This window comes from Geobacillus sp. JS12, assembly GCF_001592395.1.
GTDB lineage: Bacteria > Bacillota > Bacilli > Bacillales > Anoxybacillaceae > Geobacillus > Geobacillus zalihae.
On record NZ_CP014749.1, the window covers coordinates 3,382,501 to 3,613,186 of the forward strand.

A 230,686-nucleotide genomic window follows, 5' to 3' on the forward strand; every position below is an offset into this window, starting at 1 on the left:
AATACTCCCTAGTGACCGATAGTGCACCAGTACCGTGAGGGAAAGGTGAAAAGCACCCCGGGAGGGGAGTGAAAGAGAACCTGAAACCGTGTGCCTACAAGTAGTCAGAGCCCGTTGATGGGTGATGGCGTGCCTTTTGTAGAATGAACCGGCGAGTGACGATGGCGTGCGAGGTTAAGCCGGAGAGGCGGAGCCGCAGCGAAAGCGAGTCTGAACAGGGCGTGTGAGTACGTCGTCGTCGACCCGAAACCAGGTGATCTACCCATGTCCAGGGTGAAGGCCGGGTAACACCGGCTGGAGGCCCGAACCCACGCACGTTGAAAAGTGCGGGGATGAGGTGTGGGTAGGGGTGAAATGCCAATCGAACTTGGAGATAGCTGGTTCTCCCCGAAATAGCTTTAGGGCTAGCCTCGGGTTTAGGAGTCTTGGAGGTAGAGCACTGATTGGGCTAGGGGCCCAAACCGGGTTACCGAACCCAGTCAAACTCCGAATGCCAATGACTTATGCCCGGGAGTCAGACTGCGAGTGATAAGATCCGTGGTCGAGAGGGGAACAGCCCAGACCGCCAGCTAAGGCCCCGAAGTGCACGTTCAGTGGAAAAGGATGTGGAGTTGCAAAGACAACCAGGATGTTGGCTTAGAAGCAGCCACCATTTAAAGAGTGCGTAATAGCTCACTGGTCGAGTGACTCTGCGCCGAAAATGTACCGGGGCTAAACGTGCCGCCGAAGCTGCGGGATGACCGTTGGTCATCGGTAGGGGAGCGTTCTAAGGGCAGAGAAGCCAGACCGGAAGGACTGGTGGAGCGCTTAGAAGTGAGAATGCCGGTATGAGTAGCGAAAACAGAGGTGAGAATCCTCTGCGCCGAAAGCCTAAGGGTTCCTGAGGAAGGTTCGTCCGCTCAGGGTTAGTCGGGACCTAAGCCGAGGCCGAAAGGCGTAGGTGATGGACAACAGGTTGAGATTCCTGTACCACCTTCTTCCCGTTTGAGCGATGGGGGGACGCAGGAGGATAGGGTGAGCAGGCGGCTGGAAGAGCCTGTCCAAGCCGTGAGGCTGATCTGCAGGCAAATCCGCGGATCATAAGGCCAAGCGGTGACGGCGACGGAGTGATCCGGAAGTCCCCGATTTCACACTGCCAAGAAAAGCCTCTAGCGAGGGAAGAGGTGCCCGTACCGCAAACCGACACAGGTAGGCGAGGAGAGAATCCTAAGGCGCGCGGGAGAACTCTCGTTAAGGAACTCGGCAAAATGACCCCGTAACTTCGGGAGAAGGGGTGCTCTTTGGGGTGAAGAGCCCTGAAGAGCCGCAGTGAAAAGGCCCAAGCGACTGTTTATCAAAAACACAGGTCTCTGCGAAGCCGAAAGGCGACGTATAGGGGCTGACACCTGCCCGGTGCTGGAAGGTTAAGGGGAGCGCTTAGCGGAAGCGAAGGTGCGAACCGAAGCCCCAGTAAACGGCGGCCGTAACTATAACGGTCCTAAGGTAGCGAAATTCCTTGTCGGGTAAGTTCCGACCCGCACGAAAGGTGTAACGACTTGGGCGCTGTCTCAACGAGAGACCCGGTGAAATTATACTACCTGTGAAGATGCAGGTTACCCGCGACAGGACGGAAAGACCCCGTGGAGCTTTACTGCAGCCTGATATGGAATTTTGGTATCGCTTGTACAGGATAGGTGGGAGCCTGGGAAGCCGGAGCGCCAGCTTCGGTGGAGGCGGCGGTGGGATACCACCCTGGCGGTATTGAAATTCTAACCCGCACCCCTTAGCGGGGTGGGAGACAGTGTCAGGTGGGCAGTTTGACTGGGGCGGTCGCCTCCCAAAAGGTAACGGAGGCGCCCAAAGGTTCCCTCAGAATGGTTGGAAATCATTCGGAGAGTGCAAAGGCACAAGGGAGCTTGACTGCGAGACGGACAGGTCGAGCAGGGACGAAAGTCGGGCTTAGTGATCCGGTGGTTCCGCATGGAAGGGCCATCGCTCAACGGATAAAAGCTACCCCGGGGATAACAGGCTGATCTCCCCCAAGAGTCCACATCGACGGGGAGGTTTGGCACCTCGATGTCGGCTCATCGCATCCTGGGGCTGTAGTCGGTCCCAAGGGTTGGGCTGTTCGCCCATTAAAGCGGTACGCGAGCTGGGTTCAGAACGTCGTGAGACAGTTCGGTCCCTATCCGTCGCGGGCGGAGGAAATTTGAGAGGAGCTGTCCTTAGTACGAGAGGACCGGGATGGACGCACCGCTGGTGTACCAGTTGTCCCGCCAGGGGCACCGCTGGGTAGCTATGTGCGGACGGGATAAGCGCTGAAAGCATCTAAGCGTGAAGCCCCCCTCAAGATGAGATTTCCCACCGCGTTAGGCGGGTAAGATCCCTCGAAGATGACGAGGTCGATAGGTCCGAGGTGGAAGCGTGGCGACACGTGGAGCTGACGGATACTAATCGATCGAGGGCTTGACCTAGTGAGAAAAGTGAAAGCGCCGCGATTAGCTCTCGAAGCCAAATGTTCTTCACCCGCAGGGGTGCTTGCACCCCGAGGGGGAAGGTTATTTGGCAGAAGAGAGCTAGGCGCTGGAACTGGACAAAGAAAAGCGCAGGCGAGCGGGTCGCCGCGACGGGCAAATGTTCTTCGCCTGCAGGGATGTTCACATCCCGAAGGCGAAGGTTATTTGACCCCGAGCGGCGGCGAGCCGGAGCTGGACAATGCGAAAAGCGCAGGCGAGCGGCTTCTTCCGACGGTTATCTAGTTTTGAAGGAATGAATTTCCTTCTTGACATTGTTTGTTTTTCAAGTATAATAAATGATGTCAAAATCCAACCGCTTGCCTAGTGGCTATAGCGGAGGGGAAACACCCGTTCCCATCCCGAACACGGAAGTTAAGCCCTCCAGCGCCGATGGTAGTTGGGGCCAGCGCCCCTGCAAGAGTAGGTCGCTGCTAGGCAGCTTCATTCACCAGGGAGTTTCGACACGCCTCATTCCCTTTTTCTTTTTAGGGGCGATTGCGCAACAGGGCGATCTGTCAGCGAGCCAAAAGGCTGCGCGGGATCGTCCTTTTTGTTTTTCCTTTTCTCCTATGCCTATTTTTCGTTTTGGAAGTGGCGGCAAGATGTTCGGATATGATACAATTTCAAAAGCAAGAGTGAAGATGATAAAAGGGGATAAGGTAGAACAAAATGAAAAAAATTGAAATTTTGGTGCATTCTCCGGAAGAAACGAAGTCGGTGGCCCGCCGGCTGGCGGAACATCTTGAGCCGGGAATGGTCATCGCATTAGAAGGTGATCTCGGGGCGGGAAAGACGACGTTTACGAAAGGTCTTGCTGAAGGGCTGGGCATTACGCAAACGGTCAATAGCCCGACGTTTACCATTATTAAGCAATATGATGGTCGGCTTCCGCTTTATCATATGGATGTATACCGACTTGAAGATGAATGGGAAGATCTTGGATTTGACGAATATTTTGCTGGCGATGGCGTCACGGTTGTTGAATGGGCGCATTTGATCGCCGGCCAGTTGCCTGAGGAACGGCTGACCGTTTTCTTGTTTCATCGTGGCGGCGATGAGCGGTTGCTTCGCTTTGAGCCGTCGGGGGAGCGTTATGAACAGTTGTGCAAGGAGATTTTTCCGTCATGAAAGTATTGGGAATTGATACATCGAATATGCCGCTTGGCATTGCGTTGGTAGATGGTGATGTCGTGAAAGGGGAATTCATCACCAATGTGAAAAAAGACCATTCATCCCGGGCGATGCCAGCCATTGAGTTGTTGCTTCGACGATGTGACGTTGCTCCAAAAGATCTCGATTTAATCGTTGTAGCGAAAGGGCCGGGGTCGTATACCGGGGTGCGGATCGGCGTGACGATTGCGAAAACGCTTGCCTGGTCGCTCGGTATTCCGATCGCCGGAGTGTCGAGCCTTGAGGTGCTCGCCGCCAATGGCCGTTATTTTCCTGGGGTGATCGTTCCGCTGTTTGACGCACGGCGCGGACAAATTTACACGGGGCTTTATCGCTACGAAGGCGGTGCGCTCCGCTGCCTTGAGGAGGATCGGATTGTGGCGGCGGATGAGTGGGCGCGTCGGTTGAGCGAGCGGGAAGAGGATGTATTGTTCATTGGTGCGGATGCACCGCTATATCGTGATTTGTTTCGAAGTCATTTAGGCGAACGGGTTCACGTGGCTCCGTCGTCTTTGGCGTTGCCGCGTCCGAGCGAGTTGGTGATGCTAGGCAAACAAAAAGAGCGCGAGAACGCCCATGTGTTTGTGCCGAACTACCTCCGCCTTGCCGAGGCGGAGGCGAAATGGCTCGCGAAACAAAAAGGGGAACAGAACGATGGGGATCAATGTTCAATTTCGGCCAATGACCATTCATGACATTGATGAAGTCGTGCAAGTCGAGCGGGCATCGTTTACTTCGCCTTGGAGCCGTGAATCGTTTTACAACGAGCTCATGTACAACCGCTACGCCAAATATATCGTCATGGTGTACAACGGGCGGATCATCGGGTATGGTGGGATGTGGCTTGTCATCGATGAGGCGCATGTGACGAATGTAGCCGTGTTGCCGCAGTTTCGTGGGCAAAAGCTTGGTGAAGCGCTCATGCGGCGCTTGATGGACATGGCCAGGCAGCACGGGGCGGCGACGATGACGCTTGAGGTGCGCGTGTCCAATCATGTTGCCCAGTCGCTGTACCGAAAGCTAGGGTTTCGCAACGGAGGCATTCGCAAACGGTATTATCCGGATAACTTTGAAGACGCGTTAGTCATGTGGGTGAAGCTGAGATGAATGAGGACGTATATGTATTAGGCATTGAAACGAGCTGCGATGAAACGGCGGCAGCAGTCGTGAAAAACGGAAGAGAGGTTTTATCGAATGTAGTGGCGTCGCAAATGGAAAGCCATCGGCGGTTTGGCGGCGTCGTGCCGGAAATTGCTTCCCGCCATCATGTGGAGCAAATTACGCTCGTTATTGAAGAAGCGATGCAGCAGGCCGGCGTATCGTTTGCGGGCCTTGATGCGGTGGCGGTGACGGCCGGACCGGGGCTTGTCGGAGCGCTTCTTGTCGGGGTCAACGCGGCGAAAGCGTTAGCGTTTGCCCATGGATTGCCGCTTATTGGGGTGCATCATATCGCCGGTCATATTTACGCCAATCAATTAGTGGCTGAAATGAAGTTTCCGCTGTTGGCGCTCGTCGTTTCCGGTGGTCATACGGAACTCGTGTTCATGAAGGAGCATGGGAATTTTGCGGTGATCGGTGAAACGCGCGATGACGCTGCCGGTGAGGCGTATGACAAGGTGGCGCGGGCTTTAGGCCTTCCGTACCCAGGAGGACCGCACATCGACCGGCTGGCTCATGAGGGAGAGCCAGTGATTGATTTGCCGCGAGCGTGGCTTGAGGAAGGTTCGTATGATTTCAGCTTCAGCGGCTTAAAATCGGCGGTTCTCAATGCGCTCCACAACGCGAAGCAGCGCGGCGAGGAGATCGATCCGAGACAGATGGCCGCGAGCTTTCAGGCCAGCGTCGTCGATGTGCTGGTGACGAAAACGGTGCAGGCCGCCAAAGAATACCGCGTACGGCAAGTGCTGCTCGCCGGGGGGGTGGCGGCCAACCGCGGGCTGCGGGCTGCACTGCAGGATAAAATGAAAGAGCTCCCCGATGTGGAGCTTGTCATCCCGCCGTTATCGCTATGCACCGATAATGCTGCGATGATTGCCGTTGCGGGAACAGTGTTATATCAACAAGGAAAGCGGGCTGATTTGGCGCTCAACGCCAATCCAAGCTTGCCGCTTGTCTAGGCAGTTGGCTGAAACGCGAAAGACACCGAAGGGCGATCCGTTTGCGGCAGGCAAACGGATCGTCCTTTTTGTTTTCATGTGAAAAAAGTTTGTGTATATTTTTATCCACAAATCTGTGGACAATGTGGAAAAAGCGGTAAAACATGATCAACATAAGAAAAACAATACACAGCGATTTTTGTGCAAAAGGAAGATGTTTTTTGTGGATAATGTGGAAAAGTTGGTGAATAACTTATATTCCATGGTGGAAATTGTGGATTCTTTTGTGGATAATGTGACTAACTAAAGAACAACCCGCCGAAACTAGAGGCGGGTTGTCGGTTATAGTGAAGTATAAAGCTGTTCCCATTCGGCCAATAACGTTTCGACTCGCTGCTTCCGCTCGTCGTTTTCTTGCGTCAATCGTTGCATCGTCTCATAGTCGCCGTAAACGGATGGATCACAAAGTTTTTGCTCGATCTCAGCGATTTGTGCTTCAAGCGCTGCAATCTCGGCTTCGATTTCATCCAAGCGGCGTTGGCGCTGGCGCCGTCGTTTTTTTTCCTCTTTTTCTTGCTCGTATGTCGTTTTGGCAGAATCACTTGCCGTTTCTGTCGGGCGGACGTTCAGGAGCGCCAATTCGCGCATTTCTTCTTTTTTGGCGATGTAGTAATCATAGTCGCCTAAGTATTCCGTTAGGCCTCCGCTGGAAAGTTCAAACACCTTTGTTGCGATTCGGTTGATGAAATAGCGGTCGTGGGAAACGAACAAAATCGTTCCCGGGTAGTCGATGAGCGCTTGCTCGAGCACTTCTTTGCTGTCAAGGTCGAGATGGTTTGTCGGTTCGTCCAAAAGAAGGACATTTGCTTTTTGCAGCATCAGCTTGGCGAGCGAAAGGCGTGCTTTCTCCCCGCCGCTTAAAGCGGAGACCGGTTTTAAAACGTCATCGCCGGAAAACAGGAAGTTGCCGAGCACGGTGCGAATTTCTTTTTCCGTCTTTTCGGGGTAGGCGTCCCACAGCTCGTCAAGCACCCGTTTGTTCGATGACAAATCAGCTTGGTCTTGATCGTAATAGCCGATTTGGACGTTTGCGCCGTAGCGGAGCTCTCCTGTTTGGATAGGGAGTTTTCGGGCGATCGCCTTCAGCAATGTCGACTTGCCGATGCCGTTCGGCCCGACTAGGGCGACGCTTTCGCCGCGCGTGATGCGGAAGCTGATTTGGCGGATGATGGGTGCACCGTCGTCATAGCCAACGGCTATGTCTTCAGCGGTGAGCACTTCATAGCCGCTCGGTCGATCGATCGAGAACGAAAAGGAGGCTGATTTTTCATCGCCGACAGGCCGTTCGAGCCGTTCTATTTTTTCCAGTTGCTTTCGCCGGCTTTGCGCCCGTTTGGCCGTCGAGGCACGTGCGATGTTGCGCTGGATGAAGTCTTGGAGTCGGGCGATTTCTTCTTGCTGTTTCTCGTACCGTCTTAACTCTTGTTCGTATTGCTCGGCCCGCAACTCCAAATAGCGGCTGTAGTTGCCGGCATAGTGTTTGAGCGTGGCATTCGACAGTTCGTATACGTCGGTGACGATTTTGTCTAAAAAGTAGCGGTCGTGGGAAACAACCAGGACGGCACCGGGATAGGCTTGCAAGTACTGCTCCAGCCAGGCGAGCGTCTCAAGATCCAAATGGTTCGTCGGCTCGTCCAAAATCAATAAATCCGGCTTGGACAACAGCAATTTCCCAAGGGCAAGCCGCGTCCGCTGTCCGCCGCTTAACGACGAGACCGGCGTAGTTTTATAATCATATGAGGAAAACTGCAGCCCGTGCAAAACGGAGCGGATGTCGGCTTCGTATTGGTAGCCGCCTTGTTCTTTGTATTGTTCTTGCAGCTCGTCATACATTTTCAGCGTTTTTTCATAGCGAGCGGGATCGGCGAGTACGTCCGGGTCGCCGAGTTGCATGCTGAGTTCGGCGAGCTGTTTTTCGAGTCCGAGAAGCGGGGTGAATACCTCAAGCATTTCGTCCCAAATGGAACGCGGCGAGTCGAGCCCGCTGTTTTGCGCCAAATAGCCGATTTTGATATGGTTTGGTTTGATGATTTTGCCGCTGTCGAAAGAGAGTTCACCGGCGATGATTTTCAACAATGTCGATTTTCCCGCTCCGTTGCGGCCGACAAGGGCAATTCGGTCGCGGGACTGTATTTCTAGTTTTATATTCGATAAAATAAGGTCAGCGCCGAAATATTTCGTGAGCCCGTGCACTTGCAAAATGATCATGTCCGTCACCTCGCGAATAGTTTAACGCAAGTCGCGAAAACGGTCAAAGACGAATGATGAAAAATCGTGTATAGTGTATAAATGGAGGAGATTGTATTGTCATCGTTCACTCATTTCAATGAACAAGGGCGCGCGAAAATGGTTGATATTACGCACAAAGAAGATACTGTGCGAGTGGCTGTGGCGCAAACGAGCGTGACTGTCAGCCGGGAAATTTACGAAAAAATGACGAGCAATGCGATCGAGAAAGGGGATGTGCTCGCCGTCGCTCAAGTGGCGGGGGTGATGGCGGCGAAGAAGACAGCTGACCTTATTCCAATGTGTCACCCGCTTATGTTAAAGGGTGTGGACATTGCTTTTGCTTGGGAAAACGATGGAGAAGCGCATAAGCTCGTCATCACGGCAACGGTGAAAACGAAAGGGAGCACAGGAGTGGAAATGGAAGCGCTGACGGCCGCTTCGGTCTGTGCGTTGACAGTGTACGATATGTGCAAGGCGCTTGATAAAGGAATGGTCATCGGTCCGACGTATTTGGTCGAAAAAACGGGCGGGAAGTCTGGCCATTACCGACGGAAAACCGATTAGCTAGGGGATGAGATCATGAGCAACGAACAACCGAAAATTCCGCAGGCAACCGCCAAACGGCTGCCGCTTTACTATCGGTTTTTGAAAAACTTGCACGCTTCCGGCAAGCAACGCGTCTCCTCTGCCGAGTTGAGCGAGGCGGTGAAAGTCGATCCGGCGACGATCCGCCGTGATTTCTCCTATTTTGGCGCGCTTGGCAAAAAGGGATACGGGTATAATGTCCATTATTTGTTGTCGTTTTTCCGCCGGACGCTTGAAGAGGATGAGGTGACCGAAGTCGCCTTGTTTGGCGTCGGCAATTTAGGCACCGCCTTTTTAAACTATAATTTTTCGAAAAACAACAATACGAAAATCGTGATGGCGTTTGATGTCGATGAGCGGAAAGTAGGGACGACAGTCGGCGGGGTGCCGGTCTATCATCTCGATGAGTTGGAGGAGCGGCTTCACGAAAACATCCCGGTCGCCATTTTAACCGTGCCGGCCGCCGCGGCTCAAGCGCTGACCGACCGCCTTGTCGCGCAAGGAATTAAAGGCATTTTAAACTTTACTCCGGCGCGGTTGAACGTGCCGAACCATATTCGCGTCCATCATATCGATTTAGCCATTGAGCTGCAGTCGCTCGTCTATTTTTTGAAAAACTATCCATCGCCATCGTAAAAAGGAGAGAACAACACATGAAATATTTGTTGCTCGTTGCTGTGATTTTGTTGCTGTTTGGCACGAAAAAGCTGCCGGAATTAGGGCGGTCGTTCGGCCAGTCGCTTCGCGAGTTTAAAGACGCCACAAAAGGGCTCGCTGATGACGAAGAAACGAAAAACGACCGATGACAAGGCAGGATGGAGAAACAATGAATGACAAAGAAATGTCGGTGTATGAGCATCTGGGTGAACTGCGAAAACGGCTCATCATCGTGCTCATCTTTTTTGCTGCGGCGCTTGTCGTTAGTTTCTTTTTTGTCGATGATGTCATTTTGTATTTGCAGCGAACGGCCGAGGCGAAGCATTTGACCATGAACGCCTTCCGCCTCACCGATCCGATTAAAGTGTATTTTCAGTTTGCCTTTGTCATCGCGGCTGTGCTATCGGCTCCGGTGCTGTTGTATCAAATTTGGGCGTTTGTCAGCCCCGGTCTGTATGAAAAAGAGCGGAAAGTGACGTTAAGCTATATCCCGGCGTCGATCGTTCTTTTTTTAGCAGGCGTCAGCTTCGCTTATTTCGTCTTGTTTCCGTTTGTCGTTCGATTTATGAGCCAGCTGGCTGACCAACTAGGGGTTCAACAAATGATCGGCATTAATGAATATTTTCAGTTTTTGCTTCAGCTCGTGCTGCCGTTTGGCATCGTGTTTCAGCTGCCGATCGTCGTGTTGTTTTTCACCCGCTTAGGGCTTATTACGCCGCAGCTTCTTGTTCGCATCCGCAAGTATGCGTATTTGGCGCTGCTTATTTTAGCGGCGGTCATTACGCCGCCGGATGTGCTGTCGCAAGTGATCGTCATGATTCCGCTCACCATTTTGTATGAAGGAAGCATTTGGGTGGCGCGCATCGGCTATCGGAAAGCGCAGCGAGCAGCCGAGGAGGAAGGCAATGAGTGAGGCGGGAGGAAAAACATGAAGAGGAAAGCGAGCAAGGCCGGGCCAAACGAAGGGGCTGTCTCAAAAGCCACAAAACAGGACTTTGAGGCCGGCCTCTTGTTTTTTGTTTCCATTTTCACAATATGATCGCCGTCATGAGATTGATGTTCTGGTCCCTTCCCGTCCGAATCACGGGAAGGGGTCAGCGTTTTGAGGCGAAAAGAAGGCGAAGGGCGGTGCCGAAATCAAAGGCAGCGAGCGCCGCTAAAGCGATGGTGGAGACGTTCCAAACCGTTTCATGAGCACTTTCGATGGCCAAATACGTAAACATTGAGCCTAAGACGAAATACAGAAGCGAAAACAGCCGAGGATTTCGCATCATAGCCAAACCCTCCAAACGGCGAGCGGCAGCTCGGACTGGCGCATCATGTTCTCAATTTTGTCGGCCAACAGCGTCTGCATGGCGACGACGAACGTATTCATGGAGACATGGGCGAAAATCGGCACGAAAATGCGTCCGGTTTTCGCGTATAAAAACGCGAATACCATCCCCATGGATGTGTACAGAAGCAAATGTTCCGGCTCCATATGGACAATGGCAAACAAAAGCGAACTGACAAGCGCCGCCAACCAAAAGTTGTATTTTTCATAAAGCGAGCCGAAAATGATTTTGCGAAAGATGATCTCCTCCAAAATCGGGCCGATGATGGAGGTGACGACGATAAGCAGCGGCGTCAGGCGGATGATATCGATGATTTGCCTTGTATTTTCCGACCCTGGTTTGATGCCGAGCAGCCGCCATTCGATGTTGGCGGCGATGCTTTGCGCCGTGAGCGCCAAAAAGACGCCCAAGACCGCCCACATCCACGAGGAACCAAGCGGCAGCCGCCGCATCATTCGTTCGTTGCGGTCACCGCGGAGCAGCCATAGGACAATGACAAAAGCGAGCAGGAAACTAATGATCGCCCAATACCCGGAAGCCAGTTTGGCGGCTTCGAGGCGGCTTTCCGTTCCTTGGCCGACGCCGAGGGCGCGAAGAAGCGGCACGCCGACAAAGGCGGACAGCTGCATGACGATATACGTGATGATGACGTACCAGTGGTTGCGTTTCAAACCCTCTACCCCTTTTATTTCAAATTATATCCGTATTGTAGCACATGTATAGCGAAAATAGTAAGAAAACTGCATCCTCGCATCCCACTTCACCGCCGCAAAAAAATGAATCGGAGCCGTTTATCAGTCCGAGGAATGTGAAATAATGAAAACGGGCTCCGCGCGGATGGGGAGTAGAGGCAAAACAACCGGCTCCTTTTGCTCTTTCTTCTTTAGGAGAGAAAAACCGTTATTTTTTTGCATTTCCTACTTGCAAAACGGAAAGAAGTTCATTAATATTATAAGTGTGTTAGCACTCAATAGTGACGAGTGCTAATAAGAACGGCGAAAACTATCGTTAAGGAGGTTGTTTCCCGTGTTGAAGCCATTAGGCGATCGCATTGTCATTGAAGTCGTGGAAACAGAAGAAAAAACGGCTAGCGGCATCGTTCTGCCGGATACGGCGAAAGAAAAACCGCAAGAAGGCCGCGTTGTTGCTGTCGGTGCAGGCCGCGTGCTCGATAACGGCCAACGCATCGCGCCGGAAGTCGAAGTCGGCGACCGCATCATCTTCTCGAAATATGCGGGCACAGAAGTGAAATACGACGGCAAAGAATACTTAATCTTGCGCGAAAGCGATATTTTGGCTGTCATCCGCTAATATATGCGTTCATCACATAAACATTCCGAAAACATACTGGGTATTGAATCGGATACTTAACTTGTGGCACGCAGTCCAACAATTTCATAAGGAGGTAACGGGGTATGGCAAAGGAAATTAAGTTCAGCGAAGAAGCGCGCCGTGCGATGTTGCGCGGGGTGGACAAACTCGCAGACGCAGTGAAAGTCACATTAGGTCCGAAAGGCCGCAACGTCGTATTGGAGAAAAAATTCGGTTCTCCGCTCATCACGAATGACGGGGTAACAATCGCGAAAGAAATCGAACTCGAAGACCCGTTTGAAAACATGGGCGCGAAACTGGTCGCTGAAGTCGCCAGCAAAACGAACGACATCGCTGGGGACGGGACGACAACGGCTACCGTATTGGCTCAAGCGATGATCCGTGAAGGATTGAAAAACGTGGCAGCTGGCGCCAATCCGATGGGCATCCGCCGCGGGATTGAAAAAGCGGTAGCGGTAGCGGTTGAAGAATTAAAAGCCATCTCCAAACCGATCAAAGGAAAAGAATCGATCGCCCAAGTGGCTGCGATCTCGGCTGCTGACGAAGAAGTCGGCCAATTGATCGCTGAAGCGATGGAACGCGTCGGCAATGACGGCGTCATCACGCTTGAAGAATCGAAAGGCTTCACGACGGAACTCGACGTTGTCGAAGGGATGCAATTCGACCGCGGTTACGTTTCGCCGTACATGATTACGGATACAGAAAAAATGGAAGCCGTTCTCGAAAATCCGTACATCTTGATTACGGACAAGAAGGTATCGAGCATCCAAGAACTGTTGCCTGTTCTTGAGCAAGTCGTGCAACAAGGCCGTCCGCTTTTGATCATTGCGGAAGATGTTGAAGGCGAAGCACTCGCGACGCTTGTTGTCAACAAATTGCGCGGCACGTTCAATGCGGTAGCTGTCAAAGCGCCTGGCTTCGGTGACCGCCGCAAAGCGATGCTCGAAGACATCGCGATTTTAACGGGCGGTGAAGTCATCTCCGAAGAGCTCGGCCGCGAACTGAAATCGACAACGATCGCTTCGCTCGGCCGTGCGTCGAAAGTTGTTGTTACGAAAGAAACGACGACGATCGTCGAAGGCGCTGGCGATTCGGATCGCATCAAAGCGCGCATCAACCAAATCCGTGCGCAGCTTGAAGAAACGACTTCGGAATTCGACCGCGAAAAACTGCAAGAACGCTTGGCGAAACTCGCTGGCGGCGTAGCGGTCATCAAAGTGGGCGCAGCGACAGAAACGGAATTGAAAGAACGCAAACTGCGCATTGAAGATGCGCTCAACTCGACTCGTGCTGCGGTTGAAGAAGGCATTGTCGCTGGCGGTGGCACGGCGTTGATGAACGTCTACAGCAAAGTTGCGGCCATCGAAGCGGAAGGCGATGAAGCAACCGGCGTGAAAATCGTCTTGCGCGCGATCGAAGAACCGGTTCGTCAAATCGCGCAAAACGCTGGTCTGGAAGGCTCGATCATCGTTGAGCGCCTGAAAAACGAAAAACCGGGCATTGGCTTCAACGCGGCAACAGGCGAATGGGTCGACATGATCGAAGCTGGCATCGTGGACCCGACGAAAGTCACTCGTTCGGCGCTGCAAAACGCTGCATCTGTCGCCGCAATGGTCTTGACGACAGAAGCGGTCGTTGCCGACAAACCGGAAGAAAACAAAGGCAACAACAACATGCCGGATATGGGCGGCATGATGTAATCATCGCCTCCAACCCTTTGGAACACTGGGGTTCTCCCCGGTGTTCTTTTTGTTTTGACCACATTTTGACCACGAAAATCACAAATTTTTGATGAAGTTGCTCATAAGCTCGCTAAATTTCTGCGAAGCTCTTTCTTCCAAATCTTTTGTTAGATGCGCATAAATGTTCATGGTTGTTTCGATATCTGCATGGCCGAGGCGCTGCTGGATTTCTTTGATTCCCACTCCTGCTTCAATAAGTAAACTAGTATGAGTGTGCCGAAGGGAGTGAGGTGTTACATGTTTATGAATGTTTGCGATTCTCAGTAGTCGCTTCATTCTGATTTCAATTTTTTTAGGCACTTCAGGGAATCCACTTGGCCGCGCAAACACGAAACCCAGATCGTGATATAACTCTCCCATTCGCAATTTGATTTCATTTTGCTCAGCTTTGTGCTTCTTTAGAAGTGAAATGATGTTTGGATCGACTTTGATGGTTCGAATGGATCCCTGTGTTTTAGGGGCAGTAATTGATAATATCTTTCGTTGTTTCTAGGGCTGTACAACGTTTTTGTAATCGCAATGGTATGTTCTTTAAAGTTAATATCCTTCCACTGAAGGGCCAGTAATTCACCTAGCCGCATACCAGTGTATGCCAAGGTTGAAAACACGACATAATCCATAGCCAGCCCGTGTTCTTGGGCTGTTTTCAAAAAGAGGGCTAACTCATGCTTTTCTAAAAATTTCATGTCTTTATTGCCGCTTTCAATGTCCTCCACTGTTTTTTTCTGCTTAGGCACCTTGGCGTATTCCGTAGGATTAGAGTTTATCAATTCCAATTCCATCGCTTTTTTAAAAATCATTCTCCCTGTTGTATGAATTCCGTCTAGGGTGTTGTCAGCATATCCTTTTTTCTTGAGATCCAAGAGCATGTCTTGATACATTTTTCGTGTAACATCCTTTAGCTTCAAGTTGCCGAAGTAACGCATCAAGTGCCCCAGTTCATGTTTCCTGGCGCGAATGGTGCTTATTTTTGCGGTCTCGCTGTATATTGCTAACCATTCTTGTGCGAAATCCTTGAATAGTATATTCGTGTCCTTCACGTAACCTCCGTTATTTATTTCGTCGTACAATTTGGCCGCAGCCAACTGCGCTTCTTTTTTCGTCTTAAAGCCTCGACGTGTCGTCGTTTTCCGTTTCCCGGTCGCCGGATCGATGCCGACATCCATTTTAAACATCCATTTCTCGCCGTCTTTCGTTTTATACTTTTGGAACGAAGCCAATGTTATCGCTCCTTCTCGTCTAAGTTTTCGATGATGATTTTCTGACCGTTTTCTAAAACACCAACGAGTTTGCCATCCTCTACGGTGATTCGTGAAAATACAGGAATACTGGCCATTGAGCAGCTGTTTGTTTTCTTTTTCTTCTTATTACGATAGTCGTCCAAGTGAATAATCAATCTGATCATCTCCTTTTTATAGAAATATATGTTTGATTCGGAAGTCAAAATTTTTTAGATGCACCGCCCCCTCAAGGATTCCTTTTAAAAAATGATAGAAAAAATAGTTAATTAATACCTATAATGAAAGAGTAAAAATTATTTGTAGGGGATTTGTATGAAAAAAATTGCAAAAATTATGTGGATTTTCATTTTAACTCTCACTGTTTCGTTTACAGTTATAGGTCTAATATTTGGTAAAGAAGACACATCATCAAACAAACCAAAACTTACACTTGAACAACAAATGGTTAAAGAGGCTGATGAATTCATAGCGAAATATCCAAAAATGGACATTCAACTATTTAAAAAAGAAATTGTTCCGTTCCTAACTCAAACAATTTCTACGGGTGGCGAATTTTATTTAGAACCGTCAAGTAACTACAAAGGTAATTTTATTGCTTCATATGACAATCTCGAAATTAAAAAAATGAACTTTAAACAAGCTACGGAAGACGGGTATAAATTTACATATTTTATTCATCGATTCGCCAACCATTACAAACTACCGATCATCGCTAGCTCTTTTAATGTTGTCGACATGAACGTAACACCAAACCAACAGGTATTGTTTTCTTTCGGCGTGGACGTAGCCAAAAAAGCACCTAAAGGAGCATTCGATAAATCACCTCTTCCTTTAAAGGATTTTATCGACTTTATGAATGAAAATGTTAATGCTGGTGTTGATAGTAATGGGAAAACAAATTACAAAATTCGTTGCATGTTTCGCGCTAACTAAAAAGAGCAACCATTTGCGTTGCTCTTTTAAATTTTCAACTCTTTCTTCAAATGAACTACCTCTTTAGGTATTCCATACGTTGTCGCAACTTCATAAATGGTCATATCAGTGTTTCGATATGTATAAATACAATCATCTGGGAGAAGAAGTTCCACTGCAAATTCATTTGCTTCTCGTTCCACTTTGTCCATACAGAAAAGTGTGTTTTTTCGCAAAAATGAAGTGCTAAGTTCGGGATGCAACACCGCATGCCCCAGCTCGTGCGCGCAAACGAAGCGTTGCATTGGCTCGTCCAACTCTGAATTGATATGAATGATCTGAATCCGACGGAACGTATGATGATACCCGTATATCCCGCCCAGCGGCTCAAACAACAGCACAATGCCTTTCTGTGATGCGATCTCAAAGGGGTTGTTCGTGCCGTGCTTTCGGATCATCTTCTCTACAATTTGTTTGATCTTTTCAGCCATAGCGAACCCCCTGGAGATGGTTATTCTTTTCGATATTTCTTCGGCGTGAATTTTTGCTTTGCGATGCGCTTGGCGAGGCGGAGAGAGTTTTCCAAAGATGCGATCAGCAGTTCCCGATCCTCTTCATCGAGTTCGTCGATGTCCATTCCACCAAACGCAGCGAAACCATTTTTACTACTTAACCCCTCAATAATTTTTTCGAGTTCTCTTTGAATGTTCCGTTCTTCTCTTTCAGTTAATTCAGGAAGCGACGAGGAAGGGTTATCAGTTCTACCAAGAAGATAATCCGTTGATACATTAAAAAAGTCAGCCAACTCAGAGAGAGTCGATGATTTAACCTCTCTTTTTCCTACTTCCCACATTGCAACAGTTGAAGGCGAAACGTTGATTTTCTTTGCAAACTCCTCTTGCGAAAGTCCTCTTTTCTTCCGCAATAATGCAATTCTTTTGCCGACTACCTTGTTATCCAATTTAATCACTCTCCTTATCAATCAATTATACTTACAATTAGTGAGTAAATAAATAATTCTCACAAAAAGTGAAAAATCCTATTGACTACTCACTTAAAGTGTGTAAAAATTTAATTAGTCACAGAAAGTGAGGTGATGAGATTGAACGAGGAGTTGATTAAGGCTAGAAAAGCATTGGGGCTGTCGCAGGCAGAAGCTGCAAAAAAAATCGGCATATCTCCCGGGATGCTCGCGATGTTAGAAACAGGGAAGAGAAGTGGGAGCGACCGAACAAAGATTAAGATTGCCATGTTTTATAAAAAGAGCGTGGAAGAACTTTTTTTTAAACATAATCTCACTTTATGTGAGTGTAAAGGTGAAAACGCAGGATAAACTCACTAAAGGTGGGGGGTGAAACAGTTGGATCCAGTTAGTTTGTCGGAATTCAAAAAACAATTCCCGATTTTTAAAGATATTCCGGACAATGAGTTCACTTATCACAATGGCAAATGGCTTATATCGCTTAAAGCGGCAAAACAACTCGCGTACAAACATAAGCACAAAAAGTTGATCAAATACATTAACGGAGTGGAGGGGAAAACCAAATGAACCAATTACAGATTTTTAATCATCCGATGTTCGGCGATGTTCGATTCGTCGAAATTAACAACAATCCACACGCCGTTGGTAATGATGTTGCAAAAGCATTGGGGTACAGCCGGCCGCACGAAGCAATTTCAAGTCACTGCAAGGGGGCGGTAACTTACCGCATCCTTACTAATGGAGGAGAGCAAACGGTGAAAGTTATCCCAGAAGGGGATATATACCGCTTGATCATTAAGGCGGCTGATCAGAGCAAAAATCCGGAAATCAGACAAAAGGCGGAGGAATTTGAAAAGTGGATATTTGAAGTAGTCCTCCCAACCATCCGTCGAACCGGCGGCTACGTCGCGAACGAGGACATGTTCATCAATACGTATCTTCCGTTTGCGGATGAGCAGACGAAGCTAATGTTCCGTGGCGTGCTGGAAACGGTGCGCCGGCAAAATGAGCAGATCGCGGCGATGAAGCCAAAAGTGGAGTATTTCGATGCGCTGGTTGATCGGAACTTGCTAACGAATTTCCGCGATACAGCGAAAGAATTGCAAGTGAAAGAACGTTTCTTCATCGACTGGTTGCTGAAAAATAAATTCGTCTATCGCGATCAGAAAAAGAAACTCAAACCGTACGCAGCGTATGTGCCAGAGTTGTTTGAGTTAAAAGAATGGGAACGAAACGGACGAGCTGACGTGCAGACGCTCATCACGCCAAAGGGACGAGAGACGTTTCGATTGTTGTTGAAGAAAGAGCAAACCGCGTGAAAGGAGGTGAGGGGAATGAAAGACATGATTAAACTACCGAACGAAACGCTAACAAAAACAAAAGAACTTTTGCAATTTGCCTACGAAAAAGGATGGGACGAAGAAGACCTTTACGTTATCGCAAAGATCATCATCGCCCATTATGAAGAGTAAAAGTTCTATTTACTGCCGTAAAACTCCTTTAAGGCTTGTCCTTTGTTTTCTGCAATAACTGTTTTGTTGTAATTTACTGCTTCTTCAAATGCAGCAACGTATAGTTTTAGTTTTTCTTTCGCAATAGTTTCTGGAGAGTCGCCATTTGTGGAGACTGAGCTAATAACAGCTAAAGCAAATTTTTCAGGGTCTATGTTTTTTAACACGGTCTCACCTCCCTTCCATAAACATTTCAACGCGAAGGGAGAAAAACCTGCAATAGACCGCGTGAAAGGGGGTGAGGAAATGGACATCGAGAAACGGTTAGCTGAATTAGAAGCGCGTGTCACCAAGTTAGAAAAGGAAACCGCCGAGGGACGACGGCTCAGGTAGATATCGATACAATCGCGAGAAAAATTTACGAAATATCTAAACATTAACGTTTAGTTAATTCATCCACAACTCGTCGTCTTATTTCGACAGGAAGGAGGAAAATTCTTCGAAGGAGGTGAGATGGAATGGAAGTGAAAGTAAAAATATCTTGCCCAAACGTGGAAGAAGCAAAACAGATTGTTGAACAACTATTGGAATTTGAAAAAGAGCACAGCACACGCTGCACTCTTTTTGTGGAAGTTGAAATCAGTTAACTCGGAATAACAACAAGTATTCAATATCAGACGCTTCGAGCCATGCGATGTTGTTTTTTCCGACAAACGAAAGCACTCCTTTAGATGGAAGCACAAAGTTTTCAAAGTCAGTGTTTTTAGAAACAGAGCTGTCGGATTGACTTATGCGATTAATTGATACTAAGTCGGCAACAGCAACAACTTTTCCTGATTTTAAAACAATTTCTGCATTCCAGCTCATTTGAACACCTCCCTTCCCTGGTCACTATTCGACAAGAAGGGAGGAAATTCCTACGAAAAAGGAAGGGAAGTCGTCGTGCAAATGGTGGTGCAGGTTCCCGACATTGATAAATACGTGAAGGATCTCGTCCGCCAAGCGTATGAGTTGGGGGTGGAGGAAGGGCGAAAGAGATATAGCTATCCTCCAGTCCTAACTAGGAAAGACTTAGCAGAAATCTTCCAGGTCCAGCTTTCCACGGTAAGCAATTTAACCGATATTCCAGGCTTTCCAAAGCTCACGCACATTCGCGCCCGATATCCTCGCGATCAGGTGTTTCGCTGGATTGAAGAAAATTCGACCTATTTGGATCAAGTGGCGCCTAATCGAAAAATTGGGAGAAGGAGTGAATGATGATGCAAATCAAAAACATCTCGCTCGATGAGTTGCCCAGCGGCGTCAGAAAAGTAGCAGATCGGGCGTTCGTTGAATGGAAAGTCAGAAATGTCTTTCGAGTCACTGAATTGGATTTCGGTGACGGCCGGGTGTACTACGAGATCAGCGCGATCAGTGACAGCTTCATTCTTGAGCTGAGTGTCAGCGAACTGGGAGTTGAACACGTCAACCGCATCGGAGTGGATACGGTTCGCGACGCGATCAAAGCGCATCCAGAACGCTTCGGTCTCGAATGAAGGAGGTGAAATGATGAACGTTCTTCCTGGCGACATAGAGCACGGCGCCAGCCTGCTTGAACACTGCAAATTCTACGTATCGAGAGCCTATATGGAGCTACAGCAAGGCGATGTAGACGCTGCCGATCGCTGGATTGAAGAATACCGCCGGTGCCGTCGAGAGTTGGACGAGCTCCTGCGGCGGAAGAGAGAACACGACCAACTAGCTGAACTGATCGCGACGCTACAAGAACGCGGAATCAATATTACAGCGATTATCAGAAAGGGGAATGAGTGATGACGTACACACCGAACTATTTGAGCCCATCTTGGGATGAATATATGAATCTCTTGTGCTGGGAAGCCCGTTTGGCGCAAGAAATCGAGCTTCATAGCCGGCGCCGGAATTGGAATGAAGTGGCCGTGCTGAAACGGGAAAAACAAAAAGTTGCAATCCGCCGCAAATGCCTCAAAGCGGCGTTGCAACACAGAAAAACCAGCCCAATGACAATATAACACATTTCCATCTACCTGCACAAGGACAGGCCTAGCGCCTGTCGTCAAGGGTGGGAACGTTGCGCCGACTCCATCCCTCGGTCATCAGCGTTATCACCTTTGACGATGCGCGCTAGAAAGGAGGTGGAGAGTGTGACAAAGGACGAAAAGCGCCGCATCCGCATGATGGTGATACAGACACTCGATCAGCATTGTCGCGGTTGTGAGTTTTTTTCAGTAGAACTAGCGTCTATTCGCGCTTGCCGACAATGCCCGCACGGGCAGCGTATGCAAGCGCTCAGCCGGCCGTTGTGGCGCCAAGACGAAGCCAGTCCTCGCGGCAAGACCGGTAGGTGGACGGAAGAGGAAGATTTCTACATCCTGCATCACTACGGGGTTCAGCCGATCGAGGTTCTGTCTGCCCGAACCGGCCGGAGCATACAGGCGATTAGGAAGCGACTCGAGGCACTGAAAGGAGGTGAGCCGGCATGATCGAGAATCCGATCATTTCCGACCGGCATCCGATTCGCATTCAGGAACCACGCGTCATTGGATACTGCGAAGGATGCGGCGGGGAGATTCATGAAGGGGACGATATTCTCGAGTTTACCGACGGCTTGATGATCCACCAGGACGAATGGTGCGCATATGAATATTGCTGCAAGTTCGGCTGGCCAAAACAGGCGTGAAAAACGCCCCGCTGGAGGGAGCGAGGCGCTTCGAAGAGGTGATTCCCCTATGAACTGTTACTTACATAGTACAGGATCGCCTCAAAAAAATCAAATGGAGGTGTGAAACTTGGATGCTGTTATTTTGGCAAATACAAGCGAAATGAGCCATGAAGAGTGGCTGGCCGCCCGCCGGAAGGGGATTGGCGGGAGCGACGCTGCTGCTATTGCAGGATTGGACAGATGGAAATCTCCTGTTGCGGTGTATCTCGAAAAGATTGGACAAGCCCAGGAAGAAAATGCGAGCAGCGAAGCGGCCTACTGGGGACGATCCTGGAGGATATCGTCGCACAGGAATTCAGCCGGCGAACGGACTTGAAGGTCCGTCGACGGAACGCGATCCTACAACATCCGGAGCACCCGTTTATGATCGCGAACGTTGACCGTCTCATTGTCGGTGAAAAAGCTGGACTTGAGTGCAAAACGGCGAGTGAACATCTAAAAAACGAATGGAAAGACGATGAGGTTCCAGCGCAGTATCTCATTCAATGCCAGCACTATATGGCTGTCACAGGATACGATGCTTGGTGGATTGCGGTTCTCATCGGCGGCAATAAGTTCATCTACAAGAAAATTGAGCGAGATGAGGAGATTATCCGATACCTCATCGAGATTGAATCAAACTTTTGGAACAATCACGTTCTCAAGAAAAATCCGCCGATGTTCGACGGTTCGGATGCTTCGAGTGATTTGCTAAAAGCTTTGTATCCGACAGCGAAGTTCGATGAAGAGATTGAGCTTCCACCACATGCTGCCGATTTGATTGCAAAATATGAACAAGCCAAACAAGAGGAAGCCGAAGCTGCCGAGCGTCGCAAGGAAGCTGAAAATCAGCTCAAGGCTATGCTCGGTGATTATGAAAGAGCATTTGCTGGTGATCGTATCGTCACATGGAAAAACGTTCGTAGCAGCCGTGTTGATACGAAGTTACTCAAAGCGAAGTATCCAGAAATATATCAAGAGGTCGCTAGGGAATCGATATCGCGGCGATTCTCCATTAAGTAGGTGAATGGATATGGCCAAATGCAGAGGTTGCGGCAAGGAAATCGAGTGGATTAAAACACCCGCCGGCAAAGCCATGCCGGTTGATATTGAAATTATTACCGTAGTGACTGCAAAGGGCGAAGTTGTCAAAGGGCATATCCCTCACTGGGCAACTTGCCCTGCGGCACAGCAATTCAAAAAGAAATAGGAGGTCATATTATATGGCAACAAATCAATCTTTAAAAAATCAGCTTGCAAATAAAGCGAACAAAACAGAGGCGGCAGCGCCTACTCCAGCCCAAACGATTGCAGCATATCTCAAAAAGATGGGGCCGGAAATCGAAAAAGCTCTTCCTAAACACATGGACGCTGACCGTATGGCGCGCATTGCGTTGACGACAATCCGGACGAATCCGAAACTGTTGGAATGCTCGGTTCCTTCTCTCCTTGGTGCAGTCATGCAGGCCGCGCAGCTTGGGTTAGAGCCGGGACTCATTGGACATTGCTACTTCGTTCCGTTCAAGAATGGGAAAACAGGACAATCCGATGTGCAATTCATCATTGGCTATAAAGGCATGATCGACCTAGCACGGCGCAGCGGAAATATCGAAAGCATTTATGCTCATGCGGTTTACGAAAACGACACGTTCGAATATGAGTACGGCTTACATCCAAAGCTCGTTCATAAGCCAGCGATGACAAACCGCGGTGAGTTTATTGGTGCCTATGCGGTTGCGCATTTCAAAGACGGCGGCTATCAATTCGAATTCATGCCTAAAGAGGAGATTGAAAAACGTCGCAAGCGTTCAAAAGCAGCCAATAACGGTCCGTGGGTAACGGACTATGAGGAAATGGCCAAAAAGACTGTCATCCGGCACATGTGGAAGTACCTGCCGATCTCCATTGAGATTCAGCAGGCAGTTGCGCAGGATGAAGTGGTCCGAAAAGACATCACTTCTGAACCAGAACCAGTCGAGTACATCGAAGCAGAAGCATATGAAGTGATCGATCCGCAGCCGCAGTCCGAGGAACCACGGCAAGAGGAGATCGTCTTCGATGCTGAATGAGCAGCCGCAATACAAAATCCTCCTCCCAAGATGGATTTGGGAGGAGGCCAAAGACAAGGAGCATTTCAAACAACTTGTACTACAGTATATGCGGAGATATCCAGAATATACCGTCAAGCGTGTGGTGGACGGGTTTGCGATATGTGTAAAAAAGTAGGAGGTGTTGAGCTTGGCAGACGTACAGCTTGAGCATGGATATACCAAAATTGCAAACGAGATTTTAGAACGCCTGGCGCTGACCAAGCTCAGCCCGACTCAATTTAGACTGGTCTTAGTGATATGGCGATATACTTATGGGTTTAATCGAAAAGATCATGAGATGTCCTTATCCTTTCTTGCTGAAGCCACGGGTGTGCATAAGCAACGAGTGAAGCAAGAACTTGATAAGCTGATCGAAAGCAACATCATCATTGTTACTGAGGAAGGTACTTTTTCCAAATCCAGAAAACTAGCGTTTAACAAGGATTATGATACATGGCGCTTACAGTCAACGAAAGAAAGTACAGTAAGCGGAATCGCTGACACTACAGTAAGCAAAAACGCTGACACTACAGTAAGCGAAACTGCTTACTCTACAGTAAGCGAATTCGCTTACCAAGAAATAAAAAATATAAATAAAGATTTAAATAAAAATATTGATGATGATATAAGAGAAGCCCATATGACAGACCGGTCAAAAAGAGTAATTGCTAACAAATATATTCAGCGCAGGGGAAAAGGACTATCGCTTTCCCCTAAAGACGAGGAAGCAATAGAAGAGCTTCTACGAGAACCAATCCCATTGGATGACATTCTTTCACTGATCGACGAAGTGTTTGACGAGTACCAACCGAAATTCAACGGCGACGGGATCCATTCTTTTGAGTATGTGCGGAAAGTGGTCCTTAGCAAATATCACGAGCAAAAAGAGGGAGAGGGTACGGATGGCGGGACGATTCACAAGCATCGCCGAGGTGTTAGCCGACCTGCAAAAGAAGGCGGAAAGACATATGAGCAAATCCTCCGAGAAGCCGAAGCAGCACGACGAGCCTGGGGATGGAAGGGGTGACTACGAGTGTCCACGATGCAAAGATGCGGAATTCCTCTTCTATCGAGACGAACGTGGCTACGAGTTTGCCCGAGCTTGCGAGTGCCGGGAACGGAAAGCCTGGAGGCGCCGGTTCAAGCAGGCGCTCATTCCCGATGAATTTATTCATGCGAATTTCGAGAACTTTAGGCGATCGGCGCCATATCAACAGGATATGTATGACATGACAGTCGAGTACCTGCAAGAATTTAGCGTGGAGAACGGTGCAAAAAAGTTGTCTGACAAAAATTTCGGTTTCATCGCAGTGTTAGGGGAACAACGCCTTCGAGAACTGCCGGCCGGCAAACGGGCTGAAATGAAACAACAGCACAACAACTTCGGCGTCGGCAAAACCCATTTACAAATCGCGTTGTCCAAACGGCTCATTAAGGACGGTTTCAACGTTCTAGTTGTTTCAGATGTCACATTCATGGACGAGCTGATTCAAGCCAAGATGATGAACGATGAGGGCGAGACGTTGAACCAACTGCTATACGGAGCAATCAACGCAGATGTGCTTGTGTGGGACGACATTGGCAAGGCGAAGTGGTCGGAGGCAAAAGAAGCGCTGTACTACCAAATTATCAACGAGCGATACCGAAAGCAAAAGCCGATCGTGTTCAACAGCAATGAGGACCGCGGTACGCTGAGTGAAAAGATCGGATACGCTGCGGCCAGCCGGCTGCTCGGGCAGTGCGGTCCATATCTCCTCGAAGTCGAGGGCGATGATTTCAGGCTAAAGGGGCATAAAACATGTGCGTGAAGTGCGATGGAACGGGACGGCTATACACAATGGTGATGAACGGAGCGTGGCTGGTGGCCTCGTGTGACTGCGAGGACGCAGCGAGGGTGCGAAGGGACGAGGAGGACAAGCTGCGAGAGTGGCGCAAACGCCTGGCGGAAGCTTGTGAGCGATTGGGGATCACACAGGATATTGCTTGGGAGGAAGGTGATCGCGTTGGGCATCCTCTATGAAAAAGTTCAGCTCACAAAGGAACTCAAACGTCAAATGATGATTCGTCAGCTGTTAGACATGGGCATCAGGGAGCATCAAGGGCAATCCGTTTACGATTTGGATTACTACACGTTGCGATGGTTGCTGGCCACTCGAAAACTAGAACGCTAGAAAACCGCGTATTTTGCCCCGTACGGCGTTTTTCTTGCTAGGGTAATAGGAAAGTACCCAAAGGCGAGAGGAACGCCTCACAGGGCAAAACAAAGCGTCTAGCGAGGTGATGGGAATGGATGTGTGTCATCACGGCAGAATCAGGTGCTGGGAATGCGCTCGTGTGCAGGAGCTAGAGGAGCGCGTGCAGGAACTTGAGCAGGCGATTAGAGAGGCGCTTGGTCGGACGGAATATGGCAGTGCTGGGGCACGGACATATGTTGAGTATGTATTGCGGAAGGCATTAGGTGATGATGTATGAAGCGGACGAGAATTGTAGAGTACGAGAACATGCCTGTTCGGTATAACCCGGATTTATGTCCGACATGCAGGCACTTCACTGGCACGACATGCCGAATACACGTGTCTAATGTGGAACGGCAAACGACGATCACGCAGACGTATTGCATCAGAAAAATTGATTTCGGGAACCCGTACAAAAACAAGAAACGGTGTCAGCTGCAAGAGCAATATATGAATCCGTTTCATGTGCAAAGGTTGGATGAGGAATGATTAAGATCATAGTGTATGGCGAGCCTGTGGCACAGGGGCGGCCACGGGCAACGACGGTAAATGGCCGCGTTCGGATGTATGATCCAAAGAAATCACGAGATTTCAAGCATTATTTGAAATTGGCTGCATCGAAACATCGACCGAAACAATTGATTGAGGGGCCGATTTCCCTTGAGGTTAAGGTGTACAAGCCTACCTTGAAAAGTTTCAGCAAAAAGAAAAAAGCCGCGGCCGAGGCTGGACAGCTAAGGCCAACAACAAAGCCAGACGTGGATAACTACGTCAAAGGCGTCAAGGACGCTCTCAAAAACGTCATTTGGAAGGACGACAGCCAGGTGGTAGACTTACATATTTCCAAATGGTACAGCGAAACGCCGCGGGTGGAAATCACGATCGTGCCGATCGGTGAGCAGTGAGGTGACCTCGATGCCGGCAAGAACAAAAATATCGCCGTATCGGTCCGGCGAACCACGATTTGGCCGCCGGGCGCACAATATCGATACGACTGTGAGGACGTATCAGCTGACGCCGGAACAGTTGGAACGATACCGGAACGGGGAATCGATTGACGATATTCTCAAAGGGGAGGAGACCGAAGTGACCAAGAAAATCGACCTGACTGTTGAGGAATACATCGATTTGCGTCGCCAGGGATTCAGCGATGCCGTGATCGCAGCGATCAAGAATATCACCAAACAACAGCTGTATAGCTGGAAGAGATTTCGAAAGGAGAAGATCGCTCAATTGGAAGAAGAGTTGGAACAACAAGGGACTGAATCGCAAGAAACGGCAGAGAATGAGCCGACCGATAGCGAAACGATCACTGAAGATACAACAGAAGAGGCCGGCATCGAATGGCTCAAACGAGAAGCGATCCACGCGCACAAGCTGCTGACGGAGAAAGAGAAGGAAATTGAACACTGGAAAGAGCTTTTCGAAACGGCGATGGCGGACAAGGAACGGCTGCATAAAGAAATCATCGTTCTCGAAAATGAAATACAAAGACTGAAAGAGCAAGCCAACGAGTTGCGCCAACAGAAAGATCGGAGAGAGGAAAGTTGGGTAGATGCGACGCGAGAACTCCGAGCGCTGAGACTATACGCTCTCCAAAAACTGCAAAAGGATGTATACGATGAGTAAGCGCAAGCGCAGGCTGAAATGGTACCTGTTGTTTCGACGTGAAGATGGACAAGCCGTCTACCGCTATGAGCCGTTGCAAAAGTGCGAGTTGAAAAGCCGGCTGAAAAAAGGCTGGAAGGTAGTGACGTGATGGGGAAAACGCTGCGCAGGATCAGGCGAGGTGGGGAGATGACAGCGCTCCCTGTCCGCCAGGCAGAACTGGCAGAAGCGTGGAACCGAGGTTTTCACGCCGGAGCTAAACGCCAAAACGAGTTGGACACAAAACTGATGCTCGAATGGCTCGGGCAACTAGAAGACATCCCTGGGATCGGGTCGAAGACAGCAACAAAAATCCGCGAGCATTGGTTATGTTTTGTGAATCGTGCAAAAGATCAATAAATAAAAAAGACCGGACTTCTCCCGGCGTTAACAGCTCTCTGCATTAAGTATAACACAGGAGGGGTCCGATGGAGGAGCTTTTGAAACAATATAGGGAATCGTTACGGTTGGCAAAGAAACTCCTAGAAAAGGCATCGGATGAAGATAAAAAGATAATCAGAGGAATGATTTCGGATCTGGAATTTGCTATAGAGTGGATGACAACAGGAAGAAGACCTGGTAATCGACGTGGTATTGAACGAAGAGCTGCTTATCAACGCGAAAAACCATTTGATCCGTTACTGATGCAGAAATTTTTCCGTTCCAGCGAACCAACTTACGAATGGGACGATCACGAAAAGGAAAGTGTTATCACAGAATGGGACCGGCAACGAATCGAAGATGCTTTATCAGTGCTTACTGATCGGGAACGGGAAGTATATCTAATGTCGCGTGGATATTGTCTGACATATAGTGAGATTGCGAACTATCTCTGCATATCGTCAAGCAGTGTCCAAACGATGATCGAGAGAGCTGAAAAGAAAATAAAAAAACGTATAAACGAAAGCCTCTTCTGCCTTTGCGGGTGAAGAGGACTATTTCATTTTTTGATAGATAATAACATTTGTAGCATTGTAAAATAAGATTGAAAAAGTTTGGATAAAGGGGAGATGATGGTAATGGAAGAGTTAGCAAAACACATTCCTAACATTCCGATAGATAGGGGGTATTGGTTTGTAAGGACGAATTCAGGAGAGTATTATGACCATTTTGTTCATGATGGATTCATAGGTATCGGATGGAACCAAATTGAGTTGAAACACTTACACGATCACCGTCCATTAGAAGATATTGTTCGGGAAAAATACAAGAACGAAAACAGGCCCAAGTATGTAGCCAATCAGATTAAGGCGTTTTGTCATGACATCAAGAAGGGCGATGTTGTGTTAATTCCTTCTAATAAATCAGCTTATATACACTTTGGAATTATACAAGACGAAACGCCTTACGAGGAAAATATCCCCATTGAGATTGAAGATATGGACGAACATTCGGAGTGGTTCTTTGAGTATGAAGGAGTTTGCCCTTATCGCAAACGAAGAAAAGTAAAATGGATTAAGGTTGTAAGAAGAGATCATTTAGACCCGCAGTTATACAGGCTTATTTATTCTCAGCATACTATTTCCAAAGCGGATGGATATGCCGAGTATATTGATAAAGCGTTATTTGACTTTTATATCAAGGGAGACAAGTGCCATTTTATTCTACATGTGCGTAAGAAAGACCACATCAAAGCTCATCACTTTATATCTTTCATGTCTGATTTGTTCGCGTTGGCTGATAGTCATTTTGACGATGAAATTGATATTAAAATCAATGTCCAGTCTCCCGGAGCCATCGAATTAATAGGGTATATTCCTGCTATCATCATGATAGCAGTAGCACTCGTTGGGATAATCGGCGGGCGAGTAAAGTTTTTCGGCATAGAATTCGATACACCGGGGATTGTGGGAAGGTTGCTGGAGTGGCAAAAACTAAAGCAGCAAGGTCAAACTCAAGAGGGAGTTAACGAGCCAACCGATGAACAAAAAGAACGTTTGATTATGAATGCAGAAAATCTTGAAATTCAATTACCCGGACAATTGCAAAAATCATTACAAGCATACGTTGAATCTCTGAGTAAACAAACTTCTCTACCAGTAGAAGCGAAAGATGAAAAAAAGGAAGAATAAGCTTCATTCTTCCTTCTCCTTATAACGGTTTTCGATTTTAAAGAAACTTTTCACTGTCAATATTGCGGACACGAGAGAGACAAGTTCTCTAATATAAAAAACACCTACGGTACGGTTTCCAAATACGTCCAGTTTCAATAGGGTGAGGTCGTACAACAAGAAGAAAAAGGCAATAAGAAGTACAGACATATTCACTTGAGAAAGAATGCCAATGATTTTCTTCATGTCACCTCGCCCCCTTTTTTAATCATATTCAACAACAACATAAATGTTTCCTTATGACTTAATAATATCATTTTTACTTTTGTCAAAGCAAAACTTATTTATAACACTGTATTTTTGTCGTGTGAATGCCACTAATAAGTGAAAAGTGGCAAGCCGAACCTCTTTCCATTGGCGTCACCCGATCGGGTGGCGTTTTTTATTTAAGTGAGGTGATCCACGTGTATAAGTTGCACGAGGCGTTGAGTGATAAAGATAAACGAAAGCTGCGTCGTATGAAGAAGAGGGACAAGATGACCTGGCGCGATTGGATCGAAATCATGGGCGTGAATCGGCCAACGTACAAGCGACATCGCGGGGCGATCAAAAGAAAATAGAGGAGGAGGTAGGTGGGATGTAGATGCGGAAGTTGACGCCAAAACAAAAAGCGTTTGCGGATTATTATATCGAATTAGGAAACGCAGAAGAGGCGGCGAGAAAGGCTGGGTATTCCGACGCTACGGCTCGAGGTCATGCGCACAAACTGTTGCAAAATGTTGCGATTAAAGAGTACATCGGTCAACGCTTAGCTGAAAAAGATAAAGCACGCGTCGCTTCGCAGGATGAGGTGCTGGAGTTTTTGACAAAAGTGCTGCGTGGTGAGGTCACGGAAGAAATCCCTGTCGGAAAAGGCGAAGGATTTTTTGAATTGGAAGATAAGACACCAAGCATTCGGGATCGTGTCAAAGCCGCTGAGCTCCTCGGCAAGCGCTTCGCCATGTGGACCGAGCGCCAGCAAATTGACGCCAATTTTGGTGTTCAAATTATCGATGACATCGGTGAGTCCGATGAAGCAGATTAGGCTTTCTGAAGTGTTTACACCAACGTTCCAAAAAGTGTGGGCGCTGGTGAAACAGCAACGTTATTTGCGCTATGTACTGAAAGGTGGTCGGGCCAGCGCCAAATCTACGCATATCGCAATGATGGTGTTATTGCTGGTGATGCGGTATCCGGTGACGGCTCTTGTTGTACGCAGGGTCGGGAACACGCTAGCGGATTCGGTGTTGGAACAGCTGAAAGAAGCGATGGAAATATTGGGTGTCACAGAGTATTTTCAAGTGACGATCAACCCGATGCGGATCACGTATCTGCCGCGAGGAAATCGGATTCTGTTCCGCGGTGCTGATGACCCACAAAAAATCAAATCCATTAAAGCATCGAAATTTCCACTAGCAATTATGTGGATCGAAGAGCTTGCTGAATTTAAGACAGAAGAAGAAGTGTCTGTCATCGAAAAGTCGGTGTTGCGCGGAGAGCTTCCAGATGGGTTGAGATATACGTTTTTTTACAGCTATAACCCGCCAAAACGGAGGCAATCATGGGTGAACCAAAAATACGAAACGCAGTTTCTTCCTGAAAACACGTTCGTTCATCACTCGACGTATTTGGATAATCCGTTTTTGTCGCAGGATTTCATGGAGGAAGCGGAGCACACAAAGCGAACGAATGAAATGAAGTATCGTCATGAATACCTTGGCGAGCCGATCGGGAGTGGTGTGGTACCGTTTGACAACTTGGTGTTTCGGACGATTACGGATGACGAGATGAAGAGCTTTGATAACATCCGCCAGGGCATTGACTGGGGATATGGTGTGGATCCGTTCGCGTTTGTACGCTGGCACTACGATAAAACGAGGAGAACGATTTACGCGATTGACGAAATATATGGTGTAAAGTTATCGAACCGGGAAGCAGCTGAAAAAATCAAAGCGAAAAATTATCATCTTGAACCGATCATTGCCGATAGTGCCGAACCGAAATCGATAGATGAAATGAAGAAAGAGCACGGCATACCACGAATCAAAGGAGCCAAGAAGGGGCCGGGAAGCGTGGAGTACGGGGAGAAATGGCTGGATGACCTAGAGGCGATCGTCATTGACCCAAAGAGAACACCAAACATCGCAAGAGAATTTGAGTCTATTGACTATCAGGTAGATGCAGACGGCAATCCAAAGCCCAAACTGGAGGATAAAAATAACCATACGATCGATGCCACACGGTATGCGTTTGAAGACGATATGAAACGGCCATCCGTATCAATTTTGAAATAGGGAGGTGATCATGTGCTGATTGAGGACTTATTCAGGGCGCCATGGCATGAGCGGGCGTTGGCGGAGCTTGCGAAAGGGATCATGACAGATGAGCAACTTTTGGCGGCGATCGTCAAAGACTGGGAGACAAGCGAAAAGCGGAATTTGATGTTGCTCGGCGATCGATATTACCGCACGAAGATGGACATTGAAAAGAAAAATCAGGAAATCACGTGGCGTTCCAATCAAAAATTGGCTCATGACTTTGTGAAGAAGCTCGTCAATCAAAAGGTGGGCTATTTGCTTTCAAAGGAGCCGACGATCGCGACAGAAAACGAAGAATACCGCAAAATTATGCAAGATATGTTTGATAAACGGCTGTTAAAGGTGATTAAAAATCTCGGCAAAGAAGCGATCAATAAAGGGATCGCTTTTTTATATGTGTATATTGACGAAAAAGGCGAGTTATCGTTTAAAAAGATTCCAAGCGAGCAGATTATTCCGTTTTGGTCCGATAATGACCATGAAGAAATCGTGTCGTTTATTCGTGTTTATGAAGAGGTCATTTTCATGAATGGCCAAAAGCAAAAACAAAAGAAGGTCGAGTATCATCATCCGAAAGGAATTCGATATTATGTTTGGCAGGCAGATTCGCTTGTCCCAGATGTGTTGGCTGGAGTGGAAACAAACTATCATTTCATGATCGATGGAAAGCCGTATCTGTGGGAGCGCATGCCGTTGATTGCGTTCAAGTACAATGAGGAAGAGCAGCCACTGATCGACTGTATCAAGTCATTGATTGATGACTACAATTTGCAAGCTTCCGTAAATGCGGATCTGTTGGCTGACATCCCGAATTTCATCTATAAGTTAGTAAATTATGGCGGGACGAACTTACAGGAATTTTTAAATGATTTGAACCGATATCGGGCGGTAAAGTTAGATGAAAACGGTGATGTGGATAAGCTCCAAGCCGATCTTCAGACAGACGCGGTGGAAAAAGAGCTTCTTCGGATCCGGAAAGCCATCTATGAATTTGGACGCGGGGTTGATACACAGGATGAGAACCTGGGCAACGCCAGTGGAGTGGCGCTTCGATACCGATATTCGGATTTAGATATGGACTGCAACATCCTTGAAACCGAGTTTCAATCAAGCCTAGAACATTTGATTTGGTTCATCGACCAGTATTTGCTCATGACAGGAAAAGGCGATTTCACGAATGAGCCAATTTCAATTATCTTCAACCGTGACATCATCATTAATGAGTCAGAGGTGATCGCCAACTGCCAGGCGTCGGTTGGTATTCTCGATGACCAGACAATTCGTGAAAATCATCCGTGGTATACGGAGCAAGTCGAGGAACGATTGAAGAAGCAACAGGAACAAGAACAAATGTATAACGGCTACCAGGGCGCGTTCCAGCAACAAAGGAAAGATGGGAACGTAAATGAATAGCCGGCAGTATTGGGAGCAGCGTGCCGCGCAAAGAGAACAGGAAGCGCAGTTGATTGTCGAGAAATATTTAGCGCAGATGCAACAGCGACTGAAAGAAGCGCAGCGAGATATTGTGCGACAGATTGAAGCGTTTTACGCAAGGTATGCGAGAGATAACAAGCTTTCATTGTATGAGGCGAAAAAGATTTTAACGTCCCAAGAAATTGAAGAATTTAAGCAAGTCGATTTGGCCCGGTTTCGTGCTATGGCCCTCGCGGGAAATCCGCAATACGAAAATTTGCTCAACGCAGTCAGTTATCGTGTTCGGATTTCGCGATTAGAGTTGCTTTTAGCGCAAATCGAAATGATGATGCTGCACCTCTATGGCGGAAAAAACGGATTGCAGGAGTACACCTATACGGGGTTGGTCGATGTGTACCAAAACTCGTACTACCACTTCATGTATGATTTCGCGATGGCCGGCATCCCTGCAAACGTTCAAATACTTGATGACAGCACCATGCGCGAAGTGATGTCGTATAACTGGAGTGGCAAAGAGTTTTCTGAACGGATTTGGGGCCACGAACAAGAAACCATGCAAAACATTCGAAAGTCGCTCGAACAAAGCTTCATCATCGGCCGGTCCATCGATCGGACGGCCAAAGAAATAGTGAGAGTGACAGACGTTGCATACTCGCGCGCCGAAGCGTTGGTTAGGACGGAAGCGAGCTTCTTTCACAATTTAGCTGCGCACAACAGCTATCGCGATGCAGGAATGGAGAAATACGAGATTTTGGCCACGCTCGATATGCGAACATCAGATATTTGTAGATATCAAGACGGCAAGGTTTATAACGTCAAAGATTATAAGCCAGGCACGAATGCGCCGCCGTTTCATGTGCGCTGCCGAACGACGACGATCCCGCATTTTGATGAGTCGGAGTACACAAACGGCGAAAAACGCCAGTCCATGAATGGATTGGTGGGTTCGGTTCCTTATGAAGAGTGGTATAATGAACATGTATTGAAACCGAAGCTCGAGGCGGAACGTAAAGAAAGAGAGAAGCGCCAAGCGTTAGAAGAACAGATACGAGCCGATATTCGTAATGGTGTTTATAAATTGGAACACAGCCGAAACCATTACGACAAGCATAATCCGTCTCATAAACGCTATCTTGATTATGTAGAGAGAAATAAAGCAAAGGGTAAGCAGAAGCCAAGCTATTTAACGATTTCTTATGAGGAAGCTAATGAGTTAGTGAGAAAATATGCTGGTACTGGTGTACTTCAATTCAGTAGCAAAGGAGAATGGATAAATAAAGAACTCATAAAAGGTGATAAATACATCGGGGTATATGTGGATCAAACAACGGGAGAAGAAGTAAAAACAAAAGACTTTAAAATACATTATAGTAAGACAGGAACTCATATTGTTCCAACTTTAATAAAAGAAAGAGGGATGGAGCATTGAGATTATGGGAATATGTAGGAAAGAAAATAAGAGTTACTCTCAAAGATGGTGAAATATTAGAGGGGATTGTCCAAGATTATACCGACCAAGAAGATACCGATAATGATTATGATAGTCTTGACATGTTTATCGACGGAAAATATATCGGTGTTGGTGAGCCAGAAATTAAGTCAATTCAAATTATAGAATAAGCACCTAACCAAACAAAACGGTTATGTGCTTTTTTATTTTCCCTCGTCTTTTTAGCATTTGTAGACGTTAAAGAACAAAGCGGTTCGTGGCCGTAACCACGTAAAAAAACGTAACCTGGAGGGGAACAAGAATGAAACGTGAATTTCTCGAAAGTTTAGGACTGGAGAAAGAGGTCATTGACAAAATTATGGCCGAGCATGGAAAGTCGGTTGAAGCTCACAAGACCAAAGTCGATGAGTTGAAAGCCAACCTTGACGATATGAAAAAACAGCTAGAGCAGCGCGACAACGACTTAAAACAGTTGAAAAAGCAAGCCGAGGGAAATGAAGAGCTACAAACGAAGCTTGCGGAATTAGAGAAGCGATATAAAGACGAGAAGGCAGTATATGAGGCAAAAATCAAAGAAACACAACTCAACAGCGCGATTAAACTCGCGATCAATGGAAAAGTGCATGACGCCGATTTGGTTGCGTCGCTTCTTGACAAGGACGCTATTGAATTAGACGAAAACGGAAACATCACGAAAGGACTGGATGAGCAGTTAAAGACGCTGCAAGAAACCAAGTCCTTTTTATTTGTGCCTGAAAACAACCATCAACCGAAAATTACGGGGATCAAACCAGCTGAAGGCAATCCGACTGGCGGGGATCCAGAGGATCCGTTTTTAGCTGGATTTAATTCTATTTAATGTGTAGGAGGTAATGAACAATGCCAATTAACTATGCGGAGAAGTATGCGCCATATGTCGACGAGCGTTTCAAAAAACAATCTCTTTCGGGTGGAGCTGTAAATCAAGATTTGGAGTGGGTTGGGGTCGAAACGGTCAAGGTATTCTCGATCCCAACAGCACCGATGCAAGATTATACGCCGTCAGGAAACAATCGTTATGGCACACCGGTCGAACTGGAGAACAGTGTGCAAGAAATGAAAGTAACACGCGATCGGTCCTTTACGTTTACGATCGATAATAAATCGAAACAAGATACCATGGGTGTTATGGAGGCCGGCAAAGCGCTTGCCCGTCAGATTGACGAAGTGGTTGTGCCGGAGGTGGACATCTATCGTTTTGCAGTCATTTGCGCCAATGCGGGCACGACGGCGACGGCGCCGATTACAAAGGATAATGCGTATGAGGCGTTTTTGGATGCGACAACGACACTTACAGACTTGAAAGTGCCATTGGTTGGTCGCGTAGCGTATATTGGCGCGAATTTTTATAAACAAATTCGCTTAGACCCGTCTTTCATTAAAGCGTCTGATATCGCACAGGATGCACTAATGAAAGGGCAAGTGGGTCTCATTGACGGGATTCCATTGATTACGGTGCCGTCTTCTTACTTGCCAGCCAACGTCGAGTTCTTCATTACGCATCCGATGGCGACAGTGGCACCAATTAAATTGACTGACTATGTCACGCATGAAAATCCGCCAGGCATTAACGGTACATTGGTGGAAGGACGTATTCGTTACGATGCGTTCGTATTCGAGAACAAAAAGAACGCCATTTACGTGCACAAAAACGCGTAAGGGGTGACGGGACATGAAGAAATTTAAAAAAGGCGACGTTGTTTTGGTCGCGCACAACGATGTACAAGAGGCCGCCTTTAAAAAGGCTGGATACGAAGAAGTGGTGGAGGAAGAGGCGAAAAAAGGGGCAAAAAAGGCATCAGAAAAGGCAGCTGAATAGTGATGACCGTTCTTGAGATTGTGAAAGCCCAATTGGACACCTCTCTGTCTGACGATCGCCTGGAGATGTACATCGATGAAGTTGGCCAGGCGATCAAGACGTTTTGTAATCGGGAGGACGTTCCAGATGAGTTGCGGTATGTCCACGCGAACATGGTTGTGGATTTGGTTCGTTTGAGGCAAAAAAACACTCCTGATGCCGAACCGGCTGTCCAGTCCATCAAAGAAGGGGACGTGCAAATCACGTTCACGACCCACGAAAAGAGCCAAGGCGAAACAGAAGTAGAGAGTGTTGTTCATTCATACAAGAATGCGTTATATAAGTTTCGCAAAATGAGGTGGTAGCATGCGGGCCCGTGACATCTTTCTCAAAGCCAAATCCGCGGTCGAACGGCTGTATGACCGAACAGCTACCATCCAACGATACGAACCGTATCAGAAGCCAAATGGCGCCGACGGAATGCAGTGGGCGACAAAGCACGAAAACGTGCCTTGTCGCCTTTCAACTGTTGGCATGACGCTCAATAACGCATCGCAAGGCGAAGCCAACATCATTCAGTATGATGTCAAAGTCTTGTTATCCGGCGACGTTGACGTACGCGCCGGCGATATATTTATCATCGATGGCGTTCGATATGAGTCGGCCAAAGAACCGTTTGTGTATGTTACCCACCAGGAGGTGTTGCTCATCAGAAAGGGGTATGCATAATGGGCTATGAGTTTAGTGAAGTTCGAGTGCTAAAACAGCAGTTGGTGGAGCTGAATAAAATCGCTCATCAAGTGCAAATGAGAGTGGCCGGACGCATCGCACAGCTAGCCATTCGAAAGGTGAAAAAACTAACGCCCGTTGATACCGGAAACTTGCGAAACAACTGGAAGTATTATGTGATGAGCAAGGGTGATACGATATATATTCACATTTACAACCAGGCAGAATATGCATCGTTTGTGGAAAACGGACATCGTATCGTGGTGGCTGGACAGACCGTCGGGTGGGTAGAAGGACGGTTTATGTTGAAGCTAACGATGGATGACATGCGCCGAATCGCCCCGAACATGTGGCAACGGGAGATCGAAAAGGAGATGAGGCGGATCTTTGGAGATTAAAACACTCATCATTCAACAAATTAAACAAGTGTTTGGAAATGTCAAAGTATACGACGAGAAAATTAAGCAGGGGCTTCAAACTCCTGCTTTTCTTGTGCGTATCATTCGATCTGGCCAAGAAAGAAAAGTCAAAGGTCAAGTGCAACGGTCGTATTCGTTCAATGTAGTGTACTTTCCTCAATCTACAGAAGTAGATACAGAATGCGATGACGTGTTTGAAACGTTTCAAACAGAATTTCAATATATCGCTAACAAGTATCATGTACATCGGTTAGAAGGGACAAAAGAGGACGATGTGCTTGTCATTACATTTGCTGTTTCTGTACGGCTTCAAGAGAAGACGGACGAAACAAAGATGCAGACGTTAGGAGGGGTGGAAGTTGGCACGACAAACTGAAAAAAGCACGTCAGAGGCACGATATGGAAAATCGGCTTTTATGAACGCGACGGAATATGGGAAAGATCGATGGTTGCTTGAGGTTCTTTTAGATGATGCGAAAACGTACACGAAAGAAGAAGTCGACTCACTGTTAAGCGAATGGAAAGCGAAGGAGGTTCAATAATGGCAGGAGGTACATGGAAGACGCAAAACAAAATTCGTCCTGGCGCGTATATCAATTTTGAAACGAACAGCCTGAACACAACGACGCCGGACTCCAATACGGTTGTGGCCATTCCCATCAAATTAGATTGGGGCGAAGCGAGAAAGTTCGTAAAGGTCACGCCGAACACCAAATTTAAAGAAGTGTTAGGGAAGAATTTGAACGAAATCGTTCCACTCCGTGAAGCGTTCAAGGCAACCAGTCAAGTACTGATTTTTAACTTGAATAGCGGGGGAATAAAGCCGCGGCAACGGGTGGAGGATTGACAGCGACCGCCAAGCACGCCGGCTCTGATGGCAACAAACTATCGGTAGTAGTGACGGCGAATTTAGACGGCACGGCGACGGTGAAAACATATTTTGACGGGGATATCGTTGACACACAAACGGTAGCTACCATCGCCGACTTACAACCAAATCCGTTTGTGACGTTTAGCGGTCAGTTGCCCACATCCGATATCACATTGACACTGTCTGGCGGAACCACAGGGATTGCAACCAATGATGCCTATGCGGAATTTGCGGCAGGTCTTGATACCCAAGATTTCAAGGTGGTCGCGGTTGGTACGGACGATCCAACAGTGAAAGCGCTGCTGGCGCTCAAAGTAAAAGAATGGCGCGAGAATTACGGAAAAAACGTGACGCTCGTTACGAACAGCTACAATGCTGCTGACCATGAAGGTGTGGTGTCTGTTCTCAATGGTGTCACGCTTGAGGGAAACGAGCAGCTATCGGCAAAAGATGCGTTGTATTGGTATGCGGCGGCGTACGCGAGTGCCGGAACAAGCTCGCTGACATATGCTGAGTATCCAGGAGCGGTGGACTGCGAGCGCAAAACTCATGAGGAAATCGAGCAAGCGTTGAAAGATGGCCATATCGTCTATACATTCAATCGGGACTCGGTAGTGGTGGAACAAGACATCAATACGTTCCGTTCCTTCACACCGACCAAAAATCAAGATTTTCGCAAAAATAAAATCATTCGCGAAATGGATATCGTCTCGGATAATACGCAGTATATCTACTCCAAGTATTTCGTCGGAAAAGTAAACAACAATGAGGACGGTCGAAACTTGTTCAAAAAAGAGATGATGAAGACAGTGTTGGATCCTCTTGTGCGGGTTGGCGCTTTGGAGCCATATAATCCGGATGAAATCGTGGTTGAACAAGGTGATGAAAAGGATGTCGTGTTGGTGAAGATGGGGCTCAAATTCGTGGATGCCATGGAAAAGCTCTACATGACGATTGCATGCAAGTAATCAACGGAGGTGATCGATATGCCGCGTGTAATGGAATCGAAAGACGCCATTTCTTCGAAAGAAGGGACGCTATATATTACGATTGACGGGAAGTCATATGAGTTTGCAGAGATTGTAAAGTTTGACGCGACCATTGAGTATATCAAGGCTGACGTCAAACGTGTCGGTGCACGTATGAACGGCAGCAAAATCGTTGGAGCAAACGGAAAAGGAAATATGACGTATTACTACCACCGCCCGGAAATTCGAGCGATGGCGTTGGAATATTTGCGGACAGGGAAAGCGCCGATTTTCGATGCGATGCTCGTTAATGCAGATATTACGAGTGCGGCTGGCAAGCAAACCGCGATCATTAAAAATATTGTGCCGGACAGCACACTCATTGCTAAATTAGACGGAGATTCAGACGATGTCCTAAAAGATGAAGTGTCATTCACGTTTGATGACTTCGATTTACTAGACCAATTCAAAACCATTAATTAAGGAGGACCTATATGAGCAAGTTTAAGGCGTTTTTAAAAGGGAATGCGAAGCCATACGAAAATGTAGAGCTGAAACTGGATCGTTTTGACGAACCACTCGTTTTACGCCCGTTGACTGCGGGTGAAGCTGATGCCATCAACGAGCGTTGTTTCAAATTTCGCCCAGGTAAAGGCGGCAAAATGGAGCGCGTTTTTGATGTGGTGAGATACAATCGTGAAATTTGCGTGGCGTCGATTGTGTACCCAGATTTAAATGACCGTGAGCTACAAGAATCCTATGGTGTGCTAGGTGCGGACAAGCTATTTGCTGAAATGTTTCTTTTAGGAGAAGCAAACCAAATTCTTGAGAAGGTAACGGAAATTTCAGGATTAGATAAAACGATGGACGAAGAGGTCGAAGAAGCAAAAAACTAATTGAAGAAGGTGGAGAGGCATTTTACGCACATATTGCTCTCCACCGTTTTCATTGGCGACCTCGTGAATTTTTGGAAATGGATCGAAAAGAAAAAGCATTTGTCATTGCGAGCATTCAGTTGGAATTAAAAAAAGAGAAAGAAGAACACGACCGCATAAAAAGCAAAATGAGGGGGTGAGCGAATGGCTGGAGTGCAAACAACGTTAGCGTTAAACGACAAATTGACAGGACCTCTGATGAAAATGATTCGTGCGATGGATGCAACCATTCGCGTCATGGAAAAGATGGATGCGAGCGCGACTCAATTAGATACGAAAGGATTAGCGAAAGCGCGAAAAGCGATTACAAACGCATCGGCCGATTTAGAACGTCTAGTTTTGGCGTCTAAACAATCGGCCGATGCTTTAACCCCGCTTCAGTCCAAATTTTCCAGCTTGCCTCCCCTATTCATCAAGCAACTAGCGCCGTCAGAGGATTCTTTAGTGCTTTTGCTGGTTCGGCGGCAGCTTATATGGCATTGGAGGCGATCAAACAAGGAGCGAAAACATTTGTAGAAGCGTCGGATACGTATGTTTCTACATCAGCCCGTTTAGCGAATATCAATGACGGTTTGCAAACACAAGCGCAACTGCAAGAGAAAGTATATCAAGCCGCCCAGCGTAGCCGAAGCGGTTATGTCGATATGGCCAATTCAGTGGCAAAGCTAGGGTTGCTAGCAGAAGATGCTTTCAAAAACAATGATGAGATCGTCCGTTTTTCGGAGTTGATGGGAAAAGCATTCACCGTATCCGGCGCATCGACATTTGAGCGTCAGGCTGGTATGTATCAGCTGACGCAAGCCATGGCGGCCGGCAAACTACAGGGCGATGAATTTCGTTCTATCATGGAAAACGCCCCATTGTTAGCACAGGCCATTGCCGATTTCACTGGAAAAACAAAGGGACAACTCAAGGAAATGTCAGCCGAAGGAACGATTACGGCGGATATTATCAAAAATGCCCTGTTTAAGGCTGCGGATGAGATCGAGAAAAAATTTAAAAACATGCCTTTAACCTTCTCCGATGCGATGACCATGTTCAAAAACTGGGCGTTCCGCGCATTTGAACCGTTGCTGATTCAGTTTAACCAGTTCGTGAACTCTGATGCGTTCGCTACGATGGCGGAACATGCGATGTTTTTTGTCAACGTGTTTATTAAAGGCATGGATCTTGCTTTTGATGCGCTGGAGTTTTTCTATCGAATGGTTGGTGCCGTTGGACGGTTTTTTGAAGAAAATTGGGCGTGGATTGCACCGATTTTGACGGTAATTGGCTCTGTTTTAGCTGGGATTGGCGCGATTTTGCTTGGTGTTGCAGCGAAATGGTTGATAGTGCGAACAGCTACCCTCATGGCAGCAGCCGCAAAATGGGTATACGATGCAGCTATGCTTAGCTCCCCAGCCACGTGGGTATTACTGACGATCATTGCTTTAATCGGATTCGTTGCTTATGCCACGGTAAGATGGGGAGAACAAACAGCTGCGGTGATTGGATTTATTACAGGGTTGTTTGCGGCGTTGGGGGCTTATATTTGGAACAGTGTGGCCAACCTATGGAATCTGTTTGCAACGTTTGCTGAGTTCCTGGCCAACGTGTTTATCGATCCGACATACGCCGTTAAAAAGTTGTTCTACGATTTAGCCAAAATGGTGATCGACAACATGGCGGCGCTCGCCGGGTCTTTTGATCGTGCGGCCAATGCGTTGGCTCGTGCTTTTGTAGCTGGCGCAAATATTGCGATTGGAGCCATTAACGGTCTGATTAAAGCTCTGAACATGATACCAGGCGTGAACATCGGAACGATCGGCAAACTGAGTGCCGGATCGGTAAGCAACATCTCCGGTGGATTGAAAAGCTGGGCAGCAAATCTTCAAGCGCCGACAAGCAGCAAAAATGTGGTTAGTATTCCACGGATGAATTTGCTCAGCCTTCCCAAAGCGTTTGACGCGGGGAATAAAGCCGGTATCAACTTCAGCAAAAACGTATCAGATAAGCTGGCAGGAGTGTGGGATAAAGCGAAAAGCCTAATTCCGAATGGGAAAACAGGCAATCCGTTCAAATCCTTTCCGTCCCAAGCGCTTGGTAATCAAATCGCCAACAGCCCTGGCATGAAGAATCCCATTGGAAATGATAAAGGCAAAAACCCGACCGGCGGCAAACTGGATAAAGTCGGAAAGGTTGGGAAGATTGATGATGAGGTGAATATTGCTGAGGAAGATTTAGAAGTGTTCAAAGAGTTGGCGACAATCAAGTCGATTCAGTACTTCATCACACTGACACCGACTGTCCAAGTTCAAACCGGCGATATTCGCAGCGAAGTCGACATTAACAAGTTGATCCGACGTATTGAACAGCTCATGTCAAATGAAATCGCACGGTCGGCGGAAGGGGCGTACTCATGACGGAAAGAGCCATATATTTTGTCGTGAATGACCGGGAATTCTTCCGTCTCCCGGTTAACCCCGAAAAGGTGAATGTGAAGGAAGAAGGGGACGGAGAAGAATTTACGATTGCCTCGTTAGGGAAAGTGAATGTCCCGAAGCCAGCAAAGCTGAAAAGTTTTACTCTGGAGTCCTACTTCCCAGCACAACCGACGCACTATTCAGCGACGGTCTTTAAAAAGCCGAAGGATTATATTCGTTTGTTGGAAAAGTGGCTGAATCACAAACAGCCCGTTCGATATATTTATGTCAATGGGCCGTTTACGATTAATGAATTGGTGACCATTGAGCGTTTTGAATACGACGAGTCTTTTGGTAGCGAGGACGTCAACTTTTCTCTTGAGTTAAAAAAATATGTACCATTCGGCCCAAAAAAAATGAAAATCGCCAAGGCAAAAAACGGAACGAAACAAATCGTGAAGAAGAATACCCCACTCGGCAAAATACGAAGCCGAAACCAACAACCTATACGCTTAAAAGAGGGGATAGCTTGTGGAAGGTGGCGCAGTATTACACGGGCAGTGGTCATAGATATCGTGAATTGCAGAAATTGAACGGTATCAAGGACAGTCAATTGCGCCGATTGCCTATCGGCTTAGTGCTAAAGATCCCGCCAGACTGGGTGAAATGAAATGGAAGTGTTCATCGATAATCGAGACGGAACCATATGGGACATGCCCGTGGCCAGCTTAAAATGGACAACCAGCCGGATCGGGAAAGCCGGCACCTTGGAAGCAAAGTTGGTGATAGAGGATCCGCGTAAGTTTTCCATCAATAGTGGAGCCGTGATTCGTGTCACCGACGGATCATACAAGATTTTCTACGGCTATGTGTTTGAAACAGGATTCAATGCGGATAGTGATTTTAGTGTTAAGGCGTATGATCAGCTTCGATATTTGATGTACAACGACACCTTTGTCTTTTCTTCAACAACGGCCACGGCCGGCATTAGGAAAATTGCAACCGATGCAGGATTGAAAATTGGAACGTTTGAAGAAACGGGATACAAAGTGCCAGCGATGGTCGAAGACAACAAAAAAGCGCTCGATGTGGTGGCAAAGTTTTTAGATTCAACGTTGATTGCAACGAACAGGAACTATGTACTGTTCGATCATTTTGGGAAACTGGAACTGCGAAATATCAATAACATGGCCATTCGAGCAGACGACTTCTACATTGGGGAAGAGAGTCTGCTTTTTGATTTCGACTATAAAAAGTCAATCGACGAGGAAACGTACAATCGTATCAAGATCGTGCAAGACAACAAAAAAACAGGAAAACGCGAGGTCTATATTGCCCAAGACAGCGCGAACATTGCTAAATGGGGACGATTGCAAGAATTTCGCAAAGTCGATGAAAGGATGACGGCCGCGCAAATTAAAGACTTGTTGGACAAGTTAATTACGTTGCGTAACCGTGAAACGAAATCATTGAAACTCACCTGCCTCGGCCATTGGAAAGTGCGCGCTGGTTGTTTTGTGTTTGTGTACATCGAAAAGATCGGCATCAAGCAATATTTTCTCGTTGACGAATGCACGCACAACTGGGAAGGTGGCGTGCACACGATGCAATTAGATTTGAAGGTGATTTGAGATGAGCTTGATAGATTTAATTAAAACAGTTGCTGTGAAAGCTGTGGAAGCGACTAATCCAGTTAATGTGTTGTTTGGCACGGTTGTATCCGAAAGCCCTCTTGCGATTCAAATACATCAGCGATTGAAACTGACGGAAGAATTTTTGGTTGTTACGGAGCAGGCGGAACAAGCAAATCTAAAAGGCGGCGATAAAGTAATCCTGCTTCGCGTTCAAGGAGGCCAGCAATTTGTGGTTTTAGATAAGGTGGTGAAGTGATGGCAGTATTACCTTCTGAAGATATTTTGATGGATGATACAGATATCGTCGATACTTCCGTCTTTCCTGCCAAAACGTATCGTCTCGACTTTGAGAGAGGCCGGTGCATCGGAATGATTGACGGGTTGGAAGCTATCAAGCAATCGATTTTCAAAATGTTGAGCACCGAACGATTCAAGCATTTAATTTATAGCGATGATTACGGCTTTGAAAATCTAAGTGGCAAAGAAAGATTGTTTGTCCAAGCAGAATTGCCTCGGAGAATCGAAGAAGCGGTGCTTCAAGACGCGCGCATCCTAGCAGTCGAAGACATCAGCATTCAGTTCCAAGGGGATTCAGCTATCGCCACGTTTGTTTGCCAAACTGTCTATGGAAAGATAGAGGCGTCCAAAGAGGTGAGTGGTATTGTTTGAGGACCAAACGTTTGAGGCAATTTTGCAGAGGATGCTTGATCGAGTTCCTGACGATGTTGATAAACAAGAAGGTTCTGTCATTTATGACGCGTTGGCGCCAGCTGCGATGGAATTGGCGCAGATGTATGCAGAACTGGACGTTGTTTTGCGTCTTGCGTTCGGAGAAACCTCGACGGGTGAATATTTGGATCGACGTGCAGCGGACTTTGGTGTGTATAGAAAACAAGCGACGCCGGCCATTCGAAAAGGAGTGTTCACGGATGAGGGCGGCGCGCCGTTTGACATTCCGATCGGGAGTCGATTCCGGCTCAATGACATGGTCTATGTCGCTATCGGAAAAATTGCAGACGGTCAGTTCCGTATGCAAGCAGAAACATTAGGAAGCGCGGGCAATCAAGAGTTTGGGAGTCTGCTTCCGATCGAACCGATTGACGGACTAGGAACAGCGATACTAGCAGATGTCCTCGTTCCGGGTGAGGATGAAGAAAGTGATGACTCCCTTCGAAAACGTTTTTTGCAGAAGGTACGGGAGCCCGGAACGAGTGGAAATGCGGCGGATTATAAGCGATGGGCGACAGAAGTGGCTGGAGTGGGTTCGGCAAGAGTGACTCCTCTTTGGAACGGCCCTGGCACTGTCAAAATTACTATCGTCAACACAGACATGCAGCCAGCGACCACTGAATTGGTTGCTCAAGTGCAGGAGTATATCGAACAAGTGCGGCCCATTGGCGCGGCTATAACGGTTGCTTCGGCGACGGGCAAACCGATCAGCGTTTCGGCAAACGTCATTTTGGCATCGGGATATACACTGCAAAATGTACAAGATGCATTTGCAGCGTCGCTCGATGAATATTTGAAAGAGATTGCTTTCTCTATGACTTATGTGAGCTACGCAAAAATCGGAACACTCTTATTGAACACGCCAGGTGTCATTGATTACAACGGGCTGACTGTGAATGGAAGCACGGCGAATGTTGCGTTGCAAGATGATGAGGTGCCGATTCTCGGAATGGTGGCACTGGGGGTGTAAGGGGTTGGCGTATCCTGAACAGATTGATCGGTTTTCAACGAAGTTAAATAAAAAACTGGACGGCAATCGGTATGTTATTGAGGAAGAAGTCATCCCGATCAATGGCGTCTACGAAGGCGAATTGAAGCATGACAACGTGGTAAAAGACACCGTCCGCGTATATACAGGAGCCAAAATGACAGGGAGTCGTACGGATCAGTTTGTTTTGTCTGTTCCGTCTGAACGGCCATGGCGAACGATGATTAAGATATTTTCAAACGCCCCAAAGCTCTATATATCTTACGAAACGCCAGGCGATACGGTTGAGGCTGATGATGTGAATATGCTTCAGGAGGCAATCACGGCCACACAAACGGAATTAGAGCGATACAAAACCGATGGAATGATTGATGGAGGAACTTTCTTGAGGGAGGGATGATAATATGCCCCAAACCATACGGATTAAAAGGGGAACTAAGGCGCAACTGGATGCATACGGTCCGTTGCAACAAGGGGAAATGGGATTTTGTACGGACACAAAAGAAGTGTATATTGGAGACGGTACGATAAATACTTTAGTCGGACGTGTAATGTCCGGAACGTTGGCAAATCGTCCTAACGCGTCAGTGCAGGGAAGGTTTTATTATGCGACAGATGACGGATATCTATATTTGGACTTGGGTACGGCATGGCAACGAATCAGTACAAAGAACCTGACGGATTTAAACGGAACCATTGACGATATTGCGGACGGTACGAACTATGCAAAAATCAAAAAAGCAGACGTAACAGGCGGAAGCGTCAATAAAGTGTCAGACGGCACCAAAACGGCCACCGCAGCGCAAATCCGAGACCATATCGACAATGCTGCTATCCACCGTCAAATCAACGATGCGGGCACAGGACCAACAGACCTGTGGAGCGCGCAAAAAATCCGAAACGAGATTGAACTCGCAAAACGCAATATCGAACCGCAAGCCAGCGTCAAAAACCGCATCACTACTACACCGCCAACTACGCCGGCAGTCGGTGATCGATACATCATCCCATCCGGCGCAACCGGCGCATGGTCGGGTCAAACCAACAAAATTGCAGAATGGAATGGGTCGGCATGGGATCTGTACACCCCACAAACAGGCTGGACATGCTATGTCGATGATGAACAAAAGATTTATAGCTGGAACGGTACAGCATGGGTGCGTACGGGTGGCGCGCTACAAACCATTACGGCCGGAAACGGACTCACCGGCGGCGGTCAAGCGGATACCGTTACGTTACATGTTGGAGCTGGGAACGGAATTAACGTTTTAGCTGATACCGTGGAAGTAAAGGCATACAGAGGTATTACGGTTGACACGAATGGTGTTGCGGTAAACATTGATGGCAGTAGCATCGTCTATGATTCAGCGAACGGAAACCGGCTTATGGTGGCTGTCATTGACGGTGGAACGTTCTAGGAGTGGTGAATAATGCCAAGACAAGTATTGATTAAGATAAGGAGAGGAACAGAAGCCCAACTTCCTGTACTGGATGTCGGTGAACTAGGTTTTTGTACAGACACAAACAAGTTGTATATCGGTACACCGAACGGAAATCAGCTTCTTGTGGCAGCTCAGTCTGTCGGTGACATGTTGAAAAGCATCTATGATACAGATTACGACGGGAAGGTAGACGCGGCAGAAACGGCGGATAGCGTGCCGTGGACAGGAGTGACAGGGAAGCCGAGTACATTTACTCCCAGCAGTCATAAGTCAACGCATGCGCAGGGAGGTTCCGATCCGTTATCTCCTTCTGACATTGGTGCTGTAAATAAAACTGGGGATTCGATGACGGGTCCATTAACCGTTCCATCTTTGATAGCAAAAATCTCCATCCCGTCGTCCTCACCACCATCAGCTTGGCCTAATGGGTTCGTTGCCGGTATCGTCTACAACAACGGCTATCCTGTCCCTTATGGAACGATCTTCTCTTATAAAGGGACAAGCGAAGCATCATGCGTCCAACTTTTGCAATCGTGGCCGGGAAATGATGGAGGGGAGGCCTATTTATACGTCCGTTCAGCAAGGGATGTTACGGATATGTTCGGTGCGTGGCGGAAGATATGGGGAGAAAACAATGACGGTGCTGGAAGCGGACTTGACGCGGATTTGCTGGACGGAAAGCACGCAACGGATTTTATGCCCAAAGGCCCGATCACTTGGAATCAACTGAAAGGGGTGTGATGGATGTACGGTCAAACGTTATACGGCGCGACTCTCTTTGGCACAGATCAGCAAGAACATTCATCACCAGCCACATCGGTTGATTTGTTTCAATATCTTCCTAATTACTATCGAGGTATTCGGGAGTTTGAAGAGATAATGAACGCAGAAGGAGAAGAGCTTGGAAAGCTCTGGTCAGAGATCGATAATCTTCCCAACCAATTTTCTGCCACAACAGCTACATGGGGCCTGTCTCTTTGGGAATCAGAACTTGGGTTGGCAGTGGATCCGACCAAACCGACGGAGTGGCGAAGGGAACGAATCAAGGCGAAACTTCGTGGCGCCGGAACCACGACAAAGCAGATGATTCAGAACGCCGCGGCTGCATTCAGTGGCGGAGAAGTCGATGTCATCGAATATCCATCCGAGTATCGGTTTGAGGTGAAATTTATCGGTGTAAAAGGCATTCCGCCAAATATGTCAGGATTCATTGAAATGCTAGAACAAATTAAGCCTGCGCATTTGGCGTACAGCTTCAAATACACATACACGGTGTGGAATGCGGTTAAAAATCTCACATGGAATCAAGCCACAAGCAAGACATGGAACGAGCTCAAGGTATATGAGGGAGCGTGAAGGGGATGAAACTCACAGGGAACTTAGGTTTAAAGAAACCTGAAGGCACAGATGTCGTCAACATTGATGACTTGAACCAAAACTTTGACATTTTGGACGTGGAAGTGACTAAGCTAGCTACGGCATCAGAAGCAGGGCGAATGTCTGCGGCAGACAAAGTTAAACTAGACGGCATCGAGCCGGGCGCACAACGGAATACAGTAACGAGTGTCAACGGAAAAACAGGAGCAGTTTCTCTTACAGCTAGTGACGTTGGAGCAAGTCCGACAGGGCACACACATGCATTTGCGGAGATCACAAGTAAACCGACAACGCTGTCTGGGTACGGAATCACAGACGCGATCCCGGCCAGCCAAAAAGGAGCGGCTAATGGTGTTGCATCGCTAGACGGAAGCACGAAAGTGCCGACATCTCAATTGCCGACCGCTAGTACAAACGCGCCGGGGATTGTTCAATTGAACGATACTGTATCAAGTACATCGACGACACAGGCGGCGACGGCGAATGCGGTGAAACAGGTGAATGATGCAGTTGTTGCGCATTCGGCTGATTATGTGAAGCATCCCGGTTACGGAGTTGCTACCGGATCAGCGAATGCTTATTCAGTTACCTTAAATCCAGCGCCAACCTCATATGTTGAAGGCATGGCTGTTTCAGTAAAAATCAATGTTGATAATACAGGACCTTCAACAATCAATATTAATAACCTTGGCGCTAAAGCTATTAAGAAGCCAAACGGAAACGATGTATCCGCAGGGAATTTAAAAGCAGGGAGTATTTATACACTCCGTTACAACGGTATAAATTTTATCTTACAGGGTGAAGGGGGGTCTGGTAACGCTCAACCCGGAGATGTCTTGAGTGGAAAAACTTTCACAAACGACAGTGGCGAACAAGTAGGAACAATGCCGAACAGGGAAGCAATGACGATTACCCCAACCACGACTGATCAAGTCATTCCAGCGGGATATCACAATGGAAGTGGGAAAGTTAAGGGTGATGCAAATTTAATCCCAGCAAACATTAAAAATGGAGTTAGTATTTTTGGAATTACTGGAACGCTATCACCTCTAATAACATATTCAAACCAAAACGATAATACGCAAGCGCCTTGGTTATCAAACAAATATAGTAACTATTCAGTTAGATATAAATTACTGCCTGATGGCGGATATTATAAAGTTATGAAAAATGGAAATAACATAGTTTACGAAACCTACAATGCCGCAGGAACTTTACTAACGAGCAAAGTTGTTGTCACACTAGATGCGAACCACTCATTGCGAGATATTTACGATGATTGCATTTACATCCATGATTCAATGAACTTCCGAATTAAAAAATATGATTACAACGGTAATCTGTTACAAATGAGCCCTTCAAATAGTTCACTTTATTCAAGAGTGAATCAGGTTTCAAAAGAGGGCTTCTGTGACGACAGCAATAGTTCTCAATACAGAATATTTGATATGTATGGAAATATTTTGATATCTATAGCTGAGAATACTACACTTAACCAGACACTCTGGATAAGCCCAAGAGTAGCGATACTTTATATAAATAGTTCAAGTTCATTTTACATTGCTTCCATTAAAAATGATGGCTCCGTACAGTATAGAACCTACATGACTGGTGTATCTTCTATTCAAGCGGCGTTGCAAACTATATTTACGCAAATGGAACAATTTTTAAGATATTAAAGGAGTGTTAAACGATGAAATATATTAAAATATCTAATCTTATTAATACGCAAGGAGTCGCCGATTATAAAGGATTGGATCTAACAAAAATTATAGCAGGATCACAAATTTATCCTGATAATGAAAATGTAGCTTATTTTAAATATGATGGTGAACCAATCGAACACCCGGACATTACCGTCATTGATGAAACAACGTATAACAATGTAAAAAACTCACTGAATAAACCACCACAGCCTAGCCTTGAGAATCGTGTATCTGCCCTTGAAAAAGCATTATTGCAAGCATTAGGATTGTAAGGAGGTTTAAGCAATGTATCAATTTCTTCTTAATCTATGGATAATGAATCGTATTACAGAAACAAACATTCAAAACGCGGTCAATAAAGGATTTATTACGCAAGAGGAAGCCAATACTATCCTAGCAACGCCAAAAGCAGTGTAATAACACAGTAGGACGGTGCTGCGACATAAATAAACGCCGATGAAGGCGTATTTTTTATGCCTTTTTAGAGAAAGAGAGGAGAAAAAATGAAAAATACGGATACTCTATGGACAGCCATTACAGGTGGTACCTCCATCACATTGGCATATCTTTTGGGCGGCCTCGACAACCTTGTGGCCGCCTTGGCTATTTTTATGGTTTGTGATTATGTGACAGGTCTTCTGGTAGGCGCCAAAGCCCAAAAAGTAAGCTCCAATCGTGCATTTAGAGGTTTAGGGAAGAAAGTGGGGATGATCACCTTTGTTATTGTAGCGAATCAATTGGACATCATCGTGGGTAACAAGGATGGCTTTCTGCGCGACGCGATGTTGATGTTTCTGATCGGTACCGAAGGCGTTTCAATTGTGGAGAATTTAGGAAAGCTCGGAATTAAAGTGCCGCCGTTTATTTTAAAAACCTTGGAGCAATTATCCGAAGATAAGGAGGAAAAACAATGACTATCGGACTCAAGGAATTGTTGGAGCGTGCAGAAAAGAAACTGAAAGGTGTTCATCCCGTTGTCGCGGCGAAAGCGCGCCAACTCATCGAAAAGGCATATCGAGAAGGTATCAATATCATCATCACGCAAGGCTTGCGGACTGTCGAGGAACAGAACGAGTTGTACGCACAAGGCCGGACGAAACCGGGGAAAATCGTCACCAACGCGAAGGGCGGCTATTCTTACCACAATTACGGTCTTGCCTTTGACTTCGCTGTACTGAACGATGACGGCAGCGTGAACTGGAAGGTTGATGAGCAGTGGAAGCGTGTTGGCGCGATCGGGAAGTCACTCGGACTCGAATGGGGAGGCGATTGGAAGGATTTCAAGGATTATCCTCATTTTCAATACACGTTCGGCCTTTCTTTTGCTGACTTACGCTCAGGAAAGCGGCCACCTCAACAAGAAAAAGCAACCAGTGCAGTAGCCGGAGTGCAATCAAAGCCAAAAGTACAGATGTACACTGTGAAAAAAGGCGATACGTTGTCACAAATTGCAGCGAAACACAATACAACGGTTGCAACACTACAAAAATTGAACAACATTAAAAACGCAAATGTAATCCGTGTTGGACAAAAATTGCGCATAAAGTAATCCCTTGCCACTCGGCAGGGGATTTTTTGTTTTTATCTTCCCTCCGAAAGAAGTCTCCTACTTCTAAACGTGAAGGTGCGCCAGCACCAGTGAAAGTGGGAGATGAATTTCGGTTGGCGTTAGCCAACGAATATGATAGAATATGGCTAGAACGGACACCTTCGGAACGAAGGGAAGCGTAAAGGGTTCTTGTGTGTGGCTTACCGTTCAGCGAACACACACAAGTCGCTTGAAGCCCCCACCTCTAAGCGAAGCGTAGGTGGTGGGTAGTTCACTAAGTAAACCTACTCACTTTGAGTAGGCTCTTTTTTGTCCATCATAAAAAAAGAAGGCGGAGTGATCCGCCTTTTTTTGACCACGTGACCACATTGTGACCACGAATTTAATCAAAAATTATATTTTTTATTGGATATTTAAACCTTACCAGTCTCTAAAAATCCCTATAATTCAACATTTAACAGACTTAAAGAAACTTTGATGTCCATTGATAAGCGATGGGCGGCATGATGTAATCTCGCCGCAAAAGCCTTGGAGCACCGGGGGAGTTTCCCGGTGTTCTTTTTCTTTTTGACTATATATGCCTCAGCCAGGTGTTCTTACAGCCGCTGATCGGGTGAAGGGCAGCTGTTGTTTCTCCCTCATATCGCTATTCTATTGCACCTTTTCCTCCGCTGTGCTAGTTATCGCACCTCAATGAAAAACGCATAAATCGCATCCCCTTTTTTCCAAGAGGCGTGAATGGCATAAATGTATGCCCCTTTCTTTTCCGGAAGAGTAATGATTCCGTTTTGCACCGGGCGCCAGTCGGCATCTCCGCCGTTCCATACACCCGCTTCGATCGTCAACGGGCGGTCGTCAAATTGGAGGTGTAATTTTGCCCCAGGGGCAACCGGATGGGGATTCATGTTTTTCACGAGCAGCGGCGGGGCGGCAGCGTCGGCCACGACTCCGCGGCCGCCTGTTGACCATGTATATGTTCCGAGGCGGTGGTCGATTGTCTCTCCGTCGACGGCCAATCGTAAGTCAGGCGGTTGGATGTCGCCCGATTGGCAACCGGACAGCCATACAGCGATGAGGAGCCATAGCCATCTATTTTTCATGTCGTTTCCCCCTTTCTCAGTTAGACGTTTTGCCTGCTCATTTGTTTCATTGTCGATTGTGATTTTGGGTAAAATTAGAAATGGAAAGGCGATATCCAAAGGAGGAGAATGGAATGAACGTGCGGATTGAACGCGACTCGCTCGGTGAGGTGCGGGTGCCGGCCGATAAATACTGGGGGGCGCAGACGGAGCGGAGCCGGCAAAACTTCCGCATCGGCAAAGAAACAATGCCGCTTGAACTCATTTACGCCTATGCCGAGTTGAAAAAAGCGGCGGCCATCGTCAACCATCGAGCCGGGAAACTGAGCGAAGCGAAGCAGCGGGCGATTGTGGCCGCGTGCGAGGAAATTTTGGCGGGCCAATGGGATGACCATTTTCCGCTCGTCGTCTGGCAGACGGGAAGCGGGACGCAGACGAATATGAACGTCAATGAAGTCGTGGCGAGGAGAGCGAACGAGCTGCTCGCGGACGGTGAGGGGCGCATCCATCCGAACGATGATGTGAATATGTCGCAAAGTTCCAACGACACATTCCCGACGGTGATGCATATCGCGCTCTACACGAAAATCCAAACGCACCTTCTGCCGGCGCTTGATGGCTTGATCGAAACGTTCGCTGCGAAAGAACGCCAATATGAGAAGACGATCAAAATCGGGCGCACCCACTTGCAAGACGCGACGCCGCTCACATTTGGGCAGGAGATTTCCGGCTGGCGGACGATGCTGGAGAAAAGCAAAACGATGGTTATGGAGGCGAGTGAGAAGCTGCTTGATTTGGCGATCGGCGGCACGGCGGTCGGCACAGGGCTCAATGCGCCGCCGGGATTTGGCGAACAAGTGGCTGAGCAGCTGAAGGCGCAAACCGGCTACCCATTCCGCTCGGCGGCGAATAAATTCCATGCGTTAACGAGCCATGATGAGATCGTGTACGTCCATGGGGCGTTGAAGGCGCTCGCCGCTGATTTGATGAAAATCGCCAACGACATCCGTTGGCTGGCGAGCGGGCCGCGTTCCGGACTTGGCGAAATCATCATCCCGGCCAATGAACCCGGAAGCTCGATCATGCCGGGGAAAGTGAATCCGACGCAAAGCGAAGCGATGACGATGGTTGCCGTGCAAGTGTTCGGCAATGACGCTACGATCGGTTTTGCGGCGAGCCAAGGCAACTTCCAATTAAATGTGTTCAAGCCGGTCATCGCCTATAACGCCATTCAGTCCGTGCAGCTGCTCGGCGATGTGATCCGCTCGTTTGATGAACGGTGCGCCCAAGGGCTGGAGGCGAACGAAGCGAAAATGAAAGAATACGTGGACCGCTCACTCATGCTCGTGACGGCGTTGAGCCCGCATATCGGCTACGACCGGGCGGCGGAAATCGCGAAGCTCGCCCATCGCGAAGGGTTGACGCTCAAGGAAGCGGCATTGAAAACCGGCTATGTGACGGCGGAGCAGTACGAAGAATGGGTGAGACCGGAGAAGATGATTTAGAGAAAAACGAAGTGGGTTGAAAAGGAGGAGTTGCTCTTCCATCGAATACAACATTGCGGTTTGGGCTCATTAGAGAAGGGGGTCCCGATCGTTTTGGGCCCCCTTTTTTGATTGCATCCTCATCTGCTTGGCAGCGGGAAAGGCTAGGCGAACAAGCGCGCTAGTTCATTGACCGCCAGTACGGCAAACAGCGCCAGACAAAGAACGAGCAGCGCGTTCGACAGCCAATGGTTGCGCCCTTCATCCGGAAGCGCTTTTTTCGAATTGAGCAAGTAAAGAAGCGTGACAGCCAAAAACGGCATAAACAGCGCGCCGAGCGCCCCGTAGGCGATGATGAGCCCGACCGGTTTGCCGATGAAATGCAAGAGCATCGGCGGGAAGGTGAGCCAAAAGACGTAGAATCGGAACGCTTTTGTCTGGTTGAGCGACTCGGCGCCAACCGGCGTTTTTCGCATGTTGCGGACAAAATCGGCGAACAAATACGAAACGCCGTTCCACACACCGATGACCGACGTAAATGACGCCGACCAAAAGCCGATCAAAAAGAGCCAACGGGCGGCTGGATGAAGCTCGTTGCCCATGATCGAAGCGAACGAGACGAGTCCCTGCTCGCCGCTGATCGTCGTGTCAGTGCCGTACAACAAGGCGGCCCCAAGCACGAGAAGCGACAACGTAAAGATGGCGGTGACAATATAAGCGACAGCGGAATCATAGCGCATCGGCGACACGTAGGCGCGCCCTTTCCAGCCGTTTTCCTGCAGCCAATATCCGTATGACGCCATGGTGATGGAGCCGCCGACGCCGCCGATCAGCCCGAGAGCATACAAAAGCGACCCTTTCGGCAAATCGGGAACGGCCGTTTTCCAAAGATCATCGAGCTGCGGCAGGACAAGAAGCGCCGAGCCGACCACGGTAATGAACATGAGCCCGACGAGCACATTCATGACCCGCTCAAACAATTGGAATCGGCCGGACCAAGTAATCGCAAAGCCAGCCACCCCATGGATGACGGCCCACGCCCAAAGCGGAATGGACGGGATCATCGCTGACATCGCCAAGGCGCACGATGACGTACCGGCCGCGCCGTATACGAATCCCCAAATAATGGCGTACACGCCAAAATAGATTGAGGCCCATTTCCCCATTGACTGCCAGCCTTCGAAAATGGTTTTGCCGCTGAGCAAATGCCAACGGCCGACCCCTTCATTCAACACAAACTTGAACAATGCACCGACGATGATCGCCCACATAAAGACAAGGCCGTAGTTCGTTCCGGCGACAAGGGCGGCCACCAAATCCCCGGCCCCGACTCCGGTCGCTGCGACGATCAGCCCCGGGCCGATCATCGTCCACTTCGATTTCCCCATTTTTCTCTTCCCCCTTGTTGCAAATGGATTCCAAAAGTTCCGTATATTCGATATTATAGTAATAGTATAAACTGGATATTGTCTACCCCTAAAAGGCCCATTGATTACCATAAAAGGAGTTTGATGTTATGGCGATTCACGAGCTGCTACTTCCTTCCCTTGAAAAGGTGGTCCGCAACATCGAGCAAGTCATCGTCGGAAAACGAGAAGTCATCATCCTCAGCTTAACAGCGCTGTTAGCCAAAGGCCATGTGCTGCTCGAGGATGTGCCCGGCGTCGGCAAGACGATGTTGGTGCGTGCGCTGGCGAAATCGTTCAACGTGGAGCTGAAGCGCATTCAGTTTACGCCGGATTTGCTGCCGAGCGATGTGATCGGCGTTTCCGTCTACAATCCGAAAACACAGCAATTTGAGTATAAACCCGGACCGATTGTCGCCCACATCGTGCTCGCGGACGAGATCAACCGGACGTCTCCGAAAACGCAATCGGCGCTCCTGGAAGCGATGGAAGAAGGAAGCGTGACTGTTGACGGCGTCACCCGGGCGCTGCCGCAGCCGTTTTTGGTGATGGCGACGCAAAATCCGATTGAATATGAAGGAACGTATCCGCTCCCCGAGGCCCAGCTTGACCGATTTTTGGTGAAACTGCACATGGGCTATCCGTCTCCCGATGAGGAAATCGAAATGTTAAACCGGCTGGAAAAAGCGGCGCCGCTTTCGGAGATCGGGCCGGTGATGCCGCTTGATGAACTGCTCACTCTGCAGCGAAAGGTGATGGGCGTGCATGTGAGCGACACCGTGAAGCGGTATATCGTCGATCTCATCCAGCAAAGCCGTGTGCACGAAGCGGTCTATTTGGGCGTCAGCCCGCGCGGGGCCGCCGCTTTGATGAAGGCGGCGCAAGCGTACGCGTTCATCCATGGCCGCGATTTTGTCATCCCCGATGATGTGCAGCACCTTGCTCCCTATGTGCTGGCTCATCGCCTGCTTATTCGCCCGGAAGCGAAATGGGACAAGCTTGATGCTGAAATGGTCGTCAGTCAGCTTGTTTCCCGTACGCCGGTGCCGGTGCAAGGGCGGAGATAAAAGCGATGAACGCGAAGCGAATGAAGAAGGGGAGGCGTTGGCTCCCGCTTGTTGGATTGTTGCTGTTGACCGCCATCTTGTTTTCCTATGCCATGTTTCAAGGCGGATTTGTCAGCTGGTTTTTGTTTTACAGCTTTTTGCCGTTTGGACTGCATGCGTTTGCCGTCGCCTTGTATCCGATCAGACGCGTTGCGGTGATTCGAACCGTGCCGGCGAAGCGCTATCATGCAGGAGAACCGATTCCGGTGACGGTCCGCATGGAGCTGCCTTGGGCGATTCCGCCCGCTGCCCTCACCGTTTCGGGCCAGGAGCCGCGGCATGGAGGGGCGATGGCCGCGTGGCCGTTTCGACGCCGCCTTTCTTGTGCGTGGTCGCTCTCGTTGCCGCGCGGCCGCCATCAGTTGGACATCGTGCGCCTCGAGGCTTCTGACGCCCTCGGCTTTGTGAACAAAGCAGAATCGTTTTCGGCGCCGTGCACGATCATCGTGTATCCCCGCTATTGGCCTTGGCCGGCAGAAATGGTGCGTGAATGGTTCGCCTATGGAAAAGAGGCCCGCCCGCTTGCTTACCGCCGCGATCTGGCGGTGGCGGCCGGCGCCCGCGAGTACGCGCCCGGTGACAAAATGTCGTGGGTGCATTGGAAGGCGTCAGCGCGAAGGCAAGCGTTGATGACAAAAGAGTTCGATGAGCCGCGTAATGACGATTGGATCGTAGTGCTCGACGGCGCCGCATCGCCATGGTTTGAGGAGCTTGTCACGCTGGCGGCGTCCATCGCGAAAGCGTTGATCGATGAAGGGGTTCCGGTCGGCCTGCTCGTGACGGGAAAAGCCCGTTCTTATTTAGCGCCGCGGCGAAGCGAGGAGCAGTGGCCGTCGCTCCTTCTCCGTCTGGCGGAAGCGGAGGCGAACGGATCAGCGCCGCTTGCGTCTCAATTGGCGGAGGAGGGGAACTGGAGAACAGCGGCCGGTTGCGTGGTCGTGACGTCGAGGTTATCCGCCGAGTTGGCTGCGCAGCTGCGAGCGATGGCGTCAAAACGCTGCATAGTGTTGTATGTGGTCAACCGTGAATGGGGAGAGGACGAGCGGAGGTGGGCGGACGGACTCCGCCATGCGGGGTGCACGTATCCCACATGCCCCCTCAATCATGGCAAACTGTCCGGCAAGGAGGAGAAGACGGATGAGGCGGTTAGGGACAAGGATGTTGTCTGCTATGCTGCCCAACGTCCTAGCGGCTTGGCTGCTCACGGAATGGCTTTGGCCGTTGGAAGACGTGACGGATACAGCGCATATTAGAGTGTTTGCGGCCTTTGTCGCCCTTTGCTTCGGGATGTATTGGCTCCGCCTTCCGATCTGGCTGTCCGCTTTGGGGAAAGCGGGATATATATGGTGGTCGCTCGCTTGGCTGTTTTCGTTCCATTCGGCCGCCTCGCTGCCGTATGCCTTATGGCGGGATGGCGCGGCTTGGCTGCAGGGGGGACGCTTGTCCATGCCGAGCGATGCCGTGCGCACCTTTGCCTTTTTTCTGCTGCTATGGGCCATCTCGTTTCTGTTTCATTGGCTGATTGTCCAGAAAAAACGGTGGTTTGTCCCATACGCATTGACAGTTGGGTATATCGCTGTGCTTGATACGTTTTTTCCGTATAGCGGGAACGACGCGATCGTTCGCCTTGTGGCGCTTGGCTTTTTCGCCTTCGTTTGGCTGCATGGCGAGCGGCTGCAGGCAAAAGCGCCGTCTTTTCGCATCGGAACGTGGCGGGCGGCCGCTCTATTCATTCCGGCTGCTGCTTTGGCGGCTGGGTATGCGGGACCAAAGCTGCCGCCCCAATGGCCGGATCCGGTTGCGTTTATCCGCAGCGATCATGCCCAGCCGGAAGAAACGAACGACAACTCGCCTTCTCCTGGCGTGGCAAAAGTGGGATACGGACAGAATGATTCCCGCCTCGGCGGGCCGTTTATCGCGGATGATACCGTCGTCTTTACGGCGAAAGATCGAGGGCTTCATTACTGGCGGATTGAGACGAAAGATATTTACACCGGCAAGGGATGGGAAGTGTTTCCGAGCGAGCAAGTCCGCTCGTTTGCCAACGGCGAAGAGCTCAAGTATGAATGGTGGAGCGATCAAATTGAGACAGTGGAGCAAAAGGCCGAGATCGAGCGGCGCGATCAAGGGTTTCATCTCGTTTATCCGCTCGGCTTGCGGCGGGTGGAAGCAGCCGAACCGGTCGTTTACCGTATGGACGCGGCAACAGAGAAAATTTATACGACCGATGACAGGGCGAATGCGTTCCCTGTTGGCAAGTATTCATTGACCTATTGGGAGCCGGACTTTCCGATTGCGGCGTTGCGCGCCGCGCCCCCAGTTCGAGACCCTCTTCTGTTGAAACGATATACGCAGCTGCCCGAGACGCTTCCGCAAAGAGTGCGCGACTTGGCGAAGCAAATCGCCGCCGGAGAACAGACGGCTTATGACAAAGTGAGAGCCATTGAGCAGTATTTTCAACTTGGGCAATATACGTATGAAACAAAGGATGTCCCCGTTCCAAAAGAGAACGAAGATTACGTTGATCAATTTTTATTTGAAACAAAACGCGGGTATTGCGACAATTTTTCGACCTCTATGGTCGTGCTCGTGCGTTCGCTCGGCATTCCCGCACGCTGGGTGAAAGGCTATACGTCCGGAAGGCTGGTCAGCGAGCAAGACGGGCAAAACCTTTATGAAATTCGCAACAATGACGCTCATGCGTGGGTCGAGGTGTATTTTGAAGGCGTCGGCTGGGTGCCGTTTGAGCCGACGCGGGGATTTGTCAATCCGTATGCGTTTTCCCTTTCGCAATCGAACGAAGAGCAGCCCTCACAGCCTTCGCAGCCGGAACCGCAAGAACAGCCGCGCGTGCCGCTCGATCAACTTATGAAACCGTCTTCCCCCGAACAAGGGGATAGCCGTTGGTGGGAACAGCTTGGGGAGATATGGTCTTGGAAAGCGTTATGGGCGGTGTTGGGGATGTTGACGATCTTTGGCGGCGCAGCCTATACGACAAGACGAAAATGGTGGCCGCGCCTTACGCTCCTTCGGTTTCGCCGCCGCCAAGGCGCCGGGCCGGAATGGCTTGTTCCCGCTTACTTGGCGTTGTTGCGTCAGCTGCACGACTACGGGCTGAAGCGAAAAGAAGAGGAAACGTTGCGTCAGTACGCCATTCAAGTGGATCGTTTATTCGAAACCGATGAAATGGAACGGCTGACCAAATCGTATGAACAAGCGGTCTACGGGGCAAACAGCAGCCGGATCGACATCCGTGAGGCGCGTCAATTGTGGGAAAATTTAATAAAAAGGACGATCTCTTGACCGCCTGTCGGCAAGTTGATAGAATGAACTCAAATTTGCATACGGATAGACGAAAGCCCTTCATATAAGCGCAAGAATATGGCTTGCGCGTCTCTACCGGGCCGCCGTAAACGGGCCGACTATGAAGGCAGAAGATGCGCTGCCATTCTGCCTTCATCCATGTTCGGGGCAACGGCAGCGTTATTTTTTGGACGGGGTGGAGAACATGAATCAAGAAATGATCGTCGTCTTGGACTTTGGCAGTCAATATAACCAGCTGATTACCCGCCGCATTCGAGAGTTTGGCGTCTACAGCGAACTGCATCCGCACACGATCCGTGCTGAGGAAATTCGTGCGCTGAACGCCAAAGGAATCATTTTCTCGGGCGGTCCAAACAGCGTGTATGATGAACGAGCGTTTACATGCGACCCAGCGATTTTTGAGCTGGGGCTGCCGATTTTAGGGATTTGCTACGGGATGCAGCTCATGGCGCACCACTTAGGCGGCAAAGTGGAAAAGGCGTCGCACCGCGAGTACGGGAAGGCGCTCATTCAAGTAAAAAACGACTCCCTGTTGTTCCACGGTTTGCCGGATGAACAAGTCGTCTGGATGAGCCACGGCGATTTGGTGACCGCTCCGCCTGACGGCTTTGTCGTCGATGCCACAAGCCCTTCCTGCCCGATCGCCGCGATGAGCGATGAACGGCGGAAGTGGTATGGAGTGCAGTTTCATCCTGAAGTGCGCCACTCCGTTTACGGAAATGATGTGTTGAAACGGTTTGTCTTTGACGTGTGCGGCTGCCGCGGCGACTGGACGATGGAAAACTTTATTGATGAGCAGGTGCGCCGCATCCGTGAACAAGTGGGCGGAAAAAAAGTGCTGTGCGCCTTAAGCGGCGGAGTCGATTCGTCGGTTGCGGCCGTGTTGGTGCATCGCGCCATCGGTGATCAGCTCACTTGCATTTTTGTTGACCACGGTCTTCTTCGCAAAGGCGAAGCGGAAAGCGTCATGAAGACGTTCCGTGAGCAATTCCAGATGAACGTCATCAAAGTCGATGCGAAAGAGCGCTTTTTGTCGAAACTAAAAGGGGTCACAGACCCGGAACAAAAGCGGAAAATCATCGGCAACGAGTTCATTTACGTCTTTGACGATGAGGCGGCCAAGCTTGAAGGCATTGAATTTTTAGTGCAAGGGACGCTCTATACCGACATTATCGAAAGCGGCACGGCGACGGCGCAAACGATCAAATCGCATCATAATGTCGGCGGTTTGCCGGAAGATATGAAATTCGAACTGATCGAACCGCTCAATACGCTGTTTAAAGACGAAGTGCGTGCACTCGGCACGCAACTAGGAATCCCAGACGAAATCGTCTGGCGGCAGCCGTTCCCGGGGCCAGGGCTTGGCATCCGTGTTCTTGGAGAAGTGACGGAAGAAAAATTGGAAATCGTTCGCGAATCAGACGCCATTTTGCGCGAAGAAGTGAAAAAAGCTGGGTTGGACCGCGAAATTTGGCAATACTTTACCGTCCTTCCCGACATTCGCAGCGTTGGGGTGATGGGGGATGCCCGCACGTACGATTATACGGTCGCCATCCGCGCGGTGACCTCGATCGACGGGATGACCGCCGATTGGGCCCGCATCCCGTGGGATGTGCTCGAGCGGATTTCAACGCGCATCGTCAATGAGGTGCCGCATGTCAACCGCGTCGTCTACGATATTACAAGCAAGCCTCCGGCAACGATCGAGTGGGAATAAAAACGAACAAAAGACGGACATTTCCAAAGAAATGTTCGTCTTTTTTCTTGACAAGCAACCGACAGGCTGATACAATAGCCGTGGAATCATGAATATTGTCGAATTCCGTCGTATAATCCCGGGAATATGGCTCGGGAGTTTCTACCAAGCTACCGTAAATAGCTTGACTACGAGGGAAGTGGATGGAGAGCGCTTGTTTGTCCTCTCTCTGTTCGCCATTCTCTCCTAGTCAACGCTTCTGGTAGCAGCAGAAGCGTTTTTATTCTTTATAGGGGGGACAGACGTGAGAAAGTATTTTCAGTTTGATGAGCTCGGCACGAACTATCGAACGGAGATTATCGCCGGGCTGACAACGTTTTTGTCGATGGCGTACATTTTGTTCGTCAACCCATTTACGTTGTCGTTAGGGGCAGTGAAAGATTTTCCTGACGAACTGCGCATTGACCAAGGCGCCGTGTTTGTCGCCACGGCTTTGGCAGCGGCGTACGGATCGATTTTGATGGGAGTGTTGGCCCGCTATCCAATCGCCTTGGCGCCTGGGATGGGGCTGAACGCTTTCTTCGCCTTTACGGTCGTCTTGCATATGGGCATTCCGTGGCAAACAGCGCTGGCAGGGGTGTTTGTTTCCGGCATCATTTTTACAATTTTATCGCTCACCGGCATTCGGGAAAAAATTATCGATGCCATTCCCGTTGAACTGAAATATGCAGTCAGCGCCGGAATTGGGCTGTTCATCACGTTCATCGGCCTGCAAAACGCTGGAATTATTGTCGATAACAAAGCAACGCTCGTCGGATTAAGTTCGTTGAAAGACGGCAATACACTGTTGGCCATTTTTGGATTGTTCATTACTGTTGTTTTGATGGTAAGAAAAGTAAACGGCGGCGTCTTTTACGGCATGGTCATTACCGCGATTGTCGGCATGATTTTCGGTTTGATCAAAGTGCCGCATCAAATTGTCGGCGCTATTCCGGATATTTCGCCAACCTTCGGTGTAGCGATCAAGCATTTGCCGGACATTTTCTCGTGGAAAATGCTCGGTGTTGTCTTAACGTTCTTTATTGTCGACTTTTTCGATGCGACAGGGACGCTTCTAGCTGTCGCCAACCAAGCCGGACTGCTGAAAAACAACAAACTGCCGCGCGCCGGCAAAGCGCTGCTTGTCGATGCGACAGCAGTGATGGTGGGGGCGGTGTTTGGCACATCGACGACGACATCGTACATCGAATCGTCGGCCGGCGTCGCCGCCGGAGGACGCTCTGGGTTTTCGGCCGTTGTGACGGGGATTTTGTTCTTGCTGGCGTTGTTCTTCTCGCCGCTGTTAAGCGTCATTACCGCACCGGTCACCGCGCCAGCGCTCATCATCGTCGGGGTGTTGATGGCCTCGTCGATCGGCGAAATTGACTGGAAGAAGTTCGAAGTCGCTGTACCGGCGTTCTTCACGCTCATCACGATGCCGCTTTCCTACAGCATCGCCACTGGGATTGCCGTTGGCTTCATCTTCTACCCGATCACGATGCTGTTGAAAGGCCGCGGCAAAGATGTTCATCCGCTGTTGTATGTGCTATTTGTCGTCTTTATCTGCTACTTTGTCTTTTTGCGGGAATAGAGAGGATCGGAGGACTGTTCCTAAGGCGGGTTTGCCGTCATGGGAACAGTCTTTTTTTATTTGCCAAGAAGGGATTGGCGGACGACTGGCGTGTTTAGGTTGATATGCTATAATGAGAAAAATGATGAAAGGGGAATGAACGATGTTTATCCATCGCTTAGAGGAACATTCATGGCTAAAGTTGCTCACAATGGAAGATGCGGAATCGCTTTTTGCGTTGATTGACTCCTGCCGCCCGCATTTGCGTCAATGGCTCCCATGGGTGGATTCAACCCAAACAGCAGCGGATTCGAAGACGTTTATCTTTCAAGGATTGCAGAAGTTTGCTGCTGGCAATGGTTTTGAGGCAGGAATTTGGCATCGTGGCCAATTGGCCGGTGTCATTGGAATTCATTATATGGATCGAGTGAATCGAAAAACGAGCATTGGCTATTGGCTTGGCGAATCGTTTCAAGGAATGGGGCTGATGACGAAAGCATGCCAGGCGTGCATCGACTATTTGTTTACAGAGCAAGGGATGAATCGCGTTGAAATCCGCTGTGCAACAGAAAATCACCGGAGCAGAGCGATTCCAGAACGGCTGGGATTTACAAATGAAGGGACGATTCGAGACGCGGAGTGGCTTTACGATCGTTTTGTCGACCATGTTGTGTACGGGATGCTAGCGAGAGAATGGAAGAAATGTGAATAAGGGAGTTTGGGGCCGAAAGAAAAAACTTGAAGTGTGAGTAAAATATTTGTGGGTGACATTTCGAAATGATCCCCGACGAGGGTTGCGAACTTTTGTTCGCGACGCTCGTCGGGGCCACCAAGCGAAGCGCGGTAGAACAAGCAAAGATCATGCAAAAAGGACTCTCTCCCTGCTATGATGGTGATTGTCAACATCAACCGAAAACAGGAGGGAGAGAGTCCATGACCTGAATCCGTGACAGAAGTGTATCAAAAATGTTGGAAAACCCAATCACGCCAAAGTATCAACTCAATTCCGAATATTCACCTATTAGGTGAAGAACCCTGAGCACAATATTTGTTGATTTATCAAGTTGTCTTGGCAGTTTGAACGCGTCTTTATCACGGATTCAGGCATGAAACATCTTACCACATAATGGACTTTATGGAAAGATTTGGATGATCAATTGTTGAGAACTCTTCAAAAGGTGTTCGCTGTCTTGTTGGCGGCCCTTTTGGAGGAGATCGATCAACAACTGGCGGAAGCGCGGGACAAGCGCCGGTATCAGCTGAAAGACAAACGGCCGACTACGATCCAAACGCTGTTTGGGGAAGTGACGTTCCGACGGAACTACTACTATGATCGACAAACGGGGGCGTATACGTTCTTGCTGGATGCCGAACTGGGCTTTGATGGAGCGCAGTCGATCAGCCCTTGCCTCGAGGAAACGGCGGTCGAGTTGGCCGTCGAGTGCTCTTCCTACCGCAAAGCGGCTCGCACGCTGGAGTCGATCGTGGGGTATGCGGTCCTCAGCCACGAGGCGATTCGCCAACTGGTGCTGGAGGCCCCTGTCTCGCTGCATCACCCTGTTTCCAAACGGCACGGCCGGGTGTTGTTTGTGGAGGCCGATGGACTGTTTATTTCCCGCCAGGGGAAAGGGAAACGGGCGAAAGAAGAGAAAATCCTGGCGGTTCACGAGGGATGGAGACGAAACGGGTCGCAGCTTGAGCTGGTGAACCGGCGCCACTACCTCCATGAAGGGACGGGGGACGTGTGGGAACGGTTTGAGGAGTGGCTGATGAAGGAATATGCCTATGATCCGTGCCGAGACCTATTGGTCATCAACGGCGACGCGGCGTCGTGGATCACGGCCTGCCAGGAGTATTTTGGGAAGCGGGCGTGCTTTCAGCTGGATCGATTTCATGTGGCGCGGGAGCTGCGTCAGTGTCTGTCCGGCCATCCGCGTTGGCGGGAGGTGCGGAAGAAGCTGGCGAAACAAGACGAAGAAGGGCTTCTCGTGGAGCTGAACAGCGCGGTCGGCACGTTGGAGGACGAAGCGAAAGAGAAGCAGCTGGCTGCCATGATCCGCCGGATCGAGTCGATGCCGGGATGCATCCGGGACTATCGGGGGTGGCTGTCGGAGCAAGGGGTGGAGACGACCGGCATGCGTCCGATGGGCCATGCGGAGAGTGTGATGAGCCGGTTTGCGCATCGGGTGAAATCCCGCCGCAGCTGGAAAGACCAAGGGCTTCGGGCGTTTCTGAAGGCGATGGCAGCCCGAATCGACGGGATCCGGTGGAGAAAGGGACGGTGGGAGGAGCAAGAGCCCCAGTCGACCGTCTCGGCCTTAACAAAGTCCAAGCGGATCGAACAGGCCAAACGGAAGGCCGGACAGTTGTGGGCGGATGTGGTGCGTCAGAATATACCGTGTCTGCAACAGTCATCCGGGACGCCGATCCATCAAGCGTTGTCGGCGCTCCGGGATGGTGGTTGGGTGTAAAAAAATGGAATATCGTATCATCGCCTCAAGATGAGGGATGAGAGTCCGAAAGCGCTTACGATATGAATTCCTGAAAATGGTTCGCTAACTAGTGATTGACAACGCTCGTAGTGAATCGAAAAAATGTTCTCCACAAAGTCTTGACTGACTCTCGATGCATATTGTTTTTGAATCTTCGCTCGATCTGTAGTAAAATGAAAGTGCTCTTACATGGTGACCTCTCCTTTCAAATGTTAGGTGACACTTCCATTCTAGTAGAGGGTTCACCAGAAATGGCTATTTTAGGCTCTTCACCAAAAGTTGTACTTGATTTTTTCTGAACATACCCTATTTATGCTTGTGAGGGAAAATCAACAAATCCGTGATTTTGGCACATCTTTGTGCAGGAAACCGTATTGCTTGTCAAGTACATGTTGTGGTGAAGAGCCCTATTTTATGATTGTTTGAGTTTATCTAGCGCCGGGGATTGCGATTTAATACTTGGAAATAAGTTGTTATAGCTGTTGCAGTACACAAAGAGCCACTCACTAACCAAATATAAAAAAAGATTTTTCCACCTGTTGTGGTAGAATCCATAAAAAAGCAACCAAGCAGGAATAAGCCTCCTCCTAAAATGAATAGAAAACAAGCAAATTTCTTATTCTGTGGTTTTAATAAATAGTATCCAATAAGAATTAATAAGTATAAACTACTTATTGCCATGATAATTGGAAAAAAGGGGTGAAATTTAGCGGAGTATACAAAGTAGTCAAGTTGCGAAATATGACTTTTACTATGTACTTGACCATACATCATTTGGGAAAACGGTGTTGAATACTTCCATTCCCAAGGATTATCTAATATTGCACTGCCTTCATACCAAGCAGCTAGAGTAGAAAATAAAAGTAAAATAGCGGCTAATCCAAATTGAATAATAATACACAAAACAACAATACCTCCCTTAATGTATATCAAGCTAGGCTTGTTGATTATCCAATAAAATTCAAAAGACAGAAGAGTGCCTTTGCTGTAGAAGATGAGTAACGATTCAAACAAACTCAGGCGGTGCTCTATAAACAAGCATAGCACACCTCCAAGTTTGATGCAAAAACTTGTTTCGGATGAAGAAATTCAACGGATGGCTGAAGCAGTTAGGGATTGTGATTTGGCCCGAAACTTTGCGTTGCGCAAGTTGATTCATTTGTTCTTATTGGTTGCGCATTAATGGTTTTGCCTATCCTCCTGTAGGAAATTGCATTGTTTGTCAAGCATATATTCCTGGTGAAGAGTCAATTTTTATATGTAATAAATGCTAATGTTGTGGAGATAAATGTTCAAAAATGAATGAAAGGATGAGAAAAATATGAGAATGATGAAAAAGATTCATCATATTATAATTACATTGGCGACTATTCTTTTGTTTATATTTGAATCAAACGCCGTAAATGCTCAAGTAAATGATCAAGCAATTAACCGAGATAAAGCTCCAAGAGTTGAAATTTATGATGAAAATAATAATCTTATCAAAACGATTAATCTTGAAGAGAAATCCATCGAAACAGATGACCCTAAAACAAAATCTATTATAGCAGAACAAACAGTAACTGCTCAGAGCATTAAAAAATACTCCTTTGGCAATACCACTTTTTCAAATTACGTTTGGATTAATGGTGGATACTATTTTTATAATCCTGGGATTTTTGAATTTGAACTAATTAATAGACCTGAGGCAGTTGCAGTAGAAGTTTATAAACTAGGTCAAGTATATACTGGTAAAGTTGTATGGAGAGATGTGGCTGGCTGGGCTGCACTTGATTGGAGAGACACTACACTGGTAAAGCATCCCGGTAGTTATGCATTTAGATTTAAAAATGACGGTTCTGGTACAGTACAAATTAAACATGGTAATTTAAAATATAATTATTAACCCGTGGTGCTATAGACATACTTTTCCTGCACATACCCCATCCGTTTTTGTCATTCTTCCGCCGTCAGACGGCGGAAAACCAACCGTGGAACGTACAAGCGTTCATGTCCGATGTACACATGTTCCATGTTTTTGACGATGCACAAAGACCAAAATTCTTAACTTGATGGGTATGGGGGTGGACCTCTTGCTTCATTGGGATTTCGCGCCCGGATGAGAGCTGTTTCTCACGGAAGAACAGCAGAAAGAGATCAAGCGGCTCGTGCTCGCCACGACTCCGCCGAACTGGGGTGGGATGTAGCTTCGGCGTGGAACACTAAACTCCTGCCGTCCTATGTGGAAAAGCACTTCGGCGTTTCCATTTCCTGTGAAGCGCTGCGAAAACTCCTGCACCGTCAAGGTCTGTCATGGACTCGCTCGACGTACACACTGGCGAAAGGGAATCCGGATGAGCAAAAGCCATTTGAAAAACAAATGGATCTGATAAAAAACTTGATCACTAAGGAGACCGAAGAGGCCGTTCTTTGTACATCGATGAAATGCATATCCGCTCTTATCATGTGTTGCGATCCGCTTGGTCCGAGACTGGCTATCAAAAACGAGTGCCGATATTCGGCTATCATGCCCATATTTCGGTATTTGGCGCCGTGAACGTCCACGATGGGACACCGTGCTTCACCAAGCAGAGGCCGCCGACGCCACGACGTTCTTGGGTTTCTTGCGCCGACTCAAAGAGCGGCATCCCAACCGGATCATGGCGCTTGTTCTAGACAATGCCCGGATTCATCACGCTCGAATGGTGAAGGAGTTTTTGCGGGAAGAAGGACCATGTTTTCATTTCTTGTATCTCCCGCCCTACTCGCCGTAGCTCAACCCGATCGAGCGTTTGTGGAAATGGCTGAAGGATACGGTGTCCGCCAACGCCTTTCACAAAGACCGCCATGAGATCCTGCGAGCGGTTCAACGATTTGTTCATTCCATTCAGAAACGCCCGGAAGACGTGTTGCGACGCTTGGGGTGTGTTGCGTAATCGAGAAGTTAACTTTTCGAGGTGCATTTATATAGCTATTATAGCTATTTACAATATAACCGAAAAAAGGGCTCCACCAACTCTTGACTGACTCAAAAGTAAAAAATGTGTTGACAAAAAACAAAAAAGGTGATATATTTTAAGAGTCGCTTTCGAGGAAGTAAGTTCCTCGAACGAAGAAAGGATAGCTCGTTCCTTGAAAACTGAACGAAACGAAGCGCAATAGAAAAGCTGAGGTCGCTTTGGCCGAAGCAAAAAGCCAATCAACTTTCTTTGGAGAGTTTGATCCTGGCTCAGGACGAACGCTGGCGGCGTGCCTAATACATGCAAGTCGAGCGGACCAAATCGGAGCTTGCTCTGGTTTGGTCAGCGGCGGACGGGTGAGTAACACGTGGGCAACCTGCCCGCAAGACCGGGATAACTCCGGGAAACCGGGGCTAATACCGGATAACACCGAAGACCGCATGGTCTTTGGTTGAAAGGCGGCCTTTGGCTGTCACTTGCGGATGGGCCCGCGGCGCATTAGCTAGTTGGTGAGGTAATGGCTCACCAAGGCGACGATGCGTAGCCGGCCTGAGAGGGTGGACGGCCACACTGGGACTGAGACACGGCCCAGACTCCTACGGGAGGCAGCAGTAGGGAATCTTCCGCAATGGGCGAAAGCCTGACGGAGCGACGCCGCGTGAGCGAAGAAGGCCTTCGGGTCGTAAAGCTCTGTTGTGAGGGACGAAGGGGCGCCGTTCGAAGAGGGCGGCGCGGTGACGGTACCTCACGAGAAAGCCCCGGCTAACTACGTGCCAGCAGCCGCGGTAATACGTAGGGGGCGAGCGTTGTCCGGAATTATTGGGCGTAAAGCGCGCGCAGGCGGTCCCTTAAGTCTGATGTGAAAGCCCACGGCTCAACCGTGGAGGGTCATTGGAAACTGGGGGACTTGAGGGCAGGAGAGGAGAGCGGAATTCCACGTGTAGCGGTGAAATGCGTAGAGATGTGGAGGAACACCAGTGGCGAAGGCGGCTCTCTGGCCTGCAACTGACGCTGAGGCGCGAAAGCGTGGGGAGCAAACAGGATTAGATACCCTGGTAGTCCACGCCGTAAACGATGAGTGCTAAGTGTTAGAGGGGTCACACCCTTTAGTGCTGCAGCTAACGCGATAAGCACTCCGCCTGGGGAGTACGGCCGCAAGGCTGAAACTCAAAGGAATTGACGGGGGCCCGCACAAGCGGTGGAGCATGTGGTTTAATTCGAAGCAACGCGAAGAACCTTACCAGGTCTTGACATCCCCTGACAACCCAAGAGATTGGGCGTTCCCCTTCGGGGGGACAGGGTGACAGGTGGTGCATGGTTGTCGTCAGCTCGTGTCGTGAGATGTTGGGTTAAGTCCCGCAACGAGCGCAACCCTCGCCTCTAGTTGCCAGCATTCAGTTGGGCACTCTAGAGGGACTGCCGGCGACAAGTCGGAGGAAGGTGGGGATGACGTCAAATCATCATGCCCCTTATGACCTGGGCTACACACGTGCTACAATGGGCGGTACAAAGGGCTGCGAACCCGCGAGGGGGAGCGAATCCCAAAAAGCCGCTCTCAGTTCGGATTGCAGGCTGCAACTCGCCTGCATGAAGCCGGAATCGCTAGTAATCGCGGATCAGCATGCCGCGGTGAATACGTTCCCGGGCCTTGTACACACCGCCCGTCACACCACGAGAGCTTGCAACACCCGAAGTCGGTGAGGCAACCCGCAAGGGAGCCAGCCGCCGAAGGTGGGGCAAGTGATTGGGGTGAAGTCGTAACAAGGTAGCCGTACCGGAAGGTGCGGCTGGATCACCTCCTTTCTAAGGACGAAAAGCGGAGGCCGCCCGCTTATCGGCGAGGTGCGCTGGAGGGCCTGCGAGGAGGCTGTCGCCGCCGCAGCAGGACCGAAGCGTCGCGAGCCGATGGCGGCCGGAGCTAGACATTACGAAAAGCGAAGGCGAGCGTTTCGCCGCGATGGGCAAATGTTCTTCGCCTGAAGGGATTTACAATCCCGAAGGCGAAGGTTATTTGACCCCGAGCGGCGGCGAGCCGGAGCTAGACAGGGAGAAAAGCGGAAGCGCCGCGTTTGGCTCTCGAAGCCAAATGTTCTTCACCCGCAGGGGTGCTTGCACCCCGAGGGGGAAGGTTATTTGGCAGAAGAGAGCCAGGCGCTGGAGCTAGACATCACGAAATGCGGAGGCCGCAATGGCCAACCTACCAATCCATCGCGCTTCTGTTTCGTTCGGTTTTGAGGGAATGAGAAATTCCTTCAAAAGCGCCTGTGCCTGCGTCTGCTAGCAGGTTCGGGGGAGCAAGATTCCTCGGCACAAAGCTGCAAGGAGGATTGCTCAAAGAAGCCGCTTTGCGTCTTCTAGCAGATTCAAGGAAGATGGATTCCTCGGCGCAAAGCTGCAAAGAAGCAGACTCAAGGCAGTCGCTTCGTTCAGTTTTGAGGGAACGAGTCATGTTCTCTCAATGACAAAAATCGTTCCTTGAAAACTAGATAACCGGAAAAGCAAAGGAAGAAGCCGAGAGCGCAATAGGTTAAGCTAGAAAGGGCGCACGGTGGATGCCTTGGCACTAGGAGCCGATGAAGGACGGGGCAAACGCCGAAACGCTTCGGGGAGCTGTAAGCAAGCGTTGATCCGGAGATGTCCGAATGGGGGAACCCACTGTCCGTAATGGGGCAGTATCCATGCCTGAATCCATAGGGCATGGAGGGCACACCCGGGGAACTGAAACATCTTAGTACCCGGAGGAGAAGAAAGCAACCGCGATTCCCAAGTAGCGGCGAGCGAAACGGGAACAGCCCAAACCAAGAGGCATGTCCTCTTGGGGTTGTAGGACCGCTCACGATGGGAGTGAGAAAGGGACGGGGTAGACGAACCGGTCTGGAACGGCCGGCCAGAGAAGGTGAGAGCCCTGTAGTCGAAACTTCGTTCCCTCCCGAGCGGATCCTGAGTACGGCGGGACACGAGGAATCCCGTCGGAAGCAGGGAGGACCATCTCCCAAGGCTAAATACTCCCTAGTGACCGATAGTGCACCAGTACCGTGAGGGAAAGGTGAAAAGCACCCCGGGAGGGGAGTGAAAGAGAACCTGAAACCGTGTGCCTACAAGTAGTCAGAGCCCGTTGATGGGTGATGGCGTGCCTTTTGTAGAATGAACCGGCGAGTGACGATGGCGTGCGAGGTTAAGCCGGAGAGGCGGAGCCGCAGCGAAAGCGAGTCTGAACAGGGCGTGTGAGTACGTCGTCGTCGACCCGAAACCAGGTGATCTACCCATGTCCAGGGTGAAGGCCGGGTAACACCGGCTGGAGGCCCGAACCCACGCACGTTGAAAAGTGCGGGGATGAGGTGTGGGTAGGGGTGAAATGCCAATCGAACTTGGAGATAGCTGGTTCTCCCCGAAATAGCTTTAGGGCTAGCCTCGGGTTTAGGAGTCTTGGAGGTAGAGCACTGATTGGGCTAGGGGCCCAAACCGGGTTACCGAACCCAGTCAAACTCCGAATGCCAATGACTTATGCCCGGGAGTCAGACTGCGAGTGATAAGATCCGTGGTCGAGAGGGGAACAGCCCAGACCGCCAGCTAAGGCCCCGAAGTGCACGTTCAGTGGAAAAGGATGTGGAGTTGCAAAGACAACCAGGATGTTGGCTTAGAAGCAGCCACCATTTAAAGAGTGCGTAATAGCTCACTGGTCGAGTGACTCTGCGCCGAAAATGTACCGGGGCTAAACGTGCCGCCGAAGCTGCGGGATGACCGTTGGTCATCGGTAGGGGAGCGTTCTAAGGGCAGAGAAGCCAGACCGGAAGGACTGGTGGAGCGCTTAGAAGTGAGAATGCCGGTATGAGTAGCGAAAACAGAGGTGAGAATCCTCTGCGCCGAAAGCCTAAGGGTTCCTGAGGAAGGTTCGTCCGCTCAGGGTTAGTCGGGACCTAAGCCGAGGCCGAAAGGCGTAGGTGATGGACAACAGGTTGAGATTCCTGTACCACCTTCTTCCCGTTTGAGCGATGGGGGGACGCAGGAGGATAGGGCGAGCAGGCGGCTGGAAGAGCCTGTCCAAGCCGTGAGGCTGATCCGCAGGCAAATCCGCGGATCATAAGGCCAAGCGGTGACGGCGACGGAGTGATCCGGAAGTCCCCGATTTCACACTGCCAAGAAAAGCCTCTAGCGAGGGAAGAGGTGCCCGTACCGCAAACCGACACAGGTAGGCGAGGAGAGAATCCTAAGGCGCGCGGGAGAACTCTCGTTAAGGAACTCGGCAAAATGACCCCGTAACTTCGGGAGAAGGGGTGCTCTTTGGGGTGAAGAGCCCTGAAGAGCCGCAGTGAAAAGGCCCAAGCGACTGTTTATCAAAAACACAGGTCTCTGCGAAGCCGAAAGGCGACGTATAGGGGCTGACACCTGCCCGGTGCTGGAAGGTTAAGGGGAGCGCTTAGCGGAAGCGAAGGTGCGAACCGAAGCCCCAGTAAACGGCGGCCGTAACTATAACGGTCCTAAGGTAGCGAAATTCCTTGTCGGGTAAGTTCCGACCCGCACGAAAGGTGTAACGACTTGGGCGCTGTCTCAACGAGAGACCCGGTGAAATTATACTACCTGTGAAGATGCAGGTTACCCGCGACAGGACGGAAAGACCCCGTGGAGCTTTACTGCAGCCTGATATGGAATTTTGGTATCGCTTGTACAGGATAGGTGGGAGCCTGGGAAGCCGGAGCGCCAGCTTCGGTGGAGGCGGCGGTGGGATACCACCCTGGCGGTATTGAAATTCTAATCCGCACCCCTTAGCGGGGTGGGAGACAGTGTCAGGTGGGCAGTTTGACTGGGGCGGTCGCCTCCCAAAAGGTAACGGAGGCGCCCAAAGGTTCCCTCAGAATGGTTGGAAATCATTCGGAGAGTGCAAAGGCACAAGGGAGCTTGACTGCGAGACGGACAGGTCGAGCAGGGACGAAAGTCGGGCTTAGTGATCCGGTGGTTCCGCATGGAAGGGCCATCGCTCAACGGATAAAAGCTACCCCGGGGATAACAGGCTGATCTCCCCAAGAGTCCACATCGACGGGGAGGTTTGGCACCTCGATGTCGGCTCATCGCATCCTGGGGCTGTAGTCGGTCCCAAGGGTTGGGCTGTTCGCCCATTAAAGCGGTACGCGAGCTGGGTTCAGAACGTCGTGAGACAGTTCGGTCCCTATCCGTCGCGGGCGCAGGAAATTTGAGAGGAGCTGTCCTTAGTACGAGAGGACCGGGATGGACGCACCGCTGGTGTACCAGTTGTCCCGCCAGGGGCACCGCTGGGTAGCTATGTGCGGACGGGATAAGCGCTGAAAGCATCTAAGCGTGAAGCCCCCTCAAGATGAGATTTCCCACCGCGTCAGGCGGGTAAGATCCCTCGAAGATGACGAGGTCGATAGGTCCGAGGTGGAAGCGTGGCGACACGTGGAGCTGACGGATACTAATCGATCGAGGGCTTGACCTAGTGAGAAAAGTGAAAGCGCCGCGATTAGCTCTCGAAGCCAAATGTTCTTCACCCGCAGGGGTGCTTGCACCCCGAGGGGGAAGGTTATTTGGCAGAAGAGAGCTAGGCGCTGGAACTGGACAAAGAAAAGCGCAGGCGAGCGGGTCGCCGCGACGGGCAAATGTTCTTCGCCTGCAGGGATGTTCACATCCCGAAGGCGAAGGTTATTTGACCCCGAGCGGCGGCGAGCCGGAGCTGGACAATGCGAAAAGCGCAGGCGAGCGGCTTCTTCCGACGGTTATCTAGTTTTGAAGGAATGAATTTCCTTCTTGACATTGTTTGTTTTTCAAGTATAATAAATGATGTCAAAATCCAACCGCTTGCCTAGTGGCTATAGCGGAGGGGAAACACCCGTTCCCATCCCGAACACGGAAGTTAAGCCCTCCAGCGCCGATGGTAGTTGGGGCCAGCGCCCCTGCAAGAGTAGGTCGCTGCTAGGCAGGCAAAAAAATGAGGGAGCTGAATGGTTCTCTCATTATTTTTGCCTAATGGGAAATGAGTCATTTTGAATGACGCCATTTTCAATCCTCTCCCCCAAAATGTAAAGCGTGATCATCGTTTCCTAGACCCCTTTTTCATAAAAGCGATAGGAAACGGAAACTCGCGTAAGGGTGTCCTGTACGGCATGGACACCCTCTTTTTTTATTTTTTTCCGAAAGGCAGGTATCTCCTTTTTTGGACTCGTGGGGGAGATTATTCGCTTTTTTTGATGACAATTTTCTTTTTCGGCTCGTCAGGGATGAGTCGATGCAGGTGGATGAACAACAGGCCGTTATGGTATGTTGCTTCGATGCGGTCCTCTTTGACGGCGAACGGCAGTGGGATTGTTTTTTGGAATTGGCCTTGGAAAAGGCCTTCTTCTACTAGCTCAAACCCTTTGAAGTTTAGATTAATGGTTGCCTTCACTTCCAACGTTTTGTATGATACATACACTTCTGCATCTTCGATTTTTTCGAGCCCCGGGAGGCTGATGACAACGAGCAGCTCGTTGTCTTTTTTGTAAATGTTCATACCGGATGATGGCTTGTTCGATGACGGCAGCAACGGCTGGATGCTTCCCCAAAAATCATTTTGAAAAAATTGCTGCCAATGTTTTGTCCAATCGGAAAACGGTGTAAACGGGTTTTGATCAGCCATGGCATTTCCCTCCTCCGCTCATTCATCATATGCCGCCTTCTTCGTTTGGTGATTCAAAAAACACGAACATTTGCTTTGATGAAATACTAAATGTTCGATTTTTTCCTTGACACGCCGAAAAAAAACCTGCTACTATAAAGGTAACTTCATAGTGTATGAGAAGATCCCTCATATAATTTTGGGAATATGGCCCAAAAGTTTCTACCCAATCACCGTAAATGATTGGACTATGAGGGAAAGGATCGGTTTTGGCTTTTTTTCGATCAGCAACTGTCAAAGCCCGGAACGATGCTTTCCCTCGCTTACGGATGGGAACACATGTTCTGGGTTTTGTTGTGCTAGCAAAAGGAGTGAAATGGTATGAGCCCGCTCGTTGGGGTGATCATGGGAAGCCATTCGGATTGGGAAACGATGAAACATGCTTGCGCCATTTTGGAGGAATTGGGTGTTCCGTTTGAGAAAAAAGTCGTATCGGCGCACCGGACGCCGGATGAGATGTTTCGGTATGCGGAGACAGCCGAGGAGCGCGGCATCCGCGTGATCATTGCCGGCGCTGGCGGGGCGGCTCACTTGCCGGGGATGATCGCGGCGAAAACGACGTTGCCGGTGATTGGGGTGCCCGTGCAGTCAAAAGCATTGAATGGACTTGATTCGTTATTGTCGATTGTGCAAATGCCAGGCGGGGTGCCGGTGGCGACGGTGGCGATCGGCAAGGCGGGGGCGACCAACGCCGGACTGCTCGCCGCATCGATTCTTGGACTGCTTGAGCCACGCTATATGGAGGCGCTCAAAGCGCGGCGGGAAGCGATTCGCAAGCAAATCGTAGAAAGCAGTGATCAATTTGACTAAGCAACGGATCGTTCCTGGGCAGACGATCGGCATCATCGGCGGGGGGCAGCTCGGGCGGATGATGGCTTTGGCGGCGCGCGAGATGGGTTTTCGCATTGCCGTGCTCGACCCAACGCCTGACTCCCCGTGCGGGCAAGTGGCCGATGTGGAAATCACCGCGCCGTACCATGATTTGGATGCGATAGCTGAACTGGCGCGCGTGAGCGATGTCATTACGTACGAATTTGAAAATATCGATGCGCGAGCGCTTGAGTGGCTGGAGGCAAACGCCTATGTCCCGCAAGGAAGCCGACTGCTGGCGGTGACGCAAGACCGGGCGCTGGAGAAAGCGGCGATCGTTGATGCCAGCTTGCCGGTGGCGCCCTATGTCGAAGTGAATGGAGCGGAGGAACTTGAACAGGCCGTTCAAACGATCGGTTTCCCGTGCGTCTTGAAAACGCGGCGCGGCGGTTATGACGGAAAAGGGCAATATGTGCTCCGCGGTGAAGGGGATGTCGCCAAAGCGGCAGAGCTGCTTCACCTTGGTCCGTGCATTTTGGAAGGCTGGGTGCCGTTTGTGAAGGAAATGTCGGTCATTGTCGCCCGCAACCTCGATGGTGAGACGGCTGTTTTTCCAGTGGCGGAAAATGTTCATGTCGAGAACATTTTGCATCAAACGATCGTTCCGGCCCGAATTCCGGAAAGCGTGCAAGAGCGGGCCATTCGCTACGCGGAAGTGTTGGCCGCATCGTTTTCGCTCGTTGGGACGCTGGCGGTGGAAATGTTTTTGACTGCGGACGGGGATATTTATATTAATGAGCTGGCCCCTAGACCGCACAACTCCGGACATTATACAATCAATGCATGCGCGACGTCGCAGTTTGCCCAGCACATCCGCGCTGTTTGCAACTGGCCGCTCGGCTCGACGGAGTTGTTGAAGCCGGCGGTGATGGTCAATATTTTAGGCGAGCACGTCGAGCCGGTCATTCGGCATATCGGTGCGTTCGACGGGGGGACCTACGTCCATCTGTACGGCAAACACGAAGCGAAGCCGAAGCGGAAAATGGGGCATGTGACGGTGCTGGCAGACGATGTCGAGGCGGCGTTGGCGCGAATCGAATCGTGGCAAATTTGGCATGATCGGAGGCTGGAACGAGGATGATTGAACGTTACACAAGACCGGAAATGGGAGCGATTTGGACCGAGGAAAACCGCTTTAAGGCATGGCTTGAGGTGGAACTGCTCGCGTGCGAGGCGTGGGCCGAGCTTGGCGTCATCCCAAAAGAAGATGTCCGCCGCCTGCGTGAAAACGCGTCGTTTGACGTCAACCGCATTAAGGAAATCGAAGAAGAAACGCGCCACGATGTCGTCGCCTTCACCCGCGCCGTTTCTGAGACGCTTGGGGAAGAACGAAAATGGGTGCATTATGGTCTCACGTCGACCGATGTTGTCGATACGGCGCTCGGCTACTTGTTAAAGCAGGCGAACGCGATTTTGCGGCGTGATTTGGAAAACTTCATTCAAGTGCTGAAAGAGAAAGCGCGCGAACATAAATACACGGTCATGATGGGGCGCACGCACGGCGTTCATGCCGAACCGACGACGTTCGGGCTGAAGCTGGCGCTTTGGTATGCCGAGATGGTACGGAACTTGGAGCGGTTTGAACAAGCAGCCAAGATGGTGGAAGTAGGGAAAATTTCCGGCGCAGTCGGCACGTACGCCAACGTGGATCCGTTTGTGGAGCAGTATGTTTGTGAAAAACTCGGCTTGACGCCGGCGCCGATTTCGACGCAGACGCTGCAGCGCGACCGCCACGCTTACTATATGGCGACATTGGCCTTAATTGCGACATCGATTGAAAAATTTGCCGTCGAGATTCGCGGCTTGCAAAAAAGCGAAGTCCGCGAAGTCGAAGAGTTTTTTGCCAAAGGACAAAAAGGCTCATCAGCGATGCCGCATAAGCGCAATCCGATCGGTTCGGAAAACATGACCGGCATGGCGCGCGTCATCCGCGGGTATATGGTGACAGCGTACGAAAACGTGCCGCTTTGGCATGAACGCGACATTTCCCATTCGTCGGCCGAGCGCATCATTTTGCCGGATGCGACGATTGCGTTGAATTATATGTTGAACCGATTCGCGAATATCGTGAAACATTTGCTTGTGTACCCGGAAAACATGAAAAAAAATATGGAGCGCACGTTCGGGCTCATTTATTCACAGCGAGTCTTGCTTGCCTTGATCGACAAGGGGATGACGCGCGAGGAGGCGTACGATTTGGTGCAGCCGAAAGCGATGGAAGCGTGGGAGAGACAAGTGCCGTTCCGCTCGCTTCTTGAAGCGGATGAGCGGATCATGAGCCGGCTGACGAAAGAGGAACTCGATGATTGTTTTGATTATCGTCATCATTTGAAACATGTCGATACGATTTTTGCCCGCTTAGGGTTGGAGTGAGCGGCTGCCGGCTGGTCGAAGCCGGCCGGCTATACAAAAGATTTTCAATCTTCTGGATAAACGGAGGCGTTGATCGTGCCGACGAAACAACAGCTGTTATATGAAGGGAAAGCGAAAAAAATTTACGCGACTGACGAGCCAGATGTGCTTTGGGTCGAGTACAAAGACAGCGCAACGGCGTTTAACGGCGAAAAAAAGGCGACGATCGCCGGCAAAGGGCGGCTCAATAACGAGATTTCCAGCTTGTTGTTTTTGAAGCTGCGCGAAGCAGGCATTGCCAATCATTTTATTGAAAAGCTGTCGCCAACGGAACAATTGGTCCGGCGCGTGACGATCATCCCGCTTGAAGTCGTTGTCCGCAATGTGGTAGCGGGAAGTTTAGCCAAGCGGATCGGTCTAGAGGAAGGGACGCCGCTTGAGGCGCCGCTTGTTGAGTTTTATTACAAAAACGACGACCTTGGCGACCCGTTGTTGTTGGAAGATCATATCTTCATTTTAAAACTCGCCAGCCGCGAGGAAATCGCCGCGCTGAAGCAGGCCGCGCTGGCGGTGAATGACGTGCTGCGCCTCCATTTTGCCGAGCGGAACGTGCGGTTGATTGATTTTAAGCTTGAGTTCGGCCGTACAGCAGACGGAGCCATCCTCTTGGCGGATGAGATTTCACCGGACACGTGCCGGTTATGGGACGCAAAGACGAACGAAAAGCTCGACAAAGACGTGTTCCGCCGCGACTTGGGCAGTTTGACGGACGCATACGAAGTCATTTTACAACGGTTAGGGGGAGAATCGGCATGTACAAAGTAAAAGTGTATGTCACGTTGCGAGAGAGTGTGTTGGATCCGCAAGGGATCGCTGTAAAAGGGGCGCTGCACAGCTTATCGTATACGGAAGTGAAAGATGTACGAATCGGGAAGTTTATGGAGCTCGTGATTGAAGAGAGCGACCGCGACATCAACGAGCTCGTTCGCGAGATGTGTGAAAAACTGCTTGCCAACCCGGTGATTGAAGACTACCGCTATGAAATCGAGGAGGCCGTCGCCCGATGAAGTTTGCCGTCGTTGTGTTTCCGGGATCGAATTGCGATGTCGATATGTATCATGCGATCGCCGATGAACTTGGCGAAGAGGTCGAATACGTTTGGCATGACGAGGACGATCTAGACCGTTTTGACGCCATTTTGCTTCCAGGCGGGTTTTCGTACGGCGATTACTTGCGTTCCGGCGCCATTGCCCGTTTCTCCAAGGTGATGGCTGCCGTAAAAAAAGCCGCCGAAGCGGGAAAACCGGTGCTTGGGGTGTGCAACGGGTTTCAAATTTTGCTCGAAGCCGGCTTGCTTCCTGGGGCGATGCGCCGCAATCAAGGGTTGAAATTCATCTGCCGGCCGGTCCAGCTGACGGTGGAAAATCATGAAACGATGTTTACGTCTGCCTACGAAAAAGGCGAAGTCATTACAATTCCAATTGCCCATGGTGAAGGGAATTATTATTGCGATGAACAGACGCTCGAGCGCCTTGTCGAGAACCGGCAAATCGTGTTCCGTTACCATGGAGAAAATCCGAACGGCAGCTTGGCGGATATTGCCGGCATCGTCAATGAACGGGGCAATGTGCTCGGCATGATGCCGCATCCGGAGCGGGCGGTCGACGCCTTGCTCGGCAGCGCGGACGGATTGAAACTATTCCGATCGATCGTCAACTATTGGAGGGAGACGCATGTCGTTACTGCTTGAGCCGAGCGCGGCGATGATCAAAGAACAAAAGTTGTACCGTGAGATGGGGTTAACAGATGAAGAGTTTGCGCGCATTGAAGCGATTTTGGGGAGACTGCCGAACTACACGGAAACCGGCATTTTTGCCGTCATGTGGTCGGAGCATTGCAGCTACAAAAACTCGAAGCCGGTGCTGAAAAAATTCCCGACTGATGGTCCGCACGTGCTGCAAGGGCCGGGTGAGGGTGCGGGCATTGTCGATATTGGCGACGGGCTGGCGGTGGCGTTTAAAATCGAAAGCCATAACCATCCGTCAGCGATCGAGCCGTATCAAGGGGCGGCGACCGGGGTCGGCGGCATCATCCGCGACGTCTTTTCGATGGGGGCGCGGCCGATCGCGCTTTTGAACTCGCTTCGGTTTGGCGAACTGACGTCGCCGCGCGTCAAATATTTGTTTGAGCAGGTCGTCGCCGGCATTGCCGGGTACGGCAACTGCGTCGGCATCCCAACTGTCGGCGGCGAGGTGCAGTTCGACCCGGCGTATGAAGGCAACCCATTGGTCAACGCCATGTGCGTCGGGATCATCCGCCATGAGGACGTTCAGCGCGGCGTGGCGACCGGGGTCGGCAACACGGTCATGTACGTCGGGGCGAAAACGGGCCGCGACGGCATCCACGGGGCGACGTTTGCTTCGGAAGAGTTGAGCGAACAGTCGGAAGCAAAGCGTCCGGCCGTGCAAGTCGGCGACCCGTTTATGGAAAAACTGTTGCTTGAGGCGTGTCTTGAAGCAGTCAAGTCCGATGCGTTAGTCGGCATTCAAGATATGGGGGCGGCAGGACTCACGAGTTCATCCGCCGAGATGGCAAGCAAAGGCGGATTTGGCATTGAAATGAATTTGGATCTCGTCCCGCAGCGTGAGGCAGGCATGACGCCGTACGAAATGATGCTGTCCGAATCGCAGGAACGGATGTTGCTTGTCGTCAAGCAAGGTTGTGAAGACGAAATCGCCGCGATTTTTGCCAAATACGGCCTCGAGGCCAAAGCGATCGGCAAAGTGACCGATGACAAAATGCTTCGTCTGTTTTTCCGCGGCGAGGTGGCGGCGGAAATTCCAGTGGACGCCTTGGCGAAAGACGCGCCGGTGTATCATAAACCGTCTGCGGAGCCGGCTTATTACCGCGAGTTTCAAGCGATGCCGCCGTATATTCCGCACATCGAAGACTACAACCAAACATTGCTCGGGCTGCTCGCCCAGCCGACGATTGCGAGCAAAGAATGGGTGTACGACCAGTACGACTATATGGTGCGGACGAATACGGTCGTCGCCCCGGGATCGGACGCGGCGGTCGTGCGCATCCGCGGCACGAATAAGGCGCTCGCGCTGACGACGGATTGCAACTCGCGCTACTTGTATTTGGATCCAGAAACGGGCGGGAAAATCGCGGTCGCCGAGGCGGCGCGCAATGTCATCTGCTCCGGAGCAAAGCCGCTCGCCATTACGGACTGCCTCAACTTTGGCAGCCCGGAAAAGCCGGAGATTTTCTGGCAGCTCGAAAAAGCGGTCGACGGGATGAGCGAAGCGTGCCGGGCGCTCGGGACGCCGGTGGTGAGCGGCAACGTCTCGCTGTACAATGAAACGAACGGCGAGGCCGTGTACCCAACCCCGGTCGTTGGCATGGTCGGTCTCATTGATGATCTTTCCCATATTACGACTCAGTCGTTTAAGCAAGCGGGCGACCTCATTTACGTGATCGGCGAGGCGAAGCCGGAGTTTGGCGGCAGCGAGTTGCAAAAATGGCTGGAAGGCCGCATTTTTGGAAAAGCACCGGAGATTGACTTAGAGGTGGAAGCAAGCCGCCAGCGCCAGCTGCTTGCGGCGATCCGCGCGGGGGTGGTGGCGTCAGCGCATGATATTGCCGAAGGAGGATTAGCCGTTGCGCTTGCTGAGTGTGTCATGGGTGCCTCGGGGCTTGGCGCCAAGGTGACGATCGGCGGTGACCTCGTCAGTGAACTGTTCAGCGAAACGCAATCACGCTTTGTTGTCTCGGTGAAAAAAGAGCAAAAAGAGGCGTTTGAGCAACTGGTTGAAGCGAAACAAATCGGCGAAGTGACAGACGATGGCGCATTCGTGGTGAACGGGGAGCACGGTGAGACGCTCATTCACCTTTCCGTTGCCAAGATGCGAAATGTCTGGAAAGGGGCTATTCCATGCTTGCTGAAATCAAAGGATTGAACGAGGAGTGCGGCATTTTCGGCATTTGGGGGCATGAAGACGCCGCCCGGCTCACATACTACGGGCTTCACAGCCTGCAGCACCGTGGGCAGGAAGGGGCCGGCATCGTTGTCGCGCATAACGGGAGCTTATCCGGTCATAAAGGGCTGGGGCTGGTGACCGATGTGTTTCAAAGCGGTACGCTCGATGCGCTCAAAGGGGCGGCGGCCATCGGTCATGTCCGCTATTCGACGGCGGGCGGGGGCGGCTATGAAAACGTTCAGCCGCTCTTGTTCCGCTCGCAAACCGGCGCGATGGCGCTCGCCCATAACGGCAACTTGACAAACGCCATCGAGTTGAAGCTCGCGCTTGAAGGACAAGGAAGCATTTTTCAGACGACATCGGATACGGAAGTGTTCGCCCATCTCATCCGCCGCAGCCAAGCGCCGACGTTTGTCGAGCAAATGAAAGAGGCGCTCAGTCAGATCGAAGGGGCGTTTGCGTTTTTGCTGCTGACGGAAAAGGCGCTCTATGCGGCGCTTGATCCGCACGGGTTTCGGCCGCTATCGCTCGGCCGGCTCGGCTCGGCGTATGTCGTGGCGTCGGAAACGTGCGCGTTTGACGTCATCGGCGCCACATACGAGCGGGAAGTGGCGCCTGGGGAATTGCTCATCATCAGCCGCGAAGGGGTGCGTTCAGAACGGTTCGCTTCTAGGCAGCCGCGGTCGATTTGCAGCATGGAGTACATTTATTTTGCTCGTCCGGACAGCCATGTCGACGGCATCAATGTCCATACGGCCCGCAAAAATTTAGGAAAACGGCTGGCGCTCGAGGCTCCGGCCGACGCTGACATCGTCACCGGCGTGCCGGACTCGAGCATTTCGGTTGCCATCGGCTATGCGGAAGCGAGCGGCATCCCCTATGAACTAGGGCTCATCAAAAACCGTTACGTCGGCCGGACGTTCATCCAGCCGTCACAAGCGCTTCGTGAGCAAGGCGTGAAAATGAAGCTGTCGCCGGTGCGGGGGGTTGTGGCCGGCAAACGGGTTGTGATGGTGGATGATTCGATCGTGCGCGGGACGACGAGCCGGCGCATCGTCTCGATGCTCCGCGAAGCGGGAGCGGTCGAAGTGCACGTGCGCATCAGCGCCCCGCCGATCACCCATCCTTGCTTTTACGGCATTGATACGTCGTCAAAGGAAGAATTGATCGCGGCGAATCGCACTGTTGAAGAGATTCGGCGCTTGATTGGCGCTGATTCCCTCGCCTTTATTAGCCAGGAAGGGATGCTTGAGGCCATCGGGCGTCCGGACGTCTCGCCAGAGCGCGGGCAATGTTTGGCGTGTTTCACTGGCCAATATCCGACCCGTCTCGGTCAAGCGGCGCGGCCATGTCTGACCATGAAATGATGGAGGAAGTATAACCGGTGCAGCTGACGAGTGTGGTGGCGCGTTTCCGCGAGAGAAACGCTGCGCAACAAGAGCGTTGCCTGGCGTCCTGAGCGTGATGGGCGGCGAAAAGGAGGAGTTGACGTGGCAAAGGCATACAAACAAGCAGGGGTCGACATCGAGGCTGGTTATCAGGCCGTCGCCCTCATGAAAGAGCACGTGCAAAAAACGATGCGCCCGGAAGTGCTGGGCGGGATCGGCGGCTTTGGAGGTTTGTTCGATATATCGGCGCTTGGTTACCGGCAGCCGGTGCTTGTCTCCGGCACGGACGGTGTCGGAACGAAGTTGAAACTAGCGTTTTTGCTTGACCGGCATGATACGATCGGCATCGACTGCGTCGCGATGTGTGTCAACGATATTGTTGTCCAAGGAGCGGAGCCGCTCTTTTTCCTTGACTACATTGCCTGCGGCAAGGCGGTGCCGGAAAAAATCGCCGCCATCGTCAAAGGGGTGGCCGACGGCTGCGTCGAGGCCGGCTGCGCGTTGATTGGCGGGGAAACAGCGGAAATGCCGGGAATGTACGATGAAAATGAGTATGACTTGGCCGGGTTTGCGGTCGGTATTGCGGAAAAAGACCGGCTGGTGACCGGGCAAACGATTCAAGCAGGCGATGTGCTGATCGGCCTGCCTTCAAGCGGTCTTCACAGCAACGGCTATTCGCTTGTGCGCCGCATCGTGTTTGAACAAGCGAAATTGTCGCTTAATGAGATTTACGAGCCGCTTGATGTTCCGCTCGGCGAGGAGTTATTGAAGCCGACGCGCATTTATGCGAAACTGTTGCGCTCTGTGCGCGAGCGGTTTACGATCAAAGGGATGGCGCATATTACCGGCGGCGGGTTGATCGAAAACATTCCGCGCATGCTGCCGCCAGGAATCGGCGCGCGCATTCAGCTTGGTTCATGGCCGATTTTGCCAATTTTTGACTTCTTGCGTGAAAAGGGCAGCCTTGAGGAAGAAGAGATGTTTTCCGTCTTTAATATGGGCATCGGCCTTGTGCTCGCTGTCAGTCCGGAAACGGCGGCGCCTCTTGTTGAGTGGCTTTCGGAACGAGGCGAACCGGCGTACATCATCGGCGAAGTGGCCGAAGGAGCGGACGTGTCGTTTGCTGGAGGGGGCCGGGCATGAAGCGGCTGGCGGTGTTCGCTTCAGGAAGCGGCACGAACTTTCAAGCGATCGTGGACGCGGCCAAGCGCGGCGAGGTGCCCGCGGAAGTAGCGCTTTTGGTCTGCGACCGCCCAGGTGCGAAAGTCATTGAACGAGCGGCGCGCGAAAACGTGCCGGCGTTTGTGTTTTCGCCGAAAGAGTATCCATCGAAGGCGGCGTTTGAAAGCGAAATTTTGCGCGAGCTAAAGGAACGCCAAATCGACTGGATTGCGTTGGCCGGCTATATGCGCTTGATCGGGCCGACTTTGCTTTCCGCCTATGAAGGGAAAATCGTCAACATTCATCCGTCGCTGCTGCCGGCGTTTCCGGGCAAGGATGCGATCGGCCAAGCGTATCGGGCTGGCGTTTTGGAAACAGGGGTCACCGTTCATTACGTTGATGAAGGGATGGACACCGGGCCGGTCATCGCCCAGCGCGTTGTTCCGATCGTGCCGGGCGAGCCGATCGAGGCGCTTGAGGCGCGCATCCATCAAGTCGAACACGAGCTGTACCCGACGGTGTTGCGCATGCTGCTAGGGGAAAAGGAACAACAGGAAGAAAGGATCGAGAACGATGGCAGTGAAACGAGCATTGATCAGCGTGTCCAATAAAGAAGGGATCATTCCGTTTGCCAAACAGCTCGCCGAACTCGGCGTCGACATCATTTCGACCGGCGGGACGAAACGGGCGCTTGAAGAGGCCGGCGTTCCGGTCATTTCGATCTCCGATGTCACCGGGTTTCCGGAAATTTTGGACGGGCGCGTCAAAACGCTGCATCCAGCCATCCATGGCGGCATTTTGGCGGTGCGCAGCGATGAGCGCCACCAAGCGGCGCTTAAAGAGCACGGCATCCGCCCGATCGATTTGGTCGTCGTCAACTTGTACCCGTTCCAGCAAACGATCGCCAAACCGGACGTGACGCTGGCCGAGGCGATTGAAAACATCGATATCGGCGGCCCGACGATGGTGCGGGCGGCGGCGAAAAACTATGCCGATGTCGCGATTGTCGTCGATCCAGCCGACTATCCGATAGTGATTGAAGAACTGAAAATGACCGGTTCGATCCAAGCAAAGACGCGGCAGCAGCTGGCGGCGAAAGCGTTCCGCCATACGGCGGCGTATGATGCGATGATCGCCGAATATTTGACCGGTCTCACCGGCGAAGAGTATCCGGAAACGCTCACCGTCACCTACACGAAAAAACAGTCGTTGCGCTATGGCGAAAATCCGCATCAATCAGCAGCGTTTTATGCCAAGCCGCTCGGTGCGGCGTTCTCGATTGCCAACGCGGCACAGCTGCATGGCAAAGAGCTGTCGTATAACAACATTAATGACGCCAATGCGGCGATCAACCTCATTCGCGAATTTCAAGAGCCGGCTGTGGCCGCCATCAAACATATGAACCCATGCGGCGTCGGCGTCGGCGCGACGCTTCTTGAGGCGTTTACGAAAGCGTACGAAGCGGATCCAGTCTCGATTTTCGGCGGCATTATTGCGGTCAACCGTGAAGTGGACAAAGAAACAGCCGAACGGATGAACGACATCTTTTTGGAAATCGTCATCGCTCCGTCATTCAGCGACGAGGCGCTTGCCATTTTGACGAAAAAGAAAAACATCCGTCTGTTGACGCTTGATTTTACCGCGCCGGACGTCAAGGAAAACATGCTCGTTTCCGTCAATGGCGGCTTGCTCGTCCAAGAGGCCGATACGTTCACGCTTGAAGACGCCGAATGGAATGTCGTAACGAAGCGCGAGCCGACCGAGGCTGAGCGCGAACAGCTTCGGTTTGCTTGGAAGGTTGTCAAACATGTGAAATCGAATGCGATTGTACTCGCCAAAAACGGGATGACGGTCGGCGTTGGCGCCGGGCAAATGAACCGGGTCGGCGCGGCCAAAATTGCGATTGAACAGGCTGGGGAACAGGCGGTTGGCGCCGTGTTGGCGTCCGATGCGTTCTTCCCGATGGACGATACGGTCGAGGCGGCGGCGAAAGCCGGCATTACCGCGATCATTCAGCCGGGCGGCTCGATTCGCGACGCCGACTCGATTCGCAAAGCGGATGAGTACGGCATCGCCATGGTGTTTACCGGCGTGCGCCATTTCAAACATTAAACGGCGGCAAAAGGGGAGGAAGACAATGAACGTTCTGGTAGTCGGACGCGGCGGGCGCGAGCATGCCATCGTCTGGAAAGCGGCGCAAAGCCCGTTGGTTGACAAGCTGTACGCGGCGCCGGGCAACCCGGGCATCGGGGAAGTGGCGGAGCTTGTTGACATCGATGAGCTCGATATTGACGCGCTTGTGCGGTTTGCCAAGCAACGCGCGATCGGTTTGACGATCGTCGGACCGGAAGCTCCGCTTGCCGCCGGCATCGTCGATCGGTTTCTGGCCGAGGGGCTGCCTATTTTCGGCCCGAATCAAGCGGCGGCGCTCATCGAAGGAAGCAAGGCGTTTGCCAAAGAGCTGATGAAGAAATACGGCATCCCAACGGCGGACCATGCGACCTTTACGTCGTACGAAGAGGCGAAAGCTTACATTGAACAAAAAGGCGCGCCGATCGTCGTGAAAGCGGACGGATTGGCCGCCGGAAAAGGCGTCACCGTCGCCCAAACGGTGGAAGACGCGCTTGCCGCGGCGAAGGCAGCGCTTGTCGACGGACAATTCGGCACAGCCGGCAGTCAAGTTGTCATTGAGGAGTATTTAGAAGGGGAAGAATTTTCGTTTATGGCGTTCGTTAACGGCGAGAAGGTGTATCCGCTCTCCATCGCCCAAGACCATAAGCGGGCGTATGACGGAGACGAAGGACCGAACACCGGCGGCATGGGAGCCTACTCGCCGGTGCCGCAAATCTCGGCGGAGACGGTGGAAACAGCGCTGGAGACGATCTTGCGTCCGGCCGCCAAAGCGTTAGTGGCTGAAGGCCGGACGTTTACCGGCGTGCTGTATGCCGGGCTGATCGAAACAGCAACGGGGCCGAAAGTGATCGAATTCAACGCCCGTTTTGGCGACCCAGAGGCACAAGTCGTGCTACCGCGGCTGAAGACCGATTTGGTGGAAGCGGTACTAGCGGTGATGGATGGAAAAGAGTTGGAGCTTGAATGGACGGACGAGGCGGTGCTTGGCGTCGTGCTGGCAGCGAAAGGTTACCCCGGCGCGTACGAGCGCGGGGCCGAAATCCGCGGGTTGGACCGAATTTCCCCTGATGCGTTGTTGTTCCATGCTGGCACCAAACGAGAAGGCGGCGCATGGTACACCAATGGCGGACGCGTTCTCCTGTTAGCGGCCAAAGGGGAGACGCTTGCCGAAGCGAAGGAAAGAGCGTACGAGCAATTGGCCGCGATCGACTGCGACGGTTTATTTTACCGCCGCGATATCGGCCGGCGCGCTATCGAACGCGCCTCCGCCGCATATACATGTATGAAAGGGCGATAATGCCGCCGATTAACGCGGCCAATACGAACGACATATCGGTCATATACTCGAGCAGCAAGGTGGTTCACTCCTTTGTAGTCGAAGGTGTCCCAAGTATGGGACACCTTTTTTGATGATGTTTGGCTAGTCCACAATACCAAGCCGCGAATCATGTTGCTTTCTTCTCTTTCCGTGACAGTTGGCACTCTTCACGGGCCGCTTCGATACCGAAGCAGCACGCATCACTCACGATGCGAAAAATGTTGCCGAATGACGGTGGAATGGAAGACATCGGCAAAAGCGGTGCGCAACGTCGAACGGATGTCCTCCCTCATGTCGGATTGACGACCGCTTCCTTTTCCTCTTCAAGCAGCTGTCGGCGCTGCATATTGTCAAACAGAGCGGTCATCGGACAAAAACGGGTGATCCCTTCTCCGACTTTCATCGCCCCAAGCAAAGCGGCCCACAAATAGGATGTGCACCAAGGCCGCCGAGCCAGGCGGGCGGTGGCCCAGGCGATGACAGTCAGGCCAACCGTGATGCGAATCAATGCGTTCACAATGCCGATATTCGCCATCGGTCTGTCCCTCCTTAATATTTTTTATTGTGAAAGTCGCTTTTGTGCGTTAAAATGGTTGTATGGAACGATTAGGAAACAAGGGACGGGGTATCAATGGGCGAACAACGTTACCGATGGAAAGGCAGCGAACTGCGTGCACAAGCAGCGGTGATTGATGGCAAACAATCGCCGACGAAAGTATTGGTGAATGCGACGTATTTGCACTCGTATTTTCGTGAATGGGTAAAAGGAAACATATGGATCCATGGAGATCGCATCGTGTATGCCGGAGAGCGTCTTCCTGATCAGGTCGACGAGGCGTGTGAAATCGTCGACTGCCGTGGATATGTGCTCGTTCCCGGCTACATCGAGCCGCATGTCCATCCATTTCAATTATATAATCCCCATTCATTTGCCCGTTATGCAGCGGCGCACGGAACAACAACACTCCTCAACGATAACTTGTTTTTGCTTTTGCAGCTCGATGATGAAGAAGCGCTTTTCTTTTTACAAGAAATGAATGCGCTTCCAACGTCGATGTATTGGTGGTGCCGATTTGATGGGCAAACGGAGCTCGAGCGCGAAGAGGAACAAGTGTCCAATGCTCGGATCAAGCGCTGGCTTGACCAAGAGGCGGTGCTTCAAGGCGGTGAGTTGACCTCATGGCCAAAAGTGGCGAGCGGCGATGACATCATCTTGTACTGGATGCAAGAAGCGCATCGGCGGCGCCGCAAAATTGAAGGGCATTTTCCGGGGGCGTCGGAAAAGACGCTTGTCAAAATGGCGCTCTTTGGCGCAGATGGCGATCATGAGGCAATGACGGGAAAGGAAGTGCGCATGCGCCTTTGGCACGGCTATACCGTCGCGCTTCGGCATTCCTCGATTCGCCCCGATTTGCCGGTGCTGCTTGAAGAGATGAAAGCGCTTGGCATCCGGCATTATGATAAATGCTTGTTGACGACGGATGGCTCGCCGCCATCGTTTTATGAGAATGGGGTGATCGATTGGCTGATCCGCATCGCGATCGAGCATGGCGTGCCGGTGATCGATGCCTATGCGATGGCGACGATCAACGCCGCCCGCCACTACGGCATCGAGCATCTTCACGGCAGCATTGCCACCGGCCGCATCGCTCATATCAACTTTTTGCGCTCGGCTCACGATCCGACGCCGGCGCAAGTGCTCGCCAAAGGCGAATGGGTGAAGCGCGATGGAGAAGCGCCGCCTCTCTGGCCAGATCTGGAATGGGGGCAGTTTGGCATTCGGCCGTTATCGTTGCCATGGGAGGTGGACTGGGATGATTTGCAGTTTTCGATGCCGATGGGACTGCGCATGGAAAACGCCGTCATTTTAAAACCGTATTCCGTGTCGATTGATACGTCGCGCGATCGTTTAGGTCATGATCATGATGAATGTTTTTTAGTGCTGCTTGACCGAAACGGGCGCTGGCGCGTCAATACGATGTTGAAAGGTTTTTCATCGGCGCTTGGCGGGCTGGCAAGTTCTTATTCGAACACCGGGGATTTGATTTTGATCGGCAAGCATAAGGAAGATATGATGCTCGCCTTCCGGCGGATGAAGGAGATCGGCGGCGGCATTGTGCTCGCTGAGGACGGAGAGATTTTGTTTGAGCTCTCGCTTCCTTTAGGCGGCATGATGTCCTCCTTAGAGGTGGATGAATTGATCAACGAAGAAAAAACGTTCGTCCGTTTGCTGCGCGAGCGCGGATATCCATTCGAAGACCCGGTGTATTCGCTGCTGTTTTTACAGTCAACCCACCTGCCGTATGTGCGTGTCACGCAACGCGGGATTTATGATGTCATGCACAAAACGGTACTCTTTCCTTCGATAATGCGGTAAAATAAAAAAGAAAAGGTTGTGTGTCCATTGAAACATTGGCTGTTCGCTGTCAGTTGCGCGGCATTGTTGTTAGGCGGCTGCACGACCAAAAGCGAGCCGAAGCACGCCGAACCGGCTCCTCGGCAGGAGCAGCCGTCCAAGCCTCCGGCGGAGGAACAACAAACGTTCCCGCTGACGGGGCTGCCGGCGAAAGGGAACATCCATCAGCGGGTCGTCGGCGTGATGATCAACAACCACCCGAAGGCGCGCCCACAGTCGGGATTAAGCAAGGCGGACATCGTGTATGAGGTGCTTGCCGAGGGCGATATCACCCGTTTGTTGGCATTGTATCAAAGCGAATTGCCGGAGCGGGTCGGACCGGTGCGAAGCGCGCGTGATTACTATATTGACTTGAGTGAAGGCTACCATGCACTGTATGTATGCCATGGCTGGAGTCCGGAGGCGAAAGCGCGTCTTGAGGGAGGCGGAATCGACTATTTGAACGGATTGTTTTACGACGGCACATTGTTTCAGCGCGTCCCGTTCCGCAAGGCGCCGCACAACTCATACATTTCATTCGCCAACATCGAAAAAGGAGCGAAACAAAACGGGTATGCTTGGACGGACAACGTTCCCCCGCTATCGTTTCGCACCGATGAGCCGAGCGGCAAGAAGGTCGGGACGGTTCACATCGCCTATTCGCATCGCGCCTATGCCCAGGTCGAATACCAATATGTTTCGGAACAAAAGGGGTATTACCGGTACAGCGGCGGCGAGCAAACGATCGATTATGATACGCATAAGCCGGTTGTCGTGCAAAACGTCATGATCATCGCCGCCCACCATCAAGTGGTTGACAGCCACGGGCGGCGCGACATCGACCTCGTCTCCGGCGGCAAGGGGTACTTGCTGCAGGGCGGCGTCATGCAGCTGATCGAATGGAAAAACGTCGACGGCCGGCTGCTGCCGTACCATAACGGGGCTCCGATCGGATTCGTGCCGGGAAAAACGTGGATCAATATCGTGCCGGAACTGGCGATCGTCCAGTGGAAATCATAACCGCCTTGTCTGTTGCAAGGCAAAGGGGCGGTGGATTCGCAGATTGGTTGGCTACAACATTTTTCCCGCCAAAACGCAAGGAGGAAGCAGCTATGCAAATTGACAAACTGCGCGGCAGAGAGTTGGATCAACTGTTTAAAGCGATTTTATCGCTGCGCGATTTAGAAGAATGTTACCGTTTTTTTGATGATTTATGCACCGTGAATGAAATCCAGGCGCTCGCCCAGCGGCTTGAGGTCGCCCGCATGCTGCGCGAAGGATATACGTATCACAAAATCGAAACGGAAACCGGAGCGAGCACGGCGACGATTTCGCGCGTCAAGCGCTGCCTCAACTACGGCAATGATGCTTACGCCATGGCGCTCGATCGCATTAAAGAGGAGCAACAGCAAGAAGAGAAAGAAGCCAACGAAGCGGTCACAGACTGACGCGGCAAGGAGATTCCTTCCATTTGCAAAGGAACTCCTTTTCTTTTTGCGGATTTGTTATAATGGAACAATGGAGACGGAGTGGAGGGTTGCCGCTATGGAGGAGATTCGCGCTTGGCGCCATGTGTTTAAACTCGACCCGAATAAACCGATTGATGACGAGCGCCTTGAGCGCCTTTGCGAGTCGGGAACGGATGCCGTCATCGTCGGCGGAACCGACGGGGTGACCATCGACAACGTGCTGGATTTATTGGCTCGCATCCGCCGTTTTTCGGTGCCATGCGCGCTCGAAGTCACCGACGTCGAAGCGCTGACGCCGGGATTTGACGTATATTTGGTTCCGATCGTGTTAAACAGCCGGCAGGCGGAGTGGATCATCGGCCGTCATCATGAGGCGGTGAAACAATACGGCGATGTCATGAACTGGGATGAGATTTTCGCTGAAGGTTACTGCATTTTAAATCCAGCCTGCAAAGCGGCGGAGCTAGCCGAGGCCGACGCGGCGCTCACCGATGATGATGTCGTGGCGTACGCCCGCCTCGCCGCACATTTGTACAGGTTGCCGATTTTTTACCTTGAGTATAGCGGCGTCTATGGCGATCCGTCTTTAGTGGAAAAAGTGAAACAAGTGCTTGATCAGACGCAGCTGTTTTATGGTGGAGGGATCACAACGCCTGAGCAGGCGGAGCATATGGCGCGTTATGCCGATACGGTGGTCGTCGGCAACGCGATTTACGACGCGTTCGAACAGGCGTTGGCGACGGTGGCGGCGGTGAAGCAGATGGCTGGTCAACGCAGCGGCGATGATGGAAAATAGAACATATGGTTTATTGGTGGTGGACATGATGAATTTTTTATCGGAAAAGCTGCTTGCGCATTTAAACAAAGAGCAGCAAGAAGCCGTTAAAACGACAGAAGGCCCATTGCTCATCATGGCGGGAGCGGGCAGCGGAAAAACGCGCGTGCTGACGCACCGGATCGCCTATTTGATGGCGGAAAAACAGGTGGCGCCGTGGAATATTTTAGCCATTACGTTTACGAACAAAGCGGCGCGTGAAATGAAGGAGCGGGTGCAGGCGCTCTTAGGCGGGGCGGCGGAAGACGTGTGGATTTCGACGTTCCATTCGATGTGCGTCCGCATGCTGCGCCGCGACATTGACCGCATCGGCATCAATCGCAATTTTTCCATCCTTGACCCGACGGATCAGCTTTCGGTCATCAAAGCGATTTTGAAAGACAAAAATATCGATCCAAAAAAATTTGAGCCGCGGACGATTTTAGCGACGATCAGCGGGGCGAAAAACGATTTGCTCACGCCCGAGCAATTCGCGAAGCGGGCATCGACGTACTACGAAAAGATCGTCGGCGACGTGTATCAAGAGTATCAACAGCGCCTTCTCCGCAATCATTCGCTCGATTTCGACGATTTGATCATGACGACGATCCACTTGTTTGACCGCGTGCCGGATGTGCTTCAATATTACCAGTATAAGTTCCAGTACATCCATATCGATGAGTACCAGGATACGAACCGCGCTCAATATACGCTGGTGAAAAAGCTCGCAGAGCGGTTCCAAAATATTTGCGCCGTCGGCGATGCCGACCAGTCGATTTACCGGTGGCGCGGGGCGGACATTCGCAACATTTTATCGTTTGAGCGCGACTACACGAACGCGAAAGTCATTTTGCTTGAACAAAACTACCGCTCGACGAAACGCATTCTGCAGGCGGCAAATGAAGTCATTGCGCATAACGTCAATCGAAAGCCAAAGCGGTTGTGGACGGAAAACCCGGAAGGGAAGCCGATCGTCTATTATGAAGCGATGAACGAAGTGGACGAAGCGCAATTTGTCGCCCGCCGCATTCAAGAGGCGGTTGAGAGCGGGGAGCGCCGCTACCGCGATTTTGCCGTGCTTTATCGGACGAACGCCCAGTCGCGCGTCATCGAGGAAATGTTTTTAAAAGCGAACATTCCGTACCAAATCGTCGGCGGCTTAAAGTTCTATGACCGGAAAGAAATTAAAGACATTCTCGCTTACTTGCGCGTCATCGCCAACCCCGATGACGATTTGAGCTTGCTTCGCATCATCAACGTGCCAAAGCGCGGCATCGGCGCCTCTACGATCGACAAATTGGTCCGCTATGCGGCCGAGCATGAGCTGTCCTTGTTTGAAGCGCTCGGCGAGCTGGAGATGATCGGCTTCAGCACGAAGACGGCCGGGGCGCTCGCCGCGTTTCGCAGACAGCTTGAGCAATGGACGCAGCTGCAAGAATACGTTCCGGTGACGGAACTTGTGGAGGAAGTGCTCGACCAATCGGGCTACCGCGAGATGCTCAAGGCGGAACGGACGATTGAAGCGCAAAGCCGGCTTGAGAACTTGGACGAGTTTTTGTCGGTGACAAAGCATTTTGAAAATGTGAGCGACGATAAATCGCTCATCGCCTTTTTAACCGACTTGGCGCTCATTTCTGATTTGGACGAGCTGAATGGGACAGATCAGGCGGCCGAGGGCGATGCCGTCGTCTTCATGACGCTGCACGCCGCCAAAGGGCTTGAGTTTCCGGTCGTGTTTTTGATTGGCATGGAAGAAGGCATTTTTCCGCATCTTCGTTCACTGGAGAATGAGGATGAAATGGAAGAAGAGCGGCGGCTGGCGTATGTCGGCATCACTCGGGCCGAGGAAGAGCTCGTATTGACGAACGCGCAAATGCGGACGCTGTTTGGCAACATCCAAATGAACCGGCCGTCGCGCTTTTTAGATGAGATTCCCGCGCATTTGCTGGAGACAGTCTCGCGCGGGAAACCGTCTGTTTCCCGTTCAGCGTCCGCTCGCTTGCAGGCAGGCGGCGCCATCGGGGTGTGGAAAGTCGGCGACCGGGCGAACCATCGGAAATGGGGAATCGGTACGGTTGTCAGTGTCCGTGGCGAAGGTGACGACCAAGAACTCGACATCGCCTTCCCGAGCCCGATCGGCATTAAACGGCTGCTTGCCAAATTTGCGCCGATTGAGAAAGTATAGAAAGGAGAACGGGTGAACGTATGGACCGCCAACAAGCCGAACGGCGCGCGGCCGAGCTGCGTGAACTGTTGAACCGCTACGGGTACGAATATTATGTGCTTGACCGCCCGTCCGTTCCAGATGCCGAGTATGACCGGCTCATGCAAGAGCTCATCGCCATTGAGGAACAGTATCCGGAATTGAAAACGAGCGACTCGCCGACCCAGCGCATCGGCGGCCCGCCGCTTGAGGCGTTTCGCAAAGTGACGCATGTTGTTCCCATGATGAGTCTCGCGAACGCGTTTGGCGAAGGCGACTTGCGCGATTTTGACCGCCGCATCCGCCAGGAAGTCGGCGAAGCAGCGTACGTATGCGAGTTGAAAATCGACGGCCTCGCCGTCTCGGTCCGCTATGAAGACGGCTATTTCGTGCAAGGAGCGACGCGCGGCGACGGAACGACAGGCGAGGACATTACAGAAAATTTGAAAACGATCCGCTCGCTGCCTCTCCGCCTGAAAGAACCGGTGTCGCTTGAGGCGCGCGGCGAAGCGTTTATGCCGAAAGCGTCGTTTTTGCGCTTGAATGAGGAGCGAAAAGCCCGCGGCGAGGAGCTGTTTGCCAACCCGCGCAACGCGGCGGCCGGCTCGCTCCGCCAGCTCGACCCGAAAGTGGCGGCGTCGCGCCAGCTCGATTTGTTCGTTTATGGTTTGGCCAATGCCGAAGAGCTTGGCATTGAGTCGCACAGCGAGGCGCTCGACTACTTACAGGCGCTTGGGTTTAAAGTGAATCCCGAGCGGCGGCGCTGCGCCAACATCGATGAGGTGATCGCCTTCGTCAACGAGTGGCACGAAAAACGGCCGCAGCTGCCGTACGAAATCGACGGCATCGTCATTAAAGTCGACTCGTTCGCCCAACAGCGGGAGCTTGGTACGACGGCAAAAAGCCCGCGCTGGGCGATCGCCTACAAATTCCCAGCCGAGGAAGTGGTGACGACGCTCATCGGCATTGAGGTGAACGTCGGCCGCACGGGCGTCGTCACGCCGACCGCGATTCTTGAGCCGGTCCGCGTCGCTGGCACGACCGTGCAGCGCGCCACTCTTCATAATGAAGATTTTATACGGGAAAAAGACATTCGCATCGGCGATGCGGTCATCATTAAAAAAGCGGGCGACATCATCCCGGAAGTGGTCGGCGTCGTCGTCGACCGGCGCGACGGGGATGAAACGCCGTTTGTCATGCCGACGCATTGTCCGGAATGCGAAAGCGAGCTCGTCCGCCTGGATGGAGAAGTGGCGCTCCGTTGCTTAAACCCGAAATGCCCGGCCCAGCTGCGCGAACGGCTTATCCATTTTGCCTCAAGAGCAGCGATGAACATTGAAGGGTTGGGCGAAAAAGTCGTCACCCAACTGTTTAACGCTGGCCTCGTCCACGATGTCGCCGATTTGTACCGGCTGACGAAAGAACAGCTCATCGGTTTGGAACGGATGGGCGAAAAGTCAGCAACCAACTTGCTTGCAGCGATTGAGGCATCGAAGCAAAACTCGCTCGAACGGCTGCTGTTCGGCCTTGGCATCCGCTATGTTGGAGCGAAGGCGGCCCAACTTTTGGCTGAGCATTTTGAAACGATGGAGCGGCTGGAAAAAGCGACGAAAGAGGAATTGATGGCCGTGCCGGAAATTGGCGAGAAAATGGCGGACTCGATCATCGCCTTCTTTTCCCAGCCAGAAGCGGCCGAGCTACTCCATGAGCTGCGGCTTTACGGCGTCAACATGGCATACAAAGGGCCGAAGCGGGCGGCTGAAGCGCCTGCTGACTCCGCCTTCGCCGGCAAAACGGTCGTCTTGACCGGCAAACTCGCGTCGATGTCGCGCAATGAGGCAAAGGAAGAGATTGAACGGCTCGGCGGGCGCATCACCGGCAGCGTCAGCCGCAGCACCGACATCGTCATCGCCGGTGAGGACGCCGGATCGAAGCTGGAGAAAGCCCAGCAGCTTGGCATTGAGATTTGGGACGAATCACGATTTTTGCAAGAGATCAACAGGGGGAAACGATGAAACGAATCTCACCACTTCGCAGTTTGGTTGCCTGCCGTTGGACGAATCGGACCCGAAAGCGGTTGGCCGCTGTCGGCCTCGCTTCGATTTGTTTGTTGTCTGCGTGTGCGCCGAAGTTTGACAAAGGTGAGGAAGTCGTGCAAGACAAAGGCAGCAAACAGCAAGAAGCCGTCATCCCGAAATACAACATTGCCGACTCGTATTACCGCGTCATCCTTCCGTTCAAACCGTCCGGGGCCCGTGGGGAGGTCGTCAATGATTTAAATACGCGCCTTGATGTCGACGAATTTGAGACGGGGCTTATGCGCTTGGCCACTGAGCAGTTTCCGTCGGATGAGTACTTGTTCCAAGAGGGGCAATATTTAGACAGCGAGACGGTGGGAAAATGGCTCGCTCGCAAGAAGACGACTCGCCAGCTGAAGGAAGAGAAAATGAAGCCGGAAGACAACATCGGCTTAAACCCACCGATTGGCGACACGGGAACAAACGAACAAAAAAACAAACAGAGCCCGATTTATTTGGCGAGCATTTTGGAACATGATTATTTGGTGAAGATCGACAACGACAAAGTGAAGCTCGGCGGCATCGCTATCGGCCTGGCGTTAAACTCCGTCCACTATTATTCGACCGAGCAAGGCTATCCGCGTGAGGTCAAAATCAAAGACGATGTCATCGAACGGGAAGGAAAGCGGATCGCCGCCGAGGTGCTGAAGCGGCTGCGGAGCATGAAAGGGCTTGGCAGTGTGCCGATTACGATCGCTTTATACAAACAAGCGCCCCGTTCATCTGTTGTTCCAGGCCACTTTTTCGCCGTCGCCCATGTCGATGAAGGAAGCAGCACCATCGATGATTGGGAGGCGGTAAACGAGGAATATTATGTATTCCCGTCCGATGAGGCGGAAGAGAACCATCGTGATGACTGGCTCAAATTCAACAATTTTAAATCAGATGTTGAAGACTTTTTCCCGAACTACACCGGCATCGTCGGCAGAGGGTTGTACGTCAACGACCAGCTTCAGAAGTTAACGATCAACATTACGATGCCGTTTTACGGCAAAGCGGAAGTGATCGGCTTTACCCAATACGTGACCGGCTTGGTGATGGAAAAATTCCCGGACTACATCACCGTCAACGTCTACATCGCCTCGGCCGGCCAGCCGGAAAGCCTCATCGTGCGCCAGGCGAAAGCAGACGAGCCGTTTGTGCATATTTATCAATGACAACGTGCCGCATCCTCTCTGGACGAGCCAGAGGGGATGCGGTTTTTGCGACGTTGCGGTTCGAAAAGGCTGGTGTAAACGGATTCGGTGGCAGCCTGTCGGTGTGATTTGCCGGATGGGGACAGACTGATAAAATAATGAAGACCTAGATGCGAGTAAAGGTGTGTCGCGATCATGAAAGCCATCTGTGTGTTTTGCGGATCAAGTTATGGACAAAGCGTAAAATACAAGGAAGCGGCGAAAGAGCTCGGAACGTTTTTAGCCCGAAGCGGCATTACGCTCATTTACGGCGGAGGGACACGGGGCTTGATGGGAGAGGTTGCTGAGGCGGCGCTCCGTCATCAAGGGCGCGTGGTTGGGATCATTCCGCAATTTTTGAAGGACCGGGAAGTGGCGCATAATCGGTTGAGCGAACTGTTGGTCGTCGATACAATGCACACCCGCAAAGCGAAAATGTACGAGGCGGCCGACGGGTTTATCGCCATGCCAGGGGGTTATGGAACGTACGAGGAGCTGTTTGAAGTGCTCTCGTGGTCGCGCGTCGGCCTCCACCAAAAACCGATCGGCCTGCTCAATGTGGATAGGTTTTTCGACCCGCTCCTTGACTTGCTTCGGCATACAGTCGAAAACGGATTTGCCGCGCCGGAAGACCTCAAGCTGATCGTCAGCGCCGAAGACGTTCTGACGCTGTATGAGCGGATGAGCCTGTTCCGTCATCATCGTAGACAGCGATGACGGGAGGTCTTTTTATGCGATCATGACGGTGCATTTGATCTTTCATGGCCAATCCAAACGATGGTGCGGGTTGCCAGTGGTTCGTCAAGCCTGTGCATTGTTCACTTCATGGGCGACGCGAATGCCGGATTCAATGGCGCCTTGAATCCATCCGTGGTGGGTGGAAGCGTGTTCCCCGGCAAAATGCACCCTCCCTTCGGGAGCGGCGATATACGGCGACAGCTCCGTCACTTGATTCGGCTTCATCATCGTGAAGGCGCCGCCGGAGTACGGATAGCGAACCCAGCTATGGCTCGTTCCGGTTTCAAATTCACGGTACACTTGCTCTCCATGGAGGATCGCTAAATTTTTCAGCGTATATTCCAGTCGCTCTTCATCGCCCAAGCTGTCCCAAGGAATGGTGTCATCTTCCCACGTATAGCTCGCCAATACGACACCTGGCCCCGTGGTGCCAATGCCTTGGCTTGGATATTGTGTATACGTAATCGGCAGATCGGAAACCGCTCTGCCCCCAAACATGCCTTCTTTTTCCCAAAACCGCGTTTTAAACTGGATGCCCGTTTTCGTCGAACCGGCATAGTGAAGTTCACGAATGGCTTTCCATTTGTTTTCGGAAAATGAATGGCGGGGTTCGATGTCGACAAACTGCAAAATCGAAAATGGGATGGTGACGATTGCTCGATCGGCGGTGACTTGAAACGGTTGAAGAATTTTGGTGTGCGTGGCGTGGATGGTGACGCCGTTTTCGCGCTGGACGATTTTTTGCACTTTATGGCTAAAGAAAATCTCGTCCTTCAGCTGCGGCAAAAAGGCTTTTGGAAGCCGGTCGTTTCCGCCGACGATTTCGTAAAAACGGATGTTCGGCGTAAACAGCACCATCAATTCACGCAACATTTCCAGAAACGACAGTTCTGGCAATCCTCCGAGCGAAAGAACGGCTTTGATCATATCGATGGCGCCGACGGACAACGACAGGCCGAACGGGTTGTAACGCAAATACGAGTCAAGCGAGTAGCGGTCGAGTTGTTCGATGACGATCGGCCAATGTTGTTCCGGATTTTGCTCAATGAATTGAACGACCGGGCGAATGGCCATCTGCAATAACTCGGAAGCGGTTTTGCCCCGTTCGTGCGGGGCGACCGGAAAGCCAAAGAGGCCGGGATGCTGCTCATATTCGCCAAGACGCGCTTTCACGCCGCGAAAATACAGAATGTCGCGCGGAGTGCTGTTGATAAACGGGTAAAGCGGCAAGTTGAATTTTTTGATATATTCCAATGTCAATTGGTGGGTGTGCGGGATGCGCATGGCGCCGGCTTCGAGATACTGGTCATCGCGAAAGTTGGAGCGGAGCGTGTAGATTCGGCCGCCGACCCGCTCGGATGCTTCAAGAATCGTGATGCGATGGCCGGCTTGCTTCAGCAATGACGCTGCGACAAGTCCGGCCATTCCGGCGCCGATGATGACGATGTGTCGAGGCGCCGCGGTTTTCTTTAAGCCGTTTCGAATGATCGAGATCATCGTTTCCATCGAAAGTTTTGGAGAAACATACGGGTGGGACACGGTTGGACTCCCCCTTTGCCGTTTTCACCGCGCGAGGATGAAGGTGCGGTTATTCCATCTTATTCCGCGGCAAAGGGGAGTATGTGAGAATAGGAATGCCCGTCACGGCCTGGAAACGATATACGTCGCGCCATCGATTTCGATGGAGCGCTGTTCCTGCACCCCCACAAGCCGGCACGAAAACGGGCGCGTTGATGGATGACGTCGGTCAGCCTCATAGAACCGAATCGCAATGCCGCCGACAGCGAGCTTCGCATACGCTCCCGCCTCATCGCGCCCCACATCGGGTTCGGGCAAGTCAAACAGCCGGCGATAGCCGTTGGCCGCCCGCTGGAGATCGAGGGTGTAGATGCTAATTGATGACAGCGAAACAGAGCCAATCGGGTGTCTCATGAGCGGCGCCAGCTCGTTCATCCGCACGTCATCGCCGTCGCCCCATTGGATGAAAAACGGATAGCGAAATGCACCGTCTGTGTCGTCTTCGATAAACAGCATCGACCATGTCAGCCGCTTGCCGTCATCGCGCTCGCGGCTGCCGGGGAGCGGACCGATTGGGGTAAACCCGTTTCGTTTGAGATGTGCCGCCACCGCTTCGATGTTATTCGTGCGGAAGGCAAATTGGGAAAAGCCGTTTCCTTCTTGGCGGTCGGCGACAAGCTGGGCGATGAGCGGATTTCCGCACGTTCTCGCCGTCTGTCTATCAGCAATGCCGATCCACTCAATGTAGCGCAAATGCTCGAAGTAGCATAAGGCGTTGTACGTTCCCCATGACGGATGGCGGCCGCCATGGATGGCTGTAAACCCCCATTGTTCAAACGCCGTTTTCGCTTGCTCCGGTCGTTCGACCAGATGGACGAGATGGTCAAACACGACATGCATGGCGGCGGCCTCCTCCTAGATGGAATCGATCAGCGGAACAGCATTTCTTTGAGCTTGTAGATGATGCGTTCGTTATCGACGGTGCGGTGGGCGATAAAATTCAAATCGAGCTTGATGTCTTCGATTTGGGCGGACAATTGTTCGTAACGGGAATCCATTTTTTGTTCGAGGCGGTCCACCGTTTGTTTCAATGAGGAAAATTCCCGGTGAAGCTGGTGGACGTCAGCAGCGAGAGCTTCCAGTTTGGCGTCTGTTTCGTCTTGGCGGTGGAGGAGAGCAGCCACGATGCCGTTCAATTCCGTTTGCCCAGCGCGAAGCGAATCTTGTTCTTGACGAATGGCGATTTGTTCACGCTCGAGCCGCTCTTGGCCTTCTACGAGCTTTTGCAGTGTGCTGTCCATGGCGTTCAGGCGATCAAGCACTTGGGCGAGCAAAGCGTCACTCATCGTCATGATTCCCCCTTTTTTCGTCTGTTATGGCCATTATAGTACATATGTTCGGGGTTGTCAATCAAGAAAATTTGAACATCCATGGCGGACAAACTCCTTCCCATTCCTTGTTTGTCAACGGTTTATTCCATATCGATGCCCAACAATCCTCCCGATTTTTGTCAGCAGCATCCAAAATATGAGATGTTCACATGGAAGCAAATACTTTTGGCAATGAGATGAAGAGCTTTGGAAAAATATGAGGGCAAATCGTTTCATCTTTATAGTGCACTCCCGCTTGGTGAAACTTTTGATCTTGCAAGGCATATTTTTCGACGGTCTCATGAACCGGATCGACAATCCAGTATTCTCTGACACCAGCTTGTTCGTAGTTGTGAAATTTCGTAATGCGGTCGTGTTTGGCGGTAGATGGAGAAAGAACTTCTACGATAAGATCAGGCGCTCCATAAATTCGCTCATCACCAATTTTTTGTTTGTCACAAACAACAATGAAATCGGGAATATACCAATCTTTAATGTCATGAAGAGGAGTATCTTTTGTTGCGAATAAACATACATCGATCGGTGCGACAAATACTTCACACGAGGAATGTTGTAGAAAGTCGAAAAACTGTGCTGACAAAGCTGTCACGATCCGTTGATGTCTTGGTGTAGGTGAAGGAGTCATAAATAGGACGCCGTCAATTCCCTCATATCGTTTTTCCTCAGGGAAGTTTACGTAATCTGCATATGTCCATGGATGATTTTGATTTGGCAGCGACATGCAATTTCCCTCCTTGTGCTTTCATTTTATCGTATTTCTTTGAATAAAAAAAGGCGTCACGAGCGATTCCTTCCTGTGTCTAAATTAGGAGCGCGTCCTTTTTCTCCCATCAACCGTTTACTCATGCGAGTGACGTCCTATTGTGCGCTGTTCAGGAAAACGAAATATTCCTACATCAAAATTAAATCCTCCCGGTTTCACGCCTGCCTTCGCTATTAGGAGGTGTTATGAACGTTGTATTTATTTGCATCGCGAATATGTAGATTGATTCTCGTCCAGAACATGCGGCAACTGTTGCTTCATTCGATGAAAGTTTGGTATCATCATGGTATTGTGATAGGTCGAACTCGTTGGAGGTGAAACTATGTCGCGAATTTCGATTGACCAAGTCAAACACGTCGCCGACCTAGCGCGATTGGCGATTACGGATGAAGAGGCGGAGATGTTTGCGAAACAGCTCGATGCGATCATTACATTTGCCGAGCAGTTGAATGAATTGGATACGGAGAACGTTCCGCCGACTTCGCACGTGCTTGATATGAGAAACGTGATGCGCGAGGATATTCCAGAACCGGGGCTGCCGCGCGAAGAAGTGTTGAAAAACGCGCCGGATCAGCAAGACGGCCAGTTCCGTGTGCCGGCCATTTTAGAGTAAGGAGGGGGATTTATGTCGCTTTTTGACCATTCCGTGTCAGAATTACATACGTTGCTGCAGAAAAAAGAAGTGTCCGTTTCCGATCTCGTCGACGAATCGTACCGTCGCATCGGCGAAGTGGAAGAAAAAGTGCAAGCGTTTTTAACATTAAATGAAGAACAGGCGCGGGCGAAAGCGAAGGAGCTCGATGACCGGCTCGCCAAAGGTGAAGAAACGAACCCGCTGTTCGGCTTGCCGATCGGCATTAAAGACAACATCGTCACAAAAGGATTGCGCACGACATGCGCCAGCAAAATTCTATACAACTTTGACCCGATTTACGACGCTACTGTCATGGAGCGGCTGCATGCCGCAGGGGCGATCACGATTGGGAAGTTGAACATGGACGAGTTCGCCATGGGCTCGTCGACGGAAAACTCCGGGTTTCAGCTGACGCGCAACCCATGGGACGTAGAGCGCGTTCCGGGCGGCTCGAGCGGTGGTTCGGCGGCGGCGGTGGCGGCCGGCGAAGTGCCGTTTGCTTTAGGTTCTGATACGGGCGGTTCGATCCGCCAGCCGGCGGCGTTTTGCGGGGTTGTTGGCTTGAAGCCGACGTACGGCCGCGTCTCGCGCTTTGGCCTCGTCGCGTTTGCCTCGTCGCTTGACCAAATCGGCCCGATTACGCGCACGGTCGAAGACAACGCCTACTTATTGCAGGCGATAGCGGGTGTCGATCCGATGGATTCGACATCGGCAAATGTTCCGGTGCCAAACTATGTGGAGGCGTTGACCGGGGACATCAAAGGATTGAAAATCGCCGTGCCGAACGAATATTTAGGGGAGGGCGTCGATGAAGGTGTGCGTCAGTCGGTGCTTGCGGCGCTTGCCGTGCTTGAGAAGCTTGGTGCGGCGTGGGAAGAAGTGTCGCTGCCGCATTCGAAATATGCGCTCGCGACGTACTATTTGCTCGCTTCATCGGAAGCTTCGGCGAATCTTGCTCGCTTTGACGGCGTCCGCTACGGCTATCGGACGGACAACGCCAAAAACTTGATCGATATGTATAAACTCACACGGAGCGAAGGGTTCGGCAACGAGGTCAAGCGCCGCATTATGCTCGGGACGTTCGCGTTAAGCTCGGGCTATTACGATGCGTATTACAAAAAAGCGCAAAAAGTGCGGACATTGATCAAACGAGATTTTGAGAACGTCTTTGAACAATATGACGTCATCATCGGCCCGACGACACCGACACCGGCGTTTAAAATCGGTGAGAAAACGAACGATCCGCTGACGATGTATATGAACGACATTTTAACGATTCCAGTCAACTTGGCAGGCGTGCCGGCGATTTCCGTGCCGTGCGGCTTTGTCGATGGCTTGCCGGTCGGCTTGCAAATCATCGGCAAGCACTTTGATGAAAGCACTGTCTACCGCGTCGCCCACGCTTTTGAACAAGCGACCGACTACCATAAGCAAAAACCGGTGTTGTAAGGGGGGTTAGGTGATGAACTTTGAAACGGTCATCGGACTTGAGGTGCACGTCGAGCTGAAAACGAAATCGAAAATTTTCTCCAGCAGCCCGAACGCGTTCGGCGCGCCCCCGAACACGCAAACGAACGTCATCGACTTAGGGTATCCAGGCGTGCTGCCGGTGTTGAACCGGCAGGCGGTCGAGTTTGCGATGAAAGCGGCGATGGCGTTAAACTGCGAAATCGCGACCGAGACGAAATTCGACCGCAAAAACTACTTTTATCCGGACAACCCGAAAGCGTACCAAATTTCGCAATACGATCAGCCGCTCGGCAAAAATGGCTGGATTGAAATTGAAGTGAATGGGAAAAAGAAAAAAATCGGCATCACCCGCATTCACTTGGAAGAAGACGCCGGCAAGCTGACACATACGGGCGACGGCTATTCGCTCGTTGATTTTAACCGCCAAGGGACGCCGCTCATCGAGATCGTCTCGGAACCAGACATCCGCTCGCCGGAAGAGGCGTACGCCTACTTGGAAAAATTAAAGGCGATCATCCAATACACAGGCGTCTCCGACTGCAAAATGGAAGAAGGATCGCTCCGCTGCGACGCCAACATTTCGCTCCGGCCGATCGGATCGGACCAATTCGGCACGAAAACGGAGTTGAAAAACTTAAACTCGTTTAACTTCGTCCGCATGGGGCTCGAGTACGAAGCGAAGCGGCAGGAGAAAATTTTGCTCTCCGGCGGCGTCATCCGCCAAGAAACGCGGCGCTTTGACGAAGCGACGAAAACGACCGTCCTCATGCGCGTCAAAGAAGGCTCGGAAGACTATCGCTACTTCCCGGAGCCGGACTTGGTCATGCTTTATATTGACGACGAATGGAAAGAGCGCGTCCGCGCCTCGATTCCGGAGCTGCCGGACGCCCGCCGGAAGCGGTATGTCGAAGAATGGGGCCTGCCGGAATACGACGCCAAAGTGCTGACGCTGACCAAAGAAATGGCGGATTTCTTCGAAGCAACGGTCGCAAACGGCGCCGATCCGAAACTGGCGTCGAACTGGCTCATGGTCGAAGTGTCCGGGTACTTAAACGCCGAACAAAAAGAGCTGCATGACATCGCCTTGACGCCGGAAAGCCTAGCAGGCATGATCAAACTCATCCAAAACGGCACGATTTCGTCGAAAATCGCGAAAAAAGTGTTCAAAGAGCTTGTTGAAAAAGGCGGCGACCCGGAGAAAATCGTCAAAGAAAAAGGGCTCGTGCAAATTTCCGACGAGGGAGCGCTGCGCAAAATCGTGCTCGAAGTGCTTGACGCCAACCCGCAGTCGGTCGAAGACTATAAAAACGGCAAAGACCGCGCGCTCGGCTTCCTTGTCGGCCAAGTGATGAAAGCGACGAAAGGACAAGCGAATCCGCCGCTTGTCAATAAGCTGTTAGTAGAGGAAATTGGAAAACGATAATGAAACAATAGGAGGCCTGCCCACCGGCAGGCTCTGTTTTCAATAAAAATTTTTGCACTATTAAAAAAATACAATTGACAAACGTTGTGATCGAATGATAGATTTTTTATAAGAAAAAACCAATTGATTTAGTAGGATATGAAATCTCGAAGGGTCAAAGAGGGGAGAGGAAACGATGAGCCATGAACAAACCTTCCGCCCGGAGACGCTCGCCATCCACGCCGGGCAAAAACCGGATGCGGAAACGGGCGCGCGGGCGGTGCCGATTTACCAAACAAGCTCGTATGTATTCCGCGACAGCGAGCATGCGGCCAATTTGTTTGGCTTGAAAGAGGAAGGGTTTATTTACACGCGCATTATGAACCCGACAAACGATGTCTTGGAAAAACGGATCGCGGCGCTTGAAGGCGGCATTGGGGCGCTCGCGCTGTCATCGGGGCAGGCGGCGGTGTTTTATTCGATCATCAACATCGCCTCGGCGGGCGATGAAATCGTGTCGTCGTCGTCCATTTACGGCGGCACGTACAACTTGTTCGCCCATACGCTGCGCAAGTTCGGCATTACGGTGAAGTTTGTCGATCCGTCCGATCCGGAAAACTTTGAGCGGGCGATCACCGACAAAACGAAAGCCTTGTTTGCCGAAACGATCGGCAACCCGAAAAACGATGTGCTCGACATCGAAGCGGTGGCCGACATCGCCCATCGCCATGCCATTCCGCTCATTGTCGACAACACGGTGGCCAGCCCATACTTATTGCGGCCGATTGAATTCGGCGCCGATATCGTCGTCCACTCAGCGACAAAGTTCATTGGCGGGCACGGCAATTCGATCGGCGGTGTGATTGTGGACAGCGGCAAGTTCGACTGGAAAGGGAGCGGCAAGTTTCCGGAGTTCACCGAGCCAGACCCGAGCTACCACGGGTTGGTGTATGTGGACGCCGTCGGCGAAGCGGCGTACATCACGAAAGCACGCATTCAGCTCTTGCGCGACTTAGGAGCGGCGTTGTCGCCGTTTAACGCGTTTTTGCTTTTGCAAGGGCTGGAGACGCTCCATTTGCGGATGCAGCGCCATAGCGAAAACGCCCTTGCCGTCGCCAAGTTTTTAGAAGAGGAAGAAGCCGTCGAATCGGTCAACTACCCAGGGCTTCCGAGCCATCCGTCGCATGAACTGGCGAAAAAGTATTTGCCGAATGGGCAGGGCGCGATCGTCACGTTTGAAATCAAAGGCGGCGTCGAAGCTGGCAAAAAACTGATCGACTCGGTCAAGCTGTTCTCCCATTTGGCCAACATCGGTGATTCGAAATCGCTCATCATCCACCCAGCCAGCACGACGCACGAGCAGCTGACCCCGGAAGAACAGCTGTCCGCCGGCGTCACCCCAGGCCTTGTGCGTCTGTCCGTCGGCACAGAAGCGATCGACGATATTTTGGACGACTTGCGCCAAGCCATTCGCCAAAGCCAAACCGTGGCGGTGAAGTAGTGGGCATCAACAGATGCGTATACAACACTACCATGAAATTTAGGGATTGAGAAGTGAGGGCTGAACTAAAACGCACGCGCGTTTTGGATCAGCCCTGCTTTTTTACTCCCAAAGAAGAATTGAGCTCATTCTAGTCGGATAGCGACTGCCATCAAAAGAAAGATGCCTTTTTTATATGGAAAGAGGATAGATCATTGACACACTTGTGGTGTAGAAATTCGTGAGGGGTGTGCTCATTTTAAACGTGCAACTGTACGAAGTGCAGATCTAATATTCATTGAATAATCAAATGGAAGTGATTGAGCGAACCGAATAGTGCCCTGTATTTGAAAAGAATGCGGAGCGCTTTCGTGTAGCGGTCTTCCTCGTTACGTCAACTGCACCATCCTGATCTTGAACAAGCAAGTCGTCATGTAGAAGATGTTGTGTATTTTGTCAATAACCTTTTGAGATAGTCTCGTATACACAATAAATTTAAGAACATTATAAAAAATATATACAAATACATTAGAAAAATATTAGAATTTCCATTTATGCTAAATGTCGAAAAAAGGTTTTTTGTTTTGGCATTAACTATTTGATGAAAAAGGCAGGAATCCATAATCGTTTTGTACATCTTTCATCAAGTAGTTAATGATAAATATCAACAATAAAAAGGAGCATTCCCGTTAGGAGCTTTTCCGGGGACTTGATCAAAAAAAGCCCTCTTGGTATGATGCAGGGGTGTCAAACACATCACTCACCATACCAAGGAGGACTTCAGATGAATTGTACACAAAACTATAAAATTGATCAAGTCACCGAACAAACGCTTGTCGTGGGCATCGATATCGCGAAACGAACCCACTACGCCTGCTTCGTGGATGACCGGGGGCGTGTGCTTCGCAAATCGTTCCCGATCTTCCAGTCGAAAGAGGGATTTCGCCAGCTGTATGAAGCGATTCAGGAGGCGATGCAAGCGTTCGGGAAGTCAGAGGTGATCGTCGCGGTGGAGCCGACCGGGCACTACTGGTTGAACCTGGCCTACTTCCTCGAGGAGCACGGGATCCCGTTGGTCATGGTCAACCCGGCGCATGTGTGCCGGTCGAAAGAACTCGATGACAACCTGCCGACGAAACATGACGCCAAAGACGCCCTAGTCATCGCCAGACTGGCGAAAGACGGACGATTCCTCGTCCCCCGGCTGCTGCACGAGATCGAAGCCGATTTGCGCGTCGGGAGCACGCTCAAAGAGAAGCTCCGCAAGGAACAGACGGCGGTGAAAAACGCGATCGTCCGCTGGACCGACCGATATTTTCCAGAGTTTTGGACGGTGTTTCGCGACCTGGGGAAAACGGCGCTTTCGGTGCTGGAGTGGACGCCGCTTCCGGCTGATATGGCCGGCCGGACGGTGGAGGAACTTCTTGAGGTGTACCGGCAAAGCGAAGGGATGAAATGCCCGCAGAAGGCCAAAATTCAGGCGTTGATCAACACCGCGAAGGACTCGATTGGGGTGACGGAAGGGGCGACGATGGCCCGGTTTGAGATCGCCGCGCTCGTCCGCCGATACCGCCAATTGGAGGCTGAGATCGCCACACTGGACGCCGAGTTGAAGGCATTGGTTCAAACGACGATGGAGTATCAATGGCTGAAAACGGTCGACGGGTTGGGAGACGCCACGATCATCGATCTGCTGGCGGAGATCGGCAGCTTCGCCCACTATCGGGACCCGCGTCAATTGGTGAAGTTGGCGGGCCTGACGCTCAAAGAGAATTCCTCCGGCCAGCGCAAAGGGCAAAAGCACATCTCCAAACGGGGACGGAAACGGCTGCGATCGGTGCTGTTTCGGGCGATGATTCCGCTGATTCGGCATAACGAGGCGTTTCGCGAGCTGCATGAGTATTATACGACCCGCCCCGTCAATCCGCTGACCGGAAAGCAGTCCATCGTCGCCTTGTGCCGGAAGCTGTTGAATGTGCTGTTTGCGATTTGTACGAAGAAACAAGCCTTTGACGCGGAGCGAATGAAACAGGACGTCTTGTCCCAGGTGCAACGGGCGGCCTAAGGCCTCCCCCTGCGAACGGAAGAATCGTTGGACAACAGGATGACACCGGAGAAGCTGGCGTGATTGTATCCATTCGACCTTGAGTCCCCAAAGGAGCTTGGCCGGCCTCCGCCTGATGACGAGACCGAACGAGGGAATGTTGGCGCGAAGACGCCCGGAGACATGGGAGGGTTCGTCCTCATCAGCGACGCGGAGATCCAAAGGGTGCATCGAATACGCTTCCTCCCACGGCAGGAAAATATGTCCAGCCGTGGCCGCGAAGCGCACCCTAGGTCTGTAAGATATCCACAAAACTGAAAAAGGATGTAAGGGATTTTGTCGAAAAATATTTTTTGGACACCCCTGAGGGGCCGAAAAGCCTTGATACATCAACATTTCTAGAGGGAGAATGGCGAAGTTTGATGATTTTGATTTGGACATTGTGGTGAAAAAACAGGACGACGTGGTACAACCGAACGTGACGAGTAAATCTCTTTGTACGCCAGGTTGTATCACAGGTGTGTTAATGTGTCTCACGCAAAATTCTTGTGTATCTTGTAACTCTTGCATTCGATGCTAATGGTTTCGATTGATCACACATTCATTGAACCATGTGAGCGTTAAATCACGCTAACAAGGTCGATCATAGGCTAACTTCCGACAAAAAAGAAAAAGGGAATTTGGCACTTACATTCACCCTTGATCGACAATCGTCAAGGAGGAGAAGGATTAGTAAGGACAAGGGCAGAAATAAAGAGGATAAGAAGCCCTTGTCCATTCTTGATTTTTCCTTAGATCATCTTGGAATGGTCCATGACTCATTATATCTCGGGTGAGACAGACATGATAGGGCCACCCGATGTTTTTGATGACATCAAGCATAAAAAACAAGCAATGCTAATATCTTTTGACTTGCATATACATATCGCCCGCTCAGAATGAAACAGACCGGATTATTTTATGAAAGAAAAAACTGGGCGATAAAAGGGATTGGAGTGATAACGTTTGCTACATGTAGTTGCGTTAGGCACGACTGATTTGCGGCCCTACCCCATCAGAATGTTGTGAACCCACAGACAGGTGTCATTATTCCTCAGTCTGTTGTTTCAAAAACAAAGTCGATAAGTTTGAAGGAAGGGCAAACTGCTCAAACATGAAGTATCACAACAATTTTTGAAACACCCTGCAAAAACCAAATGTCGTTTCGAAAGCAACGCAAGATTGGGCCGCCAGCTTTCTGCTTCGTACGAGGCAGAAGGTGTCAGCATGCTTTAGTATGGAATGTATGTATAGTTCCGTATAGAATCCCTTTTAACTTATGGAGATGGTGAATGATTGAGTAGGAGGCTTTATTATGAACGATCTTGTCTTTAAAAACATCGATACGTTTATGATTCGAACACCGGTTTTATCAGTAGACAACTATTTAAGATTTTTTGATCAAAAATTGACTGAGGGAGAAATGAAAGAGCGTCTGTTGGAAATTTGTCATAACCCTGTATTTAGAGAGAGTATCTTATATAGATGCAATTTGAAGCTTTAACATTTGTAGCTTTTACCGAGCATTTGATCGACTGTCGGGCGACCGAACAACGCCGCTTTCAGACCCATGTATGGGTCTGTGAAGCGGGTGGTTGTTCGGTCTTCCGTCACGCCTTGGCGTGACGGAGGCAAGCCTGTGGCTTGCCTTCGACAGTCGAAAAATGGACAAGTGACTTTTCCATCAAGGATATGTTAAACTTTTTCGTTGCATCTATATAGTAGCGAGTAAAAGTTTATATAATAAAATGATTGATTTTTGCAACGGCAAGGAAATAAAAAAATACGATTATTTTATCAAAGCCATTTATAAGTATTTGATAAGAATTAGCACGAGACCAACGCCATTTGGTCTTTTTGCAGGAGTAGACTTTGGTGAATACACGGATGAAAATACATCAATAAGATATGGAACGAATAAATATAAGAAATTTGCTAGGCCAGATTTAGAATGGCTGATGAAGATTGTAAAGAAATTGGAACAAGAACAATATGAGCAATTATGGTTCACGGTGAATGACAGTATATTTTTAAAAGGAGAACGGGCATATTTACTACATTCGACACGAAAAGACGATGACAAGCGAGTCAATGAAATCAGCGTCAGAGTCACCCTTCCTTTTAAAATCACGTGTGAATTAGCTCGTCACTTGATCCATTACCAAACATTAAAAAAAGAATTAATAAAACAATTTCCAAATACGAGTGAGGAAAAAATTGAACGTTTTCTCAAGCAACTAATAGAAAACGAATTTTTAATTTCCAATCTCCGCCCACCATTAACAGTAATGGATCAGCTTGATTATCTGATAAAGCGATTGAAAGAAAGCCATATAGAAGAGTGGAGTAACGAATTAATTGATATTCAACAAAAGATTCGCACATATACCATGACTCCGTTAGGAGAAGGGGAGCAAATATATAAAGAGTTACATAAAAAAATGAAAAAGTTAGCCGATACCAAAAATGTGTTACAAGTTGATATGAAGTTAAACTTACAAGAAAAGAAACTGAACAAGCAAGTGATAAAAGATGTAAATGAACTAATGCACATACTTCTACCTTTTTCGATGACCTATCAACAAACAGATTCTCCACTTTCGAGGTACAAGCAAGAATTTATCGAAAAATATGGGGTGGACAGAGAAGTTCCTTTACTAGAAATGCTTGATAATGATCTTGGTATAGGAGCACCTATGGATTATACAAACCTGAAAAACGCAAGACTCGCTGTAGGTGTACCCCATCAATTGATTGATGAGCAGTTAAGAGAATATTTTCTTCATAAATATATCGAGGCGGTTAAAGACAAAAAAAGTATAACAATAACAGAAGACGAGATAAAAGAATTGGGTCTAGATGATTATGATTACCAAAGCATCCCGGATTCATTAGACATTAACGTCATTATAAAATGTGACTCGGAACAAGATCTTGAGCACAATCATTTCAAATACTATATTGGTCCTAATTTAGGATCGACCCATGCGGGGAAAAGTTTTGGAAGGTTTTCTTATATGATGGAAGGGGAAGAGAAACTCTTCGAAACGTTAAATAAAGAAATGTTGAACTTGAATAATGATAGTGGCGAGTATGTAACTTGTGAGCTTGTTTATTTGCCAAATGAAACGAGACATGCCAATGTGACAAGAAATATTCATAACAGCGAATACGAACTTGCGTTGTTTACTAACAACAGCAAAGATGAATATCATCGATTGAGCTTAAATGATATTTTGATCGGCATAGAGAACGATATGTTTTATGCCAAAAGCAAAACACTAAATAAAAAGTTGATTATTACTATGAATAATATGTTGAATACCCAAAATGCCCCGAATGCGATTCGTTTTTTGTATGATATAAGCTTAGATGGCAAAAAAATTTGGTGTAATTTCCCTTGGGATACAATCTTTCAAGACTATGCTTACATACCGGCAATTGAATACAAAAATTTCGTCATAGCACCGCGAAAATGGGTGATCAATAAGATTATTAAAACAAACGACAAAATTAGTTTTACGGAATTTGAAAAACGCTTTAAAAAATTTTGTTCTGATTACGATGTGCCGAAATATGTTTATTTGACTTTTGCAGATAATCGGATTTTGTTGAATACAGAGGATGAAAATTGTTTAAGAATTCTTCATCACGAATTTAACAATAGATACGGAAACATTATTCTAAGTTCTTATGAAGAGGCTGATCTTCATTTAGTTAAAGATGATGCCGAAAAAGAGTATGTTTGTGAATTGGTCATTCCGCTAGTGAAAGTAAAACAAGAAAATCGTCAATGGTATGCCAAAGCGAAAAAATCAAATCATATCCCAAGTTTTTCAGATATAAGAGTCAAGTTGCCTTTTGAAAATTGGCTTTATTTAAAATTGTACGGGGTCCATTCTAGAGCGGATGATTTCATCGCCTTTTATCTTTCAGAATATTGTCGCGAAAAATTGGCTAAAGGAGAAATTGAAAAGTATTTCTTTATACGGTATGCCGACCCGGAGCAACATATAACCCGAGTTCGACAGTGACTAGGCAAACAAAATGCCTCTCGACCCTTGATACAAAAGGGACGAGAGGCATTTGAGCACACTTCGGGCGTGTATCTAGGGGCGAGGATGGATGCCTAGGATCTTCGGAGGAGGTTCCAGCCCTAGAGCCGCAAAGAGTTGCGCTTGTTTGGCCGTCAGCTCGGTTCGTTGATCAAGGTCTCCGTTTTTGAAGAAAAATGTCCAAGCATAAGACGCTCGCATTCGTCCCTTACTTTCGGCCACGATTCATGAGTCAGGAGAAAGGATCACGAAATGCTTTTGGCCAGACGCTCCAAGACAGCGCGATCCACCTCGTCTTCGCGCCCAAACGAATCCATCACCTTCGTTTTCGCATATTTGACCTTCGGATCCAATTCGTTGTGAGCAAGCCGGAGATACGCCACGGTCGTTCCATCTTTATTTTTGCGTGTTACTTTCCGCATGTACATGCCTATATTATAAACGATATTTGGCTATTTTAAAAGGTTAATTTGTCAATTCGTGTGCCTATGAAATTCAGCGTTTTTTTCTAGGATCCACATCGTGAAATCCTTGATATTACAGCATTTTAACCATTTTCATTTGCCTAAAATGGTCTCAAAACTGTCGAACTCGGGTATAAGATTAAGGCTGAATGCCAGTGAAGAGAAACTTCTGCAGATTTATCCGGATATGAAACAATGGCTGCGAACGTTAATCGACAAAAGAGTGGTGAGTCGTTTTTCCATCGACTGCTATGAAAGAGAAATTGAGCGTTATGGTGGAACAGAATTGATCGATCTTGCAGAAAACTTATTTTTCTTCGATAGCATAGTAGTAGAGGACATATTAAAGTTAAAACGTTTGAAACATATTCAATTTAGCGATGAAGTGATCGGAATGGTTTCCATCATTCATTATATGGAACAGTTCGGCCTAAATTATGAAAGTCAATTGGATTTCTTGCAACAGCAAGTCAACAAACAAGACTATCGTGAAGATTTTCAAAAGAATCGATCTGTTTACATGAAAGTTTGTAATACGGATAATGATTGGCAAGGGTTAAGAGACACTGATGAGGGGATGTTATTATTAAACGTTTTGAACCAAAGAAACAGAAGCATAAAAGAGTATGCAAGCAAGATCCAGGACGGTCTCGAAGCTTCTTCTGAATTATCTATTTTAGACAGTGTGATTCATTTACACTGTAACAGGCTATTCGGCATTGATCGAGAATTTGAAAAGAAAATCCGTACATTAGTTGCCCATACGTTATATGCATTAAAGTATATTAAAGCTCATGGATTAGTGTTAAAAAATTAAAGATGTTATCCATTTGTCCAAGCATTGGGGAGACGATATATAAATGGACCCACGACTTGGACTTTTTTCAACAAAAGCTCTACAAGCTCTCTTTTGTGTATTCAGGTGAAAAAACTTTTATGACGGGAAGAAGATCTCATTTTAGCATGCGGGGATTGAAAATGTTATGAATATAAAAGAGTATGATGATCACGTTACTATCAAAGATATTGTGAAATCAATAAGGATAGTTCCCAAGACGCTTGTTCTTATAAAGAACGTCGACAAACAAAGTTTTTTTATCATTATTTTCTTAAGCTTATTAATGGGAGGCGCACCGATTGTTACATTGCTCGGTTCGCAAAACTTGTTGAATGCAATCGGGTCCCAAAATATTCATATTATTATATCGGCATTGATCTTTTATATTTCTGCTGTTTTACTCAGCGAGATCATCAGCAGTTTCATGGAATATTACCAAAATAAGTTTCAAACTCTCATCAACTACAAACTTAATTTGCAAATCATGGACAAGTGTACAAGATTGTCTTTACAGCATTTTGAGGATGCCGAAGTTTATGATATGTTGCAAAGAGTACAGAATGAAACGCCGTATAAACCATTTGAAGTGTTTTTATCCATATTAGGTGCAATATCGGCGATTGTAACCTTTTTTTCATCGATGATGATTCTGATCCATTGGAAACCGTGGGTGTTGATTATATTAATCTTCATACCACTCGTTTTTTCTTTTTATTTTTTCAAGATTGGCCAAAGAGAGTTTAATGTTAGTTGGTTGCGTGCACCGGAAAAAAGGAAATCATGGTATTTGTCTTACCTAATGACAAGAGACAACACGTTCAAAGAAGTCAAAATATATAACTTGGCAGGCTATATTTTGAACAAATTTAAAGAAATCAACAAAACGTTCGTCGAGCAGGATATCCATCTTTTTAAAAGAAGAACGGTTTTTACATTTATTTTTGAGCTCGTTGAACAAATATGTATCAATACCGTACTTGTTATCATCATCATTTCGGCGTTGGCAGGTGAAATCCTTATAGGTCACGTCGTAGGGCTTATTCAGGCCTTGAACTTAATTTCTAGCAACTCTAAGAAAATATTGAATATCATCCATTCCCTGTATAAAAACAATTTATATATCAACCAACTGTTTGAATTTTTGGGGTTAGACGAAGAAGTATTGGACAAAGGAGATCGATTCGTATCAGGGATAGACAAAATCGAAAATATTAAGATAAGAAATTTAACGTTTCGTTATCCAACGAATCCAAAAGTAGTATTGAAAAATATTAACCTCGACATCAACAAAGGGGAAAGAATAGCCATCGTCGGTGCAAATGGATCAGGAAAAAGCACCCTTATAAAACTTTTATTGAAATTGTATGAGCACGATGAGGATAGCATTTTTTATAATGGTGTGTCCATCAATGATTTGGATACGGAACAATTGAGAAAAAACATTGCCGTGTTGTTCCAAGATTTTGTGAAGTATGAATTGAAATTAAGGGAAAACGTGGGGTTTGGCGATATTACGCGCATTGATCGTGACGGAGAATTAAAACAAGCCATGGAGAGGGCGAGAGTAAATTTTATCGAGGATTTAGATACTCAGCTTGGTTTATGGTTTGTCGACGGTGTTCAGCTTTCGGGAGGACAGTGGCAAAAAGTAGCGATTGCTAGGGCGTTATTTCGGGATGCATCCGTATATATATTGGATGAACCTAGCTCGGCACTGGATCCCATTTCCGAGAAAGAAGTCATTGATATGTTTATCAATATGACAAAAGATAAAATTGGTATCTTTATCTCACATCGTCTATCAACAGCTAAGCTTGCCGATAAAATCGTAGTAATGAATGATGGTGAAATTGTCGGTATAGGTACGCATTGGGAATTGTTAGCTACGAATGAGTTATACAGAAGAATGTATGAATTGGAAGCTTTGAAAAACGAGGAGGAGTATGAGCATCTCAATGAAAGCGCTGGTTTGTAATCTTGCGAAAAAATTGTCGGATTATGAGAATATGAAGCGAATCGTCAATCACCCAAGTAATTATATTAAAATTGGAAACAAGACGATAAATCCGTTTAATGAGTTAAGTTTAAGCCATGGGTTACCAGCCTTATGTGCGCTGTACGGCGAATTGGGCGAACAATATCCGGATGAAGGTTGGGATTTATTAGGGCATCAATACATCAAAAAAATCGGTGAACAAATGAATCAACACGGCTTCCCTTCTTTATCCATGTTTACCGGATTGGCAGGGATCGGCCTTGCTGCAGTATGTTTATCCAAGGGAGGAAAAAGGTATCAAAACTTTATCTCAACGATTAATCAAGCCATCGAAGAAAGAATCGGAGAAATGATCGAGTATTTGAAACAGAAACCGTATCCGAATATGGACGATTACGATGCTATTTCGGGAGTAGCGGGTATAGCGAGCTACTGCCTATTATTTCCGCAAGAGATGAAAAAAAGTATTACGTTAATCTTAAAATACATTATAGATTTATCTCAAGATAAACAAATGGAGGATATCAACGTTCCTGGCTGGTATATTACCCCAAAGAATGCTTTTTCAGACACTGAAAGGAGAAAATGGCCATCGGGTTTCTTTAACATTGGGTTGTCTCACGGTATACCTGCTTTACTCATTGTCTTGTGCAATGCTAAAAAACTGAATATTTACGTAGATGGGCAAGATGAATGCATTCAAAGAATAGCTGATTTTCTTATGAAGTTTCAAATTAAAGATGAAAATGGCTCTTATTGGGGGACTCATGTTTCTCTAGAAGGATGGTGAAAAACGAGAACGGCCTGCAAATCGATGGCATTTCATCAGAAAAGAAAGCCGATTGGCCGCGTTTTTCGAATTGAAAGATAGCAGGAATCAGCCATATTTTGCGCTAAATCACCAGCCCTCTAGAGGAATACAAAAATGGCTCTGTCCTAAACAAAGATACAAGGGATGCCTGGTGTTATGGCACGCCTGGTGTTGCTTATTCGTTACTTATAGCAGGTAAAACTCTAAATAATCAATCATACATTGATTGTGCTGTCAGCGGAATGAAACTGGCAAGCAAACGGCTTTACAACATTTTTTCTCCTTCCTTCTGTCATGGTTTATCGGGAGTTGCGTATATATGCAACAGATTTTATGAAGAAACGAATATCAGCGATTTTAAGGAAGCCGCCTGCAAATTAGTCGATGATATAATAAAATTTTATAATGAGGAATTCCCTTTTGGCTTTAAAAATATTGAGGAGAGCGAAGGAAGCACGAAATATTATGATTATGTGGGACTAATCGATGGAACAGCGGGAATTTTATTGACGATATTAGCTATACAAAACTCGAAAAAAACGCCTTGGGATTGTGCATTTTTATTATCTGAAGTTTAAATGTTGTTTATATACAATGGAAAAGCCGACTGATCGATGGTTAGAGGCAAGCCGCAGAGGGGGCTCCATCATACCTTGGCGTACCGATCGGTCGAACAACTCCCTAAAAAGGGTGTTGTTCGATCAACCGGTCATCGATCAAATATGTTGGAAAAGGTTCATAGACAAGAGGTGTCTTTCACCCGGGCGTCACTCAAGACGTGCGCATTTTTTAGTAAAAAGCAACAAAGAGTAAAGCTTCACATTGCACCTATGAACAACGCAACGGTGTTATGAGATTACCCCATGATATGGGGATGGAATAGGTTAAAATGCGATTCAACTGTATGGGGGATCAAAAGATGAATAACAAGAAAATTTTGGTCGTTGATGATGATGAAGATATTTGCTGCACCATTAAACAATATTTGGAGCTTCATCATTATCAGGTAGAAACGGTCCACAGCGGTGTAGAAGCGTTGAAGATGATAAACGACGATTTTGATTTGATTGTGTTGGATATCATGATGGAAGGAATTGACGGAATGGAGCTGTGTACAATCATTCGTGATCGGGTTGATTACCCTATTGTATTTGTTAGTGCTAAAACGCTGGAGGAAGATAAGGTTCAAGCTCTGGCGATCGGTGGGGATGACTACATCACCAAGCCGTTCAGCTTAAAGGAGTTAAAGGCGAGAATTGATTCTCATTTAAGAAGGGAAGAACGGATTCGTTCAAACGAGAGATATCTTTTGAGTTCTAAAAATATTACGATTGATCTTTTGGCTAATGAAGTCTTTTGTAAAGGAAAGAAATTACCGTTAACAAAAAAAGAATATGAGATTGTGAAGTTGTTGATGCTCAATAAAAAGGTCGTTTTCTCCAAAGAAAGAATCTTTGAACGAGTATGGGGGATTGACTCCGACAGCCAGTTAGACACGGTTACAGAAAGCATCAAAAATATTCGAAAAAAAATCAAGGACGTCGATCCAGAAACCTCTTATATTCAAACATTATATGGGCTCGGCTATAAATGGGATGTGAGCAATGAAAAACGATAAAACAATCAAACGAGATTTTTACTTGTTGGTTGTGAAGGTAGTGTTGGCAACAGTGATCTCTTCGGCCGTTACCTATTTATGCGTAATCTATTTGATTATGACATTAACCACGAACGATGTGGTGAAACCGACCAATTATTTCGTGAAGGATTTGGATTTGATTGAAAAAAAGGTGAAAGAAAACGAAGAGGCGATTTTCAAGGGGAGATTAATTCCCATTCATCGTTACAGTGAAAAGATACAGGGAGAAGTTGTAGACATCAGCGGTAAGCATCTGTATGGTGATCGAGAAATTATAGACGATCAAGTAGATATTAGTCAATCGATCAACCGTGAGATTGTAAAAGGAAGCTATGTGTATCGGTTCATTCCCCTGAAGCATGATAACGCCATTCAGGCGGTATATGTGTTGAAAGCGCCTTTTGGGTTCATCATTAACAATCAAAATCGCTTGGAAGCCGTGTTGATTTATGCTGTGATGTTTATTTCTCCGTTGATCTTTTTTATTGTCTATTTGATTTTCTTTACATCTAGGCTGTACAAATCATTGTTTCATAATGTCAAATTGTTGCTCCAGGCTTCTGATCACATTGCAAGCGGGAATTTTGATTTTCAAGTCTCGGGGTTGAAAAGAAAAGAGTTTATCAAGATCCAGGATTCCTTTAATACCATGATCAGTGCACTGAAAGAAATGGTGGAACGTTTAGCAAAGACCGATGACGAACGAAAAATGATGGTATCATCGATCGCACATGATATCAGAACCCCGTTAACGGTCATCCAAGGACAAATTGATTTGATTCAAGATTTGAGAAAGTTGGACCACTTTGATGTCACTCCCCATTTAGAGATTATTCGCAAAAACTGTGGGAAGATGACCATGTTGACAGATAATTTGTCGTTGCTCTATAAAGTGGAGAATGACCACTTCTCATTGAATGGAAAAGAAGTGGATGTAAGGCAAATCCTTGAGGAGAAAAAACTAGAGATCTCAACAATGGTTTACCATCAAAAATCGATAAACATTTGCTTTGATGTGAATTTGCAAAAATCATCTTACATACTTGATGAAGCGATGTTAATGAGAGTGTTGGACAATATTTTATACAACAGCCTGAGGTTTACAAAAAGCGGAGAAATTAAGTTGGAAGTACATGATGAAAAAGAGGGGAATGAGTGTAAAATCTATTTTCGCTGTTCAGATACAGGAACGGGATTTAAAGAAAACGATACGTCTTTGTTGTTCCAGCCTTTTTACCAGGATAAGCAGTATAAAAATCATGTTGGATTAGGACTGTATATTGCTAAAAGAATTGTGAATCATCATGGCGGTGAAATTTGGGCCTACAACAATGAAAAAGGTGGAGCGACGGTTGAATTTTATATTAAGGAGCTATCTGATTAATCATCCAATCTTATGGGCTTTCCGCCGTTATCGAGAGTGGAGAATGCAGCTAGGGAGGAATTTCTCTTTCCCTAGCTGACAGTCTCTAAGCCTTTATTTTCTTTTAGCAATCAAAAATTGGTGGTTCACCGTAACAGCTACTTCTTCATCTGGGTTTACGCCTTTGATGCTGTATACCCAGCCAAAGTTCAAGTGAGTTCGTTTTTCATCCGTTTGATCGGGAATGACTTCGATCTTTCGCAGCTCTTTTTTACTCAAGATTTGATGATGCTCATTGATGGTAATCGTCTCCGCTACTTTCCCGATCGGTTTGTTCAATTGATTCCGATCGACTTTTGCTGCTTGAATCATGTACGTTCGGCCTTGATAGTGAATTTCTTGCAAATTTTCTTTGTTCAACTCGTATTTTGGTAATTTCCGATCGATCTCCATATTTTGTGTGGCTGTCTTTTTTAAGTTACTGACAAGTGAACAACCTGCTATAAAGAGGATTCCAATCAACATGAGGAGTAAGATAGAGTTTTTCATCGTTACTCTGAAACCTCCTTTTTTACCATCCCATTGAGAGGGAGCAGTGAACTTTCATTCATGTGGTTGATTTCCTTCCCAACGATGAAACCAGATCGAACCGATGATGGTGACGATGATGAAGCTTAGAAGGGCATAGGCTATTCCTTCCCATAATGATAGCGAAAAGGAACTTAATAACTGCGCCCCCAAGGTTTGCTTTACTTCGGGCATCATAAGAATCGGAAATTGTGAGAGACGAACAGCCCAAGCCCAAGGAATATAGCTCCATACGTGATCACCTAAGGAAGTTGCGCCAATCAGGGCAGAAATGAGAAATCCGCCGCTTCCTACTGCGATCGAGGCTCCCATTCCAAAGGCAAAGCTGATGAACAGATGCAAAGAAAAAAGGATGAGTGAGCCCACGATGGAGAGCATGGCTCCTTGCAAAAATAACTGATAATGAATGTGCGCCACTTTGAGTACGTATTTCATTCCAAAGAGCATGAGAATCGTCGCTAGCAAGATGTCCGCGCATGCAATAAAGATGAGCAGCGTGAGTTTGCCAACATACCATTGAACTTTGGATACAGGACCGGTCAAGATGTTCATGAAACTTCCTGCTTTTTCTTCTTGATAGGACATCAGCCCAGTCAGTAGGGAGATAATGATCGGTAAGGAAACGGCCATTACTTCAAAAAATCCTTGATAGATTTTCATCTGCCAAAACGTAGAGGTACGGTAGTGCGAAAAATACCATACCATAAAGAGAGAATAAATGATTGGCGTGATGATGACCATCATCCGAATCGCTGTGCGTTTTGTTTTTATCCATTCGGATGACAGAAGGCGAAGAAACGACATGTCAATACACTTCCTTTCGCGCAAACCAAACGGCGGTTAAAAAAGATAACAATAGAAACATGACAAGGGCGATCGCCAGGCCTATTGGAATGACAGAAGGATCCAATAGCGGACTCCCTTTTTCCAAAGGAACACCGTTCGGATGAACCCCGACGATCGGGCACATCATCCTCATTCCCCAGCTCCATGGGATGAACAGCCAATACGGTTGTGCGGCCATGACTACCCCTAAGGCGAGGCCAATGACACTGACAATGATCGAGACTACCATCCCGAACCGCTCGGCCACAAATAATCCGATCGGGATATAGGCTAAAGAGGTCAACCAAATGACCAAGCTGGCGAATACGGCGACCGTAGCTGATGAGAGGCTGTTGGGAAAAAGCCATTTCAATAAAACAAGTAAGATGATCAGCTCTATTGTTGAGAGCAACATGTAATAGGCGATGACGGTGATTTTGCTCCACCATAGACGCACGATGCTAATGTCGTGACAACGCAACACTTTATCGTTTCCTGACTTTTTCTCCCTTACCGTTGACAAGGAAGCGATCAAGGCTGTTCCAATCGGAACAAAAATCAATGGCCACCAATTAAATACGGCATATTCAAAATAATTGTGTGTGGAATTTATAGTTGGCATGGTGATGATGGCGTACAGGACAAAGAAAAGCGGAGCGATGAATACAAGTTTTTTCGCAAACGTCCGCTTATATTTTAAACGTTCTGACTCGAACATATTGAGCATGATTTCCATCCTCCTTCATTACTCGTTCACTACATCGACAAAGAGTTTTTCGAGATCTTGGCTTTCGTCTATTTTCCCTTCGTACCTGAGTTTTCCGTTTTGGATAATGCCAATATAATCGGCTAATTGCTTAACTTCGGACAAAATATGGCTCGATAGAATGACGGTGATCCCGTTTTCGGTAAACGATTGAATGAGTTTTCGCAAGTCCTGTATGCCTAATGGGTCCAAGCCGTTTGTTGGTTCGTCGAGAATGAGCAGCTTTGGATGGTTTAAAAGCGCTTTGGCAATTCCTAATCGCTGTTTCATTCCGAGGGAAAATTGAGATGCTTTCTTTTTCCCTGTATTTTCTAAGCCGACGATGTTCAAAACTTCTTGGATCCGCGACTCAGGCAAATGAAGCAATTTAGCGTGAACAAGCAAGTTTTCATGAGCCGTTAGATTGCCGTAAAGAGCAGGGGATTCGATCAGCACACCGATATCTTTTAAGTCTTTTCTGCTCCAAGGATGGCCGTTGATCATGATTTCCCCTTTCGTAGGACGCAAAAGCCCTGTCAGCATTTTTAAAAGGGTTGACTTTCCGGCTCCATTTGGTCCGAGCAATCCATAAACCGTCTGTTTCTTGACTTTAATGGATACATCATCTACGACGAGTTGTTTCCCAAACGCTTTGCTTACATGATGGGTCTCTAACATATACTCTCCCATGTTCATTCTCCTCCTATATATAGAAAATTGGGTGGTGATGTTGCTTTTAGCTGGCATTAGCGAAAGGAGCGATGGCGATATCCGTGCTGTGTTTCATATTAATGGCTCAATGTAATGTTTTTATAAGAAAATGAGCACATGGATGATGTTTTTTACAGATTGGGCTTCGTACCTTGGTTTATCGTTTGCTGTTGCCGTGATCAGCGTTCTTCATTGATCAGTGAATGAAAATGATTGGAAATATCGATGGATTTGAGCGGTTAAGCTGATGTCACATGTGGTGAGGAAACAGAATGGTCAAGGGGGATGTTGTAGTTCGTACATAGGGAGTGGGAGGCGGTTGACTAATGAACAAAACATATCATTTGTGGGGTGGGAATCACCCAACCCACAATGATTTTCAAATCTTATTTATGGCAGCAAAAACTGGACTGAACTTCCTCCGTTTTGTATCCTTACTCAAATAATCATTGACAAGCATTCATTTTGATTAATACGAACGTCAGGGGTTATATCTATATAAATATTCTCGCCCGCTCCGGGGCGAGTAAGCAGGGGAGAGTGGTGTTCAAATTCTTGTTGGGGTGGCGCCAAAGGGCTGATTACAGCCCCTTGGGCGTCACTTTCTTTTCCACTTTGCGCAGCAGCCAGTCAAAGGCAATCGCTAAGATCGCTGCGGGGATGGCGCCGGCTAAAATCAAGTTTTTGTCGGCGATGCGCAAGCCGCGGTCGATCAAGTCGCCAAGCCCGCCAGCGCCGATGAAGGTCGCCAAGGCGGCGACGCCGATCGTCAGCACCGTTGCCGTGCGCACGCCAGCCATAATGACGGGAAGCGAGAGAGGAAGTTCAACCATCCATAAAATTTGCCGCGATGTCATCCCCATCCCCCGGCCAGCGTCCACCAGCGCCGGGTCGACGCCGAGAATCCCGGTGTACGTGTTGCGCAAAATCGGCAGCAAGGCATACAGCATCAACGCGATGATCGCCGGCAGTTTGCCGATGCCGAAAATCGGAAGCATAAACCCAAGCAACGCCAAGCTCGGAATCGTCTGAATGATGGCGGCCACACCAATGATCGGCTCGGCGAGTTTGCGATGCCGCGTCAATACGACGCCAAGCGGCACGGCGATGACGATCGCAATGCCCATGGCGATAGCGGATAAGAGCACATGCTCTTGAAAGGCGATCCAAATATCGTTCTTTCGTTCGATAAACGTCTGCAACAATTCCATCGTATCCCTCCTTGGCGGAAAAAACGGCAGCGGAAGGCTGCCGCTTCGTCGTGAAAAGTGAAGATGAAAACAGTCATCCACTTTTTATTCGCAAGCAGAACGAATTCCGTTGACAAACCGCTCGAGCGATTTTTCCTTTTTAACATGAGGCGTGTTGTTCAAGCGAGGCGATTGCGGCGTCGAGTTTTCCGGCTGTGATTTGCCTGCGCATGTTCCGTTGCCCGTCACGCGTGCTGCTGAAACGTCCACTCCGCGAGCGCGCGCATCATGCTCGAGCGCGTGATCCCGCCGACGAGCCGGTCGCCATCGAGCACCGGAATGATGCGCACATCCGGATTTTGGAACAGAGCGGCGACGTTCGTGACGTCCGCTTCTTTCGCCAACGTCGTCACATCGTAATCGGCGATGTCGGCGACTAACAAATGTTCTTCTTGATAGCGCTTCTCGATTTGTTTCAGCGTCACGATGCCGAGAAAGGCCTGCTTTTTATCGACCACGACCAGGCTGTCGACTTTTTTCGCTTTCATCAATCGGAATGCCTCGGCCAAACCGCGGCGCGGCGAGATCGTCGCGACGTCCGCCGACATTAAATCTTCCGCCGTCGGCACGGCCGTCTGGCGGGTCCGCAGCCGGTCTTCGCCGATAAACTCGCGGACAAACGAGTTCGCCGGCCGCCGGAGCATTTGGTCGGGCGTCGCAAACTGGACGATTTCCCCGTCCTTCATCAAGGCGATCCGATCGGCGATTTTAATGGCTTCATCCATATCGTGGGTGACAAAGACGATCGTTTTTTGAATCTCTTCCTGCAGGCGGACGATGTCCTCTTGCAGCTGTTCGCGGCTGATCGGGTCAAGAGCGCTGAACGGTTCATCCATCAAAATAATATCCGGTTCAGCCGCCAAGGCGCGGACGACGCCGACGCGCTGCTGCTGGCCGCCGCTGAGCTCTGACGGGTAGCGGTGCTTGAATGTGGACGGATCCAATCCGACGAGCTCAAGCAGCTCATCCACCCGCTTTTCATAGGCGTGTTTTTCCCACTTTTTCAACTTCGGCACGAGCGCGATGTTTTCCGCGATCGTCATGTGCGGAAACAAGCCGATTTGCTGGATGACGTAGCCGATGTTGCGCCGCAGCTCAACCGGGTCGAGCTCGGAAATGTCTTGCCCGTCGATGTACACTTTGCCCGATGTCGGCTCGATCAAGCGGTTGATCATCCGCATCGTCGTCGTTTTTCCGCACCCGCTCGGCCCGATCAAGGCGACAAGCTCACCTTTGCGGACTTCGAGGTTGATATTTTTTAAGGCGACAAATCCATCCTCATACTGTTTCGTCACGTTTTCAAACCGAATCATTGACATTCCTCGCTTTCTAGTCGATCAGTCCTTCCGCTTTTAAGAAGTCAATCGCCACCTCGCGCGGCCGTTTTCCTTCCAAGTTCACTTGGCCGTTGAGTTCCATCATCTTTTCATCGGTCAAAATATTGGCCAACTTGTTCAGTTTCTCCTCAAGCCCTGGATTGGCATCGAGCACTTCCTGGCGGATGATCGGCACGGCGTGGTACGGCGGGAAGTAGTGTTTGTCATCTTTAAGCACGACCAAATCGTATTTTTTGATTCTTGCATCGGTTGTATAGGCCGTGATGACGTCAATCTCCCCATTTTTCGCCGCTTCGTATTGCAAGTCCGGATCGATTGTCACTTTTTTCTTGAATTGAAACCCGTACGTATCGACAAGCCCGTCATAGCCGTCGCTTCGCTCAAAAAACTCGGCGTCCGACCCGAAGGTGAGGGAGGACGAGTGTTTGGCCAAATCGGAGTACGTTTTCACCCCAAGTTTCTCGGCAAGATCCTTGCGCAACGCCAAGGCGTAGGTGTTGTTAAATCCGAGTGGTTTGAGCCAAGCGATGTTGTATTTTTCCTTATATAATTTCTTTGTTACGTTGTAAATTTGTTCGGGCGTCTTTTTGGGGTCGTACGGCTGTTTTAAAATGTTCAAATACCCTGTCCCTGTGTACTCGACATACATGTCGACATCGCCATTTTCAATGGCCTGCTGCAACATAAACGCGCCGCCTAAACTGTCTTTCACTTCAACATCCAAATCCGTATGGGCTTTCACATATTCGGCCAACAAATGCGTCAAAATCACCTGCTCGGTAAACTTCTTTCCGCTAATCACAATTTTTCCTTTCGCATCGCTCGTTCCGTTGCAGGCAGCCAATCCAAATACAAGCCCAACAGCGAGCAAAGATCGGATCCATTTTCGCAACACAATTCCTCCTTTTTTTGGCTGTTATCATGCATAATGAAGGGGGGGAAAAGGCGGCAACAAGACGCGGAGGGGATGAAAAAGCGTCACAAACAAAGGATACCGCAATTTGGGTGCAACTGGCAAAGCTGGTATCAGCCGATATGTTTGCCTCTCGCCTGCTCTCGCGGTGATGATGGCCCTCTCCTCCCTGATTCTAAAAAATGCTCTGGAATGCTGGCGAATCCTTCAGAATGCTCCGAATTCGAGATGTCCGAACAAGCCTGCCGTTTATCCATCAACATGCTGGCTATGCATTCCCCCGCGCCGTTGATCGAAAGGTTGGCAGGCTCCATGGCGAAGACGAACGGATCGACACGTGAACAAAAAAACGGCAGCCCACGGCTGCCGGGTGAAAAAGGAATCCGTGTGGAACGTTTTTTTATGGGGAACGCATTAGGCATGAACAAGGCGATGAAGGGTGCTTTCCGTTTTGAAAACGCGGGCGTTCAAGACGTGCAGTCCCGCTTCATGTTCGGCGAGGGCAGGCAGCACTTTGTCTTCGAGGATGGATGTGATATGGGTGAGGTCGCCTTTCATATGGTGAAGGTCGTGCGCCATCGCCTCGTATTTGGCGGTCAGCACTTCTTGCCCATGGCGGAGCGCTTCAACGATCGCCTTCGTTTCATTCGTGCGCTCATCCAGCAAGTCGATTCGTTGCGCAAGCGTGGCCGTCTGCTCGTTCAGTTGAGCGACTTGGTGTTCGACAGTGCCCATGCGTTCGTTGAGTTGAGCGACTTGGTGTTCGACAGTGCCCATGCGTTCGTTGAGTTGGGCGACTTGATGTTCGATAGTGCCCATGCGTTCGTTGAGTTGGGCGACTTGATGTTCGACAGTGCCCATGCGTTCGTTGAGATGAGCAACTTGGTGCTCAAGGTTGCTTGTCCGCTCATTCAACTGAGTGAACTGCTGCTCAAGGGCGCTTGTTCGTTCGTTAAGCTGTGCGACCTGGCGTTCGAGAACGCTCGTGCGCTCATTCAGCTTGGTCATTTGAGCTTCAAGAGCACCTGTTCGTTCATTGAGCTGGGCCACTTGCCCCTCCAAGGCGCCAACCCGTTGCTCGAGCGATTCGACCGCCGCGCGCGTCGCTTTCACTTCATGCAAAATTTCCCGAAGCAACGCTTCCATTCGTTTCACCTCCTTTTCCTCTCTATTTTACAAAAAACGCGCGCCGATGGCGAGAAAAAATAGGAAAACGGTTTTTGCTAGAAAAAGAGCGGAGAGAATCGTTACAATAAACATAGGAAAAAAACCGAAGCAAAGGTGGACGGAAATGGACGCCACATGGCTCAAGCCGATTGTCGAAACAAAATATTTATCAACGGAAAACGCGCACCGCTACCGGGCGATTTTGCGCTATTTCTACATCCAGCACGAGCGGATGCGCCAATATTTGTTTCCGGAAGAAGTGTACGCCTTTTTAAAGCAGCACGAGGAGTTTGCGGATTACACGGAAGATGACTTGCAGCAAGACCTCGACCAGCTCGTCAAATGGAACAACTTGATCGCCCGCCAAGAGACGTCCCATGTCCGGACGATTGAAGAGTTTAAGAAAAAGCGGTTTCGCTACCAATGCAGCCCGTACACGGTGGAGATCGAGCGGATGATCCGCACCCTTGAGCAGCTCGGAGATTCGTTCGGAGGATCCCTCGAGAAAACACGGTTCGACCGTTTGTATGCATCTCTTTCCCGCATGGAGGCGATCATCGCTTCTGATTTTCAAGAACAAGCGGATGAAATGCATCAAGTATGGGAAGAGACGTTCGATTATTTTAAGAAAATCATCCAAAATTCCGCCGACTATATCGCTTATTTGCACAGTGAAAACTTGGAAGAGCGGATGACGTCCGAGTCGTTTCTCGTCTATAAAGAGCAGTTTACGGCGTACTTGCGCGATTTTATCGTCGCCTTGCAAAAAACGTCGATGCAGATTGAACAATTGCTTGAAGATCTGCCGGAAGAAGGGGTTCGGCAGTTCATCGAGCGTGTCGTCGACTATGAGCGGTCGATCCCGCGCTTTGCCGATGCGCTGCCGCCGCGCGCTGTGCAGATTGAAGAAAAATGGGAGACGTGGCGCAGCCTGTGCGAATGGTTTTTAGGCCGCAACGGGCGCGAGAGCGAGCTTTCGTTTTTGCAATACCAGACGAATGAGGCGATTCGCCGCCTGACGCGCGTCGTGCAGCGGCTTGGCGAGCGGCATCATCATTTTCGCAGCCGCAAAGGCGACTACTTGCATTTGGCCCGTTGGTTTTCCCGCCTTGAATCGATTGAAGAGGCGCACTGCCTGTCAGCGGTCGTATTCGGCTGCTTCCATACGAAACATCTCGTCGCTGACACGGAAGCAACCGACAACATATACCGCGACGTATGGGACGAGCCGCCAGCCGAGTGGGTGACGAAGCCGCGCGTCCGCCATTACGGGGAAAAGAAAAAACCGCAGGCAATAGAAGACAAAGAACGGGAGAAAGAAGAAGCCCGCCTTCGCTATTTGGAAGAAAAAGAGCGCGAGGAAGCGGCGCTCAGGCAGCTTGTGACCGACGGGAAAATCGTGCTTGCCGACCTTCCAGAGGTGACCCCATACGTACGGAAAACGCTGCTCGGCTGGATCGCCAAAGCGATGGGGCGCGAGGGGCAAGCAATGAAGACGGAAAACGGGTGGGTGGTCAAAGTGGTGAACAAAGAGGGGACGATTTGCCTTCGCGCAGAAGATGGGGAACTCGTGATGCCGAACTACGAAATTCATGTGCTTTCGGGAGGTGAGTGAGGATGGAAACGGCGTTTGACGACAAGGCGAAAGAAGCGCTCGCCGCGCTGTTTGAGCAGTTTTGGATCATTCGCGACAAAGAGCCGGATTTGTACCAGCTCGTCCGTGAGCGCGAACATGTGTTGAAACGGTATGTGGAGGAGAAGTTTGGCTATCGGCTCATCGTTCACCGCTATTTTGCCAAGCTCGAGAAAATTCCCGCCGAACCGGAGCCGTGGATGGGAATCGAGTCGTTTCAAGAGCCGCTTGACTATGCGCTGTTTTGCTGCTTGATGGCGTATTTGGAAGGAAAAACGGTGGAAGAAAAGTTTTTGCTTTCTGACGTATGCGAAGAAATTCGCGCCATGTACCCGGGGGATCTACCGGTCGATTGGACGAACTACTCGCATCGGCGCTCCCTCATCCGCGTGTTGAAGACAGCGGAACAAATCGGACTCGTCCGCCGGATGGATGGGGAGATTGAGGCGTTCGCCCAGCATGTGGAGGAAGAGGCGCTGTACGAAGTGCCGGTGCTCGCCCGTTATTTTATGCGCACGTATCCGAAAGATTTGTTGCAATATGAATCGATCGACGAATTGCTCGCCGAGGAGTGGAAAGCCTCGCCGCAAGATTATCGGCGCCATCGCCTGTATCGGAAGCTGTTTTTATCCCCGGCGGTGCATCGGACGGAAGGGGACGAGCAAGACTTTTACTACTTGCGCAACTTCCGCCATCGGCTGCGTGACGATATCGAAGCGCATACGCCGTTTCGGTATGAATTGTACAAAAATGCTGCCATGTTGACGCTTCCCGAACGGCAGGCGCCGTACACGACATTTCCTGATCAAAAAGGAACGTCGGAGATCATCCTTCATTTTGCCGCCTTGGTGCGCGAGCGGCTTAGGGAATATCCGCCGGATGAATACGGCCGCATCCGGTTGACGCCTGAACAATTTTCCGCCTGGCTTGCCGATTGCCGGCGCCGTTACGGGGCGGGGTGGGGGAAAACGTACCGCGACATGTCGGCTGCCGAGCTTGTCCGCGAAATGCTTGCGGCGCTCAACGAATGGCGCATGGCCGATGTGGAGCACGACACCGGAATGATCGTCCTTTACCCGCTGCTCGGGCGGGTGTCGGGACGGTATCCAGATGATTTTGACGCGAAAGAGGGGAGGAACATGGCGAATCCATGGGTGCTTCATCGCGCGGGACTGATTAATTTTTGGTATTACGACGAGCAATACTTTCACTTCGCTGACGGCAAGCTGCTGTTGCGGGGAAGCAACGGGGCGGGCAAGTCGGTGACGATGCAAAGCTTGATCCCGGTGCTTTTAGACGGCAAGAAGACGCCCGATCGCCTCGATCCGTTCGGTTCACGGGCGCGGCGCATGGAAGACTACTTGCTTGGGGAAAAAGACGTCGTCAATCGCGATGAGCGGACGGGGTATTTGTTTTTAGAATATAAACGGAAAGAATCCGACCAATACGTCACAACGGGCATCGGCCTGCGCGCGAAGCGGCAAAAAAGCCTCGACTTTTGGGGTTTGTCATGTTCGACAACCGCCGCATCGGCTATGACCTTCAGTTGTATAAACAAGAAAAAACAGGTGAAAAAATCCCGCTGACGAAACGCGAGCTCGCCGCATTGCTCGGTGCGGGCGGGACGGTCGTCGAGACGCAAAAAGAGTATATGGAGCTCGTGAACAAACATGTGTTTCGTTTTGAAACGATCGAGGCGTTTCAAGAATTGATCGAATTGCTCATTCAACTGCGCAGCCCGAAGCTGTCGAAAGACTTTAAGCCGACGGTGATTTATGAGATTTTGGAAAGCTCGCTGCCTCCGTTGACCGATGACGAGCTCCGCCATTTATCCGAAACGATTGAAAACATGGACCAAGCCAAGCAGCAGCTTGAGCAGCTCGAACGCGACGAGCGGGCGTTGAAGCGTCTTTGCGATCAGTACCGCCTGTACAACGAATATATGATCGCCGAAAAGGCGGCAGAATACGTAAAAGCGGTCAAACAAGCGGAACAGCTCGCCGCCGAGCAACACCGCCTTCACGATGAAGAAGAAAAGACGCGAAAGGCGCTTGATGAGCTTGAGGAGTCCATCACCCGCCTCGGCCGCGAGGAAGACGTGCTGCGAGCGCGCGAAATCGACTTGGCTGGCCATGAAGTGTTTCAGCAGGCGGAAAAGTATGAACAGCTGAAAGCCGAACGGCAACGCCTAGAGGAGCGGCGGGAGCGGCACGAGCAGACGATTGCGGAAAAAGAACGGCAGGAACGTCAGCACCGCCGCCGCCTCGATGAATCGGAAGCGCGGTTGGATGACCTTGAGCAGAAGCTTGAAGATGAGTTGGAGCAGTTGCGCATGGATGCCGAAGAAGGAGCGTTTCCCTTGCATGAAACGAACGAAGACGATTTTCACCGCCATCGCCAAAAGCAGCAGGAGTTTTCGTTTGCCGCTTGGAAGCAGGAAGCCGATCGTCATGTCGAACGGCTTGAGGGCTGGCGCGCCTTTGGCGCAGGCATGACGAGGTGAAACGGCGCTATGAAGAAGCGAGCAGCGAAGCGGGCGAAAGGCGGCGGGAAATGGACGAATGGCGCCACCAGCAACGGAAATGGGAAGAGCTGTTCGAAGAGGAGAAAGAACGGTTTGAACAAGCCGTGCTTGCCTGGGTCGAGCAGGGAGGAATCGACGTTTCCGAAACGGACATTCAGGCGTTTTTGCAACAAATGGGCGCCCTCTATGAGCAGTATTCGCTCGATGATCTGAAGCGCCCATTCGTGCAAGCGTATTACGATGCCGTCGGCAAGAAAAAGGATGAGAAATGGCGGCTCGAGCATGACATCCGTCTGTTGGAAGAAAAACGGGCAGAGCGCGAGGCCGAACTGCGTCAATGGCGGGAACAACGCGACCCCGAGCCTGAACGGGATGAACAAACCGTCGCCGCCCGGTTGGCGTTGGAGGAGAAAGGCATTCCGTTTGTCCCGTTTTATGCCGCGGTCGAATTTGTCGACGATGTGCCTGACGATGTGCGCGAGCGGATCGAATCGGCGCTTTCACACGCGGGGCTGCTTGACGCCCTCATTACCGCTCGCGAGATTGACGTCGCCTGCGATCGTGTGCTCACTCCGAACCCGGCTCATATGGCGCATACGCTCGCCGATTATTTGCGCCCCGACAAAGACGCCCCTGTGTCAGCGGAACGGATCGACGAAGTGCTCCGAAGCATCATGATCACCGATGCGGAACAAGAAGGCGGCATGACAATCGATGAAACGGGGCGCTATTCGCTCGGCCTTGTGCGCGGCCATGCGCCGCGGAGATCGAAGGCGATGTTCATTGGCCGTGCGGCGCGCGAACGGTGGCGGCTTGAGAACATCGCGGCGCTGGAAGCCGAGATCGCCGCTGTGGGGCAAGAGATCGACCGTCTGCGCGGGGCGCATCAGGCGGTGGAAGCGGCCATCCAAGCGCTTGCCGACTGGTTGGCGTCCTTCCCATCGGACCGCGATGTGCGCACCGCGTTTGACGAAGCGCAAGAAGCGCGCCGCCAAGCCGAAAGCAAAGAGCGGGAATGGAAGCGGCAAGAAGAAAAAGCCGCTCTCTTAGCGCGCGAATGGAAACAAATCAAACAACAGCTCCATGACGAGACGGCCGAGCTCGATTTGGCCTTTACTTTAGACGGCTGTGAACAAGCCCAGCTCGCCATGAAATCGTACGTCCGCCATGTGCACGAACTCGAGGTGCTTTACCGCGAAACGCGCCATACCGAGGCGATGATCGCCCAACAGCGTGAGCGGCTCGCGGCGCTGGAAACGGAGATCGACGAAGCGAAAGGCGAACGAAATCGGCTTCGGGATGAAACCGAGCGGCTCGCCTTGCGGATCGCGGAGATGGAACGGACGCTCGCGCAAATGGGGGCGGATGACATTCGCGCCGAAATCGCCCGCATCCAAGAACGATTGGCGTTTTTGCGCCGCGAAATTCCGCGCCTTGTCAACGAACGGGCGCGGACGGAACAGCGGCTCATGCGCTTAGTCGAAGAGCGGGAAAAAGGGGCGCAGCGGGAAGCGTTCGCCCGCCAGCTCGCTGCTATGTGGGAGCGGTCGTTTGCCCATGAAGCGGCGCTCGGGCTCGTGGATCTTGATCGTTCACGTTCCCTTTTGGAACAAGCGAAAGAAGCGAAACAACGGTATGAAGCGGTGTTGAAAGAGACGCGTTCCTCGCTTTTGGCGCGGCTGAATACCGTCTTTTTCCAAGAATCGTCCAACTTGACCGAATATCGGGCGGCCTTCGAGCAGCTGGCGGTTCAACGGGAGCCTGAATGGACCGCCGCCGCCCCAGACGATGAGATGGCGATGAAAGCAGCGGACTGGCGGGAGAAACAAGAACGGCACGTCATTTACCTCGACTACAAAGGCGAGCGCGCCACGCCGTTTGCCGTGCTCGCTGAGGTGGAGCGCGACATCGTCTTGCAGCACGAGTATATGAAGGAGCAAGACCGCGAGCTGTATGAGGACGTCATTTTAAAATCAGTCGGCCGCATTTTGCGCAGCCGCATCCAGCGCGCCGAGCGGTGGGTGAATGAGATGAACAAGCTGATGGGCGGCCTTGACACGTCATCAGGGCTCGTGCTGTCCATTCAATGGAAGCCGAAAACGGCGGAGACGGAAGCGGAGCTGGATACGAAAGAGTTGGTCCGTCTGTTGCGGATCGATTCACGGCTGTTGAAAGAGGACGACTTGAACCGGGTGACGAACCATTTCCGCTCGAAAATCGCCCGCGCCCGCGAATTGCTTGAGGAGCGCGGCCAAGGCAACACACTCCATCAAATTATTAAAGAAGTGCTCGACTACCGGAAATGGTTTGCCTTCACCTTGTACTATGAAAAAACAAATGAGCCGAAACGCGAGCTGACGAACCACCGCTTTTACCAATTCAGCGGCGGGGAAAAGGCGATGGCGATGTACATTCCACTTTTCGCCGCGGCGTATTCGCGCTACCAAGAAGCGGGCGATGACGCCCCGTACATCATCTCCCTTGACGAGGCGTTCGCCGGCGTTGACGAAAACAACATCCGCAACCTGTTCGGACTTGTCGAACAGCTCGGCTTTAACTACATCATGAACTCGCAGGCGCTTTGGGGCGACTACGACACTGTGCCCGCTTTGTCCATTTGCGAACTCGTCCGTCCGCGCAATGCGTCGTTTGTGACCGTCATTCATTACCGTTGGAACGGGCGCGTCAAACAGCTGATGGTCGATGACAAAGAATGGGAGATGATCGAGACGTGAACACGGCCAAGGAGGCGGCTGCCTTTTTCCGCTCCGAACCGGGCTTCAAGCGGCTGTTTGCCGAAATGAAACACAAGTACGAGTCGCTCGGCCGCGTCGGCGGCGCGGTTTCATTGCAGTCGTTCTCCAAGGAAGAGCGGGAGTCGATCGCCGCCTTTTTCGGCAAAGACGTCTCCCGCGTCCTGCTCTCCGACTTTGAGAAACAGCTTGGGCAGACGAGGTTTGCGGGTGTTGGGCTCGTCGAACTGCTCGAACATTATTTCGGCGTCCCGCTTATGTCGAACAAAGAACGGCGCCAGGCAGAGGCGGAAGAACGGGGGCGGTTTTTCGCGCGCCTTGCCGAGAAACACCATTGGTTCGAAGCGGTTTGCGGCCAGCGCTTCGTCCAAACGGCGTACGAAACCGACCGCGACGGTCTTGAGGCCGCCGTCGGCCTTGTCGGCGCCGCCCTGGGCTACTTCCCGCTCCCGTCATACATGCGCCTCCCGCTCTTTGCCCAGCAAGTGGCGGGAGACCCGCACGCGTTCGATTTGTCGACCCTTCCAGGAAGATTGTTGCTTTCGGCATTGCAAGCGACCGTGCCCGGGGATTGGGACACGGCATCTGTAGAGAGCGTCAATGAGTTGCTCCAGTCCGTCGGCTTGCTCCGTGAGGATATCCTGAACTTTGTCACATGCGCCAACATCCTTGCTGAAACCAAGGACGGACCTCATCCTGTCTTCTCCGCTGCCTGGGAGGCGAACACGGCGCTGAACATGCCGCTTAGGGATGTACTGTCGCTTGTCTGCGCCCGCCCTGCCCGCGGCGGGACGGTGTACATTGTGGAAAACGCGGGCGTCTTTTCGACGCTGCTTGACACCCGCGCCCCGCTTGTCAGCACGAACGGGCAAATGAACTTGGCGACGATGAAGCTGCTCGATCTTCTCGCCTCTTCAGGCGCCAAGCTGTATTACTCCGGTGACTTCGACCCGGAAGGATTGGCCATGGCGGAGCGGATGCAGGAGCGGTACGGACCGTCCGTCACCCTTTGGCGCTTTTCCGTGGACGATTATAAGGCCGCCAACCCTGTCGTCGACCTCACCCCCGAGCGCCTCGCCAAGCTCGCGTCCATCACATCGGAACCGCTGCAGCCGCTGAAAGAGGAGATGGCAGAAACGAAAAAAGCGGGGTATCAAGAGGCAATTATCGGGAGGCTGACAGGGGATATCAACGGGTAGTCCATCCATGAGCCAGAGAAGGAGCCCGGAGCGATCGGGTCTCCTTCTCCAAAAGGAATTTTTGCGCATGCTCGTCCGCCTCGAGCTGGATGAAGCGAAACAGCGGCTGTTGTTCGGTTTTTTCGAGACGTATTTGCGGCTATCTGAAGAGGAGGAAGCAAAACCGCGACACGAGGTGAGCCAAATGGAAACGAAGGAAGCAAAGCGTGTGATGGAGCTCATCGTCTCATACGAACAGCGGGGGCTGGAAAAGGGAATCCAACAAGGAATCGAACAGGGGATAAAGCAAGGGATGAAGCAAGGGTTGAAGCAAGGACGCCAAGAAGGGATCGAGGAAGGGAAGCTCGACGTGGTGAAGAGAATGCTGGCGAAAGGGTACGATGTCGACACGATCCACGAACTGACCGGACTGCCGATGGAGAAGATTGAAAGGATGAAGGGGTGAGACGGTTCTTTGCCGTCAAGCCCCACATTGTCGTCGACCTCCAATCGTGCCAAAACCCCGGGGGATCGACGACAATGTTTTTTGCGCCAAAAATCCTACAGCTATTACGGCCGAACCATATTGACAGAATTTTTGCAACGTGATATTCTGGAAACAACCCAAAGGGAAAAAGCTTGATTTGATGCGCATGGTTTGGGTTTTTATCGTACCTATGAGGGATTGAAACAATGGAGTACTCCAAAAAAACGAACGGAGTACTCCGTTTTTATCGTACCTATGAGGGATTGAAACTTTCGATGAGGAAATCGAAACTCATATTGCGTGGAATGTTTTTATCGTACCTATGAGGGATTGAAACAACCGCGCCCTTGCTTCGCGTTCGTATCGACAGCAAGTTTTTATCGTACCTATGAGGGATTGAAACTATCCACGGACAACGACAAGACCGGAGAAAAATTAACGTTTTTATCGTACCTATGAGGGATTGAAACTCATGCTTCTTATGGATGGTTGCGTAAGATCGAAGGGTTTTTATCGTACCTATGAGGGATTGAAACAGCGCAGGTACATACACTTTGAATTCGCGTTTTCTTACGTTTTTATCGTACCTATGAGGGATTGAAACAAATTCCCACACCGACGAATGTACGGAACGCGGACTCGTTTTTATCGTACCTATGAGGGATTGAAACTTTGTTATGAGTATCAAAGGAATGAAACGAGTACAGTTTTTATCGTACCTATGAGGGATTGAAACGCACCCTCGGATACACGCGCTGGAGAGCGGGAACGAGTTTTTATCGTACCTATGAGGGATTGAAACATTCCGTTCCAAGCCGTGGAGAATATGGTTTTGTAGGTTTTTATCGTACCTATTGAGTGATGAAACCTGCCCCAGCATCATAAAACGTTCGGCGCTTTTTTGTTTTCATCAAATTTATAGGGAGTTACATGTCTTGTGGTAGTATAGTAATTCTGAATTTTATAAAAAACTATCTCGTTTTTTATCCCAATTTTTTGTCTATATGGTATAATTAGATTAGTCCAAACGATACAGAGGGGTGATAGATTGATCGAAGCAATCGCCCAAATTGGAAAGATGGTGCTCGAGAAGCAGGGAGAAGCGTCGGTTATTGATCAGTTGGTTGAGGATCCAGGTTATCCTTCTTGTGTGCTCATCTCATTGCGTGTGGATGGTGAGGGAAGCGCCGTTTGGGAAGGATGCGAGGTTGAAGAATGCGGAAGCGATTATAAGAAATATTTGTTTCGTTCTGGATCAACGCGTGGAACCAATTATTCTCCCACAGCGAGAATTACGACGATCGAAAATACATATGATCAAAAAGTTCTCGGATGGTTTCGCAAAGTGAATCGGGTGATGGATGATCCGTTTCTTCGTTCCATTGAGCATGTGCTTGTGCAGCAACAAGAAGCCATTTTGCACGAAATGAAAGACAAGCTTTCACTTTCCAGTGAACGTGCTATCGTCTCCCTGAAAATCAATGGTGCTTATTTGTACGATTGGACGCCATTTCAGGATGCTTTTTTGTATCTGGTGAATGAAAAGGATATGGAATTGGCAGCACACTATCAAGTGTGCGCCATTTGCGGAGAACGCAAGGAAACGGTGATCGGCAAGTTATCCGTTTTTCGCTTTTACACTTTGGACAAACCGGGGTTTATTACCGGGGGGTTTGATGAGGCAAAGGCATGGCGAAATTATCCTGTCTGTTTGTCCTGCAAATCCCATATTGAGGAAGGAAGAAAATTTATTGAATCATATTTGCAGTATCGGTTTTATGGGTTTTCTTATTTGGCGATTCCCAAGCTGCTGATTCCTGCTGGTCGTGATGTATTGGACGAGCTATTGGAGTATTTGGTTAGTGGGAAAAAGGATATCCGCATCCATCAAGATCAAGCCGAATCGTTTATGACCACGGAAGAGGATTTGCTTGGGACTTTGCAGGATTATGACAATTCTCTTTCTCTGCAACTATTGTTTTTGCAGAAAATTCAAAGTGCGGAGCGGATTTTGTTGCTGATTGAGGATGTATTGCCGTCGCGAATTAGCGAGTTGTTCCGGGCGAAAAGGGTGACAGAAGCGTTGGTGTATGGCGAGGGGCGTCATCCTTTTCATTTTGGTTTTATTCGCACGTTTTTCCCTTCGGGTGTTTATGATAAGTACTTTTTGCAAGTGGTGGAGTATGTGTTTCAAAAGAAACCGTTATCCATTTCGTTTTTTGCTCCGTTTTTTATGAAACAGCTGCGGGCTGATTTTCATGGTTATGAAACGGGTGAAGGGTTGTTTGTGGTTAAAACGCGTCAAGCCATTGCGGCCATGATCTTTTTAGAACAGGCTGGAGTTTTGATGAGGAAAGGGGATCGGGTGGTGGAAGGAAAATTTGCGCATTTGTTTGAAGCATATGGAGGACAACTGGAGTCGCCCGAGAAACAAGCTGTTTTTCTGCTTGGAGCATTGACACAAATGCTACTGGACATCCAGCATCAACAACGCGGCAGCAAGCCATTCCTGAAACAACTCATGGGGCTTAAAATGGATCAGCAGGCCATCAAAGGACTGTTGCCCAAAGTGATTGGGAAACTGGAAGAATACGAGTCTTACTATGGCGGATATCGACGACTCGCTGAAGAAATCTCTCACTTATTCTTGTCCTCCTCCCCTAGATGGAAATTATCTGTCGATGAGCTGAATTTTTATTTTGCATGTGGGATGAACCTAGTATCGAAAGTCAGAGAAATTGTGTGGAACAAGGGGGAACAATCATATGGTGAAGCAACGTTCTGAGCTGCTCTTTTTGTATGATGTGCAGTGGGCCAATCCGAATGGCGATCCGGTAGATGGCAATAAACCGCGAATTGATGAGGAAACTGGGAGAAACATCGTCACTGATGTGAGGTTGAAACGGACAATTCGGGATTACTTGTATGAGTATCGCGGGCAAGAAATTTTCGTCCGTGAAATTGCGCAAGATGATGAGTATATTCAAGATGCAAAAGCGAGAGCGGAAGATTTTTTGATCAAAGACGGGGAAAAACTGGATAAATCAAAGTTGACCTTACATGAAATGAAAAAGATCATCAATGATGAAGTTCTGAGGCAATGCGTTGATGTAAGGCTGTTCGGCGTCACCTTGCCGATTGAGAAAAGCTCAAAAGAGAAAAGTTCGATTACTCATACAGGGCCTGTCCAGTTTAAAATGGGGCAGTCGCTTCATCGGGTGAAACTGGAATACATCAAGGGGACAGGAGCGTTCGCCTCAGGGGGGCAAATGACACAGAAAACATTTCGAGAAGAATACGTATTGCCTTATTCACTTATTGCGTTCTATGGGGTGATCAATGAGACAGCGGCTCGTTCAACGCGATTGACAGAAGAGGATGTGGAGCTGCTTGTCGACGCGATGTGGGAGGGGACGAAAAATTTAATTTCCCGATCGAAAGTTGGGCATGTCCCAAGGTTGCTTTTGCGTGTGGTTTATCAGGAGCCTCACTTCCATATCGGTGAACTGGATAAATACATTTCCCTGCATACTGAAAAAGCAGAAGAGGAAATTCGCGATGTCCAAGATTATGTGCTTGATGTGTCTCGACTCATCGAGGTATTGGCAAGGGAGAAGGAGAAGATTGCGAACATTGAGCTGCGGCAAGATGAAAGGCTTGTGTGCAGCGAACATCTCGCTGACCGATTGCGGCAAGAAGGCATTGTTGTGGATATTCGATCATAAGGAATGAGCGCGATGAATGTGCTTGTATTTGATATTCAGGCCGATTTCGGGCATTTTCGCCAGTTGTACTCGACTTCGTCTCCGCTCACCTATTCATTCATTCCGCCGACCGCGCTTTTTGGGTTGCTCGGTGCGATCACAGGGGTGGGAAAAGAGGAAAACGAATATTTGCGAGTGTTCAACCATGAGACAACCAATGTGGCCATACGCCTCATGGGTCCAGTGCGGAAGACAAGAGTGGGCATCAACTATGTGAACACGAAAGGGAACATATGGGTGCCGAAACAGCGGCGTGAAGGAGCGCGGACGCAAATTCGTGTGGAATTTTTGCGTTTTCCCCATTTCCGTTGCTATGTGTCGATGAATGACCATGAGCGATTTTCATACCTTATTGATCTCGTTCGGCAACACAAAAGCGTATATACTCCATGCCTTGGTTTGAGCGAATGTTTGGCGGATGTCCAGTTTGTCGCGATGGAAGAGTTTCGCTTCGTTGAAGTGGATGGAGAGGATCACGTGCCGATTTGTTCAGTAATTCCTGGAAAAGAGATGCGAGCGTTGAAAGTGGAGCCAGGCAAAGAGTATCGAAAAGAGCGAGTGGCTTGGAAGATGAATGCGGAACGGGTTGTTTCCCAGTACGAAGAGGTGGTGTTTGAGGCGGGAGGACAACCCATTCTCGCCTCTGTCCCCATTATTGGGGAAATGAACAAGGAGAGCGGATCGTCTTTTTCTATTCCGATGGAAAGGGAGAGTAAGATGTATTCCCATCCCCATTATTTATTGTCCGAACATATGCGAGGGGTGGAGCAGCTTTCCTCCCTCTTTTTGTCTGAGAAATCCGTGCGCTTGGCAGAACCGATGCTGTTGAGTCAAATGAACCGCTGGATTGCGCTTTTCCATGATCTAGGCAAAAGCCATGCCTTCTTCCAGCAATACATTCAATCGCCTGATGCGTTTCAAGGTTCACCAGCGCTCAAAAGCCATGCTCTTTTATCGGCAGTCTTATTAGCGGTGTTCCTGAAAGAGAAGGGGATTGACGATTTTTGGCGGCTGTTGGCTTTTCTTGTCGTGAAACGTCATCATGGAAATTTAGATGATTGGCTGGAAGAGTTAAAACGGATGGGCGAGGAGACGAAGGATTTGCTCAAGCGTCAAGTCGAAGCGGTCGATTATTCAGCGTTGGCGGAACAAATGGCGCTTGCTGGCTTTGAAAAAGAGGAAAATTGGACGAAAGAAACGTGGATGGCATGGGTGGATGAGTTTTTTACCGAGGCTCGGTCATTGCGCCGTTTCATCATGTCGTGGAATCGAAGAAACGAATCCCTTGTTCCGTATGTGCAAGCGTTGTTTCTTTTTTCTCTGTTAATTGACGCGGACAAGTCGGAAGCGGGGATTGTGCAGAAGCAGCCATGGTCATTTTCTAAGCGTAAAGATGTCCCTGTGGATCTCATTTTGCGCTACAAACAGCAGCAATCATGGCATCAAACAGGGCTCAACCAGCTAAGGGAACAGGCGTTTCAAGAAGTAGACAGGGCGCCGATTGATCTACGTCAACATTTTTACCGTCTGAATTTGCCCACGGGGATGGGCAAAACGCTAGCGAGTCTGCACTTCGCTTTGCGTCTGCGAGAAAAAATTGAACAGGAGCAGGGAGTCAAACCACGCATCATCTATAGCCTGCCATTTCTTAGTGTCATTGACCAGACAGCCAATGTGCTCAGAGAAGTGTTTTCTGTCAATGGAGTTGAGGAAGATCACCAATTGTGGCTCGCGCACCATCATCTCGCTGACATTCGTTATACGACCAAACAAGATGATGAACGATATGATGTCGATTATGAAGCTGCCAAGTTATTGATCGAAGGTTGGCATTCGGAATTGATTGTGACGACTTTTGTTCAATTGTTTGAAACCATCTTTTCCAACCGTAATGCCTCCTTGCGCAAGTTTCATCGGTTGGCCAACTCGATTGTTCTCATTGATGAAGTGCAGGCCGTTCCTCATCGATACTGGTTGGCCATTCGTCAATTGTTTGCGGTCATGGCAGAAGAACTTGGTTGTTATTTTCTTTTCAGTTCGGCCACCGATCCGAAATGGTTTCCGGAGGCGGTTTCGCTCGTGGATGAGCAGGTGTATTTTCAACCACTTTCCCGTGTGACGTTGTATCCCCACATCGATGAGTCTTGGACAATCGAGGAGTTTGCTCGCCGAATACAATGGGAAGAGGGAAAAACCTATTTATTCGTTCTCAATACGATTGAAAGTGGAAAAGCGTTCTACCATGCACTTCTCGAGGAGGGGGGCGACGAGACAGAGATCACATTTCTATCTACTCATATTCCTCCAAAAGAGCGCCTTCGCCGAATTATGGCAGTGAAACGTGGAGAGTATCGAATTGTCGTCAGCACCCAGCTGATTGAGGCGGGCGTAGATGTTGACTTTGACGTAGTCTATCGTGACATAGCACCGCTTGATTCCATTCAACAAGCTGCCGGGCGGTGCAATCGCCATGGACGGCGTAAAGGAGAAGTTCATGTGGTGCGCTTGACAGACAACAGGCGGTTATATGCAAGTTATATTTATGATGCCATACGACTCGATATTACACAAAAATTGCTAAAGGGGAAGAGGGAAGTAGAAGAGGGGCAGTTTTTGCAGCTGATTACATCCTATTTCGAAACATTGGCGGCTCGGATGAGCAATGCGGAATCGGAGCGGTTGTTAAAAGGGATGATGACGCTGTATTTCGATGGCGAGGAAACGATTGATCGAATTCCTGTGTCTCATTTTCGTTTGATTGAGGGAGATGGAGAAAAAATCAATGTCTTTATTGAATTGGATGAAGAGGCTGCTGATGTGTTTCGTGAATATGAGGAGATTTTGCGCCTTGGTGACCGTTGGGAACGTCGGAAACGATTCGCCGCTCTAAAAAGTAGATTTTCCCAATATGTGATTGCCATTCCTGCGAAAGTGGATCATCGGCCGCCGATTGTCCACGGCATCGGGTATGTGGGGAGAGATTCATTGAACGATTTTTACGACGAAACGCTTGGTTATCGGACAAAAAGCGAAGGATTGATTTGGTAGGTGGGTTCAATGGAGTATGAAATGCCTGTCACCGGCACGGATATTTGGTACTACTACATTTGTCCGCGTGAAGTATGGTTGATGAAACATCAAATTGCCCCCGATCAAGAAGACGAAGCATTGGAAATCGGACGATTTCTTTCTGAAACTTATTATGCCAGGGATAAAAAAGAGCTATCGATCGGCCATATTGTCATCGACCGCATTCGTCAGGAAAATGGTGAACTGGTTATTGGAGAAGTCAAAAAATCGTCCAGTTATTCTAAAAGCGCCCGAATGCAGCTGCTGTACTATTTAGATACATTAAGGCAGGCAGGGATTGAGGCAAAGGGAGAATTGTTGTTTCCGAAAGAGCGGAAGAAAGAGCAAGTCGAATGGACAGAAGAAGCGCGAAGTGAGTTGGAACGCGCCATTACAGACATCCGTCGCATCGCGAGAATGCCTGTGCCGCCACCGCCAAAAAAGATCTTATTCTGTGGTAAATGCGCCTACCGTGAATATTGTTGGGCGGAGGAATAAACCATGAAGAAAACGCTGTATATTTTCCAAAATGGCGAACTGCGCCGCAAAGACAATAGTCTCTATTTCGAAACGGAAGAGCGCAAGCGGTATATTCCTGTTGAAAACACGAATGACATTTATATTTTTGGCGAGGTGGACGTTTCGAAGCGATTTTTGGAGTTTGCCGCACAAAAGGAAATCATCGTTCATTACTTTAACCATTACGGGTATTACGTTGGTTCTTTTTATCCACGGGAACACTTGAATTCAGGTCATGTCGTATTGAAGCAGGCGGAACATTACATCGACCCTGCCAAGCGGTTGGAGCTTGCTCGCCTGTTTGTCCAAGGCTCCATCCGTCAAATGGAGCGGGTGCTAAAATATTACCGCCCTCGCCTTTCCGAACCAGAGGAATTGGAAAAGGCGCTGCAATCGATTGAACAAGAAGAGGCGAAGCTTGATCAGGCGGAAACGGTGGAGCAGTTAATGGCGGCAGAAGGTCATATTCGCGAGACATACTATGCATCGTTTGATTCCATCATTCGCCATCCGGACTTTGTGTTCGAGAAACGGACAAAGCGTCCTCCACATAACCGTTTAAATGCACTGATCAGCTTTGGCAATTCGATTGTGTATACAATGTGCCTCAGTGAGATTTATAAGACATATCTAGACCCGCGCATCGGGTTTTTGCACAGTACGAACTTTCGCCGTTTTTCCTTGAACTTGGACATCGCGGAAATTTTCAAGCCGATCATTGTAGATCGCTTGATCTTTGCATTAGTGAATAAGAAAATGCTGTCCAGTAAACATTTTGAGAAGTTGACAAACGGCATTATGCTGAATGAAGAAGGAAGAAAACTGTTCGTCAGTGAACTTGAGAAGAAAATGCAGACAACAGTCCAGCATCGTCATCTTGGCAAGTCTGTATCCTATCGCCGTTTGATTCGGCTTGAGCTGTATAAAGTCCAAAAGCACATCCTTGGTGAAAAAATGTACGAGCCGTATGCAGCCCGCTGGTAGGTGGAGTCATATGTTTGTGATTCTCGTGTATGATTTTAACGAAAAGCGAGTGGCAAAAGCATTGAAAATTGCCCGCAAATATCTCCATTGGGTGCAAAACTCTGTATTCGAAGGAGAAATTACGTCAGCCAACTACGAAAAATTAAAAATGGAATTGCGACAACTTATGGATCCTGATGAGGATTCAGTCATCTTTTACACATTTCGCACGCAAAAGTATTCAAAAAGGGAAGAAATGGGGCTGAAAAAAGGTGGAGATGAATTCATTCTATAAGTCAAATGGTATACACTAAGGAAGGCAGGAAAAAACATGAGATTGACAGTGACCATGAGCGGACGGCAAGGGACGGTTTCCTTGCCGCTGCATTATCAGCATTTGTTGCAAGGATTATTGTACCGTTCGTTAGAGAATGAACAATTAGCCGCGTTTTTGCATGACAAAGGATTCCGTCACGGGAAACGGTCATTTAAACTCTTCACATTTAGCCGTTTATTTGGAACGCATCAAGTGAATCGAGAAAGGAAAACAATTCATTTTTTGGGGGATTTCCAATGGCATATCGACACCGTTCTCCCAGAACTGACTCAACAACTTGGGCAGCGATTCTTGTTGCAGAGAGAGATTGAGCTTTACGGACAGTTGATCGAAGTGAAAAGTGTCAAAATGGAGAACATCGACATACGTGAAAACGAAATGGACATTGTCATGCTCTCTCCATTGACCGTATATAGCACATATGAAACGTTCGATGGAAGAAAGAAAACGCAATTTTTTAATCCCGATGATGAGGTGTTCCCCCACCTGATTGAATTGAATTTCCGTCATAAATATGAAGCATACTACGGTGTTCCGCCGACGGAAAGACTGTTGATCGAGCCGATTCACGTTCATCATCGTCATCGTGTGGTGACGATGTTCAAGAATATATATATTACAGGATGGCTTGGCTATTACCGCCTCTGTTCTTCGCCAGAACAGTTGACATTTTTATATCATGTCGGTCTAGGCGGCCGAAATTCACAAGGATTTGGCATGTTTCGCCTCAAAAGTGGATAAACGAGTCACGGATTGTCGTCGACCCCCAATCGTGCAAAAATCCCGGGGGATCGACGACAATGTTTTTTGCGCCAAAAATCCTACAGCCATCACGGTCGAACTGTATTGACAGAATTTTTGAAACGTGATATTCTGGAAACAACCCAAAGGGAAAAAGCTTGATTTGATGCGCATGGTTTGGGTTTTTATCGTACCTATGAGGGATTGAAACAATCTATGTTCTTCTAATTTTTTCATCCCGATGATAATGTTTTTATCGTACCTATGAGGGATTGAAACTGTTGATAATTCTACTATTCATGGATCTTCATTGGCAAGGTTTTTATCGTACCTATGAGGGATTGAAACCGAAATCCGGCGGTCTGATTCTACACATGGCAGATCAGGTTTTTATCGTACCTATGAGGGATTGAAACTCAATGTCGTCAACTTGAAAATTGAAAAACTTCGCGTTTTTATCGTACCTATGAGGGATTGAAACGACAACGAACCGTTTTTGACCGACGGGAACATCGCCGTTTTTATCGTACCTATGAGGGATTGAAACCAACGATCGCAAATTTCGCCTTTTCCACCTTTTCGCCGTTTTTATCGTACCTATGAGGGATTGAAACCTGTTTTCTGATTTTATTGTAACGTATCGTTATTCGTTTTTATCGTACCTATGAGGGATTGAAACGGAAAGAAAAGAAAAGAACGGATTTCTGTCAGGTTGAGTTTTTATCGTACCTATGAGGGATTGAAACTTCCTGTGGATCACCTTCTTCCAAGTAATTAACCGGTTTTTATCGTACCTATGAGGGATTGAAACACCGTTTGAAAAACACCGTTCTTTTGCTCATTAAAAGTTTTTATCGTACCTATGAGGGATTGAAACATTCAAGAATAAAATCATCCACTCCCGAAATTTCAACGTTTTTATCGTACCTATGAGGGATTGAAACTATAGCCTTGTTCTTCAATCGTTTTGTATAAATCTTCCACGTTTTTATCGTACCTATGAGGGATTGAAACAGGTGACGATGTTTATCTACGCGTATAAGTGGTATCGTTTTTATCGTACCTATGAGGGATTGAAACATCCATGATCCGACGGCATCGTGAGCAGTTGCTCCACGTTTTTATCGTACCTATGAGGGATTGAAACCTTCGTCGCGAAGCACGACGCTGACGACAAATTCACGCAGTTTTTATCGTACCTATGAGGGATTGAAACTTTGATTTTCAGATTGAATTTGCGCAACTCCCTTGCGCGTTTTTATCGTACCTATGAGGGATTGAAACAACCTTCCTTTTGAACGCCCTGCTGTCGCTGTGTAGGTTTTTATCGTACCTATGAGGGATTGGAACCACGCCTGATTAATTTGTCTGTGTCCACAATTTTGTCTGTTTTTATCGTACCTATGAGGGATTGAAACACGATTACGTTTAAAGGGAAAACAAACTACTTTTACCTAGTTTTTATCGTACCTATGAGGGATTGAAACACCGCATCGCTCACGATCTTGTCATAGGCATCAATCAAGTTTTTATCGTACCTATGAGGGATTGAAACGCCCGATTTCTTTAGCCAATGACGGCAATATCACGAGTTTTTATCGTACCTATGAGGGATTGAAACCCCGGTGCCGGGGCTGCAAGTCATCGAACCGTCAAAGTTTTTATCGTACCTATGAGGGATTGAAACTTGGTTGCGGTCAAGCAACACTATGATTTCTTCATTAGGTTTTTATCGTACCTATGAGGGATTGAAACATCGCTGGCGGTGCAGATATGATTGGTCGTGTGGCTCGTTTTTATCGTACCTATGAGGGATTGAAACCATAGCATTCTCAACGCTTCAAAGCAGAAAAAAGCGTTTTTATCGTACCTATGAGGGATTGAAACCGAATTTCCTTTAATCCCTCTTTCACGTTCCGTCTTAGTTTTTATCGTACCTATGAGGGATTGAAACTTGAAACGAAGCAAGCGCAACTACATCCTATTTGTGTTTTTATCGTACCTATGAGGGATTGAAACCCCGTCAAGCAGGTTGTCGATGTTCCATGTCCCTGTATGTTTTTATCGTACCTATGAGGGATTGAAACTTTTTGCTTGCGGCGGTCAAGCCAATCTATGATGTTTTTATCGTATCCACAAGGAACTGAACCCTCTCCATCTTCGCGCGCAGGTGTGATGGGGGGCTCGTTGTTGTCGCAGAGTTAGTTCAGACCACATCTCTCATTTGCTTCGTTTGCGGTGATGAAGCATTGTGCGTAACGGATGGGCGCCTGCGGAACAGGCAGTACAGCATTCTAAGTTGGGCAAAGGCATTTCTAGTCTCACGGGTTGCCTTTCTAAGTGACGGGAGAAAAAAATAAGATGGCAACGATCTATGTTGGCGGCATCTTTCGATCGAGGGAATCCCTTCTGAGCAGGGGATTCTTTTTTGGTTCATCACCAAAAGTTGTACTTGCACCTGTCATGAAAGTATGTTAGCTGTTTCTAGCCGAACCCGCAATGCAAAACGCTGGATATTTCTGTATCCGTATCCCCGACGTTTCATCAGCTTGATCTTGTTATTTGTTCCCTCCATTTTCCCATTTGAATAAGGGGATAAAATGCACGATATGATTTCGTCTGTTCGTTTGACGAGTGATTTTGCGATGGCGCGAACAGCAGAACAAGGACAAAACAAATACCGATGAACCCAGGCGTTCAAACGACGTTTCGCTTGTCGCTCGCTTTGGCTTTTGGATACATAACGAAAATGTTGAAGGGATTGATAGACAGCCTGCAAGGAATCGCTCTCTTTCTGCCACTCCCGCACCGTTTGGCGCTCCTCCTCGGTGAGTTTCTCGGGGCACTGGGTCAATAAGCGGCAAACATACCGAACATGCCCATGTTTCTTGTTCCCTTTTCCGAAGGATTGGCGGCATCGATCCAACGCTTCCGTAAACAATTGAATCACATGAAAATAATCGACCACATGCTTCGCTTCCGGACACACCCCTTGAATGGCTTTTTTCATCGCTGGAGCCAAATCACTCACGACATACTGAACAGAACCAGACACAGGAGCCAACACACGTCCAATGGCTTCCTCGTTCTTTCCTGCTTCAACGGCATACACTTCTCCCGTTTCGGCATCCATGACTGCCACTCCGTAATCATGTCCTTTTCGAAACGCAAACTCATCGACACAAACTGCCTTTGGTTGGATGTCATTCGATAGGAAGGAAGGGGCATGGGTATAAAACCAGCGTTCAACGGTCGTGTACGGAAGCTTGAGCATACGAGCCACCGCCTGAATGGATGTTCCGATGCAAGATTGCGCCACCCATTGCTGAAACGCATCCGTCGCTGCACTTCGAGGGGAAATTCCGGGATAAGACGTGCTGAATGTCATGCCACATGTACAACAACGTCTACGCTCCACAGGGAGTTCCACCCAAAAGATGCCGATCCGTTGAGCATACCCATGCATCCATTGCTTCTTTTTTCCTGTCATTTTGATCGTGCGTTTCAAGCAAACAGGACATAACGGGCATTGTTCGGGAAGAGAAAGTTCGAAAATCCAACGTTCTTCTTCTTTTCGCACCTTTTGAATCAAAACATCTGGTAAATCGATGAGTTCTTTGATAAACTGAGCGTACATGCGAATTTTCCTCCAATGGTTTGGTTTGGACACCTTTACCATACAGGAAAATTCGCATTTTTTGTATCCTCTATTTTCCCTATGCATACCTATCTTAAAATCTCAAGTACAACTTGTGGTGAAGAGCCTCTTTTTTGTGTTTCGTCCTCCGACGTTGTTTTGCGTCGCTCCTTAAAAGGGGGAAGCAACGGAAAAACCAGCTGGAAGAGACGCTCTTTTACTTTCGAGGGCCCTTGTTATTTTCCATTCGCCTTCGCGAAGTTGGGTGGAAAATTCGTTTTTCACCCGTCTCTTCAGTGGAAAAATGTTTGAAATTGTTAAAAAATATCCTCCTCTATAATTGAAAAATAGGATATAATTGATATAAACATAGCTATATTTTCCTGAGATGAAAGAAATATGGAGGGGAAGGGCGGTTGTACCAGCATATTGTTGTAACGTGTGGTGTGTCGTTGCTGACAGGAAACAGGAACGTTTTCTCGATGAATCGGGATGAAATCATGGGGGAGATTCGTCCTTGGTTGAGCGCGACCAACATCGACGAGGAAAAACAACGAAAAATTGATCAATGGATTCGCCATGCCGGGCAGTTTGCTCATGAGGCCGCCCGAGATCCCAATCGTGTGTCGGCGGAATATTCGATGATTTACGAACTTCGTAGACAAGGGAAATTGGCGGAAAGGCCGACGGTCGTTCTCATTGTGACGGAAACGGTTGGGGGACGGATTGTGGAAGCCGTGTTGACAAGGTTGCTGGAGGAAGACTTTGCCGCGAACGTTCGTGTCATGTACGTGGATGTGGATGTGAATCATCCAAGACGGATGCAAGAGACGTTGGGGGAGTACATGTGGAAGGTGGCGGATGCTCTCTCCTACGGGGAACCGTCAACAACTTGTTTTGCGCCGATTGGCGGGTATAAAGTGATGACATCGTTGGGCTACATCGTCGGGGCATTTCTGCACTATCCGACAGCTTATATGCATGAGGACGGCCAAGTGTTACATGAGATTCCTCCTGTGCCGATACATATTGATGAGCAATTTGTTCATGATCACTTTGATCTGTTGCGGAAATGCCAAAAGGACATGGTTGGTGCGGATTCGCTTTCTTACCGCGAAAAACAATGTATTCTTCAATATCCGTTTTTGTTCCAGCAAGAGGATGGTCTTGTGTATTTAAGTGCATTTGGACAATTTTTGTTTGAACATGAAAAATATAAACATTTGTTTGCGACCACGTACCTTGTATCCAAACAAGTCGCCAATATGTTGCAACACAATCATCACCAGTTGCTGTTTGTGCACCAACAAATGCGGGAGCTGGTAAAGAAGCTGAAGCATGAAGAGGGAGACATGGGCGTTTTGTACCACGAAAAGTCATTCAAAACGATTGATGTCCGAAAAGTGAAATATCACTTGTACAAAGGAGCGAGCAACGGACAGACGGCGTTTCGCCTTGCTTACCGATACGATGAAAAAGAAGATTGCTTGTATGCCAACTATTTATGGCTTGACCATAACCGATATGAGCGGGAAGCGGAAAGAGGAAAAGGGATTTATGAAGAGGATTCTGAGTTTATCGATATCACGAAACAATTGGCGGGAGTGGGGAGATAAGCGTGGGGAGAAGGGTATTGTTGTCGTTTCTTGGATTGAGCGATTATGAATATTGTTATTACACATACGAGGGCAAATCGTCTTCTTATACGCGTTTTATCCAGACAGCGGTGTATGAGTTGTTTCGCGGGGATGGACCGATGGATGTGGTGGTGTTTGCGACGAAAGAAGCGCGGGAGCGGAATGGGCAAGACCGCTTCAAAGGGGAGGAGCGGCTGGAGGGCTTGATCACCGCTTTTCAGCGCATCGCTCCTGAGGCGAATGTGAAGCTCGTGGAAATGGAAAGCCGTCAGGATGAACAGGCCAATTGGCGGTTGTTTGACTGCATTCTGAATGAAATTCGGGAAGGGGATACGATTTATTTTGACATCACCCACAGTTTCCGTTCCATCCCGTTTGTCGCGCTCATCGTGTTGAACTACGCCCGCTTTGTGAAAAAAACGGACATTGGCGCGATCGTTTACGGCTGGTTTGAAATGCTTGGGCGCCCAGCCGATGTCAAACAGTTGCCTCCAGAACGGCGGTTGGCGCCGATTGTCAATTTGACAAGCATGGCGAGGCTGCTCGATTGGACGAACGGGGTCGATCAATTTTTGCGCACGGGGGATGCCTCCATCATCCAGGCGCTGACCGCGAAAGAAAACAGCGAAGTGTTCCGCAATCCGTCTTCGAGCCAGACAATGCGAAACGAAGTGAAAGAATTAAATCAGTTGACGAAGCAGCTTGATCAGACGGAAAAAGTGATCCGCACGTGCCGAAGCTTGCAAATCGATGAGGAAGTGCAGAAATTTCATGAACAGCTCGGCCGCGTTCGCTCAGCGTCGGCGGAAGCGATTAAACCGCTTGTCCCATTGTTGGATGTGATGGAGAAAAAGTATGCGATGTTTGATGATGATCCGATCATGAACAGTTGGAAGGCTGTGCGTTGGTGTTTGGACCACGGATTGATTCAGCAGGCGCTGACGATGTTGGAGGAAAATGCGGTGACGGCCGTTTGCCGGGTGTTGGGGCTTGATTTGCGGGATGAGAAAATTCGAGGCGATGTTCATTCGGCTATTGAAATTTTATTGCGAGATATTCCGAAAGAGAAATGGCGCGTTCGTTCTGTGGAACTGGTTGAACAAATAATCGATTTCTTATCTCCTTATAAGGGGGATTTGAAACCATTTAGCATGCTTAAAGAGCGGCGCAACGACATCAATCATGCTGGGGCGCGGCCGCAACCGCTAAAGGCGGAAAAGTTTTGGCCCGATGCGGAGCAGTCGTTCCGAGAACTTGGTGCGTTTTTTGAACGCATGTCAGCGCTCGCAAAAACGATGCAAATCGCAAAGGAGAATGCGTGATGGCCTATCAGGAAAGCGGGGTAACAGCTGTTGCTCAGTCGTCATATCCGCTTGTTCTCTTGACGCCGGCCGCCATTCACGGCGCTGATCCGAGGGAGAAGGCGGAGTTTCGCCTTCCGTCGTTGCGGGGGGTATGGAGGTACTGGTGGCGGACGCTGCAGGATGAACCTCATCACGAAAAGCTGCTTGCCAAGGAGGAAGAGTGGTTTGGCGGCACGAGGAAAACAAAGCAGCAATCGCCTGTCCATCTAACGTTGGCAAGAGCGATGGAAGGGACAATGAGAGAAAATATTTTGCCGCATCGTACGTCTCCAACGTTTGTTCCGGCGCTTCCTGCCGGCGGGGAGGTGACCGTGACGCTCTCGGTGCGGAAGCGTCATCAAGAGCGATTGGCGCAATATGATTGGCACTTTCAATATATGCTTCACCTCGCCAGCTTCGGACAGCGGTCGCGCCGCGGGTTTGGAGCTGTGCAATGGACGGAGCATCAATGGGATCACGTTGAGGAATACGGTGAAAGTTTGCGTATGACGCTAGAACGCATCGGGGCGGCGGATGCGTTTTCCTTTGCGGAGCGCGGCTGCCTTGTGGCACGACGTGAAGACATCGCAACACCTCATCCGGTATTGTCCGCGGTGTGGGTTGGAGAAGGAAAAGAGAGCGCGGCGGAAGTGGTGAAGGCGTTTGGCAGGGCATCGCATGAAGCGAATCGTTATGGCAGCCTAGGATATATGAGAGGGAAAGAAGGAAAGCTTTCTTCCCCGTTATGGTGCACGGTGAGGAAAATCGGAGGCCGCTACTACCCGATTGTAACAGAAGTGAGAAACCATGACTCGTGCTACAGCGAGCCGCGCTATGAGCGGGATCGAAACCGGTTTTTAGAAATTGTTGGGGTGAGGATATGACCAATCGCTATGTTGTCATTTTTACGGTCGGACCTGTGCAGTCGTTTATCGCCTCGGCCCGAAAAACAGAAGATTTTTGGAGCGGGAGTTATATTTTGTCCTATTTGGTGAAAGAGGCGATCAAACAGTTTTACCAGTTGGATGCCAACTGTGAAGTCGTATACCCGCTCGTCACAAGGGAGGAGTTGCGGTCGCCATCTGCGCGGGATTTTCGCATTGCTTCGATCCCGAACCGTGTGACGGCCGTTATGGAGGGAACAGAAGCGGAGGTTGGCGGTTGGCTGCGCGAAGTGGAGGACAATGTTCGCCAAGTGTTTCTGGACTTCTGCTTTCAAGCCATTCGACGCGTGTTTCCACATCTCACTGCCGAAGAGTATGAATGGCTGGAGATGATGGTGGAACAGCAAGTGCAGTCGTTTTTAGAAGTGTACTGGGTCGCTGAACCGTATGAGCCGTCCGCTTCGTTCCGGACCGTGCGGGAACGGGCCGAGCGGCGGTTGGGGGCGTTGAAAAACGAGAAACATTATATCCCCGTTTCCCAATCCGGCCTTGTTTGTTCCGTCTGTAAAGAAAGAGAAGCGCTGCGGCTCGCAAAGGTTGAGGAAGCAGATCATTTCGGCGACATCAAACGAAAAACGCTTCATCTTTGGAAACAACGGGCGGCGAAATTTCAAGAAGTTGAAGGCGAAGAAGACGACCGCCGCTCGGGACGGATCAAGGACAACGAATTTTTATGCGGCATTTGCTTAGGCAAACGGGTGGCCCGCGATTACTTCTCCGCTTTGTTTGGCGCTTCGGTTTTGTCGTTTCCGTCTGTTCTCGAGATCGGAGCGGGCGATTATTACGCCGTGCTCATGATGGATGGGGACAACATGGGGAAATGGTTCTCCGGGGAACGGAAAGAGGAGTATAGTCAAACGAGCCAAAAACTGGCCCGGTTTGCGAAGGAAATCGTTCCGCGGATTGTCGAAGAACAGTGCCACGGCAAGCTCGTTTATGCAGGGGGGGATGACGTCCTTGCCTTCCTGCCGACCGAGACGGTGCTGAAAGCGGCGGAGGAGCTCCGATTGGCGTTTGGCGATGAACGGAAAGGATTAGGTCATGGAGCGACCGCCTCGTTTGGCGTGGTGATTGCTCACAAAAAGTCGCCGCTCCATCTCGTTCTCAACGCTGTCAGAGCGTTGGAGAAAAAGGCGAAACAGTATTCCAACGGCAAGACGGGGCAGCGAAAGGACGCCCTTGCTTTAGCGCTTCACACCCGCTCTGGCGAGATTTCGGAAGCGGTTCTCCCATGGATGATTGGAGGAGAGAAGGTTTCACAATTATTGGATCAATGGATTAATCTGTTGAAAACATCCCTGTCGCCGAACTTTATTTTTCATTTCGCTTCCGCGTTTGCCCCGCTGCTGCATGAGCGGCACTGCCCTAAATGGGAGAATGGCGACATGCTCGCGACAGAGCTTCGGCGTTTGCTTAAGCGGTCTGTAAAAGAGGGAAGCCATCTGAGCGCCCAAGAGATCGCCCATCACACGCAAGTTCTTTTGTCTTTGCATGAAGCGGTTCGCAGCGGCTATGACTTTTTGTATCTGTTAAAGATATTGACCTTTTTCAAACGGAGCGAGGGGAACGGGCAATGACAAAATTAGTCTTGACACCGGTAGACACGTTTTTCTTTAAAAACCATCATGCGACGCAAGCGGGGAGGCGACGGTGATGGAGTCGATATTCCCTCCGCGCCCGAATACGATTTACGGCGCGTTGCGGGCGGCGTACATTTATGCGTACAGCACGTTTGACGACTTTGCGAGGGGCAGTGATGAACAGGTGAGGAGATGGATGGGCACCCCGACTGAGCGGGGGCAGTTCTGTCTCCATTATTGCACGCTGGTGAAAGAAGACGTCTTGTTCTTTCCCCTGCCCTTTGATTATCAAGTCATAGAGGAGGAAAAATCGCTCAAAGCGTATCCATTGCGGCTTGTCAAAGACCGAAAGCCTTCATCATCTGCTTCGATGTGGCGTCTGGCTTCTTCGCGGCGTGACAAAACGAAAAGTCCGCAGCACTATTACGTCCCGATGGAGGAATGGAAGCAGGCGCTTTTTGGGAATAAGCCAATCTCTTCCCTTTGTTCATTGTCATCGTTCATCGCTCGGGAAGATAAGGTGGGAATTCAACTCGACACGTCCAGCCGAACAGCCCAAAAGGGGCTTTTATACCGGGTGGCGAAAGGGCGTTTTGTAGACGGGGCGTCCCTTGTCGCTTACATCGGTGATGGACCGGATTTCTCTGATGTCAAGTGGGCGCGGATCGGCGGGGAAAACCGGCCGTGGTCTATCCGCCAGCAGCCGGAAACGCTTCGTATATGGAATCCAGACGAGAAAAAGGGGATTGAACAAGACATTCAGCGGACAAAGCTGGCGAAAATCGTCTTTTTGTCTCCAGCTATTTTCTCGAACGGATCCCGTCCAGCGGCAATGGACGGCGATCAGTGGACATGGCCGAACGGGGCGGTCGTCACTTGGCTTGCCGCTTCCATCGGACGTCCGGAGTTGTACGGGGGATGGGACATCGTCCGCCATCGGCCAAAACCGCGGAAATGGATGATCCCAGCCGGTTCGGTCATCTATGTGAAGATCGAACGCGACGATGCTTTGCCGCTTGTCCTCTCCGCCCTTGACGGCGTTCATCTCACCGATGAAGGGGCGGAGGAAGGGTTTGGGTTTGCGGTGATCACGAGTGCGAAAGAAAGCGAGGAGGAGTTGTAATGTATTCGATCGTACGGCCTTTTCTTATGCATGCCATTACGTCTGTCCATGCGGGGAGCGGGAGCGAGATCGGGTTTGTCGACTTGCCTATTCAGCGAGAGAAGCATACAGGATTTCCAAAAATCGAAAGCTCCTCGCTCAAAGGGGCGCTTCGATATCATATGACAGAGTCGCTTCCTGAAGATGGGAAGAATCTTGAACGGAAGAAGCTTGAACTGATTTTCGGCGCGGACAAAGGACAGGAAAGCGTCACACAAGCGAGCGCCATTGCTCTGAGCGATGCACGCGTTTTGCTGTTTCCGGTTAAATCGCTTCGCGGCGTATTTGCTTGGATTACGTGCCCGCTTGTGATTGAGCGGTGGAATCAAGAGATGAGCGTCCATCAGCAATCGATCGGGAAAGAAGTCCGACTTCTTCCGGTGCCCGCACCGAACACGGTCAGTTCCGACCGGTTGATGGCGGTCAATGGACGCATTGTGCTGGAGGAGTATGCGTTTTCGGTCACCGTTTCTCCCGAAGCGAAACAGCTGGCGGAACAACTTGCCGCCCTCCTTGGGGAGCATTGCCGCCTGCGTCTTGTAGATCGACTCGTTGTTCTCTCCGATGACGATTTCACGGATTTCGTCAAATTGTCGACCGAAATTAACGCGCGCATTCGCATTTCACCGGAGACAGGGACCGTTGACAACGGTGCGCTCTGGTATGAGGAAAATGTTCCGCCAGAAACGGTTTTTTACAGTTTCCTCTACATTGGTGATGTACGGGGAGACGGAATAGATGGCTTTGCGAAGGCTGCGGATATTGAACGGTACTTTCTGAATGAAAACAAATTTCCATCCGTCTTTCAGCTTGGCGGGAACAGTACATTAGGCCGCGGAATGATGAGAACGATTTGGGTGTGAACGGAGGAGAAGCCATGGAAACAAACGTGAAGCGTGTGGGGATTGAGAACGGGCGAGCCGCATTTGCGTTTCAAGAAGTGAAACAGGCAAAAGAACGATTGAGAGGAAGCTTCGAAAACTATCGTTCTTACGTCAAAAAAATGCCGTCCTTGATTCAAGTCAACGGTCTCGGACAAGCATTGGCGTTTTGTTTTCAAAAAGGGAAGGAATACAAGGCGATTTATCAATCCCTCGCAAAATGGATGAGGGAACAGTTTCCGGATCAATTTTCATCGGCAAACCAAGAACTCGTCGAGGCTGTCGTCAACTTATCGAGCGCTGATTACCGGTTATGGACGATGGAAGCAATGGCGCTGCTAGATTGGATGCGCAAGTTTGCCGACGGGATGGCGAAAGACGATGCAAAGGCGGCAGAGTAAGGAGGGGAGGGCATGCTTTTTCATCCAAAGGACACCCTAGAAGTCGTGCAAAAGGCCAATAAATCGATCGGGCATTTGGCGTACCATCTCCATTATTTTATCGAGCATCGGTGGAATGACCGTAAAAAAGTGTGGGAGCCTTCGAAACAGTTGAAATCCGCCCCGATTCTCCCAGAGCTGAAAGAGATTGGCGAGCAGCTACGGGCGCAGCGAGAGCAGGCCATGGTGGAATGGGCGCAAACAGGGGGAGTCAAGAAGCTGAAAGCCCGCCTCTCTGGCCGAATTGTCCACGGACTGGGCGCGGGGCATGTTCGCGAGACGTCATTGACGATCCACCCCGTGTACGGTCTTCCTTACATTCCTGCCTCCAGTTTGAAAGGCCTTGTGCGCCATTGGTTCATCGAGGCGTATTGCGAAGGGGACGAGAAACGGCTCAGCGAGCATGAAGACGGACGGGCGATTTTTGGGATGCAAGACCATAAAGGACAGGTGCAGTTTTACGATATCTTTCTCATCGATGGCTTGCGGTTGGAAAAGGATGTGCTCGCTGTACATATGAAGGAGTATTATGAAGGAAAAAACGCTGCGACAGATAATCAAAAACCTGTTCCCGTTTCGTTTTGGACGGTCATGGCTGCAGAGGTGGACATTTATTTAACGGCCCATGGCTTTCGAGACGGTGAAAAAACTACCCGGTTGTTAGAGGCAGCATCGTTATATACCAAACAGGCGTTGATGGAATGGGGGATCGGTTCGAAAACATCGTCAGGCTACGGTCGATTTTCTGAAGTGGACGACGTGACGGAAACCGAATTCCTCCCAATGGTGCAAAAAGAACGCGCTCGTCTTGAGCGTCGAAAAATCGAGCAGGAAATGGTGGAGCGAAAGAGACGCGAGGAAGAAGAACGAGCAAGGCTGGCCCTCCTCTCCCCCGAAGAACGGTTGGTGGCCGAAATTGAACGGTTGACTGACAGCGAAACGGATAGGCAGCGAAGCAAGGATAGCCTTTACCAACAGGTGATCGAGCAGCAAAACAAACAAGCCGCCGTTGCGTTGCAGGCTTATTGGAAACGCATCGGAGAATGGGGAAAAGCCGTCAGCAAAAAGCAAAAGCAAAAAATGGACAAACTTCAACAACTGTTGGAGGAAAAGTGAGGGTCTTGTGATTGTCGTCGACCCCCAATCGTGCAAAAATCCCGGGGGATCGACGACAATGGTTTTTGGTGGTTCAGACTTACAGCCATCAAGGTTGAAGGTTATTGACAGAATTTTTGAAATGTGGTATTCTGAAAACAGCGCTAGATCGAAATGCTTGATGCAACAAGCATTTTTGGGTTTTTATCGTACCTATGAGGGATTGAAACAAAGGAGGTGAAAGAATATGATCTTGGGTACTGCAGTTTTTATCGTACCTATGAGGGATTGAAACATTTCTATCCAGCGGTCATTCGCCTGCTGGAAAACGGTTTTTATCGTACCTATGAGGGATTGAAACCTCAGGACAAGAACGCAACAAAAAAGAGCGCCCTCATGCGTTTTTATCGTACCTATGAGGGATTGAAACTCAACAAAATTTTAAAAAAAAATGTTGTATTTTTTGTTTTTATCGTACCTATGAGGGATTGAAACGAATCAGAAGCGGCAAGGAAGTAGTTGATAAATGGAGGTTTTTATCGTACCTATGAGGGATTGAAACTCAAAGATTGCGCAACGCTTCTTTGATCATCTCGTCGTTTTTATCGTACCTATGAGGGATTGAAACTTAATACGGTTAGCTATTGCTTTTTGTGTAGGATAACGTTTTTATCGTACCTATGAGGGATTGAAACAATGAAACACTATCGCATTGAAACGATTTATACGCTGGTTTTTATCGTACCTATGAGGGATTGAAACCGGACGGTCGGGTCGCGGTAAGTCGGCGATCACACTCGGTTTTTATCGTACCTATGAGGGATTGAAACCCGATACTTTAGCGTCGGTCAATCGGTCAATTTGCTTCGTTTTTATCGTACCTATGAGGGATTGAAACCCGAACGCCGCCACGACAAACTTGGTCATGACTGCAAACGTTTTTATCGTACCTATGAGGGATTGAAACCTTGTCCATTTTCATCGTAAAAGGAACGCCTCACTGTTTTTATCGTACCTATGAGGGATTGAAACACGATTCGGTGGCACAAGACAAAAACGCGGATGCGCGTTTTTATCGTACCTATGAGGGATTGAAACGTTTTGTGCTGTATCCTTTTTCGATTTTAAGTATTCAAGTTTTTATCGTACCTATGAGGGATTGAAACTCACTCCATCTCCGGCTCTGCAAGTTGCCGAATATTGTTTTTATCGTACCTATGAGGGATTGAAACGAGACAAAGACCTCGCGTTTGCCTTCCGCCTCCCGCGTTTTTATCGTACCTATGAGGGATTGAAACACATGCTTATTCCTCCTTATCCTTTTTCAGTCACCAGTGTTTTTATCGTACCTATGAGGGATTGAAACACTTTTCTTCTTCCCAATGTGACAATACTCCTTTTTGTTTTTATCGTACCTATGAGGGATTGAAACGGTGAACCAGTGAAAGGAGGAGACGCAAAAAAGGCAGTTTTTATCGTACCTATGAGGGATTGAAACTCACTCCATCTCCGGCTCTGCAAGTTGCCGAATATTGTTTTTATCGTACCTATGAGGGATTGAAACGTAATGAGAATGTTTTGGCTGTTCCGGTTGGTGATGTTTTTATCGTACCTATGAGGGATTGAAACCAACTTCACCCAATCTTGCACTGCCGATAATTCTTGTTTGTTTTTATCGTACCTATGAGGGATTGAAACCGTTGTACTTGACGTTGACGTCGCCGGTGTCGAAACCAGTTTTTATCGTACCTATGAGGGATTGAAACAATACGACGTACACGTGACCGTTGCCGCAAGAGTATAGGTTTTTATCGTACCTATGAGGGATTGAAACAAACCTCATAAGACTCACCAGTGAGAGTACAAATAGTTTTTATCGTACCTATGAGGGATTGAAACCTCCGCTTTCTCTTTGCGCTTCGCATTCATTATTCGTTTTTATCGTACCTATGAGGGATTGAAACTTTTGCTACTTTGAGTTTTACTTTCCCCATTTCCCGTTTTTATCGTACCTATGAGGGATTGAAACTCCAAAAAGTGCGGAGCGTGTTGTGCTAGAACGTCAAGTTTTTATCGTACCTATGAGGGATTGAAACTGCCGGCTGTAAAAAGAGCAATCACAGCGCGCTAGCGTTTTTATCGTACCTATGAGGGATTGAAACTTAACACGCTCATTTCATGTTCAGCTTTTCTAACTTGGTTTTTATCGTACCTATGAGGGATTGAAACAAAAAGGACTATATCGTATTTGAGAAAGAGGGAAAGTGTTTTTATCGTACCTATGAGGGATTGAAACCGTTTTTCGTAAGTATAAACTCCAATCCGTCTGCGTAGTTTTTATCGTACCTATGAGGGATTGAAACATCTGTTCAACAGTCAAATCACGTGGTACAGGAAGTTTTTATCGCACCTTATATTTCCTCTATCGCCCCGCTTTGTTTTGCTTCCACTGCTCATTGTCGTGTTGCTTGCTTTGCAAGAAGTCGCTTTTTTCCTGTTTCGCTTGGCATCTGCTTTTTCTGTGATGCCCCCTTGATCCACAAACATGGTTGTTGTTCATCGTCTTTCTTTGCGGTTGCTGCATTTCTTGAGTCCGATGAGATATACTTGATATGGGGACAATCGCTCTTCTTTCCTGTTCACCGTAGTGTCGGGGAACATGCTATGTTTTGCGTTTAGGCAGCCTGAAAAGCGACGGGGGTGGGATGGATGCGCCGCAAGCTTCGTGATCTCGGTTTTTCCATCGGCACGCTTCCGACAGGGGAGCGCAATCAAATCACCGATGTGCCTGGGGTGAAGGTTGGGCACGTGACGATTCGGGAAGAGGTGGATGAGCGGACGGTGATCCGCACAGGGGTGACGGCGGTGTTGCCGCATGGGGGCAACTCGTTTTTGGAGAAAGTGCCTGCGGCTTGTTTTGTGCTGAATGGGTTTGGGAAAACGGCTGGACTCGTGCAAGTCGAGGAGCTTGGGACGATCGAGTCGCCGATTATGCTGACGAATACGTTCAGCGTCGGGGCGGTTTGGCAAGGGACGCTGGAATATATGTTGGAGGCGACGCCGGAGATTGGGGATGTGACGGGGTCGGTCAACATTGTCGTCGGGGAATGCAATGACAGCTATTTGAATACAGCGCGGGTGATGGCGGTGACGAAGGAGCATGCGAAAGAGGCGATTGCCGCGGCGCGCGTCGAGATGGAAGAAGGGGCGGTTGGCGCGGGTACGGGGATGATGTGTTTCGGTTGGAAAGGAGGCATTGGCAGTTCGTCGCGGATCGCGGGCGGGATGTATACGGTCGGGGCGTTGGTCGTGAGCAATTTCGGCCGGCGCGAGGAGTTGCGGTTCGTGCCGTATATGCCGCCGTCGTTTGATGAGCGGGACGTGCCGCCTGGGTCGATTATGATGATCGTGGCGACTGATGCGCCGCTTGATGCGCGGCAGTTGAAGCGGCTGGCGAAGCGGGCGGCGGTGGGGCTCGGGCGGACGGGAAGCTGCGTCCATCACGGGAGCGGCGACATTGTCATTGCGTTTTCCAATGCTTATACCATTCCCCATTTTTCGGATTCTGCTCTTCAACCGTTCCCTCCGCTCGTCCGTGATGACGCGCCGCTTATGAATGAGCTGTTCCAGGCGGCGATTGAGGCGACCGAGGAAGCGATTTGGAATTCGCTCACGACGGCCGAGACGACGACCGGGCGCAACGGGCGGGTTGGGGAGGCGATTCCGTATTCGCTGCTTCGACGGATGGGAGAATGATCGAAAACGGCCTGAAAGGGATTCCTCTCAGGTCGTTTATTTATGATCTTGGCCGCGCTGTCAGTGCCGGATGTGAAGGCGGTGCGCCCAGGCGGCGATTTTTTCTTTCATGTCTTCACGCCATGCGCGGTCGTGGGTGGTGGATCCGACCAAAGCCCCTGTGGCGATGAGGAGCAGCCCTGACAAGGCGAAAATGGCGGAAATGGATGCGAATCCTGCGATGGCTCCCGCTGCCGTCGGGCCAGCGAGGTTGCCGAGGAAGCGGGAGCTGGCTGTGACGCCGAACACCCGCCCTTGGATGCGGCGCGGGCATTGTGCGTTGATCAGCGCTTGAAGGGCAGGCCATACCCCGCCGACGACAAGCCCTTGCAAGAAGCGCCAGACGTACAATTCATAAAGATGGTCCGTCCATACTTGCGGCAAGGCGAACAGGCCGGAGAGTACAAGCAGCATCGGCAGCGTTTTCTCCTGCCCGATCCGATCGCCGAGCTTGCCTAAATACGGCGCGCCGATGATCGTAGCGATTCCGGTGATCGAGGAGGCGAGCCCCGATAGAAATGCGAGATTGCGAGAATGGCCGACAAGCGACTGGACGAAAATCGTCATCATGGAATTGACGCCAAGAACGGCGATTTGCACAAGAAAGGTGGCGACAAACAAGATGACGAGCGGCCGATGGGCGAATACTTCTTTGAAACTGGCATGGCGCTCTTTCGTCTGCGGCGCGACGGGGTCTTTGTCGAGCCAAAAGACGACAGGAAGCAACGTTGCCAAAATGCAAAACCCGGTCACAAGAAACACCGGGCGGAAGCCGAACCAATCGGATAAGGCGCCGCCGATGAGCGGCCCGATGATGTTGCCGGCGATGCTTCCCGTCTGCAGCGTCCCGAGCGCCTCGCCGCTATGGTCTTTTGGCACGACGCGCGCCAAGTACGAAAACGAGACGGTGATGAATCCCGAGAAAAAGCCGACCAAAAAGCGAAGAACAAGCAGCGCCATCGGCGAATGGGCGAACGCCATGCAGCTGGTGATCAGCCCCATGCCAATCCCCGCGCGGATGAGGTTGGCGCGCTGGCCGTACTTGTCGGCGAACATGCCCCAAATCGGCGCCATGATGGCCGCTGACAAAAACGTTGCCGAAAAGACAAGACCAGTCCAGACGCTCAACGAATGGCGCTCCGTGACGCCCATCTCCCACAACAGCAGCGACAAAAACGGAATGACCATCGTCATCCCCGCGGACACCATGAAATTGCACAGCCAAAGGATGCGGACGCTTCGTTTCCAGTTCACGGCAGGTCATCTCCTGTATTCTTTCGTCTCTCTAACAATTTTAGCACGATGGAAAAACAAAGGGAACGATTTTGCTTATCAATGGGGTTAAGACCATGACCGTAAGGCATCGTGCAGGCTGGTCACGGGCCGCATGCGCTTTTGGCCGCCGCTTGTTCAAGGGAGTGAAACAAACGAATCCCCCTTGCCAACTCGGCAAGGGGGTGATCTATGTCAAAAGGGGGGAGGGGGAAATTAGGCGTTATGCGCTTGGGCGTCTTTCCATTTCGCCAGTTCACGTTCCACTTCTTCGTCAAACGGCACAGGGGACAACACGGCGTTCGTTCCGAATCGGGCGGCGGCCGCTTCGGCTTCTAAGGCGATGACGCGCTCTTCCATGCGGGCGAATCCGCGCAGCGCCTCGTCGGCGGAAAAGGAGGCGAGCGCCGAGTCGATTTGTTTCAACGCTTGTGCGGCGTTAACGCGGGCGGCAAGCTCCAGCTGTTTGGCGGAAAGCTCGTCGTACCGCTCGCGCAATTGATTGAGCCGATTGGCGACTTCCGCCGTTTTCGCTTTGATGGCATCGTATTGTTGTTTGTACGCCTCGAGCTTTTTCTCATACAGCAGCTTGTCGCGCAAAGCGAGTTTGGCGACGGCTTCTTCGCTGCGCTCGAGCGCCAGTTTCGCTTGGCGGCTCCGTTTTTCAATCGTCGCCTCCGCTTGGGCGATGAGCGTCTCATAGCGCCGCTCGGCGACCCATTGCCGGGCGAGCGCCTGGCGCCCTCGTTCGAGCTGTTCTTCAAGTTCGCGCAAATATTGTTTCGTCATGGCGACAGGGTCTTCCCAGCGGTCGATTTGTTCGTTCACTTCAGCGAGAACGATCGTCTTCATTCGGCGAAAAATGCCCATTTGTTTGTGCCTCCTTTTGAATTGATTTTTCCCATTCATCGAGCCAATCGGTAGAAACGGATGGCGTCGCTGGCATCAACGCCTCAACGGCGGATGGTTTGCGCCCTTGGCGCCGCCCCAAGGCGTACACCACGGCCAGTGCGAGCAAGATCAGCACCCATTTTGGCAGCAACGCTGCAATCCCGAGCGCGACGAGCACCCAGCCGATCCAGCGCTTCGACCGCGCCGCAGCGAGCCATACGGCCCCGGCGGCGGCAAGCAAAAGAGGGATGAGCCGCTCTAGGAACAACATCGGCATCATCCAGCCACCGCGCCGCTCCATGATGAACTCCCGATGGGGATGACCGAATCCGCCTGGCATGCCGTCAAACGGAGCGCCCGGACGCCCGTGCGCCATTACTTCATGTGGGGCGAGAACGTGAAACAGACTGACCCCAGCAAGGGCAACAAGGGCGAGCAGAAACACTGCCCGAGCTTTCTTCAATCTCGTCACCTCCTTTTGTGTGGTGGACTGGCTTACGGTTTGTATTGTAGAAGGGGAAGGAGAAAATTAGGTGAAAAGCGAATGTTTTTTGAAGGGGTTTTGAGCATATCCTCCATTAGGGGGATCCGCGCAAGATGGACGAGGATTTTCGCATGACATGGCGGGGGAGGAAGGAAAGACGTGGTTCGGTCGTATGGGGTTGATGTGGGCGGCGCTTTGTTGGTGTTGTTGTTTTCCTTTTTGTTTCCGACGTTTTATGTTGGATATTATGCGTACGGCTCGTTTTTGGGGTTTGCCATCGGTTCGTTGATCGTCGGCTTGGCGAGAATTCGCTGGCATCCGCAGGCGCGGTTCGGCGGTACTCTGATCGGTTCGTTCCTTATCATCGCGGTCTCTGTCCTCATCATCCGCCTGTTTCCGATCGAAATCCGCGATGCTGCCGACTTGGTCATGCCCTATGTCAATGCCGTTGTGAATGCGTTGATTTATTTTCTGGTGCTGAACGCTCTCCACTTGTGGCATCGCCTGGCAACGGGAAACGTTTCGTTTTGGAACAAACGGTGAAGCCGTGCATGCGGCCGTCGCAAGCAAAAGGCGCCCCAATTTGCCTGGAGCGCCCTTTGCTTCAAAAGTCTGCTCGCCATGTTTTAACGCCTAATACAGTGAATACACGAACCCTAAGTTGATCGGTTTTCGATAATAAATATCTGACCCGGATGAGTAGCCGTACGTGAACCCAGCCTCTTTAAGAGCTGAAATGGAAAATGATCCTGTTATACTATAGCTAGTCTTCACTTCAATTGTCGCACTTCCTGATGTTTGCACTTTTGTGGTAGGAAAGGATCCAGTCATAGAAACGGTGTTTGCTACGTCACGAGTCAAATACCAACTCCCCCCACTAGCTTCAGACCACCAGGTGTTTAATACTTTATTAATTTGGCGAAACGAATCGTATGAATAGATGTAAAGTTGGGTGCTCAATCTGGAAACGGCTGGACCGTCATTCCGTTCGCGATAGACAGTTGAAATTGAATATGTTCCAGCGGCACTGGCAACCGATGCATCATTTGTTTTTGTTGGAACTTGTTCTAGGGGTTGTACGATTTCTCCGTATGTTTCTAAAATCTTTCCCGATTTTTTATCAACTAGGTGAAGTTTAGTGGAATTCTGGTCTTCCGTTCGAACCAAATTTACTTGTGATTTGTCATAATGAATGTCCACAAATACGTTTTTGAGCTTCACTTTGTTCTCAATGAACTGCTCAGCTTCTACACTGGAGGGCGGAGAAAAAAGAGCTATAGCCAATAAGCAAACGGCTGATAGGAAGCAAAAAGAAAATCTTTTCACAATCAATACCTCCCAAAAAATTTAATATTTCAAGACTATTATATATAATAACATTTTTTTGTAAACAAACATTTTTCTGTAATTATTTCATTGATTTTGTTATTATATAATCACAAGAGCGTAAGGGAGCAGATAAAGGTGTTGAATAGAAAATAGGAATCTTAGTAAGGGAGGTAAATGAAAACAGAACGTAAGCAACCATAGTGCTGATCAAACCGATCGACTTTATAACGCCTGCCTCATCGTTCTAGAGTCATCGGTTAGAAACCTCTGATTGCTCACTCAGTTAAAGAATATGAAGGATGTTTTGGAAATGACAATTTTGTACGTGCGAGGTGAACTTCCCATGAGGAAACGTTATGGTTTGTTGTTTATTCTTCTTTTATGCATATGCGGAGCAGTTGTGTTTTTTCAAACATCCGAAAAGACAGATTTCAATCGGAAGGAAACAGAAATCATTCGAGTAGTAAGTAGAATGGATAATTTTTCCAAAATATATGAAATTCGAGACAAGAGAAAAGTCAATAGAATAATCGAAATTGTGAAATTCGCAGAATGGTCAAAAACAGCCAAAGTCGATGAAGGTCAACCCGACTATCGTTTTTGGCTCGAACATCCAAAAACGAAGGACAGGCTATTCAATTACAACATTTGGTTTAAGAAGAATAACACGATGATCTTCGATAAAAAAACAGGAAAATATGGGGTCCTTCCTTCAAAATATGAAACTGAATTGAAGCGTTTGCTCAGTGAGTAGGGCAACGTTTCAAGGAGATTGTTTGGACGTCAATTCACGTTTTGCTTCGTAACAAAGTAAACACAAAGAAAAATCCTCTTAATTTTCATTGAGAAGGTGCAAAAGGTGACGGAGAACGTGAAAAAACGGTCCTCCATCACCGTCCCTTGCATTGGAGAAACATCATGAAAGAATGATGACGATGGCAAGGATCGATAGGAAAAAACAGGCTCTTCACCAAAAGTTGTACTTGATTTTTTCTGAACATACCCTATTTACGCTTGTGAGGGAAAATCAACAAATCCGTGATTTTTGCACAGCTTTGTGCAGGAAACCGTATTGCTTGTCACGTACATGTTGTGGTGAAGAGCCAAAAAACAAGCTTCTGAAGCAATTACGCTTCAGAAGCTTGTTCGAGTGCGCCCGGCATGGGTGCAGTCTATAGGGTGAAAGTCCCGAACTGCGAAGGCAGAAGTAGCAGTTAGCTTAACGCAAGGGTGTCTGCGGCGACGCAGAATCTGAAGGAAGCGGGCGGCAAACTTCCGGTCTGAGGAACACGAACTTCATAGGAGGCTGGGTATCATTGGGTGAGTTTGCACGACAAAACGAAGCCCTTTCTGCCGAAGGTGATACCGAGTAAATGAAGCAGATGGATGGAAGGAAAGACTGCACTCTTACCCGGGGAGGTCTGTCCGGGAAGCCAAGTGCGCTTGGCAACCGTTGGAGCGATCCAACGCTGAACGGACAGAAGTCAGCAGAGGTCATAGTACCCGTCTAGCTTAAGATAGAAGGGGAAGGACCGAACCATGAAGGAGAACGGCCACTAGGCGTTCATCTTCTTTGATGAAGCAGATAACCCGAAAGGACCTGCTTGAGGGGGAAATGGTGAAGTCCATGGGGAACCTCAAGAGGGTGGAGAAGAAGATGGCACAAATAGAACGGACCGTTCACGTAGAGAGGAAGAATCGGAATGTGGATGAAACAGGTATTGTCACGGGAGAATCTCCTGCGAGCACTCAAACAAGTGGAAAAGAATAAAGGGTCCCATGGAACCGATGGAATGTCCGTCAAAGACCTGCGAAGACACCTCGTGGAACATTGGGACGCGATACGGCACGCTTTAGAAGAAGGGACCTACGAACCTTGCCCGGTCCGACGGGTCGAAATCCCGAAACCGAACGGAGGAGTCAGGTTACTAGGAATCCCGACCGTGACAGACCGGTTCATCCAACAGGCCATCGCCCAAGTGCTCACGCCGATCTTTGACCCATCCTTTTCGGAACACAGCTACGGGTTTCGTCCCGGTCGAAGAGGACACGACGCGGTGAAAAAGGCGAAGCAGTATATTCAGGAAGGATATACATGGGTGGTAGATATCGACTTGGAAAAGTTCTTTGATCGAGTCAACCATGACAAACTGATGGGGATATTAGCGAAACGAATTCCAGACAAAATCCTCCTAAAGTTGATACGGAAGTATCTACAGGCAGGGGTCATGATCAACGGGGTGGTCATGGAAACACAAGAGGGGACTCCACAAGGAGGGCCGCTCAGTCCACTCCTGTCCAACATTCTCCTGGATGAGCTGGACAAAGAATTGGAAAAACGAGGGCACAAGTTTGTACGGTATGCGGATGACTGCAATATCTACGTAAGGACGAAGAAGGCCGGGGAACGGGTGATGAAATCGATCACGGCATTCATCGAAAAGAAACTCCGGCTGAAAGTCAACGAAACCAAATCGGCAGTGGATCGTCCGTGGAGGAGAAAATTCCTCGGTTTTAGCTTCACCCCAAGTAAGGAGCCAAAAATCCGAATTGCAAAGGAAAGCATTCGGCGCATGAAGCAAAGGATACGCACCATGACGAGCCGATCGAAACCGATTCCCATGCCCGAACGAATCGAACAGCTCAATCAATACATTCTGGGATGGTGTGGATACTTTTCGCTAGCAGAGACTCCAAGTGTGTTCAAAGAACTAGATGGATGGATTCGACGAAGGCTGCGCATGTGCCAATGGAAAGAGTGGAAACTTCCGAGAACCAGGGTCCGAAAACTGCAAAGTTTAGGAGTGCCCAAGCAGAAAGCATATGAATGGGGAAACACTCGGAAGAAATATTGGAGAGTGGCCGCCAGTCCCATCCTGCATAAAGCCCTTGGCAACTCCTATTGGGAGAGCCAAGGGCTGAAGAGTCTTTATCAACGATATGAATCTCTGCGTCAGACTTAATGGAACCGCCGTATACCGAACGGTACGTACGGTGGTGTGAGAGGACGAGGGTTAGTCACCCTCTCCTACTCGATTGACTGTTGCAAATTGGCGGCGATGTTGAATAGTGAAATAGAGGATCGTTCCTATCATCACGGAGACAACAAATAGCAACAGCTTGCCGACGTTTTCCCACATAAACGAGAAATCGCCGCTTGAGATCACCGCTTTCAATCCGAAAATCGAATACGTCATCGGAAGCCAGGCGTTAAAGTGTTGCAAAGAGCGCGGAATCAGTTCGAGCGGGAATGTTCCTGCGCTTGTGGTCAATTGCAAAATCAGCACAACAATCGCGATAAATCTTCCTGGATCGCCGAACACGGTAACAAGAAATTGAATGACAGATAAAAATGTGATGCTAGTGACAATGCTAAACACGATAAAGAGCGGGACGCTTTTTACGTGTAAATCGAGTCCAACCAGCAACACGACATCCGCCAGCAGTGCTTGCAAAATCCCAACGCCGATCAAGACGCCGAATTTAGCCAAAAACCAATGCAATGGCGAACGTGGAACGCCTGCTGGTTCGCGAAGCGGAAAGACGATGGAAAGCAACAGCGCTCCCACAAACAACCCAAGTGACAAGAAGTACGGCGTAAACCCTGTTCCGTAGTTCGGCACTTTATTGATTTCTTCCTTGTGGAGATTCACCGGTTGGGCAAACATGTCGTAGACAGTCTCATTGGCCTTGACATCGCTTGCTTGTTTGGCCCCTTCTTTCAACTTATTCGCCAATTCTTTTGAGCCGTCTGTCAGTTGATTGACACCATCTTGCAAATGTTTTGTCTCGTTCGTTAATTCCTTTGTTCCAGTTGCTACTTGTTGTGAACCGTTTGCCAACCGACGCGTGCCATCTTGAAACTGATCCGCTCCTTGAGCCAGCTTTTTCAGGCCTGAGGAAAGTGTTCCGCTGCCATTGGCAAGCTGGCTTGCTCCTTGTGCAGCTTCTTGCATTTTTTCATACATTGTATTCATGCCGCTGACGAGTTGTTCTTGACCATTCGCCAGTGCGTCCGCTCCATTGACAAGTTGTTGTTGACCGGCCAGCAGTTTGTCGATTCCGCGGTCGAGAGCGATGTGCCCTTCATGCAGCTGTTGGGCTCCTTCGTGTAGGGAAGAGGTTCCAGCGTGCAACGATTGGGCGCCGCGATTTAGTTGAGCAAGACCATTTGTTACTTGCTGGCTTCCCGATGATAGCTTCATGATTTGTTCTTTCAATTGTTCATATACAGCTCTCTGTTGCGCTTGAGGAGTTGCCTTGATGAGCGCATCTAGCTGCGCGCCCAGCTGCTCAAGACCGTTTGTGACTTGTGTAGATCCTGTTTGAACTTGTGCTGCTCCTTGTTGCCACTGAGCCAATGAAGCTGTGAGCTTTGCCGCTCCATCGCTCAATTGCTGAGATCCTTGCAAAAGCTGCGGCATGTGGGCGTCGAGCGCTTGCATTCCCTCATATACGCGTCTTGTCCCAGAAGCAAGATCCGCTGTTCCTTGTTGAGCCTGCTTGGATCCGGACAGAAGTTTCTCTTGCCCAGCGGTCATCTGTTTCATCCCATTGTAAAGCGCTTCGACTCCGTTTTGAACTTGCAATGAGCCGCTGGCAGCTTGGTGCAGTCCGTCAGTAAAGCTTACGGATTTTTCCGCTAGTGTCGCTAAATGGTGATATAACGTTTCAGTTCCGTTTTGTGCTTTTTTCATGCCATCATATAGCCGGTTTGTTCCATCTTGTGCTTGGCTAAGTCCGTCATGCAGTTGCGCGGCTCCGTCGCTCGCCTTTGTCAATCCGTCAGCGATGGTTTGAATCGTGTCAAACATGGTTTCGGCATATGTTTTCGTTATCGCATGCGCTACTTCGTTTTTTATTTTTTCAACCGCGGTTCCGCCGATTTGTGCCGATAGAAAGTTAAATCCCTCATTCGGTTTGTAAATGAGCTGCAGTTTTTTCGGATGATCGTCTTGCAACGTTGTCGCATTCCGGGAAAAATCGTCAGGGATTTGAATGAGCATATAATACTTTTGTTCTTTTAACCCTTTTTCCCCTTCATGTTCGGTTACAAAATGCCAGTCAAACTGCTTGTTCTCTTTTAACTTTTCGATAAGATCTTCCCCAAGATGAATCTCTTTGCCGTTGAGAACCGCCCCTTTGTCTTGGTTGACTACAGCGACGGGAAGTTCATCCAAATGATCGTATGGATCCCAAAATGCCCATAGAAACATGCCGCTGTATAGAAGAGGGATGAATAGTACAGCTATGACAGGAATCAGCACTTTGCGATTGGTCAGAATGGCCTTCCATTCTTTCAACCATAATTGAAAAGCGTGCATGCCCGAACCTCCTTTGTTTATAATTATGACTGATTTGTCCATTTAGTCATTTTTGGTCCGAAAAGTGAAGGATTATCATGGAGACAATCCTTTCAGCAAATACAGATCAAACAGTTCGGCAATGGTTTGCTGAGACAATGGTTCGTGATCTTTTTCCCATTCAATGCTTAGTGCGATGTACATTTTAAACATGAAAAATGCCGTCAACTCGGGATCGCAAGGGCGAATTTCCCCTTTTTCCATCGCTTCTTCAATTTTTTCGCGAATATAGGCAATCATTTCGCGATCAAGGCGTTTCATCACCTCTCGTACAGCTGCGGTGCCAATATCACGAACTTCCTGCAAAAGTTTGATGGTTAATTCATGTTCCTGGCGGAACGTAAAAATACGCTGCAAGGCGCGTTGGACGTTTTCGCTGAACGGCAAACGATCATCCATAGCCGCATCCGCTTCATGCTTAATTTCGGATATAACAGAGGAAACGATATGGTCAAGCAGCTCTTCTTTGCTTTTGAAAAATGTATAAATCGTTCCTTTCCCGACATTAGCCATCTTCGCTACTTGATCCATTGTCGTTGCTTTGTAGCCGAACAGCGAAAATGATTGAGTGGCGGCATGGATAATTTGCTGTCTTTTATCCGACATGGGCATTCATCCTTTGTTTTTGACTAAATGGACGATTTGGTCATTTCGTTTCAAATCATAACATGAATACGTTCGATTTGCAACAGCAATAAAGTATTTATGTTTCGTTTTTCTCACTCAACGGCGCGTTCTATCGGGGAAGGAAGCCTTCGCCTTACTGTTTTGCCCCCTGGATTTAGCGAGGAAGACGAACAAGAAATTCGGTTCCTTTCCCGATTTGACTATGGACGTGGATCGCGCCGCCGTGGGCGTCGACGATCCATTTGGCGATCGACAGCCCGAGGCCGTGGCCGCCGTGTTGGCGAGAGCGCGCTTTGTCGACGCGGTAAAAGCGGTCGAAAATGCGGCCGATGTCTTCCGGCGGAATGCCGATGCCGGTGTCTTTGACGGAAAGGATGAACTGCTTTGGCTCGGTGCGGATCGACAGCGTCACCTCGCCGCCTTCGGGGGTGTATTTGATCGCGTTGTCGAGCAAAATGTACAACAGCTGCGTCAATTTGTCCGGGTCAGCGGTGACGAGCGCTTGCTCGGGAGCGTGAAAATGCATCGTAATCTGTTTTTTCGCCGCCAGTTCCGACATGAGCTGGAACGTGCGCTCGGCGTGCGGGCGGAAATCGAACGTTTGTTTTGAAAGCTCCAGCGCGGCGTGTTTCGCATCCGCGCGGGCGAGCGTCAACAAGTCGTTCATCAGTTTCGTGATTCGCTTCAATTCGTCACGCAGGCGGTCGAGCAAGCGGCGGGCGAAGTCGTTTTTCATCACATCCTCCTCAAGCGAAAGCGCCTCGACGGACGAGAAGACGACGCTCAGCGGCGTCCGCAGCTCATGAGAGGCGTCGGCGACGAACTGGCGCTGCCGCTCGTACGCTTCTTCAATCGGTGCGAGCGCGCGCTTGGACATAAAGAAGCTGAGCGCGACGCCGACAGCGAGAAACAGCACCGCCAAGCCGATGAGCACAATGAGCAGCCAATGGAACACCCCGAAAAACGACGTGACATCCATGCCGATATACAGCATGCCCACGAAATCGCCGTGGATGACGAGCGGACGGGCGGCGGCGAGCACGCGCCAGTCGCGGGCCGCTTCGCGCGCGAGGCCGGGCATATGTTCCGGCAAAGAGACGCTCATGTAGACGGGAGCGCGCTCATTTGCCTTGAGATGGGACAAGGCGTTTAAAAAATACGGGCGCAGGCGCGGGTGGACTTCATCCCCGGCGAGCAGGCCCCCGTCCGGGCCGATGACGTAAAAAAAGAGTTGGTCTTCGCTTAACAAAATGACATTTTCATCATCAAACAAGTCGAAATTGCTTTGCTTGAGCAGCACTTGTTCGATCGTATTCGCCTCTTGCTCGGCGAGGCGGCTGATGCGCCGCTCTTGGTCAGAGGTGGCGATCCAGTAAAACAAGGCCGCGGCGATCATGACAAACAAGGCGAGAAACAACGTGAAAATGCCGCTGTAGAGCGCCGTCAGCCGCCAATGGGCGCGGCGGAACAAGTCGGCGCTTCCTAAGCGGCGCAGCCAGCCGCGCCATTCCCTCCAGTTATTTTTCAATTTTATACCCCACTCCTCGAACGGTTTGGATGACATCGTCTTTCAACTTTTTGCGCAATAATTTGATCGTTGCATCGATCGTTTTCATCGACACATCGGCATCCCACCCCCAAACGCGGTCCAATATCGTTTCGCGCGGCACGACTTGGCCTTGGTTTTGCACGAGCAGGTCAAGGAGCTGAAACTCGCGCGGGGTGAGGAAAATTTCCTCATCGCCGCGATGGAGCGTATGGCTTGTCCGGTTTAAGGTGAAGCCGTGAAACGCCACTTTTTCCTCTTGAAGCGGGACGAACGTCCGCCGTGCGAGCGCCTTGAGCCGCGCGACGAGCTCGTCGATTTCAAACGGTTTGACCAAGTAATCGTCCGCTCCCGCCTCAAGCCCGGTGACGCGGTCATGGACGGCGTCTTTCGCCGTCAGCATCAAAATCGCCCCTGTATAGCCGTTTTGCCTCAACCGTCGACAAATGTCCAGCCCATCGCCGTTTGGAAGCATCCAATCGAGCACGACGACATCGTAAAACTCGGCGAGCGCGTAGTCGTACGCATCTTCCCCTTCCTGCACCCAATCGATATGGTCGATCCCTTTCTTTTTCAATAAATGAACGATCAGCTCCCCTAGGTGAAGATCGTCTTCGGCAAGCAAAATTTTCATCGCCACTCCTCCGTTCTGTCTCTCTTCCTTTTTATCATACCAAATCGTTCGTGAAAAAACGGTGAAAAAGCGGCGCATTCGCCGTGCAGATGGCTGTTCTCTCAAAAAGAATTTTCACCATTTTTTCACCTTCCTTGGCTATCATGATGGACGAAGAGGAAAAGGAGGCAAACGGCGATGAGAAAAATGAGAAATTTGCATCTTTGGATTGGGATGATCAGTTCGATCTTTTTGCTTGTCGAGGCGGTGACGGGGCTCCTTCTATCCGAGCAGTGGCTGATCGGCCAGACGGAGCGCGGCGAGATGCACCGCGCCGTGCAGGGAGGAATGAACGCGTTCGGGGCGGGGCAGGCGTCGGGGACGGGAGCGTCCACGACCCCGATGGCTCCGCGCGCCGAGGAAGGGGGATCGTCGCTGATGATGTTCGTCCGCCAGTTGCACGAAGGGAGAATCGGTTCGCTTGACATCCGCTGGGCGGTTGATGTCGCGGCGGTGGCGATGATCATCTTGACTGCGACGGGGATTTTCCTGTCGATCCGCACGCTCGCAGCCGGGCGGAGGCGGAAGCAGAAGCGGATGACGCCAGCGCCGGAGACGACATAACGTATGCAGAAAGGGATGAAACGATGCATCGGAACAATCGGAGGAAACAGTGCCGCTGGTCCTCCCTTTATGCGAGACCGATCGATGTCGGTGGCATCGTCGTATTTCGCCCGCCATTTCACTGCTTGGCGGTCATTCGCACAAAAATGTCGTATATGCGATTAGGGATCACGAAGGAGGAGATGAGCCATGGACATGATGCCATTTGAACCAACACCAACTCCGCAGCCGAAACGCCGCGGCCGCTTTGTATCGTGGCTTGCCGCTTCCATGGCAGGGGCGGTGATCGGCAGTGCGGCGACGTGGTATGTGGCGCCGAAATGGATGCATGAAGAAACGAATTCCCAAACGGAAACAGCGGAAACGACCGCAAAAAGCGAGGCGCTGCCATTGCAGCCGACGGCGAACGTCAAAACGAATATGATTGACGCTATTAACAAAGTCGCCGATGCGGTCGTCGGCGTCGTCAACATTCAGAAGCAAGTGGACTTTTTCTCTGATCAAGCGCAAGATACCGAAGCGGGAACGGGTTCGGGCGTCATCTTTAAAAAAGAAGGCAATGCGGCCTACATTGTGACGAACAACCATGTCATTGAAGGAGCGAACAAAGTCGAAGTGGCGCTCGCGAACGGCAAGAAAGTGAACGCCGACATCGTCGGCGCGGATGCACTCACCGACCTTGCCGTCTTGAAAATCCCCGCTGAAGGGGTGACGAAAGTGGCGAGCTTCGGCGACTCGTCGAAGGTGAAAATCGGCGAGCCTGTCGCGGCAATCGGCAACCCGCTCGGCCTTGATTTGTCGCGGACGGTCACCGAAGGGATCGTCAGCGGCAAGCGGACGATGCCTGTTTCGACCTCAGCGGGCGATTGGGAAATCGACGTCATCCAAACGGACGCCGCGATCAACCCGGGCAACAGCGGTGGGGCGCTCATCAACAGCGCGGGGCAAGTGATCGGCATCAACAGCATGAAAATCGCGGAAACGGGCGTCGAAGGGCTCGGCTTTGCGATCCCAAGCGAAAACGTCAAACCGATTGTCGAACAGCTCATGAAAGACGGGAAAATCAAACGCCCGTACCTTGGCGTACAGCTCGTCGATGTGGCCGATTTGTCCGATGACGTCCGCACGGATGAACTGAAATTGCCGTCCGACGTGACAGATGGTGCAGCCATCACGTCCGTCGAACCGTTCTCCCCAGCCGCGGAAGCCGGGCTGAAATCAAAAGACGTCATCGTCGCCATCAACGGCGACAAAATCGACAGCGTCAGCGCGTTGCGCAAATATTTGTATACGAAAACATCGGTCGGCGATCGCATCAAACTGACGATCTATCGCGACGGGTTTGAGACGACCGTATCCGTCGCCTTAAAAGCGAGAGAAAGCAGCCAGTCATAAGAAGACATCGCCTCTTTTCCAGCGAATCGGCGGGGAAGGGGCGATTTTTTGTGGATCCAACAAAAGCGGGTCTGTGTCAGCGGCTCCATGTTGTCTTAGGATGGCAAGAAACGGCTGCATGTCCACAAGCAAGTGTGTGTACAATGGGGAGCGCCCATGACTGAAACCGCAGCGCCGCTCGGAAGGCTGTTGCGTGGGAAGGGCCATGTTGGCTGTTGACTGAAGGCAGCCAAGCGCTACGGGACGGATGTTCCGAAGATTCTCTCACATCTATCTACACGCAGATAAGGAAGTGTTAGAGATTTTTGATTTTTATGAACATATTACTATACTTTAAATGGTAATAAAGACTCTGTTTTTTTTTTTATTTCTAATAAAATTTCAATTGTTAAAATATAAAATTAAAGGAGGTATTTGTATTTTATGAACAAATCTTTCCTGCTTTCTTCGATTGTAGCTTTAGGCCTCATTGGCACCTCAGGAGTTCCGATGGCGTACGCTCAGGTGGATGCGCAAGTGAATAAGGCGAAGATCCAAATCGAACAAGAGATGGAAAAGAAACAACGAGAAGAGCGGCAAGAAATCATAAATTTAATCAATGAACCTGTTGATCAAGAAGCCGTGAAGAAAGAAATAGAGTGGATGAAAAAGAATGCTCCTGACAAGTATAATCAAATTATTAGCGGGCAACAGACAAAAGGGGTATCAGCATTAGCATCAAGTGGTGCCTTAGGAACTAATGGTGACATCTTAATTACCTATGATAGCGGAAGCTCTGGATGGAATTATGGACATGCTGCCATCGTCCGGTGGGACGGTGACTATATCATTGAGGCTTGGCCAGGAGATGGCGTGCGCTACTACGTTAACAATTGGAAAATACGTTTTAAAACATGGAAAGCCCTTTGGGTGAAAGGGGCAATGGGAGAGGATTATACATCAGCTCAATCGTATGCTAGAGCGCAAATTGGCGAACCGTATAGTCTAACGGCAACCAAAAATCAATCATCAAAATGGTATTGCTCGTTGCTCGTGTGGAAAGCGTGGGAGAATCGAGGATTTGACCTAGATGACGATGGAGGTATTATTGTAACCCCGTCCGACTTGGATCAAGATCCTGAGACCATTACCTATGCCAGCAGCAACTAAAAGAATTTATGGGATATATTCCTATGAACGTGTAGAAGGGTATATCATCCATATAATGGTTATGCCCTTCTATATTTTATCCACCTATCCCCGCCGCTGAAGGAAACGTGAGGATTTGCGGGTTTTGACGTTGTAAGCAAGGGGTGTGGAGAGTTTGAGTAACCGCTTTCTCACGGAAGAAGGGAACATCGTTCTAGCAGGAAGGAACTCTTTTGGTTCTCATCGAATATGGCCATCACTACGGATGAAAGGGGATTTGAAATGGGCCCGAGTGCGCCGCTATGGATGTCCGTGTTGTACTACATTATGTGCATAGCCACCTTGATTGTCGGTATGGCGATGCTGGTGAAAGGAACGGTTCGCCGCTTGTATTCGCTCGTTGCAGTGATCGCAGTGCCGCTCTTTTTTCTGAACAATTTTCACACGATCGCCAGGGTCGGCGTCGATCCGTTCGCCTACTGGCAGCAATCCCTCATCGAAGGACAATGGTGGGCGTGGCTGTCGCTTGCGTTGTTTCTTTACATCGTCTGGTATTGGGGATGGCTTGTCCAACGCATAGGAGGCCAAAAGGAAGGACGGTCCTGGTGGAAGCGGCAACAATGGATATGGGTGGTGCTGGCGGCTGCCGCGCCTGTCATTGTGTATGGGGTGCAGAGTTTGGATGATTCCGTCGTCTCCTCAGTGAGGACGTATGAGCCGTCTGAGAGCCGCTCGGCGAACGAACCGCTTGGACGCATCTTCTTTTTGTATTCTCACCCGTTTGCGCGAGATTCGTATATCGTGGAGGCGGATGGACTGCACGTGCGCAACGTGGTGACGCTAGAAGCTGCTGGGGTGTCCCAGCTTTCGCGTGGTTCATCAACGAAGGAACTGTTGTTGTGGTCAGATTATACGGGACGGCATGTCTATCGACTGAATCGAGACACATGGACATTGGTCGATCAAGAAGCGGTCTCCAGCCCTCTTTCGTTTGCCTCGATGGAGGGCGAATGGGAGATTCGTTCACTGAATCAAGATGTCAACACTCATAAACTAGAAGTCCGGAAAGGGGGAAAATTGCTATTTTCGAAGCGGTTTCCTCCTTACATTCTTCAAGTTTTGCGTGCAGAGCCGCATTTCTATGTGTTTGCTGATGCGATGGAACAGGAGCACGGTGTATTGTATGTGTTGGATCAGCGCGGTTCCGTAGTGAAGGAAATTTCGTTGCCTACGTCCTTCGCGCGCTCCATGGCGGTCTTTCACGGCCGCCTTGTCATCGCCACGAAATCTCGCCTCACCATCGTGGATCCGCATTCATGGCGAGTGGCCTATTGGGGCATGGGGCAAGAAGAGACGCAGTTCGATCAGATTTACGTGAAGGGAGACACGCTGTGGGTGAGCTATGTCCAGAGGGGAAAGTCAGGATGGCTTGCGCTGAATGATCAGTTTAAGGTGATGGAGAAGCATGAGCTGCCGTCGGTATACTGGGAAGCGCGGTTTTACGGCGACTATGTGTATGCATTGTTTGAGCCGCAGGAGGGGAACAAGGCGGACCATGCTGGAGAAATGAACATTTTCCATCTTCGTACAGGCCAACTTGCCGCCAAGTTTACCGTGCCGAAGCAAAAGCACAACTTGCAGACATTTCAGGTGATGGATGAAATACAATAGGAGTAGGGGATAACGATAGGTCCGAGCATGCCGTTATGGATGTTGATTGGATACTGGGCTGTCGGCATCGCCACGTTCATCGCTGGCGTGGCGGCGCGCCGCATCCCGTCGAAGGGGGAAAGGGAGATGGAATTCCGCGATTATGAAGAGTTTTGGCCCTTTTATTTGACCCAGCACCGGAAACGAGCGACAAGGCGTTGGCATTTTGTCGGAACGAGCTTCGTGTTTTTGTTTGTGATCATCGCGATCGCGACGAAGAACACGTGGTGGTTGCTCGGCGCGCCAATCGCCGCCTATGCGCTCGCCTGGTTCAGCCACTTTTTCATCGAAGGAAACAACCCCGCCACCTTCGGCCATCCGTTTGGGTCGCTTCGGGCCGATTTTCGCATGTACAGGCCCATGCTTACGGGGCAGCTTGGGCGGGAATTGGAGCGGCTGGGGATTTCAGAGGAATAAAGCGAAGAACGATGAAAAGGCCTTCTCCCTGAAGATGTTTCAAAGTTCGAAGGAGTGGGGGCGGCCATTCGAATGATTCAGGGAGAAGGGGTTTGCCTTCTCATGGCTTCAATTGTTCAATCGTTTCTAGCGGCAGTCCGGTCAGTTCATGGATCGTGTCAGCATCAAATCCTTTTGCCAACATTCGTTTCGCAACATCCAACTTTGCTTTCTCCATTCCTTTCTCCATTCCTTTCTCTATTCCTTTTTCCATGCCTTTCTGTTCGTATGACACGATAAGTTCCATGACTTTGGCAGCCTCCTTTTCCTCCATGGTCTTCACCTCATCTCGCAGTCGGACTTCTTCTTCCTCCGATAACCGCAAATACGTTTCGAAAAAGCCGAACAACAGACGCTGTCTCGCCTCATCGAGCTCGAGGCGGGTGAGCATGCGCAAAAATTCCTTTTTCACTTCCACCTTCTCCTCTTCATTATACCCCATTTTGCTTAACAGGGCGGCAGCGACCGGGTTGTCATGGCGGATGTATGTGCGCCATGGGAGTTTGGACAATTCCACCGTCAAAAAACGGAAATCGAGAACGGTCAAAAACGGAAACGAAACGGTGAATGAAGATGGTTCATCGCGGATGGCATCATAGCTGAAGATGGCGATCGGAAGAATGCGGCGGCGGTGTTTTTGAAACAAGCGGCTGAAATAAATGAACATTCGCTCTGAAAACGAGGATTGGATGTAGCTTTGATGTTCGATGTGGACGACGATCAGTCCATCTTCTCCTCTCAGCTTCGTCTCGACCAATAAATCGACTCGATGTTTTTCACCCGCGGTGACATCGGTCAGCACTTCTTCTGATAAAAAGGAAAGGTAGTGAAAGTCAATCTGTTCGTGTACGTGAGGAAAGAAGAGGAGAACAAATTCTTCAAAAAAGCTGCTCAACAACTCTTTAAACAGGCGATCGTGGTCAATGCGCGTTTCTGACATGGTCTCCCTCCCGATATGTTTTTAGATTCGCATAGCTTGATTCGCCTTGCACTATGCAAAATCCTGCCGGCCTCCCTGCATTTTTTCTGCTGTTAGAAGAAGGAAATCAGGGGAGATTGTCGAATTTTGATGACATTGGAAAAATGATGAAACCAACGGCTGCCCTCGCCGTATGTATAAGCGAAGGGGAAAGGAGGGAGGGGAGTTGTTCAGCCATTCGCCTGAAGTTGTGTACGGATGGGTGCTTGTCGTCAGTGCGTTGTTGACGGTTTTGTATTTTTTCTTCAGCGATGTGCTTGACGGTTTGTTCGATGTGGCTGATCATCCGCTGTTCAGTCCGCAGCTAGTTTTATCGTTTTTCATTGTTGGCAGCGCGGTCGGATTGCTGGCGGAATGGTACACAGACTGGGCATCGAGCTTGGTTCTATGGCTTGCCATCGGCGCGGCGCTCGTTGTCGTGTTGCTGTTGCACTTTTTCGTTTTTTTGCCCCTTCGGTCGGCGGAAGCGTCGCTTGGGTATACGGACGCCGATTTGGAGGGGGCGCTTGCCAAAGTGATCGTCTCGGTGCCGCCTGACGGATTTGGTGAAATTCTCATCTCCCGCAAAAGCGGGGCGGTGGCCAAACCAGCGAAAAGTGCAAACAATGAAGCCATTCCGTCAGGGGAAGAGGTCATCATCGTGCAAATGGAAAACGGCGTCGCCGTGGTGGCGAGGCACGATCCGTATCAGCTTTCCATCTAACATAACGAAAGGGGAAATGTCATGACTGTTGCACCATGGTTGATTGTCATTGGCGTCGTCGTCTTGCTTCTTGTCGGACTTATTGCCATTTTTATCGCCCGCTACCGCACCGTCGGGCCGGACGAGGCGCTCATTGTGACGGGCAGCTACTTAGGAAGCAAAAACGTTCATGTCGATGAGTCGGGAAACAAAATCAAAATCGTCCGCGGCGGCGGCACGTTTGTTGTGCCGATTTTCCAACAGGCCGAGCCGCTGAGCCTATTGTCGATCAAGCTTGACGTGCAAACGCCGGAAGTGTATACGGAACAAGGTGTACCCGTGATGGCGGACGGGGTGGCGATCATTAAAGTCGGCAGCTCGATTGGCGAAATCGCGACCGCGGCCGAGCAGTTTTTAGGCAAAACGCGCCAAGACATGGAAAACGAAGCGAAAGAAGTGCTCGAAGGCCATCTCCGTTCCATTCTCGGGTCGATGACGGTTGAAGAAATTTACAAAAACCGCGACAAGTTTTCGCAAGAAGTGCAGCGCGTCGCTTCGCAAGATTTGGCGAAAATGGGGTTGGTCATCGTCTCGTTTACGATCAAAGACGTGCGTGACAAAAACGGCTACCTCGATGCGCTCGGGAAGCCGCGCATCGCCCAAGTGAAGCGCGATGCTGACATCGCCACGGCCGAGGCGGAAAAAGAGACGCGCATCAAGCGCGCCGAAGCGGACAAGGAAGCGCGCAAAGCCGAGCTCGAGCGGCTGACGGAAATCGCCGAAGCGGAGAAAATCAACCAACTGAAGCTCGCCGAGTTCCGCCGCGAACAAGACATCGCCAAAGCGCGCGCCGACCAGGCGTATCATTTGGAGGAAGCGAAGGCGAAACAAGAAGTGATGGCCCAACAAATGCAAATCAAAATCATCGAGCGTCAAAAACAAATCGAGCTCGAAGAAAAAGAAATTTTGCGCCGCGAGCGCCAATACGATTCGGAAGTGAAGAAAAAAGCCGATGCCGAGCGCTATGCGATCGAACAAAAAGCGGCGGCGGAAAAGGCGAAACAAATCGCCGAAGCCGATGCGCAAAAGTACCGCGTCGAAACGCTGGCGAAAGCGGAAGCGGAGCGCGTCCGACTCGACGGGTTGGCAAAAGCCGAGGCGGAGAAAGCGAAAGGGGAAGCGGAAGCGGAAATCATCCGCCTCAAAGGTCTCGCCGAAGCGGAAGCGAAACAAAAGATCGCCGAAGCGTTCGAGCGCTACGGCCAAGCAGCTGTGCTCGACATGATCATCAAGATGCTTCCGGAGTATGCGAAACAAGTGGCAAGTCCGCTTGCGAACATCGAGAAGCTGACGATCGTCGACACCGGCTCAGGAGCGGGGGGCGGCGCCAATCGTGTCACAGGCTATGCGACGAATTTAATGGCGAGCTTGCAGGAGACGTTGAAAGCGTCAACCGGCATCGATGTGAAGCAGCTGCTCGAGAGCGTTGCCCAGGGTGGAGCGGCCCATGCCCAGCCGCCCGGCGCGCCAGCATCGCCCCAAGAGGCGAAGACAACGGAATGACGCCGATCCTCCCACAGCGCCCTTCGCTTGAACCCGAGGGCGCTGTTTCTCGCCGCCTTGTTCACGACATTCGTCGGAGTTGCGCATCAAGCGTTGTTTCGCTATGATGGGAACGAGTGGAATGGAAAAAAGGAAGTAGGTTGAGAATAATGAAACGAGCTCGAATTATTTACAACCCGACATCGGGACGCGAACTGTTTAAGCGCCATTTGCCCGATGTGCTCGTGCGGTTGGAAAAGGCGGGCTATGAAACGTCATGCCACGCCACCGAAGGCCCGGGAGATGCGACGAACGCGGCGCGCCAGGCCGTCCTGCGGGAATTTGATCTCGTTGTCGCCGCAGGGGGCGACGGAACGATCAATGAAGTCGTCAACGGCATCGCCGATCAGCCGCATCGGCCGACACTGGGCGTCATTCCCGTTGGGACGACGAACGATTTCGCCCGCGCCATCGGCGTGCCGCGCTCGATTGAAGGGGCGTGCGAGGTGATCGCCACGGGCGAGCCTGTCCCGATTGACATCGGTTGTGTGACGAACGAAGACAAAACGCGCTATTTCATCAACATCGCGGGCGGCGGCCGCCTGACGGAGCTCACCTACGAAGTGCCAAGCAAGCTGAAAACGATGCTTGGCCAGCTCGCCTATTACTTAAAAGGGATCGAGATGCTTCCGTCCATCAAGGCGACCGAAGCGCAAATCGAGTACGACGGCAAGATCTTTGAAGGCGAAATCATGATGTTTTTAGTCTCGCTGACCAACTCAGTCGGCGGCTTTGAAAAACTGGCGCCCGATTCGTCGCTCAATGACGGCCTGTTCGATTTTATCATCGTCAAGAAAACGAACTTGGCCGAATTCATCCGCCTTGTCACCCTCGCGGCGCGCGGCGAGCACATCAACGACCCACACGTCATTTACACGAAAGCGAACCGGGTGAAAGTGCACTCGCCGATGCAGCTGAACTTAGACGGCGAATTCGGCGGCATGCTTCCAGGGGAGTTTGTCAATCTATACCGCCATATTGAAGTATTGATGCCAAAAGAAAAGGCGGAACAAGTGAGAACAGGGGAATGAGCCTGTTCTTTTCTTATGCCTTTCCCCTATAAAGGGCACGCTACATATACAGAGGAACGGCAGAAAGGAGAACGATATGACGAAGCAACAAGCACCTGTCGCCAAAAACGAGTATTATGACGTCACATTCACCGATTTGACCCACGACGGCCTCGGCGTGGCGAAAGTCGACGGCTTTCCCTTGTTCGTGAAACACGCGCTTCCCGGGGAGCGGGCGAAGGTGAAAGTGATCAAAGTGAAAAAAGGGTACGGGTACGGCCGTCTCATGGAGCTGTACGAACCGAGCCCCGACCGCGTCGAGCCGCCGTGCCCCGTCTATCGCCAATGCGGCGGCTGCCAGCTGCAGCACCTCAGCTACGAAGGTCAGCTGAAGGCGAAGGAAAAGCAGGTAAAAGAAGTGCTCGCCCGCATCGGCAAGCTAGAAGGCGTCACCGTCCATCCCGTCATCGGGATGAAGAACCCATGGCGGTATCGAAACAAGGCGCAAGTGCCGGTCGGCGAGCGCGAAGGGGGCTTGGTCGCGGGCTTTTACAAAGAGCGGAGCCATGAAATCATCGATATGGACGCCTGCCTCATCCAACAAGAGGCGAACGATGTCGTCGTCCAGACGGTGAAGCGCATCGCCGAGGGCTATGGCATTCCCCATACGACGAAACCACGCACAAGGGCGTTCTTCGCCATATTGTCGCCCGCTACGGCGCGTCAACTGGCGAGGTGATGGTCGTGCTCGTCACCCGCACGGACCATCTGCCCCACGAACAGGACATTGTCCGTGACATCGTCCGCGCCATTCCGGGCGTGAAATCGATCGTGCAAAACGTCAACCCCGAGCGGACGAACGTCATTTTCGGCGCCAAAACGCGTGTGTTATGGGGGAGCGAATACATCACCGACCGCATCGGCGGCATTCAATTCGCCATCTCGGCCCGCTCGTTTTACCAAGTCAACCCCGAACAGACGAAAGTGCTGTATGACAAAGCGCTCGAATACGCTGAATTGACTGGATCGGAGACGGTCATGGACGCCTACTGCGGCATCGGCACGATCTCGCTCTTTTTGGCGCGTAAAGCGAAACACGTCTACGGCGTCGAAATCGTCCCCGAAGCGATTGAAGACGCCAAGCGCAACGCCGAACTCAACGGCATCCAAAACGTCACCTTCGAAGTCGGCGCCGCCGAAGACGTCATCCCGCGTTGGTATCAAGAAGGCATCCGCGCTGACTGCTTGGTCGTTGACCCGCCGCGCAAAGGCTGTGACGCCTCGCTGCTTGAGACGATCATCGCCATGAAACCGCCGCGCGTCGTCTACGTCTCGTGCAACCCGGCAACCCTTGCCCGCGACTTGCGCATCCTAGAAGACGGCGGCTACGAAACGATCGAAGTCCAGCCAGTGGACATGTTTCCGCACACGGCGCATGTGGAGTGTGTGGCGAAAATTCGGTTGAGATAAGACAACGGGCCGGTGGATCCGGCCTTGTTGTTTGCAGTCGAATTGGGCAAACGGCCATGACGACACGAATGACATGATAAAGATTTCATCCGCCTGCAAAACTGGGGGCTGGATGAGATCCATCCTATTGAGAATCCACAACACTTGCAAGTGTTCCTCGAACGGTTATGGTGAACGACTCCCGCTTCATGCAAAGCACAGTCGGAGTTTCTTTGCCCCAAATGTCACCCTCTGTCTTTCTGAGCGTCAACCGGCATAAAACATATTTTTCTTCCCCTTTTGTACCGAAAACCGTATATAATGGAGATTGGAAATCACAAGGAGGTACATAGAAGCCATGCTCACAGGCGAATTGCGCCATAAAGTCGATAAAATATGGGAAACGTTTTGGACAGGCGGCATTACAGATCAGCGAGCGAGAAAGCCCACTCCTTGAGGGGTGGGATGAAAGCGAGCCGTTTTCTTCATATTATTGAATGATGATGAAAAAAAACGATATCATGTAATCGTCGCAAGGAGGTGAATCCATGCCGACGATCACACTAAAGCTGGAGCTGCACAAGCCGACGAAAGTCAAACAAGACATGTATGAACGGATGACAGAAGTGAATACCGCGTTTGCGAATTGGTTGTTGAATCATCCCAAGCTGAATCAAGCGACGAGCAAATTATTTAAAGAGTTTTCGTCGCAGCGGTTTCCTTCCGCCGTCGTGAATCAGACGATTCGAGAGGTGAAGTCCCAAAAGAAAAACCAGAAAACAAAGAAGTTTCAAACATTCTGGTGTTGCTTTAACAATCAAAACGTGAAGGTGGAAAAGAAAGGAGCGTTCTACACGGTTTCCTTCCCCACACTGGAGAAGCGAATCGGCGTGCCGGTCGTCACGCGCCCCTATCAAGAAGCGTGGCTGAATCGGCTGCTCGATGGAACCGCCAAACAAGGGGCCGCCAAGCTCTATAAAAAGAGAAAGAAATGGTACTTGGCTGTTGCGGTCACATTTGAAGTGGAACCGCGACACGAAACAAAGGTGATGGGGGTTGACCTTGGGCTTCGCTATATCGCCGTGGCCAGCGTAGGAACGAAATCACTGTTTTTCAAAGGGAACCAATGCGCCTTTGTACGTCGACGATATGCGGCTTTGCGGCGAAGGCTGGGCCAAGCCAAGAAGCTTCATATGATTCGCAAAATTGGCCGCAAAGAGTCCCGCTGGATGAAGGAGATGAACCATAACATCAGCCGTCAAATCGTAAATTTTGCCCTCGCCAACGGTGTTGGCGTGATTCGGATGGAAGAGTTGACGGGAATTCGGAAACGGGCAAAATCGGCCAAAGAAGCGGGGCGAAGCCTTCATGCTTGGGCGTTCCATCAATTGCAAACGATGATCGCCTATAAAGCGGAAATGGAGGGTATTCGCGTGGAGTGGGTGAATCCAACCTACACGAGCCAAACGTGTAAATGTGGTCATCGAGAGAAAGCGAACCGAAACGGCATCCGCTTCCGATGCCAAAGGTGTGGATACACTCTCCACGCCGACTTGAATGGCGCCATCAACATCGCCAAAGCGATTTCGGGCTTTGCCGTCTAACCTAGCGCACTGGTCACAGGTGCGCCGCCCATTGGGGTACATCCTAACCCGATGGGACGGGGTGATGACACACCCCTAAACTTGGGCGTTGTCCGAACCAGAAATGGATGAGGACGCAAACGACCCAAGAATCCCACGACTTTAGGCGTGCGGAGTGTCAATTTGTGAAAAACGGAGTCATGGACAAGCGGGTGCTGCAGGAAGAACCGTTCAAAACCGTCGGCAGCATTGTCGAGCTTTTTCAAGACAACATGGACGATGTGCGGAGGATCATTCGCATTATCGATGAGATCAACCGGAATTCGGAAGAAATTGCGGGGGCGTGAGCGGTGGATGGCATCAACCGAGAAGTGGTTCTATTGGGGATGGATGAATCACGGCCATGATGGCACGGATGGAAAAACGCTGTCTTTCCTAGGGGCAGTGCACGATAAGGAGCGCTGGGCGTGAGTATTTCGTCTCTCATTTTGCTTTTGTTGATCATGTCGATCGTGTTGTTCGTGTATGGCGTTGTCCAAAAGAGCAAAGCCGCGAAACGGATCGCCTTTGGTCTTTTCGTCGCATCGGTCGGATTAGCGGGTTTTGTCGTGTTTCTCATCGGTTATATGTAATGGAAAGCCGAACACGCTGTTTTGTGTGTTCGGCCTTGCGTTTGCGGCGATTCAGGTGGGGATCATTGGGGGAGATGGGGCTCGCGCTCAAGGCCTCAAGGACTGGCATTAGGGGACCGTTCGAGGCGGATTTCTCTGTCTTGCCTCATCTATCATTTTTGGGCTTCAAAGTTATTTTTAAAAAAAGCGAAGAAAGTCGTTCATTTTTCTACACGAGGACAAGTGTAGGAAATATAAAGAAAATGCAGAAAAGAATGATATATGAAAAAAATTATTGAAGCTGAAATGTGTAATATTTATAATATTATTTAAGTTGTGTGTTGTACAACAAAAATAATCAGCTGGCATAGGAGGGATTGGGTTGATTGAAAAGCTTGTAGAAACGGTGAACGGGTGGCTATGGAGTCCTTTCTTGATTGGTTTCATTGTCTGTTGCGGTTTGTATTTTAGCATTCGCACCCGTTTCCTGCAAATCCGCCACGTGAAAGAGATGGTCCGGCTTGTGACGACGGGGAAAAGCTCTGAGGCCGGGGTGTCTTCTTTCCAGGCGTTGACGATGTCGTTGTCCGGCCGCATCGGCGTCGGGAACGTGGCCGGGACGGCGACGGGGATTGCGTACGGGGGGCCGGGCGCGGTCTTTTGGATGTGGGTGATCACCTTTATCGGAGCGGCGACGGCGTATGTCGAGTCGACGCTGGCGCAAATTTATAAAGAGGAACAAGACGGACAATACCGCGGCGGTCCGGCGTTCTACATTGAAAAAGGCCTTGGCTGGAAATGGTTTGCGGTGGTGATTGCCGGGGCGATTATTCTCTCGATGGCGGTGCTGATGCCGGGAATTCAAGCAAACTCGATTGCCGACAGCTTTTCGAATGCGTTTGGCATTCCGAAATTGGTGACGGGAATTTTCGTGATTGCCGTTCTTGGCTTTACGATTTTTGGCGGAGTGAAGCGGATCGCGAAAACGGCGGAAATTGTCGTGCCGTTTATGGCAGTTGGCTATTTGTTGGTCGCGATTGCCATTATTGCGGTGAATATTGAGAAAGTCCCGGATGTGTTTGGTTTGATTTTCAAAAGCGCGTTTGGCGCTGATCAAGTGTTTGGCGGCATTCTTGGTTCGGCGGTGATGTGGGGGGTCAAACGCGGCCTTTATGCGAATGAAGCGGGGCAAGGGACGGGCGCCCACCCGGCAGCGGCGGCGGAAGTGTCCCACCCGGCCAAGCAGGGGCTTGTGCAGGCGTTTTCGATTTATTTGGACGTGTTCTTGGTCGTGACGGCGACGGCGCTGATGATTTTGTTTACAGGTCAATACAATGTGATCAATGAAAAAACGGGAGAGACGATTGTCGAGCATTTGAAAGGGGTGGAACCGGGCGCAGGGTATACGCAGGCGGCGGTGGACACGCTCTTCCCGGGATTCGGGTCGGCCTTTATTGCGATCGCTCTGTTCTTCTTCGCGTTTACGACGATGTACGCGTATTACTATATTGCCGAGACGAACCTCGCCTATTTGGTGCGCAGTGAAAAGAGGGGAACGGCCTTCTTTGCCTTGAAGCTCATCTTTTTGGCGGCCACGTTCTATGGAACGGTCAAAACGGCGACGACGGCGTGGGCGATGGGCGACATCGGGCTTGGCATCATGGTGTGGCTCAACTTGATTGCGATCTTGTTGTTGTTTAAACCGGCCTATATGGCCTTGAAAGATTACGAAGAACAGCTGAAGCAAGGGAAAGATCCGGAGTTCAACGCGTCGAAATACGGAATCAAGAACGCGAAATTCTGGGAAAATGGATATAAGAGATGGGAAGAAAAGAAAGAGGAGGCATTGTAACAGGTTGATTGGTTGGAGTCGACGGTGTCCCGGATGCAGCGGGACACCCTTTTTTCATCATCATCTATATGGATTAAGGAACACTTTCGTTAGACATTCTCTAGGATGGGCATCCTCGAACCATCTTGACCCCCGTCAACTACCCAACGGCTAAAGCCGTGGGCTTGCAACTAGCCTAATTGGCTGCCGCGTTCGGCTGGTTGACAGCAGCCCTGCGGATGTTTTCCGCAGCCACGTTGTCGGCAGGGGCAGCGTACCCACAAGCTCGACAACAAAACTGATCCCTTGACGGTCTGTTTTCTTTGGCCACATGTCCGCAAACCGGACAGGTGCGGGAAGTATTTTTTGGATGAACCAATACCACCGGCACGCCAGCGATCGCCGCTTTATACTCAATAAACTTTCTCAACTGATAAAAAGACCAAGAAGAGTGTTGACGACGCTGTTGCTTTTTAACCGTTTTCTCGGTGCGTTGGCGGATGCCCTTTAAATCTTCAAGGGCAATGCCGCATCCGAGTGCCTTTGCCTTTTCAACAATCTTCTTGCTAATGCAGTGGTTCACATCACGGGCAAATAGTTTTTCCTTCTTGGAACGCTTTTTAAGCAGGCGTTTCGCTGACTTGGTGCCTTTCTTTTGGAGTTTGGCGCGAAGTTTCTTTGGATTCGTCCACTGATCGTGTACAATACATAAAGGGTGACAACATCGTTCATCTCGGAAGGAGGAAAGCCATTGACAGACAGCGGAAAACAATCGTTCATTACGGACATTCATCAGTTGGATAAAAAAGGAGCGGGACAAGCGGTCGTTTGGCAGGAAGAAGAAGGGAGGAGAAAAAAGCTCAAACTCACTGTTCCGTCCACGCTTCCTGGTGAAAAGGTGCGGGTTTTGATCGATTGGCCGAAACGCCGGAGGGCCCATGCCCGAGTGGAAGAAGTGATCGAGCGGCATCCAGAGCGGCTCGATCCGCCGTGTCCGCACTTTGACCGCTGCGGCGGCTGTGTCTGGCAGCACTGGCGCTATGAGGGACAGCTGCGGCATAAGACCGAACAGGTGAAGGCGCTGCTTGCCCAGCACGGATTTGATCCGGACGTTGTGCGCGAGACGATCGGGATGGAACATCCGTGGCATTACCGCAATAAAATGGAGTTTACGTTCTCTCCTGAGGGCCTGCTTGGACTGCACGAGCAAGGGAATTTCCGGCAAGTGATTTCGTTGGAGACATGTCTCATTGCCGGCGAGAAGATCGTCAAAGCCGCTATGGAAGTGGCGCGTTGGGCGCGCGATCATCAGCTGCCTGGGTATCACAAAGACACCCATGAAGGGCTGCTTCGCCACGTCATGGTGCGCGAGTCGTTTGCGACAGGAGAGGTGATGGTGGCGCTCTTTGCGACCGAGGCGCCGGAAGGGGAGTTGAAAGAAGCGGCGGCTGATTTGACGGAGCGGATCACGAAGGCGCTCCCGGACGTGAAAAGTTTGCTTTGGCTGGAGAATCGGGCGTGGGCCGACCGCACCCAGGCGGAACGAACGCACGTGCTGGCTGGACGGGATTTCATTTACGATGAATTGTGCGGGTTCCGCTACCGTCTTTGGTTTGATACGTTTTTCCAAACGAACCCGGTGCAGGCGGCCAAATTGGTTGAACTGGCGTTGGAGATGGGCGAGCCCAAGCCCCATGAGAAAATGATCGATCTCTTTTGCGGAGTCGGCACGTTTTCCTTGCCGTTCGCCAAGCGGGTGAAAGCGTTGGCGGGCATTGAAATTGTGGAAACGTCGATCGAGTCGGCGAAACGAAACGCGAAAGACAACGGCGTTGACAATACGTACTTTTTGGCGCGGGATGCGCGGCGCGGGATTGATGACGTGTTGGAGCAGTTCGGGCGGCCGGAGCTGCTGCTTTTGGATCCTCCACGTTCTGGCGCAGGCGGAAAAGTGATGCGCAAAATCGGCCGGGCGCAACCAAAGCGGGTGGTGTATGTCTCCTGCAATCCGGAGACGTTTGTGGCTGATATTGCGGAGCTAGCCCCGTTCGGCTATGTGTTGAAAACTGTCCAACCGGTGGACATGTTTCCGCATACGGCGCATGTCGAGTGCTGTGCGTTGCTTGTCAAATCATCATAAATCAGGAAAAGCCCGTTCCCCCAAGTGAGAGGGAAACGGGCTTTATACAAGAAGGGTTTCAGTTGCCACCCGCTCGTTTTGCATGAAATTCAGCTTCGATGATGACGGCGGTTTTTTCTTTGCGTCTCTTCGCATATTCCGCTGTTGCGGTGAAAAGAACATCGGAAGAGGAGTTCAGGGCCGTTTCACATGAATCTTGCAACACGCCAATGATAAAACCAACCCCTACTACTTGCATGGCAATATCATTTGGGATGCCAAACAAACTGCATGCCAACGGGATAAGGAGAAGCGAGCCGCCCGCGACGCCGGATGCCCCTGCAGCGGCGATGGTGGAAAGAATGCTAAGAATCAGCGCTGTACCTAGATCGACTTCAATCCCCAATGTGTGAACCGCAGCAAGCGTCAACACGGAAATCGTAACGGCGGCGCCAGCCATATTAATCGTTGCACCGAGAGGGATCGAGACCGAATACGTATCTTTGTTTAATCCGAGTTTTTCAGCCAAATTCATATTCACCGGAATGTTTGCGGCCGAGCTGCGCGTAAAGAAGGCGGTCATTCCGCTTTCCCGAATGCATCTCCACACGAGCGGGTACGGATTTTGGCGAATGTTCACAAAGACAATCAGCGGATTCATGACGAATGCCACGAAAAACATCGTCCCAAGAAGAACGGCCAATAACTTTCCGTATTCGATGAAAGCGGAAAGCCCGTTGGTGACCATCGCGTCAAAAACAAGCCCCATGATTCCGATGGGTGCCAAATTGATGACCCATGTGACAATGTTTGAAATGGCGTCAGAAAAACTGGCGATGACGTTTTTGACCGTCTCCGGCGCAGGTCTTAATGCGATGCCAAGCAACACCGCCCAAGTCAGGATACCGATATAATTCGCATTGATCAGTGCATGAATAGGGTTATCAACAATATTAAGCAACAATGACTGAAGTACCTCTGTTATGCCGCTAGGGGGAGAGATATCTTTCATCCCTTCAGCTAAAGATAAATGAACCGGAAAGATGAAGCTGGCCACGACGGCGGTAAGACCGGCTAAGAACGTGCTGGCCCCGTATAGGACAAGAATGTGTTGGATATTTGTTTTTTGGCCGCTTTGATGGCGGGAAATGGCGGAGACCACGAGAAAGAACACCAATACGGGTGCGACGGCCTTTAGAGCGCTGACAAACAAGGAACCAAAAATGGACACCCATTTTGTTGATTCCGGGACGGCCATGGCGAGGACAATCCCGATGATGATACCGACAAGGATACGTCTGACAAGGCTAAGCTGATTCCACCTTACAATGAGTTGCTTCATAACGTTCCTCCTGACACTCATGGATGATCAAGAATGAAATTCACCGTACATGCACAAGTGTTTTCTAGTGGTGAACAAACACTATTTTAGCATGAATATTAGTGATTAACGAATAGATTGTTATATTAGAATAGTTTGAATTATCCAAACGTAGCATTGCCTTTTGCGCTTATGGCAAGGTCGAAAAAGAAGCCAGCCGCGATGGGGCTGACATCGGTTGCAAAGCAAAAAGCTCACTGAATCCTAGCCGTATGAATCAAAATAAACAAAAGGAGTGTGTGGTGCAATTTGAAATTGTAGTAATGTGGTTTTTGCAGAACAGTTGGGTCGACTGCAGGGAAGATAGACAAGCTTTTCACTGCATCCGTATAGCACATAGTACAAAAGGGCCGAGTGGCCCCTTCGTTTTTTGCCCCTTTTAGCTCAGCTATACCGGCTAATTGCATTCGCCAACCGTTGCGCCAATGAAGCGACATCGCTCGGCCCATAGGTGAACCGGACAAGCGTTTCGTCCATATCAAGCGCCTCGGAAAGCAATCCAGCAAACCCGCGCGCTTTGCGGTCAATCTCTAAAATGGCTTCAACCCCATGCTCGGAGACAAAGAAAATGGCCTCCAGTTCGTCAAGTCGGCCTTTAAACGGTCCGCTTGCCGGCTTGAATTCAAACTCTTGGACAAACGGCAGCCGCCGTTGCCAATAGCGCGGCGCTTGTTCGCATTGCACATGGCGAAGGCGGAAACCTAATTGGCGGGCCGCCTCGAGAAACGCGGCGACAAGCGGGTGCGGCTCGATGGTGAGATAGTCGCGGTCTTGCGGGTCGAGCGCCATTTTAATGTCAAGGCCGGTTTGCAGCCATACCCGCGAAGAACCGAGCGTGACCGGTACGTCGTACGGCAAGGCGAATTGAAACGGGATCGTTTTCGTTTCGTTCGGCGCGATCGTCAGCGGGCCGCTCACTTTGTAGCGCGCCAGCACGGCTTTTTCTTCAAATTTCTTATCATCGATTTCGCGGATGTACGTTGTGACTAATGCCAAATAAATTTCATCAATGTGCTGTTCGACGCTGCCGCCGCGAATGTCGACAACCCCTTCGACGGTTTCGCCTTGGACATATTGCGCTTTGGCGAGCTTCGTATCAACAGTGGCGGCACCGATGCCGATGGAGCTTAATAGTTTTTTGAACAACACGTTCTCCCCCTTGTCAGCGATTTCAGTTGAGAATACGGAGCACCTGGTGAAAAGGTTCTGCTCTTCTTTAAAGTAACATAACGCCTAAAGGGGTTCCACTGTTTTGGAAAGCGAGACGGTTTTTGCTAAAATGGCGTATATGGATGAGAAGGGCGGGTTATGAATGAAACGGGTCGTTCACGTTGTCGGGGCAGCCATCTTCAATGAACAGGGGGATGTGTTATGCGCGTTGCGTGCGCCAAATATGTCGCTTCCAAACGTGTGGGAGTTTCCCGGCGGCAAAGTGGAAGAGGGGGAGCGGCCCGAAGACGCTTTAGTTCGGGAAATTCGCGAGGAGCTTGGCTGCACCATTTCGGTCGGTGAGTTGTTGGCTGATGTGTTCCATGAGTATGAACACGCCATCGTGCATTTGCGGACGTATGAAGCCCGCTTAGTCGATGGGGAGCCGCGGGCGCGGGAGCATGCTGAGCTTCGGTGGGTGCCGCTTCAAGCATTGCGCTCGCTTGAGTGGGCGCCGGCGGACATTCCGACTGTTGAGGCATTGTTGGTCGAGGGGGGCGCAGAAGGGCGTTTTGGATGTTCTGGTGAGACCGAGATCTATCGCCGATTGAGGTGAAGAAAGCCTGGTTGCGGCCGTTTGCCATGTGGCCGCACCAGGCTCTTTTTGTGTCAGCATGTTAGCGGATGTCAAGTGGGTCGACTGCTTTACCCGTCACGGTGCACGTTTCGGCTAGGGAGAGGTCGGCGGCGGCGTCTTCCGCCGTCACAAGGCCGCACTCGTTTGGGTTTTCGATTAGGCGGCAAAAGTCGAGAAAGCGCGCTTGGGCGATCGCTTCGTACCAACCGTGGCGGTTTGAGAGCGCAACGGTGCGCTCGTATGGGCGGCGCGGGGCGGCTGGCGATGCAACAGGCGGCGCCAGGCGGCCGGCGGCGCGCTGCATTTGTTCGATAGCGTCGGCGGATGGCTGTTTCGGGATGGCGTCAAGCAAGGCGTCAATATATGCCGCTTCATCGGCCGAGACGAGGCCGGAGACGGACAGCTGCGTTGGAATCCAGCCGTCAAGCACGATGCGCCCGCGTGCCGTATGAATGTCCCAATGTGTCGACTCAGGAGCGTCCGGGTTCATCGTAAAGCCGTGGTAATAGTGAACCGGGACGGGCCGGCCGTTGTTTTCATGAATCACCGTGGCGCCGACGCGCGGCTGCGTGCCGTCCTGTTCCCGCAAAGCGAATCCTTGTGCCTTGACGGCTTCGCCGAACCAGTGGCGGCCGACTTCGAAAAAGTGGACGCCATGCTCAATGAAAATGCCTCCGCTTCGCCGCTCGTCCCAAAACCAATGGCCTTCCGCGACGCGGTGAGCCGCGTTGTGAAGGCTTGCGTAGTCCACTGGGCCAAGAAGCGCGCGGTGGATGAGTTGCTTGACGGCTTCTGCGAGCGGATGGTAGCGCAAGACGAGATTGACCGCCAACGCCCGGTTTTGGCGGGCGGCGAGCTGGATGTTCGCCCGCAGCGCCTCGGCGGTGAGGCCGCCTGGCTTTTCAAGGAGCACATGTTTTCCTTCCTCAAGCGCCCGCTCGGCAAGCGGGGCGTGCAAATGCGGCGGGGTGGTGAGAATGACGATGTCAACGTGCGGGTCAACGATCAATTCTTCAGCTTCGCGGTATTCGCGCACGTCGCCCGCCTGCGGCTGACGGCGGCGATAGGCGTCGATGACGCGCTGGCGTTTTTCGTCCGTCCGCCCGGCGACAGCGGCGAGATGGAAGGAAGGAAGCGGGGCGAGCGCGCCGGCGAGAAATTCAGCGAATGCGCCGGCGCCGGCAATGCCAACATGGTAACGGAAAGATGATGAAGAAATCATGGCGTATTCTCCTCCTCCCTCACATATATATAGCATTAACGATACTCATTATACCGCAAAGAAAAAGAAGAACGAGAAAATGAAAGTTTTGAAATTGGCAAGCATCAATCATTCCTCATCGACACCATCCGACAATTATTTTGCTTGCATAGAAGGAGGAATATTATGTATATTATTATTAGCAACCATTGCAGCCGAGTGCTAGCAATCTATGAATCACTTTCATTTTTTCGTTCATCCATCAAGAATCGTGTCTAGTTTTGTGAAAAAAATCGTATGGAGGGATGACGAAATGAAAGCATTGTTGCTGGCAGGAGGATTAGGTACGCGTCTTCGTCCATTGACCGAAAACATCCCCAAACCGATGGCCCCGATTGCGAACCGGCCATGGCTTGAGCACCTCATCATTCATCTTCGCGACCAAGGAGTTAACGAATTTGTCATCGCTGCCCATCACTGCTCTCACGTGATCCGCCGTTATTTCGGCGACGGAAAACGTTTCAATGTGAACATTACATACGCGCTTGAGCCGTCTCCGCTCGGAACGGCCGGGGCGATTAAAAATGCCGAACGTTTTCTGAATGAACGTTTTCTTGTGTTTAACGCCGACATCGTGCACTTGCCGCAATTGATTCCCCTGCTTGATTTCCACCGCCAACACGGCGGGCTTGCGACCATCGTCTTAACGGAGGTTGACGATCCTTCTTCCTATGGGGTCGTAGAACAAGACGACAGCGGGCGAATTTTGCGCTTTATCGAAAAGCCGCGCCGCGAAGAAGCGCCATCGAACCGGATCAACGCCGGCATGTATATTTTGGAGCCAGAGGTGATGCGCTATATCCCGGCGGAGCGGGAAGTGTCGATCGAGCGTGAAACGTTCCCGCTTCTTATCGAGAAGAATGTCGGTGTCTATGGCACCGTCAGCGACGGATATTGGCGTGATATGGGGACGCCGGCACGATACCGCCAAGTGCATTGGGATGCGTTGTGCCGGGAGTTTCCGATTCCGCTCAAAGGACGTGAAATTCAGCCGGGCGTGTTTGTCGGTGAAAACGTGGAGATTGGGTCTGGCGTCTTGTTTGTGCCGCCTGTGCTCATCGGCGACCATGTGAAAATCGGTCCGCAGGCCGTCATTGGCCCGAATGCGGTCATCGGCGACCACTGCCAAATTGGCGCCCGCGTCCATTGCGCGCAGACCATCGTTTGGGACCGCTCTGTCATTCGTGACCGCAGCCGTTTGCAAAACAGCATTTTCGGCTATCGGACGGTGACGCCGGCGGGAGAAGTGTTCGAAGATTCGATTATTAATCAGTTCAAGGAGGCGGTGCAAGCATGATTCGAATTGCCTACGTCAGCACGTACCCGCCGCGGCGGTGCGGGCTGGCGACGTTTACGGAACATTTGCGCCAAAGCATTGACGGCGTCCGGGGCCCGTCTGATGGCGACCGCGTCATCGTTTTGTATAACGAAAGCGACGGCGATGACGCCTACCGTCACAACCCGGCGTATTGGCCGCTTCCGGCGCAAAACCGCGCCGCTTATGCCGAGATGGCCAAACGGGTGAATGAGAGCGACATCGATGTTGTCGTCCTGCAGCATGAATTTGGCATTTTCGGCGGCGAGGCGGGCGAATACATTCTCGATTTCATCGCGGCGCTCGAAAAGCCGCTCGTGACGACGTTCCATACGGTGTTTGCCGAACCGCCGTTGCCGTACCGCCCGATTCAAGGGAAAATCGCGGCAGCAAGCGATGCGATCATCGTCATGAACCGGCAGGCGATTCCGTATTTGGTCAAAGCGTTTGGCTTGCCGGAAGAAAAAATTGTCTACATTCCGCACGGTGCTCCAGGCCCAAGCAGCGAAAATCGCGATTCGCTTCGCCGCCGCCTCGGATTCAGCGGCCGCAAAGTGATGTTGACGTTCGGGCTTCTAAGCCGCGGCAAAGGGATTGAATCGGTCTTGGCCGCATTGCCGGGCGTCGTGCGCAAGGTGCCGGAAGCGCTGTATGTCATTGCCGGACAGACGCACCCAGAAGTGAAAAAGCGGGAAGGGGAGGCGTATCGCGATGAGCTGAAAGCGTTGATTCATCGGCTCGGGCTCGATGGCCATGTTCGCATGGAGGACCGGTATTTCAGCGAGGAAGAGCTGATTGATTATTTGACGGCATGCGACTTGTACGTCACCCCGTACCCGGGCATGCAGCAAATTACAAGCGGCACGCTTGCCTATGCGGTCGGCGTCGGCCGTCCGGTCGTTTCGACGCCGTATGAGCATGCGCGCGATTTGTTGCAAGGTTGTGAAGAGCTGTTGTTGCCGTATGGCGATACGACCGCCTGGGAAGAGCGGATCGGGCAGCTGTTGGCCGACGAGGCGGCGCTGAAGCGATGGGAGGAAAAGGTGCGCCAAATCGGGGCAAACACGCATTGGCCGCGCGTCGGCGAACAGCATGTCGCCTTGTTTGCGCGCATGTGCGCCGCGAAACGTGGGGAGGTGAAGACCATTGGCACCGTCAGTCATTAAGTTCGACCATCTCGAGCGCATGACTGACGACACCGGGTTGCTTGAGCATAGTCTCGGCCGCATTCCGCGGCGGCGCGAAGGGTATTCGACCGATGACAACGCCCGCGCCATATGGGCGTGCCTCGAGTGGCTGGCGTTGCTCGACGATCAAGAAACGAAGGAGCGGCTGTATCGCCTGCTTGACCGATATTTGGCCTTTTTGCTTTGGGCGCAAAACGATGATGGCACGTTCCATAACAACTTTTTCTTTGACCGGACAAAAGAAGAGGAAACGCCGTCAGACGACTGCTTCGGGCGGTCGTTTTGGGCGGCGGCGTTGGCTTACGTTCGCCTCAGCGATCCGGCGCGGCGCGAGGCGGCAGCAGATATGTTGCGGCGGGCCATGCCGGCGGCTTGGGAGCTTCGTTCGCTGCGCGGCGTCGCCTGGGGGGTGGCCACTTGCGGCGTCTTATTGACAGAAGGACGCCCGCTTGGCGTCGATCAAGAGGAAGTGGCAGCTTTGGCTGCACGGCTTGAAGAGCGGCTGCTTGCGGCGTATTGGGAGCATGCTGGCGACGATTGGCATTGGTATGAGCCGGAGTTGACGTACGCCAACGGGGTGCTGCCGTGGGCGCTTTGGACGGCATATCGGCGCGCGCCGCGGGATGAGGTGAAGGAAGTGGCGGAAAAAAGCCTTGCTTTCCTTATTGAAAAAATGAGCGGACCGGGAGGTGTCATCCGTCCGGTCGGCAACCGCGGCTGGTGCAGCCGCCGCTACCGCGCCGATTGGGATCAACAGCCGCTTGATGTGATGAAGCTCGCTTTGGCGGCGCGCGAAGCGTATTGGGCAACGGACGACGAGCGTTATCGCGGCGTCGTCCGCCGCTGCCTCGCTTGGTTTTACGGACAAAACGACGGCAACGCGCCGCTTGCGGACCCAAGCGACGGCAGTTGCTGCGACGGGCTTGGCCCGAACGGCCCGAACCCGAATCGGGGGGCGGAGTCAACATTGTCGTACTTGTTAACAGCAGCAATCGCTCAATCGATTTCGGTGGAGGTGGTTGTCGATGAATCCATCAACAACGAAACCGTTCGCATGGCCGGCACACGTGTTTAAAGAATACGACATCCGCGGACGAGCCGGAGAGGAGCTCGATGAGTCGTTCGCGTATTGGCTCGGACGGGCCTTTGCCGACATGATGCAAAAGGAAGGCGAGAAGAGGGCGGTTGTCGGTCATGACAATCGTCTGTCATCGCCTGGCTTGCATCGGGCGCTCAAAGATGGGCTGCTCGATGGCGGCTGCGATGTCGTCGATATTGGGCTTTCGACGACGCCGATGTTTTACTACAGCTTATACTACACGAACATTCCATGCGGCATGATCATCACCGCCAGCCATAACCCAGGGGATGAGAACGGATTTAAAATCGCCATGGGAAAAACGACAATTTATGGCGAGCGCATCCAAGCGCTGCGGCAGGCGATGGAGCGGCTCAGCCAGGAACAGCCGCGTCCTGAAACAGCGCGCGGGCGCGAGGAAACGCTTGACCTTGCTCCGGCCTATATCAAGATGTTGAAGGAGAAAATTAAGCTCGGTCCGCGCAAGCTGAAGGTCGTCGTCGACTGCGGCAACGGCACCCCATCGATCATTGCGCCACAAGTGCTCAAAGAATGGGGGTGCGATGTCGTCCCGCTTTACTGTGAATCCGATCCGACGTTTCCGAACCATCATCCGGACCCGGTCGTGCCGGAGAACTTAACGGACTTGATTGAGATGGTGCGCAAGGAGCAGGCTGATCTTGGCATCGCGTTTGACGGCGACGGCGACCGGATCGGGGTTGTGGATGAAACGGGTGCGATCCGTTGGGGCGACCAACTGATGGTGCTGTTCTGGCGCGAGATTCTTAAGCGTCATCCGGGAGCCGACGCGCCCGTCGAAGTGAAATGTTCGCAAGCGCTTGTTGAGGAAATTGAGCGGCTCGGCGGGAAACCGTTCTTCCATCGCACCGGCCATTCGCACGTCAAAGCGACGTTGCGCCGTCGTCCGGAGATCCCGTTTGCCGGTGAAATGTCTGGTCATTTGTTCTTCAATGATGAGTTTTACGGCTATGACGATGCGCTGTACGCCGCTGGGCGCCTGCTTCGATTACTGTCGCACGATGAGCGCCCGCTGTCCGAGTGGTTTGCCGATGTGCCGCGGTACGCGGCGACGCCGGAGACGCGAGTTGCTTGCCCGGAAGAGAAAAAACCAGCTGCCATTGCCAGAGTAAAAGAGAAATTTGCCGGCCGTTTCCCTGTTGTCGATGTGGATGGCGCCCGCATCCAGTTCCCAGACGGCTGGGGGTTGGTGCGGCCGTCGAACACGCAGCCGATTCTTGTGTTGCGTGCAGAAGCCAAGACGGAGGCTGCATTGGCGGAGATTAAGCGGCAACTGGCTGATTGCCTCGCCACCCTTGAATTGCGCATTGACTGGTGACGCCTTTTCTCCGAATGGTCTGCGCTTGTCGCCCTCTGTCCGTTTCAAAAGATTTGTTCCGGCGTGGGTCGTCCGTAGGGCTCCCACGCCGGTTTATTTTTGTTGTGAGGGGGCTCATGCTTGATTTCTTGCAAATGGTTTGTCCATAATAGATAAGGATAAAAATGTATTGTAGGAGAGTTGAAGGCGTGGTGATCCGTGAATCGTTGCAATATATTCAAGATGCATACGCGGCATTGACGGAGTTGAGCATGCTGATCGTCGATGATCACGGCGCTCCCGTGACGAAAGTATCGAATATGACCGAGCTGGCGGAGTTCGTTTTGTTTGCCGCTAAAAGGGAAGCGCCATCGTTTTTCTGCCCGCAGGAACTTGTCATGGACGGATGGCAGCGTCCATCGGTCGTGCCGGTCGGGCGTTTTGGCATGAAGAGCATCGTCGCTCCCGTGTTTGTCGATGAGAAGGCGGAATATTGGATTTGGGCGGGCGTGTTTATTGAGGAAGAAACGAAATGGCTCATTTGCGAACAACCGCTGATGGACACTGGAGAATGGATGCCAGCGATCGAACAGGTGGCGGCGTTGCCGGCGCGGGCGGTCGAAGCGAAGTTAAAAGATATAGAAAAGATGGCGGTCATATGCGGGGAATTAATCAGCGGCGAGCGCCGCAAGCAACAATGCTGTGAATACGGAAAACGGCTCGAAGCAGTGGTTGCGGACAGCTCCGCCCTAGCGGACGTGGACAAGCTGCTTTTTGAGTTGCGGGCGTTCGATGAACGCGTCGATATGGCGTTGTATATCGCCAAATGTCCGCAAGGATGGATGGTGGCGGCGGCAAGCGGGGAAAAGGCCGGAAAGCTGCGCGGCAAGATGATCGATGCGTTGTTTCCGCCGCTTTCGTCTTCGGAGCCGCCGCTTCGTTCGGTTTACGTTCAAGATGCCGCTTTGGATCCACGCTTTTCCTTTTTTGTTCGCCATGGCATCCGTCCGAAAGCGATGATTGCGTATCCGGCGACGTACGGGAAAGCAGTGGAAGGATGGATCATGATCGGCAGCGAGGCGTCCTCTTCACTGCCGGCGGCGCTTCGTTCGGTCGGTTCCGCCCTCGTTCAACATTGGCTGCTCCTGGCTAAATGTACAGAGGTTGATATGAAAATGGACCGCCACTTGATGCGCCTGTCGATGTTGATGGAAATTGGACGGGCCATGCGTGTGGTGCAGAACGAGGAAGAAATCATCCGGATCATGGCCGAATTCGCCGCGGAGCTCGCTTACGGCGATTTCGTCTGCGTGGTATGGTCTAGCGATGGCCAAACAGCCGTTGTCCACGAAGGAGCGATGGACGTAGAAATGGCCGTTCGTTATCGGGATGATGTCTGCCGCCGCTATGGCTGCCACGGCGAAAAGGCGAAAGGCGAGGTGCCGGCGCTGCTTGATGTTGAAGGCAAATCGGTGATGGAAGTGCCGTTTTTCGTCGGCGATGGCCGCTATGGCGTTCTCGCCGTTCATATAAAGAAAGAAAGGGAAGCGAAAGAGGCGGAAGTGTATATGACGGCGTTGGCCGCGATTGGTGCGATGATGATCAGCGGCAAGGCTCACGGTGGGAATGATGGGACGGTCAATATCGACATGTTGTCCAAGCAGTTGACGGCCCGGGAGATGGATGTATTGGAGCTGCTCATTCAAGGCTGCAGTAACCGGGAAATTTCGGAACGGCTGTTCATTAGCGTCCATACCGTGAAAAATCATATTACAAACATTTTTCAAAAAATTGGCGTCAACGATCGGTCACAGTTGATCGCCCTTGTGTATCAACTAAACCACCGCCGGCAGCGCCGTTAAGGGGGACATCATTGGACGATGGGTGCCATGATGTCTTTTTTTTTTGGATGTAGGAAATTGGAATGAGCCCCATTTTGTATTATAATGAATTGTAGTAAATAAGAACTATTTTTCGATAGATGGAACAATAAAGGAGAAAAATAGCATTCGAATCCGTTTTCCCCAGCGCTGGAACGTGCGATAGTGGAAAAGCTGCCATGTTGCTTTGGCCGGCGCATAAGCATAACAAAGATAGGGGAAATGCCGATGAAGCCCAGGGCCATGATCCGAACGATGGCAATCATGAAAACGGCGGACATTTTAAAAGCGATGGACATTACCGAGGAACTGGCGAAGAGAATGGGGTTTTTGCCGCGTGATTGCCTTTTTCTTCGGCTCGCGACCGAGGAAGCGTGCACGAATGCGTATGAATATTGTCAAAAAACGAGAAAACTGCCATTTAGGATATTTTGGAAAATGGAAGCGAGACAGTTTATGATCATTGTCAAACAGCGAGGAGGATGCTTCTCCGTAGCCCAAACCGATGTCGTCAACACAGGGCCGCGCGGCAGAGGGCTGCAGCTGATCACCCATATTGTCGACGATGTATACGTGAAGCGAGCGGGAAACAACGTCTTGTTTTGCATGTGCAAATGCAAAAAATGAGTGACCATTGGAGGAAGCAAGATGAGGATGAGACAAGGGGCAATTTGCGCGCTGACATGGGCAGAAGATATTACCTTAAACAACGTCGAATCGTTCCGTCAAGCGCTGGAAAGGCTGCTGGACAAACAGGCGGATCAATTGATCGTCAACATGGAGGGGGTCAACTACATAAACAGCGCCGGACTCGGTGTCATCGCTGACAGCGTCATGGAGGCGAGAGCCCGACAAAAAGAGTTGGTCATTGCCGGAGTGGAAGGGTCGCTTGCAGAAATTTTCCATATTGTCAAATTTTCTTCGTTTATCAAACTATTTGCCACAGAGAAGGAAGCCATGGATTATTTCAGTGGAGAATGACGTTCTATGGTGGATGGGTTTTGGGAACATGTTCAACGTTATGACCACCTCGCGTGGCGGGAGCTGCTTCTCGGCTTGGAAAAAATGAATGTATTCGTTGGGCCGGGCGATTATGTGTATTGGCTCGCAGCGCCGGAACAAAGGCGGCTCTTGTTCATTTCGTCATCATGCGAGCAGCTGTACGGCCTGCCTCCGGACGACTTTTACCGCGATCAAGACATATGGGCAAAAGTGTCCTACCCAGATGACCGCGCCAAGGCGGAAAGAAAATGGTCGCTCCTTTCGGAAGCGGATGCGGGCGCCCAGACGTATCGCATTATCAATCAGCGGGATGGCTCCGTCCGTTGGGTGCTTGAACAGACGTTTCCTGTGCTTGGCCAATTCGGGGAAGTGAGGCTTGTCAGCGGGATTGTCGCTGATCTGACAGAAGCAAAGCGAAACGAGAATGAACGACAGCTCGCTGAACAAGTGTACAAAGCGATGGAACAGGCGATGCTCGTCACCGATGGCCAGTTTGTCGTTCAGTTTGTCAATCCGGCGTTCACAAAAATCACTGGTCATGATGTAGAGATTGTCGGTCAGCCGTTGCATACGCTTTACGCGGGTTATTACGAGGCCTGGCTTTATGAGGTGATTCAAGCGAGCACTGGGGAAAGTGGAGAATGGAGGGGGTGGGTGCGCTGGCGGCGGAAAAACGGTTCGGTCTATGTCAGGCAGACGACGGTGCGGGCTGTGCCCGGCCATGATGGAGAAATCGCGTTTTACTTGTTTTTATTTGCCGGTCCAACTTACGAGAACCTATACATCGCAGCGATGAAAGATGACTTGCGGCTGGCCCGCGAGGTGCAAAAGCGCGTGTTGAGCAAGCCGTTGTCGGCCAAAGGAATCCAGATTGCCGGAACGTACATCCCATCGCGGGAGCTGGGTGGCGATATGTACGCCTGGTATCCGATCGACAAACAGCGGTACGGCATTTTTTTAATGGATGTGATGGGTCATGGGGCAGCGGCTTCGCTCATTTGCATGTCGGTCCGCTCGCTCTTAAACGGCGTCATCCGCAAAGGGATCGTTCCGACGGAAGTGTTTCGCGAGTTGAACCGCCATATGCGCCAGTTGTACCATGAAAACGGGCGGATGACGTATTATTTCACCGCCGTATATGTTCTGGTGGATGTCAAGGAACGGATGATTGAATATGCATCAGCCGGCCATCCGCCGGGGTTTTTGTTCCAACCGGATGGAACGGTGGCGGAGTTGGACCGCGGCTGCGCGCCGATCGGGCTGCTTCCGCGCCTTTTTGTCGACAGCGGCCGGTTGCGCTACGAGCCGGGGGCGACGCTTGTGTTGTATTCCGACGGGGCGATCGAAGGGGAAACGGGTTCCGTCCGGCAAAAGATTGAAGCGTTCCGCGATGCGCTGGCGCCGCATATTTTATTGGACGAGCAAGTGCTTTTGGACCATCTGCGCCGCCATTTTGCGCAAAAAGGGCCGCTTCCAGACGATTTTTCGGCTGTGGTGGCGAAGCTGGGCTAAAGAAATTGCTGCAAGAAGATCGATTCCATCATCTTGAGCGTGTGTAGCAGGGACCACCGCATCGAAGCAAAAAATCGATGTGATGTCGAAAAAACCGATTTTCTTTTATACGCCATTTACGGTAAAATGAAGACAATTATACTGTTAATGGAGAATACAATATAGAAAAGGCAACAGGAGGGAAGGCATATGGCGGTGACAAATCCGGCTGGATTTTGGAAGCGGCTGTTGGCTAACTTGTTGGATGCGATTGTCGTCGGTATTCCGATTTCGATCATCGGCTATTTCATCACTGGCAGTTGGGAAACGAACTGGTTTACGTCATTAGCGAACATCCTTTACGCGTTAATCGTTCCGGCTGTTTGGTACGGATATACGGTCGGCAAGCGGATGCTTGGCATCCGGATTGCGAAAGTCAACGGCGGAAAAGTCGGCATCGGCACGATGTTTTTGCGCTCGTTCGTTGGCGGACTCGTATACTTTATCACGTTCGGCATTGGTCTCATCATTAGTGCGATTATGGTCGCTGCAAGAGAAGACAAACGCTCCATTCACGATTTTATCGCTGGAACGTATGTGACAACGGAAAAACCGGCGGTGTAAAGCGGAAAACAACAGGTGGTGCCCCAATCGAACGGGGCGCCTTTTTTTATTTTCTTCACCGATTAGAAGCGAGCAAAAGCATGATGTTTTTGAGCGGGTCCTTGTTAGATCAGAAAACTTTGCAACCACCCCTATTCATGATTAGGGCTAGGAAGGAAAATGAACGTTCATTCACGAATCTATTTATGTGGTAAAGAAATAAGAAAGGTGTTTGCATCATGGCAAAAGGAGGAGAGCGTTTTGTCATTAGCAAGTTATATCATCCGCACCATGTTCATCGTCATCCCTGGCACAGCGGCGATCGGCATGGCCACATGCCTGGTCAACGGCATTCGCGGGGCGGCATTTTGGTGGACGCTTGTTGCTACGGTGCTGTTTGGCGCGATGCTCGGTTTCGTTTCGGCAACGCTCAACTATCGACGGTTTGTTGCCCCGATTGCCGTTATTAACGAACATTTAGGCAAGATGACAGGCGGAGATTTGACGGCGCGCATACCGCTTGATCGCGTGCAGCAGCTGCGGCCGATTGCGGCGTCGTTAAACGATATGGCAAACGCTTGGCAAAGTGTGATGGGGCAAATCCAACATCATGCCGAAGAAGTAGCGCAATATTCTCAGCAGCTTGCCGCCGTCGCCGAACAGACGACGAAAGCGACAGAGCAAATTGCGACAACGATGGAAACGCTTGCGGCAAGTGCGGAGGAGCAGGCCGATGCTGTCCGCACCACCGCCGCGTCCGTGCATGATATTTCCCAAACATTGAGCGACGTCGCTTTCCATACGAAAGAAGTGGCGCACCGGGCTGAGAAAACATCGGCGAAAGCAGAGGACGGCAAGCAGTCCATCGGACAAATGTCCGAGCAAATGCAGTTCATTTACGATCATGTGCAAACGCTCGGCCAGGTGGTGAAAGGGCTTGGGGAGCGTTCCAACGAGATTGGACAGATTACGGAAGCGATCACTGGCATTGCGTCGCAGACGAATTTGTTGGCGCTCAATGCGGCGATCGAAGCGGCGCGCGCCGGCGAGCAAGGGAAAGGGTTTGCGGTTGTCGCGGATGAAGTGCGGAAGCTCGCAGAACAATCCGCGCGCTCAGCGCATCAAATTTCTGAGCTGATCGGTTACATTCAAGAAGAAACGAAGCGGGCGGTTGCGTCTGCCGAACAGGTGATCTCCGAAGTGGCGAAAGGATTGAACGTGGCGGAGGCATGCGGCCAATCATTTGCCCATATTCGGGAGGAGGTCGGCCAAGTGAGCAAACAAATTGGACAAGTATCGTCCGCCATCGAGCAAATGACGGAGCATGCCCGCCAAGTGAACGACGCACTCCAACAGATGACCAATATTGTCGAACAGTCAGCGTCCGGTGCGGCCAACGTATCGGCAGCGACGCAGGAACAAATGGCTTCCGTCGAGGAAATCGCCTCTTCGTCGACATCGCTCGGTCAGATGGCGGACGAGATGCGGGCCATGCTGAAGAAATTTTCTGTGTGAGTGAGGAAAAGGACGCTTTCTTCGAGAAAGAGGGGCTTTCAAACGACGTGTGGGAGTCAACGTTTGGAATAAAATGGTTTGCATCTTTGCCAATTGCCTGATAAAATGAAAAAAGTCAGTCATCATTGTGATACGCTTATCTGCTAGGGGAGTCCGAGAGCCGGGCTGAGAAAAGAACGCGATGAAGTTCTTTGACCCTTTGAACCTGATCTGGGTCATGCCAGCGTAGGGAAGCAGGCAGCGGGAACAGATGGACGTGTCTTGTTCATTTGGCCTTTTGCCTTCGATCAGGTTCCGGTGTCGGAACCTGTTTTTATTTTGAATCGGCCGCCATCGCCTATTCTCGTGTTTGCCCCGCTTCAGACGGTGTGGCTTCAGATCTGATCTTTCATAATTTTATGTTGAAAGGGGAAGCCACGCATGGAAAACATTCGCTCGTTTATGTCGTTTCCGGAAAGCCGCAAAGTGTACATCGAAGGGTCGCGTCCGGATGTGCGCGTGCCGATGAGAGAGATCGTGTTGTCGCCGACGAAAACGCCGCAAGGAACGGTGGAAAACGAGCCGGTGCGCGTCTATGACACAACCGGTCCATACACCGATCCTCATTTTGAGCCGGACGTCGAAAAAGGATTGCCGCCTCTTCGCCGCAACTGGATTGTTGAGCGCGGCGATGTGGAGGAAATGGAGCGGTCTTCTGTTGCGATCCAACGTTCGCTTCCGTTTGTGCGCCGTCCATTGAGGGCAAAGCCCGGAAAAACCGTGACACAAATGCATTACGCCAAACGGGGGATTATTACGCCAGAAATGGAGTTTGTCGCGATTCGTGAACAAATCGATCCAGAAATGGTCCGCCAAGAAGTCGCCGCTGGTCGGGCCATTATTCCGGCTAATATTAACCATCCAGAGAGCGAACCGATGATCATCGGCCGTCGTTTCCATGTGAAAATTAATGCCAATATCGGCAACTCGGCTGTTTCTTCATCGATTGAAGACGAAGTGGAAAAATTGCTTTGGGCGGTGCGTTGGGGCGCCGATACGGTCATGGATTTGTCGACCGGCAAGCACATTCATGAGACGCGCGAGTACATCATCCGCAATTCGCCGGTCCCCGTGGGAACGGTGCCGATTTATCAGGCGCTCGAAAAGGTAGGAGGGGTGCCGGAGAAGTTAACGTGGGACGTGTATCGTGAGACGTTGATGGAGCAGGCGGAGCAAGGAGTCGACTACATGACGATCCACGCCGGTGTGCGGCTTCATTACATTCCGCTCACCGCCAACCGGACGACCGGAATTGTCTCGCGCGGCGGCTCGATCATCGCCCAATGGTGTTTGGCCCATCATGAAGAAAACTTTTTGTATACGCATTTTGAAGAAATCTGCGAGATTTTGAAACAATACGATGTCGCGATCTCCCTTGGCGACGGCTTGCGTCCCGGCTCCATCGCCGATGCGAACGATGAGGCGCAGTTTGCGGAACTCAAGACGCTCGGCGAGCTGACGAAAATCGCCTGGAAGCATGATGTGCAGGTGATGATCGAAGGGCCCGGACATATTCCAATGCATAAAATTCGCGAAAATGTCGAGCAGGAACAGGACATTTGCCATGGAGCGCCGTTTTATACGTTAGGGCCGCTTGTCACCGACATCGCGCCCGGGTATGACCATATTACGTCAGCGATTGGCGCCGCCATCATTGGCGCTTATGGAACGGCGATGCTTTGTTACGTAACGCCGAAAGAGCATTTAGGGTTGCCGAATAAAGAGGACGTACGCGCCGGGGTCGTGGCCTATAAAATCGCCGCCCATGCGGCTGATCTGGCAAAAGGGCATCCAGCCGCTCAGCAGCGTGACGATGCGCTCTCGAAAGCGCGCTTTGAATTTCGTTGGAACGATCAGTTCAATTTATCCCTCGATCCGGAACGGGCCCGCGAATACCATGATGAAACATTGCCGGCTGAGGCGGCGAAAACAGCTCATTTTTGTTCGATGTGCGGGCCGAAATTTTGTTCCATGAACATTTCACATGAACTGCAACGGAAAATCAAAGAGGAGGGGATGAAAGAAAAAGCGCAACAATTTATTCGGCAAGGGTCATCGCTGTATCAATGACAAGAAGCGGGCTGCGATGCTCGGCATGGTGGAGAGGATATGGAAGTTCGATCAACGGAAAAAGCATGAGCTGGAAAACGCTCGGTGCTGATCGAAGCAGCGGAGGGGGGCGAACGTTCATCGCCCCTCTTGTTTGTTCTGCAAATTGGTGTGGTTCTTTATTATTTTTAAAATATATAATTTTCAAAAAATATATTTACAAATCGTTTCAGATGGATTATGATAATGGCATAAGGTGCAAATTTTGAATCATAGAATGATCATGCGGGGAAAACTGCGCAGTCTATCGCGACGCCTTCGCCGGCGCTTCGCTTCCATAGACAGCGGCCAGTTGCGTCATCGAACCGTGGATGATGCCGGCCGCTTCTTTTTATGGCGAAAGGGCCGGGTTTCAGAAGGTTGATCGCGTTTTTCTAGCAGCTTAGTGAAAAATTAACCACTTCTCCTGCATCGACCGCTTTTCGAGAAAAAAGATTTTGATGATGTCTTGATGTGAGAAAGCCATTGGTATTATAGGCTGCTTCTTGAACGTGAGACGGGCATGAGGGGGATGGGCGTGCGCATAAACTGAAACGAAGGGCCATGAGGAGGGATGGGATTGAACACATTTTCCGATATTGTGCAGACGATGCCGCCATATTTGTTCTCCCGATTTCAAAAGAAAAAAGAAGAACTGCTAAAGCTCGGGGTTGATGTCATTGATTTAGGGATCGGCGCCCCCGATTTGCCGCCCCCTTCCTTTGTCATCGAAGCGTTGAAAGAAGCGCTCGATGCGCCAGAACACTATACGTATTCGCCGTATGGCGGCTGCAGGGAGTATCGGGAAGCGGTCGCGCGTTTTTATGAACGGGAATATGGCGTCAAGCTCGATCCGGAGACCGAGGTGTTGGCGTTAATCGGCTCGAAAGAAGGAATCGTCCATTTGCTGCAAGCCGTTCTCAATCCCGGCGAGCTCGCCTTAGTGCCTGATCCAGGCTATCCTGTCTACCGGACGGCCGTCCATTTTGCCCGCGGCCAGAGCCGATCGCTGCCGCTCGATGCGCAACATGGTTATATTCCTCGGTTTGATGCGCTTCCCTCGTCCGTTTATGACCAAGCGAAAATCATGTTTCTCAATTATCCGAGCAATCCGACGGCCGCCGCTGTCGATTTGGATGTATTGGCCGAAGCCGTTTCACTTGCCCGTTGCCACCGGATGTTCATTGCTCATGATGCGGCCTACTCGTTCGTGACGTTTGCCGGTTTTCAAGCGCCGAGCATTTTGCAGGTGGACGGGGCAAAGGAAGTGGCGGTGGAATTTGGATCGTTGTCCAAAAGCTATAACATGGCCGGCTGCCGCATCGGATACGTGGTCGGAAACCGGGACATGATTCGAGCGCTTTCGGTGATCAAGAGCAACACGGATACGTGCCAGTTTATTCCGATCCAGAAGGCGGCGGTGGCCGCTTTGATGAACGGACAGACGTTTATTCGAGAAAATAGCCGCATTTATGAACAACGCATGAATAGGATGGTCGAGAAACTCCGAGAACTGGGCATCGACGTGCAGCGGCCGAAAGCGACCTTTTTCTTGTGGATCCCGGTCTATGACGGATACTCATCCGAACGATTTGCCGCCAAACTGCTCGAAGAAGCGGGAGTCATCGTCACACCGGGAACAGCGTTTGGACCCGCAGGGGAAGGATATGTCCGCGTATCGCTGTCAGCGTCGATGGAGCGTCTAGAGCAAGCCGTTGAACGATGGAAGCAAGTGAATTGGGAGGAATCGGCGCCATGAAGCGAACGATGCGTCACATCACGGTGGCTCAAGCCATCGTCGAATGTTTCAAACAGGAACAAATCCGTTATGTGTTTGGTGTGCCGGGGGAAAGTTATTTGCCCCTCCTTGATGCCATCTATGATGAGCCATCCATCGAGTTCATCTCCGCCCGCCATGAAGGGGGTGCTTCCTTTATGGCGGAAGGGTATGCGAAAGCGTCGCAAAAGTGCGGCGTCGTGCTGGCTACAAGGGCGGTCGGCGGAGCGAATTTGGCGATTGGCGTCCATACCGCGAGGCAAGATTCCACTCCGATGGTCGTGTTTTTGGGGCAAGTGAACAGCCGCTTCCTAGGGCGTGAAGGATTTCAGGAAGTCGATATGGAAGCGTTTTTTCGTCCGATCGCCAAATGGGCGGTCGAAATTCGCGAAGCCGAGCGGGTGCCAGAGCTGGTGCAACGGGCGTTTCGCACCGCGAAAACAGGGCGGCCCGGCCCCGTCGTCGTTTCACTGCCAGAAGATGTCTTTTCCAAAACGATAGCGGAAGCAGTGATAGCCGAGACCGATGTGCCGAAGCCGGCACCAAGGCAAGAAGATATACAGCACATTGAAGAGATTCTGAAGCGCGCCAAACGGCCGCTCGTGATTGCTGGCGGCGGCGTCAAATGGTCGGGAGCGGAGCAGTTGCTGCGCTTATGGGCGGAAAAGTATGCACTTCCGGTCATGGCGGCGTTCCGGCGGCATGACGTGTTTCCCCACAACCATCCATGCTATGTCGGACACCTAGGTCTAGGGTCGCCCAAAGCGGTCATCGAAACGGCCGAGCAGGCGGATGTGGTGATGGCATTGGGAACGCGGCTATCGGAAGTAACGACACAAGATTACCGTTTGCTCTCTCCCAATCAGACGCTGATTCACATCGATATTGACAGCGATGGATTCGGAAAAGTGTATGCACCGGATCTCGCGGTTTGGGCTGACTGTCAGGAAGTGCTGTCCCGTTTGCTCGATATCGCGGTGCGGCCGTCTTGGCAAGAATGGGCGGCTGAACGGAGGAAACGGTACGAACAAACGGCCAGGCTGCCGGTGGAACATCGCAATCTCTATGAAGTTGTGATGGCGAGCTTGGCGCGCCATTTGTCAAAAAATGCGGTCATTACGAACGATGCCGGGAATTTCGCCGGTTGGCTCCATGCTTTTTTCCCGTTTGGGGATGGGCACACGTACATCGGCCCGACGTCAGGAGCGATGGGATATGGCATGCCGGCCGCCATTGGCGCGAAACTGGCCTTTCCCGACCGGACCGTCGTTTCTTTATCCGGGGATGGCGGCTTTATGATGACGGTGCAGGAGTTGGAAACGGCCGCTCGATACGATATTCCGATCATCAGCATTGTGTTTAACAATCATATGTACGGCACCATCCGCATGCATCAAGAATTGCAGTTTCCGGGGCGGGTCATCGGCACCGATTTAGGCCGCGTGTCGTTTGCCCGTTTGGCAGAATGCCTAAACGGCCGCGGGTTCCAAGTACAGACGGAACAACAGTTCACGGAAGCGCTTCTGTTGGCGCTTGAGGCCAAGAAGCCGACGGTGATTGAGGTGTTGACCGATCCGGACCACATTTCGGTGGCCGCTACGATCCAGGACTTGCGGGCCAAGAGGAAGTCCTGACGATCATCGCTCGGCGTTCAATGTATAAATTATCTCAATAAATCATCTAGAAAAATGGGGGGAGTATACAGTGAAAATCCAAAACTATATCAATGGAGAATGGAAGGAGCCAAGCACCGGGCAATTTGCGCCGGTGATCAATCCGGCGACGGGGGAAACGATTGCCGAGGTGGCGATGTCCGGGCCAAACGATATTGACGAGGCCGTTCAAGCAGCCAAAGAAGCGCAAAGACAGTGGGCCCTCGTGCCGGCTCCGAAACGCGCGGAAATCTTGTATAAAGTTGGGATGCTGCTAAAGGAGCGGAAAGAACAGTTGGCCCGGCTGTTGACGATGGAAATGGGCAAAGTGATTGAGGAAGCGCGCGGCGAAGTGCAGGAAGGCATTGATATGGCGTTTTACATGGCGGGAGAAGGACGGCGGTTGTTCGGCGATACGACGCCGTCTGAACTGAAAGACAAATTTGCCATGAGCGTCCGCACGCCGGTTGGAGTGGTCGGCATTATCACGCCATGGAATTTTCCCATTGCCATCGCCACTTGGAAGTCGTTTCCGGCCATTGTTGCCGGCAATGCGGTCGTATGGAAGCCAGCGCCCGAGACACCGATCATGGCGCAGGAATTAGCTCGCATTTTTGAAGAAGCGGGCTTGCCGCCGGGAGTGTTTCATGTGGTCCACGGTGACGGGCCGACAGTCGGCAATGCGCTCGTCGAGCATCCGGATGTCAAGGTCATCTCATTTACCGGATCGAATGAAGTCGGGCGGATGATTGCGGAAAAATGCGGACGGCTGTTGAAAAAAGTGTCGCTCGAAATGGGTGGGAAAAATGCGGTGATCGTCATGGATGATGCCGATTTGACATTGGCGGTTGACGGCATCATCTGGAGTGCGTTCGGTACATCAGGCCAGCGGTGCACGGCGTGCAGCCGGGTCATCGTCCATGAGCGGGTGAAACAGGAGCTTGAGCGGCGTCTGCTGGAAGCTGTGAAAACATTGAAAATCGGCAACGGGTTGGATGAAACGGTCAAAGTCGGACCCGTCATCCATGAAGAGGCGCTGCAAAAGATCGACCGCTACGTGCGCATTGGTGTAGAAGAAGGGGCGAAATTGCTGATTGGCGGTCATCGACTGCGCGAGGGCGACTATGCGCGCGGCTTTTATTACGCGCCGACGATTTTCACCGATGTCACGCCGAATATGCGCATCGCCCGCGAAGAAATTTTCGGCCCGGTCGTGTCGATCATTTCCGTCCGCAGTTTGGAAGAAGCGATCGCCGTCAACAACAGCGTCGATTATGGGCTGTCAAGCGCCATTTTCACACGCGATGTCAACCATGTATTCCGAGCGATGCGCGATTTGGACACCGGCATCGTGTATGTCAACGCCGGCACAACGGGAGCGGAAATTCATTTGCCGTTTGGCGGCACGAAAGGGACGGGCAACGGCCACCGCGACTCCGGCGTCGCTGCGCTTGACGTATTCACCGAATGGCGGAGCATTTATGTCGATTTCAGCGGCAAGCTGCAACGGGCGCAAATCGATACCGATGATTGAACCGGGCTGTCGCTTGCAACATCGCCGGCAAAAGAGAAGTGAAGATCAACGTGGAACCTATATCGTGAATCGAAGCAGCGGCCGCGGCAAAGATGTGAAAAAAGCGGCTGTCATGTAAGCGTATGGCAAAGAATCGGTGACAGAGGGGGAAAGAACGATGAAAGTGCTCGTGCTTGGAGCGGGGCTGATGGGCAAAGAAGCAGCGCGCGATTTAGTGCAAAGCCAAGATGTTGAGGCGGTGACGTTGGCGGATGTCGATTTGGCCAAGGCGGAGCAGACGGTGCAGCAGCTTCATTCCAAAAAGCTTGCCGCTGTGCGGGTGGATGCCAGCGACAAGCGGCAGCTGTCGGCTTTCATGAAAGGGCACGATGTGGTTGTCAACGCCTTGTTTTACCAGTTTAACGAAACGGTGGCGAAAACGGCTATTGCAGCTGGCGTCCATTCTGTCGATTTAGGCGGCCATATCGGCCATATTACCGATCGGGTGCTTGAGCTGCATGAACAAGCCCAAGCCGCTGGGGTGACCATCATCCCCGACCTTGGCGTCGCACCCGGAATGATCAACATTTTATCCGGTTATGGGGCGAGTCAACTCGATGAGGTGGAATCCATCTTGCTGTATGTCGGCGGCATTCCTGTCCGCCCCGAGCCGCCGCTCGAGTACAACCATGTGTTTTCGCTCGAGGGGCTGCTTGACCATTACACCGATCCGGCCTTGATCATCCGCAACGGCCAAAAGCAGGAAGTGCCGTCCCTTTCGGAAGTCGAGCCGATTTATTTCGACCGGTTCGGGCCGCTTGAAGCGTTTCACACCTCAGGAGGGACGTCGACGCTCTCGCGCTCGTTTCCAAACTTGAAGCGGCTCGAGTACAAAACGATTCGTTACCGCGGCCATGCGGAAAAATGCAAGCTGCTTGTCGATTTGAATTTGACGCGCCACGATGTGGAAGTGGAGATCGATGGATGCAAAGTCAAACCGCGCGATGTGCTGCTTTCCGTCCTGAAGCCGCTGCTTGATTTGAAAGGGAAAGATGATGTGGTGTTGCTTCGGGTCATCGTCGGCGGCCGAAAAGGCGGGAAGGAAACGGTATTGGAATACGAGACCGTCACGTTTAATGACCGCGAAAACAAGGTAACGGCGATGGCGCGCACGACGGCCTACACGATTTCTGCTGTCGCTCAGCTCATCGGCCGCGGGGTGATCACAAAGCGCGGCGTCTATCCGCCGGAGCAAATCGTTCCGGGGGATGTGTATATGGACGAGATGAAAAAACGCGGCGTTCTTATCAGCGAGAAGCGGACGGTTCATAGCTGAACAGCGAGCGCTATAAGCAGGAGGATGGAAGCAGTTTCGTGAAAAAGGGCAATGCTTCGCCGCCGCGAACACGATGACAAAATGGCTGCGGCCGGGAAGCGAATTGTGAACAACGCCCGTTCCCGTTTGGAACGGGCGTTTTCTGATTTTAGACGCGAAATGATTGTGATCGCCTGTTTTTTTACGGCTATGCCGTTTTGGGTGCCGAAGTCTTGCGCTTGCGCCAGGAAAGGAACAGAAAGGCGATGAGCGCCAGCGCCATGGCGACCATAAACGGTGCTTTTGAGGAAATGGTGTGGCCGATGATGCCGGACAGCACCGGAGCGATGGCCGCTCCGAGCCAGCGGACGAAGTTGTACGTGCCGGACGTCACTCCCCGCTCATATGGCGATGTTTCCATCACATAGCTTGTAAACAAAGCGTTGTTGAGTCCGGAGACGAGCCCAGACAAAATGATGAGCGTTACCATAAGCCATGTCGGCTTGGCGACTACAAGAAGCAGCAATAAGGCTGCGAACATCAGCAAACCGTATGGCAAAATTTCCCTTGGTTCATATTGTTTCTCAAGCTGATGGGCGAGCACCGCTGAGCCATAAGCAAGGCAGAGCCCCCAGCCGAAGAAAACGAGGCCGATTTGGATGGCCGACAGTCCAATGATCAAAGGCGAATACGCCAATACGACGAAAAAGCCGTAATAGTAAAGCATGCCGCCGACCGCCCCTTTTAAAAATGGCGGGAACGAAAGCAACCGCCGCATTTCTTGCAGGCCGACCGCTTTTTTCGGCTTTCCTTTGTTCGGATCATAGACGAAAAAGGTGACGAGTAAAAAGGCAATGAAAATCAAGACGCTCGTGCCGATAAACGGATAGCGCCATGAATGTTGGCCGAGCAGTCCGCCGACGAGCGGACCGCCGGCCATGCCGAGGCCGATCGCCGCTTCATACAGGCCGACCGCGGTGCTTGCCTGCGGCGTCAACGCGATCAACAACGTCATGGCTGTGGCGAAAAACGTCGCATTGCCCAATCCCCAGCCGGCGCGAAAGAGCGACAGCTGCGGGATAGTAGAAGCAAAGCCGCACAACAACGAAAAAATCGTAACGAGGCCAAGCCCTGCCACCATCATTTGTTTATCGCCGACACGGCTGACAACAAGACCGACCGGGATCATCATGACCGCCATCGTCAAAATGTAGGCGGTAAACAACATTTCCACTTGCCAATGGGTGGCGCCGATGCTTTCGGCGATGACCGGCAAAATCGGGTCGACGATCCCGATGCCCATAAACGCTAAAAAGGCGGCGGCGACGGTAATCCATCGCGCCCTTGTTTTTCTCCCTTCCTCCACTATTCTTCTCTCCTTTCTTGCAAGAGGGCGTCTACCCGCTCTGCCATTTGTTCCAGCTCTTGCTTCAGCATGGCCATCTTCTTCATTTTCTCTTCCAGCATGGCGATTTGCCGACGCAATCCAGCGCTGATTTGTTCCAGTTCACGCCGTTTTTCGCTCCCAGCGGCCGCATGTCGATATTCCGCCCGATGCGTCTCCGTCGTTTCTTTCAGCGCCAAAAAATGCTGCAGCTCCTGCAGCGAAAAGCCGAGCACTTCGCGCGCGGCAACGATGTTTTTCAGCCGTTCGATGTCCTCAGCTGTATAAAGGCGTGTGCCGCCTTCGCTGCGCGCCGGCGGCTTGATCAAGCCAATCTCCTCATAATAGCGAATCGTCCGTTTTGTTAGGCCGGTTGCTTTGGCGACGTCATCGATTTTGAATCGCTCCATTCGGGGCCCCTCGCTTTCCCGTGATCACAGTGAACGATCTGTTTTACAAACATAACATTAACGTTAACGTTATATTTTTGTCAATAGCTATTTAGAAGGCCGGTGAAAAACCGCTGTTTTCCTTGATCGATGGGTGAACGTGTGAAAATAGGGGCTGATGCTACAAGGATTTTCTACTTGAGAAGCGATTCCGGGAAGCTGTTGCCCTAGTAAATCACCGGCCTTTTCGATGAGATGTATACCGCATCAAAAAAGAATATCCCGATTGGGTGCGGGATATCCATTGCTCGTCAAGGATCTGTTGGTTTTGCTTTTTTGGCTTCGAGCACTTCTTTGACCGCCGCTTCGATTTCTTGATAGCTTGTGCAGCGGCAAATATTCGACTCCAGCCATTCTTGAATCGTCGCCTCATCGGCGTTTGGATGCCGCTCGATGAGCGCGTGGGCGTTCATAATGAACCCAGGAGTGCAATAGCCGCACTGAAAGGCGAAGTGGCGGACGAAGGCGTGCTGAATGGGGGCATCATCAAGCCCTTCAATCGAGGTGATCTCTTTGCCGACCGTTTCGATAGCCAGCATCATGCATGATTTGATCGGCGTGCCGTCGACTAAGACGGTGCAGGCGCCGCAGTCGCCGTTCAAACAGCCTGGCTTGGCCCCGGTCAGCCCCAGCCCATCACGCAAAACAAACAGCAGCGTTTCGGCTTGGCGAGCGACGATCGATCTTCGTTCTCCATTAACGTGCAGCACAAGCTCCCGCTTTGTCGTTTCCTCCATGTCCGCATGCTCACCTCCTGTTTAGACGGTTTCTCCGTCTCCGAGCTCACGAAGCATATCTTCAAGCAGCTGGGCGGCCACGAACAGCCGGTAGTCTGCCGAGCCTTCAATATCATGCAAAATGGGGCGCGGAAACGCGCTGATCGCTGCCTGAATCCGTTCGGCTGCGGGGCGGTTCCGGTCGTTAAGATGCGCCTCGACTTCCGCAGAACGAAACGGAAACGGGCAGACGCCGCTGAAGGCGGCGCGAATGGTTTCGCCGTTTTTTAGCGCTGCGATCGTGACGAGCGGGTAGCCGACTTCCCCTTGCTTGCGGCGCTTGCGATGGAAATGGGGCAGGGCGGCGGCGGTTCGGTCGACTTTGAGCTGGACGACAAATTCGCCGCGGCCAAGCTGCAACTGTTGATGAAACAAGTCAAGGAAGCGGCATTGCCTGATGCCGTATGGTCCGGCGATGATGACATCCGCCTCGGCGACGAATAGCGGCAGTGCGGTCTCACGGTAAAAAATTTGCCCGCAAATGTTGCCGCCGAGCGTAATTTGGTTGCGCGCTGTCCGGTCGGCGACTTCTCGCGCCGCTTTTGTCAATAACGGGAACGGATTTGCTTCTTCGAGCTCGGCGAGGGAGAGCGCCGCTCCAAGCACGAGAGGATCGGCGCTCGCCTCAAGCGCCCGGCACTCAGGGATCGATTTTATGTCAATGACGGCCGCGGTGCGGACAAGGTTCAAACGAGACAACGTGATGATCTCCGTGCCGCCGCCGTAGTAGAGCGGTCGTTTTCCGTCCCGCTCGAGCGCCGCAAACAGCGCTGTCGCTTCGGCGATCGACTGCGGCCGGTAGTAGGCAAAGTCAAACGGAACCATAGGAGTCCCCTTTCTGTTTCCGCCAAATGAGTTCAGGCACAAGCGGCAGTTCGTTAAGCGGCACGCCGGCAGCGAGCGACAAGGCGTTTGCCAAGGCGGCGGGCATGGCGATCAGGCCATGTTCGCCGATGCCGCGAGCGCCGTATGGGGCATCGATTTGCGGCGTTTCGACAAACTCAACGATGTATTCCGGATGTTCGCCAAAGCGGATCGGCCGGTATGTGCGCAGCTGCGGGTTTAATACGCGCTGTTCGTGGTCAAAGAGAAACCCTTCGCGGCTCGCAAAGCTGATCCCCATGCTCATCGCCCCCATCGCCTGGCCGAGCGCTGCCTTTGGGTTGAGCACTTTGCCGGCATCAATGACCGCATACGCTTTGACAATGCGATACGTGTAGTCGCGGCGGTTGAACTCCACTTCGACTCCTTCCGCGCAGACGCCCCATTCCGGCCCCGGCTTGCCGGCGCCGGTCTCCGGATCAAGCGGGGTCAAGCGGCGCAAAATGTAGTGGCCGCGCCCGATCACTTGCCCGCCGATGGCGTTGCCGTTCGGAAACTTGTAGCCATAGGCGATGTCTTTGATCGGAAGAAAGATGGCCGGGTCATCGCGCAAAAAGACGCGTCCGAACCCGACTTCCAAATCGTCCGGTGAGGTCCGCAAGACGCAGGCGGCGATGTCTTTTAACTGACGGATGGCGTCATCGGCAGCGGCAAGCGCCGCGCGTCCGGCCATAAATGTTCCGCGGCTGGCGACCGTTTTCCAATGTTCGGGCGTCGTTTGTGTATCGATATCCATTTTGACATGGACACGATCGACATCCATCTTCAGCCGTTCGGCGACGATTTGCGCGAGCACCGTTTTCGTGCCCGTTCCGATTTCGACGACGCCGGAGATGACGTTGACGCTGCCGTCGGAGTTGAACGTTAAGATGACGCCCGAGCTCGCGTCGGTGTCGATCGTCGATGTTTTCCAGCCGGCGCTGATTCCTTTTGCTCTTACCGTATAGGCGTCCAATTCCACGCGCTGCCATTCGTCCCAGCGCATCAGCTCGCGCAATCGGTCGAGGCAGGCTGGCATGTTGCCGACGTTGCTTTTGGTGAGCCGCACTTGCGTGGGCGTCGTGTGGCCTGGGCGGATGGCGTTTTTGCGCCGCACTTCCCATGGGTCAAGCTGCAGTTCCTGCGCCAGCTCATCGATGGCCCGCTCGATGGCAAAGGCCTGTTCACAATGGCCAAAACTGCGAAACGGCGTCGCGTACGGGCGATTCGTATAGACGCACAATGAATCACAAAAAACGTTTTCGACATGATACGGGCCGGTGCAATCGACGGCTGCGGCGCGGCTGACATCGATCGCCTTGTCGGAATAAGCCCCGCCGTCAAATAGAAATAAGATTTCCATGGCCTTGAACAAGCCATCTTTTGTTGCGCCGATTTTGACGGTTGCCTCCAAACCGATATGGACGGGCGAAGTGACCATGTCATGCTCACGGCTGTTCCAGACGCTCACTTTTCGGCCGCCGACCGCTTTGGAGGCAAGGTAGGCGAGCAGCTCAAGCTGAACGGGCGCTTTTCCTCCGTAGGCGCCGCCGACAAGAGGCGTATGAACGATGACTTTGCCGGTTTCTTCGCCAAAATACGTATGAAGCAACTTCTTGATCATAAACGGTGACTGGGAGGAGGCGGAAATACGGATCGTGCCGTCTGGCCAAATTTCTGCCGTGGCGCAGCGTGTTTCCATCGCGATATGATCGGAAGGGGCGAACGATACGCTCGTTTCGACGATGACGTCGCTTTCCGCAAACCCTTGTTCAATGTTGCCTTTTCGGATTTTCGTCCGGTGGGCGACGTTTGTCCCCGGCTCAGGATGAGTCGTTCTGTTTTTTTCATAACGGTCGAGGTGTTCATGCAATAATGGAGCGCCCTTTTTCAACGCCTCGCGCGGCGAGCCGACGGCTGGAAGAGGTTCGTAAACGACGCGGACGAGGCGGGCCGCTTGTTCGGCTTGCATGAGCGTATCGGCGACGACGACGGCGACGACTTCGCCATAGTAGCGCACTTTGTCGACGGCGATCGGCGGACGATCGCGCATGTCTTCACCGGTGAGCGGAAGCCCTTCACCGGTCACAACAGCATGGACGCCGGGGGCGGCGAGCGCGCGGCGTGCATCCAGCGAGAGGATGCGCGCATGGGCGTATGGGCTTGTCACCAGAGCAGCATGAAGCATCCCCTGTTCTTTGAAATCGTTCGTATATTTCGCCCGGCCGGTCACTTTATCCCACGCTTCTTTGCGGATAATGCTTTTACCGACGGCCACGGTAGCGTCCCTCCTTTTCTCCTCGATCCATGATGGCACGCTTATAATCATCTTTCGTGTCAATGTCGACGCCGATCGTTTCATCGCCTTCATACAAGAGACCGCCCCAACGCGGATGGTGAAACAGTGTGCGCCCGCCCGCATCGCCCCTTAGAGAAAGCAAGGCAGGAAACATTTGTTTCCCAAAAATGACTGGGGGCATCGGCGTGCCGAAGCGGGTGAAGGCGACGTAATCAGGACGGTGGCGGCGATAAAGGCCGGCCAGCACCTCAATCGTTTCAGACGTGACAAACGGCTGATCGGCGAGCAGCACAGCGGCGGCGTCGGCCCCGCTAGCGATTGCTTCTTGCAGGCCGCAGGCAAGTGAATGCGCTTGACCGCCATGATGGGCTGCGCAACGGACGAAGCGGCACTTTTCATGATTCCGAAGTTCAGCCGGAAGCCACGCGAGCGCATCGTCTGGAGGGACGACGACGATGACGGGCGCAAGGCAAGAATGAAGTGCAGCCTGAAGGCCGGCAGCGCCCAGCGTGCTTTCCCCCAGGGCAAAGCGCGTTTATCCGTTCCCATCCGCCGGCTTTCTCCAGCCGCCAAATAAATGCCAGCGATGGTTGGGCGACTCATCATACTCTCTCCGTTGACCGCCTGCGAAGGACGCTGATCAATTCGGCAGTGATGCTGACGGCGATCTCATACGGACCGCGTGCGCCGATGGAAAGCCCTGCCGGCGAACGGACAAATGGAGGCGTCGAGCCGGAAGGAAAGAGGCGGTCCGTGCGCCGCCGCGGACCGAGCACACCGAGATAAGCGAGTGGCATGTCGGCTAACAAGGAAACGAGTTCGCGGTCGCGTTCAAACTGGTGGGTCATGATGACAACAAAGTCGCGCTCGTTTAGGCGAAGCCGCGGAACGGTTTCATGGGGAAAGCCCATGACGAAGGCATCGGCGTCCGGCACGTGGGATGGATGGCAAAACGCTGGGCGCCAATCGCTTACGGTGACGGAAAACCCGGCGGCTTTGGCCGCTGAGACGAGCGGCGGGGCGTCTGATCCGGCTCCGAATACGACAAGGCGCGGTTTTGGCCAAAAGTGCTGGACGTAAAACGTTTCCCCGTCCGCTTCGTACAAACCGCTTCGCCCTTGATAAAACGGCGTTTTGTGAAGCCATTCGCGCCATTCCCGATGCGGCGTCCGACGGCAACCGCCGAATTGTTCGCCTGTTTCGCTTTGGAAAAACGGCGGTTCGTTGCGGTTTGAGAGGCTGCGTGCCATGAGAACATGCTCGCCGTGTTCAAGGCAGCGTTTGAGCGCCAGCCAGAGCGGTTTTGTTCCATCCGTCACCGGCTCAAACCAAACACGGATGAGGCCGTTGCAGCCGGCGCCCTGCCCCCACGACCAATCGTCCTCGGTCCGCAAGTCAAACGAAACAGCGGTTGCCTGGCGGTTCCCCAATACCTCACGCGCGTAGGCCGCCACCGCTTCTTCGAGGCATCCGCCGCTCAGCAGCCCGACTGTTTCTCCGTTGGCGCCAATCCACATGCATGTTCCTTCTTTTTGATAAGCCGAGCCTTCCACACTGATGATGATGGCTAACACGCCGTCGCCTGGTGCGCCGGCGATCGCTTCGAGCACAGCATAGTAGCTTTCCATGCTCATCCTCCTTCCGCATGGCGCCAAAGGCGGCTAAGTTGTTGAAAGCGCGGCGGGACGATCCATAAAATTTCGTAATGGCTGTAAGCGGCGACAGCAGGTGGGCCATTAGGTCGTCCCTCTTTCGAAAAAGAGCTCTGCTATCATTATATTTCTGTAACAAATGACCATGACTGAAAAAGGAAAGAAGCCAGCCGTCATCGGCTAGCTTCCTTGTTTTGGATCGTTTTTTCCTTTTCCGAGCCGTCCCGCCCGCTTTGCCGCCTCCCGCAGCAAATACTCGATCTGGGCGTTGACGCTGCGAAACTCATCTTGCGCCCATTGCTCTAGTATGGCGTACAGGTCATAATCAATGCGCAAAGGGAATGATTTTTTCTTTGCCATCGCACTCCACAACCATCAGTATAGACTGCCGGTATTGATCACCGGCTGGGCGGCGCGTTCGGAGACGATTGCCACCATCAAGTTGTTCACCATTGCGGCTTTTCGTTCATCATCTAACTCTAAAACGTTTTCTTTGTCAAGCTGTTCGATCGCCATGCGCGCCATCGAGACGGCGCCTTCGACGATCTTTTTCCGGGCGGCCAAAATGGCGGCGGCTTGCTGGCGTTGGAGCATGGCGCCTGCGATTTCCGGCGAGTAGGCCAAATGGGTGAGGCGCGCTTCCATCACGTCGACTCCGGCAATGCGCAGCCGTTCTTGCAATTCTTGGGCAAGCTCATCGGAAATGACATCCGCATTGCCGCGCAGCGTGATCTCGTTGTCGTCTTCAAACGTGTCGTATGGATATTTCGTTGCGACATGGCGGATGGCCGCTTCGCTTTGAATCTCAACAAATTGTTCATAATCATCAACGTCAAACACCGCCTTGGCTGAATCGATGACGCGAAAGACGACGACGGCGGCGATTTCAATTGGATTGCCTTGAACATCGTTCACTTTCAGCTTCTTGCTCGTGAAGTTGCGCACGCGCAGCGATACTTTCTTGCGAACGGTGAGCGGCACGGTGAAAAACAGCCCGCTGTCGCGAATCGTGCCAAAGTAGCGGCCGAAAAAAATGATCACTTTTGCTTGATTCGGCTGAACGATCGTGATGCCAGTCGCCAAGAAGGCGGCAAGGGCGAAGCAGAAAACGGCCAATAAGAGCTGCGCTTGAATGAGGCTGACAAAACCAGCCAGAACGAAAAGGGCGACGCATCCGATGCCGATAAATCCATCTATGCGCCATGCTTCTTGTTCTCTCATCCCTATCCCCTTATAATGTCGATTTGATATTTATATGATATCATATAATCAAAAAAATGGAAAGCTGAAGATGAGAAGGTGGAGTGGTTGATGGCTCGCCGCGAAGCACATGTTTCCCCTAATTTTTCATCCAGAGGCATCAACGGCGATCATTCATCCTGTTACTGTTTTAATGAACTAAAAAATGGAAATTCATCATTGACATCGCTTTCATTGTCATCATACAATAGAAAAAAAGACCAATAGGTGTGTAGAAGCCATGGAACCAAGACAAGCGCGCATCGGCCGGCAGGCGTTGCTGCTGGCGATGCTGGACGAGGGAGAGGAAGACCTGATCCTCAACCAGCTTGAGGCGCTCGCTTGGCGCTATTGCCAAGGGCGGGTCGGGGCGATGGAGCCGCAAAAAATCGTCGCGGCGATTGAGACGGCGGCAAAGCGGCATGGAGTGGTGGACGGCGGCTTGTACCGCGAGATGCACGCCTTATACCATGCGATTTTAGAGGCGGTGCATGGCGTGACGAGAGGGCAGGTAGAGCTGGGAGATTTGTTGAGAACCGCTGGCCTTCGTTTCGCCGTCGTGCGCGGCATGCCGTATGAACAACCGAACGAAGGGGAATGGATCGCTGTCGCCTTGTACGGGACGATCGGTGCCCCGGTGCGCGGGCTTGAGCACGAGGCGGCGGGGCTTGGAATCAATCATATATAAGCACGCTCCATGCCTAGAGCGATGAGTCATGAGGAGGCGAACACTGCCATATGGCAGGCCGCCTCCTTTTTATTTGCCCAGGCGTTCGATTAGGAAAACAAACGAAGGGGATGGAATGATGATCGTATTGACCGGACATACATTGACAATCGATGAGGTAAGACGTGTTGTCTATGAGCGGGAGCGGGTGGCGGCTGCGGAGGAAAGCATGAGGGCTGTCGAGAAAAGCTGCGCGGCAGTGGAGCAAGCGATCTCCAACGGCCGGACGATTTATGGCGTGAATACCGGTTTTGGCAAACTCGCCGATGTGCGCATTGAAGGAAGCGACCTTGAACAGCTGCAAATCAATCTTCTTCGCTCGCACGCCTGCGCGGTCGGCGAGCCATTTGCCGAAGATGTCGTGAGGGCGATGCTTCTTTTGCGGGCGAATGCGTTGTTGAAAGGGTATTCCGGCGTGCGTCCGGCGGTCATTGAGCAGCTGCTCGCGTTTTTGAACGCCGGCATCCATCCGATCGTGCCGCAGCAAGGTTCCCTCGGCGCCAGCGGCGATTTAGCGCCGCTCGCCCATTTGGCGCTGGCGCTGGTCGGCGAGGGTGACGTGATGTACGAAGGGCGGCGGATGTCTGCTCATCAGGCGCTCTCAAAAGCAGGGATTTCGCCGCTTTCTTTGCAAGCGAAGGAAGGGCTGGCGCTTATTAACGGCACGCAGGCCATGACAGCGGTCGGGGCGTTAGCCTGCTTGGAGGCGGAGCAGCTTGCGTATGACAGTGAATGGATCGCGGCGCTGACGATTGAGGCGCTTTATGGCATTGTGGACGCGTTTGACGCCCGCATTCACGAAGCGCGCGGATTTTCGGAGCAGGCGGAGGTGGCGGAACGGCTGCGCCGCTATTTAACTGGCAGCCAACTCACAACAAGGCAAGGGGAGCGGCGCGTGCAAGATGCGTACTCCATCCGCTGCCTTCCGCAAGTGCACGGGGCGTCGCTTAGGGCGCTTCGTTATGTGAAGGAAACGATTGAAATCGAAATGAACGCTGCGACGGACAATCCGCTTATTTTTGCGGACGGGACGGTGCTCTCTGGCGGCAACTTTCACGGCCAGCCCGTTGCGATCGCTATGGATTTGTTGAAAATCGCGGTGGCGGAGCTGGCCAACATCAGCGAACGCCGCATCGAACGGCTCGTCAATCCGCAGCTTAGCGAAGGCTTGCCGCCGTTTTTAAGCCCACAGCCTGGCTTGCAGTCGGGAGCGATGATTATGCAATATGTCGCCGCTTCGCTCGTATCGGAAAACAAGACGCTCGCCCATCCGGCCAGCGTCGATTCGATTCCGTCATCGGCCAACCAGGAAGACCATGTCAGCATGGGAACGACCGCCGCCCGCCATGCGCACATGATCGTGCAAAACGCTCGAAAAGTGTTGGCGATTGAGCTCATTTGCGCTTTGCAGGCGGTGGAGGAACGCGGCATCGAGCGCATGGCCCCGTCAACGCGGCGGTTTTACCATGAGGCGCGCCGCATGGTTTCCTCCATTACAGCTGACCGCGTCTTTTCCAATGACATTGAAGCGGTGGCTGCGTGGTTGAGCGAAAGGGCAAAACATCACTCCCTCCGCGATGAAGCGAAAGCTTAGAAGTCTAGTGAGAAAGAGCCAGGAAGTTGTGGGGTTGCAAGGTTTTTCAACTTGAGAAATACTGTTGGGGGACAGCATTTCCCCTTGAATCACCAGCTTTTTCAAGAAGGGCAAAGCATAGTGGGCGTAGAGGCGTGAGAGCGTTCAAGGATAGGTGTTTGAAAAAATGGCAGTGATATAGACCTTTTCCGCTAGAGATAGGGAAGCAGTCATCAGTGAAGACGGTTTGCTTCCTTCACTTTTTCTGCGAAGTTCGGACGATGCAGAGAGCCTTTCCCATATTGGTTAGGGCGAGAGCACGGACAGACTATTCGACAGTTGTCCCCCAGTCGAATTTGCAGTATGATGAAGAAGAAAGGCAAAGGGGAGGGGGGGCTTTTGTTGACTATTTCTGCCGCGGCGCTGTTGGCGTTATGGAAGATTATTGCAATTGATATCATTTTGTCGGGGGATAATGCGGTCGTCATTGCGATGGCGACGCGCCGGCTGCCGAACGACCAGCGGAACAAAGCGATCGTGTGGGGAACAGCGGGGGCGGTGCTGCTCCGCATTTTGTTTGCGACGGTCATCGCCTTTTTGCTCAACATCCCGTTCGTTCACTTTGTGGGCGGTTTGCTGCTTGTCTGGATCGCCTATAAAGTGCTCGTTGAGCGGGAGGAGGAGGCCAATGTGCAAGCGGCGGACCGTTTGCTGAAAGCCATCATGACGATTATCATCGCCGATGCGGTCATGAGTTTGGACAATGTCGTCGCCGTCGCCGGGGCGGCGGAAGGGCACCTGGGCATGCTGGCGCTTGGGGTGGCCATCAGCATCCCGATCATGATTTTCGGTTCCAAAGCGATCGTCCATGTGATGGAAAAACACCGCTGGATCGCATACGTCGGTTCGGGCATTTTGGCGTGGACGGCCGGAAAGATGATGGCGGGGGATGAAGGGGTATTGCATTGGTTTCACCTTTCTTACGGCCCGTTCGTCTACGCGGTGGCCGCTGGCGTGACAATTGTGGTATTGGTGGCCGGCTATATCACGAATAAAAGAGCTGAGCGTGAGGAAGGTACATTGATTTGAACGGTTGAGGGGTGGTTTGACGTCATGGACATCCAACGCATTCTTGTGACAGGAAGGCTTTATGCCGAGCTCGCCGCCCTTCTTCCGGACAAGCGGCCCGATAAAGCGTTTCGCTTTGTGGCGGAGGAAGAACTGACGGACGATGATTTCGTCTGGGCGGATGCGTACGTCGGCTTTCGGCCGGCTGGGCCATTTTCGCTTGCCAACTTGCGCTGGGTGCATTCACTTGGCGCGGGTGTTGACGCGTTTTTATGGAAGCGGGAATGGAAGAAGGACGTGCTGCTGACGCGGACGATCGGGTCATTTGGCGAGCAGATCGCCGAATATTGCCTCAGCTACTTATTGCGCGACGCCCAATGTCATGACGTTTATGCATGGTATCAAGAACAGCGGCAGTGGAAGCCGCTCGCTCCGAAACGGCTTGGCGAACAGCGGATTGTCATTTATGGGACGGGTGAGATCGGCCGGCGCATCGCGGAAACGCTTCGTCTGTTCGGCGTTTCGCCGATCGGCGTCTCGCGAAGCGGCCGGGAAACGCCGCCGTTTTCGGCTGTTTGCCGCCATGAAGAGGCGGGGGAAGCGCTTGCTTGCGCTGATTGGGTGATCGCTGCGCTTCCGCTGACAGAGGAAACGCATCATCTCTTTGACGAGACGTTTTTTGCCTGTTTGCACAACGCGGGCTTTATCAATGTTGGGCGTGGGGCGACGGTTGATGAGACGGCGCTTGTCGGCGCGTTGGAAAACCGAAATGTGCGCCTCGCGGTGCTTGATGTGTTTGAAGAAGAGCCGCTTCCGCCGCACTCGCCGCTATGGGCCCATCCAAACGCCATCATCACCCCGCATATCGCGGCGCTCACGTCAGCCGAAGACGCCGCCCAAAGCATTTTAGACACGCTCCGTTGCATCGAAACCGGCGAACCGCTTGCCAATGCGGTCGATGTCAGCCGGCAATATTGAAGGGAAAAACGGTGCCCTATGATCGAGAAGGGACACCGTTTTGTTTTGGTCAACGGTCGGTGACGACGATATACGCCGCTTTCATCGGGCCGTGGACGCCGACGACCAAGTTCATTTCAATGTCGGCCGAGTTGCTCGGCCCGGTGATGAAGTTGATGCACGACGGGACGAGGCCGCCCTTTTCGATTTGCTCGTGAATGATCGCCGCCGCTTGCGTCATGCGCGGCACAACGGTGCTTTTCGGAACGATGGCGATATACGTTTTCGGCAAAAAGTGAATGACCCGCCCTTGTTCATTGCGGGAAAACAAGACGATTGTCCCTGATTCCGCCAGCGTGATGTCGCTGAAGGCGATGCCGATGTTCGCCTGTTCGGCGGCGTCAATGTTTTGGCGTCCAAGCGCCGGGTTCCACGTATGGACGGCGATTTGCTCGGCTGGCCATTCGTCTTGAAGCAGAGCGGACAGCCCATACTCGGCAAAGCGCGGGTCATCCGGCAC

Annotated in this window: 212 protein-coding genes, 5 rRNA genes, 11 pseudogenes, 3 CRISPR repeat arrays and 4 riboswitches (2 of these 235 running past the window's edge); of the genes and pseudogenes, 175 read left to right on the forward strand and 53 right to left on the reverse strand. The window is 50.7% G+C overall.

Annotated features, from left to right (window positions below; genetic code table 11):
* The 6 genes from A0V43_RS16675 to tsaD form a co-directional block, all read left to right on the forward strand.
* Positions 1-2,453: ribosomal RNA gene (locus tag A0V43_RS16675) — 23S ribosomal RNA — on the forward strand (it extends 477 nt beyond the left edge of the window).
* 362 nt (positions 2,454-2,815) lie between these two features.
* Positions 2,816-2,932 (forward strand): 5S ribosomal RNA (rrf, locus tag A0V43_RS16680).
* 232 nt (positions 2,933-3,164) lie between these two features.
* The gene (gene tsaE, locus A0V43_RS16685) at positions 3,165-3,623 is read left to right on the forward strand and encodes a tRNA (adenosine(37)-N6)-threonylcarbamoyltransferase complex ATPase subunit type 1 TsaE (protein ID WP_013144048.1); all 459 of its coding nucleotides are present in this window, start codon (positions 3,165-3,167) and stop codon (positions 3,621-3,623) included.
* The gene (tsaB, locus tag A0V43_RS16690; protein ID WP_015373795.1) at positions 3,620-4,360 is read left to right on the forward strand and encodes a tRNA (adenosine(37)-N6)-threonylcarbamoyltransferase complex dimerization subunit type 1 TsaB; all 741 of its coding nucleotides are present in this window, start codon (positions 3,620-3,622) and stop codon (positions 4,358-4,360) included. The genes tsaE and tsaB overlap by 4 nt, the downstream gene beginning before the upstream one ends.
* On the forward strand, positions 4,320-4,772 hold the full coding sequence (gene rimI, locus A0V43_RS16695; RefSeq protein WP_011229747.1) for a ribosomal protein S18-alanine N-acetyltransferase: 453 nt from the start codon (positions 4,320-4,322) through the stop codon (positions 4,770-4,772). Before tsaB ends, rimI begins: the two co-directional genes overlap by 41 nt.
* Positions 4,769-5,782 carry a tRNA (adenosine(37)-N6)-threonylcarbamoyltransferase complex transferase subunit TsaD gene (gene tsaD / locus A0V43_RS16700; protein WP_013144049.1) on the forward strand — a complete coding sequence of 338 codons (1,014 nt, stop codon included), beginning with the start codon at positions 4,769-4,771 and terminating at the stop codon, positions 5,780-5,782. Before rimI ends, tsaD begins: the two co-directional genes overlap by 4 nt.
* A gap of 321 nt (positions 5,783-6,103) precedes the next feature.
* Here the strand turns inward: tsaD and A0V43_RS16710 are convergent, their stop codons facing one another.
* A complete protein-coding gene (locus A0V43_RS16710) occupies positions 6,104-8,029 on the reverse strand; it encodes an ABC-F family ATP-binding cassette domain-containing protein (protein WP_015373796.1) in 1,926 nt (641 codons plus the stop codon).
* Between the two features lie 96 nt (positions 8,030-8,125).
* On the opposite strand from A0V43_RS16710, the gene moaC reads away from it, so the two are divergent.
* Genes moaC through tatC form a run of 4 tightly spaced genes read left to right on the forward strand, consistent with a single transcriptional unit; the run spans position 8,126 to position 10,205 of the window.
* Entirely contained in the window at positions 8,126-8,614 is a 489-nt protein-coding gene (gene moaC, locus A0V43_RS16715; protein ID WP_011229750.1) for a cyclic pyranopterin monophosphate synthase MoaC, read from the forward strand.
* A 15-nt stretch (positions 8,615-8,629) separates the two neighbouring features.
* Positions 8,630-9,271 (forward strand): redox-sensing transcriptional repressor Rex, encoded by a 642-nt coding sequence (locus A0V43_RS16720; RefSeq protein ID WP_063193593.1) that lies wholly within the window; start codon positions 8,630-8,632, stop codon positions 9,269-9,271.
* Positions 9,272-9,288: 17 nt separating this feature from the next.
* Positions 9,289-9,441, forward strand: a complete 153-nt coding sequence (gene tatA / locus A0V43_RS16725; RefSeq protein WP_063193594.1) for a twin-arginine translocase TatA/TatE family subunit — start codon at positions 9,289-9,291, stop codon at positions 9,439-9,441.
* A 20-nt stretch (positions 9,442-9,461) separates the two neighbouring features.
* A complete protein-coding gene (gene tatC / locus A0V43_RS16730; RefSeq protein WP_013144053.1) occupies positions 9,462-10,205 on the forward strand; it encodes a twin-arginine translocase subunit TatC in 744 nt (247 codons plus the stop codon).
* Between the two features lie 181 nt (positions 10,206-10,386).
* On the opposite strand, the gene A0V43_RS16735 is transcribed toward tatC, so the two are convergent.
* A complete protein-coding gene (locus A0V43_RS16735; RefSeq protein ID WP_013522803.1) occupies positions 10,387-10,566 on the reverse strand; it encodes a YdiK family protein in 180 nt (59 codons plus the stop codon).
* Positions 10,563-11,297 (reverse strand): CPBP family intramembrane glutamic endopeptidase, encoded by a 735-nt coding sequence (locus A0V43_RS16740; RefSeq protein WP_063193595.1) that lies wholly within the window; start codon positions 11,295-11,297, stop codon positions 10,563-10,565. Before A0V43_RS16740 ends, A0V43_RS16735 begins: the two co-directional genes overlap by 4 nt.
* A gap of 355 nt (positions 11,298-11,652) precedes the next feature.
* Between A0V43_RS16740 and groES the strand changes: the two genes are divergently transcribed.
* Both groES and groL read left to right on the forward strand, forming a co-directional pair.
* A complete protein-coding gene (gene groES, locus A0V43_RS16745; protein ID WP_013144057.1) occupies positions 11,653-11,937 on the forward strand; it encodes a co-chaperone GroES in 285 nt (94 codons plus the stop codon).
* Between the two features lie 104 nt (positions 11,938-12,041).
* Positions 12,042-13,658: a chaperonin GroEL gene (gene groL, locus A0V43_RS16750; RefSeq protein WP_063193596.1), complete on the forward strand. Its 1,617-nt coding sequence runs from the start codon at positions 12,042-12,044 to the stop codon at positions 13,656-13,658.
* A gap of 78 nt (positions 13,659-13,736) precedes the next feature.
* Here the strand turns inward: groL and A0V43_RS16755 are convergent.
* Positions 13,737-14,920 (reverse strand): annotated as a pseudogene (locus A0V43_RS16755) (tyrosine-type recombinase/integrase).
* Between the two features lie 2 nt (positions 14,921-14,922).
* The gene (locus A0V43_RS19880; RefSeq protein WP_236930849.1) at positions 14,923-15,105 is read right to left on the reverse strand and encodes a hypothetical protein; all 183 of its coding nucleotides are present in this window, start codon (positions 15,103-15,105) and stop codon (positions 14,923-14,925) included.
* A gap of 148 nt (positions 15,106-15,253) precedes the next feature.
* Between A0V43_RS19880 and A0V43_RS16760 the strand changes: the two genes are divergently transcribed.
* On the forward strand, positions 15,254-15,874 hold the full coding sequence (locus A0V43_RS16760) for a hypothetical protein (protein ID WP_063193597.1): 621 nt from the start codon (positions 15,254-15,256) through the stop codon (positions 15,872-15,874).
* A gap of 26 nt (positions 15,875-15,900) precedes the next feature.
* Here A0V43_RS16760 and A0V43_RS16765 read toward each other — a convergent pair whose 3' ends face one another.
* Complete coding sequence (locus tag A0V43_RS16765) at positions 15,901-16,344, reverse strand: ImmA/IrrE family metallo-endopeptidase (RefSeq protein WP_063193598.1); 444 nt, start codon at positions 16,342-16,344, stop codon at positions 15,901-15,903.
* 20 nt (positions 16,345-16,364) lie between these two features.
* A complete protein-coding gene (locus tag A0V43_RS16770; protein ID WP_053413634.1) occupies positions 16,365-16,814 on the reverse strand; it encodes a helix-turn-helix domain-containing protein in 450 nt (149 codons plus the stop codon).
* A gap of 141 nt (positions 16,815-16,955) precedes the next feature.
* Between A0V43_RS16770 and A0V43_RS16775 the strand changes: the two genes are divergently transcribed.
* The 3 genes from A0V43_RS16775 to A0V43_RS19885 all read left to right on the forward strand — a co-directional run bounded on the left by A0V43_RS16775 (position 16,956) and on the right by A0V43_RS19885 (position 18,307).
* A complete protein-coding gene (locus A0V43_RS16775) occupies positions 16,956-17,186 on the forward strand; it encodes a helix-turn-helix transcriptional regulator (protein ID WP_429903927.1) in 231 nt (76 codons plus the stop codon).
* Positions 17,187-17,398: 212 nt separating this feature from the next.
* A complete protein-coding gene (locus tag A0V43_RS16780; RefSeq protein ID WP_063193600.1) occupies positions 17,399-18,154 on the forward strand; it encodes a phage antirepressor KilAC domain-containing protein in 756 nt (251 codons plus the stop codon).
* A 15-nt stretch (positions 18,155-18,169) separates the two neighbouring features.
* Positions 18,170-18,307: a hypothetical protein gene (locus A0V43_RS19885; RefSeq protein WP_164834627.1), complete on the forward strand. Its 138-nt coding sequence runs from the start codon at positions 18,170-18,172 to the stop codon at positions 18,305-18,307.
* A gap of 5 nt (positions 18,308-18,312) precedes the next feature.
* Here A0V43_RS19885 and A0V43_RS16785 read toward each other — a convergent pair whose 3' ends face one another.
* On the reverse strand, positions 18,313-18,513 hold the full coding sequence (locus A0V43_RS16785) for a hypothetical protein (RefSeq protein ID WP_063193601.1): 201 nt from the start codon (positions 18,511-18,513) through the stop codon (positions 18,313-18,315).
* Between the two features lie 291 nt (positions 18,514-18,804).
* Between A0V43_RS16785 and A0V43_RS20830 the strand changes: the two genes are divergently transcribed.
* Positions 18,805-18,933: a hypothetical protein gene (locus A0V43_RS20830; RefSeq protein ID WP_257722293.1), complete on the forward strand. Its 129-nt coding sequence runs from the start codon at positions 18,805-18,807 to the stop codon at positions 18,931-18,933.
* On the opposite strand, the gene A0V43_RS16790 is transcribed toward A0V43_RS20830, so the two are convergent.
* Positions 18,926-19,153 carry a hypothetical protein gene (locus A0V43_RS16790; RefSeq protein ID WP_063193602.1) on the reverse strand — a complete coding sequence of 76 codons (228 nt, stop codon included), beginning with the start codon at positions 19,151-19,153 and terminating at the stop codon, positions 18,926-18,928. The two genes, A0V43_RS20830 and A0V43_RS16790, sit on opposite strands and share 8 nt — an antisense overlap.
* 81 nt (positions 19,154-19,234) lie before the next feature.
* Here A0V43_RS16790 and A0V43_RS16795 point away from each other — a divergent pair, with 81 nt between their 5' ends.
* The 18 genes and pseudogenes from A0V43_RS16795 (at position 19,235) to A0V43_RS16875 (ending at position 29,048) form a co-directional block, all read left to right on the forward strand.
* On the forward strand, positions 19,235-19,543 hold the full coding sequence (locus A0V43_RS16795) for a phage protein (RefSeq protein WP_033012596.1): 309 nt from the start codon (positions 19,235-19,237) through the stop codon (positions 19,541-19,543).
* Between the two features lie 2 nt (positions 19,544-19,545).
* Positions 19,546-19,821: a hypothetical protein gene (locus tag A0V43_RS16800; protein WP_014194702.1), complete on the forward strand. Its 276-nt coding sequence runs from the start codon at positions 19,546-19,548 to the stop codon at positions 19,819-19,821.
* Positions 19,822-19,831: 10 nt separating this feature from the next.
* Complete coding sequence (locus tag A0V43_RS16805) at positions 19,832-20,098, forward strand: hypothetical protein (RefSeq protein WP_063193603.1); 267 nt, start codon at positions 19,832-19,834, stop codon at positions 20,096-20,098.
* A complete protein-coding gene (locus A0V43_RS16810) occupies positions 20,098-20,316 on the forward strand; it encodes a hypothetical protein (RefSeq protein WP_063193604.1) in 219 nt (72 codons plus the stop codon). Before A0V43_RS16805 ends, A0V43_RS16810 begins: the two co-directional genes overlap by 1 nt.
* A gap of 467 nt (positions 20,317-20,783) precedes the next feature.
* Positions 20,784-20,984: a hypothetical protein gene (locus tag A0V43_RS16820; RefSeq protein ID WP_063193605.1), complete on the forward strand. Its 201-nt coding sequence runs from the start codon at positions 20,784-20,786 to the stop codon at positions 20,982-20,984.
* A 109-nt stretch (positions 20,985-21,093) separates the two neighbouring features.
* Positions 21,094-22,028: pseudogene (locus tag A0V43_RS16825) on the forward strand (YqaJ viral recombinase family nuclease).
* A gap of 10 nt (positions 22,029-22,038) precedes the next feature.
* Positions 22,039-22,215, forward strand: coding sequence for a hypothetical protein (locus A0V43_RS19890; RefSeq protein ID WP_164834628.1), 177 nt, complete (start codon positions 22,039-22,041; stop codon positions 22,213-22,215).
* Positions 22,216-22,228: 13 nt separating this feature from the next.
* Entirely contained in the window at positions 22,229-23,074 is an 846-nt protein-coding gene (recT, locus tag A0V43_RS16830; protein ID WP_063193606.1) for a recombination protein RecT, read from the forward strand.
* Positions 23,075-23,243: 169 nt separating this feature from the next.
* Positions 23,244-24,122 (forward strand): replication protein, encoded by an 879-nt coding sequence (locus tag A0V43_RS16835; RefSeq protein ID WP_063193607.1) that lies wholly within the window; start codon positions 23,244-23,246, stop codon positions 24,120-24,122.
* Positions 24,064-24,903, forward strand: coding sequence for an ATP-binding protein (locus A0V43_RS16840; RefSeq protein ID WP_063193608.1), 840 nt, complete (start codon positions 24,064-24,066; stop codon positions 24,901-24,903). The genes A0V43_RS16835 and A0V43_RS16840 overlap by 59 nt, the downstream gene beginning before the upstream one ends.
* A 186-nt stretch (positions 24,904-25,089) precedes the next feature.
* Complete coding sequence (locus A0V43_RS19895) at positions 25,090-25,266, forward strand: hypothetical protein (RefSeq protein WP_164834594.1); 177 nt, start codon at positions 25,090-25,092, stop codon at positions 25,264-25,266.
* Positions 25,267-25,563: 297 nt separating this feature from the next.
* Complete coding sequence (locus A0V43_RS19480) at positions 25,564-25,818, forward strand: hypothetical protein (protein WP_128578055.1); 255 nt, start codon at positions 25,564-25,566, stop codon at positions 25,816-25,818.
* The gene (locus tag A0V43_RS16855; protein ID WP_063193611.1) at positions 25,815-26,234 is read left to right on the forward strand and encodes a RusA family crossover junction endodeoxyribonuclease; all 420 of its coding nucleotides are present in this window, start codon (positions 25,815-25,817) and stop codon (positions 26,232-26,234) included. The genes A0V43_RS19480 and A0V43_RS16855 overlap by 4 nt, the downstream gene beginning before the upstream one ends.
* 181 nt (positions 26,235-26,415) lie before the next feature.
* On the forward strand, positions 26,416-26,958 hold the full coding sequence (locus tag A0V43_RS16860; protein ID WP_236930850.1) for a hypothetical protein: 543 nt from the start codon (positions 26,416-26,418) through the stop codon (positions 26,956-26,958).
* A complete protein-coding gene (locus A0V43_RS19900) occupies positions 26,951-27,088 on the forward strand; it encodes a hypothetical protein (protein ID WP_164834595.1) in 138 nt (45 codons plus the stop codon). Before A0V43_RS16860 ends, A0V43_RS19900 begins: the two co-directional genes overlap by 8 nt.
* Complete coding sequence (locus tag A0V43_RS16865; RefSeq protein ID WP_063193612.1) at positions 27,088-27,336, forward strand: hypothetical protein; 249 nt, start codon at positions 27,088-27,090, stop codon at positions 27,334-27,336. The genes A0V43_RS19900 and A0V43_RS16865 overlap by 1 nt, the downstream gene beginning before the upstream one ends.
* Positions 27,337-27,404: 68 nt before the next feature.
* Positions 27,405-27,905, forward strand: coding sequence for a sigma-70 family RNA polymerase sigma factor (locus A0V43_RS16870; RefSeq protein ID WP_033016775.1), 501 nt, complete (start codon positions 27,405-27,407; stop codon positions 27,903-27,905).
* A 90-nt stretch (positions 27,906-27,995) separates the two neighbouring features.
* Positions 27,996-29,048, forward strand: a complete 1,053-nt coding sequence (locus tag A0V43_RS16875) for a restriction endonuclease (protein WP_063193613.1) — start codon at positions 27,996-27,998, stop codon at positions 29,046-29,048.
* Between the two features lie 3 nt (positions 29,049-29,051).
* Here A0V43_RS16875 and A0V43_RS16880 read toward each other — a convergent pair whose 3' ends face one another.
* On the reverse strand, positions 29,052-29,273 hold the full coding sequence (locus tag A0V43_RS16880) for a hypothetical protein (RefSeq protein WP_033016777.1): 222 nt from the start codon (positions 29,271-29,273) through the stop codon (positions 29,052-29,054).
* 397 nt (positions 29,274-29,670) lie between these two features.
* Between A0V43_RS16880 and A0V43_RS16890 the strand changes: the two genes are divergently transcribed.
* The 32 genes from A0V43_RS16890 to A0V43_RS17030 all read left to right on the forward strand — a co-directional run bounded on the left by A0V43_RS16890 (position 29,671) and on the right by A0V43_RS17030 (position 51,854).
* Positions 29,671-30,111 carry a terminase small subunit gene (locus A0V43_RS16890; RefSeq protein ID WP_025950450.1) on the forward strand — a complete coding sequence of 147 codons (441 nt, stop codon included), beginning with the start codon at positions 29,671-29,673 and terminating at the stop codon, positions 30,109-30,111.
* Positions 30,098-31,360 (forward strand): PBSX family phage terminase large subunit, encoded by a 1,263-nt coding sequence (locus tag A0V43_RS16895; RefSeq protein WP_110107640.1) that lies wholly within the window; start codon positions 30,098-30,100, stop codon positions 31,358-31,360. Before A0V43_RS16890 ends, A0V43_RS16895 begins: the two co-directional genes overlap by 14 nt.
* 12 nt (positions 31,361-31,372) lie before the next feature.
* Positions 31,373-32,797, forward strand: coding sequence for a phage portal protein (locus tag A0V43_RS16900; RefSeq protein WP_025950451.1), 1,425 nt, complete (start codon positions 31,373-31,375; stop codon positions 32,795-32,797).
* Positions 32,790-34,247, forward strand: a complete 1,458-nt coding sequence (locus A0V43_RS16905) for a minor capsid protein (protein ID WP_025950452.1) — start codon at positions 32,790-32,792, stop codon at positions 34,245-34,247. Before A0V43_RS16900 ends, A0V43_RS16905 begins: the two co-directional genes overlap by 8 nt.
* Complete coding sequence (locus tag A0V43_RS16910) at positions 34,244-34,438, forward strand: LSm family protein (protein WP_014194728.1); 195 nt, start codon at positions 34,244-34,246, stop codon at positions 34,436-34,438. The genes A0V43_RS16905 and A0V43_RS16910 overlap by 4 nt, the downstream gene beginning before the upstream one ends.
* A gap of 131 nt (positions 34,439-34,569) precedes the next feature.
* Entirely contained in the window at positions 34,570-35,127 is a 558-nt protein-coding gene (locus A0V43_RS16915; RefSeq protein WP_025950453.1) for a phage scaffolding protein, read from the forward strand.
* A gap of 20 nt (positions 35,128-35,147) precedes the next feature.
* Positions 35,148-35,966, forward strand: coding sequence for a N4-gp56 family major capsid protein (locus A0V43_RS16920; protein ID WP_025950454.1), 819 nt, complete (start codon positions 35,148-35,150; stop codon positions 35,964-35,966).
* A gap of 13 nt (positions 35,967-35,979) precedes the next feature.
* Positions 35,980-36,126: a hypothetical protein gene (locus A0V43_RS19905; protein ID WP_164834629.1), complete on the forward strand. Its 147-nt coding sequence runs from the start codon at positions 35,980-35,982 to the stop codon at positions 36,124-36,126.
* Between the two features lie 2 nt (positions 36,127-36,128).
* Positions 36,129-36,470 (forward strand): phage head-tail connector protein, encoded by a 342-nt coding sequence (locus A0V43_RS16925; RefSeq protein WP_025950455.1) that lies wholly within the window; start codon positions 36,129-36,131, stop codon positions 36,468-36,470.
* A gap of 1 nt (position 36,471) precedes the next feature.
* Positions 36,472-36,834 (forward strand): hypothetical protein, encoded by a 363-nt coding sequence (locus A0V43_RS16930; protein ID WP_063193616.1) that lies wholly within the window; start codon positions 36,472-36,474, stop codon positions 36,832-36,834.
* Complete coding sequence (locus tag A0V43_RS16935) at positions 36,834-37,232, forward strand: HK97 gp10 family phage protein (protein WP_044741945.1); 399 nt, start codon at positions 36,834-36,836, stop codon at positions 37,230-37,232. Before A0V43_RS16930 ends, A0V43_RS16935 begins: the two co-directional genes overlap by 1 nt.
* Complete coding sequence (locus tag A0V43_RS16940) at positions 37,222-37,629, forward strand: phage tail terminator family protein (protein ID WP_063193617.1); 408 nt, start codon at positions 37,222-37,224, stop codon at positions 37,627-37,629. The genes A0V43_RS16935 and A0V43_RS16940 overlap by 11 nt, the downstream gene beginning before the upstream one ends.
* Positions 37,613-37,795 carry a hypothetical protein gene (locus A0V43_RS16945; protein WP_044741943.1) on the forward strand — a complete coding sequence of 61 codons (183 nt, stop codon included), beginning with the start codon at positions 37,613-37,615 and terminating at the stop codon, positions 37,793-37,795. Before A0V43_RS16940 ends, A0V43_RS16945 begins: the two co-directional genes overlap by 17 nt.
* Positions 37,795-38,100, forward strand: a complete 306-nt coding sequence (locus tag A0V43_RS20620) for a hypothetical protein (RefSeq protein WP_236930851.1) — start codon at positions 37,795-37,797, stop codon at positions 38,098-38,100. The genes A0V43_RS16945 and A0V43_RS20620 overlap by 1 nt, the downstream gene beginning before the upstream one ends.
* Entirely contained in the window at positions 38,097-39,092 is a 996-nt protein-coding gene (locus A0V43_RS16950; protein WP_236930852.1) for a phage tail sheath C-terminal domain-containing protein, read from the forward strand. The genes A0V43_RS20620 and A0V43_RS16950 overlap by 4 nt, the downstream gene beginning before the upstream one ends.
* 18 nt (positions 39,093-39,110) lie before the next feature.
* Positions 39,111-39,575 carry a phage tail tube protein gene (locus tag A0V43_RS16955; protein WP_019417361.1) on the forward strand — a complete coding sequence of 155 codons (465 nt, stop codon included), beginning with the start codon at positions 39,111-39,113 and terminating at the stop codon, positions 39,573-39,575.
* Between the two features lie 11 nt (positions 39,576-39,586).
* Positions 39,587-39,988 carry a phage tail assembly chaperone gene (locus A0V43_RS16960; RefSeq protein ID WP_014194739.1) on the forward strand — a complete coding sequence of 134 codons (402 nt, stop codon included), beginning with the start codon at positions 39,587-39,589 and terminating at the stop codon, positions 39,986-39,988.
* A gap of 183 nt (positions 39,989-40,171) precedes the next feature.
* Entirely contained in the window at positions 40,172-40,543 is a 372-nt protein-coding gene (locus A0V43_RS20625; RefSeq protein WP_236930853.1) for a hypothetical protein, read from the forward strand.
* Positions 40,501-42,429 (forward strand): tape measure protein, encoded by a 1,929-nt coding sequence (locus A0V43_RS16965; protein ID WP_236930854.1) that lies wholly within the window; start codon positions 40,501-40,503, stop codon positions 42,427-42,429. Before A0V43_RS20625 ends, A0V43_RS16965 begins: the two co-directional genes overlap by 43 nt.
* A complete protein-coding gene (locus A0V43_RS16970; RefSeq protein ID WP_236930855.1) occupies positions 42,426-43,022 on the forward strand; it encodes a peptidoglycan-binding protein in 597 nt (198 codons plus the stop codon). Before A0V43_RS16965 ends, A0V43_RS16970 begins: the two co-directional genes overlap by 4 nt.
* A gap of 78 nt (positions 43,023-43,100) precedes the next feature.
* A complete protein-coding gene (locus tag A0V43_RS16975) occupies positions 43,101-44,060 on the forward strand; it encodes an XkdQ/YqbQ family protein (protein ID WP_033016787.1) in 960 nt (319 codons plus the stop codon).
* Position 44,061: 1 nt separating this feature from the next.
* Positions 44,062-44,319, forward strand: coding sequence for a DUF2577 domain-containing protein (locus A0V43_RS16980; RefSeq protein WP_014194743.1), 258 nt, complete (start codon positions 44,062-44,064; stop codon positions 44,317-44,319).
* The gene (locus A0V43_RS16985) at positions 44,319-44,732 is read left to right on the forward strand and encodes a DUF2634 domain-containing protein (RefSeq protein ID WP_063193618.1); all 414 of its coding nucleotides are present in this window, start codon (positions 44,319-44,321) and stop codon (positions 44,730-44,732) included. Before A0V43_RS16980 ends, A0V43_RS16985 begins: the two co-directional genes overlap by 1 nt.
* Positions 44,725-45,762, forward strand: coding sequence for a baseplate J/gp47 family protein (locus A0V43_RS16990; protein ID WP_063193619.1), 1,038 nt, complete (start codon positions 44,725-44,727; stop codon positions 45,760-45,762). Before A0V43_RS16985 ends, A0V43_RS16990 begins: the two co-directional genes overlap by 8 nt.
* Before the next feature lie 4 nt (positions 45,763-45,766).
* Positions 45,767-46,180 (forward strand): hypothetical protein, encoded by a 414-nt coding sequence (locus tag A0V43_RS16995; protein WP_063193620.1) that lies wholly within the window; start codon positions 45,767-45,769, stop codon positions 46,178-46,180.
* 64 nt (positions 46,181-46,244) lie between these two features.
* Positions 46,245-47,198, forward strand: coding sequence for a DUF2793 domain-containing protein (locus A0V43_RS17000; RefSeq protein ID WP_236930857.1), 954 nt, complete (start codon positions 46,245-46,247; stop codon positions 47,196-47,198).
* 12 nt (positions 47,199-47,210) lie between these two features.
* On the forward strand, positions 47,211-47,963 hold the full coding sequence (locus A0V43_RS19910) for a hyaluronate lyase N-terminal domain-containing protein (RefSeq protein ID WP_164834630.1): 753 nt from the start codon (positions 47,211-47,213) through the stop codon (positions 47,961-47,963).
* A 3-nt stretch (positions 47,964-47,966) separates the two neighbouring features.
* Complete coding sequence (locus A0V43_RS17010; RefSeq protein ID WP_042381912.1) at positions 47,967-48,578, forward strand: YmfQ family protein; 612 nt, start codon at positions 47,967-47,969, stop codon at positions 48,576-48,578.
* Between the two features lie 5 nt (positions 48,579-48,583).
* On the forward strand, positions 48,584-50,278 hold the full coding sequence (locus A0V43_RS20015) for a tail fiber protein (RefSeq protein WP_205729321.1): 1,695 nt from the start codon (positions 48,584-48,586) through the stop codon (positions 50,276-50,278).
* Positions 50,279-50,292: 14 nt separating this feature from the next.
* Positions 50,293-50,577, forward strand: a complete 285-nt coding sequence (locus tag A0V43_RS17020; protein WP_050488670.1) for a hypothetical protein — start codon at positions 50,293-50,295, stop codon at positions 50,575-50,577.
* A gap of 231 nt (positions 50,578-50,808) precedes the next feature.
* A complete protein-coding gene (locus tag A0V43_RS17025) occupies positions 50,809-51,219 on the forward strand; it encodes a phage holin family protein (RefSeq protein ID WP_042381910.1) in 411 nt (136 codons plus the stop codon).
* Positions 51,216-51,854 carry a LysM peptidoglycan-binding domain-containing protein gene (locus A0V43_RS17030; RefSeq protein ID WP_079936630.1) on the forward strand — a complete coding sequence of 213 codons (639 nt, stop codon included), beginning with the start codon at positions 51,216-51,218 and terminating at the stop codon, positions 51,852-51,854. The genes A0V43_RS17025 and A0V43_RS17030 overlap by 4 nt, the downstream gene beginning before the upstream one ends.
* A 680-nt stretch (positions 51,855-52,534) precedes the next feature.
* Here A0V43_RS17030 and A0V43_RS17035 read toward each other — a convergent pair.
* Positions 52,535-52,954: a hypothetical protein gene (locus tag A0V43_RS17035; protein WP_015373799.1), complete on the reverse strand. Its 420-nt coding sequence runs from the start codon at positions 52,952-52,954 to the stop codon at positions 52,535-52,537.
* Positions 52,955-53,067: 113 nt separating this feature from the next.
* Between A0V43_RS17035 and fumC the strand changes: the two genes are divergently transcribed.
* The gene (gene fumC / locus A0V43_RS17040) at positions 53,068-54,438 is read left to right on the forward strand and encodes a class II fumarate hydratase (protein ID WP_063193622.1); all 1,371 of its coding nucleotides are present in this window, start codon (positions 53,068-53,070) and stop codon (positions 54,436-54,438) included.
* A 143-nt stretch (positions 54,439-54,581) separates the two neighbouring features.
* On the opposite strand, the gene A0V43_RS17045 is transcribed toward fumC, so the two are convergent.
* On the reverse strand, positions 54,582-55,805 hold the full coding sequence (locus tag A0V43_RS17045; protein ID WP_063193623.1) for an Nramp family divalent metal transporter: 1,224 nt from the start codon (positions 55,803-55,805) through the stop codon (positions 54,582-54,584).
* A 128-nt stretch (positions 55,806-55,933) separates the two neighbouring features.
* Between A0V43_RS17045 and A0V43_RS17050 the strand changes: the two genes are divergently transcribed.
* The 7 genes from A0V43_RS17050 (at position 55,934) to A0V43_RS17080 (ending at position 66,029) form a co-directional block, all read left to right on the forward strand.
* Positions 55,934-56,890, forward strand: coding sequence for an AAA family ATPase (locus tag A0V43_RS17050; RefSeq protein WP_063193624.1), 957 nt, complete (start codon positions 55,934-55,936; stop codon positions 56,888-56,890).
* Between the two features lie 5 nt (positions 56,891-56,895).
* On the forward strand, positions 56,896-58,182 hold the full coding sequence (locus A0V43_RS17055; RefSeq protein ID WP_236930858.1) for a DUF58 domain-containing protein: 1,287 nt from the start codon (positions 56,896-56,898) through the stop codon (positions 58,180-58,182).
* Complete coding sequence (locus tag A0V43_RS17060; protein ID WP_063193625.1) at positions 58,067-60,232, forward strand: DUF4129 domain-containing transglutaminase family protein; 2,166 nt, start codon at positions 58,067-58,069, stop codon at positions 60,230-60,232. Before A0V43_RS17055 ends, A0V43_RS17060 begins: the two co-directional genes overlap by 116 nt.
* A 40-nt stretch (positions 60,233-60,272) precedes the next feature.
* Positions 60,273-60,374, forward strand: a riboswitch (purine riboswitch).
* Between the two features lie 63 nt (positions 60,375-60,437).
* Complete coding sequence (gene guaA / locus A0V43_RS17065) at positions 60,438-61,970, forward strand: glutamine-hydrolyzing GMP synthase (RefSeq protein WP_063193626.1); 1,533 nt, start codon at positions 60,438-60,440, stop codon at positions 61,968-61,970.
* A gap of 88 nt (positions 61,971-62,058) precedes the next feature.
* Positions 62,059-62,160, forward strand: a riboswitch (purine riboswitch).
* Between the two features lie 93 nt (positions 62,161-62,253).
* Positions 62,254-63,579 carry an NCS2 family permease gene (locus A0V43_RS17070; RefSeq protein WP_063193627.1) on the forward strand — a complete coding sequence of 442 codons (1,326 nt, stop codon included), beginning with the start codon at positions 62,254-62,256 and terminating at the stop codon, positions 63,577-63,579.
* Positions 63,580-63,721: 142 nt separating this feature from the next.
* The gene (locus A0V43_RS17075) at positions 63,722-64,270 is read left to right on the forward strand and encodes a GNAT family N-acetyltransferase (protein WP_063193628.1); all 549 of its coding nucleotides are present in this window, start codon (positions 63,722-63,724) and stop codon (positions 64,268-64,270) included.
* A gap of 433 nt (positions 64,271-64,703) precedes the next feature.
* Positions 64,704-66,029, forward strand: a complete 1,326-nt coding sequence (locus A0V43_RS17080) for an ISLre2 family transposase (protein ID WP_236930859.1) — start codon at positions 64,704-64,706, stop codon at positions 66,027-66,029.
* 453 nt (positions 66,030-66,482) lie between these two features.
* On the opposite strand, the gene A0V43_RS17085 is transcribed toward A0V43_RS17080, so the two are convergent.
* Complete coding sequence (locus A0V43_RS17085; RefSeq protein ID WP_236930860.1) at positions 66,483-67,088, reverse strand: YjdJ family protein; 606 nt, start codon at positions 67,086-67,088, stop codon at positions 66,483-66,485.
* On the opposite strand from A0V43_RS17085, the pseudogene A0V43_RS20635 reads away from it, so the two are divergent.
* From A0V43_RS20635 to rrf (A0V43_RS17115), 7 genes and pseudogenes are all read left to right on the forward strand, one after another.
* Positions 67,081-67,227, forward strand: a pseudogene (locus A0V43_RS20635) (IS4 family transposase); the annotation flags it as partial. The gene A0V43_RS17085 and the pseudogene A0V43_RS20635 sit on opposite strands and share 8 nt — an antisense overlap.
* A gap of 144 nt (positions 67,228-67,371) precedes the next feature.
* Positions 67,372-67,935 (forward strand): hypothetical protein, encoded by a 564-nt coding sequence (locus tag A0V43_RS17090; protein WP_013144123.1) that lies wholly within the window; start codon positions 67,372-67,374, stop codon positions 67,933-67,935.
* Between the two features lie 213 nt (positions 67,936-68,148).
* Positions 68,149-68,586 carry a helix-turn-helix domain-containing protein gene (locus A0V43_RS20640; RefSeq protein ID WP_236930861.1) on the forward strand — a complete coding sequence of 146 codons (438 nt, stop codon included), beginning with the start codon at positions 68,149-68,151 and terminating at the stop codon, positions 68,584-68,586.
* 19 nt (positions 68,587-68,605) lie between these two features.
* On the forward strand, positions 68,606-68,803 hold the full coding sequence (locus A0V43_RS20645) for a transposase (RefSeq protein WP_236930862.1): 198 nt from the start codon (positions 68,606-68,608) through the stop codon (positions 68,801-68,803).
* 432 nt (positions 68,804-69,235) lie between these two features.
* A 16S ribosomal RNA gene (locus A0V43_RS17105) occupies positions 69,236-70,792 on the forward strand.
* 722 nt (positions 70,793-71,514) lie between these two features.
* Positions 71,515-74,441 (forward strand): 23S ribosomal RNA (locus A0V43_RS17110).
* Between the two features lie 362 nt (positions 74,442-74,803).
* Positions 74,804-74,920 (forward strand): 5S ribosomal RNA (gene rrf, locus A0V43_RS17115).
* Together the 16S, 23S and 5S rRNA genes form the textbook arrangement of a ribosomal RNA operon.
* 253 nt (positions 74,921-75,173) lie before the next feature.
* On the opposite strand, the gene A0V43_RS17120 is transcribed toward rrf (A0V43_RS17115), so the two are convergent.
* A complete protein-coding gene (locus tag A0V43_RS17120; protein ID WP_063193629.1) occupies positions 75,174-75,617 on the reverse strand; it encodes an Hsp20/alpha crystallin family protein in 444 nt (147 codons plus the stop codon).
* 148 nt (positions 75,618-75,765) lie between these two features.
* Positions 75,766-75,867, forward strand: a riboswitch (purine riboswitch).
* A 110-nt stretch (positions 75,868-75,977) separates the two neighbouring features.
* Between A0V43_RS17120 and purE the strand changes: the two genes are divergently transcribed.
* From purE to purD, 12 genes are all read left to right on the forward strand, one after another.
* Entirely contained in the window at positions 75,978-76,466 is a 489-nt protein-coding gene (purE, locus tag A0V43_RS17125; protein WP_013144125.1) for a 5-(carboxyamino)imidazole ribonucleotide mutase, read from the forward strand.
* On the forward strand, positions 76,459-77,607 hold the full coding sequence (gene purK / locus A0V43_RS17130) for a 5-(carboxyamino)imidazole ribonucleotide synthase (RefSeq protein WP_094239493.1): 1,149 nt from the start codon (positions 76,459-76,461) through the stop codon (positions 77,605-77,607). The genes purE and purK overlap by 8 nt, the downstream gene beginning before the upstream one ends.
* Positions 77,604-78,899 (forward strand): adenylosuccinate lyase, encoded by a 1,296-nt coding sequence (purB, locus tag A0V43_RS17135; protein ID WP_013144127.1) that lies wholly within the window; start codon positions 77,604-77,606, stop codon positions 78,897-78,899. The genes purK and purB overlap by 4 nt, the downstream gene beginning before the upstream one ends.
* 75 nt (positions 78,900-78,974) lie before the next feature.
* Positions 78,975-79,703: a phosphoribosylaminoimidazolesuccinocarboxamide synthase gene (gene purC, locus A0V43_RS17140; protein WP_013522817.1), complete on the forward strand. Its 729-nt coding sequence runs from the start codon at positions 78,975-78,977 to the stop codon at positions 79,701-79,703.
* On the forward strand, positions 79,691-79,945 hold the full coding sequence (gene purS / locus A0V43_RS17145; RefSeq protein WP_013522818.1) for a phosphoribosylformylglycinamidine synthase subunit PurS: 255 nt from the start codon (positions 79,691-79,693) through the stop codon (positions 79,943-79,945). The genes purC and purS overlap by 13 nt, the downstream gene beginning before the upstream one ends.
* The gene (purQ, locus tag A0V43_RS17150) at positions 79,942-80,628 is read left to right on the forward strand and encodes a phosphoribosylformylglycinamidine synthase subunit PurQ (protein WP_013144129.1); all 687 of its coding nucleotides are present in this window, start codon (positions 79,942-79,944) and stop codon (positions 80,626-80,628) included. The genes purS and purQ overlap by 4 nt, the downstream gene beginning before the upstream one ends.
* Complete coding sequence (gene purL / locus A0V43_RS17155; RefSeq protein ID WP_063193631.1) at positions 80,612-82,840, forward strand: phosphoribosylformylglycinamidine synthase subunit PurL; 2,229 nt, start codon at positions 80,612-80,614, stop codon at positions 82,838-82,840. The genes purQ and purL overlap by 17 nt, the downstream gene beginning before the upstream one ends.
* The gene (gene purF / locus A0V43_RS17160) at positions 82,816-84,228 is read left to right on the forward strand and encodes an amidophosphoribosyltransferase (RefSeq protein ID WP_063193632.1); all 1,413 of its coding nucleotides are present in this window, start codon (positions 82,816-82,818) and stop codon (positions 84,226-84,228) included. Before purL ends, purF begins: the two co-directional genes overlap by 25 nt.
* Positions 84,229-84,351: 123 nt before the next feature.
* Positions 84,352-85,392, forward strand: a complete 1,041-nt coding sequence (gene purM, locus A0V43_RS17165; RefSeq protein WP_063193633.1) for a phosphoribosylformylglycinamidine cyclo-ligase — start codon at positions 84,352-84,354, stop codon at positions 85,390-85,392.
* Positions 85,389-86,021 (forward strand): phosphoribosylglycinamide formyltransferase, encoded by a 633-nt coding sequence (gene purN, locus A0V43_RS17170; RefSeq protein WP_063193634.1) that lies wholly within the window; start codon positions 85,389-85,391, stop codon positions 86,019-86,021. Before purM ends, purN begins: the two co-directional genes overlap by 4 nt.
* A complete protein-coding gene (purH, locus tag A0V43_RS17175; RefSeq protein WP_063193635.1) occupies positions 85,984-87,522 on the forward strand; it encodes a bifunctional phosphoribosylaminoimidazolecarboxamide formyltransferase/IMP cyclohydrolase in 1,539 nt (512 codons plus the stop codon). The genes purN and purH overlap by 38 nt, the downstream gene beginning before the upstream one ends.
* Positions 87,523-87,547: 25 nt before the next feature.
* A complete protein-coding gene (gene purD, locus A0V43_RS17180) occupies positions 87,548-88,840 on the forward strand; it encodes a phosphoribosylamine--glycine ligase (protein WP_063193636.1) in 1,293 nt (430 codons plus the stop codon).
* A gap of 310 nt (positions 88,841-89,150) precedes the next feature.
* Here purD and A0V43_RS17185 read toward each other — a convergent pair whose 3' ends face one another.
* Positions 89,151-89,396, reverse strand: coding sequence for a YgaP family membrane protein (locus A0V43_RS17185; RefSeq protein WP_013522825.1), 246 nt, complete (start codon positions 89,394-89,396; stop codon positions 89,151-89,153).
* Between the two features lie 96 nt (positions 89,397-89,492).
* On the opposite strand from A0V43_RS17185, the gene A0V43_RS17190 reads away from it, so the two are divergent.
* The 8 genes from A0V43_RS17190 (at position 89,493) to A0V43_RS17225 (ending at position 99,712) form a co-directional block, all read left to right on the forward strand.
* Positions 89,493-91,238, forward strand: a complete 1,746-nt coding sequence (locus A0V43_RS17190; protein WP_013522826.1) for an adenine deaminase C-terminal domain-containing protein — start codon at positions 89,493-89,495, stop codon at positions 91,236-91,238.
* 27 nt (positions 91,239-91,265) lie between these two features.
* Positions 91,266-92,276 carry a DUF3048 domain-containing protein gene (locus tag A0V43_RS17195; protein WP_063193637.1) on the forward strand — a complete coding sequence of 337 codons (1,011 nt, stop codon included), beginning with the start codon at positions 91,266-91,268 and terminating at the stop codon, positions 92,274-92,276.
* A 92-nt stretch (positions 92,277-92,368) separates the two neighbouring features.
* Positions 92,369-92,704 (forward strand): YerC/YecD family TrpR-related protein, encoded by a 336-nt coding sequence (locus tag A0V43_RS17200; protein WP_011229782.1) that lies wholly within the window; start codon positions 92,369-92,371, stop codon positions 92,702-92,704.
* A 97-nt stretch (positions 92,705-92,801) separates the two neighbouring features.
* A complete protein-coding gene (locus A0V43_RS17205) occupies positions 92,802-93,521 on the forward strand; it encodes a heptaprenylglyceryl phosphate synthase (protein WP_053414305.1) in 720 nt (239 codons plus the stop codon).
* A gap of 28 nt (positions 93,522-93,549) precedes the next feature.
* Entirely contained in the window at positions 93,550-95,724 is a 2,175-nt protein-coding gene (gene pcrA, locus A0V43_RS17210; protein ID WP_063193897.1) for a DNA helicase PcrA, read from the forward strand.
* Between the two features lie 20 nt (positions 95,725-95,744).
* On the forward strand, positions 95,745-97,757 hold the full coding sequence (ligA, locus tag A0V43_RS17215) for an NAD-dependent DNA ligase LigA (RefSeq protein WP_063193638.1): 2,013 nt from the start codon (positions 95,745-95,747) through the stop codon (positions 97,755-97,757).
* Positions 97,754-98,977 carry a CamS family sex pheromone protein gene (locus tag A0V43_RS17220; RefSeq protein ID WP_063193639.1) on the forward strand — a complete coding sequence of 408 codons (1,224 nt, stop codon included), beginning with the start codon at positions 97,754-97,756 and terminating at the stop codon, positions 98,975-98,977. The genes ligA and A0V43_RS17220 overlap by 4 nt, the downstream gene beginning before the upstream one ends.
* A 174-nt stretch (positions 98,978-99,151) precedes the next feature.
* Positions 99,152-99,712 (forward strand): LOG family protein, encoded by a 561-nt coding sequence (locus A0V43_RS17225; RefSeq protein WP_063193640.1) that lies wholly within the window; start codon positions 99,152-99,154, stop codon positions 99,710-99,712.
* An 84-nt stretch (positions 99,713-99,796) separates the two neighbouring features.
* On the opposite strand, the gene A0V43_RS17230 is transcribed toward A0V43_RS17225, so the two are convergent.
* The 4 genes from A0V43_RS17230 to A0V43_RS17245 all read right to left on the reverse strand — a co-directional run bounded on the left by A0V43_RS17230 (position 99,797) and on the right by A0V43_RS17245 (position 103,363).
* Positions 99,797-101,272, reverse strand: coding sequence for a flavin monoamine oxidase family protein (locus A0V43_RS17230; RefSeq protein ID WP_128578057.1), 1,476 nt, complete (start codon positions 101,270-101,272; stop codon positions 99,797-99,799).
* Positions 101,273-101,374: 102 nt separating this feature from the next.
* The gene (locus A0V43_RS17235; RefSeq protein ID WP_013144146.1) at positions 101,375-102,151 is read right to left on the reverse strand and encodes a VOC family protein; all 777 of its coding nucleotides are present in this window, start codon (positions 102,149-102,151) and stop codon (positions 101,375-101,377) included.
* Between the two features lie 29 nt (positions 102,152-102,180).
* Entirely contained in the window at positions 102,181-102,603 is a 423-nt protein-coding gene (locus tag A0V43_RS17240) for a hypothetical protein (RefSeq protein ID WP_041468163.1), read from the reverse strand.
* Positions 102,604-102,787: 184 nt separating this feature from the next.
* The gene (locus A0V43_RS17245) at positions 102,788-103,363 is read right to left on the reverse strand and encodes a Uma2 family endonuclease (protein WP_013144148.1); all 576 of its coding nucleotides are present in this window, start codon (positions 103,361-103,363) and stop codon (positions 102,788-102,790) included.
* 364 nt (positions 103,364-103,727) lie between these two features.
* On the opposite strand from A0V43_RS17245, the gene gatC reads away from it, so the two are divergent.
* From gatC to A0V43_RS17280, 8 genes are all read left to right on the forward strand, one after another.
* Positions 103,728-104,018 (forward strand): Asp-tRNA(Asn)/Glu-tRNA(Gln) amidotransferase subunit GatC, encoded by a 291-nt coding sequence (gatC, locus tag A0V43_RS17250; protein ID WP_013144149.1) that lies wholly within the window; start codon positions 103,728-103,730, stop codon positions 104,016-104,018.
* 12 nt (positions 104,019-104,030) lie between these two features.
* On the forward strand, positions 104,031-105,488 hold the full coding sequence (gatA, locus tag A0V43_RS17255) for an Asp-tRNA(Asn)/Glu-tRNA(Gln) amidotransferase subunit GatA (protein ID WP_063193641.1): 1,458 nt from the start codon (positions 104,031-104,033) through the stop codon (positions 105,486-105,488).
* A 13-nt stretch (positions 105,489-105,501) separates the two neighbouring features.
* Positions 105,502-106,932: an Asp-tRNA(Asn)/Glu-tRNA(Gln) amidotransferase subunit GatB gene (gatB, locus tag A0V43_RS17260; protein ID WP_063193642.1), complete on the forward strand. Its 1,431-nt coding sequence runs from the start codon at positions 105,502-105,504 to the stop codon at positions 106,930-106,932.
* Positions 106,933-107,107: 175 nt separating this feature from the next.
* Complete coding sequence (locus tag A0V43_RS17265) at positions 107,108-108,412, forward strand: homocysteine synthase (protein ID WP_063193643.1); 1,305 nt, start codon at positions 107,108-107,110, stop codon at positions 108,410-108,412.
* A gap of 763 nt (positions 108,413-109,175) precedes the next feature.
* Positions 109,176-110,456 (forward strand): IS110 family RNA-guided transposase, encoded by a 1,281-nt coding sequence (locus A0V43_RS17270; protein ID WP_063193644.1) that lies wholly within the window; start codon positions 109,176-109,178, stop codon positions 110,454-110,456.
* A 388-nt stretch (positions 110,457-110,844) separates the two neighbouring features.
* On the forward strand, positions 110,845-111,015 hold the full coding sequence (locus A0V43_RS19510; protein WP_008881441.1) for a gallidermin/nisin family lantibiotic: 171 nt from the start codon (positions 110,845-110,847) through the stop codon (positions 111,013-111,015).
* Between the two features lie 774 nt (positions 111,016-111,789).
* The gene (locus A0V43_RS17275) at positions 111,790-111,978 is read left to right on the forward strand and encodes a hypothetical protein (protein WP_063193645.1); all 189 of its coding nucleotides are present in this window, start codon (positions 111,790-111,792) and stop codon (positions 111,976-111,978) included.
* Positions 111,979-112,222: 244 nt separating this feature from the next.
* Positions 112,223-114,508, forward strand: a complete 2,286-nt coding sequence (locus A0V43_RS17280) for a lantibiotic dehydratase family protein (RefSeq protein ID WP_236930863.1) — start codon at positions 112,223-112,225, stop codon at positions 114,506-114,508.
* 75 nt (positions 114,509-114,583) lie between these two features.
* Here the strand turns inward: A0V43_RS17280 and A0V43_RS21075 are convergent.
* Both A0V43_RS21075 and A0V43_RS20650 read right to left on the reverse strand, forming a co-directional pair.
* Positions 114,584-114,762: pseudogene (locus A0V43_RS21075) on the reverse strand (IS1634 family transposase); the annotation flags it as partial.
* 15 nt (positions 114,763-114,777) lie between these two features.
* Positions 114,778-114,957: pseudogene (locus tag A0V43_RS20650) on the reverse strand (IS1634 family transposase); the annotation flags it as partial.
* Positions 114,958-115,180: 223 nt separating this feature from the next.
* Here A0V43_RS20650 and A0V43_RS17285 point away from each other — a divergent pair.
* From A0V43_RS17285 to A0V43_RS17310, 6 genes are all read left to right on the forward strand, one after another.
* On the forward strand, positions 115,181-115,810 hold the full coding sequence (locus A0V43_RS17285) for a thiopeptide-type bacteriocin biosynthesis protein (RefSeq protein WP_236930864.1): 630 nt from the start codon (positions 115,181-115,183) through the stop codon (positions 115,808-115,810).
* 166 nt (positions 115,811-115,976) lie between these two features.
* Positions 115,977-117,806 carry an ABC transporter ATP-binding protein gene (locus A0V43_RS17290; RefSeq protein WP_063193647.1) on the forward strand — a complete coding sequence of 610 codons (1,830 nt, stop codon included), beginning with the start codon at positions 115,977-115,979 and terminating at the stop codon, positions 117,804-117,806.
* Positions 117,787-118,617, forward strand: a complete 831-nt coding sequence (locus tag A0V43_RS17295; protein ID WP_236930865.1) for a lanthionine synthetase C family protein — start codon at positions 117,787-117,789, stop codon at positions 118,615-118,617. The genes A0V43_RS17290 and A0V43_RS17295 overlap by 20 nt, the downstream gene beginning before the upstream one ends.
* Before the next feature lie 107 nt (positions 118,618-118,724).
* Positions 118,725-119,216 (forward strand): lanthionine synthetase LanC family protein, encoded by a 492-nt coding sequence (locus tag A0V43_RS17300; RefSeq protein WP_335339947.1) that lies wholly within the window; start codon positions 118,725-118,727, stop codon positions 119,214-119,216.
* 341 nt (positions 119,217-119,557) lie between these two features.
* Positions 119,558-120,256 carry a response regulator transcription factor gene (locus tag A0V43_RS17305; RefSeq protein ID WP_004888808.1) on the forward strand — a complete coding sequence of 233 codons (699 nt, stop codon included), beginning with the start codon at positions 119,558-119,560 and terminating at the stop codon, positions 120,254-120,256.
* Positions 120,243-121,661, forward strand: a complete 1,419-nt coding sequence (locus tag A0V43_RS17310; protein ID WP_014194795.1) for a HAMP domain-containing sensor histidine kinase — start codon at positions 120,243-120,245, stop codon at positions 121,659-121,661. The genes A0V43_RS17305 and A0V43_RS17310 overlap by 14 nt, the downstream gene beginning before the upstream one ends.
* A 93-nt stretch (positions 121,662-121,754) precedes the next feature.
* Here A0V43_RS17310 and A0V43_RS17315 read toward each other — a convergent pair whose 3' ends face one another.
* From A0V43_RS17315 to A0V43_RS17350, 8 genes are all read right to left on the reverse strand, one after another.
* Entirely contained in the window at positions 121,755-122,189 is a 435-nt protein-coding gene (locus tag A0V43_RS17315) for a NisI/SpaI family lantibiotic immunity lipoprotein (RefSeq protein WP_025039376.1), read from the reverse strand.
* Positions 122,190-122,243: 54 nt separating this feature from the next.
* A complete protein-coding gene (locus A0V43_RS17320) occupies positions 122,244-123,032 on the reverse strand; it encodes a lantibiotic immunity ABC transporter MutG family permease subunit (protein ID WP_004888811.1) in 789 nt (262 codons plus the stop codon).
* A gap of 1 nt (position 123,033) precedes the next feature.
* On the reverse strand, positions 123,034-123,780 hold the full coding sequence (locus A0V43_RS17325) for a lantibiotic immunity ABC transporter MutE/EpiE family permease subunit (RefSeq protein WP_008881432.1): 747 nt from the start codon (positions 123,778-123,780) through the stop codon (positions 123,034-123,036).
* Between the two features lie 18 nt (positions 123,781-123,798).
* A complete protein-coding gene (locus A0V43_RS17330) occupies positions 123,799-124,488 on the reverse strand; it encodes a lantibiotic protection ABC transporter ATP-binding protein (RefSeq protein WP_008881431.1) in 690 nt (229 codons plus the stop codon).
* Between the two features lie 602 nt (positions 124,489-125,090).
* Positions 125,091-125,720, reverse strand: a complete 630-nt coding sequence (locus A0V43_RS17335; protein ID WP_063193648.1) for an ABC transporter permease — start codon at positions 125,718-125,720, stop codon at positions 125,091-125,093.
* 224 nt (positions 125,721-125,944) lie between these two features.
* The gene (locus tag A0V43_RS17340) at positions 125,945-127,072 is read right to left on the reverse strand and encodes a betaine/proline/choline family ABC transporter ATP-binding protein (RefSeq protein ID WP_063193649.1); all 1,128 of its coding nucleotides are present in this window, start codon (positions 127,070-127,072) and stop codon (positions 125,945-125,947) included.
* Between the two features lie 16 nt (positions 127,073-127,088).
* Positions 127,089-127,991: an extracellular solute-binding protein gene (locus A0V43_RS17345; RefSeq protein WP_063193650.1), complete on the reverse strand. Its 903-nt coding sequence runs from the start codon at positions 127,989-127,991 to the stop codon at positions 127,089-127,091.
* Positions 127,992-128,423: 432 nt separating this feature from the next.
* Positions 128,424-129,155 (reverse strand): hypothetical protein, encoded by a 732-nt coding sequence (locus A0V43_RS17350; RefSeq protein WP_063193651.1) that lies wholly within the window; start codon positions 129,153-129,155, stop codon positions 128,424-128,426.
* A 145-nt stretch (positions 129,156-129,300) separates the two neighbouring features.
* Here A0V43_RS17350 and A0V43_RS17355 point away from each other — a divergent pair, with 145 nt between their 5' ends.
* From A0V43_RS17355 to cas6, 12 genes and pseudogenes are all read left to right on the forward strand, one after another.
* A complete protein-coding gene (locus tag A0V43_RS17355; protein ID WP_063193652.1) occupies positions 129,301-130,791 on the forward strand; it encodes a TIGR02677 family protein in 1,491 nt (496 codons plus the stop codon).
* A gap of 2 nt (positions 130,792-130,793) precedes the next feature.
* Positions 130,794-131,989, forward strand: a pseudogene (locus tag A0V43_RS17360) (TIGR02678 family protein).
* Positions 131,949-136,068 (forward strand): annotated as a pseudogene (locus A0V43_RS17365) (TIGR02680 family protein). Before A0V43_RS17360 ends, A0V43_RS17365 begins: the two co-directional pseudogenes overlap by 41 nt.
* Entirely contained in the window at positions 136,065-137,285 is a 1,221-nt protein-coding gene (locus tag A0V43_RS17370) for a TIGR02679 family protein (protein WP_063193653.1), read from the forward strand. The pseudogene A0V43_RS17365 and the gene A0V43_RS17370 overlap by 4 nt, the downstream one beginning before the upstream one ends.
* A gap of 49 nt (positions 137,286-137,334) precedes the next feature.
* Positions 137,335-137,730, forward strand: a pseudogene (locus tag A0V43_RS17375) (DUF4351 domain-containing protein); the annotation flags it as partial.
* Between the two features lie 196 nt (positions 137,731-137,926).
* Positions 137,927-138,619: direct repeats of the CRISPR family, unit length 30 nt; unit sequence GTTTTTATCGTACCTATGAGGGATTGAAAC.
* Positions 138,620-138,799: 180 nt separating this feature from the next.
* Positions 138,800-140,536 (forward strand): TIGR02556 family CRISPR-associated protein, encoded by a 1,737-nt coding sequence (locus A0V43_RS17380; protein ID WP_063193654.1) that lies wholly within the window; start codon positions 138,800-138,802, stop codon positions 140,534-140,536.
* Positions 140,517-141,476 (forward strand): type I-B CRISPR-associated protein Cas7/Csh2, encoded by a 960-nt coding sequence (cas7b, locus tag A0V43_RS17385; protein ID WP_063193655.1) that lies wholly within the window; start codon positions 140,517-140,519, stop codon positions 141,474-141,476. Before A0V43_RS17380 ends, cas7b begins: the two co-directional genes overlap by 20 nt.
* Positions 141,477-141,488: 12 nt before the next feature.
* The gene (cas5b, locus tag A0V43_RS17390; protein WP_236930866.1) at positions 141,489-144,563 is read left to right on the forward strand and encodes a type I-B CRISPR-associated protein Cas5b; all 3,075 of its coding nucleotides are present in this window, start codon (positions 141,489-141,491) and stop codon (positions 144,561-144,563) included.
* A 9-nt stretch (positions 144,564-144,572) separates the two neighbouring features.
* Positions 144,573-145,082, forward strand: coding sequence for a CRISPR-associated protein Cas4 (gene cas4 / locus A0V43_RS17395; RefSeq protein ID WP_063193656.1), 510 nt, complete (start codon positions 144,573-144,575; stop codon positions 145,080-145,082).
* A 3-nt stretch (positions 145,083-145,085) separates the two neighbouring features.
* Positions 145,086-146,087, forward strand: coding sequence for a type I-B CRISPR-associated endonuclease Cas1b (cas1b, locus tag A0V43_RS17400; protein ID WP_063193657.1), 1,002 nt, complete (start codon positions 145,086-145,088; stop codon positions 146,085-146,087).
* A gap of 10 nt (positions 146,088-146,097) precedes the next feature.
* Positions 146,098-146,361: a CRISPR-associated endonuclease Cas2 gene (gene cas2, locus A0V43_RS17405; RefSeq protein ID WP_013522869.1), complete on the forward strand. Its 264-nt coding sequence runs from the start codon at positions 146,098-146,100 to the stop codon at positions 146,359-146,361.
* Positions 146,362-146,397: 36 nt separating this feature from the next.
* Positions 146,398-147,144 carry a CRISPR-associated endoribonuclease Cas6 gene (gene cas6 / locus A0V43_RS17410; protein ID WP_063193658.1) on the forward strand — a complete coding sequence of 249 codons (747 nt, stop codon included), beginning with the start codon at positions 146,398-146,400 and terminating at the stop codon, positions 147,142-147,144.
* A 181-nt stretch (positions 147,145-147,325) separates the two neighbouring features.
* Positions 147,326-149,231: direct repeats of the CRISPR family, unit length 30 nt; unit sequence GTTTTTATCGTACCTATGAGGGATTGAAAC.
* A 374-nt stretch (positions 149,232-149,605) separates the two neighbouring features.
* On the opposite strand, the gene A0V43_RS17415 is transcribed toward cas6, so the two are convergent.
* A complete protein-coding gene (locus tag A0V43_RS17415) occupies positions 149,606-150,781 on the reverse strand; it encodes an ISL3 family transposase (protein WP_033015914.1) in 1,176 nt (391 codons plus the stop codon).
* 416 nt (positions 150,782-151,197) lie between these two features.
* On the opposite strand from A0V43_RS17415, the gene A0V43_RS17420 reads away from it, so the two are divergent.
* From A0V43_RS17420 to A0V43_RS17460, 9 genes are all read left to right on the forward strand, one after another.
* Entirely contained in the window at positions 151,198-152,397 is a 1,200-nt protein-coding gene (locus A0V43_RS17420) for a CRISPR-associated protein (protein WP_063193659.1), read from the forward strand.
* Positions 152,398-152,399: 2 nt separating this feature from the next.
* Positions 152,400-153,740, forward strand: coding sequence for a TIGR02221 family CRISPR-associated protein (csx2, locus tag A0V43_RS17425; protein ID WP_063193660.1), 1,341 nt, complete (start codon positions 152,400-152,402; stop codon positions 153,738-153,740).
* On the forward strand, positions 153,740-154,645 hold the full coding sequence (locus tag A0V43_RS17430; protein WP_063193661.1) for an RAMP superfamily CRISPR-associated protein: 906 nt from the start codon (positions 153,740-153,742) through the stop codon (positions 154,643-154,645). Before csx2 ends, A0V43_RS17430 begins: the two co-directional genes overlap by 1 nt.
* Positions 154,642-156,282 carry a type III-B CRISPR-associated protein Cas10/Cmr2 gene (gene cas10 / locus A0V43_RS17435; RefSeq protein WP_063193662.1) on the forward strand — a complete coding sequence of 547 codons (1,641 nt, stop codon included), beginning with the start codon at positions 154,642-154,644 and terminating at the stop codon, positions 156,280-156,282. The genes A0V43_RS17430 and cas10 overlap by 4 nt, the downstream gene beginning before the upstream one ends.
* A gap of 76 nt (positions 156,283-156,358) precedes the next feature.
* Positions 156,359-157,408, forward strand: coding sequence for a type III-B CRISPR module-associated Cmr3 family protein (locus tag A0V43_RS17440; RefSeq protein ID WP_236930868.1), 1,050 nt, complete (start codon positions 156,359-156,361; stop codon positions 157,406-157,408).
* Positions 157,408-158,310, forward strand: coding sequence for a type III-B CRISPR module RAMP protein Cmr4 (cmr4, locus tag A0V43_RS17445; RefSeq protein ID WP_063193663.1), 903 nt, complete (start codon positions 157,408-157,410; stop codon positions 158,308-158,310). The genes A0V43_RS17440 and cmr4 overlap by 1 nt, the downstream gene beginning before the upstream one ends.
* Before the next feature lie 14 nt (positions 158,311-158,324).
* The gene (gene cmr5, locus A0V43_RS17450) at positions 158,325-158,729 is read left to right on the forward strand and encodes a type III-B CRISPR module-associated protein Cmr5 (protein WP_025039256.1); all 405 of its coding nucleotides are present in this window, start codon (positions 158,325-158,327) and stop codon (positions 158,727-158,729) included.
* A gap of 12 nt (positions 158,730-158,741) precedes the next feature.
* Positions 158,742-159,884, forward strand: a complete 1,143-nt coding sequence (cmr6, locus tag A0V43_RS17455; protein WP_060788800.1) for a type III-B CRISPR module RAMP protein Cmr6 — start codon at positions 158,742-158,744, stop codon at positions 159,882-159,884.
* Between the two features lie 179 nt (positions 159,885-160,063).
* A CRISPR array of direct repeats spans positions 160,064-162,226; the repeat unit is 30 nt; unit sequence GTTTTTATCGTACCTATGAGGGATTGAAAC.
* 346 nt (positions 162,227-162,572) lie between these two features.
* Positions 162,573-163,619: a DmpA family aminopeptidase gene (locus A0V43_RS17460; protein ID WP_063193664.1), complete on the forward strand. Its 1,047-nt coding sequence runs from the start codon at positions 162,573-162,575 to the stop codon at positions 163,617-163,619.
* Between the two features lie 60 nt (positions 163,620-163,679).
* Here A0V43_RS17460 and A0V43_RS17465 read toward each other — a convergent pair whose 3' ends face one another.
* From A0V43_RS17465 to A0V43_RS17475, 3 genes are all read right to left on the reverse strand, one after another.
* Positions 163,680-164,912: an MFS transporter gene (locus A0V43_RS17465; RefSeq protein ID WP_063193665.1), complete on the reverse strand. Its 1,233-nt coding sequence runs from the start codon at positions 164,910-164,912 to the stop codon at positions 163,680-163,682.
* Positions 164,913-165,146: 234 nt separating this feature from the next.
* Positions 165,147-165,800: a PspA/IM30 family protein gene (locus A0V43_RS17470; RefSeq protein ID WP_063193666.1), complete on the reverse strand. Its 654-nt coding sequence runs from the start codon at positions 165,798-165,800 to the stop codon at positions 165,147-165,149.
* Positions 165,760-166,284: a hypothetical protein gene (locus A0V43_RS17475; RefSeq protein ID WP_063193667.1), complete on the reverse strand. Its 525-nt coding sequence runs from the start codon at positions 166,282-166,284 to the stop codon at positions 165,760-165,762. Before A0V43_RS17475 ends, A0V43_RS17470 begins: the two co-directional genes overlap by 41 nt.
* A 180-nt stretch (positions 166,285-166,464) precedes the next feature.
* Between A0V43_RS17475 and A0V43_RS17480 the strand changes: the two genes are divergently transcribed.
* On the forward strand, positions 166,465-166,848 hold the full coding sequence (locus tag A0V43_RS17480) for a hypothetical protein (RefSeq protein ID WP_063193668.1): 384 nt from the start codon (positions 166,465-166,467) through the stop codon (positions 166,846-166,848).
* Positions 166,849-166,938: 90 nt separating this feature from the next.
* Here A0V43_RS17480 and A0V43_RS19540 read toward each other — a convergent pair whose 3' ends face one another.
* Positions 166,939-167,631: a hypothetical protein gene (locus tag A0V43_RS19540; protein WP_128578061.1), complete on the reverse strand. Its 693-nt coding sequence runs from the start codon at positions 167,629-167,631 to the stop codon at positions 166,939-166,941.
* Between the two features lie 346 nt (positions 167,632-167,977).
* Here A0V43_RS19540 and A0V43_RS17485 point away from each other — a divergent pair, with 346 nt between their 5' ends.
* Both A0V43_RS17485 and ltrA read left to right on the forward strand, forming a co-directional pair.
* A complete protein-coding gene (locus A0V43_RS17485; protein WP_063193669.1) occupies positions 167,978-168,388 on the forward strand; it encodes a YhfM domain-containing protein in 411 nt (136 codons plus the stop codon).
* Positions 168,389-169,337: 949 nt separating this feature from the next.
* A complete protein-coding gene (gene ltrA / locus A0V43_RS17490) occupies positions 169,338-170,597 on the forward strand; it encodes a group II intron reverse transcriptase/maturase (RefSeq protein ID WP_020754699.1) in 1,260 nt (419 codons plus the stop codon).
* 51 nt (positions 170,598-170,648) lie between these two features.
* On the opposite strand, the gene A0V43_RS17495 is transcribed toward ltrA, so the two are convergent.
* From A0V43_RS17495 to A0V43_RS17510, 4 genes are all read right to left on the reverse strand, one after another.
* Entirely contained in the window at positions 170,649-172,958 is a 2,310-nt protein-coding gene (locus tag A0V43_RS17495) for a YhgE/Pip domain-containing protein (protein ID WP_063193670.1), read from the reverse strand.
* A 75-nt stretch (positions 172,959-173,033) separates the two neighbouring features.
* Complete coding sequence (locus tag A0V43_RS17500; RefSeq protein ID WP_063193671.1) at positions 173,034-173,603, reverse strand: TetR/AcrR family transcriptional regulator; 570 nt, start codon at positions 173,601-173,603, stop codon at positions 173,034-173,036.
* A 175-nt stretch (positions 173,604-173,778) separates the two neighbouring features.
* Positions 173,779-175,188: a sensor histidine kinase gene (locus A0V43_RS17505; protein WP_442899698.1), complete on the reverse strand. Its 1,410-nt coding sequence runs from the start codon at positions 175,186-175,188 to the stop codon at positions 173,779-173,781.
* On the reverse strand, positions 175,142-175,804 hold the full coding sequence (locus tag A0V43_RS17510) for a response regulator transcription factor (RefSeq protein ID WP_063193673.1): 663 nt from the start codon (positions 175,802-175,804) through the stop codon (positions 175,142-175,144). The genes A0V43_RS17505 and A0V43_RS17510 overlap by 47 nt, the downstream gene beginning before the upstream one ends.
* 177 nt (positions 175,805-175,981) lie before the next feature.
* Here A0V43_RS17510 and A0V43_RS17515 point away from each other — a divergent pair, with 177 nt between their 5' ends.
* From A0V43_RS17515 to A0V43_RS17535, 6 genes are all read left to right on the forward strand, one after another.
* Entirely contained in the window at positions 175,982-176,407 is a 426-nt protein-coding gene (locus A0V43_RS17515) for a PepSY-associated TM helix domain-containing protein (RefSeq protein ID WP_063193674.1), read from the forward strand.
* Between the two features lie 23 nt (positions 176,408-176,430).
* Positions 176,431-176,616, forward strand: coding sequence for a hypothetical protein (locus A0V43_RS19555; RefSeq protein ID WP_128578062.1), 186 nt, complete (start codon positions 176,431-176,433; stop codon positions 176,614-176,616).
* Positions 176,597-177,802, forward strand: a complete 1,206-nt coding sequence (locus A0V43_RS17520; protein ID WP_063193675.1) for a S1C family serine protease — start codon at positions 176,597-176,599, stop codon at positions 177,800-177,802. The genes A0V43_RS19555 and A0V43_RS17520 overlap by 20 nt, the downstream gene beginning before the upstream one ends.
* Positions 177,803-178,225: 423 nt before the next feature.
* Positions 178,226-178,951 carry a YiiX/YebB-like N1pC/P60 family cysteine hydrolase gene (locus A0V43_RS17525; RefSeq protein ID WP_063193676.1) on the forward strand — a complete coding sequence of 242 codons (726 nt, stop codon included), beginning with the start codon at positions 178,226-178,228 and terminating at the stop codon, positions 178,949-178,951.
* A gap of 261 nt (positions 178,952-179,212) precedes the next feature.
* Entirely contained in the window at positions 179,213-180,601 is a 1,389-nt protein-coding gene (locus A0V43_RS17530) for a hypothetical protein (RefSeq protein ID WP_063193677.1), read from the forward strand.
* A gap of 126 nt (positions 180,602-180,727) precedes the next feature.
* Complete coding sequence (locus A0V43_RS17535) at positions 180,728-181,057, forward strand: Mpo1-like protein (protein ID WP_063193900.1); 330 nt, start codon at positions 180,728-180,730, stop codon at positions 181,055-181,057.
* 100 nt (positions 181,058-181,157) lie between these two features.
* Here A0V43_RS17535 and A0V43_RS17540 read toward each other — a convergent pair whose 3' ends face one another.
* Positions 181,158-182,036, reverse strand: a complete 879-nt coding sequence (locus A0V43_RS17540) for an Rpn family recombination-promoting nuclease/putative transposase (RefSeq protein ID WP_063193678.1) — start codon at positions 182,034-182,036, stop codon at positions 181,158-181,160.
* A gap of 205 nt (positions 182,037-182,241) precedes the next feature.
* Here A0V43_RS17540 and A0V43_RS17545 point away from each other — a divergent pair, with 205 nt between their 5' ends.
* From A0V43_RS17545 to A0V43_RS17575, 8 genes and pseudogenes are all read left to right on the forward strand, one after another.
* Positions 182,242-182,778 (forward strand): NfeD family membrane protein, encoded by a 537-nt coding sequence (locus A0V43_RS17545; protein ID WP_013144204.1) that lies wholly within the window; start codon positions 182,242-182,244, stop codon positions 182,776-182,778.
* A 21-nt stretch (positions 182,779-182,799) separates the two neighbouring features.
* The gene (locus A0V43_RS17550) at positions 182,800-184,320 is read left to right on the forward strand and encodes a flotillin lipid rafts scaffold protein FloT (protein WP_063193679.1); all 1,521 of its coding nucleotides are present in this window, start codon (positions 182,800-182,802) and stop codon (positions 184,318-184,320) included.
* 149 nt (positions 184,321-184,469) lie between these two features.
* Positions 184,470-185,390 (forward strand): diacylglycerol kinase, encoded by a 921-nt coding sequence (locus A0V43_RS17555; RefSeq protein WP_063193680.1) that lies wholly within the window; start codon positions 184,470-184,472, stop codon positions 185,388-185,390.
* Between the two features lie 76 nt (positions 185,391-185,466).
* Positions 185,467-186,839 (forward strand): annotated as a pseudogene (gene rlmD / locus A0V43_RS17560) (23S rRNA (uracil(1939)-C(5))-methyltransferase RlmD).
* Positions 186,840-187,366: 527 nt separating this feature from the next.
* Positions 187,367-188,422, forward strand: coding sequence for an RNA-guided endonuclease TnpB family protein (locus A0V43_RS17565; protein WP_063193681.1), 1,056 nt, complete (start codon positions 187,367-187,369; stop codon positions 188,420-188,422).
* Between the two features lie 164 nt (positions 188,423-188,586).
* The gene (locus A0V43_RS19560; protein ID WP_164834596.1) at positions 188,587-188,748 is read left to right on the forward strand and encodes a hypothetical protein; all 162 of its coding nucleotides are present in this window, start codon (positions 188,587-188,589) and stop codon (positions 188,746-188,748) included.
* Between the two features lie 120 nt (positions 188,749-188,868).
* The gene (locus A0V43_RS19915) at positions 188,869-189,033 is read left to right on the forward strand and encodes a hypothetical protein (protein WP_013144211.1); all 165 of its coding nucleotides are present in this window, start codon (positions 188,869-188,871) and stop codon (positions 189,031-189,033) included.
* A 361-nt stretch (positions 189,034-189,394) separates the two neighbouring features.
* Positions 189,395-190,864 carry an alanine/glycine:cation symporter family protein gene (locus A0V43_RS17575; RefSeq protein ID WP_063193683.1) on the forward strand — a complete coding sequence of 490 codons (1,470 nt, stop codon included), beginning with the start codon at positions 189,395-189,397 and terminating at the stop codon, positions 190,862-190,864.
* 175 nt (positions 190,865-191,039) lie between these two features.
* On the opposite strand, the pseudogene A0V43_RS17580 reads toward A0V43_RS17575, so the two are convergent.
* A pseudogene (locus tag A0V43_RS17580) lies at positions 191,040-191,519 on the reverse strand (RNA-guided endonuclease TnpB family protein); the annotation flags it as partial.
* Positions 191,520-191,594: 75 nt separating this feature from the next.
* Here A0V43_RS17580 and rlmD (A0V43_RS17585) point away from each other — a divergent pair.
* The gene (gene rlmD / locus A0V43_RS17585; protein WP_063193684.1) at positions 191,595-192,983 is read left to right on the forward strand and encodes a 23S rRNA (uracil(1939)-C(5))-methyltransferase RlmD; all 1,389 of its coding nucleotides are present in this window, start codon (positions 191,595-191,597) and stop codon (positions 192,981-192,983) included.
* A gap of 58 nt (positions 192,984-193,041) precedes the next feature.
* Here rlmD (A0V43_RS17585) and sstT read toward each other — a convergent pair whose 3' ends face one another.
* The gene (sstT, locus tag A0V43_RS17590; protein WP_063193685.1) at positions 193,042-194,304 is read right to left on the reverse strand and encodes a serine/threonine transporter SstT; all 1,263 of its coding nucleotides are present in this window, start codon (positions 194,302-194,304) and stop codon (positions 193,042-193,044) included.
* A gap of 423 nt (positions 194,305-194,727) precedes the next feature.
* Positions 194,728-195,492: a sporulation protein gene (locus A0V43_RS17595; protein ID WP_020754998.1), complete on the reverse strand. Its 765-nt coding sequence runs from the start codon at positions 195,490-195,492 to the stop codon at positions 194,728-194,730.
* Positions 195,493-195,655: 163 nt separating this feature from the next.
* On the opposite strand from A0V43_RS17595, the gene A0V43_RS17600 reads away from it, so the two are divergent.
* A complete protein-coding gene (locus A0V43_RS17600; protein WP_128578064.1) occupies positions 195,656-196,108 on the forward strand; it encodes a (deoxy)nucleoside triphosphate pyrophosphohydrolase in 453 nt (150 codons plus the stop codon).
* Positions 196,109-196,169: 61 nt separating this feature from the next.
* On the opposite strand, the gene A0V43_RS17605 is transcribed toward A0V43_RS17600, so the two are convergent.
* On the reverse strand, positions 196,170-197,351 hold the full coding sequence (locus A0V43_RS17605; RefSeq protein WP_063193686.1) for a Gfo/Idh/MocA family protein: 1,182 nt from the start codon (positions 197,349-197,351) through the stop codon (positions 196,170-196,172).
* 292 nt (positions 197,352-197,643) lie between these two features.
* Between A0V43_RS17605 and A0V43_RS17610 the strand changes: the two genes are divergently transcribed.
* From A0V43_RS17610 to A0V43_RS17680, 15 genes are all read left to right on the forward strand, one after another.
* On the forward strand, positions 197,644-198,687 hold the full coding sequence (locus tag A0V43_RS17610) for a nucleotidyltransferase family protein (protein ID WP_063193687.1): 1,044 nt from the start codon (positions 197,644-197,646) through the stop codon (positions 198,685-198,687).
* Positions 198,684-199,871 carry a glycosyltransferase family 4 protein gene (locus tag A0V43_RS17615; RefSeq protein ID WP_063193688.1) on the forward strand — a complete coding sequence of 396 codons (1,188 nt, stop codon included), beginning with the start codon at positions 198,684-198,686 and terminating at the stop codon, positions 199,869-199,871. Before A0V43_RS17610 ends, A0V43_RS17615 begins: the two co-directional genes overlap by 4 nt.
* Positions 199,852-200,967, forward strand: a complete 1,116-nt coding sequence (locus A0V43_RS17620) for a hypothetical protein (protein WP_063193689.1) — start codon at positions 199,852-199,854, stop codon at positions 200,965-200,967. The genes A0V43_RS17615 and A0V43_RS17620 overlap by 20 nt, the downstream gene beginning before the upstream one ends.
* Positions 200,918-202,327 carry a phosphomannomutase/phosphoglucomutase gene (locus tag A0V43_RS17625; RefSeq protein ID WP_063193690.1) on the forward strand — a complete coding sequence of 470 codons (1,410 nt, stop codon included), beginning with the start codon at positions 200,918-200,920 and terminating at the stop codon, positions 202,325-202,327. Before A0V43_RS17620 ends, A0V43_RS17625 begins: the two co-directional genes overlap by 50 nt.
* A 188-nt stretch (positions 202,328-202,515) precedes the next feature.
* Positions 202,516-204,168: a helix-turn-helix transcriptional regulator gene (locus A0V43_RS17630; protein ID WP_063193691.1), complete on the forward strand. Its 1,653-nt coding sequence runs from the start codon at positions 202,516-202,518 to the stop codon at positions 204,166-204,168.
* A gap of 246 nt (positions 204,169-204,414) precedes the next feature.
* Entirely contained in the window at positions 204,415-204,813 is a 399-nt protein-coding gene (locus A0V43_RS17635; protein WP_063193692.1) for an ATP-binding protein, read from the forward strand.
* 21 nt (positions 204,814-204,834) lie between these two features.
* Positions 204,835-205,167 (forward strand): STAS domain-containing protein, encoded by a 333-nt coding sequence (locus A0V43_RS17640; RefSeq protein WP_033005556.1) that lies wholly within the window; start codon positions 204,835-204,837, stop codon positions 205,165-205,167.
* A 6-nt stretch (positions 205,168-205,173) separates the two neighbouring features.
* The gene (locus A0V43_RS17645) at positions 205,174-206,700 is read left to right on the forward strand and encodes a PP2C family protein-serine/threonine phosphatase (protein ID WP_063193693.1); all 1,527 of its coding nucleotides are present in this window, start codon (positions 205,174-205,176) and stop codon (positions 206,698-206,700) included.
* Between the two features lie 189 nt (positions 206,701-206,889).
* Complete coding sequence (locus A0V43_RS17650) at positions 206,890-207,303, forward strand: RDD family protein (RefSeq protein WP_015373893.1); 414 nt, start codon at positions 206,890-206,892, stop codon at positions 207,301-207,303.
* 240 nt (positions 207,304-207,543) lie between these two features.
* Positions 207,544-208,797, forward strand: coding sequence for a methyl-accepting chemotaxis protein (locus tag A0V43_RS17655; RefSeq protein ID WP_063193694.1), 1,254 nt, complete (start codon positions 207,544-207,546; stop codon positions 208,795-208,797).
* Between the two features lie 135 nt (positions 208,798-208,932).
* A riboswitch (TPP riboswitch) is annotated at positions 208,933-209,046 on the forward strand.
* Positions 209,047-209,217: 171 nt separating this feature from the next.
* Positions 209,218-210,906 (forward strand): phosphomethylpyrimidine synthase ThiC, encoded by a 1,689-nt coding sequence (thiC, locus tag A0V43_RS17660; RefSeq protein ID WP_063193695.1) that lies wholly within the window; start codon positions 209,218-209,220, stop codon positions 210,904-210,906.
* Positions 210,907-211,504: 598 nt separating this feature from the next.
* Positions 211,505-212,683 (forward strand): aminotransferase class I/II-fold pyridoxal phosphate-dependent enzyme, encoded by a 1,179-nt coding sequence (locus A0V43_RS17665; RefSeq protein ID WP_128578065.1) that lies wholly within the window; start codon positions 211,505-211,507, stop codon positions 212,681-212,683.
* Positions 212,680-214,335, forward strand: coding sequence for a thiamine pyrophosphate-binding protein (locus tag A0V43_RS17670; RefSeq protein ID WP_063193697.1), 1,656 nt, complete (start codon positions 212,680-212,682; stop codon positions 214,333-214,335). The genes A0V43_RS17665 and A0V43_RS17670 overlap by 4 nt, the downstream gene beginning before the upstream one ends.
* Before the next feature lie 70 nt (positions 214,336-214,405).
* Positions 214,406-215,887: an aldehyde dehydrogenase family protein gene (locus A0V43_RS17675; protein ID WP_063193698.1), complete on the forward strand. Its 1,482-nt coding sequence runs from the start codon at positions 214,406-214,408 to the stop codon at positions 215,885-215,887.
* A 157-nt stretch (positions 215,888-216,044) separates the two neighbouring features.
* Complete coding sequence (locus A0V43_RS17680) at positions 216,045-217,202, forward strand: saccharopine dehydrogenase family protein (RefSeq protein WP_063193699.1); 1,158 nt, start codon at positions 216,045-216,047, stop codon at positions 217,200-217,202.
* Positions 217,203-217,389: 187 nt separating this feature from the next.
* On the opposite strand, the gene A0V43_RS17685 is transcribed toward A0V43_RS17680, so the two are convergent.
* The 9 genes and pseudogenes from A0V43_RS17685 to A0V43_RS17725 all read right to left on the reverse strand — a co-directional run bounded on the left by A0V43_RS17685 (position 217,390) and on the right by A0V43_RS17725 (position 225,823).
* Positions 217,390-218,484 (reverse strand): MFS transporter, encoded by a 1,095-nt coding sequence (locus tag A0V43_RS17685; RefSeq protein ID WP_236931041.1) that lies wholly within the window; start codon positions 218,482-218,484, stop codon positions 217,390-217,392.
* Between the two features lie 62 nt (positions 218,485-218,546).
* Positions 218,547-218,975 carry a MerR family transcriptional regulator gene (locus A0V43_RS17690; RefSeq protein ID WP_063193701.1) on the reverse strand — a complete coding sequence of 143 codons (429 nt, stop codon included), beginning with the start codon at positions 218,973-218,975 and terminating at the stop codon, positions 218,547-218,549.
* A gap of 290 nt (positions 218,976-219,265) precedes the next feature.
* A complete protein-coding gene (locus A0V43_RS17695) occupies positions 219,266-219,751 on the reverse strand; it encodes a (2Fe-2S)-binding protein (protein WP_015373902.1) in 486 nt (161 codons plus the stop codon).
* Positions 219,752-219,772: 21 nt separating this feature from the next.
* Positions 219,773-220,615 (reverse strand): FAD binding domain-containing protein, encoded by an 843-nt coding sequence (locus tag A0V43_RS17700; protein WP_063193702.1) that lies wholly within the window; start codon positions 220,613-220,615, stop codon positions 219,773-219,775.
* Entirely contained in the window at positions 220,602-222,929 is a 2,328-nt protein-coding gene (locus A0V43_RS17705; RefSeq protein ID WP_063193703.1) for a xanthine dehydrogenase family protein molybdopterin-binding subunit, read from the reverse strand. The genes A0V43_RS17700 and A0V43_RS17705 overlap by 14 nt, the downstream gene beginning before the upstream one ends.
* Positions 222,916-223,553, reverse strand: a pseudogene (gene pucB / locus A0V43_RS17710) (xanthine dehydrogenase accessory protein PucB). Before pucB ends, A0V43_RS17705 begins: the two are co-directional and overlap by 14 nt.
* A complete protein-coding gene (locus A0V43_RS17715; RefSeq protein WP_063193704.1) occupies positions 223,553-224,578 on the reverse strand; it encodes an XdhC family protein in 1,026 nt (341 codons plus the stop codon). Before A0V43_RS17715 ends, pucB begins: the two are co-directional and overlap by 1 nt.
* A gap of 204 nt (positions 224,579-224,782) precedes the next feature.
* A complete protein-coding gene (locus A0V43_RS17720; protein ID WP_063193705.1) occupies positions 224,783-224,962 on the reverse strand; it encodes a type II toxin-antitoxin system antitoxin in 180 nt (59 codons plus the stop codon).
* A 15-nt stretch (positions 224,963-224,977) separates the two neighbouring features.
* Complete coding sequence (locus tag A0V43_RS17725) at positions 224,978-225,823, reverse strand: SPFH domain-containing protein (protein ID WP_021321348.1); 846 nt, start codon at positions 225,821-225,823, stop codon at positions 224,978-224,980.
* A gap of 259 nt (positions 225,824-226,082) precedes the next feature.
* Between A0V43_RS17725 and hutP the strand changes: the two genes are divergently transcribed.
* The 4 genes from hutP (at position 226,083) to A0V43_RS17745 (ending at position 230,187) form a co-directional block, all read left to right on the forward strand.
* Positions 226,083-226,529, forward strand: coding sequence for a histidine utilization transcription antiterminator HutP (gene hutP / locus A0V43_RS17730; RefSeq protein WP_063193706.1), 447 nt, complete (start codon positions 226,083-226,085; stop codon positions 226,527-226,529).
* A 118-nt stretch (positions 226,530-226,647) separates the two neighbouring features.
* Positions 226,648-228,162, forward strand: coding sequence for a histidine ammonia-lyase (gene hutH, locus A0V43_RS17735; protein WP_063193707.1), 1,515 nt, complete (start codon positions 226,648-226,650; stop codon positions 228,160-228,162).
* A 342-nt stretch (positions 228,163-228,504) separates the two neighbouring features.
* The gene (locus A0V43_RS17740) at positions 228,505-229,230 is read left to right on the forward strand and encodes a TerC family protein (RefSeq protein ID WP_206501569.1); all 726 of its coding nucleotides are present in this window, start codon (positions 228,505-228,507) and stop codon (positions 229,228-229,230) included.
* Between the two features lie 24 nt (positions 229,231-229,254).
* Positions 229,255-230,187, forward strand: a complete 933-nt coding sequence (locus A0V43_RS17745) for a D-2-hydroxyacid dehydrogenase (RefSeq protein WP_063193708.1) — start codon at positions 229,255-229,257, stop codon at positions 230,185-230,187.
* A gap of 49 nt (positions 230,188-230,236) precedes the next feature.
* Here the strand turns inward: A0V43_RS17745 and A0V43_RS17750 are convergent, their stop codons facing one another.
* A protein-coding gene (locus tag A0V43_RS17750; RefSeq protein WP_063193709.1) for a LutC/YkgG family protein crosses the window boundary here: on the reverse strand, positions 230,237-230,686 show its 3' portion. The gene runs 273 nt beyond the window's last position; 450 of the gene's 723 nt are visible here — the last part of the coding sequence; its start codon lies off the right edge, out of view; its stop codon occupies positions 230,237-230,239.

Excerpts from the sequence above, each read along its gene's own strand:
- A0V43_RS17725 (WP_021321348.1), bottom strand. The coding sequence starts at position 225,823 with ATGAGAGAACAAGAAGCATGGCGCATAGATGGATTTATCGGCATCGGA.
- A0V43_RS16875 (WP_063193613.1), top strand. The coding sequence starts at position 27,996 with ATGGAAGAGTTAGCAAAACACATTCCTAACATTCCGATAGATAGGGGG.
- A0V43_RS19900 (WP_164834595.1), top strand. The coding sequence starts at position 26,951 with ATGAGTAAGCGCAAGCGCAGGCTGAAATGGTACCTGTTGTTTCGACGT.
- A0V43_RS17340 (WP_063193649.1), bottom strand. The coding sequence starts at position 127,072 with ATGATTCGGTTTGAAAACGTGACGAAACAGTATGAGGATGGATTTGTC.
- A0V43_RS17700 (WP_063193702.1), bottom strand. The coding sequence starts at position 220,615 with ATGGTTCCGTTTGACTTTGCCTACTACCGGCCGCAGTCGATCGCCGAA.
- purE (WP_013144125.1), top strand. The coding sequence starts at position 75,978 with ATGAGCCCGCTCGTTGGGGTGATCATGGGAAGCCATTCGGATTGGGAA.
- A0V43_RS17565 (WP_063193681.1), top strand. The coding sequence starts at position 187,367 with ATGCCGACGATCACACTAAAGCTGGAGCTGCACAAGCCGACGAAAGTC.
- A0V43_RS17500 (WP_063193671.1), bottom strand. The coding sequence starts at position 173,603 with ATGTCGGATAAAAGACAGCAAATTATCCATGCCGCCACTCAATCATTT.
- A0V43_RS19910 (WP_164834630.1), top strand. The coding sequence starts at position 47,211 with ATGCCAAGACAAGTATTGATTAAGATAAGGAGAGGAACAGAAGCCCAA.
- A0V43_RS17245 (WP_013144148.1), bottom strand. The coding sequence starts at position 103,363 with ATGTCGCTGCCAAATCAAAATCATCCATGGACATATGCAGATTACGTA.
- purS (WP_013522818.1), top strand. The coding sequence starts at position 79,691 with ATGTACAAAGTAAAAGTGTATGTCACGTTGCGAGAGAGTGTGTTGGAT.
- A0V43_RS16905 (WP_025950452.1), top strand. The coding sequence starts at position 32,790 with ATGAATAGCCGGCAGTATTGGGAGCAGCGTGCCGCGCAAAGAGAACAG.
- A0V43_RS16800 (WP_014194702.1), top strand. The coding sequence starts at position 19,546 with ATGCAAATCAAAAACATCTCGCTCGATGAGTTGCCCAGCGGCGTCAGA.
- A0V43_RS16925 (WP_025950455.1), top strand. The coding sequence starts at position 36,129 with ATGACCGTTCTTGAGATTGTGAAAGCCCAATTGGACACCTCTCTGTCT.
- A0V43_RS16915 (WP_025950453.1), top strand. The coding sequence starts at position 34,570 with ATGAAACGTGAATTTCTCGAAAGTTTAGGACTGGAGAAAGAGGTCATT.
- A0V43_RS16965 (WP_236930854.1), top strand. The coding sequence starts at position 40,501 with ATGGCATTGGAGGCGATCAAACAAGGAGCGAAAACATTTGTAGAAGCG.
- purN (WP_063193634.1), top strand. The coding sequence starts at position 85,389 with ATGAAGCGGCTGGCGGTGTTCGCTTCAGGAAGCGGCACGAACTTTCAA.
- gatA (WP_063193641.1), top strand. The coding sequence starts at position 104,031 with ATGTCGCTTTTTGACCATTCCGTGTCAGAATTACATACGTTGCTGCAG.
- A0V43_RS17640 (WP_033005556.1), top strand. The coding sequence starts at position 204,835 with ATGAGGATGAGACAAGGGGCAATTTGCGCGCTGACATGGGCAGAAGAT.
- A0V43_RS16920 (WP_025950454.1), top strand. The coding sequence starts at position 35,148 with ATGCCAATTAACTATGCGGAGAAGTATGCGCCATATGTCGACGAGCGT.
- A0V43_RS17650 (WP_015373893.1), top strand. The coding sequence starts at position 206,890 with ATGGCGGTGACAAATCCGGCTGGATTTTGGAAGCGGCTGTTGGCTAAC.
- hutP (WP_063193706.1), top strand. The coding sequence starts at position 226,083 with ATGGAACCAAGACAAGCGCGCATCGGCCGGCAGGCGTTGCTGCTGGCG.
- A0V43_RS16985 (WP_063193618.1), top strand. The coding sequence starts at position 44,319 with ATGGCAGTATTACCTTCTGAAGATATTTTGATGGATGATACAGATATC.
- gatC (WP_013144149.1), top strand. The coding sequence starts at position 103,728 with ATGTCGCGAATTTCGATTGACCAAGTCAAACACGTCGCCGACCTAGCG.
- A0V43_RS17530 (WP_063193677.1), top strand. The coding sequence starts at position 179,213 with ATGGGCCCGAGTGCGCCGCTATGGATGTCCGTGTTGTACTACATTATG.
- A0V43_RS17280 (WP_236930863.1), top strand. The coding sequence starts at position 112,223 with ATGATTGATTTTTGCAACGGCAAGGAAATAAAAAAATACGATTATTTT.
- A0V43_RS17285 (WP_236930864.1), top strand. The coding sequence starts at position 115,181 with ATGAAACAATGGCTGCGAACGTTAATCGACAAAAGAGTGGTGAGTCGT.
- A0V43_RS16880 (WP_033016777.1), bottom strand. The coding sequence starts at position 29,273 with ATGAAGAAAATCATTGGCATTCTTTCTCAAGTGAATATGTCTGTACTT.
- pcrA (WP_063193897.1), top strand. The coding sequence starts at position 93,550 with ATGAATTTTTTATCGGAAAAGCTGCTTGCGCATTTAAACAAAGAGCAG.
- A0V43_RS17715 (WP_063193704.1), bottom strand. The coding sequence starts at position 224,578 with ATGGAAAGCTACTATGCTGTGCTCGAAGCGATCGCCGGCGCACCAGGC.
- tsaB (WP_015373795.1), top strand. The coding sequence starts at position 3,620 with ATGAAAGTATTGGGAATTGATACATCGAATATGCCGCTTGGCATTGCG.
- A0V43_RS17355 (WP_063193652.1), top strand. The coding sequence starts at position 129,301 with ATGGACGCCACATGGCTCAAGCCGATTGTCGAAACAAAATATTTATCA.
- A0V43_RS17600 (WP_128578064.1), top strand. The coding sequence starts at position 195,656 with ATGAAACGGGTCGTTCACGTTGTCGGGGCAGCCATCTTCAATGAACAG.
- cas10 (WP_063193662.1), top strand. The coding sequence starts at position 154,642 with ATGACCAATCGCTATGTTGTCATTTTTACGGTCGGACCTGTGCAGTCG.
- A0V43_RS20830 (WP_257722293.1), top strand. The coding sequence starts at position 18,805 with ATGGAAGTGAAAGTAAAAATATCTTGCCCAAACGTGGAAGAAGCAAAA.
- tsaD (WP_013144049.1), top strand. The coding sequence starts at position 4,769 with ATGAATGAGGACGTATATGTATTAGGCATTGAAACGAGCTGCGATGAA.
- tsaE (WP_013144048.1), top strand. The coding sequence starts at position 3,165 with ATGAAAAAAATTGAAATTTTGGTGCATTCTCCGGAAGAAACGAAGTCG.
- A0V43_RS17265 (WP_063193643.1), top strand. The coding sequence starts at position 107,108 with ATGAGCCATGAACAAACCTTCCGCCCGGAGACGCTCGCCATCCACGCC.
- A0V43_RS20640 (WP_236930861.1), top strand. The coding sequence starts at position 68,149 with ATGAGAGCTGTTTCTCACGGAAGAACAGCAGAAAGAGATCAAGCGGCT.
- A0V43_RS17220 (WP_063193639.1), top strand. The coding sequence starts at position 97,754 with ATGAAACGAATCTCACCACTTCGCAGTTTGGTTGCCTGCCGTTGGACG.
- A0V43_RS17535 (WP_063193900.1), top strand. The coding sequence starts at position 180,728 with ATGGAATTCCGCGATTATGAAGAGTTTTGGCCCTTTTATTTGACCCAG.
- A0V43_RS17740 (WP_206501569.1), top strand. The coding sequence starts at position 228,505 with ATGATGAAGAAGAAAGGCAAAGGGGAGGGGGGGCTTTTGTTGACTATT.
- A0V43_RS17495 (WP_063193670.1), bottom strand. The coding sequence starts at position 172,958 with ATGCACGCTTTTCAATTATGGTTGAAAGAATGGAAGGCCATTCTGACC.
- A0V43_RS16895 (WP_110107640.1), top strand. The coding sequence starts at position 30,098 with ATGAAGCAGATTAGGCTTTCTGAAGTGTTTACACCAACGTTCCAAAAA.
- A0V43_RS17625 (WP_063193690.1), top strand. The coding sequence starts at position 200,918 with ATGAATCCATCAACAACGAAACCGTTCGCATGGCCGGCACACGTGTTT.
- A0V43_RS17060 (WP_063193625.1), top strand. The coding sequence starts at position 58,067 with ATGAGGCGGTTAGGGACAAGGATGTTGTCTGCTATGCTGCCCAACGTC.
- A0V43_RS17035 (WP_015373799.1), bottom strand. The coding sequence starts at position 52,954 with ATGAAAAATAGATGGCTATGGCTCCTCATCGCTGTATGGCTGTCCGGT.
- A0V43_RS17485 (WP_063193669.1), top strand. The coding sequence starts at position 167,978 with ATGAGGAAACGTTATGGTTTGTTGTTTATTCTTCTTTTATGCATATGC.
- sstT (WP_063193685.1), bottom strand. The coding sequence starts at position 194,304 with ATGAAGCAACTCATTGTAAGGTGGAATCAGCTTAGCCTTGTCAGACGT.
- A0V43_RS16865 (WP_063193612.1), top strand. The coding sequence starts at position 27,088 with ATGGGGAAAACGCTGCGCAGGATCAGGCGAGGTGGGGAGATGACAGCG.
- rimI (WP_011229747.1), top strand. The coding sequence starts at position 4,320 with ATGGGGATCAATGTTCAATTTCGGCCAATGACCATTCATGACATTGAT.
- A0V43_RS17205 (WP_053414305.1), top strand. The coding sequence starts at position 92,802 with ATGGAGGAGATTCGCGCTTGGCGCCATGTGTTTAAACTCGACCCGAAT.
- A0V43_RS17305 (WP_004888808.1), top strand. The coding sequence starts at position 119,558 with ATGAATAACAAGAAAATTTTGGTCGTTGATGATGATGAAGATATTTGC.
- A0V43_RS16980 (WP_014194743.1), top strand. The coding sequence starts at position 44,062 with ATGAGCTTGATAGATTTAATTAAAACAGTTGCTGTGAAAGCTGTGGAA.
- purF (WP_063193632.1), top strand. The coding sequence starts at position 82,816 with ATGCTTGCTGAAATCAAAGGATTGAACGAGGAGTGCGGCATTTTCGGC.
- thiC (WP_063193695.1), top strand. The coding sequence starts at position 209,218 with ATGGAAAACATTCGCTCGTTTATGTCGTTTCCGGAAAGCCGCAAAGTG.
- A0V43_RS16795 (WP_033012596.1), top strand. The coding sequence starts at position 19,235 with ATGGTGGTGCAGGTTCCCGACATTGATAAATACGTGAAGGATCTCGTC.
- A0V43_RS17605 (WP_063193686.1), bottom strand. The coding sequence starts at position 197,351 with ATGATTTCTTCATCATCTTTCCGTTACCATGTTGGCATTGCCGGCGCC.
- A0V43_RS17225 (WP_063193640.1), top strand. The coding sequence starts at position 99,152 with ATGAAAGCCATCTGTGTGTTTTGCGGATCAAGTTATGGACAAAGCGTA.
- A0V43_RS17350 (WP_063193651.1), bottom strand. The coding sequence starts at position 129,155 with ATGGAAGCGTTGCTTCGGGAAATTTTGCATGAAGTGAAAGCGACGCGC.
- A0V43_RS16870 (WP_033016775.1), top strand. The coding sequence starts at position 27,405 with ATGGAGGAGCTTTTGAAACAATATAGGGAATCGTTACGGTTGGCAAAG.
- A0V43_RS19555 (WP_128578062.1), top strand. The coding sequence starts at position 176,431 with ATGCATCGGAACAATCGGAGGAAACAGTGCCGCTGGTCCTCCCTTTAT.
- cas6 (WP_063193658.1), top strand. The coding sequence starts at position 146,398 with ATGAGATTGACAGTGACCATGAGCGGACGGCAAGGGACGGTTTCCTTG.
- A0V43_RS16840 (WP_063193608.1), top strand. The coding sequence starts at position 24,064 with ATGAGCAAATCCTCCGAGAAGCCGAAGCAGCACGACGAGCCTGGGGAT.
- A0V43_RS19480 (WP_128578055.1), top strand. The coding sequence starts at position 25,564 with ATGAAGCGGACGAGAATTGTAGAGTACGAGAACATGCCTGTTCGGTAT.
- A0V43_RS17055 (WP_236930858.1), top strand. The coding sequence starts at position 56,896 with ATGAACGCGAAGCGAATGAAGAAGGGGAGGCGTTGGCTCCCGCTTGTT.
- A0V43_RS17645 (WP_063193693.1), top strand. The coding sequence starts at position 205,174 with ATGGTGGATGGGTTTTGGGAACATGTTCAACGTTATGACCACCTCGCG.
- A0V43_RS17270 (WP_063193644.1), top strand. The coding sequence starts at position 109,176 with ATGAATTGTACACAAAACTATAAAATTGATCAAGTCACCGAACAAACG.
- A0V43_RS17510 (WP_063193673.1), bottom strand. The coding sequence starts at position 175,804 with ATGAAAATTTTGCTTGCCGAAGACGATCTTCACCTAGGGGAGCTGATC.
- A0V43_RS17685 (WP_236931041.1), bottom strand. The coding sequence starts at position 218,484 with ATGGGCATCGGGATCGTCGACCCGATTTTGCCGGTCATCGCCGAAAGC.
- A0V43_RS17670 (WP_063193697.1), top strand. The coding sequence starts at position 212,680 with ATGAAGCGAACGATGCGTCACATCACGGTGGCTCAAGCCATCGTCGAA.
- A0V43_RS17235 (WP_013144146.1), bottom strand. The coding sequence starts at position 102,151 with ATGCATGTCGTGTTTGACCATCTCGTCCATCTGGTCGAACGACCGGAG.
- A0V43_RS17050 (WP_063193624.1), top strand. The coding sequence starts at position 55,934 with ATGGCGATTCACGAGCTGCTACTTCCTTCCCTTGAAAAGGTGGTCCGC.
- A0V43_RS17520 (WP_063193675.1), top strand. The coding sequence starts at position 176,597 with ATGGACATGATGCCATTTGAACCAACACCAACTCCGCAGCCGAAACGC.
- purD (WP_063193636.1), top strand. The coding sequence starts at position 87,548 with ATGAACGTTCTGGTAGTCGGACGCGGCGGGCGCGAGCATGCCATCGTC.
- A0V43_RS17610 (WP_063193687.1), top strand. The coding sequence starts at position 197,644 with ATGAAAGCATTGTTGCTGGCAGGAGGATTAGGTACGCGTCTTCGTCCA.
- A0V43_RS17315 (WP_025039376.1), bottom strand. The coding sequence starts at position 122,189 with ATGAAAAACTCTATCTTACTCCTCATGTTGATTGGAATCCTCTTTATA.
- A0V43_RS16765 (WP_063193598.1), bottom strand. The coding sequence starts at position 16,344 with ATGGCTGAAAAGATCAAACAAATTGTAGAGAAGATGATCCGAAAGCAC.
- A0V43_RS17430 (WP_063193661.1), top strand. The coding sequence starts at position 153,740 with ATGGCCTATCAGGAAAGCGGGGTAACAGCTGTTGCTCAGTCGTCATAT.
- A0V43_RS16735 (WP_013522803.1), bottom strand. The coding sequence starts at position 10,566 with ATGATGCGAAATCCTCGGCTGTTTTCGCTTCTGTATTTCGTCTTAGGC.
- guaA (WP_063193626.1), top strand. The coding sequence starts at position 60,438 with ATGAATCAAGAAATGATCGTCGTCTTGGACTTTGGCAGTCAATATAAC.
- A0V43_RS16805 (WP_063193603.1), top strand. The coding sequence starts at position 19,832 with ATGATGAACGTTCTTCCTGGCGACATAGAGCACGGCGCCAGCCTGCTT.
- A0V43_RS17090 (WP_013144123.1), top strand. The coding sequence starts at position 67,372 with ATGAGAATGATGAAAAAGATTCATCATATTATAATTACATTGGCGACT.
- cas5b (WP_236930866.1), top strand. The coding sequence starts at position 141,489 with ATGAATGTGCTTGTATTTGATATTCAGGCCGATTTCGGGCATTTTCGC.
- A0V43_RS20015 (WP_205729321.1), top strand. The coding sequence starts at position 48,584 with ATGAAACTCACAGGGAACTTAGGTTTAAAGAAACCTGAAGGCACAGAT.
- A0V43_RS17695 (WP_015373902.1), bottom strand. The coding sequence starts at position 219,751 with ATGGAGGAAACGACAAAGCGGGAGCTTGTGCTGCACGTTAATGGAGAA.
- ltrA (WP_020754699.1), top strand. The coding sequence starts at position 169,338 with ATGTGGATGAAACAGGTATTGTCACGGGAGAATCTCCTGCGAGCACTC.
- A0V43_RS20620 (WP_236930851.1), top strand. The coding sequence starts at position 37,795 with ATGGCAGGAGGTACATGGAAGACGCAAAACAAAATTCGTCCTGGCGCG.
- A0V43_RS16820 (WP_063193605.1), top strand. The coding sequence starts at position 20,784 with ATGATCGAGAATCCGATCATTTCCGACCGGCATCCGATTCGCATTCAG.
- A0V43_RS17310 (WP_014194795.1), top strand. The coding sequence starts at position 120,243 with ATGAAAAACGATAAAACAATCAAACGAGATTTTTACTTGTTGGTTGTG.
- cas4 (WP_063193656.1), top strand. The coding sequence starts at position 144,573 with ATGGAGTATGAAATGCCTGTCACCGGCACGGATATTTGGTACTACTAC.
- A0V43_RS17290 (WP_063193647.1), top strand. The coding sequence starts at position 115,977 with ATGAATATAAAAGAGTATGATGATCACGTTACTATCAAAGATATTGTG.
- A0V43_RS17240 (WP_041468163.1), bottom strand. The coding sequence starts at position 102,603 with ATGACGATGAGTGACGCTTTGCTCGCCCAAGTGCTTGATCGCCTGAAC.
- A0V43_RS17025 (WP_042381910.1), top strand. The coding sequence starts at position 50,809 with ATGAAAAATACGGATACTCTATGGACAGCCATTACAGGTGGTACCTCC.
- A0V43_RS17415 (WP_033015914.1), bottom strand. The coding sequence starts at position 150,781 with ATGTACGCTCAGTTTATCAAAGAACTCATCGATTTACCAGATGTTTTG.
- A0V43_RS16970 (WP_236930855.1), top strand. The coding sequence starts at position 42,426 with ATGACGGAAAGAGCCATATATTTTGTCGTGAATGACCGGGAATTCTTC.
- purQ (WP_013144129.1), top strand. The coding sequence starts at position 79,942 with ATGAAGTTTGCCGTCGTTGTGTTTCCGGGATCGAATTGCGATGTCGAT.
- A0V43_RS17010 (WP_042381912.1), top strand. The coding sequence starts at position 47,967 with ATGTACGGTCAAACGTTATACGGCGCGACTCTCTTTGGCACAGATCAG.
- A0V43_RS17075 (WP_063193628.1), top strand. The coding sequence starts at position 63,722 with ATGTTTATCCATCGCTTAGAGGAACATTCATGGCTAAAGTTGCTCACA.
- A0V43_RS17120 (WP_063193629.1), bottom strand. The coding sequence starts at position 75,617 with ATGGCTGATCAAAACCCGTTTACACCGTTTTCCGATTGGACAAAACAT.
- A0V43_RS17200 (WP_011229782.1), top strand. The coding sequence starts at position 92,369 with ATGCAAATTGACAAACTGCGCGGCAGAGAGTTGGATCAACTGTTTAAA.
- A0V43_RS19890 (WP_164834628.1), top strand. The coding sequence starts at position 22,039 with ATGGCCAAATGCAGAGGTTGCGGCAAGGAAATCGAGTGGATTAAAACA.
- cas7b (WP_063193655.1), top strand. The coding sequence starts at position 140,517 with ATGGTGAAGCAACGTTCTGAGCTGCTCTTTTTGTATGATGTGCAGTGG.
- A0V43_RS17335 (WP_063193648.1), bottom strand. The coding sequence starts at position 125,720 with ATGGAATTGTTGCAGACGTTTATCGAACGAAAGAACGATATTTGGATC.
- A0V43_RS19880 (WP_236930849.1), bottom strand. The coding sequence starts at position 15,105 with ATGATCAGATTGATTATTCACTTGGACGACTATCGTAATAAGAAGAAA.
- A0V43_RS17540 (WP_063193678.1), bottom strand. The coding sequence starts at position 182,036 with ATGTCAGAAACGCGCATTGACCACGATCGCCTGTTTAAAGAGTTGTTG.
- A0V43_RS17460 (WP_063193664.1), top strand. The coding sequence starts at position 162,573 with ATGCGCCGCAAGCTTCGTGATCTCGGTTTTTCCATCGGCACGCTTCCG.
- A0V43_RS16960 (WP_014194739.1), top strand. The coding sequence starts at position 39,587 with ATGAGCAAGTTTAAGGCGTTTTTAAAAGGGAATGCGAAGCCATACGAA.
- A0V43_RS16760 (WP_063193597.1), top strand. The coding sequence starts at position 15,254 with ATGAAAAAAATTGCAAAAATTATGTGGATTTTCATTTTAACTCTCACT.
- A0V43_RS16720 (WP_063193593.1), top strand. The coding sequence starts at position 8,630 with ATGAGCAACGAACAACCGAAAATTCCGCAGGCAACCGCCAAACGGCTG.
- A0V43_RS16780 (WP_063193600.1), top strand. The coding sequence starts at position 17,399 with ATGAACCAATTACAGATTTTTAATCATCCGATGTTCGGCGATGTTCGA.
- A0V43_RS17295 (WP_236930865.1), top strand. The coding sequence starts at position 117,787 with ATGAAAGCGCTGGTTTGTAATCTTGCGAAAAAATTGTCGGATTATGAG.
- A0V43_RS17470 (WP_063193666.1), bottom strand. The coding sequence starts at position 165,800 with ATGGGCATTTTTCGCCGAATGAAGACGATCGTTCTCGCTGAAGTGAAC.
- A0V43_RS17635 (WP_063193692.1), top strand. The coding sequence starts at position 204,415 with ATGAAGCCCAGGGCCATGATCCGAACGATGGCAATCATGAAAACGGCG.
- A0V43_RS17030 (WP_079936630.1), top strand. The coding sequence starts at position 51,216 with ATGACTATCGGACTCAAGGAATTGTTGGAGCGTGCAGAAAAGAAACTG.
- A0V43_RS17550 (WP_063193679.1), top strand. The coding sequence starts at position 182,800 with ATGACTGTTGCACCATGGTTGATTGTCATTGGCGTCGTCGTCTTGCTT.
- A0V43_RS16810 (WP_063193604.1), top strand. The coding sequence starts at position 20,098 with ATGACGTACACACCGAACTATTTGAGCCCATCTTGGGATGAATATATG.
- hutH (WP_063193707.1), top strand. The coding sequence starts at position 226,648 with ATGATCGTATTGACCGGACATACATTGACAATCGATGAGGTAAGACGT.
- A0V43_RS17440 (WP_236930868.1), top strand. The coding sequence starts at position 156,359 with ATGGAGTCGATATTCCCTCCGCGCCCGAATACGATTTACGGCGCGTTG.
- A0V43_RS17690 (WP_063193701.1), bottom strand. The coding sequence starts at position 218,975 with ATGGAGCGATTCAAAATCGATGACGTCGCCAAAGCAACCGGCCTAACA.
- A0V43_RS17325 (WP_008881432.1), bottom strand. The coding sequence starts at position 123,780 with ATGCTCAATATGTTCGAGTCAGAACGTTTAAAATATAAGCGGACGTTT.
- groL (WP_063193596.1), top strand. The coding sequence starts at position 12,042 with ATGGCAAAGGAAATTAAGTTCAGCGAAGAAGCGCGCCGTGCGATGTTG.
- fumC (WP_063193622.1), top strand. The coding sequence starts at position 53,068 with ATGAACGTGCGGATTGAACGCGACTCGCTCGGTGAGGTGCGGGTGCCG.
- A0V43_RS16930 (WP_063193616.1), top strand. The coding sequence starts at position 36,472 with ATGCGGGCCCGTGACATCTTTCTCAAAGCCAAATCCGCGGTCGAACGG.
- A0V43_RS16955 (WP_019417361.1), top strand. The coding sequence starts at position 39,111 with ATGCCGCGTGTAATGGAATCGAAAGACGCCATTTCTTCGAAAGAAGGG.
- tatA (WP_063193594.1), top strand. The coding sequence starts at position 9,289 with ATGAAATATTTGTTGCTCGTTGCTGTGATTTTGTTGCTGTTTGGCACG.
- A0V43_RS17020 (WP_050488670.1), top strand. The coding sequence starts at position 50,293 with ATGAAATATATTAAAATATCTAATCTTATTAATACGCAAGGAGTCGCC.
- A0V43_RS20625 (WP_236930853.1), top strand. The coding sequence starts at position 40,172 with ATGGCTGGAGTGCAAACAACGTTAGCGTTAAACGACAAATTGACAGGA.
- A0V43_RS19885 (WP_164834627.1), top strand. The coding sequence starts at position 18,170 with ATGAAAGACATGATTAAACTACCGAACGAAACGCTAACAAAAACAAAA.
- A0V43_RS17555 (WP_063193680.1), top strand. The coding sequence starts at position 184,470 with ATGAAACGAGCTCGAATTATTTACAACCCGACATCGGGACGCGAACTG.
- cmr5 (WP_025039256.1), top strand. The coding sequence starts at position 158,325 with ATGGAAACAAACGTGAAGCGTGTGGGGATTGAGAACGGGCGAGCCGCA.
- ligA (WP_063193638.1), top strand. The coding sequence starts at position 95,745 with ATGGACCGCCAACAAGCCGAACGGCGCGCGGCCGAGCTGCGTGAACTG.
- A0V43_RS16890 (WP_025950450.1), top strand. The coding sequence starts at position 29,671 with ATGCGGAAGTTGACGCCAAAACAAAAAGCGTTTGCGGATTATTATATC.
- purH (WP_063193635.1), top strand. The coding sequence starts at position 85,984 with ATGGCAGTGAAACGAGCATTGATCAGCGTGTCCAATAAAGAAGGGATC.
- cmr4 (WP_063193663.1), top strand. The coding sequence starts at position 157,408 with ATGTATTCGATCGTACGGCCTTTTCTTATGCATGCCATTACGTCTGTC.
- A0V43_RS17190 (WP_013522826.1), top strand. The coding sequence starts at position 89,493 with ATGGGCGAACAACGTTACCGATGGAAAGGCAGCGAACTGCGTGCACAA.
- A0V43_RS17515 (WP_063193674.1), top strand. The coding sequence starts at position 175,982 with ATGAGAAAAATGAGAAATTTGCATCTTTGGATTGGGATGATCAGTTCG.
- purB (WP_013144127.1), top strand. The coding sequence starts at position 77,604 with ATGATTGAACGTTACACAAGACCGGAAATGGGAGCGATTTGGACCGAG.
- A0V43_RS16855 (WP_063193611.1), top strand. The coding sequence starts at position 25,815 with ATGATTAAGATCATAGTGTATGGCGAGCCTGTGGCACAGGGGCGGCCA.
- A0V43_RS17045 (WP_063193623.1), bottom strand. The coding sequence starts at position 55,805 with ATGGGGAAATCGAAGTGGACGATGATCGGCCCGGGGCTGATCGTCGCA.
- A0V43_RS17320 (WP_004888811.1), bottom strand. The coding sequence starts at position 123,032 with ATGTCGTTTCTTCGCCTTCTGTCATCCGAATGGATAAAAACAAAACGC.
- A0V43_RS17745 (WP_063193708.1), top strand. The coding sequence starts at position 229,255 with ATGGACATCCAACGCATTCTTGTGACAGGAAGGCTTTATGCCGAGCTC.
- A0V43_RS17505 (WP_442899698.1), bottom strand. The coding sequence starts at position 175,188 with ATGTCATCCAAACCGTTCGAGGAGTGGGGTATAAAATTGAAAAATAAC.
- gatB (WP_063193642.1), top strand. The coding sequence starts at position 105,502 with ATGAACTTTGAAACGGTCATCGGACTTGAGGTGCACGTCGAGCTGAAA.
- A0V43_RS16935 (WP_044741945.1), top strand. The coding sequence starts at position 36,834 with ATGGGCTATGAGTTTAGTGAAGTTCGAGTGCTAAAACAGCAGTTGGTG.
- cmr6 (WP_060788800.1), top strand. The coding sequence starts at position 158,742 with ATGCTTTTTCATCCAAAGGACACCCTAGAAGTCGTGCAAAAGGCCAAT.
- A0V43_RS17275 (WP_063193645.1), top strand. The coding sequence starts at position 111,790 with ATGAACGATCTTGTCTTTAAAAACATCGATACGTTTATGATTCGAACA.
- A0V43_RS16975 (WP_033016787.1), top strand. The coding sequence starts at position 43,101 with ATGGAAGTGTTCATCGATAATCGAGACGGAACCATATGGGACATGCCC.
- A0V43_RS17720 (WP_063193705.1), bottom strand. The coding sequence starts at position 224,962 with ATGGCAAAGAAAAAATCATTCCCTTTGCGCATTGATTATGACCTGTAC.
- tatC (WP_013144053.1), top strand. The coding sequence starts at position 9,462 with ATGAATGACAAAGAAATGTCGGTGTATGAGCATCTGGGTGAACTGCGA.
- A0V43_RS17185 (WP_013522825.1), bottom strand. The coding sequence starts at position 89,396 with ATGGCGAATATCGGCATTGTGAACGCATTGATTCGCATCACGGTTGGC.
- cas2 (WP_013522869.1), top strand. The coding sequence starts at position 146,098 with ATGTTTGTGATTCTCGTGTATGATTTTAACGAAAAGCGAGTGGCAAAA.
- A0V43_RS19905 (WP_164834629.1), top strand. The coding sequence starts at position 35,980 with ATGAAGAAATTTAAAAAAGGCGACGTTGTTTTGGTCGCGCACAACGAT.
- A0V43_RS17680 (WP_063193699.1), top strand. The coding sequence starts at position 216,045 with ATGAAAGTGCTCGTGCTTGGAGCGGGGCTGATGGGCAAAGAAGCAGCG.
- recT (WP_063193606.1), top strand. The coding sequence starts at position 22,229 with ATGGCAACAAATCAATCTTTAAAAAATCAGCTTGCAAATAAAGCGAAC.
- A0V43_RS16710 (WP_015373796.1), bottom strand. The coding sequence starts at position 8,029 with ATGATCATTTTGCAAGTGCACGGGCTCACGAAATATTTCGGCGCTGAC.
- A0V43_RS16790 (WP_063193602.1), bottom strand. The coding sequence starts at position 19,153 with ATGAGCTGGAATGCAGAAATTGTTTTAAAATCAGGAAAAGTTGTTGCT.
- A0V43_RS19510 (WP_008881441.1), top strand. The coding sequence starts at position 110,845 with ATGGCGAAGTTTGATGATTTTGATTTGGACATTGTGGTGAAAAAACAG.
- purL (WP_063193631.1), top strand. The coding sequence starts at position 80,612 with ATGTCGTTACTGCTTGAGCCGAGCGCGGCGATGATCAAAGAACAAAAG.
- A0V43_RS17615 (WP_063193688.1), top strand. The coding sequence starts at position 198,684 with ATGATTCGAATTGCCTACGTCAGCACGTACCCGCCGCGGCGGTGCGGG.
- A0V43_RS17330 (WP_008881431.1), bottom strand. The coding sequence starts at position 124,488 with ATGGGAGAGTATATGTTAGAGACCCATCATGTAAGCAAAGCGTTTGGG.
- A0V43_RS17525 (WP_063193676.1), top strand. The coding sequence starts at position 178,226 with ATGAACAAATCTTTCCTGCTTTCTTCGATTGTAGCTTTAGGCCTCATT.
- cas1b (WP_063193657.1), top strand. The coding sequence starts at position 145,086 with ATGAAGAAAACGCTGTATATTTTCCAAAATGGCGAACTGCGCCGCAAA.